The organism is Paenibacillus sp. FSL k6-2145 (assembly GCF_037976585.1).
Lineage (GTDB): Bacteria > Bacillota > Bacilli > Paenibacillales > Paenibacillaceae > Paenibacillus.
In genome coordinates this window covers 692,057-922,742 of record NZ_CP150267.1, presented here as the reverse complement: position 1 = coordinate 922,742, position 230,686 = coordinate 692,057, and the positions used below count along the sequence as shown (strand labels likewise).

At 46.5% G+C, this 230,686-nt stretch carries 207 protein-coding genes, 3 pseudogenes, 1 riboswitch and 1 other annotated feature (1 of these 212 only partly in view); of the genes and pseudogenes, 159 read left to right on the top strand and 51 right to left on the bottom strand.

Annotation, left to right across the window (positions count from 1 at the left end):
* Positions 1 to 10 precede the first annotated feature (10 nt).
* A complete protein-coding gene (gene yunB, locus NZ043_RS04100) occupies positions 11 to 889 on the top strand; it encodes a sporulation protein YunB (RefSeq protein ID WP_133387428.1) in 879 nt (292 codons plus the stop codon).
* Positions 890 to 1,066: 177 nt separating this feature from the next.
* Here yunB and NZ043_RS04095 read toward each other — a convergent pair whose 3' ends face one another.
* Positions 1,067 to 2,137 (bottom strand): peptidoglycan DD-metalloendopeptidase family protein, encoded by a 1,071-nt coding sequence (locus tag NZ043_RS04095; protein WP_133387429.1) that lies wholly within the window; start codon positions 2,135 to 2,137, stop codon positions 1,067 to 1,069.
* A gap of 240 nt (positions 2,138 to 2,377) precedes the next feature.
* On the opposite strand from NZ043_RS04095, the gene lipA reads away from it, so the two are divergent.
* A complete protein-coding gene (gene lipA / locus NZ043_RS04090) occupies positions 2,378 to 3,277 on the top strand; it encodes a lipoyl synthase (RefSeq protein ID WP_017692371.1) in 900 nt (299 codons plus the stop codon).
* 14 nt (positions 3,278 to 3,291) lie between these two features.
* On the top strand, positions 3,292 to 3,711 hold the full coding sequence (locus NZ043_RS04085; RefSeq protein WP_240768331.1) for a YutD family protein: 420 nt from the start codon (positions 3,292 to 3,294) through the stop codon (positions 3,709 to 3,711).
* A 28-nt stretch (positions 3,712 to 3,739) separates the two neighbouring features.
* On the opposite strand, the gene NZ043_RS04080 is transcribed toward NZ043_RS04085, so the two are convergent.
* A complete protein-coding gene (locus NZ043_RS04080; protein ID WP_036673293.1) occupies positions 3,740 to 4,543 on the bottom strand; it encodes an NAD kinase in 804 nt (267 codons plus the stop codon).
* A gap of 100 nt (positions 4,544 to 4,643) precedes the next feature.
* The gene (ylbJ, locus tag NZ043_RS04075) at positions 4,644 to 5,900 is read right to left on the bottom strand and encodes a sporulation integral membrane protein YlbJ (protein ID WP_133387430.1); all 1,257 of its coding nucleotides are present in this window, start codon (positions 5,898 to 5,900) and stop codon (positions 4,644 to 4,646) included.
* 153 nt (positions 5,901 to 6,053) lie between these two features.
* Here ylbJ and NZ043_RS04070 point away from each other — a divergent pair, with 153 nt between their 5' ends.
* The 3 genes from NZ043_RS04070 (at position 6,054) to NZ043_RS04060 (ending at position 7,615) form a co-directional block, all read left to right on the top strand.
* Positions 6,054 to 6,218 carry a hypothetical protein gene (locus NZ043_RS04070; RefSeq protein WP_155984997.1) on the top strand — a complete coding sequence of 55 codons (165 nt, stop codon included), beginning with the start codon at positions 6,054 to 6,056 and terminating at the stop codon, positions 6,216 to 6,218.
* A 244-nt stretch (positions 6,219 to 6,462) separates the two neighbouring features.
* Positions 6,463 to 6,840, top strand: a complete 378-nt coding sequence (locus tag NZ043_RS04065; protein WP_036605723.1) for a globin — start codon at positions 6,463 to 6,465, stop codon at positions 6,838 to 6,840.
* Positions 6,841 to 6,883: 43 nt separating this feature from the next.
* Positions 6,884 to 7,615: a DUF2225 domain-containing protein gene (locus tag NZ043_RS04060; protein ID WP_091037923.1), complete on the top strand. Its 732-nt coding sequence runs from the start codon at positions 6,884 to 6,886 to the stop codon at positions 7,613 to 7,615.
* Positions 7,616 to 7,627: 12 nt separating this feature from the next.
* Here NZ043_RS04060 and NZ043_RS04055 read toward each other — a convergent pair whose 3' ends face one another.
* Both NZ043_RS04055 and NZ043_RS04050 read right to left on the bottom strand, forming a co-directional pair.
* On the bottom strand, positions 7,628 to 7,861 hold the full coding sequence (locus NZ043_RS04055) for a hypothetical protein (RefSeq protein ID WP_091037922.1): 234 nt from the start codon (positions 7,859 to 7,861) through the stop codon (positions 7,628 to 7,630).
* Positions 7,858 to 8,028 carry a YycC family protein gene (locus NZ043_RS04050; RefSeq protein ID WP_017692379.1) on the bottom strand — a complete coding sequence of 57 codons (171 nt, stop codon included), beginning with the start codon at positions 8,026 to 8,028 and terminating at the stop codon, positions 7,858 to 7,860. Before NZ043_RS04050 ends, NZ043_RS04055 begins: the two co-directional genes overlap by 4 nt.
* A gap of 118 nt (positions 8,029 to 8,146) precedes the next feature.
* Between NZ043_RS04050 and NZ043_RS04045 the strand changes: the two genes are divergently transcribed.
* Together NZ043_RS04045 and NZ043_RS04040 are read left to right on the top strand one after the other, a co-directional pair.
* Entirely contained in the window at positions 8,147 to 9,946 is a 1,800-nt protein-coding gene (locus tag NZ043_RS04045) for a M3 family oligoendopeptidase (RefSeq protein ID WP_133387431.1), read from the top strand.
* Positions 9,947 to 10,234: 288 nt separating this feature from the next.
* Complete coding sequence (locus NZ043_RS04040) at positions 10,235 to 10,645, top strand: O-methyltransferase (RefSeq protein ID WP_091037917.1); 411 nt, start codon at positions 10,235 to 10,237, stop codon at positions 10,643 to 10,645.
* 85 nt (positions 10,646 to 10,730) lie between these two features.
* On the opposite strand, the gene NZ043_RS04035 is transcribed toward NZ043_RS04040, so the two are convergent.
* Positions 10,731 to 10,964, bottom strand: a complete 234-nt coding sequence (locus NZ043_RS04035) for an alpha/beta-type small acid-soluble spore protein (protein WP_047841310.1) — start codon at positions 10,962 to 10,964, stop codon at positions 10,731 to 10,733.
* A 204-nt stretch (positions 10,965 to 11,168) separates the two neighbouring features.
* Entirely contained in the window at positions 11,169 to 12,143 is a 975-nt protein-coding gene (locus NZ043_RS04030) for an aldose 1-epimerase (protein WP_036673298.1), read from the bottom strand.
* A gap of 245 nt (positions 12,144 to 12,388) precedes the next feature.
* Positions 12,389 to 12,656 (top strand) — a binding site (T-box leader).
* Between the two features lie 76 nt (positions 12,657 to 12,732).
* On the opposite strand from NZ043_RS04030, the gene trpS reads away from it, so the two are divergent.
* A complete protein-coding gene (gene trpS, locus NZ043_RS04025; protein ID WP_036605729.1) occupies positions 12,733 to 13,725 on the top strand; it encodes a tryptophan--tRNA ligase in 993 nt (330 codons plus the stop codon).
* Positions 13,726 to 13,839: 114 nt separating this feature from the next.
* Here trpS and NZ043_RS04020 read toward each other — a convergent pair whose 3' ends face one another.
* Positions 13,840 to 14,040, bottom strand: coding sequence for a hypothetical protein (locus tag NZ043_RS04020; RefSeq protein WP_017692385.1), 201 nt, complete (start codon positions 14,038 to 14,040; stop codon positions 13,840 to 13,842).
* A gap of 120 nt (positions 14,041 to 14,160) precedes the next feature.
* Here NZ043_RS04020 and NZ043_RS04015 point away from each other — a divergent pair, with 120 nt between their 5' ends.
* On the top strand, positions 14,161 to 14,379 hold the full coding sequence (locus NZ043_RS04015; protein ID WP_017692386.1) for an alpha/beta-type small acid-soluble spore protein: 219 nt from the start codon (positions 14,161 to 14,163) through the stop codon (positions 14,377 to 14,379).
* A gap of 116 nt (positions 14,380 to 14,495) precedes the next feature.
* Here the strand turns inward: NZ043_RS04015 and NZ043_RS04010 are convergent, their stop codons facing one another.
* Positions 14,496 to 15,476: a metal-dependent hydrolase gene (locus NZ043_RS04010; protein WP_133387434.1), complete on the bottom strand. Its 981-nt coding sequence runs from the start codon at positions 15,474 to 15,476 to the stop codon at positions 14,496 to 14,498.
* 436 nt (positions 15,477 to 15,912) lie between these two features.
* Here NZ043_RS04010 and NZ043_RS04005 point away from each other — a divergent pair, with 436 nt between their 5' ends.
* Entirely contained in the window at positions 15,913 to 16,524 is a 612-nt protein-coding gene (locus tag NZ043_RS04005; RefSeq protein WP_091037915.1) for an SCO family protein, read from the top strand.
* 75 nt (positions 16,525 to 16,599) lie between these two features.
* Here the strand turns inward: NZ043_RS04005 and NZ043_RS04000 are convergent, their stop codons facing one another.
* The 3 genes from NZ043_RS04000 to NZ043_RS03990 form a co-directional block, all read right to left on the bottom strand.
* Entirely contained in the window at positions 16,600 to 16,947 is a 348-nt protein-coding gene (locus NZ043_RS04000) for a toprim domain-containing protein (RefSeq protein WP_062837991.1), read from the bottom strand.
* A 191-nt stretch (positions 16,948 to 17,138) separates the two neighbouring features.
* Entirely contained in the window at positions 17,139 to 17,300 is a 162-nt protein-coding gene (locus NZ043_RS03995; RefSeq protein ID WP_339310756.1) for a hypothetical protein, read from the bottom strand.
* Between the two features lie 177 nt (positions 17,301 to 17,477).
* Positions 17,478 to 18,653, bottom strand: a complete 1,176-nt coding sequence (locus tag NZ043_RS03990; protein WP_339310754.1) for an MFS transporter — start codon at positions 18,651 to 18,653, stop codon at positions 17,478 to 17,480.
* 188 nt (positions 18,654 to 18,841) lie between these two features.
* Between NZ043_RS03990 and NZ043_RS03985 the strand changes: the two genes are divergently transcribed.
* The 8 genes from NZ043_RS03985 (at position 18,842) to NZ043_RS03950 (ending at position 28,846) form a co-directional block, all read left to right on the top strand.
* Positions 18,842 to 19,324, top strand: a complete 483-nt coding sequence (locus NZ043_RS03985; RefSeq protein WP_206105829.1) for an ATPase — start codon at positions 18,842 to 18,844, stop codon at positions 19,322 to 19,324.
* Positions 19,325 to 19,342: 18 nt separating this feature from the next.
* Positions 19,343 to 20,488 carry a transglutaminase domain-containing protein gene (locus NZ043_RS03980; RefSeq protein WP_133387436.1) on the top strand — a complete coding sequence of 382 codons (1,146 nt, stop codon included), beginning with the start codon at positions 19,343 to 19,345 and terminating at the stop codon, positions 20,486 to 20,488.
* A gap of 105 nt (positions 20,489 to 20,593) precedes the next feature.
* Positions 20,594 to 22,630, top strand: a complete 2,037-nt coding sequence (locus tag NZ043_RS03975; protein ID WP_133387437.1) for a penicillin-binding transpeptidase domain-containing protein — start codon at positions 20,594 to 20,596, stop codon at positions 22,628 to 22,630.
* A 396-nt stretch (positions 22,631 to 23,026) separates the two neighbouring features.
* Entirely contained in the window at positions 23,027 to 24,976 is a 1,950-nt protein-coding gene (locus NZ043_RS03970; RefSeq protein WP_165980446.1) for a penicillin-binding transpeptidase domain-containing protein, read from the top strand.
* Positions 24,977 to 25,213: 237 nt separating this feature from the next.
* Complete coding sequence (locus NZ043_RS03965; RefSeq protein ID WP_076328976.1) at positions 25,214 to 26,158, top strand: zinc ABC transporter substrate-binding protein; 945 nt, start codon at positions 25,214 to 25,216, stop codon at positions 26,156 to 26,158.
* A 31-nt stretch (positions 26,159 to 26,189) separates the two neighbouring features.
* Complete coding sequence (locus NZ043_RS03960; protein WP_276324012.1) at positions 26,190 to 27,011, top strand: metal ABC transporter ATP-binding protein; 822 nt, start codon at positions 26,190 to 26,192, stop codon at positions 27,009 to 27,011.
* Positions 27,012 to 27,014: 3 nt separating this feature from the next.
* The gene (locus tag NZ043_RS03955) at positions 27,015 to 27,974 is read left to right on the top strand and encodes a metal ABC transporter permease (protein WP_339310749.1); all 960 of its coding nucleotides are present in this window, start codon (positions 27,015 to 27,017) and stop codon (positions 27,972 to 27,974) included.
* Positions 27,974 to 28,846 (top strand): metal ABC transporter permease, encoded by an 873-nt coding sequence (locus NZ043_RS03950; RefSeq protein ID WP_133387439.1) that lies wholly within the window; start codon positions 27,974 to 27,976, stop codon positions 28,844 to 28,846. Before NZ043_RS03955 ends, NZ043_RS03950 begins: the two co-directional genes overlap by 1 nt.
* Before the next feature lie 151 nt (positions 28,847 to 28,997).
* Here NZ043_RS03950 and NZ043_RS03945 read toward each other — a convergent pair whose 3' ends face one another.
* Positions 28,998 to 30,131: an SMP-30/gluconolactonase/LRE family protein gene (locus NZ043_RS03945; RefSeq protein WP_133387440.1), complete on the bottom strand. Its 1,134-nt coding sequence runs from the start codon at positions 30,129 to 30,131 to the stop codon at positions 28,998 to 29,000.
* Between the two features lie 444 nt (positions 30,132 to 30,575).
* Between NZ043_RS03945 and NZ043_RS03940 the strand changes: the two genes are divergently transcribed.
* The 5 genes from NZ043_RS03940 (at position 30,576) to NZ043_RS03920 (ending at position 34,675) form a co-directional block, all read left to right on the top strand.
* Positions 30,576 to 30,806 (top strand): hypothetical protein, encoded by a 231-nt coding sequence (locus NZ043_RS03940; protein WP_249912816.1) that lies wholly within the window; start codon positions 30,576 to 30,578, stop codon positions 30,804 to 30,806.
* Positions 30,791 to 31,054 (top strand): hypothetical protein, encoded by a 264-nt coding sequence (locus tag NZ043_RS03935; protein WP_339310743.1) that lies wholly within the window; start codon positions 30,791 to 30,793, stop codon positions 31,052 to 31,054. Before NZ043_RS03940 ends, NZ043_RS03935 begins: the two co-directional genes overlap by 16 nt.
* 686 nt (positions 31,055 to 31,740) lie before the next feature.
* On the top strand, positions 31,741 to 32,490 hold the full coding sequence (locus NZ043_RS03930) for a Cof-type HAD-IIB family hydrolase (protein WP_076253219.1): 750 nt from the start codon (positions 31,741 to 31,743) through the stop codon (positions 32,488 to 32,490).
* Positions 32,491 to 32,544: 54 nt separating this feature from the next.
* Positions 32,545 to 32,985, top strand: a complete 441-nt coding sequence (locus NZ043_RS03925; protein ID WP_047841365.1) for a DUF456 domain-containing protein — start codon at positions 32,545 to 32,547, stop codon at positions 32,983 to 32,985.
* Between the two features lie 61 nt (positions 32,986 to 33,046).
* Positions 33,047 to 34,675: a polysaccharide biosynthesis protein gene (locus tag NZ043_RS03920; RefSeq protein WP_339310741.1), complete on the top strand. Its 1,629-nt coding sequence runs from the start codon at positions 33,047 to 33,049 to the stop codon at positions 34,673 to 34,675.
* A gap of 200 nt (positions 34,676 to 34,875) precedes the next feature.
* On the opposite strand, the gene NZ043_RS03915 is transcribed toward NZ043_RS03920, so the two are convergent.
* Entirely contained in the window at positions 34,876 to 36,162 is a 1,287-nt protein-coding gene (locus NZ043_RS03915) for a DUF2515 family protein (RefSeq protein WP_339310739.1), read from the bottom strand.
* 142 nt (positions 36,163 to 36,304) lie between these two features.
* Between NZ043_RS03915 and NZ043_RS03910 the strand changes: the two genes are divergently transcribed.
* The 7 genes from NZ043_RS03910 to NZ043_RS03880 all read left to right on the top strand — a co-directional run bounded on the left by NZ043_RS03910 (position 36,305) and on the right by NZ043_RS03880 (position 43,181).
* Entirely contained in the window at positions 36,305 to 36,649 is a 345-nt protein-coding gene (locus tag NZ043_RS03910) for a thioredoxin family protein (RefSeq protein ID WP_017692403.1), read from the top strand.
* Between the two features lie 299 nt (positions 36,650 to 36,948).
* Positions 36,949 to 37,887, top strand: coding sequence for a heme A synthase (locus NZ043_RS03905; protein ID WP_339310737.1), 939 nt, complete (start codon positions 36,949 to 36,951; stop codon positions 37,885 to 37,887).
* Between the two features lie 197 nt (positions 37,888 to 38,084).
* Positions 38,085 to 38,801 carry a Cthe_2314 family HEPN domain-containing protein gene (locus NZ043_RS03900; protein WP_339310735.1) on the top strand — a complete coding sequence of 239 codons (717 nt, stop codon included), beginning with the start codon at positions 38,085 to 38,087 and terminating at the stop codon, positions 38,799 to 38,801.
* A gap of 136 nt (positions 38,802 to 38,937) precedes the next feature.
* A riboswitch (SAM riboswitch) is annotated at positions 38,938 to 39,079 on the top strand.
* Between the two features lie 125 nt (positions 39,080 to 39,204).
* The gene (locus NZ043_RS03895) at positions 39,205 to 40,239 is read left to right on the top strand and encodes a methionine ABC transporter ATP-binding protein (protein ID WP_339310733.1); all 1,035 of its coding nucleotides are present in this window, start codon (positions 39,205 to 39,207) and stop codon (positions 40,237 to 40,239) included.
* Entirely contained in the window at positions 40,240 to 40,899 is a 660-nt protein-coding gene (locus tag NZ043_RS03890) for a methionine ABC transporter permease (protein WP_133387446.1), read from the top strand.
* A gap of 74 nt (positions 40,900 to 40,973) precedes the next feature.
* Positions 40,974 to 41,813 (top strand): MetQ/NlpA family ABC transporter substrate-binding protein, encoded by an 840-nt coding sequence (locus NZ043_RS03885; RefSeq protein ID WP_091037894.1) that lies wholly within the window; start codon positions 40,974 to 40,976, stop codon positions 41,811 to 41,813.
* 588 nt (positions 41,814 to 42,401) lie between these two features.
* Entirely contained in the window at positions 42,402 to 43,181 is a 780-nt protein-coding gene (locus NZ043_RS03880) for an SDR family oxidoreductase (protein ID WP_133387449.1), read from the top strand.
* Positions 43,182 to 43,320: 139 nt separating this feature from the next.
* Here the strand turns inward: NZ043_RS03880 and NZ043_RS03875 are convergent, their stop codons facing one another.
* Positions 43,321 to 43,566, bottom strand: a complete 246-nt coding sequence (locus tag NZ043_RS03875) for a NifU family protein (protein WP_053783253.1) — start codon at positions 43,564 to 43,566, stop codon at positions 43,321 to 43,323.
* Between the two features lie 80 nt (positions 43,567 to 43,646).
* Here NZ043_RS03875 and NZ043_RS03870 point away from each other — a divergent pair, with 80 nt between their 5' ends.
* Positions 43,647 to 43,901, top strand: a complete 255-nt coding sequence (locus tag NZ043_RS03870; RefSeq protein ID WP_036605750.1) for a YuzB family protein — start codon at positions 43,647 to 43,649, stop codon at positions 43,899 to 43,901.
* Here NZ043_RS03870 and NZ043_RS03865 read toward each other — a convergent pair.
* Positions 43,898 to 44,959 carry an NAD(P)/FAD-dependent oxidoreductase gene (locus NZ043_RS03865; protein WP_036673332.1) on the bottom strand — a complete coding sequence of 354 codons (1,062 nt, stop codon included), beginning with the start codon at positions 44,957 to 44,959 and terminating at the stop codon, positions 43,898 to 43,900. The two genes, NZ043_RS03870 and NZ043_RS03865, sit on opposite strands and share 4 nt — an antisense overlap.
* Before the next feature lie 234 nt (positions 44,960 to 45,193).
* On the bottom strand, positions 45,194 to 46,300 hold the full coding sequence (gene mqnE / locus NZ043_RS03860; protein WP_091037892.1) for an aminofutalosine synthase MqnE: 1,107 nt from the start codon (positions 46,298 to 46,300) through the stop codon (positions 45,194 to 45,196).
* A gap of 631 nt (positions 46,301 to 46,931) precedes the next feature.
* On the opposite strand from mqnE, the gene NZ043_RS03855 reads away from it, so the two are divergent.
* From NZ043_RS03855 to rarD, 6 genes are all read left to right on the top strand, one after another.
* Entirely contained in the window at positions 46,932 to 47,288 is a 357-nt protein-coding gene (locus NZ043_RS03855; RefSeq protein WP_062837974.1) for an iron-sulfur cluster assembly accessory protein, read from the top strand.
* Between the two features lie 225 nt (positions 47,289 to 47,513).
* Positions 47,514 to 48,155: an NAD(P)-dependent oxidoreductase gene (locus tag NZ043_RS03850; protein ID WP_124117486.1), complete on the top strand. Its 642-nt coding sequence runs from the start codon at positions 47,514 to 47,516 to the stop codon at positions 48,153 to 48,155.
* A gap of 284 nt (positions 48,156 to 48,439) precedes the next feature.
* Positions 48,440 to 48,805: a hypothetical protein gene (locus tag NZ043_RS03845; protein ID WP_339310730.1), complete on the top strand. Its 366-nt coding sequence runs from the start codon at positions 48,440 to 48,442 to the stop codon at positions 48,803 to 48,805.
* A gap of 50 nt (positions 48,806 to 48,855) precedes the next feature.
* On the top strand, positions 48,856 to 49,488 hold the full coding sequence (locus NZ043_RS03840; protein WP_339310728.1) for a 2'-5' RNA ligase family protein: 633 nt from the start codon (positions 48,856 to 48,858) through the stop codon (positions 49,486 to 49,488).
* A 166-nt stretch (positions 49,489 to 49,654) separates the two neighbouring features.
* Positions 49,655 to 50,242, top strand: a complete 588-nt coding sequence (locus NZ043_RS03835; protein WP_091037884.1) for a hypothetical protein — start codon at positions 49,655 to 49,657, stop codon at positions 50,240 to 50,242.
* A gap of 132 nt (positions 50,243 to 50,374) precedes the next feature.
* On the top strand, positions 50,375 to 51,253 hold the full coding sequence (rarD, locus tag NZ043_RS03830) for an EamA family transporter RarD (protein WP_133387454.1): 879 nt from the start codon (positions 50,375 to 50,377) through the stop codon (positions 51,251 to 51,253).
* A gap of 533 nt (positions 51,254 to 51,786) precedes the next feature.
* On the opposite strand, the gene NZ043_RS03825 is transcribed toward rarD, so the two are convergent.
* The 3 genes from NZ043_RS03825 to NZ043_RS03815 form a co-directional block, all read right to left on the bottom strand.
* Entirely contained in the window at positions 51,787 to 52,242 is a 456-nt protein-coding gene (locus tag NZ043_RS03825; protein WP_133387456.1) for a hypothetical protein, read from the bottom strand.
* Between the two features lie 957 nt (positions 52,243 to 53,199).
* The gene (locus NZ043_RS03820) at positions 53,200 to 54,213 is read right to left on the bottom strand and encodes a glycosyl hydrolase 53 family protein (protein ID WP_339312643.1); all 1,014 of its coding nucleotides are present in this window, start codon (positions 54,211 to 54,213) and stop codon (positions 53,200 to 53,202) included.
* Positions 54,214 to 54,596: 383 nt separating this feature from the next.
* On the bottom strand, positions 54,597 to 54,824 hold the full coding sequence (locus NZ043_RS03815) for a hypothetical protein (protein WP_017692425.1): 228 nt from the start codon (positions 54,822 to 54,824) through the stop codon (positions 54,597 to 54,599).
* A gap of 248 nt (positions 54,825 to 55,072) precedes the next feature.
* Between NZ043_RS03815 and ppk1 the strand changes: the two genes are divergently transcribed.
* A complete protein-coding gene (gene ppk1, locus NZ043_RS03810; RefSeq protein ID WP_339310725.1) occupies positions 55,073 to 57,154 on the top strand; it encodes a polyphosphate kinase 1 in 2,082 nt (693 codons plus the stop codon).
* On the opposite strand, the gene NZ043_RS03805 is transcribed toward ppk1, so the two are convergent.
* The gene (locus NZ043_RS03805) at positions 57,114 to 58,643 is read right to left on the bottom strand and encodes a Ppx/GppA phosphatase family protein (RefSeq protein WP_339310723.1); all 1,530 of its coding nucleotides are present in this window, start codon (positions 58,641 to 58,643) and stop codon (positions 57,114 to 57,116) included. The genes ppk1 and NZ043_RS03805 overlap by 41 nt on opposite strands.
* A gap of 26 nt (positions 58,644 to 58,669) precedes the next feature.
* Positions 58,670 to 58,924, bottom strand: coding sequence for a hypothetical protein (locus NZ043_RS03800; protein ID WP_017692428.1), 255 nt, complete (start codon positions 58,922 to 58,924; stop codon positions 58,670 to 58,672).
* 238 nt (positions 58,925 to 59,162) lie between these two features.
* Here NZ043_RS03800 and NZ043_RS03795 point away from each other — a divergent pair, with 238 nt between their 5' ends.
* On the top strand, positions 59,163 to 59,822 hold the full coding sequence (locus tag NZ043_RS03795) for a YheC/YheD family protein (protein ID WP_091037871.1): 660 nt from the start codon (positions 59,163 to 59,165) through the stop codon (positions 59,820 to 59,822).
* A gap of 355 nt (positions 59,823 to 60,177) precedes the next feature.
* Positions 60,178 to 60,321: a sporulation histidine kinase inhibitor Sda gene (locus NZ043_RS03790; protein ID WP_017692430.1), complete on the top strand. Its 144-nt coding sequence runs from the start codon at positions 60,178 to 60,180 to the stop codon at positions 60,319 to 60,321.
* 21 nt (positions 60,322 to 60,342) lie between these two features.
* Here the strand turns inward: NZ043_RS03790 and NZ043_RS03785 are convergent, their stop codons facing one another.
* Both NZ043_RS03785 and NZ043_RS03780 read right to left on the bottom strand, forming a co-directional pair.
* On the bottom strand, positions 60,343 to 60,594 hold the full coding sequence (locus NZ043_RS03785) for a hypothetical protein (RefSeq protein WP_074096361.1): 252 nt from the start codon (positions 60,592 to 60,594) through the stop codon (positions 60,343 to 60,345).
* A 76-nt stretch (positions 60,595 to 60,670) separates the two neighbouring features.
* Positions 60,671 to 61,672 carry an NAD(P)/FAD-dependent oxidoreductase gene (locus tag NZ043_RS03780; protein WP_133387017.1) on the bottom strand — a complete coding sequence of 334 codons (1,002 nt, stop codon included), beginning with the start codon at positions 61,670 to 61,672 and terminating at the stop codon, positions 60,671 to 60,673.
* Between the two features lie 627 nt (positions 61,673 to 62,299).
* Here NZ043_RS03780 and NZ043_RS03775 point away from each other — a divergent pair.
* Together NZ043_RS03775 and NZ043_RS03770 are read left to right on the top strand one after the other, a co-directional pair.
* The gene (locus NZ043_RS03775; protein WP_036605766.1) at positions 62,300 to 63,493 is read left to right on the top strand and encodes an NAD(P)/FAD-dependent oxidoreductase; all 1,194 of its coding nucleotides are present in this window, start codon (positions 62,300 to 62,302) and stop codon (positions 63,491 to 63,493) included.
* Positions 63,490 to 63,744 (top strand): hypothetical protein, encoded by a 255-nt coding sequence (locus NZ043_RS03770; RefSeq protein ID WP_036673350.1) that lies wholly within the window; start codon positions 63,490 to 63,492, stop codon positions 63,742 to 63,744. The genes NZ043_RS03775 and NZ043_RS03770 overlap by 4 nt, the downstream gene beginning before the upstream one ends.
* Positions 63,745 to 63,906: 162 nt before the next feature.
* Here the strand turns inward: NZ043_RS03770 and hemQ are convergent, their stop codons facing one another.
* Positions 63,907 to 64,653, bottom strand: coding sequence for a hydrogen peroxide-dependent heme synthase (gene hemQ / locus NZ043_RS03765; protein ID WP_062837936.1), 747 nt, complete (start codon positions 64,651 to 64,653; stop codon positions 63,907 to 63,909).
* A gap of 228 nt (positions 64,654 to 64,881) precedes the next feature.
* Between hemQ and NZ043_RS03760 the strand changes: the two genes are divergently transcribed.
* Together NZ043_RS03760 and NZ043_RS03755 are read left to right on the top strand one after the other, a co-directional pair.
* A complete protein-coding gene (locus NZ043_RS03760) occupies positions 64,882 to 65,175 on the top strand; it encodes a YuiB family protein (protein ID WP_017692435.1) in 294 nt (97 codons plus the stop codon).
* A 385-nt stretch (positions 65,176 to 65,560) separates the two neighbouring features.
* Entirely contained in the window at positions 65,561 to 67,096 is a 1,536-nt protein-coding gene (locus NZ043_RS03755; RefSeq protein ID WP_091037865.1) for a helicase DnaB, read from the top strand.
* A gap of 152 nt (positions 67,097 to 67,248) precedes the next feature.
* Here NZ043_RS03755 and NZ043_RS03750 read toward each other — a convergent pair whose 3' ends face one another.
* The 3 genes from NZ043_RS03750 to NZ043_RS03740 all read right to left on the bottom strand — a co-directional run bounded on the left by NZ043_RS03750 (position 67,249) and on the right by NZ043_RS03740 (position 70,252).
* Positions 67,249 to 67,794: a GerMN domain-containing protein gene (locus NZ043_RS03750; RefSeq protein WP_339310719.1), complete on the bottom strand. Its 546-nt coding sequence runs from the start codon at positions 67,792 to 67,794 to the stop codon at positions 67,249 to 67,251.
* A 31-nt stretch (positions 67,795 to 67,825) separates the two neighbouring features.
* On the bottom strand, positions 67,826 to 69,214 hold the full coding sequence (locus NZ043_RS03745; RefSeq protein WP_339310718.1) for an N-acetylmuramoyl-L-alanine amidase family protein: 1,389 nt from the start codon (positions 69,212 to 69,214) through the stop codon (positions 67,826 to 67,828).
* A gap of 231 nt (positions 69,215 to 69,445) precedes the next feature.
* Complete coding sequence (locus tag NZ043_RS03740; protein ID WP_339310717.1) at positions 69,446 to 70,252, bottom strand: hypothetical protein; 807 nt, start codon at positions 70,250 to 70,252, stop codon at positions 69,446 to 69,448.
* A gap of 256 nt (positions 70,253 to 70,508) precedes the next feature.
* Between NZ043_RS03740 and NZ043_RS03735 the strand changes: the two genes are divergently transcribed.
* The 4 genes and pseudogenes from NZ043_RS03735 (at position 70,509) to NZ043_RS03720 (ending at position 74,055) form a co-directional block, all read left to right on the top strand.
* On the top strand, positions 70,509 to 71,732 hold the full coding sequence (locus tag NZ043_RS03735) for a sigma-70 family RNA polymerase sigma factor (protein WP_133387019.1): 1,224 nt from the start codon (positions 70,509 to 70,511) through the stop codon (positions 71,730 to 71,732).
* A 173-nt stretch (positions 71,733 to 71,905) separates the two neighbouring features.
* Positions 71,906 to 72,571: pseudogene (locus NZ043_RS03730) on the top strand (cyanophycinase).
* Between the two features lie 490 nt (positions 72,572 to 73,061).
* Complete coding sequence (locus NZ043_RS03725) at positions 73,062 to 73,319, top strand: hypothetical protein (protein WP_249912830.1); 258 nt, start codon at positions 73,062 to 73,064, stop codon at positions 73,317 to 73,319.
* Between the two features lie 211 nt (positions 73,320 to 73,530).
* On the top strand, positions 73,531 to 74,055 hold the full coding sequence (locus NZ043_RS03720) for a phosphotransferase (RefSeq protein WP_339310714.1): 525 nt from the start codon (positions 73,531 to 73,533) through the stop codon (positions 74,053 to 74,055).
* 149 nt (positions 74,056 to 74,204) lie between these two features.
* Here NZ043_RS03720 and NZ043_RS03715 read toward each other — a convergent pair whose 3' ends face one another.
* Complete coding sequence (locus tag NZ043_RS03715; protein ID WP_133387021.1) at positions 74,205 to 74,588, bottom strand: RidA family protein; 384 nt, start codon at positions 74,586 to 74,588, stop codon at positions 74,205 to 74,207.
* A gap of 106 nt (positions 74,589 to 74,694) precedes the next feature.
* Between NZ043_RS03715 and NZ043_RS03710 the strand changes: the two genes are divergently transcribed.
* The 6 genes from NZ043_RS03710 to NZ043_RS03685 all read left to right on the top strand — a co-directional run bounded on the left by NZ043_RS03710 (position 74,695) and on the right by NZ043_RS03685 (position 81,113).
* Positions 74,695 to 75,033 (top strand): helix-turn-helix domain-containing protein, encoded by a 339-nt coding sequence (locus tag NZ043_RS03710; protein WP_133387022.1) that lies wholly within the window; start codon positions 74,695 to 74,697, stop codon positions 75,031 to 75,033.
* A 660-nt stretch (positions 75,034 to 75,693) separates the two neighbouring features.
* Positions 75,694 to 76,041, top strand: a complete 348-nt coding sequence (locus NZ043_RS03705) for a helix-turn-helix domain-containing protein (protein WP_133387023.1) — start codon at positions 75,694 to 75,696, stop codon at positions 76,039 to 76,041.
* Between the two features lie 160 nt (positions 76,042 to 76,201).
* Positions 76,202 to 76,546, top strand: a complete 345-nt coding sequence (locus NZ043_RS03700) for an antibiotic biosynthesis monooxygenase (RefSeq protein WP_249912834.1) — start codon at positions 76,202 to 76,204, stop codon at positions 76,544 to 76,546.
* A 314-nt stretch (positions 76,547 to 76,860) separates the two neighbouring features.
* Entirely contained in the window at positions 76,861 to 77,469 is a 609-nt protein-coding gene (locus NZ043_RS03695; protein WP_339310709.1) for an NAD(P)-binding domain-containing protein, read from the top strand.
* Between the two features lie 223 nt (positions 77,470 to 77,692).
* Entirely contained in the window at positions 77,693 to 78,580 is an 888-nt protein-coding gene (locus tag NZ043_RS03690) for an SDR family oxidoreductase (RefSeq protein WP_339310707.1), read from the top strand.
* A gap of 664 nt (positions 78,581 to 79,244) precedes the next feature.
* Positions 79,245 to 81,113, top strand: a complete 1,869-nt coding sequence (locus NZ043_RS03685; protein ID WP_339310705.1) for a DUF4832 domain-containing protein — start codon at positions 79,245 to 79,247, stop codon at positions 81,111 to 81,113.
* Between the two features lie 320 nt (positions 81,114 to 81,433).
* On the opposite strand, the gene NZ043_RS03680 is transcribed toward NZ043_RS03685, so the two are convergent.
* Positions 81,434 to 81,877, bottom strand: a complete 444-nt coding sequence (locus tag NZ043_RS03680) for a MarR family transcriptional regulator (protein WP_133387028.1) — start codon at positions 81,875 to 81,877, stop codon at positions 81,434 to 81,436.
* A 115-nt stretch (positions 81,878 to 81,992) separates the two neighbouring features.
* On the opposite strand from NZ043_RS03680, the gene NZ043_RS03675 reads away from it, so the two are divergent.
* Positions 81,993 to 82,745: an SDR family NAD(P)-dependent oxidoreductase gene (locus NZ043_RS03675; protein WP_133387029.1), complete on the top strand. Its 753-nt coding sequence runs from the start codon at positions 81,993 to 81,995 to the stop codon at positions 82,743 to 82,745.
* Positions 82,746 to 82,791: 46 nt separating this feature from the next.
* On the top strand, positions 82,792 to 83,622 hold the full coding sequence (locus NZ043_RS03670) for an SDR family oxidoreductase (protein ID WP_133387030.1): 831 nt from the start codon (positions 82,792 to 82,794) through the stop codon (positions 83,620 to 83,622).
* Positions 83,623 to 83,871: 249 nt separating this feature from the next.
* Here NZ043_RS03670 and NZ043_RS03665 read toward each other — a convergent pair whose 3' ends face one another.
* Positions 83,872 to 85,518: an RNA polymerase sigma factor gene (locus NZ043_RS03665; protein ID WP_176873021.1), complete on the bottom strand. Its 1,647-nt coding sequence runs from the start codon at positions 85,516 to 85,518 to the stop codon at positions 83,872 to 83,874.
* A gap of 575 nt (positions 85,519 to 86,093) precedes the next feature.
* A complete protein-coding gene (locus NZ043_RS03660; RefSeq protein ID WP_339310702.1) occupies positions 86,094 to 86,477 on the bottom strand; it encodes a hypothetical protein in 384 nt (127 codons plus the stop codon).
* Positions 86,478 to 86,872: 395 nt separating this feature from the next.
* Between NZ043_RS03660 and NZ043_RS03655 the strand changes: the two genes are divergently transcribed.
* Positions 86,873 to 88,450, top strand: coding sequence for a class I adenylate-forming enzyme family protein (locus NZ043_RS03655; RefSeq protein WP_339310701.1), 1,578 nt, complete (start codon positions 86,873 to 86,875; stop codon positions 88,448 to 88,450).
* A 134-nt stretch (positions 88,451 to 88,584) separates the two neighbouring features.
* On the opposite strand, the gene NZ043_RS03650 is transcribed toward NZ043_RS03655, so the two are convergent.
* Positions 88,585 to 91,407 (bottom strand): endo-beta-N-acetylglucosaminidase, encoded by a 2,823-nt coding sequence (locus tag NZ043_RS03650; protein WP_339310699.1) that lies wholly within the window; start codon positions 91,405 to 91,407, stop codon positions 88,585 to 88,587.
* A gap of 444 nt (positions 91,408 to 91,851) precedes the next feature.
* Here NZ043_RS03650 and NZ043_RS03645 point away from each other — a divergent pair, with 444 nt between their 5' ends.
* The 11 genes from NZ043_RS03645 to dnaI all read left to right on the top strand — a co-directional run bounded on the left by NZ043_RS03645 (position 91,852) and on the right by dnaI (position 113,319).
* A complete protein-coding gene (locus NZ043_RS03645) occupies positions 91,852 to 93,639 on the top strand; it encodes a sensor histidine kinase (RefSeq protein WP_339312641.1) in 1,788 nt (595 codons plus the stop codon).
* Between the two features lies 1 nt (position 93,640).
* Entirely contained in the window at positions 93,641 to 95,155 is a 1,515-nt protein-coding gene (locus tag NZ043_RS03640) for a response regulator transcription factor (RefSeq protein ID WP_339310697.1), read from the top strand.
* Between the two features lie 281 nt (positions 95,156 to 95,436).
* Entirely contained in the window at positions 95,437 to 96,909 is a 1,473-nt protein-coding gene (locus tag NZ043_RS03635) for an ABC transporter substrate-binding protein (RefSeq protein WP_036673370.1), read from the top strand.
* A gap of 77 nt (positions 96,910 to 96,986) precedes the next feature.
* Positions 96,987 to 97,916: an ABC transporter permease subunit gene (locus NZ043_RS03630; protein ID WP_036605780.1), complete on the top strand. Its 930-nt coding sequence runs from the start codon at positions 96,987 to 96,989 to the stop codon at positions 97,914 to 97,916.
* 23 nt (positions 97,917 to 97,939) lie between these two features.
* A complete protein-coding gene (locus NZ043_RS03625) occupies positions 97,940 to 98,860 on the top strand; it encodes a carbohydrate ABC transporter permease (protein WP_339310695.1) in 921 nt (306 codons plus the stop codon).
* A 36-nt stretch (positions 98,861 to 98,896) separates the two neighbouring features.
* Complete coding sequence (locus NZ043_RS03620; protein WP_339312639.1) at positions 98,897 to 101,323, top strand: glycoside hydrolase family 3 N-terminal domain-containing protein; 2,427 nt, start codon at positions 98,897 to 98,899, stop codon at positions 101,321 to 101,323.
* Positions 101,324 to 101,327: 4 nt separating this feature from the next.
* Positions 101,328 to 104,534, top strand: a complete 3,207-nt coding sequence (locus NZ043_RS03615) for an alpha-mannosidase (protein ID WP_339310694.1) — start codon at positions 101,328 to 101,330, stop codon at positions 104,532 to 104,534.
* A 295-nt stretch (positions 104,535 to 104,829) separates the two neighbouring features.
* On the top strand, positions 104,830 to 106,149 hold the full coding sequence (locus tag NZ043_RS03610) for a glycoside hydrolase family 125 protein (protein WP_074096344.1): 1,320 nt from the start codon (positions 104,830 to 104,832) through the stop codon (positions 106,147 to 106,149).
* Positions 106,146 to 109,325, top strand: coding sequence for a beta-galactosidase (locus NZ043_RS03605; protein WP_339310692.1), 3,180 nt, complete (start codon positions 106,146 to 106,148; stop codon positions 109,323 to 109,325). The genes NZ043_RS03610 and NZ043_RS03605 overlap by 4 nt, the downstream gene beginning before the upstream one ends.
* On the top strand, positions 109,322 to 112,105 hold the full coding sequence (locus tag NZ043_RS03600) for an alpha-mannosidase (RefSeq protein WP_339310690.1): 2,784 nt from the start codon (positions 109,322 to 109,324) through the stop codon (positions 112,103 to 112,105). Before NZ043_RS03605 ends, NZ043_RS03600 begins: the two co-directional genes overlap by 4 nt.
* Before the next feature lie 263 nt (positions 112,106 to 112,368).
* Positions 112,369 to 113,319, top strand: a complete 951-nt coding sequence (dnaI, locus tag NZ043_RS03595) for a primosomal protein DnaI (protein WP_091037835.1) — start codon at positions 112,369 to 112,371, stop codon at positions 113,317 to 113,319.
* A 128-nt stretch (positions 113,320 to 113,447) separates the two neighbouring features.
* On the opposite strand, the gene NZ043_RS03590 is transcribed toward dnaI, so the two are convergent.
* Positions 113,448 to 113,603, bottom strand: coding sequence for a YqzM family protein (locus NZ043_RS03590; protein ID WP_091037832.1), 156 nt, complete (start codon positions 113,601 to 113,603; stop codon positions 113,448 to 113,450).
* Between the two features lie 263 nt (positions 113,604 to 113,866).
* On the opposite strand from NZ043_RS03590, the gene trxA reads away from it, so the two are divergent.
* Both trxA and uvrC read left to right on the top strand, forming a co-directional pair.
* Positions 113,867 to 114,184, top strand: a complete 318-nt coding sequence (gene trxA / locus NZ043_RS03585) for a thioredoxin (protein ID WP_017692451.1) — start codon at positions 113,867 to 113,869, stop codon at positions 114,182 to 114,184.
* 305 nt (positions 114,185 to 114,489) lie between these two features.
* A complete protein-coding gene (gene uvrC / locus NZ043_RS03580) occupies positions 114,490 to 116,577 on the top strand; it encodes an excinuclease ABC subunit UvrC (RefSeq protein ID WP_091037830.1) in 2,088 nt (695 codons plus the stop codon).
* Here uvrC and NZ043_RS03575 read toward each other — a convergent pair.
* Complete coding sequence (locus tag NZ043_RS03575) at positions 116,546 to 118,243, bottom strand: type II CAAX endopeptidase family protein (RefSeq protein WP_339310687.1); 1,698 nt, start codon at positions 118,241 to 118,243, stop codon at positions 116,546 to 116,548. The genes uvrC and NZ043_RS03575 overlap by 32 nt on opposite strands.
* Positions 118,244 to 118,743: 500 nt before the next feature.
* On the opposite strand from NZ043_RS03575, the gene NZ043_RS03570 reads away from it, so the two are divergent.
* Together NZ043_RS03570 and NZ043_RS03565 are read left to right on the top strand one after the other, a co-directional pair.
* Positions 118,744 to 120,084, top strand: a complete 1,341-nt coding sequence (locus NZ043_RS03570; protein ID WP_091037827.1) for a TrkH family potassium uptake protein — start codon at positions 118,744 to 118,746, stop codon at positions 120,082 to 120,084.
* A 54-nt stretch (positions 120,085 to 120,138) separates the two neighbouring features.
* Positions 120,139 to 120,810 (top strand): TrkA family potassium uptake protein, encoded by a 672-nt coding sequence (locus tag NZ043_RS03565; protein ID WP_091020848.1) that lies wholly within the window; start codon positions 120,139 to 120,141, stop codon positions 120,808 to 120,810.
* Between the two features lie 61 nt (positions 120,811 to 120,871).
* Here the strand turns inward: NZ043_RS03565 and NZ043_RS03560 are convergent, their stop codons facing one another.
* Positions 120,872 to 121,795, bottom strand: coding sequence for a LysR family transcriptional regulator (locus NZ043_RS03560; RefSeq protein ID WP_091037825.1), 924 nt, complete (start codon positions 121,793 to 121,795; stop codon positions 120,872 to 120,874).
* 295 nt (positions 121,796 to 122,090) lie between these two features.
* On the opposite strand from NZ043_RS03560, the gene NZ043_RS03555 reads away from it, so the two are divergent.
* The 6 genes from NZ043_RS03555 to NZ043_RS03530 all read left to right on the top strand — a co-directional run bounded on the left by NZ043_RS03555 (position 122,091) and on the right by NZ043_RS03530 (position 128,587).
* Positions 122,091 to 122,759, top strand: coding sequence for a succinate dehydrogenase cytochrome b558 subunit (locus tag NZ043_RS03555; RefSeq protein WP_091037822.1), 669 nt, complete (start codon positions 122,091 to 122,093; stop codon positions 122,757 to 122,759).
* Between the two features lie 43 nt (positions 122,760 to 122,802).
* On the top strand, positions 122,803 to 124,545 hold the full coding sequence (gene sdhA, locus NZ043_RS03550; RefSeq protein WP_036673387.1) for a succinate dehydrogenase flavoprotein subunit: 1,743 nt from the start codon (positions 122,803 to 122,805) through the stop codon (positions 124,543 to 124,545).
* A gap of 536 nt (positions 124,546 to 125,081) precedes the next feature.
* The gene (gene sdhB, locus NZ043_RS03545; protein ID WP_036605794.1) at positions 125,082 to 125,846 is read left to right on the top strand and encodes a succinate dehydrogenase iron-sulfur subunit; all 765 of its coding nucleotides are present in this window, start codon (positions 125,082 to 125,084) and stop codon (positions 125,844 to 125,846) included.
* A 175-nt stretch (positions 125,847 to 126,021) separates the two neighbouring features.
* On the top strand, positions 126,022 to 126,996 hold the full coding sequence (locus tag NZ043_RS03540) for a metallophosphoesterase (RefSeq protein ID WP_091037821.1): 975 nt from the start codon (positions 126,022 to 126,024) through the stop codon (positions 126,994 to 126,996).
* Positions 126,997 to 127,053: 57 nt separating this feature from the next.
* On the top strand, positions 127,054 to 127,785 hold the full coding sequence (locus NZ043_RS03535) for a metallophosphoesterase family protein (RefSeq protein ID WP_091037819.1): 732 nt from the start codon (positions 127,054 to 127,056) through the stop codon (positions 127,783 to 127,785).
* 169 nt (positions 127,786 to 127,954) lie between these two features.
* Complete coding sequence (locus NZ043_RS03530; protein WP_091037817.1) at positions 127,955 to 128,587, top strand: GNAT family N-acetyltransferase; 633 nt, start codon at positions 127,955 to 127,957, stop codon at positions 128,585 to 128,587.
* A 465-nt stretch (positions 128,588 to 129,052) separates the two neighbouring features.
* Here NZ043_RS03530 and NZ043_RS03525 read toward each other — a convergent pair whose 3' ends face one another.
* Together NZ043_RS03525 and NZ043_RS03520 are read right to left on the bottom strand one after the other, a co-directional pair.
* On the bottom strand, positions 129,053 to 129,862 hold the full coding sequence (locus tag NZ043_RS03525) for a histidinol-phosphatase (protein WP_091020855.1): 810 nt from the start codon (positions 129,860 to 129,862) through the stop codon (positions 129,053 to 129,055).
* Between the two features lie 30 nt (positions 129,863 to 129,892).
* Entirely contained in the window at positions 129,893 to 130,795 is a 903-nt protein-coding gene (locus NZ043_RS03520) for a LysR family transcriptional regulator (protein ID WP_036605798.1), read from the bottom strand.
* A 456-nt stretch (positions 130,796 to 131,251) separates the two neighbouring features.
* On the opposite strand from NZ043_RS03520, the gene NZ043_RS03515 reads away from it, so the two are divergent.
* From NZ043_RS03515 to NZ043_RS03495, 5 genes are all read left to right on the top strand, one after another.
* Positions 131,252 to 131,710, top strand: a complete 459-nt coding sequence (locus NZ043_RS03515; RefSeq protein ID WP_036605799.1) for a chemotaxis protein CheX — start codon at positions 131,252 to 131,254, stop codon at positions 131,708 to 131,710.
* A gap of 56 nt (positions 131,711 to 131,766) precedes the next feature.
* Entirely contained in the window at positions 131,767 to 132,540 is a 774-nt protein-coding gene (locus NZ043_RS03510) for an SDR family oxidoreductase (protein WP_339310683.1), read from the top strand.
* 212 nt (positions 132,541 to 132,752) lie between these two features.
* On the top strand, positions 132,753 to 134,126 hold the full coding sequence (locus NZ043_RS03505; protein ID WP_133387044.1) for a DEAD/DEAH box helicase: 1,374 nt from the start codon (positions 132,753 to 132,755) through the stop codon (positions 134,124 to 134,126).
* Between the two features lie 27 nt (positions 134,127 to 134,153).
* Positions 134,154 to 134,906, top strand: coding sequence for an ABC transporter ATP-binding protein (locus NZ043_RS03500; RefSeq protein ID WP_133387045.1), 753 nt, complete (start codon positions 134,154 to 134,156; stop codon positions 134,904 to 134,906).
* Positions 134,907 to 134,908: 2 nt separating this feature from the next.
* On the top strand, positions 134,909 to 136,126 hold the full coding sequence (locus NZ043_RS03495; RefSeq protein WP_339310680.1) for an ABC transporter permease: 1,218 nt from the start codon (positions 134,909 to 134,911) through the stop codon (positions 136,124 to 136,126).
* 179 nt (positions 136,127 to 136,305) lie between these two features.
* On the opposite strand, the gene NZ043_RS03490 is transcribed toward NZ043_RS03495, so the two are convergent.
* The 3 genes from NZ043_RS03490 to NZ043_RS03480 form a co-directional block, all read right to left on the bottom strand.
* A complete protein-coding gene (locus tag NZ043_RS03490) occupies positions 136,306 to 136,431 on the bottom strand; it encodes a YjcZ family sporulation protein (RefSeq protein WP_206759599.1) in 126 nt (41 codons plus the stop codon).
* 217 nt (positions 136,432 to 136,648) lie between these two features.
* Entirely contained in the window at positions 136,649 to 137,947 is a 1,299-nt protein-coding gene (locus tag NZ043_RS03485; protein WP_133387047.1) for an aminotransferase class I/II-fold pyridoxal phosphate-dependent enzyme, read from the bottom strand.
* 178 nt (positions 137,948 to 138,125) lie between these two features.
* The gene (locus tag NZ043_RS03480) at positions 138,126 to 138,743 is read right to left on the bottom strand and encodes a pyridoxamine 5'-phosphate oxidase family protein (RefSeq protein ID WP_133387048.1); all 618 of its coding nucleotides are present in this window, start codon (positions 138,741 to 138,743) and stop codon (positions 138,126 to 138,128) included.
* 152 nt (positions 138,744 to 138,895) lie between these two features.
* Between NZ043_RS03480 and NZ043_RS03475 the strand changes: the two genes are divergently transcribed.
* Positions 138,896 to 140,356 (top strand): PLP-dependent aminotransferase family protein, encoded by a 1,461-nt coding sequence (locus tag NZ043_RS03475; RefSeq protein WP_339310676.1) that lies wholly within the window; start codon positions 138,896 to 138,898, stop codon positions 140,354 to 140,356.
* A gap of 178 nt (positions 140,357 to 140,534) precedes the next feature.
* Positions 140,535 to 141,320 (top strand): AraC family transcriptional regulator, encoded by a 786-nt coding sequence (locus NZ043_RS03470; RefSeq protein WP_091037805.1) that lies wholly within the window; start codon positions 140,535 to 140,537, stop codon positions 141,318 to 141,320.
* A gap of 347 nt (positions 141,321 to 141,667) precedes the next feature.
* On the opposite strand, the gene asd is transcribed toward NZ043_RS03470, so the two are convergent.
* Positions 141,668 to 142,459 carry an archaetidylserine decarboxylase gene (asd, locus tag NZ043_RS03465; RefSeq protein WP_047841263.1) on the bottom strand — a complete coding sequence of 264 codons (792 nt, stop codon included), beginning with the start codon at positions 142,457 to 142,459 and terminating at the stop codon, positions 141,668 to 141,670.
* An 85-nt stretch (positions 142,460 to 142,544) separates the two neighbouring features.
* Positions 142,545 to 143,675, bottom strand: a complete 1,131-nt coding sequence (locus NZ043_RS03460; protein WP_339310674.1) for a YheC/YheD family protein — start codon at positions 143,673 to 143,675, stop codon at positions 142,545 to 142,547.
* Positions 143,676 to 144,190: 515 nt separating this feature from the next.
* On the opposite strand from NZ043_RS03460, the gene NZ043_RS03455 reads away from it, so the two are divergent.
* Positions 144,191 to 149,404, top strand: coding sequence for a WIAG-tail domain (locus NZ043_RS03455; protein WP_339310672.1), 5,214 nt, complete (start codon positions 144,191 to 144,193; stop codon positions 149,402 to 149,404).
* 172 nt (positions 149,405 to 149,576) lie between these two features.
* Here the strand turns inward: NZ043_RS03455 and NZ043_RS03450 are convergent, their stop codons facing one another.
* Positions 149,577 to 151,142, bottom strand: a complete 1,566-nt coding sequence (locus NZ043_RS03450; RefSeq protein WP_339310670.1) for a M4 family metallopeptidase — start codon at positions 151,140 to 151,142, stop codon at positions 149,577 to 149,579.
* A 769-nt stretch (positions 151,143 to 151,911) separates the two neighbouring features.
* Here NZ043_RS03450 and NZ043_RS03445 point away from each other — a divergent pair.
* From NZ043_RS03445 to NZ043_RS03300, 30 genes are all read left to right on the top strand, one after another.
* A complete protein-coding gene (locus NZ043_RS03445) occupies positions 151,912 to 152,868 on the top strand; it encodes a glycosyltransferase (protein ID WP_339310668.1) in 957 nt (318 codons plus the stop codon).
* A gap of 41 nt (positions 152,869 to 152,909) precedes the next feature.
* Positions 152,910 to 154,022: a glycosyltransferase family A protein gene (locus NZ043_RS03440; protein WP_339310666.1), complete on the top strand. Its 1,113-nt coding sequence runs from the start codon at positions 152,910 to 152,912 to the stop codon at positions 154,020 to 154,022.
* On the top strand, positions 154,022 to 154,795 hold the full coding sequence (locus NZ043_RS03435; RefSeq protein WP_339310664.1) for a glycosyltransferase family 2 protein: 774 nt from the start codon (positions 154,022 to 154,024) through the stop codon (positions 154,793 to 154,795). Before NZ043_RS03440 ends, NZ043_RS03435 begins: the two co-directional genes overlap by 1 nt.
* Positions 154,792 to 155,523, top strand: a complete 732-nt coding sequence (locus NZ043_RS03430) for a sugar phosphate nucleotidyltransferase (protein WP_036605812.1) — start codon at positions 154,792 to 154,794, stop codon at positions 155,521 to 155,523. The genes NZ043_RS03435 and NZ043_RS03430 overlap by 4 nt, the downstream gene beginning before the upstream one ends.
* Before the next feature lie 5 nt (positions 155,524 to 155,528).
* The gene (locus tag NZ043_RS03425; protein ID WP_339310662.1) at positions 155,529 to 157,046 is read left to right on the top strand and encodes a GT-D fold domain-containing glycosyltransferase; all 1,518 of its coding nucleotides are present in this window, start codon (positions 155,529 to 155,531) and stop codon (positions 157,044 to 157,046) included.
* Positions 157,047 to 157,112: 66 nt separating this feature from the next.
* Positions 157,113 to 158,840 (top strand): glycosyltransferase family 2 protein, encoded by a 1,728-nt coding sequence (locus NZ043_RS03420; RefSeq protein WP_339310660.1) that lies wholly within the window; start codon positions 157,113 to 157,115, stop codon positions 158,838 to 158,840.
* Between the two features lie 352 nt (positions 158,841 to 159,192).
* Positions 159,193 to 159,471 (top strand): glutaredoxin family protein, encoded by a 279-nt coding sequence (locus NZ043_RS03415; RefSeq protein ID WP_091037789.1) that lies wholly within the window; start codon positions 159,193 to 159,195, stop codon positions 159,469 to 159,471.
* A 322-nt stretch (positions 159,472 to 159,793) separates the two neighbouring features.
* Positions 159,794 to 161,137 (top strand): LLM class flavin-dependent oxidoreductase, encoded by a 1,344-nt coding sequence (locus tag NZ043_RS03410; protein ID WP_249912865.1) that lies wholly within the window; start codon positions 159,794 to 159,796, stop codon positions 161,135 to 161,137.
* Between the two features lie 130 nt (positions 161,138 to 161,267).
* Positions 161,268 to 162,911 carry an ABC transporter substrate-binding protein gene (locus NZ043_RS03405; RefSeq protein WP_339310657.1) on the top strand — a complete coding sequence of 548 codons (1,644 nt, stop codon included), beginning with the start codon at positions 161,268 to 161,270 and terminating at the stop codon, positions 162,909 to 162,911.
* Between the two features lie 222 nt (positions 162,912 to 163,133).
* Entirely contained in the window at positions 163,134 to 164,066 is a 933-nt protein-coding gene (locus NZ043_RS03400; RefSeq protein WP_036605816.1) for an ABC transporter permease, read from the top strand.
* Positions 164,067 to 164,126: 60 nt separating this feature from the next.
* Positions 164,127 to 165,044, top strand: a complete 918-nt coding sequence (locus tag NZ043_RS03395) for an ABC transporter permease (protein WP_091037784.1) — start codon at positions 164,127 to 164,129, stop codon at positions 165,042 to 165,044.
* Positions 165,045 to 165,069: 25 nt separating this feature from the next.
* Positions 165,070 to 165,618, top strand: a complete 549-nt coding sequence (ssuE, locus tag NZ043_RS03390) for an NADPH-dependent FMN reductase (protein ID WP_074096318.1) — start codon at positions 165,070 to 165,072, stop codon at positions 165,616 to 165,618.
* Positions 165,619 to 165,687: 69 nt separating this feature from the next.
* Positions 165,688 to 166,560, top strand: a complete 873-nt coding sequence (locus NZ043_RS03385; RefSeq protein ID WP_017692495.1) for a LysR family transcriptional regulator — start codon at positions 165,688 to 165,690, stop codon at positions 166,558 to 166,560.
* A gap of 121 nt (positions 166,561 to 166,681) precedes the next feature.
* Entirely contained in the window at positions 166,682 to 167,743 is a 1,062-nt protein-coding gene (locus NZ043_RS03380) for an LLM class flavin-dependent oxidoreductase (protein ID WP_091037781.1), read from the top strand.
* 50 nt (positions 167,744 to 167,793) lie between these two features.
* Complete coding sequence (locus NZ043_RS03375; protein WP_289390291.1) at positions 167,794 to 169,020, top strand: amidohydrolase; 1,227 nt, start codon at positions 167,794 to 167,796, stop codon at positions 169,018 to 169,020.
* A 327-nt stretch (positions 169,021 to 169,347) separates the two neighbouring features.
* Positions 169,348 to 170,208, top strand: coding sequence for a diaminopimelate epimerase (locus NZ043_RS03370; RefSeq protein ID WP_249912869.1), 861 nt, complete (start codon positions 169,348 to 169,350; stop codon positions 170,206 to 170,208).
* Positions 170,209 to 170,249: 41 nt separating this feature from the next.
* Positions 170,250 to 171,044 (top strand): SAM-dependent methyltransferase, encoded by a 795-nt coding sequence (locus NZ043_RS03365; protein ID WP_339310654.1) that lies wholly within the window; start codon positions 170,250 to 170,252, stop codon positions 171,042 to 171,044.
* Between the two features lie 66 nt (positions 171,045 to 171,110).
* Complete coding sequence (locus NZ043_RS03360) at positions 171,111 to 172,397, top strand: opine metallophore biosynthesis dehydrogenase (protein WP_339310652.1); 1,287 nt, start codon at positions 171,111 to 171,113, stop codon at positions 172,395 to 172,397.
* A 244-nt stretch (positions 172,398 to 172,641) separates the two neighbouring features.
* Entirely contained in the window at positions 172,642 to 174,273 is a 1,632-nt protein-coding gene (gene nikA / locus NZ043_RS03355) for a nickel ABC transporter substrate-binding protein (RefSeq protein ID WP_339310651.1), read from the top strand.
* 13 nt (positions 174,274 to 174,286) lie between these two features.
* On the top strand, positions 174,287 to 175,219 hold the full coding sequence (gene opp1B, locus NZ043_RS03350) for a nickel/cobalt ABC transporter permease (protein ID WP_133387061.1): 933 nt from the start codon (positions 174,287 to 174,289) through the stop codon (positions 175,217 to 175,219).
* Positions 175,219 to 176,115: a nickel/cobalt ABC transporter permease gene (gene opp1C / locus NZ043_RS03345; RefSeq protein WP_133387062.1), complete on the top strand. Its 897-nt coding sequence runs from the start codon at positions 175,219 to 175,221 to the stop codon at positions 176,113 to 176,115. The genes opp1B and opp1C overlap by 1 nt, the downstream gene beginning before the upstream one ends.
* Positions 176,096 to 176,905 carry an ABC transporter ATP-binding protein gene (locus NZ043_RS03340; RefSeq protein WP_289390286.1) on the top strand — a complete coding sequence of 270 codons (810 nt, stop codon included), beginning with the start codon at positions 176,096 to 176,098 and terminating at the stop codon, positions 176,903 to 176,905. The genes opp1C and NZ043_RS03340 overlap by 20 nt, the downstream gene beginning before the upstream one ends.
* A complete protein-coding gene (locus NZ043_RS03335; protein WP_339310649.1) occupies positions 176,906 to 177,658 on the top strand; it encodes an ABC transporter ATP-binding protein in 753 nt (250 codons plus the stop codon).
* Positions 177,659 to 177,671: 13 nt separating this feature from the next.
* Positions 177,672 to 178,865 (top strand): MFS transporter, encoded by a 1,194-nt coding sequence (locus NZ043_RS03330; protein WP_339310647.1) that lies wholly within the window; start codon positions 177,672 to 177,674, stop codon positions 178,863 to 178,865.
* Positions 178,866 to 178,906: 41 nt separating this feature from the next.
* Positions 178,907 to 180,127, top strand: coding sequence for an MFS transporter (locus tag NZ043_RS03325; protein ID WP_339312637.1), 1,221 nt, complete (start codon positions 178,907 to 178,909; stop codon positions 180,125 to 180,127).
* Positions 180,128 to 180,686: 559 nt separating this feature from the next.
* Positions 180,687 to 181,883, top strand: a complete 1,197-nt coding sequence (locus tag NZ043_RS03320) for a GTP-binding protein (RefSeq protein WP_339310645.1) — start codon at positions 180,687 to 180,689, stop codon at positions 181,881 to 181,883.
* Positions 181,884 to 182,240: 357 nt separating this feature from the next.
* On the top strand, positions 182,241 to 182,510 hold the full coding sequence (gene rpsN, locus NZ043_RS03315) for a 30S ribosomal protein S14 (RefSeq protein WP_036605831.1): 270 nt from the start codon (positions 182,241 to 182,243) through the stop codon (positions 182,508 to 182,510).
* Positions 182,511 to 182,554: 44 nt separating this feature from the next.
* Positions 182,555 to 182,890, top strand: a complete 336-nt coding sequence (locus NZ043_RS03310; protein ID WP_165980400.1) for a DUF3024 domain-containing protein — start codon at positions 182,555 to 182,557, stop codon at positions 182,888 to 182,890.
* Positions 182,891 to 183,098: 208 nt separating this feature from the next.
* Positions 183,099 to 183,575 carry a DUF2975 domain-containing protein gene (locus NZ043_RS03305; protein WP_339310643.1) on the top strand — a complete coding sequence of 159 codons (477 nt, stop codon included), beginning with the start codon at positions 183,099 to 183,101 and terminating at the stop codon, positions 183,573 to 183,575.
* A 9-nt stretch (positions 183,576 to 183,584) separates the two neighbouring features.
* The gene (locus NZ043_RS03300; protein ID WP_339310642.1) at positions 183,585 to 183,818 is read left to right on the top strand and encodes a helix-turn-helix transcriptional regulator; all 234 of its coding nucleotides are present in this window, start codon (positions 183,585 to 183,587) and stop codon (positions 183,816 to 183,818) included.
* Positions 183,819 to 183,892: 74 nt separating this feature from the next.
* On the opposite strand, the gene NZ043_RS03295 is transcribed toward NZ043_RS03300, so the two are convergent.
* Positions 183,893 to 184,750, bottom strand: a complete 858-nt coding sequence (locus NZ043_RS03295) for an AraC family transcriptional regulator (protein ID WP_256332425.1) — start codon at positions 184,748 to 184,750, stop codon at positions 183,893 to 183,895.
* Positions 184,751 to 184,925: 175 nt separating this feature from the next.
* Between NZ043_RS03295 and NZ043_RS03290 the strand changes: the two genes are divergently transcribed.
* Entirely contained in the window at positions 184,926 to 186,998 is a 2,073-nt protein-coding gene (locus NZ043_RS03290) for a beta-galactosidase (protein WP_339310639.1), read from the top strand.
* 132 nt (positions 186,999 to 187,130) lie between these two features.
* Here NZ043_RS03290 and NZ043_RS03285 read toward each other — a convergent pair whose 3' ends face one another.
* Complete coding sequence (locus tag NZ043_RS03285) at positions 187,131 to 188,174, bottom strand: helix-turn-helix transcriptional regulator (protein ID WP_339310638.1); 1,044 nt, start codon at positions 188,172 to 188,174, stop codon at positions 187,131 to 187,133.
* A 237-nt stretch (positions 188,175 to 188,411) separates the two neighbouring features.
* On the opposite strand from NZ043_RS03285, the gene modA reads away from it, so the two are divergent.
* The 21 genes from modA (at position 188,412) to NZ043_RS03180 (ending at position 205,732) form a co-directional block, all read left to right on the top strand.
* The gene (gene modA / locus NZ043_RS03280) at positions 188,412 to 189,284 is read left to right on the top strand and encodes a molybdate ABC transporter substrate-binding protein (RefSeq protein WP_339310636.1); all 873 of its coding nucleotides are present in this window, start codon (positions 188,412 to 188,414) and stop codon (positions 189,282 to 189,284) included.
* Positions 189,281 to 189,967 (top strand): molybdate ABC transporter permease subunit, encoded by a 687-nt coding sequence (gene modB, locus NZ043_RS03275; protein WP_206105818.1) that lies wholly within the window; start codon positions 189,281 to 189,283, stop codon positions 189,965 to 189,967. Before modA ends, modB begins: the two co-directional genes overlap by 4 nt.
* A gap of 273 nt (positions 189,968 to 190,240) precedes the next feature.
* Entirely contained in the window at positions 190,241 to 190,573 is a 333-nt protein-coding gene (locus NZ043_RS03270; protein WP_017692504.1) for a hypothetical protein, read from the top strand.
* A 298-nt stretch (positions 190,574 to 190,871) separates the two neighbouring features.
* Positions 190,872 to 191,711, top strand: a complete 840-nt coding sequence (locus tag NZ043_RS03265) for a transporter substrate-binding domain-containing protein (RefSeq protein WP_083677492.1) — start codon at positions 190,872 to 190,874, stop codon at positions 191,709 to 191,711.
* Positions 191,712 to 191,734: 23 nt separating this feature from the next.
* Positions 191,735 to 192,478 (top strand): amino acid ABC transporter permease, encoded by a 744-nt coding sequence (locus tag NZ043_RS03260; protein WP_339310634.1) that lies wholly within the window; start codon positions 191,735 to 191,737, stop codon positions 192,476 to 192,478.
* A 4-nt stretch (positions 192,479 to 192,482) separates the two neighbouring features.
* On the top strand, positions 192,483 to 193,193 hold the full coding sequence (locus NZ043_RS03255; RefSeq protein ID WP_036673453.1) for an amino acid ABC transporter permease: 711 nt from the start codon (positions 192,483 to 192,485) through the stop codon (positions 193,191 to 193,193).
* Positions 193,190 to 193,942, top strand: a complete 753-nt coding sequence (locus NZ043_RS03250; RefSeq protein WP_091020897.1) for an amino acid ABC transporter ATP-binding protein — start codon at positions 193,190 to 193,192, stop codon at positions 193,940 to 193,942. Before NZ043_RS03255 ends, NZ043_RS03250 begins: the two co-directional genes overlap by 4 nt.
* A 121-nt stretch (positions 193,943 to 194,063) precedes the next feature.
* The gene (locus tag NZ043_RS03245; protein ID WP_017692509.1) at positions 194,064 to 194,351 is read left to right on the top strand and encodes a hypothetical protein; all 288 of its coding nucleotides are present in this window, start codon (positions 194,064 to 194,066) and stop codon (positions 194,349 to 194,351) included.
* A 23-nt stretch (positions 194,352 to 194,374) separates the two neighbouring features.
* Positions 194,375 to 194,716, top strand: a complete 342-nt coding sequence (locus tag NZ043_RS03240) for a hypothetical protein (protein WP_017692510.1) — start codon at positions 194,375 to 194,377, stop codon at positions 194,714 to 194,716.
* Positions 194,713 to 195,012 carry a hypothetical protein gene (locus NZ043_RS03235; RefSeq protein WP_017692511.1) on the top strand — a complete coding sequence of 100 codons (300 nt, stop codon included), beginning with the start codon at positions 194,713 to 194,715 and terminating at the stop codon, positions 195,010 to 195,012. Before NZ043_RS03240 ends, NZ043_RS03235 begins: the two co-directional genes overlap by 4 nt.
* Position 195,013: 1 nt before the next feature.
* Positions 195,014 to 195,355: a hypothetical protein gene (locus NZ043_RS03230; RefSeq protein ID WP_338588423.1), complete on the top strand. Its 342-nt coding sequence runs from the start codon at positions 195,014 to 195,016 to the stop codon at positions 195,353 to 195,355.
* A 252-nt stretch (positions 195,356 to 195,607) separates the two neighbouring features.
* The gene (locus NZ043_RS03225; protein ID WP_091020899.1) at positions 195,608 to 196,702 is read left to right on the top strand and encodes a glycosyltransferase; all 1,095 of its coding nucleotides are present in this window, start codon (positions 195,608 to 195,610) and stop codon (positions 196,700 to 196,702) included.
* A gap of 60 nt (positions 196,703 to 196,762) precedes the next feature.
* Positions 196,763 to 197,902 (top strand): glycosyltransferase, encoded by a 1,140-nt coding sequence (locus NZ043_RS03220; RefSeq protein WP_091020900.1) that lies wholly within the window; start codon positions 196,763 to 196,765, stop codon positions 197,900 to 197,902.
* A 66-nt stretch (positions 197,903 to 197,968) separates the two neighbouring features.
* Positions 197,969 to 199,594, top strand: coding sequence for a glycosyltransferase family 4 protein (locus tag NZ043_RS03215; RefSeq protein WP_133387075.1), 1,626 nt, complete (start codon positions 197,969 to 197,971; stop codon positions 199,592 to 199,594).
* A gap of 14 nt (positions 199,595 to 199,608) precedes the next feature.
* Positions 199,609 to 200,700: a UDP-N-acetylglucosamine 2-epimerase (non-hydrolyzing) gene (wecB, locus tag NZ043_RS03210; RefSeq protein ID WP_339310630.1), complete on the top strand. Its 1,092-nt coding sequence runs from the start codon at positions 199,609 to 199,611 to the stop codon at positions 200,698 to 200,700.
* Positions 200,693 to 201,679 (top strand): polysaccharide biosynthesis protein, encoded by a 987-nt coding sequence (locus NZ043_RS03205; protein ID WP_017692517.1) that lies wholly within the window; start codon positions 200,693 to 200,695, stop codon positions 201,677 to 201,679. Before wecB ends, NZ043_RS03205 begins: the two co-directional genes overlap by 8 nt.
* The gene (locus NZ043_RS03200; RefSeq protein WP_036605842.1) at positions 201,676 to 202,503 is read left to right on the top strand and encodes an SDR family oxidoreductase; all 828 of its coding nucleotides are present in this window, start codon (positions 201,676 to 201,678) and stop codon (positions 202,501 to 202,503) included. Before NZ043_RS03205 ends, NZ043_RS03200 begins: the two co-directional genes overlap by 4 nt.
* Positions 202,485 to 203,426, top strand: coding sequence for an NAD-dependent epimerase/dehydratase family protein (locus tag NZ043_RS03195; RefSeq protein WP_339310628.1), 942 nt, complete (start codon positions 202,485 to 202,487; stop codon positions 203,424 to 203,426). The genes NZ043_RS03200 and NZ043_RS03195 overlap by 19 nt, the downstream gene beginning before the upstream one ends.
* Positions 203,423 to 204,139, top strand: a complete 717-nt coding sequence (locus NZ043_RS03190) for a glycosyltransferase (protein WP_133387077.1) — start codon at positions 203,423 to 203,425, stop codon at positions 204,137 to 204,139. The genes NZ043_RS03195 and NZ043_RS03190 overlap by 4 nt, the downstream gene beginning before the upstream one ends.
* Before the next feature lie 96 nt (positions 204,140 to 204,235).
* A complete protein-coding gene (locus NZ043_RS03185) occupies positions 204,236 to 204,952 on the top strand; it encodes a glycosyltransferase (RefSeq protein WP_133387078.1) in 717 nt (238 codons plus the stop codon).
* A 249-nt stretch (positions 204,953 to 205,201) separates the two neighbouring features.
* The gene (locus NZ043_RS03180; protein WP_339310625.1) at positions 205,202 to 205,732 is read left to right on the top strand and encodes a GNAT family protein; all 531 of its coding nucleotides are present in this window, start codon (positions 205,202 to 205,204) and stop codon (positions 205,730 to 205,732) included.
* 144 nt (positions 205,733 to 205,876) lie between these two features.
* On the opposite strand, the gene NZ043_RS03175 is transcribed toward NZ043_RS03180, so the two are convergent.
* Positions 205,877 to 206,047, bottom strand: coding sequence for a hypothetical protein (locus NZ043_RS03175; protein WP_167483784.1), 171 nt, complete (start codon positions 206,045 to 206,047; stop codon positions 205,877 to 205,879).
* Complete coding sequence (locus NZ043_RS03170; RefSeq protein WP_339310622.1) at positions 206,044 to 207,282, bottom strand: glycosyltransferase family 4 protein; 1,239 nt, start codon at positions 207,280 to 207,282, stop codon at positions 206,044 to 206,046. The genes NZ043_RS03175 and NZ043_RS03170 overlap by 4 nt, the downstream gene beginning before the upstream one ends.
* A 186-nt stretch (positions 207,283 to 207,468) precedes the next feature.
* On the opposite strand from NZ043_RS03170, the gene NZ043_RS03165 reads away from it, so the two are divergent.
* The gene (locus tag NZ043_RS03165) at positions 207,469 to 207,828 is read left to right on the top strand and encodes a hypothetical protein (protein WP_091037706.1); all 360 of its coding nucleotides are present in this window, start codon (positions 207,469 to 207,471) and stop codon (positions 207,826 to 207,828) included.
* A 218-nt stretch (positions 207,829 to 208,046) separates the two neighbouring features.
* Complete coding sequence (locus NZ043_RS03160) at positions 208,047 to 209,576, top strand: DHA2 family efflux MFS transporter permease subunit (protein WP_240768305.1); 1,530 nt, start codon at positions 208,047 to 208,049, stop codon at positions 209,574 to 209,576.
* 65 nt (positions 209,577 to 209,641) lie between these two features.
* Here the strand turns inward: NZ043_RS03160 and NZ043_RS03155 are convergent, their stop codons facing one another.
* A complete protein-coding gene (locus tag NZ043_RS03155; RefSeq protein WP_339310618.1) occupies positions 209,642 to 210,715 on the bottom strand; it encodes a glycosyltransferase family 4 protein in 1,074 nt (357 codons plus the stop codon).
* A gap of 474 nt (positions 210,716 to 211,189) precedes the next feature.
* Here NZ043_RS03155 and NZ043_RS03150 point away from each other — a divergent pair, with 474 nt between their 5' ends.
* The 14 genes and pseudogenes from NZ043_RS03150 to NZ043_RS03085 all read left to right on the top strand — a co-directional run bounded on the left by NZ043_RS03150 (position 211,190) and on the right by NZ043_RS03085 (position 226,081).
* Positions 211,190 to 212,323: an ATP-binding cassette domain-containing protein gene (locus tag NZ043_RS03150; RefSeq protein WP_091037700.1), complete on the top strand. Its 1,134-nt coding sequence runs from the start codon at positions 211,190 to 211,192 to the stop codon at positions 212,321 to 212,323.
* Entirely contained in the window at positions 212,320 to 213,036 is a 717-nt protein-coding gene (locus NZ043_RS03145) for an ABC transporter permease subunit (RefSeq protein ID WP_017692528.1), read from the top strand. Before NZ043_RS03150 ends, NZ043_RS03145 begins: the two co-directional genes overlap by 4 nt.
* A 4-nt stretch (positions 213,037 to 213,040) precedes the next feature.
* Positions 213,041 to 214,435, top strand: coding sequence for a GldG family protein (locus NZ043_RS03140; RefSeq protein ID WP_339310616.1), 1,395 nt, complete (start codon positions 213,041 to 213,043; stop codon positions 214,433 to 214,435).
* The gene (locus tag NZ043_RS03135; protein WP_339310614.1) at positions 214,432 to 215,448 is read left to right on the top strand and encodes a DUF4340 domain-containing protein; all 1,017 of its coding nucleotides are present in this window, start codon (positions 214,432 to 214,434) and stop codon (positions 215,446 to 215,448) included. The genes NZ043_RS03140 and NZ043_RS03135 overlap by 4 nt, the downstream gene beginning before the upstream one ends.
* 272 nt (positions 215,449 to 215,720) lie before the next feature.
* A complete protein-coding gene (locus NZ043_RS03130) occupies positions 215,721 to 216,710 on the top strand; it encodes a YhcN/YlaJ family sporulation lipoprotein (protein WP_091037693.1) in 990 nt (329 codons plus the stop codon).
* A 243-nt stretch (positions 216,711 to 216,953) separates the two neighbouring features.
* Positions 216,954 to 217,106 (top strand): annotated as a pseudogene (locus NZ043_RS03125) (helix-turn-helix transcriptional regulator); the annotation flags it as partial.
* A 608-nt stretch (positions 217,107 to 217,714) separates the two neighbouring features.
* Positions 217,715 to 218,167 carry a hypothetical protein gene (locus tag NZ043_RS03120; protein ID WP_339310611.1) on the top strand — a complete coding sequence of 151 codons (453 nt, stop codon included), beginning with the start codon at positions 217,715 to 217,717 and terminating at the stop codon, positions 218,165 to 218,167.
* Between the two features lie 967 nt (positions 218,168 to 219,134).
* Positions 219,135 to 220,523: an amidase domain-containing protein gene (locus NZ043_RS03115; protein WP_133387088.1), complete on the top strand. Its 1,389-nt coding sequence runs from the start codon at positions 219,135 to 219,137 to the stop codon at positions 220,521 to 220,523.
* 116 nt (positions 220,524 to 220,639) lie between these two features.
* A complete protein-coding gene (locus NZ043_RS03110; protein WP_133387089.1) occupies positions 220,640 to 221,305 on the top strand; it encodes a hypothetical protein in 666 nt (221 codons plus the stop codon).
* 1,537 nt (positions 221,306 to 222,842) lie between these two features.
* Entirely contained in the window at positions 222,843 to 223,160 is a 318-nt protein-coding gene (locus NZ043_RS03105; protein ID WP_133387091.1) for a hypothetical protein, read from the top strand.
* A 181-nt stretch (positions 223,161 to 223,341) separates the two neighbouring features.
* Positions 223,342 to 223,620 (top strand): hypothetical protein, encoded by a 279-nt coding sequence (locus NZ043_RS03100; RefSeq protein ID WP_133387092.1) that lies wholly within the window; start codon positions 223,342 to 223,344, stop codon positions 223,618 to 223,620.
* A 12-nt stretch (positions 223,621 to 223,632) separates the two neighbouring features.
* Positions 223,633 to 225,180 carry a recombinase family protein gene (locus tag NZ043_RS03095; RefSeq protein WP_339310608.1) on the top strand — a complete coding sequence of 516 codons (1,548 nt, stop codon included), beginning with the start codon at positions 223,633 to 223,635 and terminating at the stop codon, positions 225,178 to 225,180.
* A gap of 11 nt (positions 225,181 to 225,191) precedes the next feature.
* A pseudogene (locus NZ043_RS03090) lies at positions 225,192 to 225,290 on the top strand (LuxR C-terminal-related transcriptional regulator); the annotation flags it as partial.
* Between the two features lie 251 nt (positions 225,291 to 225,541).
* Complete coding sequence (locus tag NZ043_RS03085) at positions 225,542 to 226,081, top strand: DUF4303 domain-containing protein (RefSeq protein ID WP_289390267.1); 540 nt, start codon at positions 225,542 to 225,544, stop codon at positions 226,079 to 226,081.
* Between the two features lie 132 nt (positions 226,082 to 226,213).
* Here NZ043_RS03085 and NZ043_RS03080 read toward each other — a convergent pair whose 3' ends face one another.
* Positions 226,214 to 226,561, bottom strand: a complete 348-nt coding sequence (locus NZ043_RS03080; RefSeq protein WP_249912886.1) for a hypothetical protein — start codon at positions 226,559 to 226,561, stop codon at positions 226,214 to 226,216.
* Positions 226,562 to 226,766: 205 nt separating this feature from the next.
* On the opposite strand from NZ043_RS03080, the gene NZ043_RS03075 reads away from it, so the two are divergent.
* The 4 genes from NZ043_RS03075 to NZ043_RS03060 all read left to right on the top strand — a co-directional run bounded on the left by NZ043_RS03075 (position 226,767) and on the right by NZ043_RS03060 (position 230,121).
* Positions 226,767 to 227,630, top strand: coding sequence for a MurR/RpiR family transcriptional regulator (locus tag NZ043_RS03075; RefSeq protein WP_133387096.1), 864 nt, complete (start codon positions 226,767 to 226,769; stop codon positions 227,628 to 227,630).
* Positions 227,631 to 227,639: 9 nt separating this feature from the next.
* The gene (gene nagB / locus NZ043_RS03070) at positions 227,640 to 228,368 is read left to right on the top strand and encodes a glucosamine-6-phosphate deaminase (RefSeq protein ID WP_133387131.1); all 729 of its coding nucleotides are present in this window, start codon (positions 227,640 to 227,642) and stop codon (positions 228,366 to 228,368) included.
* Positions 228,365 to 229,585, top strand: a complete 1,221-nt coding sequence (nagA, locus tag NZ043_RS03065; RefSeq protein ID WP_339310605.1) for an N-acetylglucosamine-6-phosphate deacetylase — start codon at positions 228,365 to 228,367, stop codon at positions 229,583 to 229,585. The genes nagB and nagA overlap by 4 nt, the downstream gene beginning before the upstream one ends.
* A 164-nt stretch (positions 229,586 to 229,749) precedes the next feature.
* On the top strand, positions 229,750 to 230,121 hold the full coding sequence (locus NZ043_RS03060) for a hypothetical protein (RefSeq protein WP_249912888.1): 372 nt from the start codon (positions 229,750 to 229,752) through the stop codon (positions 230,119 to 230,121).
* Positions 230,122 to 230,625: 504 nt separating this feature from the next.
* On the opposite strand, the gene NZ043_RS03055 is transcribed toward NZ043_RS03060, so the two are convergent.
* A protein-coding gene (locus tag NZ043_RS03055; protein WP_339310602.1) for an oleate hydratase crosses the window boundary here: on the bottom strand, positions 230,626 to 230,686 show its end. 1,526 nt of this gene lie beyond the right edge of the window; the window shows 61 of its 1,587 coding nt (coding positions 1,527-1,587); the start codon falls outside the window, past its right edge; the stop codon is at positions 230,626 to 230,628.

The window sequence follows — 230,686 nt, the reverse complement described above, 5'->3', positions numbered from 1 at the left end:
GGACACTTCGATGATGAGAAGAAAATGGCGAAGCCGGAGACGCCGTAAGCCGCCAAGCGGCAAACGCAAAATGTGGTTGATCATTTTATTGGTCACCGCGTTTTGTTTGATGCAGGGCTTTGCTTATGTGGATAAGAAAATGAAGCCCCCCATCATGCACTTGGCCAAGATCAGAGTGAAGCAGATTGCAACTGAAGCGATCAACAAGGCGATTACAGCACAAGTTGCCGATGGCAAAACCAACGAAGGGCTGATTGACTGGAAGACGGATACCGCCGGGAAAGTGTCCGGTTTCATGCTGAACTACAATGAGCATATGCGAATCACTGCAAGTACGATGAATATTGTGCAATCCACGCTGCAGAATGTACACATGTTAAAAGAAAAAATCCCGCTGGGGCAGGCGCTCGGCAGTCCGGTGTTGGCTTCATTTGGCCCGAGTATACCGGTTCGTATAGAGCCCCAGGGCGCTGTCAAAGTGGACCTGAACACCCGTCAACAGAATGCGGGTATTAACATGATTTTGGTGGAAGTGTACATTCACATCATTGCTGAGGTCGCGGTCGTGGTGCCATTCGACATGGAGCCGGAAACGGTCGATACGGAAATCCCGATTTCCTACCTTCTGGTTGTCGGGGATGTGCCAATGTATTATTACGATAATCAGGGCAAGCCAGTGGGCAGTAACGGCAGTAATGCCCCAGCTATTGCGCTGCCATCAGGTCATACGGGTGTATCAAGCGGTAATGGAGTAACTACGAATCCCCCTAGCCAGAACCAGCAACAGACGCCGTCAAACCCTTTGCAAGGGAATGAACTTGAAATTGAGCCGGATGATCTGCCTGATGTGAATGGGGGATTTCAGCTCAATAAGGACGCGCACCCATGATACACACAAATATCTAAAGCAAAGCGAAAAAGGGACCTCTATCTAAGAGGTCCCTTTTTCGAATGCTTATCGTACACTGAGCCGAAGAGAATCAACTTAATCCCGCCAATTTATAGGTTTGGGTCAAGACGTGAGGTGTACTCCAAATTGCTCCCGCGTACCAAGCATATCCTCGTCTCACTTACTTTTCTTGCTCTTTTGTTTGCGTTCATCCTGTTCCCAATGTTTCAGCTGTGGATAAGGATCGAACGACCATTCGTGCAGTCCGCTGTCCCGATAGATCCCATAGTGTAGATGCGGAGGGAATTTGCCCTGCGTCCCGGGTTTCCCGTAACCCGAACTGCCCACCCAACCTACGACCTGACCGGGGATAACAACTTCACCGATGCGTGCACTTTTGTCAAAACCCGAAAGATGGGCGTAATAGTGATAATGGTTGTTCAAATCCCGAATTCCGATGCGCCAGCCGCCAAACGGATTCCAGCCTTTGATTTCCACGACCCCATAACAGGTACTGCGCACAGGCAGGCCATGCGGAGCAAAAATATCTGTTCCCTCATGAATGCGATAACCACCCCAGCTTCTTTTTGTACCCCAGGTACTGCGATAGGAGTAGTTGGTTCCAAGCGGGACTGGAAAGGCATGTCCGAATAGATCCAGATTGTCAAAATGCTCATATAACTTCGCGAATTGCTGTATCCGTTGCACAGCACGGGAATTGTGATAATATTCCCACAAGGCAATGTTGAAGTCCTCTTGCTTGTTTCCGTAACCTTGAATAACAGAAGCCATGCTGTACAGCACATCCAGATCATTGTTGGCATCCGCTATACCGTCTCCTGAACCATCACGTCCATATCCTTTGAAAAAAAGAATGGATTCCGGATGTTGATCCGTCTCATCGGGATTTAGCCATCCTCTCCAGGCCGGAGGGGTCATGAAGATACCCGTAAGCCGCTCCGGATGCTTGCGATCTTTTGGATGTGCGCGAGTAATTGTTCGTTCATACTGATCAATTGCAGCAAGCCTGTACCAGGGAATCTGGGTCATCTGACCGATGGTTTCATATAAATGGCGACGTGCAGCGAAAATTTCTGCGGGTTTTAACTCGGCAGCCTGTGGTTTGGGAGCGGCCTGGGCGGGTTCACTGTAAACTTCAACAGGCAAGAATGGGAGAAGCAGAGTACCTGCAAGTAATGTTTTGATCCAAAAGCGGTACGTGTGCCTGAAGGTCAAGCGTTGTTGCACTGGGAAGCAGCCCCTTTCCATTAGAATGATACAAGGTACCCGATGAACCAAGCTAAAGGTTAGCGTTCTTCAAAAGTTCTCATTTTATCCATGTAAGCTCTTGGGGGGAATCGAATTATACAAATTGTCCATATCGGGCAGGAATGCACAAGATGTGACAAATGGGGGTTTTTCCAGCGCTTTCATGGTATAATATGTTCCGAGCAACAGCCTAACTTCAGTAGAAAGAAGGTTTATGCATTGGCTAAACGTGTTAAAGAACCGAAGCCGGATTGGATTCGGATCAAATTGACAACCGGCGATAACTATCAGGAAATGAAAACGATGATGCGTTCCAAAACGCTGCATACGGTATGTGAGGAAGCGCGGTGTCCGAATATTTATGAATGCTGGGCCAATCGAACGGCCACTTTTATGATTTTGGGCGATATTTGCACAAGGGCATGCCGTTTTTGCGCGGTGAATACAGGCTTGCCAACGGAGCTTGATTTGCAGGAACCAGAACGTGTGGCTGAAGCAGCAGAGCAGATGAATCTGCAACACTGCGTAATTACAAGTGTAGCCCGTGACGATCTGAAAGACGGGGGAGCTACGATCTTTGCAGAGACGGTAAAGGCCGTACGGCGGCGGTTGCCATTGTGCAGCGTTGAAGTACTCATTCCAGACTTTCTGGGCGATCGGGAATCTTTGCAGATTGTAATGGATGCCAAACCGGACATCCTGAATCACAATATTGAGACGGTTGAGCGGTTGTCAGACAAAGTGCGTGCCAAGGCGAAATATAAACGTTCACTGGAATTGCTTGCTCGTGCCAAAGAAATGCAACCTAACATCCCAACGAAATCAAGCATTATGCTTGGTGTAGGTGAGGAATATAATGAAATTTTATCAACAATGGATGATCTTCGTGCGGTAAACTGTGATATTATGACGATTGGTCAATATTTGCAGCCATCGGAGAAACATCTGTATGTTGAAAAGTATTATCCGCCAGAGGAGTTTGCTGCATTAAAACAGGAAGGATTAAAACGTGGATTCAGCCACGTCGAATCTGGCCCGATGGTACGCAGCTCCTACCATGCGCATGAACAGGTGAAATCGGCTACCAAACATGCTGAACAGGCGGCAACACACGCGTGATGGAGGATACCGGATTGGAAGAAGAAAAAAACACAGAACAGATTCAGGACCAACTTCAGGAACAGATCCAGGAGCCGGTTCAGGAATCGGTTGTTGAGTCAGTTGAAGAAAAGCCCAAAGAACCGGTCATTGTACAGATCGGCGGCAAAAATTATGAAATCGTCCAGAACCACAAAGAAGGCTGGAATCCAGAGGTTTTCCGTGATCGTTACAGTGAAGTGCTGGAGCGTTATGACTATATTATCGGAGACTGGGGTTATAGCCAGTTAAGGTTAAAAGGTTTTTACCGTGATAACCATCCGAAAGCGACAAAGGATTCCACGATCGCCAGTATGGTGGATTATATCAATGAATATTGTAACTTTGGCTGTGCGTACTTTGTGCTTCAGAAGAGCAAAGATCAGCCTCAAGCCAAAGCAAAAAGCGGTTCCTGAGAAGGACCGCTTTTTTGGTGTGTTTATTTTAGTCAAGAAATGCCGTGCGAACCCGGTTCCAGAATGGATAAGGGCGGAAACGCGCGAAACTGACCTTGTGACTGGATACCTGACAACGGACGGAGATCAGATCCTCCACCATCACATTCACATGATCAATGGTCATCAATAACCGCTGATCCTTGCGGGAGAAAATATCACAATGATGATGCTTGGGCAAAATAACCGGTGAACCAAGTGTCCGATAGACCCGATTATTAATCGATGCAATCTCCGCAATCTGAATGGCCTCGATGGTTGGATGAACCATGGCACCGCCAAGGGCCTTGTTGTATGCGGTGCTGCCTGATGGCGTGGATACACAGATGCCATCCCCACGGAACATCTCAAATGTCACATCGTTAATATCGACCTGGGCCACGACGGTACCGTCTACACCTTTTAACGTAAATTCATTAAGGGCGATGTAAGAGGAATTCCCTGACTTTTTCCGAATCTCAAGCTCCAATAGCGGGTATTGTACAATGCGTGGTTTGAGACGTTCCGGATCTCCTTTGCCACTCATCAGCCTGACTAACTCGCGTAATTCTTCCTTCTTCCAATCGGCGTAAAAGCCGAGATGGCCTGTATGAACCCCAACAAAAGCAATATCCGGAATGCGGTCGATGAAATTGTGAAATGCCTGTAGCATCGTACCATCGCCCCCGATGGAGATAACAATCTCCGGCGATTCTGCATCCAGCTTGAACCCTTCTTCCTTCGCCAGCGCATGAAACTGCTGACTGAGATCAATCGATAACTGGTCTCCGCGGTCTTGAACATAGTATCTCAAGATGAAAGCTCCTTTGTGGTCATTATACTACCGATGATAATCAATTCCGCGAAAGAACACAACGTTTGGGCGCATATTCCGTTAAATATAGATGAATCGTTCACTTATTTTTGGCATGTCGTCTAGGCTTGAGAATGGAACTTAATATCGCAAGGAATAACAACAACACGATGAGGCTTACAAAAACAATCATTCCGGACAAAAAGATCAGTCCCCAGTCCGGTGTATATGTTGATAACGATGGGATGAAACCGGGCTCCATGAGAACGGGTGAAGAGGAACGCCCCATCATGGGTGTCCATAACAGCAGGACCAGCACAGGTGCGATTAGCGCATGAATCGCTCTGGCAAATAGAAATGGACCGTATCTCATGGGTGTGTTGCTAAGAACACTCATAATCTGTGCATGGACGGATAATCCGCCCCAGGAGAGAACAAAGGCTGCTGCTGCTACTTTATAGACGAGTTGGATGGATGCCCCGGCACTCCCAGCCTCTTTGTTCCCCAGCGTTACTTCAAACAGCCCACCGACCAAGCTAGGAGATAAAGATGGAGGCAGTCCGCTATGTCGTAACAATTGCTCGGTTATCCCGTATAATCCGCCAAGCCAACCGGTCTGTACAAGCAGCTCCATCATGACCGAGAAGAATACAACCAGCCCTCCTACGATAATAATAAGGCGAAGGGATGAGGAGACTGCCTGGCGCAGCAGTTCACCGAATGCCCGTCCGTCAGCCTTTCTGGCTTCATGCATCGCATAGATGGCCCGTACCAGTCTGTTTCGAGGTGTCTCCTCCGATGGAGATGCAGAAGAGATGTCTGGCTGTGAGCCTTTTGCTGTACCCCCGTGAAAACGCATGAGCATACCCACCAGAAAAGCTGCAGCGTAATGGCTCGCAACCAATACTGGAGCGATGGCGACATTATGGAAGAACCCAACCGATACGGCTCCAATCATAAAGATCGGATCGGATGATGTCGTGAAGGCAACGAGCCGTTCTCCTTCTTCCCGGGTAACCAGCTTTTGTTCCCATAACTGGGCGGTCAGTTTTGCCCCTGTAGGATAACCGGATGCACAGCTCACGGCAAATACAAAACCACCGCTTCCGGGAACACGAAACAATGGACGCATCAGTGGATTCAGTAAGGTACCTAGAAAATGAACAATGCCAAAGCCGAGCAGCAGCTCGGACAGCACCAAAAAAGGAAAAAGGGAGGGAAACAATACGTCCCACCAGATGGACAGTCCGCGTACACCTGCATGCCAGGTTTCCGCTGGATACAAGACCATTAACACACAAAGGATCAGGAGAGCGAGTGTGACCAGGACATGGGTGAGTCGTTGTGAAGCAGCCATGAATTCTTCTCCTTTATTTTTGGAATGGTCGGTGTGCGGAAGTCTGTGATGTCTATTGCCATCAATATATGAAAAAAAGTGGACAAACAGTACAAAATTATACGTAGAAAGCGCTTGCAAAAGTGGCTGTGTTTTTGAGTGATGTATGCTAAAATGAGAAAAACGCCTGAACGTCACCTAATTGTCTCCAAGGTGGAATTCAATTCGGATGGAGTGATGATCATGAGTCTTGTCACCGGAATCCTGGTCTGTGCTTTTGTATATGTGATACGTGCCTCGCTGGTACGCTCTGAGGAAGAGGACTGGCGGAGTTATTAATGGAATATCTAGTGCGCCAACCTATGCGGTTGGCGCTTTTTTTTGTGTTATGTTTTGAAGAAGTCCTATATACAGATGGCAGGTTACATGTGCTGATGATTTCATGTTATATAGGACTTTTTGGTTTTTTTTGATAGAATGGAGATAAAGGCTTTTGGGGCCTGGATATTGTTACTGTTTTCACAATGTTCACGGAACGTGTAATATATGGCAAAATTCGACATCAGAAAGGGGAATCAGACGAATGAATCCCAGTTTGAGTATTTATGACAATCTTGGCGGTGAGAAAGGTGTTCGCGCACTGGTCGAGGCTTTCTATCCGATCGTTCAGCAGAATGAGCAGCTGGCTCCGCTTTTCCCGGAAGATATTCAGCCGGTCATCGACAAGCAGTATATGTTTTTGTCTCAGTTTTTTGGAGGACCAGGGCTGTTTTCCGAGGCGTTTGGACACCCGATGATGCGTGCCCGTCATATGCATTTTGAAGTGACGGTTGAACGGGCTGAGGCGTGGCTTGCGTGTATGGACCAAGCCTTAACACAGATCGGTGTGGAGGAGCCCTTGCATTCATTTATCCTGCAGCGTTTATCTGGGCCTGCACATCATTTTGTGAATACACCGTAGTTCCGAATATGATTATAAGCGTACGGGAGAGGGATGGAAGAGATTGGAATTAGAGCCGCTATATAAGGTGAAGGTGACCTGTCATTATTGCGAAACCGAGTATGAAACCTCTCGGGTAAGACCGAGTTTGAAAAGGCCCTACCGGACGGATTCGGATTTTTGTGCGTACTACAAGCTGGAGAATCCAGATTTTTATGTGGTTCGCATCTGTCCGCAGTGCGGGTTTGCCTCCACGGAGAACGCAACGGAACATTTGAATGATGCTCAGCGCAAGGCTTTTAAGGAACAGGTCGGTAATCGCTGGGTAAAACGTGATTATAGCGGAGCACGGACACTGGACCAGGCGCTGGCTACGTACAAGCTTGCTTTGTTATGCGCACAGGTTATCCAGGAGAAAGATCGTGTCGTCGCTGGTCTGTTGCATCATATAGCTTGGTTGTATCGTTATATGGAAGACCATGCACAGGAACATCGTTTTCTTGAATTTAGCCTTGAAGCCTATGTGAAGGTGTTCGAACGTGAAGGAACGGGTGGCAATGAAGCCAAACTGTTGTATTTGCTCGGGGAATTGAACCGTAGGGTAGGACGGTTTAATGAAGCAGTGCAATGGTTCAGCAAGGTCATTCATGACAAGCGGATCACTGATGCGGCCATGATTCGTGCTTCAAGGGAACAGTGGGCTGTGCTGCGTGAGCAGATGATTTCAAGTAAGTTGGAACTCCCTGAAGAGATGCTGGAAACAGACAAAGAGGCTGCGAAGCGCAGCCCCCTCTAAGTTGATCTTGCATTAGTTACGGACAGGACGGTTGGATAACAAATAGTCACTGTCGTTGTCGATCACGGTCATGCTTGTATTACAGCAGGGAAAGACCAGTAATTTCTTTTTGCCTTCGCGAATGAGCACAAGCTCTTTTGGTTTGAGGGGGAGCAGCACGTTGCTTGCATGACAGTAGGGACATTGCTGTACATAGATGTCTCCCATCACAATATCGTAAGGCCAGCTGTTCTCAAACGGAATCATTCTTGTTCGCCTTCTGGTGCGGAAGGTTTGGAGGCTTCTTGTTTGGCGAGTTCCGCAATCTTCTGCATCAGGATATGTTGGGGCATGTGCATCAGGTGCTCCAAAGGTACGCCCAGGGATTCTGCTAATTTGACGGCTGTATCAGCCGATACTTGTAAAGGTTTCATACGTTTACCTCCTGAAAGTTGCTATAAGTATTTCTCTAGTATAGAGATACAGTGAACAGAAAACCAGTTTTTAATTCAATCCTAACCATCCAATTTATAGAGAGAGGTGCCTTATTAAATGAAAACGCCATTACACCCCGTATGGGATCTGGAGTCCATTTTTAGTGGAGGTTCTTCCTCCGAGACATTTGCTGCGTATCTGATTGAACTGGAAGAGGATGTACGTAAACTGCAACATCTGTTGAACGAAACACTTGCACCGACTTCATTAGAAGAGACGGCTGCATTTGATCCGATTTTGGAACTGCTGCAAAGCTGTTATATGCGCGTATCGGAAGGTTCTGCGTTTGTATCCTGCCTCTCATCGCAAAACCAGAAGGACAAAAAGGCAACGCAGCTTCAAGGCGCCATCAGTTCCCTTGGTGCGATGCTGAACGGCAGTAAATCGAAGTTCGATAATACACTCAGTCAGACATCAGATTCGGTGTGGGACGCTTGGATTGCTCGGGAAGATATTCAGCCGCTGGCATTTGTACTGAACGAGAGTCGCACGCTGGCTCGTGAGAAGCTGTCGCCTGAACTGGAAGGTCTTGCTCTGGATCTTGGTGTAGATGGTTACCATGGTTGGGGCAAATTCTACAACACGATCGTAAGCAAGGTGAACATTCCATTTGAGCAAGATGGGGAAACGGTGATGCTCTCCGCAGGACAGGCTGCCAACAAGCTGAGCGATAGTGATCGGAATGTACGTGAGACGGTATTTGCAAACTGGGAGCAGGCTTGGACCGATGTCGAAGATTTCTGCGCTGACACGCTGAATCACCTTGCGGGATTCCGTCTGAAGTTATATGAGAAACGTGGCTGGGATGATATCCTCAAGGAACCTCTGGCTATCAACCGGATGTCACGTCAGACACTGGATACGATGTGGGATGTGATTAATGGTGCCAAACCTGCGCTTGTTCAATATCTGGAGCGCAAGGCAGAACTGCTGGGGGTAGACAAGCTCAGCTGGAGCGACGTAGATGCACCTGTAGGTAAATCGAGTGGCAAAATCACTTACGATGAGGCAGCCATCAATATTGTTGAACAGTTTGCCAAGTTCAGTCCTAAACTTTCCTCGTTTGCAGAGATGGCTTTTGAGAAACGCTGGATCGAAGCAGAAGACCGTCCTGGCAAGCGTCCAGGCGGATTCTGTACGTCTTTGCCACTTAGCAAAGCAACCCGAATTTTCATGACCTTCTCTGGGACACCATCTAATGTGTCGACTCTTGCGCATGAACTTGGTCATGGTTATCATCAACACATTATGGAAGAGCTGCCTGCATTGAATCAACGTTATGCGATGAATGTGGCTGAGACAGCGTCCACGTTTGCTGAACTGATTGTAGCAGATGCCCTGGTGCAGGCGGCAACAGATGAGCAAGAGAAGCTGGCGTTGCTGGAAGACAAGATACAGAGAAGTGTAGCTTTCTTTATGAACATCCATGCCCGGTTCCTGTTTGAGAATCGTTTCTATGAACAACGCAAAAAAGGCCTGGTCAACGCGGATGAATTATCCAAATTAATGGTGGAGGCGCAGCAGGAAGCGTTCTGCGGTGTACTTGCATCAGATCATCCTCATTTCTGGGCATCCAAACTGCATTTCTATCTGACTGGTGTGCCATTCTATAATTTCCCATACACGTTCGGGTATATGTTCAGTGCGGGAATCTATGCAAGAGCGCAGCAGGAAGGTACAGCATTTGCAGATAAATATGATGATTTATTGCGGGATACAGGTCGTATGACGGTCGAAGAACTTGCTCAGAAACATCTGGGTACGGACCTGACACAACCGGAATTCTGGCAAAATGCTGCGGACTTGGTTATTGCCGATATTGAGCAGTTTCTACAGATGACGACGACCGAAAAATAGGTTGAATATAATAGGTTGAATATATCTGAAAGAGGCTGCAATCCCCTGTTAACAGACACGGGATTGCAGCCTCTTTTGTACTGAGTCCTCATTTTCGATTCTCGAAGATTTTGTCGTAATTGAGTGAAAAAGCTCAGTTTAAGGGAGTGGAATGGCAATTAATTGTGCAAATAATAGTTAGAAATACCCAACTTTTACTTTGTTTGTTGAATGAGCACATATGATGTCATATAATGAGTCGTAAGTCCTTGATGTATAGGACTATAAGCATATAAGGAGAGTGTTAATATGAAAATTGATGAGCTTTCATTAGCGAGGCAGTTGGATCTGGTATTCAAAGAACTTGATCATGAGTTATCAGGGTTAGATTCAGGGGTAGTTTTTGTGCAAATACGAAACAACGTAATTGGGAAATTCGGTATTCGACATAATCCGATAGCTGGACGAGATGGGCAGATGGATGTGGAGGAAGGGGGGCTAAACAAAACCCAGAGAACTTCTTTCCGGGCAATGGCACTGGAGACGTTGAAATTCAAACGCAATTGGACGCATGGCGAGATATCATACGACTTCACAGTAAGACAAGGTATGATTTTGGTGGATGCAACAATGGAGTCTAATTACAATATGGCAAGCCTGATGATTCGTTACCCTAGAACCAATACATACAAGGATTCAGATATGGAGTCGACCTCCTAATTAGTTGCACAAGAGAAAGCGGCACTTCCGAAGAAGGCCGCTTTTACTTTTGGATTCTGCTTAGGCTCAAGCAATAATTACGAGCTTACGAACGACCCGATAATTGCTGCTCAGCGATTTGCACCAGACGTTTAGTGATGTATCCACCCAGAGAACCTGTCTCACGGGAAGTATAGTTACCGTAGTAACCATCTTGTGGAATAGTTACACCCAGCTCTTGAGCAGCTTCAATTTTCAATTGTTGCAATGCTGCTGTTGCTTGGGGAACGACCAGGTTATTGGAGCGGCTACCGCTACCTTGGTTTTGACTTCCGTACATATGTGTCACCTCCTTATGGGTTGGTGATGTTAGTATGGTTAGAGAATAAGGAAATATACATGATATGGCTTAAGGAAAAATATGGATAAATATCAGTGCACAGGACACATAAAAAAGCCGACCCAATGCGGGTCGGCAAGTTGTATTTGGATATCCAAATATATGGTGATAGCGTAAAAGCAAAATAGAGGATGATCAGCTCGTTTAGTCTGTAGGAGGTATAACCTCAATACGTGTAAATAACTCAACAGGCTGTTCCGGTTCCAAGCGAATCAACCCGGTTTGTTCATCCGATAAAGCCAAATTAGGTGCATCCGGGAGCCAAGTGTACGGTTCAATGCACAAAAACTGATCGGATTCACCTTTGGTAAAGAGAACCCAATGTTTGAAAAATGCTTCATCTGCTGAATATTTCAATGTATATCCATCTTGCCTGCGTAAGTAAGCCGTAGCCGGTTCACCTTCGGTAGCTTTCAACAGGGTATCCCAGTTACGTCCCTGCAAATTGATGCCTTCGTTAAGAGCAGACCATTCGCCCAGGGACTCCAGTTCACCTGTCGGTAATTGTTCTTCATTCTGTCCGTATATTCCGGAAACAGGCAGTTGCAGTGTCCAGTCGGCAGGTTTGCCGTCTAACAAAAACCATGTATGATATCCCATCCCAAAAGGAGCAGGTGTCGAGCTCAGATTGGTGACTCGCAGACGCTGGCTAAATACAGCGTTTTGCAGACTGAACGTCATCTCAAGTTTCAGGGGAATCGGGAATTGAGCCATCCAATGCTCTTCATTTTCGGTCAGTAATTCAGTCGTAATTGCACAGCCGTCTTCATCTTCCTCAATGTCACTGACACACCAGGATTGGGTACGGTGGAGACCGTGAATATGGTTGTCATTCGCCGTGTTCTGATCGAACTGGTAACGAACGCCTTCATATTCGAATTGTCCACGATGAATGCGCCCTGGTGGAATCAGGAGAGGAACGCCAAAATGGTACGGCTTCTGCAGATAAAAGGCAAGATCGTCTTCATCCGGACGGCGGACGACATCTCTGTCCTGCACTAAATCGCGAATAGAAATAATATTATTTCCAAGACGCGGCAGCAGGGTGATTTCCAATTCACGGCTATGTAGGATATACGTGTCGTAACCATTCCATTGGCCTTTGGTCACTTGTTTCATATCGATGCTCCTTTTCCCACTTGAAATCTGTCTGCAAGCAGTTGTGATGAAGCTACTGCTGCAGGCGTGTCGTTGTGTACATGCCAGCTATTTCCTGCGCTATTTCGTGTGAAGCAGGCAACAGGATAAGCAATTCCATCATAACAGATTTTGATGTCTCGGGTAAAAAAGTTCAACTCATTTTGACATTCGCGCCTGTGCGCATTAAGATGGAACTCTGAAAGCTTTTATTAGAATTGAATGACATGAAATCGATGACAGGGATAAGTAGGCCAAGAGAATCCTCTTCAGAAAGCCGGTGGTTGATGCGAACCGGTGTGAGCTCTTAACCGAATGGACCCTTGAGTGTAGGTTTGAACAGGTTAAGCCAGAGATGGGCTTGCCCCACTAGAGTCTGCCGTATAATCCACGTTACGGAACAATGAAGGCATTTCTTCGGCTTGACTTGATTCAGGGTCAGGAGCAATGGAAGAAAAGCGAATAAGGGTGGCACCACGGTCTCACGTCCCTTGCGGATGTGGGGCCTTTTTGCGTTCGCAGAGAATGGCAGGAGTTTTTTTTATATACAATCAGGGAGGCGTTATGTGTAATGAAAACAGTACTTTCAGGTATTCAGCCAAGCGGTAAGCTCACATTGGGCAACTATATTGGTGCTATCAAAAATTTTGTAAAACTCCAGCATGACTATCAATGTCATTTCATGGTGGTTGATCTTCATGCCATCACCGTGGCTCAGGAGCCAGCAGCATTGCGTGAACAGTCGGAAGCAGTAGCTGCACTGTTTATTGCAGCAGGTATTGATCCTTCGAAATCTAACGTATTTTTGCAATCCCATGTTCCGCAGCACGCGGAATTGGGCTGGTTGATGACAACGCTGACCTCCATGGGTGAGCTTGAACGCATGACTCAGTTTAAGGATAAATCATCCGGTAAAGATTCCGTTGGTGCCGGACTGTTCGTGTATCCATCATTAATGGCGGCGGATATTTTGTTATACAATGCTGACCTTGTACCAGTAGGTGAGGATCAGAAGCAGCATCTGGAACTGACACGTGATCTGGCAGGACGTTTTAACCACCGTTATGGGGAGTACTTCACCATTCCAGATCCGTATATCCCACAGGTAGGTGCTCGGGTAATGTCACTTGATGATGCCTCTTCGAAAATGAGCAAAAGTAATCCTAATGCTGGCAGCTATATTGCCCTGCTGGATCCGCCGGATGTCATTCGCAAAAAAATCAGCCGTGCCACTACAGATTCGGGACGTGAAGTCGTATATGATCCGGCAAACAAACCGGAAGTCAGCAATCTGATGAGTATATATGCTGAATGTGCAGGTATGACGCTTAAAGAAGTAGCTGAGCGTTATGAAGGCAAGATGTACGGTCCATTCAAAAAGGAACTGGCTGAAGTGGTTGTATCTGTGATTGAACCGCTACAACAACGATATAATGAGATTCGTGAATCTGGCGAATTGGCGGATGTTCTGGATACGTCAGCCCGTCGTGCAGAAGAAGTTGCTGCTCAAACGTTGGATGCAGTGAAAGAACGTATGGGATTTGTTCCGAGACGTAAACAGTAGTGCTGAACAAGATCTTCATTTCATGCAATGAATAGTTAACATAAATAAAGAGGAGTCCTATTGAAGGACTCCTCTTTATTTGTGCGTTCATTATTGAACTATCAAATGACCTGCTCAAGAAGTGGGCTCTGAAGCAGCCGAGCGAACTTCCTGACGTTCTTTTTTGGCACGAATCACAAATCCCCAGCCAATGTTGGCAATGGACAGGACAAACAGTAGTGCAGCAAACCAACCAGAGTAGGAGATCATAATTGCTGAAACCGTTAACAAGATAATCGAAGAGAATGCGAACCATAAGGATAAGCCTTTACTCATTGGGAAAAACCTCCATCTACAAATTTAGTAAAACTCCGTATAACCTGTAGCCTACGAGCCATAATAATCTTGCAAGCTTGCAATTACATTACAGACACAGATTGAAGGGAGATTATAAATATGGCTCAAGGATCTCGTTCTAACAACTTGGTGGTACCTCAGGCAAATTCAGCACTGCAACAATTGAAAATCGAGGCTGCACAGGAACTGGGTGTAACTATCCCACAAGACGGTTACTATGGTAACTACACTTCCCGTGAAACAGGATCTTTGGGTGGATATATCACCAAACGTCTGGTACAAATCGCTGAGCAGTCTCTGGCTGGGTCTGGCAAATAATTTATTTTAACCAACAGCAACAAAACAGGATAAACAGAAAGCCCGGAGCGGAAACGCTCCGGGCTTTCTCGCGTATCAGTTCCTATGTCTGATTGTGCCTTGCCATGCTCACTTCGTCAAGGGCGTGCAGATAAAAGTTTTTTATCCATTTTCTCATCGCTTAACCAGCCTACATACGTATCAATCGTTTCAAAATTCCGATCCATCACAATTACAGCGACAAATGGATATTGTTTCCGGTGTCGATAACGTACATCTGCCCAGCGGACCTTGTAACCGGCAGGCAGTTCTTCAACCTCTGCCACCGCATAGGAGGTGAAATAGAGGAAGGCACTAACTTCCGGTGATTTGCGTGAAGCAGCAACGGCCGCATGAGTAGAAGACGAGGCGTGCAGACTCCATACCAGATTAGAACCATCCATTTTACCGATCACATAACTGCCGTCCTCAACTCGTTTAACCACATGCCAGCGGTTCCAGGATATCGTTGGAATGACGATGTATCTTGCATGCTCTGGGCTGTTGTCGAGACGTCTTACTTTTCTGACTGCTTGTGCACGAGCAATCGTTCGCCATATATAATATAAACCGGTCAAACTATACAACGTAACGAAGAGTGGTGCAGGGGCGATCAGATCAAAGGCCCATAACAGGATAGCTATGACATGTGTAGTGAATAGAAACGGATCAAAAATATGAATGATGTTCCAGGCGATCCAGCGTTCCGTAAAAGGCCGGGCGGCTTGGGTTCCATAGGTGTTGAACAGATCGGTGAATACGTGAAAGCCTACGGCCACAGCGGTCCACGTGGCAACGTGTCCAATAGGGACACCAGGGAATATCAATGCAATGACGCCGGTGATGAGCAAAACCCATAACAGGAGAAATGGCAGAGAGTGTGACAAGCCCCGATGATTCCGAATGTAAAGCGAATTGCTTTTGAGACGTAACGCAGTATCGATGTCTGGGGCCTGAGAACCGGCGATCGTGCCAACCATTACCGCAGCTGCAAGCATGGGACTAGCCGCGACAACAGGATCGACATAAGCCAGACCGGCTAGACCAATACCCATGACAAAATGTGTAGAGGTATCCATAAACGTCTCCTTTGTGTGGTGTATCGTTCTAAGGCATATTACTTCTCTATCTAGGTGATACCCATATATAGTGTATAATATCCGTCTGTCAGGATGCAAAATATCCCTAATTTCAAAGTTATGACAATTACCTGTGACATACCCAATAAATGTACGTAGTTTGTCAAACTATTTTGGCAGTTCTTATGATAAACTTTATATCGGATACAGTGAGAAAAATCGCCAAAGAACGTACGATACTATTCGAATGATATACAACGCTAAAATAATTTATGGGCATTGTTCCTTTTAACCGTTACAATAATATAGAATCTCATAAAAAGTAGGTTTCTTTGAATACATATGTCACAGTAGATGGATGAAGCGAAACAAACGTGATTTTAGGTTCACATATGTATGCGTATTCATAAGAGGAGATACAGAAGGGACGAGGAAGATGCTGAAAAAGTACAAATGGACATGGATGCTGCTCGGGCTCGCACTGATAATGGCTGTGTATCTGATGTGGGGCACCGTATTTGCCAGTAAGGAAAAATTACCCGAGATTCGTGAAATCCAATCCTTTTCTATGGAAAATGTAGATGGCAGTACGGTATCACTGGAGGATACTCAAGGGAAAGTCCGATTGTTCTACTTTTATTTCACCAGTTGTCCGGATGTCTGCCCTATTACGACCTTTACGTTATCTCAGGTGCAGGATCTGTTGAAAGAGGACGACACCTTCGGTAAAGATGTCTCATTTGTATCTATTTCATTCGACCCGAAAGTCGATACAAGAGAGAAGATTAAGACGTTTGCGGACCGCTTCCACGCGGATTATTCCGGATGGTACTTCTTGCGAGGGGATATGGACAAAACCAAACAGTTCGCCAGGGATTCATTCCAGATCCTGATCGAAGGGGAGAATAAGGACGATTTTGCCCATATGAACATGATCGGGTTGGTGGATGAGAATAACCAGTTGCGCAAGGTATATAACGCATTTAATACAGAGGACGTTGTGCCAGCTGTCATTGCCGAGGATATTCGCAATCTGATCAACGAATAATCATCTGATCATCATACTGTAAAGGCTGCCTTCAGGTTGGATATCAACCCAAAGGCAGCCTTTTGGTGTTTCATTTTAAAAGGAAGGATGTTCAGGGTATTGGATGTATGTCTCTAACCCGGCCTTTTCCAGCTGGGCAATGATATACTCATCGGGTGTTCCTTCCACACCCGCATATCCTCGTCGTGTATACATCTGTACTGCATCCGGGAAAGCATCCCGAAGTACACCTCTAATTTTTTTGCCGGAACTGTCATTATCCATAAATAAAAAGACTTCATCGTAACCGACTTGCTTGCGCAGGGTCTCCAACTTGAGGGAATTAAGTGTTCCAAACGTACATAGAATGTTGATTTCGGGTCCAACCAAACGTTTCAGTTTGCTTCGGTCATTCTTACCTTCCACAATGACATGAATAGGCATGATATTCACCTCTTGTTCGAGAGCTTATGTCGACATTCCCCGGGAAATGTTGCAGCGAAAATCGACTGATTATATAAAATGGATTCCTTTCTTTACACGGCTGCTAACTGGATAGAACAACCCATCAAGTTTGAGGTCTTATTTCATAAGTGCATCATTAGGGAAGTAATAGCTTGCAGTGGCCGTTCCGGTTACGGATCGTTCTTCCGATCGCTGTTGTCTCCAAATTTCTGATTGATTTTATTTTTTATAGGTTGAAATATGGAGACAAAGGCGAACGCTACCGCTTCTTCAAAATCGATTCCGTCCCCTCCACTACTTTTGGCTAATTGTTCAACCTTAATGATCTTCAATAAGATAAAACCTTCGGTGATTGTAAAAGATAGATTTCCCAGTTAGCTTTTATCAACGTGTAAAACGTTAGTCCATTTTATATAGTTTAGCTGTAAATGGGGGAATGATGCAAAGCTAATGAAAATACTGGCCTAATTGCTGTCTGTAAAGGTAAAGAGACAGAGACTGATCGGAATTTAGTTTAATATACTTTTGGGATCGGACAGGGAAGCTTCGCGTCTGGATGTATAGTATGGAAGCAGTAGCATACCAATCATTAACAAAAGAAACGCGATGAAATAGGGTGATAACCCAACACGAAGTTGCCCGGCTGTGATGGGGCCGATGAAAGAGCCTATGGAAGTGGCGATGGATTGCAGCGAGAATATGCGGCCTAATCTGCTTCCTCCGCTCAGACGGATAAATAGGGTAGCCATAGCTGGAAAGATAATGCCTTTGGACATCCCGAGTACAAATAATACGGTGGACAACGGGATTTGCGGAATGGCGGCCATTACAAAAAAACACAAGGACATCAACAGCACACCCGCAACCAGACGCAGTTTGGGGGAATACCGGTTGAGAAATAACATGCTCAGTGTGAAGAGAGCTCCGATACTGATTACGGAAAATAACAGGCCGGTAGACATGATGGACGAATGCCCTCCTCCTCGAAGGGGCAACTCGAAGAAGAGAATCCCTTGAGCACAGGCAATCACCAGCGGCAAGGCAAAGTATCGCCAGGACACCGGCAAGAATGCACTTGTGGCATCTGCTGGTGAAACGTCAGGTTTGGCAGGTTCAGTTACTCTCTCATGCTGCTTGATGATGCCACGGGGCATCGTCATGAAAGCAATGACACCTGTGAGAATAAGCAAGTAACCCAAGCCTGAGAATGTAGCAGAGAATCCCATGGAACCCACAATGATCGCACCGGCCGCTGGCGATACCACAGACGCGAGGGTATGTACTACCCCGTGACCCGACATATACTTCCCCTGTTTCACCGGATCGCTGGATAACTGTGCAAGCAGGGCGAGACATGCGGGAGACAGGAAGGCCAGCACAAAACCGCTGATGGAACGCAGCGCCAGCAGTTGCCATGGTGTCTGGACATAGGCTTGCAGGAGCAGGATGAATCCTGCCCCGAGCAGACTGAATACAATGTAGCGGCGACTGCCATGTTTATCGATTTGTGTCCCGGCAATCAGATTGCCGGGAAGATGCGTTAAGGAATAGATGCCCATCATCCAGCCAATGAAAGTAGGGGCGGCTCCCAGCGAGATGGCAAAAGGGGTCAGAATGGGATACTGGGCGTGCAAATCAAATACAGCAAGGAACAAAAACAGGTATAACCAGATGGCCGTTTTCACATAAGCCCCTCCTTGTTAAGCGATGCATGTTCAAACTACGGGTCTTGAACGTGTTCCCGTTCGCCAGCAGAACCTCATGGTACTACTTGTACGCCTGGCGGGACGAACTTAGACCGTTTATTTTTAAGGGAGAGGGCTTAGCTGACAGCAGCTTCGGAAATCATGTATAATATTCGGGAGTGTTACAAATGAATTCTAATACGGAAGGTGTAATCATGAACATAGAAGTAATCAAAGAGTTTCTGATGCAGAACTGGTTGGTGATCGTGGTTGCGTTGATCATATTGTTCTTTGTTCTGAATGTGGTCAAAACCGTGTTGAAATGGTTGATTGCCATCATCATTATTGCGGCTCTACTGATATACAGCGGCATCTCCATTGATCAGATCAAACAAACAGTGACAGACGTACAATCCAGTACGATGGACACATTGAAGAAGGAAGCAACCAGCATGATGCTTAAGGAAGCTTCCAAAGCGAAATACGTCAAAGGACAGGATGGAGCGTTCACCATCACAAGTCCCAATGTGGAGATTAAGGGAAGAACTCAATCGGATAAAGTGGATGTGACCTTCCGCGGAATTTCACTTGGCGAATGGAAACTCGACAATGAAACCATACGTACGTTTGTCGAACAGGCACAGGAGAACAAAACAGCACCAGCATCGTAGTAAAGGGGGAATCGGTACGTGCTGCAGAATTGGCTGGACAGCCTAAAGGAATTGAATGGCATCACGATTATGCTGCTGCTGATTGTGGCTGCTTCATTATTGCAGGGTTGGTCCAGAGGGGCTTCGCGTTCAGCAGGCAGACTCTTCGGGTTCCTGATGGATGGCATTATGGCGGTCATTGGTATTCTGTTGTCGATCGGTTTTACGTTGTGGCTTGCGCCATATGTACAGCAGTGGCTGTCTGAGTATGCTTCAGCCATGCCTAACCGTGAGTTGAACCGGTGGGAACAGATGTATTATACGTTGGTTACGGCGATTGCAGATTTTCCGCTGATGCGGTTCGCTGTATTATTTGTATTAAGCTATGGACTCATCCGATTGATTCTCGGGTTTCTCTCTTCATTTATTTTCAGCAGCAGGCAGGGGTCAGCCGAGGAAAGTGCGCCTAAAGGTATGTTTAGTCGGTTGACCGGTGCATTCATTGGTACGATCATAGGCTCCGTCCGCGGAATGATTGTCATTGCGGTTTTGTTCATGATAGTCAGTCTTTACCCCGGGAGCATGTTCAGCCGATATGTGGAGGCATCTCCGATCTATATGCAAGGGGCCAAATCGGTTATCGAACCGTTGTCTGGCACGTTTATCAAGGACAAGCTTCCCGTATTTACGCAGGCTGTGCAGAAGGAACTGGGCGGCATCCTGCAACGCAAATATGAAGTCATTGACCATAATATTCCGACGGATATTGAATCTGCAGCGAGTGAGATTGTCAAAGGCCAATCGACAGATGAAGCCAAAGCAAGGGCGTTATACGACTGGGTAGGTTCACGTATTCAGTATGACTATGGTAAAGTGGATGACTATGAGCAAAAGGGCATATGGCATGAACAGAATCCACAGAATACATTTGATACACGCAAAGGTGTATGTATTGATTATGCCCGTCTCTATGCCGTGATGGCCCGTTCACAAGGACTTGAAGTCAAAGTTGTTACAGGACTTGGTTATAACGGCCAAGGAGGGTACGGTCCGCATGCGTGGAATGAGGTGTATTTGAGTGATTCCGAGAGCTGGGTTCCGCTTGACCCGACATGGGCGATCAGTGGAGACTGGTTTAATCCTCCGAATTTTGCCGACACCCATCTAAAGGATCAATCAGCTTAGCAATACAACGGACATGGGTCCGGAATATGACGACGTTGCCAGGTTATCATGCCGCGAAGAATCAGTTTGAGTGGTATGCATCAAGTCATGAAAGAGGTAGGATGGATGAAAAAGCATTCCAATGAGAAGGATGAACTTACAGACAAACGGCGCTTTAGTTACCGAATGAACGTATTTTTCTTCGTTTCCTTTGTTATTTTTAGTGTTATTATTGTACGCTTGGCCTTTTTGCAATTTGTGGAGGGCCCTGAACTTAGTCAGGAAGAAGCAAGTAACATTACCAAGGATGTACCGCTTCCTCCTGTGAGAGGCACGATCTATGATTCTACAGGTGAAGTGAAGCTGGCTTATTCCAAGCCCATTCAGTCTCTCTATTTGACACTGTATAAAAACTATGGGGATGTTGATGGGAAACCGAGTCCTAACATAGGGGAAGTGCAGGATATTGCAACCCGGTTGCATGATGTATTTGAACAGTACAAGCTGAAGGATTCAGAGTCACTTACAGTGGAGAAAATTATTGAAGAGATGGACTTGAACTCCCGCAAAGCGAACGGTTTTATGCCGCGTCTGATCAAGAGTGATCTGTCCGAGGGAGAAGTCGCTTATTTCCTGCAACATAAGGATGAGTTCAAAGGTATTCAGATCGTAGAGGAGAGTGTACGATTCTACGATCCGGATACGGTAGCGGTTCAGACCATCGGTTATCTGAAGAAGTTCAGAAGTTCGAAGTCCTTGGACAAATACAAAGAGGTGGACGAGGCCAATAAAACGCAAACGGATCCGGGCCTGGTGTATACGGAAAATGAATTTGTAGGCTTTGATGGACTGGAACTGCAATATCAGGATGCTCTCCGCGGCAAAAGCGGATATACATCCGTTGATGTTGATTTGCGTAATTTGCCTGAAGGTGTGGCTGGTTCTACCCCGCCGCAGAAAGGTTACGACCTGATTTCCAGCATTAACAAGAACGTTCAGGTGAAAACAGAACAGGCCATCCTAGACCAGTTGAGTTGGCTTCATCGGAATCAGGTTTCCGGTCGATTGCATCCCAATGCCAAGACCGGATTTGCGGTTGCGATGGAAGTGGATACGGGGAAAATCGTATCTGCTGCCAGTATGCCAGATTATGATACCAACATCTGGAGAACAGGCAGTATCACAAATGATCAGTATGATGATATCAAATATGTGTATCAAAATGGTACGATTCGTTCATTCCCTCCGGATGACTCTAAAAAGCGAGCTGAATCGATCGTGTTACTCGGTTCCACCATCAAACCGCTTAGTGTCTTGATCGGTTTGAAAGAAGGTTTCTTCACTACCAATACGGTTTATTCGGATAGAGGTTCAACGACCTTTGGTGGGGACAATCGCAGAGTGCAGAACTCATCAGGGCATGTGTATGGTGCAATGTATCCTCGTGATGCGATTCGTCATTCCTCGAACGTATTCATGATTGATGAGATTGGGAAGAAGATGTACTCAAAATACGGTGCGACCGGAATTGACAAATGGGATGAATATATGAAGCAGTTCGGCCTTGGGGTATCTACAGGGGTTGATCTGCCGAATGAATTCCTGGGCATACGGGATTACATGAACGACACGGAAAGCTCGTTGACTCGTCTCGTGTATGGTTCCTTTGGACAGCAGGGAAAATACACAACCATGCAGTTAGCACAGTACACGACAATGCTGGCAAACAAAGGAAAACGGATGGAGCCACAACTGGTTAGAGAGTTCCGGGATTCGGAAGGCAACGTGGTCGAGAAAGTAAAACCGAAGGTACTCAGCACGGTGGAGTTTAACGATGCCTACTGGAATGAAGTACAACGAGGCATGGCAACCGAGGTATCTGCATTTAGCGGATTCCCTTATGACTTTGCTAGAAAAACAGGAACATCGACACAGGTAGTAGGCGGTAAACTGGTGGATAACGGTGTATTTATCGCCTATGCACCACGTAATAATCCAAAGCTTGCTGTCGCTGTGGTTATCCCCGAAGGGGGCTTTGGATCGAGCAGTGCGGCTCCGGTTGCACGTGCGATCTTCGATGCCTATGACGAGGAATTCGGTCTCGACGGTGTACCGAAAAAAGACAAAAATAAAGATTCAGAATCGGAATCAGGCACACAGTGATGTGAGGCATTGGTTACAGAGGGGACCCTTCGTGGGTCCTCTTTTTTGTTTTTACGTGGAGAATGGATCGTAAGGGTGGACTAATTAGTTGCATTAATATGTAACCATATGAGCTGTACCACGTTTATATAAGGGAAGGGGAAACGCGATCTGGAGAAATGGATAACGTTGATATGTCAGTGTTTACATTGGAATCGGTAGATTGGGTAGTGTAACGGTTCTGTTTACGAAAATGTAACCAAATATTGAAAGACTTGACAGCTAACCTTTGGTAGACTTGTATGAGAAAGGATTAAATATCGGATTGAACACGTTCACAAGACGGATTAAATATTTTATTTTTATAAAGGAACGGGAGAGGCTTAAAACATGTTTAACCGATTGAGGAAGAAACCCATGACTGAGGAAGATACACCCGTCAACAAGCCTTCCACGGCAAGGCTGAATCTGTTTTTTTTCGCGGCATTTGTCATATTCAGTATCCTTATTTTCAGGTTGGCCTTTGTACAGTTTGTGGAGGGTCCTGAACTGACGTATATGGAAACGAGTCGTAATACCAAGGATATTCCGCTCGCACCTGTTCGTGGTCCCATCTATGATGCTACGGGAGAAATTGCGCTTGCTTACTCGGAACCTGTGCAGTCCCTCTATGTGTTGTTGTATGAGGATTATCGGAATGATGAACGTAGACAGGAAGCAGAGGAACTGGCTCATGATCTGGCGGCTGTGTTTAAGCAGTTTAATCCCGGGGATAAAGAGCAGCCGGATGCGGAAGAGATCATTAAACGCTTGGATCTCAAATCTCAGAAGGCACATGGGTATACCCCTCGCCTAGTGAAGTCGGATCTAAACACGAAAGAAATTGCTTATTTTATGGAGAAGAAGGCGGAGTATCCAGGTGCCATGGTACTGGAAGAAAACATTCGAAAATATGATCCGGATGGAGTTGCCGTCCAGGTGATTGGATATACAAGAGAGTTCAAAGGTCAACAGGAAAACTTGAAAAAATATATAGAAATAAGCAAGGCGGAGGCAACAGAACGTGATCCTGGACTGCGCTATACCCAACAAGAAAAGGTTGGAGTTGATGGTCTGGAATTTCAATATCAGGAAGAGCTCCGTGGACGTAGCGGTTACCAATCCATAGATATTAATTCACGTAATTTGCCAGAGGGGACGATGAAACAAACTCCACCGGAAAAAGGCTACAGTCTGGTCTCCACCATTAACAAGGAAATTCAGATGGCCGCACAAGAGGCGATAACAGACGAATTGCGCAGACTTCCGAAGGCAATTACCGGATACGCAGTAGCCATGGAAGTGGATACGGGAAATGTTGTCGCTATGGCAAGTATGCCGGATTATGATCCGAACGATTGGGATTATGACAAAATCAAATTTGTGTTCCGGAATGGAACCACCGAGTCGTTCCCGCCGAATGATGCCAAGCCTAGACGGGCGGAATCCGTTGTTCTTCTTGGATCGGTCATCAAACCGCTAAGTGTGCTGATTGGATTGAAAGAGGGATTATTTACAGCAGGACAGACCTATCATGATCCGGGATATGCCATTCTGGGGAAAGACGGACGACAAGTGAGGAACTCGCATTCTGCGTATAATGGTTCCATTACCGCCAGAAAAGCGATCGAGAAATCGTCCAATGCGTTCATGATCGATATGGTGGGTAAACGTTTGTTAAGCAAATATGGCTCGGATAAAGGAATTGATATCTGGGACAAACACATGAAGGAATTTGGCTTGGGTGTGTCCACTGGTGTAGATCTGCCTAATGAATTTCTGGGTAGGCTAGAATATAATAATAAAGACGAATCAGCTCTAACACGTTTGGCGTTTGCCTCGTTTGGACAGCAAGCCAAGTACACCACCATGCAACTTGCCCAATACACGACCATGCTTGCGAATAAGGGCAAACGGATGGAACCACATCTGGTGAAGGAAATTCGTGACGCGGATGGCAATGTGGTGAAAGAGATCAAACCTAAGGTGCTTAATGAAGTTGATTTTGCCGATGCGCACTGGAATGAAGTGCACAAAGGAATGGTTACCAAAGTAAGCTCATTTGACGGGTTCCCATACGATTATGCACGGAAAACAGGAACATCAGAGCAGGGGACAGGACCGAACAAAAAAGAGAATGGTGTATTTATTGCCTTTGCACCACGAGATAATCCGAAGCTTGCTGTAGCTGTTGTTGTACCGGAAGGTGGGTTCGGGTCAGTCAGTGCCTCGCCGATTGCACGGAAAATCTTCGATGCATATGATGAAGTGTATGGTCTCGATGGAACGCCAAAAGGTAAGAAAGACGAAGGAAAAGACAACGAGTAATGTAAAAGAAATGCGGCAGATGTAGCGCTTTTACATCACATCTAACAGGTTAATGAAGTGAACAATATATGAATTTGGACAGGCAGGGGAAATAATCCCTTGCCTTTTTTTTTGGCTTCGGATAAAATTTGCACAAGGGAAACATTATTAGTCTTGATTAAAACTTAATACCTTGTACAACAAAATTAGATGTAGACAAGTATTTTAGGAGAGGGAAAGGGGTCGGTTGAATTGTTAATGGTGAAAATGAGGAGTATTCAGAGGGGGGTCATTACGCTAGCGGCTCTGGTTCTGGTTGTTGTACTTACGGCATGTTCCAGTGATGCAGAGACGAGCAGTGGTGGCAAGCTTCAAGTAACCGCTACAACGGGAATGATCGCTGACGTAGCACGTGAGGTAGGCGGGGCATATGTTGATGTTACCGGGCTAATGGGCCCGGGAGTTGACCCCCACTTGTACAAGGCATCCCAAGGTGATATTCGCAAGCTGGAACAAGCCAAAGTCATTTTCTATAATGGACTGCATCTTGAAGGCAAAATGACAGATATTTTGGAGAAAATGTCCTCAAGCAAACTGGTTACTGCCGTTACAGAGACTATTCCAGTTGAGGAGTTACACTCAGGCAAAGATACAGGCGGCACCGAATATGACCCACACGTCTGGTTTAACGTCAGCCACTGGATGCATGCGGCAGAAGCCGTACGCGATACGCTCGTGGAGGCGGACCCGGACCATGCGGAAGAATACAAAGCTCAGGCAGAGGCGTATCTGGCGAAGCTCGAAGCACTGGATGCCGAGGTGCGCGAGAAGATTCTGGAGATTCCGGAAGCAAGCAGGGTATTGGTTACGGCGCATGATGCATTTGGATATTTTGGTCAGGCTTATGGCATGAAAGTGATGGGGCTTCAGGGCATCAGTACAGCAGCCGAATATGGGGCAAAAGATGTTAGCGAACTGCGGGATTATCTCGTAGATAACCATATCAAAGCAGTATTTGTTGAATCGAGTGTGCCTGCAAAAGCGATGGAAGCCATCATTGCCGGAGCAGCTCAAAAAGGACATACGGTCAGCATTGGTGGAGAACTGTTCTCGGATGCCATGGGGGCTGAGGGAACGGAAGAAGGCACATACATCGGTATGATTCGCCACAATGTTGAGACGATTGTAGAAGCTCTGAAATAATGAATCACATGAAGAGAGGAGTTACAGGATTATGGAAGATACAACTTTATTGGAACAAACTCCTACAAATCTGAACAATAGTCACTTGCAGGGAACGCAGCCAACATTGGCTCCTCTTAGTGTGAGGGATCTGGCTGTTGCGTATCACAAAAAGCCGGTGCTTAGCAGCGTATCCTTCGATATTCCGGAAGGACAGCTCATCGGTATTCTTGGCCCAAATGGCGCAGGGAAATCAACACTGATCAAAGCCGTTCTGGGACTGGTACCGAAGATGCATGGAGAGGTTCGGATCTTCGGACAATCGTACAGGGAACAACGTCGCCGCATCGGTTATGTGCCCCAACGGGAATCGGTGGACTGGGATTTCCCTACGCATGCGCTTGATGTGGTGATGATGGGACGGTATGGTCATTTGGGCTGGTTCCGTCGTCCGGGGAAAAAGGAGCGGGACCTGGCGGCACACTGCCTGGAGCAAGTCGGCATGGGCGATTACATGTACCGCCAGATCAGTCAGCTGTCCGGTGGACAGCAGCAGCGTGTCTTTCTGGCGCGGGCACTCGTACAAGACGCAGATCTGTATTTCATGGATGAGCCATTTGCAGGTGTCGATGCCACCACAGAGAAAGCGATCATTTCGCTTTTGGAACAGTTAAAGAAACAAGGCAAGACGGTACTGGTTGTTCACCATGATCTGGCGACAGTCGAGGAATATTTCGACCATGTGCTGCTGCTCAATGGACGACTGGTGGCAGGTGGGCCGACAAGTGAAGTATTTGTACCGGATACACTGCAAGAGACGTACGGAGGCCGGATTGCGATGATCGGAAGCCGGACGGAGAAAGGCCAGGTGTAGTGCATGTGGAACTGGATCGTTGCCATCTTCTCTGACCCGAATACACGTTGGATATTGCTTGGCTGTCTGTTGTTGGGATTCAGTAGCGGAATTATTGGCTCCTTCACCTTTCTTCGTAAACAGAGCCTGATGGGGGACACCCTTGCTCATGCTGCTCTGCCTGGGATCTGTATTGCATTTATGTTGACGGAAACGAAGTCCGTCGGATTATTCCTGTTCGGTGCTCTGGTGGCTGGCATTGTCGCTACCTTCGGAATCTCGTGGATTACGCGCTACTCCCGAATCAAGCAGGATGCGGCAATGGGAATTGTGCTGACCGTATTTTTCGGGATTGGTGTAGTTATGCTGACGCGCATCCAGCATGGGGCGAGCGGAAGCCAAAGCGGACTCGATAAATATTTGTTTGGGCAGGCGGCATCCATGGTCATGACGGATGTGTATGTCATGGGAGGCGTATGTCTCGTATTACTGATTGCCTGTCTGGCCTGGTTCAAGGAATTTAAACTGGTGAGTTTTGACCCGGGATTTGCACGTGGTATGGGACTGCCAGTTGCGATGTTGGAGCAGCTCATCCTGCTCTTAACGGTAATCGCGGTGGTGGCCGGAATACAAGCCGTTGGTGTCGTGCTTGTTGCGGCCTTGCTGGTAACCCCAGCAGCAGCAGCACGTTGCTGGACCGACTCACTCGCACTGATGGTGGTGTTGGCAGGCATATTTGGTGCATTGAGCGGGGCAACAGGAACCATCTTCAGCACGCTTGTACCTAATCTGCCGACAGGGCCTGTAACCGTTCTTGCGGCTACGGTGTTGTTTGCCGGATCAGCCTTGCTAGCTCCGCGTCGTGGATTATTAGCTCGACGGTTGCGCAGTATTCAGGCAAAATCCGCGTATATGCGTGAAGAGCGGGCAACACTTCAGACTCTTGCCACACAGCGAAATCAGCAGGAACGGGGGGAGATGTAATGGCAACGTTTTGGATTATTTTGACGGCCGTATTGGTATCTTCTGCCTGCGCCATCCTCGGTTGTTTTCTAATTCTGCGACGAATGGCCCTGGTCGGTGATGCGATCAGCCATGCGGTTCTCCCCGGTATTGCAATTGCTTTCCTGTGGAGCGGTTCCAGAGATTCATTGTGGATGCTGCTCGGCGCAACGGTGTTTGGACTACTGACGGTGTTCTTCATACAGAGTTTGCAGGCGGGTGGACTCTCGTCTGATGCCTCGATCGGAATTGTGTTCACAGCACTCTTCGCAGTAGGGGTCATTCTGATTAGTCTGAACGCCCAGCATATTGATCTGGATTTGGACTGTGTCTTGTTCGGTGAGATTGCTTATGTACAGTGGGATACACTAACCCTTGGAGGTACGGATGTCGGGCCGAGGGCGGTCTGGATGCTGGGTATCACTTTGCTGGTCATCCTCGTCGTCATTGGGCTGTTCTACAAACAGTTCAAGCTATGTGCCTTCGATCCGGCGCTGGCTGCGGCCTGCGGCATTCCAGTGGTACTGTTCCACTATCTGCTCATGGGACTCGTTTCCATGACATCCGTAGCTTCATTTGAAAGTGTTGGTTCGATTCTCGTGGTGGGCATGCTGATTGTACCTGCGGCGACGGCTTATCTGCTCACAGATCGTCTGGGCAAAATGATTCTTTACGCCGTCCTGATCGGGGCAGCATCCTCGATTGGAGGTTACATCATGGCATACGCTCTGGATGCTTCCATCGCGGGCTGCATGGTGGCAGTTGCTGGGATTTTGTTTGTTCTTGCACTGCTGCTGTCACCGAAACACGGCATTGTATTCCGTTACGCTCGTCGCAAATTCGCGGCACGTTAATTCATAGAGATTGTCAGCCGCCTGCTTTGCAGGCGGTTTTTTTTGATTGGACTGGTAAAAGAAGAAAATTCAATAGCAGCCCCTCCTGCTGGAGTGAGCTGCTATTGGGATGCCTAAAGGGTGTCTATGAGGTAGATGAATATAACAATCCTTACGGTTTCAAAAGCACCCGATGAACCCCTTGGCTTCCTCCTGGTGCGGTTCCGAGATATAAATATTTCCCTTGGCTTACGGCCGTGGTAATGCCATACAATGTTCCTTCAGGATCATGCCAGCTATTCACAAGTTCTCCTTCTGGTCCATATTCTGCGACAAGTCCGTGTTTCACCGGGGCACTGGCTCCATTTAACAAGGACTGTGGAACTTTGGACATTGTTGAAGCTAACCAAGGATGACTATGCATGTAATCGGCAAAAGGCAGACGGGTTGTGAACACCCCTACCCAGAAGTGTCCCTGAGCGTCACGTGTGATATTGTCCGGAAACCCAGCCAGATTCTCTGCAAAAATATCAGAGGTACCTTGTTTGGGCCCCTTCAGCCAGTACCGGGTCAACTGATAATGATATGATTCGGCTACAAGCACGAAATCTTCTTCGGCAGACAATACGACCCCATTGGCAAAATATAAATCCTCAAGCAGAACGGTCGTCTGTTTGGTCACCGGATCATATTTCAATAATCGTCCATGCGGTTTATTCTCTGCAATTTCTTTGAACATGACCTTGCCATAGTTAGAGGTATCGGAGAAATAAATCGATCCGTCTTGGGCGATGTCCAGCTCATTTGCCAGGTAGATCGGCCCTCCATCTACTTCAGTGGTTAGTACTTCGACATCTCCGTTCGGGTCAATGGACAGCAGTCCTTTCTGAATATCCGCCACAATCAAATTCCCTGTAGCATCAAATTTCAGGCCGTTGGGTGTTCCGTGGGTATCAGCGAATACCTCTGCTGGCTGTGCCTTGTCCTCGGCGTCAAAGGTTACTCTGTAGATTTTGCCGTCGGAGTCACCCGCATACAGTCGCCCTTCTTTATCAAAAGTGATAAATTCCGGGAACTTCGCGCGGTCAGTAACCAATTCAGCGGAGCTAAGTTTGTTGTTCTCTTTCCAGGGACCCTCCTTCTCAAAAGAAGGAGCAGCAGGTGCAGACCAAACAGCGGGTTCTACCGGGGCGGGCATTAGCAGGAATACAACGATTCCCAGCACAATTACCCCAAGCAGGGCCAGGCTCAATCTACGAATTTGTTGACCAGTGGATCGTTTGTGTTGTTTTTGTTCTGTTGACATATTAATCCTCCTAATAGTGTTTCTGTTGTCCTTTGTCATAGCGTGCAGTTAACTGCCACTACATGTTCTGGCGTGTCCTTCGCACCGACAGAGGCGTTCTCCCCCTGTACCACTCACGTTGAGAGAGTTATCTCCGTCGAGCTGGCACAGAAAGAGAAATTGCACGCCACGGTTACGATTCTTCCACCCAAAGAGCATTAATAATACGCTGTTTTTTAAAAGAAACGATGTTACCATAACTCCAAAAAAAATAATGAAAATTTAAAAAAAATGAGCATGAGACCATTTTGGTAACACTGTTTCTTATAAGAATCATAGTAACCAAAAGAAAACGATTGTGTCAAATTCTTTTTTTATCATAATGACCTTCATTGACAACTTTTCTGCAAATGGTTAGAATGCCTGTATTTAGAAGTCGGAAAATGCCCGCAGATCATTTATAGTTTGTTTGTCAATAAAGAGGGTCTGGCCCAGCAGTTGTATCTGGAGGGTTGCAAATTGCTCGCCAAGCGTTTGGAAGAAGTGCCGCCGTCCTCTGACTTCTTGCAGTATTTAATGGATTTGGGGGAAGCCTTCTGGCAGTTTGCGCAGGATTATACCAGCTACTATAAGCTGATGTTCGGGGGGCTTTTGCCGAGTTCAAGCCGGATGCAGAAAGTATGCAGGGAACGATGACTGCCATATACCGCTTGCTGATTCTAATTAGCACTGCCCAGAAGCAAGGACAGATTTCGGGCCAGAAAGTGACCGAAACTCTTGTCAGTACTATATGGGCATCGCTGCACGGTGTAATCCACCTGCATATGGGCGGGTTCCTTGTTGATGTAAAAGCAGCCCATAACGTATATAAACAAACCATGAATTTGATGTCCCAATCCTTGTTTGCGGTATTCAAGCCAGACAGAGGAGTGGACAGGGGATAATGGATTAAATCTTGGCTACGGGTTAGGCTGGGAAAACAGGCAGAGTGAAAAAAGGTTAAGCTAAAAGCGATGCATCCTGTAGCAGGTGGATCGTTTTTTTATTTAGGAAATTATACATTACATAAAATGTAATAACTTCGAAGTGTAATCCTGAGCGGGTTATTTTGTTGCATACAGATGATCTGTGGTAAAATGTCGTTAGCTGTGACGTCCGGAGCGTCCGTTTTTACAGATGCCGGGCGATCTTGTTGTGAGAGAATTTTTAAAATAGATAAAGAGAACCTTTAAGTTGAACTGGAGAACCATTGTGGAACGTAGAGGGCAGAAAGGATCTAGAGAAGGAAAATTTGTTTATGAATTTCCTTCTTGATGTTAGGTGTTATGAGCTCTAAATACAAAGGTGATGTAGTGAAGGGGACGGAATCGATCTGAAGAAGCGATAGCGTTCGCCTTTGTCTCCGAATTTCTAACCTTTAAGAAGAGAGAATCTAGAAAATTCGGAGACAACAGCGATCGGAAGACGATCCGTACACGTAACGATTACCTCGTATAATCTCAATACACTAAAGAAAAAGGTAATTCTAAAACAAAGATACTACCATTCGAAAGGTTTTCTGCCTGCGTAGTGCCTGAATGGATATTCATGAGTTCAATTTGGAGAGAGACAACCTAGGAGGAACTACTGTATGAGTGAACTGAAATACAAATTGCTTGCATTGGATATGGATGGAACATTGCTTAACGATAATCATGAAATTACGCAGGAGACGGCCAAGTGGATACAGATTGCCATTCGTCGGGGTGTACATGTGTGCCTGTCTACGGGAAGAGCGGTATTCCACGCGATGCCTTATGCGGTCCAGCTTGGACTGGAGACACCGATGGTTACCGTTAACGGTAGTGAGGTATGGAAAGCCCCGCATGATCTGCATATGCGTCATCTGATGGACCCGGCATTGATTCGCCAAATGCAGGAGATCGGTGAGAAATATAACAGCTGGTACTGGGCATACTCCGTGGAAGAGCTGTTCAACCGTGACCGTTGGACGGACAATATTGAAGGTCTGGAATGGTTGAAATTCGGCTTCAATACCGAAGTGGATGAAGTGCGTCACCAGATCATGATGGAACTGCAACAAATGGGTGGTCTGCAAATGACGAATTCCTCACCGGTTAATATTGAGATCAACCCTGCTGGGGTATCCAAAGCAAGTGGTGTAGCCGAAGTCTGCAAGCTGCTGGGCATCGAGATGTCCGAAGTTGTTGCTGTCGGAGACAGTTTGAATGATCTGGCTGTCATTGAGGCCGTGGGTCTTGGTGTGGCTATGGGCAATGCGCAAGAGCAGGTGAAGGAAGCAGCTGATCTGATCGTAGCGAGTAACAATGAAGACGGTATCGTCGAAGTGATCCGTGAACATATTTTGAAGGGGGAGTAACCTTTGCTCGCAACCATTGCCTGGATTTTAATTGTGCTGCTGTTTGCAGTGGGGATGGCTGGAACGGTATATCCCATACTGCCTGGTGCTGTAGCGATTTTCTTCGCGTTTCTGGTCTACGGCTGGTTCTTCAGCTTTGATCCGTTTGGTGTGTGGTTCTGGATCATCCAGATTCTGATTGTTGTTGTGTTGTTTGTGGCTGATTATGTCGTCAGCGCATGGGGTGTTAAGAAGTTTGGTGGCTCCAAGTTATCAACAACGCTGAGTACCATTGGTGTTATCATTGGGCCATTTGTCATTCCGGCATTTGGACTGGTGCTGGGACCATTTATCGGTGCTTTTATCGGGGAACTGATCGGAGGGTCTTCACCTTCCAAAGCGTCGAAAGTTGGATTTGGTTCCGTTGTGGGGTTATTTACGAGTACTGTGATGAAAATTATTTTGCAAATCGTCATGATTGTTCTCTTTATTATCTGGGTGGTAAGATTCGCCTAAACGTTCAGGATTAGCTTCAACGGGATGCACGTCCGGTGTGGAGGAAAGAAGGGGAATTCGTTTGTCTAAGAAAGAAACATTCATTAGGGGTACGCTCATACTGGCGGCCGCTGCGCTGATCGCGAGAGTACTGGGATTGGTTCAACGGGTGCCGCTGGAGCATATCCTCGGAGATGTCGGTAACGCATCGTTTACGATCTCCAATACGGTATATTTAATGCTGTTAACTGTAGCAACGGCGGGCATACCGAGTACTCTGAGTAAAATGGTATCGGAACGTTATGCGCTCGGGCGCGCGGGTGAAGCTCAACAGATCTACCGTGCAGCCCTGATCTTTGCGGCTGTTGCCGGGGTAGTCATGTCTGCTTTATTGTGGTTCGCGGCACCTTATTATGCTACGTATGTCTCCAAAGTACCGGAGTCGGTCAGCGCCATTCGCGCCTTGGCTCCAGCCTTGCTGCTCTTCCCGGCCATTGCGATGATGCGTGGATATTTCCAGGGACGCGGGAACATGACAGCAGGTGGTATTTCACAGATTGTGGAACAGTTCGCCCGTGTAGGTACAGCCATTATCGTAGCTTATGTCATGCTGCAATGGAATTATGATGATCAAACGATTGCTGCAGGTGCCTCATTTGGTGGGGTATTAGGAAGTGTGGGTGCCTTCGGTGTCATGCTGTACTTCACCTTGAAGCTGCGTCGTAGCGACCGTGCGGCCCAATTGAATTACGAACGTGCAGAACAGTTGCCGATGCGAGGCATCTACAGTGATATCTTCAAGCTGTCTATTCCAATTGTGCTGTCCTCACTTGCGGTTCCAGCCATTAACTTCATTGATTCATCCCTTGTGGTACCACTGCTCAGTGGTCAGATCGGACTTGAAGAAGCGACTGGTGTACTTGCGATCCTTGGGGCAAAGGCCCAAAGTATTGCAGGTATTCCTCCGATTCTGGCTATCGCTTTGAGTCAATCATTGGTGCCTGTCATATCGGCAGCATTTGCCCGCAAGGATGAAGCTCATCTGAAGAGTCAGGTTACACTTGCATTGCGCATTTCAATCCTGACAGGCATGCCGATTGTCATTGCACTTTGTGCGGCAGCATATTCGGTTAACGGATTGCTGTTTACCAATCTGGATGGAACGCCGATTATTGCTTTGTTGACATTCGGAACCATTTTCCAGATTACGATGATGACCACCAACTCCATTTTGCTTGGGGTAGGTAAACCGCGGATTACGATGGTCAGTGTGGCAGCGGGTGTTGTGGTCAAGCTGATTGCAAGTCTGATCCTCGCGCCGATGTTTGGCATATACGGCATCATTATTGCAACAGCCCTTTGTTTCCTGGTTATCACGTACCTGAATCTGCGGGTTCTTCGCAAAATCGTTGATTTCTCCATCATGGGAGATCGTTGGAAAGGGTTTATCATTACGGTCTTGCTTGCAGCAGGTGTAGGATTTGCAACGAACTGGATTGGAAATATGGTCTTTGGACTGTTCCTGCCGGCGCGTGTATCCTTCTTGTTTACCTGCCTTGTGGTTGGTGTGCTTGTGGTGGTGGTGTATCTGGTTCTCATGGTTGTCCTCCGTGTACTGCGCAAGGACGAGCTGGGCAGTTACCCCCGTATTCTGCAAAAAATTCTTCGTCCACTTATGCGTCTTCAACGTGGAGTTGGGCAAAGAGGTTAAGAATGTAAGAAGCATCATTCAAGCTCCAATATTTTGTTATAATAGGATACAAGCCCTGTCCGCTGTTAAGCGGACAGGGCTTTTTGTATAGTTAAGGCGAGTTAGCGACTGAGTTCTATATTGGCCCCTCATGGGAGGATTAGCTATACATCGGGGTATTCACATCATCCGGCTTTACCTGCTCTATATGATCTTCAGCATTAGTGTGTAATGGCTTTTGCATCATGAGCCAGTGCTGTTTTCAGCATGCCATACCGGTGTTCGTGACTCATCTCAAACAGCCATGGCCGACGCGGTGCCGTCAGATAACCGAGACAATCCCGAGTCTGAAGCCAGTCATGTCTGGTGATTGGTTCATAAGGCGTATCCCCCCATACGGCGAGCAGTTCCGGACTATATAATCGTTGACCTTCTGGAAGCCATTCTTCATCAAGCAGCGCCTGAGCGTATAATGTATGATCACCTGACTCGTCTTCACGCTGGGTAAACAGGCCAGGCCAATATTCGGCACGCGAGCCACGATGGGGAACCAAACGTGCAAACTCCAACACTTGTGTGTGTACTTGCTCCACGCCAAATAACAGAGCGTATAGGCCTTTGCCAAACATGATTCGCTCATCCAGCTTGCCAAAATGTTCAATGACACGTCCTGCGAGTCCTGCTCCCCGTCCAAGAGGAAAGACGATATGATTCAGACCGGCCAGATTATGCAGATGGAATGCGGGTTTGGAGAGGACTTCTTTTTGAAAATAAGGATGCTGCACGACCCGGCTCTCGATGTAGTTCTGCTCATTAATAATTAATGCCACACTAAGCAGTGAACTGCAGCGTTCCAGCCAAAAGCGTTCCCAAAACGGCGTCATAAACGCCGATACGTGAAAGTGGGATAAAAGATGGAAACAGCTTCTTCCGATCCGGCGACTGTTCATATACAGCAGAAGCTGGGGATAGGCATCCTGGAAAATGAGTGCATTACACCGCTCCAGCAGCCGATACATATGCTCGCGATCACTCTGATTCTGTAGATTATGCATCAAGTCACTCTGAAGATCTGTCATGTGATATCCACCGTTGCGAGAGACCATATGGGCCAGTAGTGCCCAATGCAGTTCAGGATATTGCTCATAACATTCCAGATAGGCCGCCGTGCGAGTGATATTACTCCGATTGTGCTCCTGGGTCAGTGTCTTAATCTCTTCCAGAATGATGCAATCTTCTTCGCAGACGAGTGCGCTTTGAACCTGATCCGTGCGTGCAAAGGACTTGCCGCTGGCAGGTAACAAACGCTCCACCTCAGACTGGAGGGCAGCTGCCGTATCTGTATCCCACTCGATGTCACGCAATGGGTGACGAAGCTGTGCTGAAGCTTGCCATGCCGCTTGTTTGCCACGCCAGATTTCACGGGCAGCACCCGGAATGGAACGGACCATCTGCAGGAGGGACCCGTGATGTTGTTCGCTGGAAGAATCGGTTCGGGTGGAAGTCATGATGTGACATCCTTTCATGATGTTCTGGGTTTAAATTCACAGAGCATGTGGTTTATTCTAAGTATGCGCTGATTATTTGACTTCCACTCGCCAATTTGCTTCACTTAGGGTAAGACAAGGTACAGAAAGGGAGATGAACTGAATGGAACAGATTACTTCCAAACCGGCTTTTGATGTAGCCATCCAATCCCCACGTTTGACGATTGCCGTATTCAAGGCAGACTGGTGTGGAGACTGCAAATACATCGATCCGTTTATGCCTGAGGTTGAAGAGAAATATGCACGTGAACTGACTTTGATTGAGGTCGACGTGGATCAGGTTGGAACGGTTAGTGAAGAGCAGAATATTCTTGGCATCCCAAGCTTTGTGGCGTATACAGATGGCCGCGAACTCGTACGGTATGTGAACAAGCTGCGCAAGTCGAGAGAAGAGATTGAGCAGTTCCTGGATCGCGCAGTCGAAGTGTACAACACGATCCATAAATGATAATAAAAGTATGACAAGTTCATGTTGTAAAAGGGTATACTTAAAAGAACGCCATTTCTCTTGAAATAGGGAAATGGCGTTTGTGTGTTCGACATGTTCTATGTAAGAAACGTTTCTGTACATATCTCCAATGACTTGTGGGTCATTATTTCATCAGACGTTAACATTTTGTCACAAAGCGCGACGTCAATGAACATTTTATCCGGTATAATGAATTTAGTTGTGAAATAAGTGTCAAAGTACCGAAACAAGCGGAGAATATTCTTCGCCATCTTAAACCAACAGCGGGTGAGAAAAAATTGAAACACTTAACTTTGTTTAAATGGTTAACCGTATTAACCTGTCTTGTCATGTTTCTGGCCACTTTTGGTGGAGGCATCGTAACCAAAACGGAATCTGGCCTTGGCTGCGGAACGGAATGGCCTTTATGTAACGGAAAACTCGTTCCGGCGCATACTGTGGCTTCACTTATTGAATATTCCCATCGCGCTGTAAGCGCACTGGCTGGACTGTTGTCCATTGCCTCGTTTGTTGCTTTTCTGCGGTTCGGCAAGTCACGCCGTGACCTGCAATTGTTTTCTTTCTTAACCCTGGTATTTGTTATCGTCCAGGGAATTATGGGAGCTTTTGCTGTCGTTTTCTCCCAATCTTCAGCGGTCATGGCACTGCATTTTGGCTTTGCACTGATTGCTTTTGCCAGTTCCCTAATGATGGCGCTGGGCATAAGGCAGGAGGCAAAAGATGGCGGATTGGAGCGCCTGAATAAATACCCTCGGGTTAGCAAAAAATTCAGGAATCTGGTCTGGTTCTCCACCATTTACACATATCTCGTGGTATACACGGGTGCCTTTGTGAGTCACACGGATTCTGCCGGCGGATGTTCCGGATTCCCGCTCTGTAACGGGCAGATTATTCCTGAGCTTTCGGGTGGGGTAGCGGTTGCTTTTGCTCACCGTGCAGCAGCTGCGTCGCTTGTGATTGTTATTGCAATTCTGGGTCACTTCGCTTACCGTAATCATCCGGACAACAAGGAAATGCGCACCCTTGGCGTAGTATCCGTTATTCTCATCCTGATGCAAGTCGTGATTGGTATTTTCATGATGGTGACAATGAATCGTCCGGAAGTATACATGTTCGTAGCTCTCGCACATATGCTGGATATCGCCATATTGTTCGGAGTCTTAACGTATATGAGTTTCCTGGTGTACAAGCTGCATCGTCCGGTTAATCGGATCTAAGATATAGATTCATTCATTTTTTAAAAGGAATTGGGCTAAATAAAAGTCCACCATCCAGTGATGTACATCATTGGACAGGTGGACTTTGTTTGATGTCAGGTGGATCAGGGCAACCTATGGCAAGCAGCAATTACACGGAATGGATGATGTGTTAACGGTGATGAAATCTTGTTGATTTGGAAAAGAGGAGGTTAGATATGCTGCGAACGTTGCTGGGGGAAAAACCGCGTATCAATGAAGGTAAATTAAAGGCAGCGATGGACGCAATGGCGCATACGCTTGAGCTATTTCAGCGCCAAATGCATGTGGACCATGATCCCACGCATGACTATCGGAAACTGTATGTGTGGACCCAGGGGCTCATCTCCTCACTGGATGAACTGGAGCAAAGCTGCTTCGCTGCTGCTCATTTTCGCAAAAAGGTGGTTGCAGGTTCAACGGATGATATGACGCCGGCTGAAAAAGCCGAGTATGCTCGGTATGTGTATTTCTACAAAGATGGCTTCATTCGCTGCTTTGCCATTCTGGATAAAGTTGGCACCGTCTTAAATGAAATATTCCAACTGAATACTTCAAATACCAAAGCGCATTTTTCCTATTTTACTGTGTTAAGGCAGTTCGATTATGCGAGGGAGCATCATGATCTTGCATTGCGATTGATTCAGATCAAGGACTCTTATCGGGAGCCGATGAGCAAGCTGCGCAAACGTCGTAATATGGAAATTCACTACATGAACTCCGAAATGCACGATGACCTGTGGCAGTTACACCAGACCTTGCAAGGTAAAGTGAAGTTGGAGGATCTGAATCAGCATGTACAGGAAATGCGTCAGGGCGTGGATATGGTCTGTGAAACGTTAACAGCCTCTTATAGTTATATCAATAATATATGGAAAAGAAATAATTCCCTTTGACAAATCGGAATACTTGGAATATACTGAGTTTCAATTAGAATGTTACAGTGACAAAGAATGAATTGATATTTCAAAAGTTACGTTCACATTATAAAGCATGAACTACATGAACTTATAAAATCCTACAACAACATATTTCTTATCGAGAGCGGCGGAGGGACAGGCCCGATGAAGCCCGGCAACCGATTTGTAACGACATGATGGATGTATCATTCGTTATAGATGTTAGGTGCTAATTCCTACAAAATGGTGCAAAGCACGATTTTGGCAGATGAGAAGGTATAATCTTTCACGTGAAGAGCCCTCTTTGTATCTGCAAAGGGCTCTTTTTTGTACTTTAAGGGGAGTTTTCCTTTAGATCGGGTAAAGATACATGTAGGTGGTTGGAAAGGGGCAAGTGCGATTGATTGAATTAAAAGGTTTAACGAAAACGTACGGCAAAGGGAAAAAATCTACAACAGCGTTATCCGAGCTGAATTTGAGCATCCAAAAGGGTGAAATCTACGGCGTGATTGGCCATTCCGGAGCGGGCAAAAGTACATTGATTCGCTGTATTAATTTGTTGGAACGCCCTACGGAGGGGGAAGTATGGGTTGATGGGATCAACCTGACTGAACTGAGCAAAACCGAATTGCAGCAACAGAGACGCAAGATCGGGATGATTTTCCAACACTTTAATCTGTTATCCTCGGCAACGGTATATGACAATGTAGCTTTTCCACTAAAACTTGTGAATACACCCAAGGAAGCCATTGATCGCAAAGTGAAGGAAATGCTCAATCTGGTTGGTCTGGAGCACCATAGCAACAAATATCCAGCTCAATTATCGGGTGGACAGAAACAACGTGTAGGGATTGCGAGAGCACTTGCGAGTGATCCGAATGTACTTCTCTGTGATGAGGCTACTTCAGCACTTGATCCGCAGACGACAAATTCAATCCTGAAGTTACTGCTCGACATTAACGAAAAGTACAACCTCACGATTGTGCTGATTACACATGAGATGCATGTCATTCAGAACATCTGTGACAAAGTGGCTGTCATTCATCAAGGAGGGATTGTGGAGCAAGGACCTGTAACAGAAGTGTTCCTGAAGCCACAACATGCCATTACACGGGACTTCATGATGCGTGACCATGAAGCTGGACTTGCTCTGGAAGAGACCGCTCTGGCAAATGCAGGCGTTGAATTGCAGGCAGGTGTTGCTTCCAAACTTGTGAAGATATCCTTTCTGGGTAACAAAACCTATGAAGCGATTTTGTCTAGAACGGTACGTAAGACAGGCGTGGATTTTGCCATCCTGCAAGGTACAATCTCAACGATCAAACAGGTTCCTTATGGACAGCTGACCGTTCGGTTCGAGGGTGATTCCATTGCGATTGATCGGACGATATCAGAATTAACCGCTGAGGGACTTGATGTGGAGGTGCTTCGTTAGATGGATTTTTCAACAGTTCGCTGGGAAGAGGTTGGTAAAGCTTCCATTGAGACACTGCAAATATTGGGTGCATCAGGCTTGTTTACCGTAATCTTTGGTTTACCGCTCGGGGTGCTGCTGTTCATGACAGCCCGATCTGCTTCAACCAAATCACGGGTGGTGTACATTATACTGTCCCTGATTGTTAATATTTTGCGATCGATCCCATTTATCATATTGATTGTTGCTATTATTCCATTCACTCGTTCGCTCGTCGGTACAGCTACAGGGGTGCTTGGTGTTATACCACCTTTGGTTATTTCGGCAGCTCCTTACTTCGCTCGACTGGTAGAGACAACAATGCGTGAAGTCGATCGGGGTGTCATTGAAGCGGCACAGTCGATGGGGGCATCGACCGGACAGATTGTAAGACGAGTGTTACTGCCTGAGGCACTGCCTGGACTGCTTGCTGGTATAACGATCACCATTGTTACGCTTGTATCGTATACGGCGATGGCAGGCATGGTTGGTGGTGGAGGTCTGGGAACGCTGGCAATCAACTATGGGTATTATCGTTATCAGAATGAAATTATGATCATTTCCGTTGTATTTATGGTCATCTTAGTGCAAATTCTCCAGATGGCTGGAGATCGCTTGGTTACATTTTTCACCAGGAAATAACACATAGATAACATGATGGACATGCATTCGTGCGGACGCCACATGAAAAAATGATGAGAGAAGGGGTTTTACACATGAAAAAATGGTCTTTCGCTCTACTTAGTCTTATGCTGATTGCAGTTCTTGCAGCTTGCGGAAACAACAAGGATGCCGATAGCGGCGCAGACAATTCAGCAGGTGCACCACGTACAGTTGAATTGAAAGTTGGAGCTTCACCTACACCACACGCAGAGATTCTGGAAAGCATCAAGCCTGAACTGGAAGCACAAGGTATTCGTTTGCAAGTTGTTACGTTTAATGACTATGTTCAACCCAACCAGCAACTCGCTGATAAAAAATTGGATGCAAACTTCTTCCAGCACCAACCTTATCTGGACACAGAGAATAAAGAACGTGGATTCAACCTCGTTTCTGTAACACCTGTTCATGTTGAACCTTTTGGTGGATACTCCAAAAAGATTAAGTCTTTGGATGAATTGGCTGACGGCGCAAAAGTAGCAATTCCAAATGACCCATCCAATGGTGGACGTGCTCTGTTGTTGCTCGCGAAGGAAGGTATCATTACGCTGAAAGACAACACAAATATTACTTCTACGATTCAAGATATCACAGCAAATCCGAAAAATCTGGATATCATCGAGCTTGATGCAGCCATGATGCCTCGTCAATTGGATGAAGCGGATCTGGTATTCATCAACGCCAACTATGCCCTTGAAGCAAACCTAAATCCAGCGAATGATGCTTTGTTGATCGAAGATCTGCAAGGTAACCCATACGCAAACATCCTCGTTTCCCGTGAGGACAACAAGGATGCAGATGCAATTCAGAAACTGGCTGCTGCCTTGCACTCCGAAGAAGTGAAAGCATTCATCAAAGAACGTTATAAAGGTGCAGTTGAACCTGCAACTGAATAATTCACGATATGCATGACATGATGTGAAGCTATATAAAATAAGCCGTATATCTCTCCAGAAGAGATATACGGCTTATTTTATATTACTAATCTGTGCTGAGGTGGGGATCAACATAAGTCAGAGTTTTTCTTCTTCTCCATTTAAGCTTTTGATTTTGTATCTGATCCAACCGATTAGCCCGAGAACGACAACCAGGATCAAGGCCCATCCTTTTTTGAGCAAAAGAAGAGCACTGAATTTCTGGGAAGCCGTGTACCCGATCACGCCCATCAGAAGACTGTTGAGCCCTATGGTGGATGTTTTGTCAGTCGAAGCATTGTACTCTTCGTAGGTATATCCTGCATTGCTGCTAAGTTGATTAAGGACAGTGCACTCAAATTTTGATCGTCATCATGGATATGACCTGTCTTCACGTACTCAAACACAACATACCACGAGCCGAATTCACTATTGCTGGTTAGGCTTCCGATTTCAATCAAAATATATTTGGAATTAAAGGTGGATAATCCCTTGTGGATAAGCGAGTTGTAGGAGGACGATAAATCTTTTATACTGGATAGTGACTGCTCTTTGAAGAGGGGGATGAACGTGAAGGGAAAGATTGCCCTCATAACGGGAAGTGCCAAAGGTCTTGGTAAAATGACGGCCCTCAGTCTGGCAGATCAAGGGTGTCATATTGCCCTCAACTATGTACACAGCAGAACAGAAGCTGAGGCTTTAAAGGCTCAGATTATAGCCAAGGGTGTGCGGTGCATTGCCATCCAGGCTGATATATCCAAGGTGGAAGATATCTCTTCATTGGTTGAGCAGGTGGAAGGCAACCTGGGCAGCATTGATATTTTGGTGAATAACGCAGGTCCATTTGTCCGTGAACGACGATTATTTGCGGATTATTCTGAAGCTGAGGTCCAGATGCTTGTGCAGGGAAATCTGTTGGGACCGATGTTGCTGGATCAGCGTGTATTGCCAGAGATGAGACGCAAGCAATGGGGACGCATTATCCATTTTGGCTTCAGTCATGCTGGAGAAGCGAGATCTTGGCCTCATCGCGCCGTATATGCAGCTGCCAAGGTGGGTCTGGTATCTTTTACAAAGACACTCGCGGTTGAAGAAGCCCCGTATGGAATTACGGTTAACATGGTATGTCCAGGTGACATTCGTGGTGCGAACAAAGAGAAAACGATTGATGAAATGGCAGACATCATCGATGAGGAAACGCCAAGAGGGCGTCCTGGCAGCGGTGAAGATATTGCACGAGTGATTACGTATCTGTGCCTTGATCATTCCGATTTTATAACAGGTAACATTATGGATGTATCTGGAGGACTTGATCCGATTCGTCCAACCATACAGCGCGAGGATACTTAAAAGGTGAATTAAAGGATTGTACGTGGAAACGGGTCAAAGGGACAGATGAAATGGACTCTCTGCATATGCACACAAAAAAAAGAGCCCTCCGCTTCATGCGAAGCGAAAGGCTCTTGAGGTTTATTTCGTGAAGGATTGATTAGAATACTTGTACGACTTCTTGTACACCCTCAACTTCTTCGAGAAGGGCACGTTCAATCCCGGCTTTTAAGGTAATGGTGGAGCTTGGGCAACTGCCGCAGGCACCGACCAGTTTCAGCTTAATGATGCCGTCCTCCACGTCGACCAGTTCCACGTCACCGCCATCGCGCTGCAGGAACGGACGAAGTTTATCAAGCACATCAGATACCTCATCATACATGGTGCTTTGTGCGTTTTCGCTCATATTGTTCAACTCCTTTCCTTCCTATATTATATTACAAATGGCCACAAATTAAAATGGTCAAACAAAGCAGGTGAACTTAAATGAGACCGATTATTGAATTTTGTGCCAATAATATGCATTTTGGCACAGATGAAGTCATGGATCAACTGGAAGAAAATCCAGACTATGACGTGATTGAATACGGCTGCCTAACCAACTGCGGCCAATGTTCTATGACTCCATTTGCACTGGTGAATGGCGAAGTTGTCATCACGGACAAAGTGGAAGATCTATATAACGCCATTTTGGCCAAAATTGCCGAAGCCGATGTCTGGGACGAGCTCGATCTCGACTAGCCGAGATGGCGCTTGGACATCCAGAGCACACCACTTTTCAAAATACGAGGTACACGTCCCATCATGGACGTTTTGCCCATCAGCCCAAACCCAGACTTCTTGCCGAGTGCACCGAGTGTGCCACGAAGCTTGAGTGGATGTGGATTGGGCTTTTCGCCTTTCCAGAGGGCATGCTGAATATGGGCGATCTGCTCACCCTGCACTTCCGCAGCTTGACCGCTAGGTGCATAAGGGACACTCGCACAGTCACCAACGACATATACATCGGTATATTCCGGGATTTGGTAGTATTCATTCAGGACGACACGTCCTTGAGGGTCTTTGGTTACGTCCAGATCCTGTACCACTTTTACGGGCTGAATGCCTGCAGTCCACACGACAGCATCCGTTAGAATCTGTTCATCCCGGTTATAGATAGCATTAGGTTCAACACGTGAAATGGCGATATGCCCGCGTGTCTCTACCTGATGTTCGTTGAACCATTCATGCACATACACGGACAGACGTTGTGGGAAAGCGGATAATACACGTTCACCACGATCCAGAATGCTGATGTTTAGATCGGGTCTGCTCTCACGAAGTTCGGCTGCCATCTCGACACCACTTAATCCTCCGCCTACGATATGAACATTGCCATAGGCTTTGACTTCATTAAGGCGAAGGTAGGTCTCGCGTGTTTTGCTAAAGCTCTGAATGGTACAGCTGTAGTCTTCGGCGCCTGGTGTATTGTGGAAACGGTCTGTACAACCAAGTCCGATGACAAGCTTGTCGTACACGAGCGGGTCTTGGCCTTCAAATTCAATCTGACGCTGCTCCAGGTCAATCGAAGTAACTTCTCCATACCGGTAAGTGACTTTATCGCTCACTGGAAATTGGATACGCAGGTCATAATCAGATACGGTTCCTGCTGCGAGTGCGTAATATTCTGTCTTTAATCCCTGAAAGGGGCTGCGGTCCACCAAAATAATTTGTGTATCGGATGGAATTTTACCCTCCAGAAGTTCCTTGATGATGGTGAGGCCGCCATAGCCGCCTCCAAGAATGACGAAATTTTTCATGACTCGGCTTCCTTTCTGCATCAGTCCCACTGAAATGGGGCTGTAAACTGTGGAGCAGCTATGCAATAACATAGCTGCTCCTTTTGTTATGATTTGAATAATTAAAAAGTAGACGTTGAAAATTGAAGATATTATTCAGCAGTTTGCACCACTCGAATTCAAACGTCTCCCTATCATGAAAGCTGCGTTCTGGAGTGGTGCTGGTGCAATATTGGTTGTGGATGGATCTATGTCCTATTCGTACACTTGAATTTCATTGTAGAACGTATCACGTTCTACCGGAATACGTCCTGCACCTTTAATGAGCCATATGAGCTCTTTACGTGTAAGGCCTTCAGGTGTGAGTGCACCTGCCGCATGACTAATCCGTTCGCGAACGATCGTGCCGTGTGCATCCGAAGCACCAAATCCAAGAGCAACTTGAGCTAGCTGTGGACCGATGTTAATGAAGTATGCTTTGATATGATCGATGTTATCCAGCATCAGACGGCTGATCGCAATTGTTTTGAGATCCTCATAAGCCGAGTTACGACGCATAATACTCGCGTTTTTACTTTTTGGCTGCATGGAAAGCGGGATAAAGACCATGAATCCGTTGGTCTCATCTTGCAATTCACGGATCTGCACCATATGGTTGACGCGGTCCTCATAGGATTCGATCGATCCATACAACATCGTAGTATGTGTACGCATGCCGAGATCATGAGCTGTACGGTGCACCTCAAGATAACGATCCACGTTGGCTTTGTCTACACGCATTTTTTTGCGATATTCATCCGAGAGAATCTCAGCGCCGCCACCAGTCAATGTTTTCAGACCTGCTTTTTGCAGCTCTTGCAGAACTTCCCTGATACTGAGTCCGCTAATCCGGGTGAAGAAATCAATCTCGGCTGCCGTGTAAGCTTTCAGTGTAACATCTGGATATTTCTCGTTTAAAGCACGCAGGGAATCGACATAATACTGAAAAGGAACATGGTTGTTATGTCCGCCTACGATATGGAACTCACGTACGCCCGGATGAATATGCTGTTCCACATAATCGATCATTTCCTGACCGGATAATGTATAAGAGCCTTCTTCACCCTGGTCTTTACGGAAATTACAAAAAGCGCAGCGGGCTTCGCATACGTTTGTAAAATAAAGACTCATGTTTTCGATGAAATATACTTTCTTGCCATTTTTCCGCAAGTTGGCCTCATTGGCCAGCTGGCCCAAAGTCAGCAGATCATCTGTTTCATACAGATATACGCCGTCTTCTACGCTCAGCCTTACGCCGTTCTGCACTTTCTCAACGATTTCAGCCATTCTTTTGTCTGTGAACGGTGTTACCAATGTAGACATACTGTTTCCTCCTGTTCTTAACCGGATTTGAGTTGTGTGTAGGATCTGTATACAGAACTACATAGCAAAGATGCGGTCATCTGCCGCTTCCTTATAAGGACTAACTCTTATTTACCCGGTGCAGCGTGTGCTGCATATGAAAGCTAAATTTTTTCAAAAAATGGAGTCTGTTGACTCATATATGCATTGGGGACTGCGTTGCAGTCTCGAAATGTGAAAAAAATTACAACTCCAATTATGACCATCGTCTGAATAAGTCATGACAAAATATCGACATTTCAGTGCGACCACCTATTCATTATAAACCTCGTATCGCGGGGGTTCAATACACTGGGAAGAAAAAGGAGTTCAGGGGGAACGCGGAAAGAGGCAAACATGACTTGAGACCCTTGACGGGGTGGAGTATAATTTAAAGAAGAGTTAATGAAAGGTTGTTCAAAAGTACGCTTTTGATTACGAAGGATGCCTAGCGGCATCTCAGCGTCGAATATGGGATTCAGCCGAAATGTCCGTTGCTCACGTAGTTTTGCCTACGCTCCGCTACTCCATTTCTATCTTCATCCCATCTTCTTGGTACTGAAAAGCGCCCTTTTTGAACATGATTTTATATGAAAAAGGAGAGTGACCTGGCATGATTAACATCAGCGAAACGGCTGCTGACAGATTGAAAGAGATGCTTGCACAGCAAGAGACACCTGGTATGTTCCTGCGTCTTGGCGTAGCACCGGGCGGTTGCACCGGATTTTCGTACGCCATGGGCTTTGACGATAAAGAGTCCGATGAGGACCTGTATATGGATATTCAGAACATGAAGGTTGTAGTCGAGAAGGAAAACCTGAAATATCTGAATGGACTTGAAATTGATTTTGAAGAGTCCGGTATGACGGGTGGGTTCACCATCCATAATCCGAACGCAGTAGCCACTTGTGGTTGTGGATCTTCTTTCCGTACGAAGGAAGATGCGGGTGTGCCTGATAAGGATTGTTAAGAAACTGAGTTGTACAGCGGTTTCCCAATTCTGTTTTGAAATAAGCAGTTTGCAATCCCTTTAATAGATAGCCTCTGAATTGTATCCGTTTTGCACGGGCATGATATCAGGGGCTTTTTTGCGTGTACTGAAAGTATCATGGTTGACAAACTTAGTTGTAACAATTATAGTTACAATATAAAGTTCAAATATAAACAATATCGATAATTTAAAGGAGAGATCATGATGAATATTGCAATCATTGGTGCAACAGGCAAAGCAGGAAGTGTAATTTTGAAAGAAGCAGCAGACAGAGGGCATAAAGTAACGGCAATCGTTCGTAATGCATCCAAATTGGAAGATAAAAGCCTGAATACGCTGGAGAAAGATGTATTCGATCTTACAGCTGAAGATGTTAAAGCGTTCGATGTGGTTGTAAATGCATTTGGTGCACCAGCGGGTAAAGAAAACCTGCATGTGGAAGTAGGACAAGCGTTGATCAACATCCTGAAAGATGCACCAAACACTCGTCTGATCGTTGTGGGTGGAGCAGGAAGCCTGTTCACTGACGAGTCCAAGACATTGCGTCTCTTTGAATCCCCAGGATTCCCTGATGCATACAAAGCAACTGCAACGAACCAGGGTCAAAACTTGCAGGATCTGCAAGCATCTTCGGGTATTCAATGGACATTCCTGAGCCCGGCTGGATTCTTTAATCCAGAAGGTGTACGCACCGGCAAATATCAAGCAGGCAATGACGTTATTCTCGTGAATAGCGAAGGCAACAGCTACATCAGCTATGCAGACTATGCGATTGCTTTGGTTGATGAGATTGAGAACCCGCAACACAAAAACGAGCGCTTTACCGTTGTTGGCGAAGTGAAGTAACACTTTTAAATTATAATATGGAACATACAAACGGACGCTGATCTCCACAGATTGGTGTCCGTTTTTTATGTTATCGAAGAGGGATGATCTGCAATAACGTTAGACAGTTTAGAGGATTATCGCTCAACTTCCAACTACTCCTTTGAATCTATGTTATATTATTCTAAAGATGGGAAGAAAATGTGATTATGTGAAAACCATCTTCTCTTCATTGGAATTTCTGCGAGTTCAAATGTACAAGGGAGTGAACAGTTGTGAAGATGTATTCTAAAGGAGTTATATTATTGATCTTTGCGGTTTTTATGATTAGTGTATCGAGTGGTTCAGGGTTATCCCAATATACAAACGTTAAAAATACGATGAATCAATTTCACATCACTTCTCTTTATCCGAAAAATAAGAATGGACAGACATACGGTTCTAACATATATGCGACTTCTCCAGAAACAGAACCTGATTTAATCTTGGCTACTGGTGTGGATGGTACAGAAGGATATCTGCTGAAAAAAGACATGGATGGCGAGCAACCAAAAACACCAGAAGAAGCTATTGCGATACAGAACAGCAGACCACCAGACGGATGGGATATTCCACTGTATGACAAGGATGGTGAAACCGTAATTGGTGTGTTTCGTGTTGGAGGAAAGTGAAGGTAACCAGATTAGGATCAAATGTGAAACTACCATGAAACGTTAATGAAATGACCACCATTCGGGCAGTTGATCAAAAGGGTCGGCTGCTTTTTGATTTTAAGCTTATTTACTTTGCTAAAGGACGTGAAGGTAATATGAAATACTTCATTGGAATTACCCCTCCAGACGATTATAAAGAAAAAATTGTGGCATTTCGTGATCGTTGGTCCAGTAATCGTCTTAATGATGTAGTCGAGCCTCATATCACTGTAAAAGCGCAGGGTGGTCTTACCGTTGATCTTCATTGGTTAGAAAGTGTGAGACAGACATGCTCTTTAATGCCAAGTTTTCAATTATCATTATCAGAACCGGGATCGTTCGGAAGTGTTGTTACATTTCTTAGTGTTGAAACGAGCAATGTCATCAAGTTACATCGAAATTTGGTAAAAGTGATTTCTCCATCACAAGAACTTTTAGACCGTTACTTTGAAATGGATAAATATCATCCTCATTTAACCTTGGGGCAAACCTATTGGGGTTTGAACGAGAGTGACATTGAAGAAATGAAGCTCTTAACAATTAAGGAATTGGCTCCTTTTCCAACCTTTGATGTCAATTATGTACGCGTATATAAAGAAGTTGAACTAAACAAATACGTACCATTTGAAGACATTCAATTGGGAACTGAAAGAGTGAAGTGATTCAAATAACAGGAGCATTAGGTTCATGTAGAGGGTTGAGTAGATGATCAAGTTTGAGTGAACCATGGTTGGTTCTCTGATATAATGCTTTCGTTATCTCCTTTCTCGTAATTCAATCTATTTGCGCTGAGAAGTTGCGTTATCGTTGTGCCCAGGGGGACAGTTAATGAAAAAGATAAAACTTATTGTAAGCTTATTGATACTGGGGATTTTTTTATTTGGGTCACTGGATGGATTACGTTTCAAAGAAATAAATGTAATACCAGGTGATGTCAAAATTGTGCGATCTGAAGAAATTAATGATTTTGGGAAAGCAGTGTTGTTTGAAGACAACCAAGATAAGACTTTTGGGATTGCTGGATTAAAGAAGGAGTTCAGGGTTCTATATCGTTATGGTATAAGTACAGATGGTTATTGGATTGAGGAGGGCAAACCATTTACAGCTGCTGGGATTGGTGATTCAAACTATTTTGTAGTCGCGGTAAAAACAGCTAGGGAATCAAATATCAAATATGTTGCCCTTGGAAATCACATGGAGAGTGTTATGCCCTTGGAAAACTATGAATTATCTCTTGAGAATGTCAAAGCAAATCTTGATGGCTACCATTTGAAAGAGGTTACTGATAATTATGTTCTGTTTGTATTAGATGAGTACTCTGAGGATACGTGGACAATAAGAGCCTTTAGTAAAGATGGAGATTTAGTTGCAGATAAACTATTTGGTGGGGAAGCAAGATTTATAGATCGGGAATGAACTAGTAGTTTATACTAACTCGAAGTTTTTGCTCAAAGAAAAGTCCAGCATGACCTATGGCCCCTTTACTTAAACAAGGATCGAGGCGTATAATCCGTTGAGACATTAGAGTAAGTAAGAGGGGAAAAAGCTATGAATAATGGATTAATCAACGCGATCATTGCGTATATCATGTGGGGGGTTCTCCCGCTGTATTGGAAGTTGTTCGAAAATGTACCGGCAGGCGAGATTTTATCGCACCGGGTTGTCTGGTCATTTGTCTTTATGGGGATTTTCGTTGCCGTCCAACGTCGTTGGAGTGACATGAAGCGCATTCTGACCAGTCGTTCGACCCTGCTGTCCCTTACCGCGAGTGGGCTGCTAATTGCTATTAATTGGCTTATCTTCATCTGGGCAGTTAACAATGGTCATGTCGTTGAGACAAGTCTGGGCTATTATTTGAACCCGTTGCTGAATGTGTTGCTGGCGGTTGTCTTCCTTCATGAAAAACCAAACCGGGGACAATGGCTCGCGATTGCCATCGCTGGTGTAGCGGTGCTTATCATCGCTATCGACTACGGACGTTTCCCATGGGTTGCGATCTCATTGGCCGTGTCATTTGGCTTGTACGGTCTGGCGAAGAAGAAGATTAAGCAAGACGCCTCTGTGGGCTTATTTTCAGAGACAGCTGTAGTTCTGCCCGTCGCACTTGGCTACTGGATCTATCTGGCTGTTGTAGGAAAAGCAACGGCATGGACGCTGCCTGCGCCCATGTTCTTCGAACTGTTACTTTCCGGTGTGGTGACGGCGTTGCCGCTGTTGTTCTTTGCACGGGCGGCTGCTCGAATGTCATTGTCCACACTAGGATTTGTACAGTATATTGGGCCGACAATCATGCTGATCCTGAGTGTGTTTGTGTTCAAGGAAACGGTCTCGCCAGTTCTGCTCGTTGGTTTCGCGCTGATCTGGACAGCGCTTATCGTATACGCTGCCGCATCAATGCGTGCTACGAGACTTGCTAAGGTAAGCTGAACAGATGTATCTGAATCGTTATAAATGCCCTGCCCGCCTATGAGGTGGACAGGGCATTTATACGTTTATGAAGAAAAGATAAGATAGCCCAGCAAAACTAAAAAGGCAGCTGATCAACATTGTGGTAAAATACAGGAGTACTAATCAAAAATAGTAATAAGAAAATGAGGAGGCAACAGATATATGATGGTCAATGGCCTGTACCGTAAACGTGGTTGGTTCTTTTTAAAGAATGATGTAGTTCAGACACTATTTCAGTTTTCTATTTCAGCGATAATTGGTGTTATATACGGGGTTATGCTCGTTAACGAGACGATAGGTGGGCTTATTAATAAATTGCTCCCGAGCACGAATGGTCCGGATCTTCATTTATATCTGCCCGTTGTGATAACGGTGTTCATCTACTCGTGTTTTATTCAGAAGAGACAACGGATTTTACTTGAAAAAATCTCATTTAGTTGTCTCCATATTTTTGTTGCCCTGCTAGGCTGTATTTCTTCAGTTGTTGTGTTATTGGTGATCTAAACCATATCCTACGTATCTACACCTTCAGCCCCATCAACTGCATCAATGACACCGACAGCGAGTGTTGTTACCGCAGCAGCAGCTAAAAGATTCTTGGCACCAAGCTTGACTCTGTCCTTATCTTCCTCTTGCATGCCTACAACAACATCTTTACCGCTGTTATATACATACTTGGCTGATATCGCTACACCTTTTGCAGTATTGGTTACAGCACCTCCAATATCGGCAAGCCCCGCGTCTATGGCGGTATCATCTTTTCGAATTGCACCACTGGCAAGATCATATGTGCCACTAGCCAGTTGTCCAACGGTTTTGCCTGTATTAATCGTAGCTTTCTCTACGCCGTTTCCGACTTCTTTGATAAAGGGACTTCCCGCGATTTCACCAACAACCCTCACGCTGCCGCCGAGTACTTTCCCGGTTACTTCCCCAGCTAACTGACCTAGCCCTTTTAAAAAACTCATCCTTATGCCTCCTCTCCTATAAAAAGTTGATCCTATGTGTTATCTCAATAAACTTATTATATTCATATGTAAGCCAAAAGAACATCAGTCTCCAGCCCGAGTGGTACACCCCTCCTCGATTGATCGCGACATGATTTTAGAAGTGCCTCATAGAGCAGCAACGTAGTGGAGGAGGCGGAATCGATTCTGAAGAAGCGGAGCGTTCGCCTGAAAGCTTTCTGCAAGAAAGTTACATCGGAAGCATAGGCTATCCCCGGATTTTCCCCTTATCAGGGGAATTCATGAAAATCTGGGGATAACAGCGATCATAAGAACGATCCGCCCCCGGAACGCCACCACGCGGCCCCCTCAACGCACTTCATCGCCAAAAGGCGCTAATCCCACCGGGAATAGCGCCTCAAGCCCTTGTTTTACCTTGCTACCTAATCCATTTGACTACACACGGTTTTAGAAGTGTCTCAAGGAGCAGCAACGTAGTGGAGGGGGCGGAATCGATTCTGAAGAAGCGGAGCGGTCGCCTTTATCCCCGGATTTTCCCCTTATCAGGGGAATTCATAAAAATCTGGGGATAACAGCGATCATAAGAACGATCCGCCACCGGAACGCCACCACGCGGCCCCCTCAACGCACTTCATCGCCAAAAGGCGCTCATCCCACCGGGAACAGCGCCTCTAGGCCTTGTTTTACCTTACTACTTAATCCATTTGACTACACACGGTTTTAGAAGTGTCTCAAGGAGCAGCAACGTAGTGGAGGGGGCGGAATCGATTCTGAAGAAGCGGAGCGTTCGCCTGAAAGCTTTCTGCAAGAAAGCTACATCGGAAGCATAGGCTATCCCCGGATTTTCCCCTTATCAGGGGAATTCATAAAAATCTGGGGATAACAGCGATCATAAGAACGATCCGCCACCGGAACGCCCACCACTGCTCCCATCCAAACTTCTAACCTCTCCGTGTTCTAGTCAATAAATCCTTCCATGACAGCCGTTGGCATCATATTAGACTGCCATGCGCCTTTGCCGTAGCCGCCGTTGTATCCTGGTGTAGCCTGAGGCTCCCAGTAGAATACACCTTTTCCTTTGCCATTTGGCAGATTGCGGATTTGGTTTTTCATCGCTGCAACAAAACTTTTACCAGCTGCAGCCTGGTTATTGTCCATGCCAATTTCGGAGATCATGATCTCTTTGCCATAACGGTTGATCATATCCTTGGCGTTGTTTACCGTATTTGTCACAGCGGTGTTCCAGCCGGAAGCTGAAGGATAGAGGGACATGGCGATCATGTCAAAGTTAGCTCCGTTATTGATCAAACCACCAATATTCCATACATAGAGGGCGTTATCATCCCCACCTGCCAGATGCACAATGGTTTTGGTGCCGCTGCTCAGGGATTTCACTGCATTATGGCCCGTGTTCACCAGCCACGCATAGTTTTTCATGTTAGTGGATGCTTTGCCATCTTCCCATAACATGCCGTTGCTTGTTTCATTACCGATCTGAACCCAGTCAGGGGTGACGCCTTTGCTTTGCATCGCCGTCATAACTTCACGAGTGTGGTTCCATACCGCATCCATGAGTTGTTGGAACGTATAGTTTTTCCAGGCAGCAGGTTTGGTTTGCTGCCCAGGGTCTGCCCAGGAATCGCTGTAGTGCAGGGTAAGCATTACACTCATGCCGGCATTCTTGGCACGTTGTGCGAGTGTAGCCGCACGATCCTTATTCATATAACCGTTCCCATAATCATTCGAAGGATTAACAAAGACCCGAATGCGAACGGAGTTGATTTGATAGTCGTTTTTCAAAATATCAATGATGTCACGCTGTACCCCGTTTTTATCTTTCCATTTGTAACCTTGGGCTTCCATTCCGGGAACCCAACTGATGTCGGCTCCTTTGGCGAAACTTGGTGCTGCGCTGGCATGCTGACCTGCGGGCAACATGATGGAGGTGAATAACAAAACAAAAGCCAACATGATGGATGTCTTGAAACCCCTTACATTTTTGAACATTACAAGATGCCTCCTCGGATTTTGGTTGAATTGCATCCTAATTATAGCCATCTTGGTTTGCTCTACTAAAGGGTCTATTTCCAATATTTTGGGTGTTTTCTCAACCTCTCTACAGAAAATGAGAAAACAAAAAGCCGTCCGAAGACGGCTTTTCTACCCGTGGCGCTTTTTGAAACATTGATCCGTATCCCGCGCCTCCACCAGACTCTTTTAATTTGAGCTAGTGGATCGGGTAAGGGACACGTTCAACATGTGATTAGAAATGTTGACGCACCTCCTTTCCTTGTGGCAAGAGTATACAACACCTGGTTTCGGAAAGCTAGTCTTTTTTACGTTTTTACGCAAAATTATTTTTCAGTCTGGAACATCGTGATATCTCGTGCATAATGGCTCTTTGTTCCGTCATTGTTTCGGATGCGCACACTGTCTTCACTGATCCGCTCCACAATGCCACAACCGACCTCGCAATAGACGCCAGCCGGGTCTTCCTGCCATGCGCTTACCATACATTGGGATAGTGCAGCCGTGAAAAATTCTATATTTTTTTGTAACGTTCTAGGTTTGTTGGATTTCATTATATACTCCTTTAATCAAATATATTTGGAATGAGAACAAGCAACCGGACCAAATCACACTGTACTTCACTTTACTCTGTCTATTGACCTTTGTAAAGGGATGGAAAAAGTTGCGGCCATGAGGTATCATTTACATAAATTTTACGTAGCGTTTACACTGCGCTGACGCTTGATGTTGATTACGAATAGTACAATTATATGAGAACTTCTAACCAAGAATAGATATGCAACACATTCGGAGGCCATACATGCATAGAGACGTCAAAACAGGCAACTACGTTAATCGTGATTTGAGTTGGGTTGAATTTAATCGGCGCGTACTTCAGGAGGCCCAGGATCCAACAACGCCTCTGCTGGAACGCATGAGATTTCTCGGCATTGTCGCTAGTAATCTGGACGAGTTCGTCAGTGTAAGGGTGGCAGAGACAAAAGAGAAGATCAAGGCCGGATTCACGCAAAAAGATTTTACAGGATACACGCCTTCGGGATTGTACCGCAGATTGATCAAACGAACCGGGACCATGGTCGCCGAACAGTATAAAACGTATCGTGAACTCATTCGTCTACTAGCCAAAAAAGGCGTGAACATTCAGGAATATACAGATCTTAATGTGACACAGCAGCGCGCAATGGACCAATACTTTCATGAAATTATTTTTCCGGTACTCACACCGATGGCGATTGACCAGAGCCGTCCGTTCCCGCTGGTACACAACAAGTCTGTCTATCTGTCCGTGATGCTTCAGAAGGAAGGGGAGCAAGAGGGCGAGCCGTTTATGGCTATTGTTCAGGTACCTTCCAATCTGCCGCGAGTAGTTCAGGCTCCCATTCGGGCGAATAGTAAAAAGAAAACATTTATTCTGATTGAAGACCTCATCAAACATCATATTCATACGCTCTTTAGCGGATATGTCTCACTTGCTGCACAGGAATTCCGAGTGACTCGCAATGCGGATCTGTTCATTAATGAAGAAGAAGCGGAAGATCTGCTTGAGGCCATTGAAAAAGAATTGCGACGCAGACGCCGCGGGGCTCCTGTACGACTGGAAGTCTGTAAGGATTTTCGTCCGGATGCCTTATTGGAATTGCAGGATGAATTTGATATTCAGGACCCGGTATATGAAATTGATGGACCACTTGATCTGAGTTTTCTGGCGGGATTCGTGGACAGTCTGGAAAGTTTTTCACATCTGAAATACAGTCCGGTGAAGCCGGTCTATCCACCGGAGTTTCTGCCAAGAGAAAGTCATTTTGAGCTGCTGCGCAAACGCGATGTACTGGTGCATCATCCGTATGAATCGTTTGAACCAGTCACTGATTTTATATTGGAGGCTTCCGAAGATCCAAGAGTCCTGGCCATCAAGATGACATTATATCGGGTTAATGGCGACTCACGCCTTATTCCGGCACTTGCACTTGCGGCTGAGAGTGGTAAGCAGGTCACGGTGGTGGTGGAACTGAAAGCCCGATTTGATGAAGAGCGTAACATTGCTTGGGCTCGTAAGCTGGAGAAGGCCGGTTGTCACGTGGTTTATGGACTGGTTGGACTGAAGACCCATGCCAAAATCATTCTTGTCGTACGCAGGGAACAGCAGGGGCTGAGACGTTATGTTCATGTAGGAACCGGTAACTATAATGAGAGTACAGCCAAAGTGTATACGGACGTGGGGCTGTTCACCTCCAATCCGATTATTGGGGAAGACGCATCCGAGTTGTTCAATGAGATTACCGGATATTCCGGTCCGAAGGCATTGCAGGCATTCCGCGTAGCTCCGGATGGTATGAAGGATGAACTGTTCGCCCTGATTCGTCGAGAAACGGAGCATGCGCTGAAAGGCAAACCTTCCAGAATCATTGCCAAGATCAACTCCTTATCCCATCAGGATATGATTGATGAGTTGTACGAGGCTTCTCAAGCCGGCGTGCAGATCGACCTGATTGTGCGAGGCGTATGCTGCCTGCGTCCGGGGGTAGAGGGGCTGAGTGAGAATATTCGGGTCATTAGCATTGTGGATCGTTTTCTGGAGCATTCACGGTTGTTTTATTTTGAGAATAGCGGCAACCCGGATGTATTCATCTCCAGTGCAGACTGGATGACACGTAACCTGAATCGAAGAATTGAACTGATGTGTCCCGTATTTGATCCAGAGCTGAAGAAGATGCTGGTTGATATTCTTAATCTGTCCCTTATGGATAATGTCAAAGCCAGAGAACTTATGCCTGGTGGCAATTATGTATTTGTAAAAAATGAAAAGCCCCCGCTGAGAAGTCAGACGGAGGCCATGGGTATTATCCCTTGGAAGCCTGCTGAATGGAGTGCGTTAACGTAACTCCCCAGGCTTCCTTCAGATCCTTGACGGCCTCTTCCAGGCCATCAAGTTCCAGTAACGGCTCAGCTGTACAGGTGAATTGCACCTGCAGCGAGTCGTTTTCTTTTGTTGCTTCAATCGCAGCGATGCTTTCGGATCGATTGATGGCTTCCGCTACGCGCAGCAGAGAGCCAATACGATGAGCATGCCGCTCATCCGAGTTTTTCAGAATGTCCCGGTGCTTATTCAGCAGCTGAGGCGTTCTTTTTTTGGGATGATAATCAGCTGCACTGGCACTTAGAATGGTCTCCCGATGAGAAAGTCCATAGATACTTGCATTCATGATCCAATAGGCCGAGTGCTGTGTATAACGGAAATAGTTAATCTGTTTACCTGCCATGTGCAGCATGGAGGATGCATACAGGATTCGGGCATCTGCTTGATCAGGAGGGGTACCTTGTAATGCAGTATACAGGGTAACCGTATCCTGATGAATCCGTTGCAGACGTTTCTCTGGAATAGGCGGACCAAAGTGGATAAAGTTGCGGATACTGTCCTTCAGCGCGTCCGGAACGACTGGCTGACCTCCAGCCATGTAATCTCGCAATAACCCGTCTCGTAGACCCGCACCACTAACCACATAACGATCTCCCTGTATTAACTGGAATACAGTTCGAAGGATCAGTACGCCGGGCACAATGATGTCTGCGCGATCTTTGGCGAGCCCAGGTACCTTTTTGCGCTGTGCCGAGGTGAGATGAGGCAAGGAGCGAGCGATGTTCTCCATCGCTTCCTCACTGATCTCATAATGATGGGTGACAGGCAGAGAATACTGGGTACGCTTCTGTTCCACTTTGGCGAGTGTACGCATTGTGCCACCAAGTCCGATGAGTGGCAGGCCGGGATGCTCACGAATCCAATCCTGTCCACGGAGAGCCTCAATGACTTCGTTGCACAATGCATTTGCATTTGCCTCGGTCCACTGATCTTCACCCCCATAACGGGCATGTGAATTCACTGCACCAATGGGGAGGGAGATGCTATGTAACCTTTTCCGATCCTGAAAGACCGTGATCTCTGTGCTGCCGCCTCCAATATCTACGACGTAACCGTCTGCCAGATCAATGGATTGAGTGACACCAAGGAACCCATAATAGGCCTCCCGATCTCCCGATACACATTCAATGGTAAGTCCCGTCTCTGTCTCCAGCCATTCAATAATTTCCAGGACATTGTTTGCATTACGAATAGCTGCGGTAGCTGCTGCGCGAATCAGTTTGGTCTGATACGCTTCACAGGTCGCTTTGAATTGACGCAAGATGGTAATGGCTTTATCCAGAGAATGGCGCAGAATGGTTCCATCGGACTCAACAACGCTGCTCAGACGAGCGGCGTATTTGTCTTCATGAATGATGCGATAGGCTGCGTCCTGATCCAGTTCATATATAACTAGACGAATGGAGTTCGAGCCGATATCAATAATTCCTAAGGTTTCATTAGTACGTGTCATAAGCATCTCCTTCTACAGAGGTTCAACTACCCGAAGTGAAGAAGGGCAGCCATGGCTTCCGGTGAACCCGGCGGTGTGGCAGAGAAGGGCGTAGTTAACATAACAACAATGATAAAGACGATGAAACAGGCAAATATAAGACAACTCACGGCAAAGCCGCGATTACGCTTTTGCATAAACAGTCGAATACCTGTGACAAAAAGAAGTACCGTAACAGCTACCAGAACGATCGACATTGCAAAATAGGCTACGCCATAAAGTGATTTGAAAAATGCTTCCATTTGTTCTGAACGCTCCTTAGATCCTCATATTTAAGCCCTTCCAAGCCATTCCTTAGTAGCATACGACAGATTGACTTGTTTGAAAAGCAAACCGGGCGCTTGTTCCCGTTTCCGCCATCACCCCTGGGACAGGTTACATGGAAAAGGGGCCTTTGCCGTGGACAGACATCCAAGAAAGCAAGGCTTCTGTTGAGTATGTATAAGGAAGGACTATTGTTTCAAGGAAGGAGATCAACCCATGTCGAGACAACTTGCAAGCAAATGGCGGAAGACAGCGGCTCTGATGAAATACCCGGTAGCGGCTGTCCATATCCCACAGACCAAGGCATTCAATTCGGGTAATCTGCTACAAATGCTCAGTCGTTATGGAATGGTGTACGTCAAACCTATTGTAGGAGGCGGTGGTTACGGTGTCATTCGGGTATCGGCGAGCGGTGGGGCTTATCGATACACCCATATGAAAACGACCCGTTCTTTCGCCAGTTTCAGCCAGATGTATCGCTCTCTGGTGCGTGTAAAAGCTAGACGCAAGTACTTGATCCAGCAAGGTATTCATCTGGCAACAATTCAAGGGAGACCTGTTGATTACAGAGTCAAAGTTGTCAAAACCGAACGAGGCTGGGTATTCCGTTCTTTAGTAGGACGACTCGCTCGTCCCGGACTCTGTGTGACGAATCTGAGCAAGGGTGGCACCATGTTATCAGGAAGGCGAGCTCTTGGTTTATCCCTGCCACATATATCCGGTCGGCACAAACGCCGGGAGATGCGCTCCCTTACACTGACATGTACGTACATTATGGAAAGTCAGTTCCCTGGTGTAGGTCAGCTTGGATTTGATTATGGACTGGATTATTCAGGCAAGATCTGGATTTTGGAAGTGAATACCAGACCTCAATAGAAAATGAATGGGAAAACTCAAGAAAATTCAAGAAAAACCGATAATATATAGAAGAAAACGGTATGAAAACCGTTTGAAATTTTACATTACTGGGTAATTTACTCGCAACAAGTCTTGAAACTATGAATTTATTCCAAAAAAAATACGCTGATAAACGTTCTGACAGTAGTACAAACTTCCTGTGCATAAATATTGTCCACACTATACACGTTGATTACTCTGTATTTTTTCCATTTATCAACAAACTATGCACAGGATTTCCACATAACGTTGTGGATAACAAGAACGCTTGTTCTCTATATGAATCTCTGATATGATAGTTTTGAGGAAAAAAAAGGAAAGGTTGTGGCGGGAAATGGCTATGTTATCCGATGAGATGTTGTTGGATTCCTACCATAAAGCGATTGAGTTGAATCTCGAACGAGATTTCATCGCACTGCTGTTGGCAGAAATCCATAAGCGCAAACTGGGTACCGACGTATCTGCCATTCTTCACTAGAGATCCTCATTGCAGGCAATGTTACAGGTTTCCGGACAAGTCCCATAGTGAGACAGGCCATGGCGTGCTCGTCTGACAATGGTGACAGTACATCACATGATTGCAAACGTTTTCGACTTCGTCTGCCGTGTCAGAGGAAGGTTGGAATACGTAGGGGCTGTATGGTCCGGTGTAATCATCCAATTTGCCGCATTCTAACAGTCCCTGAAGGCAGTGGGGGCAAGCCTGCTCCGGTACAACCAGACCGTTACACAGCGGGCATATATAAGACAAGGGTATCCCTCCTGATATGGATTCACTCAGGAGTAAGATACCCTTTTTTGTATCAATATATGTTATTTCCGCAAAACTAGCGTTTCATGTTACTACTGTGTCCTGGGGACAACTTGGCATCCGGATCGAAGTATACCTTCGCATTGTTAACGGCTGTTGGAGCTTCGCCGAATCCGACAGCGATCAGCTTCAGTTTACCTGGGTAGGTTGTGATATCTCCGGCAGCGAAGATTCCTGGAATAGATGTTTCCATGCGGGAATCAACAACGATGGAGTTGCTGTCAATTTCGATACCCCACTCGGCAATCGGTCCGAGAGAAGAGACAAATCCGAAGTTAACGATCACGTCATCTACTTCGATTTCCTGTGTTTCTTTGGTTTTCACATGGGAAAGGGTTACCTTGGTAATGGTGTCATCCCCATGAAGTTCCGTGATTTCGGTCGGTGTAACAACGTTCACCTTGGAATTCATCAGGTTTTCGACACTGTGCTCATGTGCACGGAACTTGTCCCGGCGATGGATCAGCGTCACTTGCTCAGCGATAGGCTCCAGCATGAGTGCCCAGTCTACCGCGGAGTCACCGCCGCCACTGATCAGTACTTTTTTGCCAGCGAAGGCATTCAGATCACTGATGAAGTAGTGCAGGTTGCTCTTCTCGAACTTGGCAGCACCTTCAAGCTCCAGGCGACGTGGTTCGAATGCACCTACACCAGCTGTAATAATGACTGCTTTGGCATGATATTCATTCTCATCCGTCTTCACGATGAAATGTTGTTCATCCTTTTTCTCCACCGATACAACCTTTTCTTCAAGGCGGATGTTCGGGTTAAAATGGCTCATTTGCTCAACCAGGTTATTCACCAGTTCCTGAGCCGTTACTTTCGGGAATCCGGCTACATCATAGATGTATTTCTCCGGGTAAAGAGCGGCAAGCTGTCCGCCAAGCTGTGGCATACTTTCAACCAGTGTAACGGATGCCTGACGCATCCCACCGTAAAACGCGGCGAACAGACCCGCAGGGCCTCCACCGATAATAAGTAAATCAGTCATATCATGACTGGAATTTTGTGCAGTCAAGAATCAACAACACCTTTCATATTTTAATAGGTAGTTAACAGAAAGAATGTGCAGGCTACGGATCGTAACCGGCATTGGTGCCGAACTGTCTTTCCTATTATAAACGGTGTATTCAGGGTTGCAAAGTTAGCGGCGTCACGAAACTGAGAATAATTGATGAAGATCAGATGAGAATAGGATGAAATTGGAAATGAAAGGTTATGAAAAATAACAAAAAAAACCTTGATCTTTACTAGAAATACAGATATCCTTGACCTGTACTATGTGTTTTTTTGTCTAATTTAGAGTCAATATGTAATATGAAGACAGATCCCGTGTTTTGTAGAATCTTGTGGTTAATTTCACAACATGAAACGATAACTTGCGTGCAAACGTATCAATTTCATAAACCCTTTAGCTACTTCAATCAAGTCTAGATATAGATCAAAACAGTTCGATATGTCGATATCTAGTTTCATAAAATCCATTTTTAGTGAGTCATGAAATTGATGCAAACGTTTAAATAAATTCGCGAAGTTAACATTTGTCGTCATAATGGGCAAGACCTCATCAATATTTGTAAGTATGTGCATTTTGCATCTCACCCAAGATCGGGCTGATGCAAGTGAAACCGGAAGGGGTATAGACATGAGCAGTATTCCCAAAATCGTCATCCTCGGCGCGGGCTATGGCGGGATTCTGACAGCCCAGCGGCTGCAGAAGGAATTGAACTATAACGAGGCCGACGTCACACTGGTGAATCGGCATGATTATCATTATATTACTACACATCTACATATGCCGGCAGCCGGCACGGATACCATTGAGCATGCAAGAGTGCCCATTTCCAAGCTGATTGATGAGTTCAAGATTGATCTGGTCAAGTCTTCCGTGAAGGAGATTCGTCTGCAGGATCGGAAGATTATTCTGGAGGATGGCACGTTATCCTATGATTATCTAATTATTGGACTAGGCGGAGAACCCGAGACCTTCGGGATTCCGGGTATGCTCGATCACGCGATGACAATCCGCAGCATTAACTCGGTCAGACTGATTCGAGAACACATCGAATATCAATTTGCGATGTACAAAAACGATAACAAACGAAATCGTATTCGGTTTGTCGTAGGTGGAGCGGGTTTCAGTGGTGTAGAATTCGTAGCTGAACTTGCAGATCGTATTCCACAGCTGTGCAAGGAGTTCGACGTGAATCCGAAACATGTGCACATCTATAATGTAGAGGCGGCGCCTTCGGCCTTGCCTGGATTTGATCCGGAATTGGTAGAACATGCGATGAATGTGCTCAAGAAGAAGGGCGTTACTTTCAAAATTGGTGTTCCAATCAAGCAATGTCTCCCGGACGGGGTTATTGTGGGTGAGGGTGAAAAGCTCGATGCTGCTACAGTTGTATGGACCGGCGGTATTCGCGGTAACTCACTGCTGGAACAAGCAGGTCTTGAAGTGATGCGGGGACGGGTGAAAGTAGACGACTACCTGCGTGCCCCTGGACATGAACATGTTTATGTCATTGGTGATAATTCACTTGTGTTCAACGCGGAAGGACGCCCTTATCCGCCAACAGCACAGATTGCGATGCAGCAGGGTGTGAACTGCGCCAAGAACGTCGTGGCATCCATTCGCAAGAAACAGCCGCAACCTTTTGTATTTACGAGCAAAGGAACGGTTGCTTCATTGGGTAAAGGTGAAGCCATTGCTGTTGTAGGCGGCAAGAAATACAAAGGCTGGAAAGCGGCTCAGTTGAAGAAGCTGGTTGATCTGCGTTATTTGTTCATCATTGGTGGTATTCCGCTAGTCCTGAAGAAAGGGCGGTTTTTTGGATGAGACATTGCAGTGTTCAGGTCCGGGGATTATTAACACGTGAAGAGCTGGATCGATACAACGCCCTGATGCAGGTTGGTGGTTATCTGGAGGAACAGGATCAGTATGATCTGGCCTACATCGTGCAGAAAGAAGTGGATATTCTCATTTTGCCCGCGATTGAGCGACTTAAAGAGAAAGGTCGTGACCGTGACCGGGCCACAGCCGAATTCCTCGAATCACTGAAAGCGGTTGATGAAGAGGACGAGGATTAGAGACATAACCTTCCAATCGCTGTTATCCCCAGATGTTAAATAGTTCAAACTATATAGATCTAAATCAAGCTTGAGGTAGTAGAATATTGGTACATAATAAAGCACCACGACAGTATCCTTTACAGGAGATGTTGCGGTGCTTTATTGTTCGTTGCACTATTTTTACAGCTTAAGCATGTCTTCCAACGTACCTTCGTTCAACAGACTTCCCACATAGAACGAACCGAATTCGCCATACCGAGCGCTGACTTCATCAAAACGCATCTCATAAACGAGTTTTTTGAATTGAAGTGCATCATCCGCAAACAGCGTAACGCCCCATTCCCAATCGTCGAAACCAACAGAGCCGGTAATAATCTGTTTCACTTTACCCGCATAGCTGCGACCAATCATGCCGTGACTGCGCATCATGGTACGACGCTCGTCCATGGACAGCATGTACCAGTTGTCATTCAGCTCACGTTTTTTGTTCATCGGATAGAAGCAGATATATTGCCGTTGTGGCAGAACCGGTTTCAGACGGGCGATAATCTCCGGATTTTGCATCGGGTCTTCGCCTTCTTTGCCAAGGTAGTTGCTCAGTTCCACTACACTGACGTAAGAATAAGACTTCGTTGTGTATTGGGCAAACATCGTTTTGTTAAACGCGTTCTCAACAGCCTTCAGATCTTCCAGCGTTTCACGCAGGTGCATCATGACGAGGTCTGCTTTTTGGCCTACAACCGTATATACGACTGTACTTCCTTTGGATGAATCCTCGACTTCTTTCCATTCTTTCCAGAATTCCTGAAGCTCGTCCAGTGCTACAGCACGTTCTTCATCATCTGCTGCTTTCCAGGCGGCCCAGTTAATCGAGCGAAAATCATGCAGGGCATACCAGCCCTCCAGTGTTGATGCGGCTTCGTTCATTGGTTTTGTTCCTCCTGCAAGGTATATTTCCAAATCCCTATAAGGGACGGGTGAGTACTTTATCGTTTACATTGTATCCCAACATGAAGCAGAAGGGCAAATGAACAGAGTATGAATATAGGGAAATTTGTCCAGAAAGTTCGTTGCTTCGCCACATTTTTTGCGGTACACTAACTACTATCCAGAAGTGAAACCTGAATGTGTGAAAGAAGAGGTGAATGTCGCCCGATGCAATTTATACCTGTGTTGGTATTAATGGTATTATTTTTTGTTATGATGTTTGGTATCGGTTTCATTCTGAACATGTTGATGAAGACGACCTGGTTTCCTTCCTATCTGTTCATCATTGTAATTCTACCTGTTGTTGTATACTCTCTGTGGGATCATTCGTCGTCTCTGATGTCACATCTGGGTTCCTTCCAGCTTGTGGACTATATGACGGGCATCGCTGGACTGGCTGGTGCGGTAATCAGTGGCTGGACGATCCAGAAGTTACGTTTGGGTGGGTACAGAATGTTTTAGATTGTTGGAATGAGGTAACACATGCCACTGTAATCGCGTGAAAGTCTTGTCTTTGTCGTAAACGCTTACGAGTACAAAGGGAAGGCTTTTTTGCTGTTTATTTATATTAGAAGGATTATTGTCCATGTGTACTTCATATACATCTGGAGAACATTCTCTTTAGATATTCCCTTGTATTCTGCGGCTACAGCTTTTATAGTATTCTAGCGGCTCTCGACATTTTTATTTTAGAAATTTGCTGAATTCGGCGAAAACGTGAATGATGTCGACCTAGGACGAAACGGAGCGAGAACAGGCCGTCTTTTTACCTGTTTTTGAACATTTGAGGATCAGACATTTATGATAGAATAGATAAACATACTTTTGGGGAGAAGGAGATCAGGCTATGCGCATGAAGAATCTGCACCATTATACTGAACATCATCGCTACTGCGTATACAGGGAGTTTGGACTTAGCGCCCTGGATGACCGTATGCTTACAGGAGCATATCAGCCCATGGTAGGTGCTTTTGCGGTTGGCTTGTATCGGCTGTTGTTTCAGCATCTTCCCGGTGAACAGGTCGGTTATTCGCCGCTTGAACAGCAACGGAGGCTGTTCATGACGCTTGGCTTGGAGCCAAGTGAGAAGGGGCGTAAATATCTGGTAGAGCAGGCATCCAAGCTTGAAGCGGTGGGACTACTTCAGACTTCACGGCTATATATACCGGAAAATGATGATTACATCTACGAATATGAGCTGCAACCGCCGCTCTCTCCGGCAGAGTTTTTCCGGACACAGCATTTGACACTGCTGCTTCGTGACAAGATAGGCAAATTCGCCGTCCTTTCCCTGCGTTCCGGTTTCTCGGCAGTGGAAAATGGGGACGCGCCTTATCCGGCAGCGAATAAAGAGAATATTTCCGTTCCCTTTTACGATATATTTGAATTGAATACCCATGTCATTGATTACGAGTTGGAGCAAGCATTATCGGAAGTATCAACTACGGCTCAACGGACAGGCACGAATGATGCAGCGGAAGAAAACAGTTTGAACTATGCTGACATTATTTTGCGTTTTCCGCGGGAGTCGGTCAATCGCCGTCATGTAGAACAGTTGCGGTTCGATCATGAACAACTGGGCATTGTGAATTATGTTGTGAACAAGTTTAACCTTAGTGTGCAGGATGTATGCCGTCTGCTGGATGAAGATGATATCTTCAGTCCGCAGGGCCAGCTGATTCTGGATGATCTTCAACATAAAGCGAGTATGCAGTTCAGACAGACGAAGAAGCGTCATGAGCAACAGACCGTACAGGCGGCGAAGGTCGTGGCACTGAGACAGCATATGGAGGAGCCAGAGCGGAAAGAAGACTCCGGTGAACCACCTGTTGAGCATGGGGTACAGATGGAATATTACGTTGAAGTACCTCCGCAATTTATGACGAAGTGTGATATTCATCAATACAATATGATGTTGCGTAATGAGCCTTATACCCGCCTGCTGCAGACGTTCTTCCCAGGAGCAGTACCGGACAATCTGATCGATATATTTGAGAAAATTGATCTGAGTTACAAGTTGCCTGGTGAAGTTATCAATGTATTGATTCATTATTTGATGGCATTACTTGTATCCGGCGGCGAACAGCGAATTAACCGTAACTTCGTTGAGGCGATTGCTTCCAACATGCTACTCAAGCAGGTGAACTCATATGAGAAAGCTGTTCAATATATTCGTGATCAGGCCAAGGTCAAAGGCAAACAGGCTGCTGGTGCAGCTGGAACCCGTACCCGTACATACGGCAAAGGAACCAAAGCTAAGCCCGAAATTCCGATTGTACAAGACATAAGCACCGATGGGGATGCCGTATCTGAGGAAGAGTTCGAAGAGATGATGAGATTTGCCCAACAGATGCAGGCGAGTAAACAAAAAGGAACTTCATAACTCCCTGACATAGAAGAAGTGCAAGTCCACTTTAACCGAAAAAATAAGATCCATTCGCCTAATTACTTTGCGAATGGATCTTTATTTTTAGATCATGCTTTTTATATTGTGGCATTTCTACATTTCAAACAGAGAATATTTTTTCTATGGATTTATTCACGGGTTAGTGGATGTTCTAATTCTGCATGACCCATTAAACTGTCAGTGGCATCTCCGTCAACAAGCAAATCAATACTGGTTACTTCATCAAACTGAAAAAAGGTTCCTTTCAAAGCATCGATCGCTAAAAGCTCGCCGCCAGACCCTAATCTTGCTTCATCTGGAATATGCACATCCAGCGTTAATTTTCCTTGATCAAAAGTAGCAGAAAGTAAATCAATATTACTCCACAATGGAATAAGCTCGGTTTGATCGCTACTTTGAAGGGCCGCATATGTCTTACTATATTTTTCGGAGTCATCTTTGAATGTAATTTCTTTTTTACGTTGCTCTATTTGTAACAGTTGATCATCTGCGTAGAATACCTCAATTTCTTGAGATTCTTCATTTTCTTCGCTCGGGTTAGTTATTGGCGCTGGTGTTGTACTTGCCGGATCGGAACCCTGCACTGGACTAGGAGAAGTAGGTTTGGTAGCACAGCCTACCGCTAGGATACTTATGGCACAAATCGTGATAGCCCAATAGATTCTTTTTTTCATAGAAGCACATCCTCTTAAATTATTCACTACCCTATAACTTCAAATACTCTTTTATCCCATCCACAATGGCTTGTGCCGCTTTATTTAGATTGGTTTCTGACATCATGGCCTCCTCCTCAATCTGGTTACTTAAGAATCCGATTTCTAGAAGAACTGCAGGCATCGTGGTTTCTCGGATGACCTGGTAGTTTCCGTTCTTTACGCCACGATCATTAAATCCCAAGGCATTGATCAGGTTTTTATGAATGAGGGTCGCCAGTGCTTTACTACTCTCGCGTTGGTAATAATACGTTTCAGTTCCCGATATCTGAGGAGCAGCGGTTACACTGTTACCGTGTATAGATACAAACACATCTGCATTAAGATCGTTGGCAAGTTTGACACGTTCCGGTCGTGTAGGGTAGATATCCGTTTCCCGAGTCATAATTAATTCTATGTCGGGTTCCTTTTCTAAAAGAGCCTGCACTTTTAGGCCTAAAGCAAGGGCAAAATGCTTCTCATGTTTTTTGGTAAAACTTATTGTACCTGGATCACTTCCTCCATGTCCCGGATCAATAACGACTATTTTTTTGCCGCTGTTAACAGGAGTGGCAGGTGCAGGTTCATTTGTCATACTTAGATCAAGGATAAATTTACCGGCGATTGTCTGTTGTTTGTAATTCACCGAACTTATATTGTTTAATTCGATTACGATTCGAACCTGAGGCGGATCATTTTTAAAAAGAGAATAACGTATCTCAGTAATATTTGGAAATTCGTTAACATCCAACCTTCCCATGGATCCTCCAGAGGGGACTTGTCCCATATTTCCGAAGTTGGTGGATGGGAAATCTACGATAATCCGGTCAGGATTTTTTAGTGTAGATATGACTGGAGTAACTTCACGGTCTAATGAGACGACGAGTTGATTATTGGCATAAGTTATATCATGAACAAGGTTAGTGGCTGCATCATTCCCGTTAGAGGGGGAAGTTGGTTGCGATACCTTATTGCTGGTTAGTGTAACAATCTTGTTTTTGTTATTCCAGCCCACTCTCAGACCCATCTCTTCACTAACAAAACGTAGAGGAACAACAACCGTATTCTTGATCATTTGTGGAGCGATATTAAGTTTGACGTTGTTGTTTTGGACTGTAGCTTGATCCTTCCCAACGGTCAAAGAAATGGCATTGGAAGCTTGTTCGATAGTTACATTTTGTGTCTTTTGATCCCATTTCACGTTAAATTTTAAATTCTCAGCGACTACTCGAATAGGAATCATAATATTGCTTCTTACATTGACGACTTCAACATCATTGGGTAAAACCAGCTCCTGGCCATCTAAAATAATTTTAGTTTGATTCGTAGCTGCATGGGTGTGCATGGGAATTAGCATGAGTAGCAGTGCACTGAAAAGTAACAGGATTATAGATTTTTTCATTTTACACCTCGGTTTTAATTTGCGTAGTACCAGACTTCTAACGGGGAAAAACCAATCACCTCCTGTTTCTTTTATGAAAACCCAAATTTACTAGAATATTCTGCTCACTAATATGAACGCTACAAACCACATGAAAGTCGTAAAGAAAATTTGTTTAATACAAAACATGGACGAGAGAACTGTTGTCAGTCAGTAAGTAGGGGATAAAGGAAGGATATTTGAATAATCATTTTATTTATCTAATTTTAACCACTGTTGAAATTCTTTCCGGCTAATTTTTTTAACAGGTTCAACTTTGCTGCTGGCTGTATTGTATCTAAAAAGAATCCATTGATCTGAAGGATACTCACTAATGTAATCTATATTTTTTCCGTTCTTATGCCATAAAATTAAACCGGTGCTAATATAGTTGGTTGCCCGAGGGAGATAAACAAAGCGGTCACTCTTAGTATCGTAGATTGCTAGAGTGCTTTTCTCCGTATTTCCATAAGAAAATGCAATGATGTCTTCTTTTGGTGACCAATTATAGGATGAAATGGTTTCTACATCTTGTTTGCCTGCTTTTTCAAGACGTTCGTTTACAATCGTGTACTTTCCTGTTTTAAAGTTCACAAGAATAAGATTGCTGCCGGCACTTTTTTCTGCTCGAATAGCAATCCATCCATTCGATGGAGATTCAGCAACACTAGTGATATCCAATAATTTCACTCCAAAGTCTTCCGTATGTAGGATGTGCTTTTCTTTACCATGAGCAACTACAATGGTGTCAATGATGTTTTGTTCAAAATCTGCAACAGCATCTTGCTTTAAGGTATTTGCAGTTATAGTGGTGTTGTCACCTTTCCAGACCATTCTGTTTGAACCTATCGTTTTTATGAACTTAGGTATACTCTGGTATGTCGAAGAGTTAACAGAAGTTGATTTAGCGGCAATGTGTGCTACTTTCTCAGAAGGATGAAACGAAGATGATGCAGTTGATAACGTGCCTAAGCTACCTAAAACAATGACGCTTGATAATAAAACATTCGTGTATTTCATTAGTATCTCTCCTTCATTTTGGGGAGGGGGTTACGTGATGTGATTCCCTCCAGATCTATTCCAATCTTTGCTTATCATTACTCATTTGTAAAGATATGAAATCATAGAGATGATTTGAAGTGAAGGTTCGAAAAGGGTGACTAGTCTTTTAAGTAACAAGCCTGAAAGGTTGAATACATATTTAATTTTATATTTATGTGGCCTTCTGATCCTCTCTGGTGTCTAATTCATTGTAAATCAAGAGGAGGTTCTTACCATGTCAGGAGCTCATGACACAAAACCTGTTTATCCGGATAAACAGGAACGTATCACTAACTTTGAAAACACTTATGAGCTGTATCGTCAAAGAATTTGCAAGTACTTTTCGCTGAAATTGAATCCGATGGTTGCAGATGATTTGACTCAACAGGTGTTTTTAAAAGCAGTAGAGAATCTTCACCGATTTCAAGGCAAATCAAATTTATTCACGTGGATATTCAAGATTGCTCAGAATACAGTGAAAAACGAATATCGAAGGTTATCGCGAAAAAAAGAAACGCCGTTTGATTTTACGGAATATGAATCACAGTCGATCTCCCTTGAATTTACGAAGTATGTTGATTTTCGAATTGATATTGGAGTTGCGCTGAAAAAGTTAAATGAAACCGACCAGGAAATCATTGCATTACGCTTTTTTGTGGACTGCACATTGCTTGAAATTTCTAAGATTGTAGGGATGCGTGAAAGTGCAGTAAAGAACAGACTCTACAGAGCTTTGGAAAAACTTAAAAAGGAATTGAAAGAATGGGGAGACGTTACGATTATGTCTATTCAAGATTTGATTTCAATTGTTAATAAGGGTGAAAACGAGGGATTGAACAATCGGTTCAATAAAGTACACCATGATTTGTTCAATGAACTAAGTGATCATATTGAACGAATCTCGCTAAAGTACAATTATCATCCATCGCGAAAAGTAACGATTGAAGTATATCCTGATTTGCCATCGTTTCACCAAGCGGTCGGAGAAGCAGATGCTCCGAATTGGTTCATGGGTACCTATGAAGGGAGTATTCTCAAAATTGTATCTCCATTAAATCCAGGACCGGAGCATACTTATCAATCGATTCTTAAAGGTACGGTTCACTTGTTCGCCATGTGGCTAATAAGTGAAATTAATCCGAAGGCACCGAAATGGATAAGGCAAGGAATTGGTGGATATGAAGCCAAGCTGATGACGCAGGACTTTATTGAAGGTTCAACAGAAGAGTCTATTCGCAATTTAGAGATCCCAACGTTCGAACAATTAGATAATGATACCTGGGATTTCGAAACGATGAAGGGTTTTCAGTTTTCGTTCCTATTTGTGGAGTTTGTTGTTCAACAATATGGAATAGACCAGTTAAACAAATTGATCCGTAACCCCCAGGATTTTAATGGTATCTTTCAATGTTCTGAGAAGGAATTGCATCAAAAGATGGTAGAATTTATAAGTAAGTAACCCATACAAAAGTGTATGTTGCCCGGGGGATGAACCGGGCTTTTTTTAACGTGGTTATATCTAAGTTAAATGTACTATCAATAAATTGGGTTATTTTGTATAATACATATAAAAAGAGGTTGTCTATGAATCCTATGGATGAATGTAAATAATACATATGGAGGTAATTAAGTTTGAAAACTCACTACTATTTCAGTTGGTTTAATCATTTTTTTCCTGAGAAGCTGGTCCATTGTTTGCAAGAGGATATACAAGACAGAAAATCGCTTGTTATGATTAGTGCTGACCCGTCTGGTTAAACAGATGAGCAAATTAACATGGATGATATTTCTGAATGGACCTGGTTGAATCAGGCTAACATTATTTTTGATGAATATCATTTCATTGATTACCGTATGCAGAAAGAAGATGCTCAGCGATTCATTCGGAACGCTTCTGTCATTTTTTTATGTGGTGGATATCCTGTTCTACAGAACCATTTTTTGTTGGATTATGAATTATCGAATGCGATTAAGAATAGCAATGCCGTTATCCTGGGGGCCAGCGCCGGTGCGTTAAACATGGCAGCAAAATGGTTAAGCTTGAATAACACTGATGAACTGGAAACAAGTACTATTTATGATGGTATTGGCTTTGATCATTTTGCCTATGAATCTCATTCTCAACGCGACTACGCCACGTTTGTTCAAGGCTACCTGTTCCCCTTGTCTGAAGAGATTGATGTTTATGCGGCAGAACAGGAGAGCGCTATACGTGTAAAGGACGGCAACATAGAAACAATGGGTCCTGTATATTTAATTTCCCACTCAAAGATTCAGAAGTTGGTTGAGACGCTCTAATTAGGGTGAGTGGCTGTGACCTTACATAAGTAATCCCTTTGATGTATAAAATGTATAAAATCAAGGCTAACAGGCGAATCATCTCAGGTCTCCTTTCTATGATTGGAATACTGTTGGTAAACAGATGCAATCTAATATCCCTAGGACTTATAGTCGGCAGGGTATCGAAGTGATCAGTTACTTATTTCAACTAGCGGACTGACAATAGGGATCGTTGAAAAAATGCTAACGATCCTTATTGTTATACCTTTACAGAAAGTAGAGAACAGGAAAATTATAATAGGATGATGAGCTCCTTATTAAGCTAACGGGCAGGATAGCGCAATAGATCAACCATTTTAGTTGACTGTAAAAAGTTGGATTAGTATGATTTATATGGATATAAAAATCTTGAAAGTGGGGCTTTCGCATGTCACCAGGCATTCATTTTATTAAATTTAGGCAACAGCGAGTTAGGCCATAATTTAATCTATATTACTAAGGAGAGCTAATGGACCCAAAAATAAAATTATTGTTCTTGGACGAACATGCTGCAGAAGGCGCCGCGCGTTATGGGGGCAGCCAAGAGGAACTCACTTTCATTGGAGGTTTTCAAAACTTTATATATTCCTATAATCGCGATGAATTGAAATATATTCTCCGTTTCACTCCGAGCACTCTTCGCACGGCGGAAGGACTTGTAGCAGAAATGGATTGGATTCATTATCTTTCAGAGAGTGGTATAGCAGTGTCAGAACCTATTTATTAAATTAATGGATAATATTGTGAACTAGTTCAAGGAAATAAAATGGATTTTTACGTAACCTGCTTTAAACATGCACCAGGCCGTAAAATCGGATATCCAGAATGTCTAGGCAATTCTATACTTTATGAAAAGTGTGGACGTATAACGGGCCGACTTCATGAATTAGCGAAGCTTTACAACCCTACGATTGCCAAAAGGCACACTTGGGAGTTTAATGAACACCTCTTACGAGCCGAGGATTTACTTGCCGTCAGAACTTCAACCAATCCTTATTGCCCTTGATGAACTTAAAGTACAATTGGCGAGTCTGCCTGTTAATGCAGATAATTTTGGTTTGATCCACGGAGATATTAATGTGGGAAACTTCACGATCAATGAAGCTGGGGGATTAACTCTCTTTGACTTCGACGAGTGTCAGTACAGTTGGTATGTCGAGGATATTGCTATCCAGCTGTATTACTCGCTATATGTATTCGGAGAAGATTCGAAATTCGAACGAAAGGACCAGTATGAACTTTTCATAAAGCACTTCGAGCTAGGCTATATAGAGGATGGTCGACGAATGCCAGACAACTGGAAGGATTTGTTGAAGCTATTCCTTAGACTTCGCGAAATCATTGTGGTTGTCGGTATGCATCGGAGCTGGGATTTAAGCAAACCAGATGACTGGACCCGCGATTTCTTGCAAGATAGTAGAATGAGGATTACTAAAGGTATCTCGTTGATCGATGAGTTTTGAACGACTAAATTGAGGATACTCATTGAGCTAACGAGAAACAATAGCTGAATATGATAAAACTGCAGCCGAGCAATGGATCGACTGCAGTTTCTTTAAGTTAACAGCAATATACTACTATTTTTAGTGAAACATACAAAACGGTAATAGACTTAGTTTGTGTGTGCAACAGCGCTAATTTCGATCAGCTGCTCAGGTGAAGCCAAATAGGTCACACCGATACAGCTGCCCGCGGGCCGGTGTTGTCCCATGTATTCCCTAAACAACTTGATACATGGCCCTATATGCTCTTGTGCGTTTGTCAAATAAATCTCCACATAAGCGAGGTTCGATTTTGTAATATCAAATTCCGCCAACACGCGATCGAGATTTTCCAGCGTTTGCAGGGTTTGTGCTTCAATATCGCCCTCACCAACGAAGGTACCCTCCGAATTGTGGGAAAATTGTCCCGAAATGTAGATGGTTCCGTTGACGCTGTAGCCTTGAGATATGCCGTGATCCCATAGATTGTGATTATAAGTTTTGACAGTAGTCATTTTTTTTCTCTCCTTTATTTCAAAGTAAGGCTAGTATAAAATGAGTACTTATAAAAAAATAGTACGCACTTTAATGATAGGTACTATCAGAAAGGATAGTGGAAATATGAGCATGGCTGAATATCAGGGGAAAGTTAAAAATATTCAGGATACACCTTTTGGGTATACATTGTCAGTTATTGGTGGGAAATGGAAAATGGTTATTATGTATCTTTTGGCAGAAAATCAACCGGTTCGCTTTAATGATCTAAAAAGACAGGTCGGAGCGATTACTTTCAAAACACTGAGTTCACAACTTAAAGAATTGGAAGCGGACGGTATGGTAATACGGAAAGAGTATCCTCAAGTTCCTCCTAAAGTCGAGTACAGTCTTACAGATAAAGCGGGAACACTATTACCGGTCTTAGAAGGGTTTTGCGAGTGGGGAGCAAAAAATCAACCCTAGAGATCTTGGCTTACAAAAAAACGGTTTGAAAATAGGATCGTTGCATAGAGAACGGTACGCTAACATAGAAACGATAACTCAATATAATCAAGAAACCAGCCGATCAACATTACAGTGCCCTTAAAGTTAAACCAATATTTCTTTGCACTTTGGTGGGCATGAGCTCGGTATTGTACCGGGCCCATGCCTTTTAATTTTGACTTCATAATGCCAAAGAATTTCTCCATTACTGCAGCTCGAAATCTAGCTTAGCTCCGAAGATTTGGCCCCAATTGAAGATGTCAGCCCTAAACATGTAGTCCATGGGACACGTTACATAAAAGAAGAAATGTCAAAGCTTAACGGATAATCAACACATAGGAGTTATATATAAGAATGTATAAGAGCGGAGCAAGCCCCTGACTGAACTGGATTTACCCATTCCTAGTTAGGGTACGCGGCAGCTCTTTTTTTTCGCACTTGAATTTTGAAAAAGGATAAACAACTCAGGCATTTTGAGCAATTATTTCCGGTTAGTTCAATTGTCTTGAAAATTATCTGATTTAAACAGACCATGTAATAGCATTGATAAAAACAGACAGAATATATGGCAAGGAAGGTGGATTTAATCAACACATGTACTATAATAATGGAAATTAAATAAGGGATGGTGTTTCTCAATTGAAAACTTTTTATTGTGATCTGGAAATAACCTTAGATGTCATTGGCGGAAAGTGGAGACCTCTTATACTGTATTACTTAATAAAAGGTCCTAAACGGACCGGTGAATTGAAAAGGCTCATACCATCAATTTCTCAGAAAATGTTAGTACAGTCATTGCGGGAGTTGGAGAGTAATAATTTGATTATAAGAAAAATGTACAATCAGGTACCACCAAAAGTGGAATATGCAATATCAGAAATGGGTATGTCACTTGAGCCCACTTTGCGAGCTCTTTGTGATTGGGGTCAGGATTATGCAGAGAAGACATGGAACAAGGATGAATATCGGAGATTAAATGTAGAATAGAGTAATTTAAAAAATCAATTTATTCTGCATTTCATCACAATTATCACTTTTTGGTTACTATATAACCAAAAAGTACGTACTATTTTAAAAGTGATACATAGTACATAATGAGACTTGTGACCATGAAGAAATTAAAAAAATTAATAAGAGGAGTGTTCGAATGATGTCAACGAATAACAGTCAAATAATTCTCAATATACGTTTTAAAATTAAGCCTGGTAAGAAAGAAGCTTTCCGTGAAAGTCTATTTGCAATGATTAGCAACTTCAAGAGTGAACCTACCTTTGTCAATGCAATCGTCTCCGATGATCTTGATCATTCTGATGATCTTGTCATCTATGAGATCTGGCAGGGTACAAGAGAAAGTTGGATTCAACACGAACTTAATAAACCTTATCGTGCTGAGTATGAAGGTGCACTTACCAACCTAATTGATGATAGAATCGTAAGCTGGCTTGAACCAGTCGGTGAATGGGGAAGTACACTGACGAATGTAAGACGGTAAGTTTTTTAAAGGTAAGGATTATCACTTGCAATCCATTCTGCAGCCTCCAAATTCGAATTTTACAAATAATCTCTGAATATTTCACCGTGAAACAACAGTCACTTGATCTACTGCCAAACTTAATCAAAGGAAGATGTTCTCGCTAGCTTCACGATAAAAGATGATGTGGATGATATGATAAAAAAGGCACAGGAAGTTAATAACCTTTTTTTTTGGTCATAATGTAACTGGTATTGTTACATTATGACCAACTTACCTTCATTGGAGAATAAGATGAGAATGTTAAACAAATAAATTTTCATGGAGGATGCCTAATGAAATTTGGCTTTATTGGTGCTGGAATAGTTGCTCAAACGCTGGCGAAGCATCTCTTGCTTCACGGTCATGAAGTTGTTCTCAGTAATAGCCGTGGTCCCGAAACGCTCTCAGACCTGGTAAGCTCGCTCGGTACTGGCGCAAAAGCTGGAACACCTATAGAAGCAACTGAGCAGGACTTTGTAATTTTGAGCGTAATGTGGCCGCAAATGCCTACTGCTTTGTCCATGGTTCCTGACTGGACAGGCCGTGTTCTTATTGATGCTACCAATCGCTTTGAAAATATGGAACCTTTAGTCGGTGAATTATCAGGAAAGAATTCGAGTGAAATCGTAGCCCAATATGCTCCGGGTGCTCGGGTAATCAAAGCTTTTAACAGTGTTCCGATGGAATGGATTAAGGATTACACGGAAGAGAAGCCGAAGACTGTCCTATTCATGTCCGGTGACGACATCCAAACCAAACAAGTCTTGCAAGAAATTTGGGAGAACATTGGTTTTGCCTGTATTGATCTTGGCTCCTTAAGCCAGGGCGGTCTGCTGCAGCAAATAGGAGGTCCTCTTGCTGGATTGAATTTAAATCTGTTGGAGAGATACAGTGTACGATAACGCTATTCTAGGCAGTAGGTGCCAGCAGCTGTGTGAACCAAATCTTATTGATTGAAATGTTTCGTAATTTGTGGACATTTACCGACTTCCATATTCATGCACCCTCTAACGTTAAGGGCTTTCAGTCAATCATATAGTCATAAAACTGGTCAACGATTCGAAGTCCTTATTGGTTTCTAGTATAAAATTTAAGCATTAATAAAAGTACAAAGGGGTTATTCATATGGGGAAAATACTTATTACTGGTGCAACAGGTAATCTCGGCAGCAGGACACTAGAGCTTCTTCTGAAAAAAGTTCCGTCAAATCAGGTCGCTGTATTGGTACGTGATCCGGAATCCGAAAAAATAAAAAAGTTTGTTAAAGAAGGTATAGAAGCTCACAAGGGCGACTATTTTGATTATAACTCACTTCTGCGGGCTTTTAATGGTGTTGAAAAAGTAATGCTTATTTCCGCGCAAGCATTTACCGACCGCAATACGCAACATTTCAATGTCATCGCAGCTGCAAAACAGGCTGGTGTCAAACAAGTGATTTTTACGTCGATCATACGAAGAGAAAATTCAAATCTTATTGTGCCCGAAGTATCGATGTCAGACTTATTTGCTGAACAAACGCTTAAAGCATCCGGATTAGACTATACTATTTTGCGGAATCCACCGTATCTTGAAGTCATGCATTCGTATTTCGGAGATGCGCTTAAAGTCGGCGTGCGAGTACCCGCGGGTTCCGGTAAAGTAGCCGCTGCATCTCTGGACGATTTGGCGGCAGCCAACGTAGCCGTTCTCACTCAAAACGGGCACGAAAATAAGTCATATACTTTAAGTGGCAGCGAGGGAAGCTCTTTTGCAGACATCGCTGAAGCTCTCTCGGAGATTAATGAGATGAATATCCCTTATGAGGCAATTAGCGAAAAAGAATATATAGACACTATGGTAGCGAATGGTTTACCTGTTCTTATGACTGATTTCTTATTAGGTTGGGTGCGAGGAATCAACACTGGAGAATTCTCGGAGACGTCTGGAGATCTTGAACGTCTGATTGGCCGAAAACCAATAACGTATAAAGAATTCTTTAAAATCAAATCGCCGTTTTCTAAAATTGAAGATTGAAAGCTTCTATGATCCTCAAGAGGTTTTTGATGTGAAGTTCACGACTTTTGACTACAAGATCGCCAGAGGCGATATATTGGTCAGAGTTAAAAGGAGCGCCTTACCAGCTAATCGTCGCAAAGTACTCCGAACCTTCAATAAAGCCCTAAACGCGGTGGTCCGAACTATTGAATATAAGATACTTCGAAAATGATGTAGCTTTTGTGAACAGATAAATTTGTAGCCGCTAATTCATAAATATGTGGGTTAGCGGTTGTTTGCTATGACGGATTGTAGTGTGAAGTATAAATAAGGGCACATGGTCGGATTCGTGTAGAGTGAAGTCACCATAACACACCTTTCACACAAGGAGAATCCACCATGAGCTACACACATCTTAGCTTAGCCATCTTGGAGTAACTTACTGGGCTGGTGAGGTGAAAACAAGATCACAAAATGAAAAAGATTGTTTCATTTAGGTTGTTAATTGTTGAGAAACAACCGATTCAGAGAAATACGGATACATAATGTAAGACTTATGTTTGTTGATGCAAACTTAATTTAACACTAGAAAAAGAAACTTTATATCAGATATTAGGAGTATTCATTAATGAAGAGAAAATCACTTAAATCAATGGCCATGTTATTAACTCTTGGGTTATTAATAGGAGGACCATTAGCGGTAATGTTTCCTAAAACGTCCGCAGCAGCTGGTATGATCACCGTTAATCTAACTGAAACGCAAGAGGCTTTCAAGAATCCTTTTAAGGGGTTTAGACCTACACGGTTTATGAATGACACTAAATTTCCGAGTCATGAATACGGAACTGTTTTTAAGCACTATATCAAATACACGGACTTGGAAAATGCATCATCGGACTCTGTTCAGAAAATCATGGATTGGAGCAATGCAGCCTGGGAAGGCATTGAAAGTCAGAATAAAAAAGTTATTCCTCGTGTTCTCATCGTATATCCGAACGAAGGAGAGTTTTGGCCCCCTGGGGTTCCTAGTGGTGACTTGGCTACACGTTGGACAACAAATATATTGAAAGATCGTCTCGTTGCATTTATTCAAAAGCTTGGTCAAGCTTGGGATAACGATCCCCGTGTTGCTTATGTGGAGCTGGGATTGTGGGGTAATTGGGGAGAACATCATATTTACCCGGATCAACTTGCCGATGAGACCGATCGGATTCCGCTTAGCTTCCAGACAGCTTTAGGCGACGCTGCCGAGCAAGCTTTTCAAAACAAGAAAGTTCAAGTGCGTTATCCCGATACGTTCCAGAATTATGATTTCGGACTTCTGTGGGACTCATTCGCATTAATTGATGATCTGGAAGGTGGGGAAGGCATTGTTGCTAGAGATAACTGGAGAACGCAAGTCAACGGCGGCGAGGTTGCTTATGATTGGGGACAGAAACATATCCAGCCTGGCGATTCTCCGGATGATACTTTAAGCGATATAAAGCATCTGAATTATGTTATCGATTGGATCAAAAAGACGCATACGACCAGTCTAGGGTGGATTGACCTGTACGATGCCCAAAATCCCGCTGTCTCTCAGGGAGCTGCACTGATGCAGAAGGAACTCGGATATCGATTCGTCATCAATCAAGCGACATTTTCCGAGAACGTTCAGCCAGGTAAGAAAATGAAAGTATCTTTTCAAGTTGTAAACAAGGGTTCTTCCCCGTTCTATTATAACTGGCCCGTTGAAGTCAGCTTGCTGAGGAGCGATCGCACAGTTGCTTGGAAGGGCATTTTCAACAATGTGGATATTCGGAATTGGATGCCAGGTGACGATTGGAACAGCTCTACGCGTCAATATGATCAGACGCCTTCGGATCAGCAAGTTTCCGGGGAATTTGATATCCCTTCCAACCTGCCAGCGGGTACTTACACCTTGGCGCTGTCCATTCTTGATCCTTACGGCAATCGTCCGAGTGCAAGATTTGCCAATGCAAATTATTATACCGGCGGCAGGACACCGCTTGGAAAAGTGGGCATTGGCATGGATCCTGCTAACCAGAACATCGGGCCTTTCGACAGCTTGAAGTCTGAAAATACACTTTCGTATAGCTTAACTCAAACTCCATATGACGGCGGTTATAGTAGCGGAAGTAGCGGTTTAGTCCTAGATGAATTTAACGACTTAATGAGCTGGCCGGGAAGCAATGGTATTAACAAATGGACGGGAGCAAACGGGTTCGTAAACGATGCAGGTGTCATTGAATCCGGGGCGTTGAAGCTTCAGTATAACAATAACGGATGGTTTGGCTCTGATATTAAGCAAAACATAGGGGATTATTCAAAAATGGTAATTAGAATCAGAGGTGAACACGGCGGTGAACAACATCATATGCAGCTCTCGATCGGCGGAGCGTCCCAAACACTGGCAGCTTTCAGCGGGGATAAGATAACAACCAGTTTTAAAGAAGTTGCGATTGATTTGGCAGCAAAGGGGATAGATCGCAGCAGCCCAGGACAACTGACGATGACTCTCTGGCATGGTGGCAAAAGTACAATCTGGATAGATGAGATTCGATTCGAATGAATAGCTAATCATTAGTCTTATTACAACCATACCATGTTTTCCCCTTTGCCACTAGAATACTTGAGTTGGGAATTTTCTTTGATTGATCTCATTTCAAAAATGGGTATAACTTCATACAATTCATTTGAAATTCAAATGATTTCTAACACAATAGATATATACTCACTATAAAAACACTGAATATTCGTTCTGATTTTTTTAAATATTCAAAAAAAGGAAAAGAAATGGATAGGTAATCAGCATACAGCTGAATTCCTATCCATTCTTCATTTCATGGTATTAAACGTGGTCCCAATGGCGGGACTTTATACCATAGTAAGCTAAGACCCTGCGTTTGTCCTTTCCGCCAACTTAGTAATCAACTCAATATCTTGTTCGGTTAATTGCTCAAAAAAATGTTTGCGAATTGCCTTGGAGAGGAAGGGACGGGCATCATCTAACATTGATTTTCCAGAAGAAGTAATACTGACTTGTACTCCGCGATCGTTGTCTAATGGTTTCCTCATCACTAGTCCTCGTTTTTCCATACGCTTCAAGTGATGAGATAACCTACTTTTATCCCAGGCCATAGAGTCGGCTAATTCCTGTTGGCGAAGGCTACCGTCGCCAAAAAGGACTAATCGGTCCAATACTCCAAAATCACCCTCTGACAGTCCTGAGTGATCGGACATATCTTTGACAACACGACCGAAGATGCTCTGAAAGGAACCTTTCCACATATGCCATATTCGCATTTCTTCTTCGTTAAGTTCGTTTTTATCCATAGGTGCATAATAACATGGTTGACGTGTCAACTTCAATGTGCTAAATTTGATCTATGGTTGACACGTCAACTTAAGTCGCATTGCCCACCAATCGCAAAAAAAGGAGATTATAACTATGCAAAATAAACCCGTCGCTCTGGTCACTGGGGCTAACAAAGGTATCGGCCTTCAAATTGCGAAGGACCTCACGGAACACGGATTCACCGTGCTCGTCGGATCTCGTAGCCTCGAGAATGGAGAAACTGCCTCAAATAGCATCGGTTCAAATGCACACGCTCTCCAGCTCGACGTTGCAGATGAGAGCTCTATCGCTGCAGCAGCAGAACGTATTCGGAACGAATTCGGACGTCTCGATGTGCTTGTGAACAATGCGGGGATCTCGCACGCAGGCAGATCGGGTGATCCGTTTCCGAACGGGGGCGCGGCGAGTGGTCTTTTGACCGTTGCTTCACTTGATGATATTCGTACAGTTTATGAAACTAATGTTTTTGGTGTTATTGCTGTCACGCAGGCGATGTTGCCACTTTTGCGGGAGGCCCCGGCAGCACGTATCGTAAATATGGGCAGTACCGGCGGCTCCCTTAGCTGGAACTCTATTCCGGAAAACTCGCATCGTGCGATGTTTGGTGCCTATTCGGCATCCAAATCGGCTGTTCATGCGGTGACACTTGCCTTTGCATTTGCGCTTGAATCCACTAACATCAAGGTCAATGCGGCATGTCCAGGCTTCACATCGACTGCGCTTAATAATTTTGCTGGTACTCGTAGTGTGGAACAAGGGGCGCGTGAGGCGGTTCGGCTTGCCATGATTGGAGCAGACGGTCCAACAGGAACATTTTCAGATGAGGATGGACCCATTGCGTGGTAATTATCGTTTATACAATTATAGATAGTAGCTTAAGGGGGATTTCTTAATGCGTGTTTTCGTAACAGGAGCAACAGGTTATATCGGTTCCGCTGTCATCCGCGAACTCATTGATGCCGGTCATCAGGTCACCGGTCTTGTGCGCTCAGACAATAGCGCTGCGAAACTAAAAGAGGCTGGGGCCGAAGTTCACCGTGGTGACATCGAGGATCTCGACAGCCTTCGTAGTGGCGTGGCTGCTGCGGAAGGCGTCATTCATCTGGCATTCAACCACGACTTCTCGAACTTCGCTGGAGCACTCACAACAGATCTGCATGCCGTAGAAGCGATGGGAGCAGCACTTGAAGGATCTGGTAAACCCTTCGTAATCACTACGCACGCAAATGGAGCTGCAGCAGAGAACGTAGTGTTATCGCTGGCAGAGCGCGGAGTGCGGACATCGATTGTAGAGCTTTGTCCGTCAGTACACGGAGCGGGTGATACAGGATTTGTACCAAGACTAATCAATATTGCCAAAACAAAGGGCTTTTCAGCTTATATAGAAGAGGGGAACAATCGGTGGCCAGCTGTGCACCGCCTTGATGCCGCACATTTATACCGACTTGCGTTAGAAGAGGCACCCGCCGGTGCAAGACTGGATGGTGTCGCAGATGAAGGTGTGCCATTCCGCGACATCGCGAGTGTTATAGGTAAGCAACTGAACGTACCTGTAGTCAGTATTTCACGTGAAGAGGCAGAGACCCACTTCGGCTTTCTCAGCACACTTGCAATGCTTGATATCCCGAGATCAAGCATTGCAACTCAGGAACTTCTGGGATGGCGCCCTGTACAACCCGCACTGATTCCCGACCTCGAACAATCGCACTACTTCAACAGCTAATTAAAATGCTCCCGTACCTTTTAGCCACAGGTACGGGAGCATTTTTCATTTAATAGACAATAACCCACTTTAATGTACAGGAGGGAAAATGATCTCCGTAAAACTGAAAGAGGGACGGGCGGAGTTAGGTTGGGAGGGGGCCACGTTGAAATAGCGATGTCCTAATCACTTCGTTGGACAGACAGAGTTTTGTGTAAAAATGGCCACCGCCCGGGAACGGCTATTCTTCGTATACATTTCCGAACCGACTTACTTGACCGGCCCCATCCAGGTTGAAATCGTCTTCTGCTGATGCGGCAACGGCGGTTTCAACTTCCCGTTATCGATCAAATGCTTCAAAATATAAGCGACAAGCCGGCCTCCGCCGGTGTTGCCTCTCACCATGTAAGCAAGCTGCGGCTCCAAATGCTTCGGCTGATTTTGCAGGAACAGGTTGAGCATTTTATCGTAGAGCTTGCCGACAGCAGGCGCATACAGAGCGGACAAATCCGGCATTGCCTTGTTCAACCGATCCAACGTTTGCGGAGAGTCGATCCAAACCGCATTGAACTTGTACCCCTCCTCCGTCTTGCGGATGTACCCCTTCTCCAGCAGGAACGAATATTGCTCGGCGTTCTCTTCGTTGTCGGGCAGCTCCCCTTGTTGGAACGCATGACAAATCTCGACATTCCGGTATTCCAGGAAACGCCAATCCATCTGGCGGTCGCTCCAGTACGTATTAAATTGCCACAAGTATAAGGGAGTGTCTTCGACGTAGCGGAGCGACGGACCGAAGGTGACGTAACTACTCAAATCAAAACCCGGATCGGAACTGTGGCTCTGGTTTAACGCCGCATAGGCAATATACTGACCTCCGTCCTTTCGCATTGGTGCGACCGCATCGAAGTTTTCGCCCGCCGGCATGCTCCGCCATGATTGCTCCTCGACGTTCTTGGGCAGCAAGGTCCAGAGCAGGAAGTTATAGTCGCCGTCCGGAACGTACACTCCGCTATCCTCGACTTGCTGGCGAACTTCCATTAACGCGTCGAAATGAACATCGGCCACTTCGGCGGCGCAATCTTGCCAAAATTGATGACCGGCTACAGCCAACTCGAAGAGGTCCCAGACGATGGTATTGCTTTGATATTTGCCGGGAGAGGTTTGGGTGAGAAAATTGTAATCGGCCAGGTGCCGGACTTCGCCTTCCAGTAAAGACGGCGGCATTCCTAGCTCCTCCGCGATTTGATGTACGGTACGCGCCTTGTGATAAGCCGCGTAAACGATATTTTGCGCCAAGGCGCGTCCAAGAAAATCGTTGGTTTCGCCTAGACTGCCGGCCGAACCGGAATGGCCCATTTCCCCCATGCTGACCGGATTGACACTTAAAGTTCCTGTTGCACGCATACGTTTCATCCCTTTCCGTAACTTCTTTTTAGCCTCGCTCAAATGCCACTTCACCGTGTTGACAGGAATGTTCAGAGCAATCGCGATATCGCCGATTTTAAGCTCGTCGTAGTAATGCATGACTACGATCCGGCGATGGATGTCGGATAGAAACGCGACTTCTCGGCGCAGTTCGCGGTAAGCTTCGGTTACCAGCAGCCGGTCAAGCGGCTCCCGGGAAGGGGCGGCAGACAGTTCGGACATGCCGTTGATTTCAATCGCTTGGGGAGCGTGCGCACGCTTTTTCAACCAATTCACCCAAGTGTATCGGGCAACCGTCCAGACGTAAGCGTCAAGGCTTCTAATGTCCCGCACCCCAGAGAAGGATTTCAACAACTGCAGCATAATCTCCTGAGCCAGATCCTCCGCCTCGGCCCGCTGCTTGACCCGGTTTAACGCAAAACCGAAAATCGGTTTGACATAGCTCCGAATCGCTTCCGCCGCTTCTTTTCCGTTTTTACCAATTGAGTCCATTTTTTGCCTCCATAGTTGCATCTGTAATTCCTGACAATTATATAGTGTGCCAGGCGAAATAAAGGTTGGGATTATTTCAAAAAAAAATTGGACGTCCTACCGGATCGCTCATATATGTATAATTATTACAAACATCATGAGTAGATTATTTGAATGGTTAAAAAGACGTTATGAATTTTTTGTTAAGTATATTGGAAAAGAATTAAACAAGTTGAAGATTACTTTAGATGTAAAGGCCTCACTTTTAGTATATAAAGATACTTCTTTTCGGTTCAACTATGGGAGGATACAAACTAGGAGCACGAGCCAAAGTTCTTCTTCGGGGACTTGGGGTAATCCTTCGTTCCGTAGTTAACCAGGAGTGGTTTCGATTAATTATTCAAATGCATAATTGAGGTTCATTAAACTAACGGATGACAATAGGGATCGTTGCAAAACTGCTAACGGTCCTTATTGGTATACCTTTAGGGATGGTATATGCTCCAGAAAATACGAAAAAAAAGCCCTAAAGGGCTACTTCCATAATGTCATAATAAACTTTTCCTAGTTCTCACTGGTAAAAGAAATTATTTCCTTTAACGTTCCCTTGTAGGAGTATGGGTAGCAACTCTCCATTTACCTTTCTCATAGGTTAAAGTTATTTTTGCAGAGAGTGACCCCTCATTTGCACGATACTTACTGACCTCTATGGCAATGTTATTATCTGATTGCTTCTCCTGCTTTTCAATTTTCAGTAAAATCCCTTTTAGCGTGTTCTCAGACTGTTCAGACAGTCCTTCTTCAATCAATTCTTCATAGGTTAGGTTATAAATTTTTACGTTATATTTGCTGTGAAGATAATCCTCAATGCTTTTCTTATCAAAATCCTTTAATGGAATTCCTATATTAAAATCCAATGAGATATACTCCATGTTTTCATTAAGAGTCGTATCTGTTGAAATTAACTCCTCCAACGCCATACGATAAGGTTCACCTAGTTCATTCTGCTGACTAGAGCCAGTAACACCACCTGCGCAAGCTGATAGTAAAAATAACGCTACAACACTGATAATAAAATAAATTGTCTTTACTTTTATGACAATCCCCTCCGGTACTCGTTTACTAAATAAACGTAATGATAACCAGAAGTGTTGGATTTCAGTTTTTTAAAAAGCAGCCCAATTTGATCTACCTAATTAAGCTAGCAAGTAGGTTAACGGCAAGGATCGTCTGTGGGCAGAACTGTAATATCAGGAGAATTTATGGTTTTAATAGGGGATAATGATTACTTATTATTCCAGATATATGCTACTCTCTTTTTATTCCATAGTTTTCTTAACGGATAAATGGAAATGAAAATGTTGGGGGTAATTGCTTGCTTCTATCCGAACGATTGCCAATTGCAGCAAGTCTGTACCCTGAGGAACCTGCGTTAATGCGACATGGCCAAACGATGAGTTATGGGGAGCTTTACGGTTTAGTTGAAAGACTAGGTCATGCCCTGTATGTTGAAGGTCTCCGGGCGGGCGATCGGTTTGCTCTTTTAGGTGATCCAGATCCCCAACTCGTCGTTGCGTTTTATGCAGCAGTTGGAATCGGTGCTATACCGCTCGTGCCGTCTCCTTTGCTAACAGTGCCTGAACTCGCTGCGATATTTCAGGATGCAGAACCACATATGGTTATTCATGATGACCAACATGCTGACGAAGCTATTGCCACGGTAAAGCTTCTTGGGTATTGTCCAAAATTGTTCACCACAGACGTAGAAGGGACGAATAGCAGTTCGCTCGCTGCTCTTTTACAGCAGGAACCCGCGTTCTCTCCAAAAGACCATTTCAAACGAAGTGTAGACGATACGGCAGTTCTGATTTATACGGGCGGGACAACTGGTCGGCCAAAAGGGGTCATGCATTCGCATCGCGGAATGGCTGCTTGGAATCAACTTACGCCTTCTGCAGGCTTCGGTCATGATCTCAAGCGTCGTGTGTTAGTGCTCAATTTATCCCATCTGGTGGGTCAGTTCCAGCTGTGGGCGACCATGGCTGCCGGGGGCTGTCTTGTATTTCTAGACGAATACCCGGCAGATGTACACCGCATTATGGAAGCTGTTGAACGTGATCAGATTACACAACTCAGCACAGTAGGCCAACTGCTCCGTGATCTTACCCGCGAGGCATCCGTCGGGGGGAGAAATTTGAAGAGCCTAACGCTTATTGGCTGTGGAGGGTCCATTATTTCCCCGGATACACTACAGGAGGTCGTATCGCAATTTCCTGAAGTTATCATTGTGAATAACTACTCACAAGCGGAATGTGGAATGTCCATAAGCCGTCTTTTTCCTGCTCAGCATATGGAGGATCCTCATCGCCTTCGATCCGTAGGTCGGCCTGCTGATCTGGCTGCCCAGGGTGAGCAGGCCTTCGAAGTTCGGATATTAGATACGGACGGATGTGAGATAATGACGGGGGAGGCTGGAGAAATCGTTGTTCGAGGTGCACAGACCATGATGGGATATTGGCGCCGGTTGGAAACTAGTGCCGAGACCATGCGCGATGGCTGGATCCGAACTGGGGATGTCGGTTGTCTGGATGAAGAAGGCTACCTTTATGTGTTTGATCGCTTGAAGGATATGGTTATTGTGGGCGGTTCCAATGTGTTCTGTGCCGAAGTGGAGCATGTTATTTTGACCCATGAGGCGGTAAGCGAGGCAGCCGTAATCGGACATGCTCTTACCGACGAAGGCGAGGAACTCGTCGCTTTCATAGTGTTACGGGATGGTGAAAGTTTGGATCTGACACGGGTGCGGGCGTTCTGTGAGCCACACCTTGCTCCGTACAAATGGCCGACTCAACTGTTCATTGTTGATGCTTTGCCCAGAACAGCTGTGGATAAAATAGACAAAAAGCGGTTGCGGAAGCATTTATCTTCAATTTTATCCGAAGAACTAGGCTAACGGAAAATGCTGTTTAATAGCTGTTGGGCAGAATATTTATTGTTAGATCAAAAAGAACAGCCCTTCAACTTCCTTTTGGAAGTGAAGGGCTGTACGTATCTCAACTAGCATACAGGCGTGCATGAAAATTATAATTACCTCAAAATTGTCGTGGCTTGATTGCCCGCATAATCCTCAATGACCAGCTTCAAAGAGCTGCTGCTGGACACAGGTGTGAAGGTCAGTTCACTCAGCTTTGTTCTTCCCCGAATGATATAGGGGAATTTCTGCGAAACGTAAGTGACTCCGAACTCGCGTGCCACCCCATTTTCATATACATAGATCTTGTACCAGTCCTCCAGATCGGGCAGGGCAAGTGTGTACTTTCCATCTTTTACCGTGACCTTTTCCTTGGCGTATGGTGTAATCTGAAGATCTGCGAGCTGTCCGGTATGGGTTACCGGGTTCTGCCCGCCAATGGCGATGTTCAGCACGTAATGTTCACCATTGGTCGGAAGTCCGGTTAGGACGGCAGATTGTTTTCCTTTTTTGACCTGAAGTGACTTGGTGAAAGGTTCTTTTGTGTATTCTGTTTCTAGTGTGAGCTGAATCGACTCGTTGCCTTTACCTTTGTCTTTATTTTTATCCTTGTCCTTATCTGTATTCTTATCTTTGTCTTTGCCTGATTCTTTTGCCTTTTTCGGGTTTTTCCAGCTTACGATGGCATCGCCATTCTTTTTGAATTTCACATCGATATTCTGAACGGCTGCATTCAGATCATAAGGCAGGACCGCTGCTTCACTCTCAGTACCATCTGCACCAACCGCACGAATGGACAGTTCACCAGATGGCTGTTTTAGCGATTTGATATAAAAAGTGGAATCATACACGCCGCCAACATAGGCACCATTTTCATATAAATTGTATTGTTTGACCTCTGAATAGTCCTTCATGTCCCAGAAGACAACCAGTTCATCGGTGTTGGTCAGTGCTTTGGCAATATGGAACCCGGTTGGTGCATCCGGTACAGCCGCTGAACCGTCGAACATACGGATCTCACCAATATTCATCTGATAATTCTCAATTGACTCGCCATTAGGGTCAAAGGATAATCCCACAGCGGCAATGGTCTTGCCTTGATATGCACTCAAATCCAATGTAGCTGTCTTCCAGCCTTCGGTATGCTGACCTGACTGAGGCACTTCCACATTGACCACGTTGGATGGATCATCTTCGAAGATTAACCCAACATGCAGGGAAGAAGTGTCGCTAGTGGACGGTTTGTTATACGTCAGTTCCAGTTTCGATTGTCCGTTGACGGACAGGTCGGTTTTGTAGAGGCGAAGGAAGTTCTCCGCGTTCAGTGTACCGTTCACCACGAGAGAGCTACCGCCATTAAACGCGCCAATGGAGTCATATGTGTACCTTGCGCCTTTCTCGTAAGATGGACCGTAGTCAAAATCAACACTGAGCTTGTCACCTTCACTATCCATCCACCATTGCCAGGTGACAGGGATATCCTGAATGTTGATATTGGACCATTCTTTATCGTTCGAGACAGCGCCGTCTTCATAATATTTCAGACCGTGGCCTGTATTGAAACTTGTTGCAAAATTAGGGCCGTTGATAACGGAGCGTTCGGTCAGATACGCAGCGATTCCATCCCAATTTGCACCGGAAGCATACACATCCGACAGATCGGCAGACGCATTACGACGTGCATCTGTCGGGTCTTGATTTGGACCAGACCACCAGGCACGATCACGTACAAAGGTCATCCACTGGTACTCATCTTCCGCACGATGATTGGTGCTGCCATCGCCCATCTCTTCATCCAGAGCGTTGTGGGTGAAGTCGGCACCTAATGTCGCGATGCTATTCATGGGTTGACCGTTCTCATCCAGATTATGGCGCAGGTCATAGGATTGCTTCCAGCGGCCGAATTTGTCATGTCCACCTTCGACACCAGCAAATACGGTTTCCAGTGGATCAAGTCCCAAGCTAAGGGCATGATCACGGGAATCGCGGAGCATCTTATGGTTCCATACATAGTTCAGGAAGATGGAATCCGAGACTCTGCCGAGAACGGAATCCTGTACAAAGGGGCTGTTAAGCCCATTGAATTGGTTCTGGTATTGAATCTTACCTGTTGTATTGATGGTGGAATCATACCACTGAACGTACAGGCCTTTATCTCTTAGATATTTCATGAATTTCTTGTAGGAAGCGATATCCTCCGGGGCTACACCCCGGGCAACCTCTTCCTGATTGAAGAAATATCCATCGTAGTTGTAGTATTCTGCCATCTCGGCCAGTTTCTCGGCCACAGGGAAATTACCGTTTTCATCCTGGATCAGCATTTGTTTATAGGTTTGTGGCCCACGGTCATTGTCCGAGAAAAAGATGTTGGCAATGGACTTAACGCCATTTTTGTGGGCTGCATTGGTGTAGGCCGGATTCGGAATGTTCAAAATACCAAACTCGAAGTATTTCTCCGTCCATTCTTTACTCGGGTCATACAGCTCCTCAGGTACTCCCGCAGAGGCCATGCCGTGCCAATAGCTGTAGTAGTCTGTATATTGCCAATAATTAAACAGATACTGGCTGAATTCATTGGTATAAGGTGTGCTATCGAAGAATGCATTGCCGTAATCACCACTCATCGTAAATAGCTGGGTGTCCGGACTAAGCTCAGGATATGCCTGTGTAGCAGCAAACGCTTCATTACGGGGCTGCAAGGGAACATGGGCACGAAGTAAATCGCCATGGATATCACTTTCCGGTGTCCAGTTCAGAATCTGGGCCGAGGTGTACCCGTGTTGATAGGGCTGATTCACCCCTTTGGCACTTTCACCGGTGTAAGGGAGTGTGTCTCCTGCATAAACGGATGATGCAACAACTTGTCCAAGCAGAGCCGTAGTAAGGACCATGGCGGTTACCTTGGGAATGATGCCTTTTGCTTTGAGTTTGCGTGTCATGCTGTTCCTCCTTCAAGTGGAATGAATGTAAGGTATTCTTTTACACAAAGCTAAACTTATGGTTAACGATAGTGGATGAAAGCGTTTTTAAATAGGGTGAAATTAAAGAAACACAGATATAAACTAAAGAAAAGTTGCAGGTGACAAGTTAATGTCAGAAGCCAAATGATATAATTCTATATAAGTTGAACTAATTTTTTACACGATAACGGAGAGGACAGAAAAAACCTGAAGAAGCGAAGCGTTCGCCTTTATCACCGGATTTTCCCTTGGGAAAAGGGAATCGAAAAAATCTGGGGATAACAGCGATTGGAAGGTTATTCTGTCATCGTAGTGTCAGTGTAAGTAATCTTTAGTTCAACTTATATAGTCAGGAAAACAGCATCGGAGGGAACATGCGACTTGAAAATTGTTAGCGTTTACAATAATTTCTTCAAAAATAATATGTTTATGAAAATGCTCCTGATTTTCTCGATGATATCGATTGTCACGATTATTACATTGTCTTATATTATCTTCCTGTCAGTGTCCGACTCCACGATTCGCCGGGAACTGGCGATCCAGAAAGCGGCGATGGAACATGTGGATCGATACATTCATCAGCAGTATGAATCGGTACAAAACATGGTGAGGGACATGCATCAGAATGAGGCACTTTCTGCCAACATTACTTACCTGATGAATCATTCGTACGCTGAATATGTTCAGCACATGACCAATGGATATTACGCCAATCAGGATGACTATTCGGCCGATGTATTGAAACATTTTCAAAATATTATGGATCGCAATTCGCAGATTAACCAACTCATGTTGTATAGCGCTGAGCAGCAGGATTTGTCTACCTTTAATCAACACAAGCAGTTCCGCAAGCTGGACGCCAATGTAGCTCATTCCTATATTCCGGACGTGATGGCGATGGAAACGCCCAATATCAGTGCACCCAATTACTGGATTCGCAAAGAGATCAATCAATGGGATCCTGCGCTCTACTCCATCCGCGTACCAATTAACAATACACAGACTCTTCGGAATCTGGGCCAATTTCTTGTCTTCTTTGACTCGGAGGGAATCGGTAACGCGCTGGATAACTACGAGAGTAATCTCAAGGGAGAAATCGTGGTGTTATCGGCGAAAGGGACAGTGTTGTTTGACTCTAACAATCATTATTACGGGAAGAAGTATCCCTACGTGAATGTGGCCGATTCGCTGTTTGATCAGACAGATATGGATTCAATGAAAAAGGAGCAGAACATGTACGTGAACAAGTTTGTCTCCGCCGATCAGGGGTATGTGGTCATTGGTACCGTTCCGGTGGAAGAGATGGCTGAAACCTATGCGGGCATTCGCAATACCATCATCTCGATCAGTATTGTGTGTATTTTATTTGCTGTGCTGGTTCCAGCATTTTTCATTATTAACTTTGCCAAACGAACCCGTCGAATTATTCGCTTCACCCAAAAAGTGAAATATGGCAACTTTACGGCTCGCATCGACGATCCGCGTGATGATGAACTGGGGCAGATCTCCCATAGCTTCAACGACATGCTGGACGAGCTAAATCTGTATATTGAACGGGTCTACAAAGCCGAGATCAAACAGAAGGAGACCGAGCTGGTCGCATTACAGGCTCGCATCAACCCTCATTTTCTCTACAATACACTTGAAGTGATTCGGATGAGGGCCATATCCCAGGGGGCGAGAGATGTCGGCGAGATGATCTATAGTCTATCCGTATTGTTCAAAAGCCTGGTACAGCAAAAGAAGAATTATACGCTGAAGGATGAGATGGAAGCTTGCCGTTTGTACCTGGAGTTATTCCGAATCCGCTATAAGGATATTTTCATATATACGATCCAGATCGATGCTGCATATTATCAACACCCTGTGGTGAAACTTTCGCTGCAACCCATCATTGAGAATTATGTCGTACACGGCATTCAGACAGAACGTTCGGATAACCGATTATCGATTGTTGTGGAAGAGACGGATGATGTGGTGCAAGTGGAAGTCAAAGATAATGGCAAAGGCATTGATCCGGCACGCCTGACGGAAATCCTTGAAGAACTGGAACGTCCTGAAGAGTCCGGTCATATGTTCGGGCTGCGCAGTGTCCATAGTCGATTGCGCTTCCTGTATGGGCCAGAGTTCGGTATCACCATAGAGAGCACCCTCGGAGAAGGAACACGGATCAGGGTGCGTTATCCACATACAGAAGGGACAGGTGTTTAACATGTACAAGGTGTTTATTGTGGACGATGAGCCATTCATCATTGAAGGTTTATACGATATTGTGGACTGGTCTTCGTTTGGAATGGAAATTGTGAGCCATGCAGGTAATGGGCAAGCAGCGTTACAGGCGCTCTCTTCTCAGCCTGTGGACATTCTGATCACGGATATATCCATGCCACTCATGAATGGTCTTGACCTGATTCGGGAAGCAAGGCGAGTACAACCTGAGATTAAGGTCATTATCCTCAGTGGTTTCAATGAGTTCGAATATCTGAAGGAAGGTATGCAGCTGGGGATCGAAAATTATCTGCTCAAACCGATTAATGTGGAGGAACTGGAATCCACGCTGAGCAACACAGCGTCCAAGCTGGATCATATGGTTTCACCTCAAGCCGATGATGCGTATGGCATTCAGATTCTGAAAGATAACATTCTTCATCGGTGGCTTACGGGACAGATTGCAGCTACCGAATTTGAAGAACGTGCCCAGTTTATGAATCTTTCGCTGGATGCACCTGACGTTGCTGTAGCCATCCTGCGTGATAAAGGGCAAGTACCCGGCATGTTTGAACGTGTAGAAGAGATGCTTAGAGACAAACGCCATCTGAACGTATTTCATGATATCGATGGAGACATCGTCATTATTGCCAATATTCAGGGTACGAGTGACGAGGAACGGAAGTTGATGGATGGCCTGCAGGCATTATCTGATGAGATAACCGTAACCCATCCCGCGGCACGCATTGGAGCAGGCAGATTGATGAAAGGGCTGTACCATGCACCGACCAGTTATGCGGAGGCCAAAAAAGCACTACAGTATGTGATGATTTATCCCGACCTTAAAGTCATCGACCATGGCATACTGGAAAGGTGCGGAAGTTCAACAGCGACCTTTTTCATTGATTGGAGGGAATACGCCAAACTCATTCTGTCCCGCAATACAGAACAACTTGCCGACCGGATTCGTATGGATTTTGAACAGCATCGCGATGGGCTTACGCCTGGGGAGTTACAGAATACCGCACTGGAAGTTGTGATTCGCTTCAAAATGGAACTGGAGAGCATCAAACACTCGGATGAGTCTGCCATATACCAACAAGGGCTTCAACTTGTACTGGACAGTGGCACTTTTGATGAACTCGTGCGGGCGCTTCAGCAGGTTGGGTCGCAGACGATCCAATCCCTATTCCAGGATCTGAAGAATCCGATTGTAAACCAAGTGCTTCAGCATATCGACAAACACTACGCAGAAGAGCTTTCCCTGAAGCTGCTGGGTGCCCACTATCATCTGCATCCGGTGTATTTGGGACAATTGTTTCATAAGGAGACCGGGGAGACGTTTGCCGAATATATCAACAAATACCGGATTGAACGTGCGAAGGAGCAACTACGTAATTCCAATCTGAAGGTACATGAGATCGCCCGAAATGTGGGGTATTGGGAGACGGGGTATTTCTATAAACAGTTCCGCAAATATGTAGGGATTTCACCGACTGATTTCAAGGTGTTTGGTTAATTCGGTGACGGGTAGATCCAACTATGCGGACAGAGAGCCAAGAGACATATCGGGAACAGGAATGGCATGGATGAAAAACATGGCATACGTTACCCGGCATGTCTCTTTCATGTAAGCGATTTAATTAAACAGGTACAAAATAGTTGTCCAAGGATGATTTCTCTTTAATTTGTACCTCGAAAACTTAAGTTTATCTTCTTTTTGTAAATGCTTTCATTCGATAAGGTTAAAGCAGTTAGTAAGTAGAGCCTAAGGGAACACGAAAAGGGAGGATCAAAGAAATGAGTAAACAAAGAAAACGCTTCTCACTCGTTCTTGCATTGTTAATGGCCGTTACACTTGTTCTTAGTGCCTGTGGAGGAAGCAAAGATGCTTCAGAATCCGGGGGAGCTGGAGATGACGCGGTAGAGTTGATCTGGTATACCATCGGTACCCCTCAGAAAGACGTCAACAAAGTGATGGAAGAAGTGAGCAAGTATACCAAAGAGAAAATTAATGCCACGGTAACCATGAAGATGGTTGACTGGGGTGACTACCCGCAGAAGATGCAGGTTAACGTAGCATCCGGTGAGCCAATGGACATTCTGTTCACTTCTTCTGGTGGATTCGATTATGTACAAAATGCCAGAAAAGGTGCATTCCTCGAACTGGATGACCTGCTTGCTGAATACGGTCAGGATCTTACCAAGACCATTGATCCTGCATTCCTCAGCGGTTCCAAGGTAGATGGACACAATTACGGAATTCCAGCCAACAAAGAGTTGCCACAACAAGAGGTATGGCGCTTTAACCAAATGCTGGTTGATAAATACAAGCTGGACATCTCTGGCGTTCGTACGTTAGACAGTCTGGAGCCTCTGCTCAAAACGATCAAGGAAAACGAGGCGAGTGTAACACCATTTGCCATGGATAAAAACTATGTTCCCTACGTGCCATATGATTATGTCATTCAGAATCTGCCAATGGCAATCAAGCTGGATACAACAGACTATAAGCTTGTAAACATACTGGAAACACCTGAAATGAAAGAAGCACTAACCACGATGCACAAGTACTACAAAGCCGGTTATGTATCGGCAGAAGCGGCAACAACAGGTTCCACGAACGACCTGACAACATCGGGCAACTGGTTCCTGGATCGTGCACAGACTCAACCGCTCGCGGACAATCAATGGTCTGCAAGTTACGGTTATCAAGTTGTTTCAACACCTGCAAGTGAAGCAATTATAACAAATACATCTGTACAAGGCTCCATCATGGCCATCTCGGCCAACTCGGAATATCCGGAGAAAGCAATGGAATTCCTGAACCTGCTGAATACAGATCCTGTGCTGCGTAATATGGTGGACTCCGGTATTGAGGGCACACACTACAAAAAAGTGGATGACACACATATGGAAAATCTGCCTGAATCGAAAAACTACGATATGCCTTCATACTCCCTTGGGAACAACATGCTGCTCTATCTGAACAGCAATGACCCGGATAACAAATGGGATGAGTTCAAGAAGTTTAACGCTGAAGGTGTCAATTCCCCGATCCTCAGCTTTAACTTTGATGCAAGCAATGTATCTGCCGAACTAACGGCGGTACAGAACGTGAAAGAGCAATATTGGGCAGCACTGATGACAGGTACACTGGACCCGGCAGCCAATCTGGATCAAGTGATTGAGAAGTTCAATCAAGCCGGACTCGAGAAAGTAATGGCTGAAGCCCAAAGCCAGCTGGATGCCTGGAGAGCGGAAAACAAGTAACAGTACATCGTAAGGATCGGGCGGCTGCTTATCGCGTCCGGTCCTTTTTCATTCAAGCCTGAAGGAGGATCTCCACAATGACTACATTTTTGAAAAACCTGATTAGAAACCGAGTCATGCTGCTCATGGTGCTGCCAGGCGCCATCTGGTTCTTCTTCTTCTCTTACTTGCCACTTGTGGGCACAGTGGCTGCTTTCAAAGAATATCGATTCAGCCGTGAAGGGTTCTGGGCAAGTCTGATGAAGAGTGAATGGGTTGGCTGGGACAATTTCAAATTCCTGTTCAGCACAAGTGACGCATGGCTCATTACACGCAACACCCTCTTTTATAACATCGCCATTATCTTCCTGGGACTGGTATTTGCTGTGGCATTGGCAATCCTGCTCTCGGAACTAGTGAATAAACGACTCGCCAAACTGTATCAAACCGGCATGTTTCTGCCGTATTTTCTATCCTGGGTTATCGTTGGTTACTTCGCATTCAGCTTCTTGAGCATGGACCGCGGGATGTTGAATCAGATTATCGGCTGGTTTGGGATGGAACCAATTCAGTGGTACTCTGAGGCGAAATATTGGCCGTATATTCTGGTATTTGTAGCGTTATGGAAAACCATCGGTTATAGCAGCGTTGTCTATCTGGCTTCCATACTGGGGATTGATAAATCACTGTATGAAGCAGCCATGATTGATGGAGCAAGCAAATGGCAGCAGATTCGCAATATTACGATTCCGTTGCTGTCTCCCATCATCACGATTATGACCTTGCTGGCCGTAGGCCGCATTTTCTATGCCGACTTTGGACTCTTCTATCAGGTGCCAAGGGATTCGGGTACGCTTTATTCCGTGACAAATGTTATTGATACGTACGTATATCGTGGTTTGAAAACTAGTGGTGAGATTGGGATGAGTACAGCAGCGGGATTGTATCAATCCGTGGTGGGCTTTGTGCTTGTTATTATCTCCAACTATGTTGTTCGCAAAGTAGATAAAGATAGCAGCCTATTCTAGGACAGTGAAAGGAGTGAACCACTATGGCTCAAGCAGGGCTTGTTAAAAAACGCGACTTCCACCACGTATCCAGCGGATGGAACGTGATCATGAACATCATCGCAGGTCTATTCGCTCTGATCTGTGTATTTCCTTTTATATTTGTAGTTATCATCTCGTTTACAGACGAGAAAGCACTGGCCCGTGATGGGTATCGTCTGATTCCGGCAGAATGGAGTCTCGCGGCATATCAGTTTGTCTGGCAGAGTGGGGACACGCTGCTGCGGGCGTATGGAGTGACCATTCTGGTGACGGTACTTGGTACCATCATCAGTCTGATTCTCATGTCGCTGTATGCGTATGCGATTTCCCGCAAGAGCTTCAGATATCGGAGATTTTTCTCCATCTTTGCGATTCTGACGATGTTGTTCAACGGTGGGATGATTCCAACCTATATGGTCGTATCCCAGCTGCTTGGAATGAAAGATACGATATGGGCACTAATTCTGCCGCTGGCAATGAATGCCTTCTATATTATGATCCTGCGTACATTCTACTCCACCAGTGTGCCGGATGCAGTCATTGAATCGGCGAAAATTGATGGCGCCGGTGAGTTCTATACCTTTATGAAAATCGTGATTCCACTCTCCTTGCCGGGGCTTGCAACCATCGGGTTGTTCAGTACACTCGGTTACTGGAATGATTGGTTCAATGCGCTATTATATATCGATAATCCGAATCTGGTACCGCTGCAATCCATGTTAATGCGGATTGAGTCGAGTATCCAGTTTATCCAGCAGAACTCTGCTAACAGTTCGATGAGTCTGGCAGCCATGCAGTCCATTCCGCAGGATACGTCCCGAATGGCAATGGTTGTGCTTGCTACGTTGCCAATTATATTCGCTTATCCGTTCTTCCAGCGTTATTTCGTACAAGGTCTGACGGTGGGCGCGGTCAAAGAATAGCCGGATCACGCTATAGGATGGGAGAGATGCAGATTGATGACTTATAAGGATCAAAGCAAAGCCATAGAAGAACGGGTACAACACCTGTTGAGCCTGATGACGACGGAAGAAAAGGTAGGCCAACTTACTCAGCCATTTGGCTGGCAGACCTATACGAATGATCAAGGGAACATCACGTTAAATGAATCCTTTAAGCAGCAAGTGGAAAATGGGGGCATCGGCTCCCTTTATGGTGCGCTTCGCGCAGATCCGTGGACTGGCGTTACGCTGGAAAATGGACTATCCGCCAGAGAAGGCGCTGAGGCGGTTAACCTGATTCAACGTTATGCAATAGAACATTCCAGACTGGGGATTCCCATTCTGATCGGGGAAGAGTGCTCGCATGGTCATATGGCCATTGACGGAACGGTCTATCCTGTCCCTCTTTTACTGGGGAGCACCTGGAATGTGGATCTGTATCGGGAGATGTGCCGGGCAGTAGCACGGGAGACACGTGCTCAAGGTGGTGCGGTCACCTATTCTCCGGTACTGGATGTTGTGCGTGATCCGCGCTGGGGACGTACGGAGGAATGTTTCGGTGAAGATCCGTTTCTCATTGGAGAGCTGGCAGTTGCTTCCGTAGAAGGGCTTCAGGGTGAAAGTCTTGACCATGGAGATACAGTAGCGGCAACGCTGAAACATTTTGTTGGTTATGGCAGCTCGGAAGGTGGACGTAATGCAGGGCCTGTACATATGGGCTGGCGCGAACTGCTGGAAGTGGATCTGTATCCATTCCGCAAAGCGGTGGAAGCTGGCGCTGCGTCGATCATGCCAGCGTACAACGAAATTGATGGCACGCCTTGCACCGTGAATACGGAATTGCTGGAAGATGTTTTGCGTAAGGATTGGGGCTTTGACGGTCTGGTCATTACGGATTGTGGTGCGATCAACATGCTGGCAAGTGGGCATGATGTCGCGGCAGATGGAATGGAAGCTTCCGTACAGGCGATTGAGGCAGGCATCGATATGGAAATGTCCGGTGAGATGTTTGGGCAATATCTGGTGCAGGCGGTGGCAGAAGGCAAGCTTGATGTGCAGGTTCTGGATCAGGCTGTCTCTCGCGTGCTGGCGTTGAAGTTCAAACTGGGTTTATTCGAACAGCCTTATGTAGATGCCGATCGGGCAGAGGAAGTCATTGGCAGTGAAGCGCATGTTCAGCTGGCACGCCAGTTGGCTGCGGAAGGTGTTGTACTTCTCAAAAATGAGGCTGACACATTACCTCTATCGATAACAAATGTGGGCCGGATTGCCGTCATTGGTCCCAATGCAGACCAGGCTTACAATCAACTGGGTGATTACACATCTCCGCAACCAAAGTCGAAAGTGGCGACGGTACTGGATGGGATTCGCAGTAAGCTAGCTAGTCATGTGGATGGGCAAGCAAATGAGGTCGATGATCGTCAAGGTCATAGGATGCAGGAAGAGGATGGACATCCCGCTGGATATGGAGATCATCATGCTGCGATGAATGGGGCAAGCGATATAGAGCGTGATGCTTCTGAGGTGCTCTATGCACCGGGCTGCAGGATTAAAGGTGATTCGAAAGAAGGGTTCGAGCGTGCCCTTGAAGTTGCCAGCCAGGCAGATACGGTCATTATGGTGGTTGGTGGCTCCAGTGCACGTGACTTTGGAGAAGGAACGATCGATCTGAAAACGGGCGCTTCCAATGTCTCGGATAACTCATGGAACGATATGGAGTGCGGCGAAGGGATCGACCGGATGACGTTGGGTCTTGCCGGAGTACAGCTGGAACTCATTCAGGAGATTCACAAGCTCGGCAAGAAGCTTGTCGTTGTTTACATTAATGGTCGTCCCATCACTGAACCTTGGGTGGATGAACATGTCGATGCGATTCTGGAGGCGTGGTATCCGGGTCAAGAGGGCGGGCATGCCATTGCAGATATTTTATTCGGTGATGTGAATCCATCGGGTAAATTGACGATCTCCATTCCGAAGCATGTCGGTCAGTTACCGATCTATTATAACGGCAAACGTTCCCGCGGCAAGCGTTACCTCGAAGAGGATTTGGAGCCACGATATGCATTTGGATACGGACTAAGCTATACCACCTTTGAGTACAGTGAACCTCAGTTGAGTGATGTGTCCATCACAGCCGGTGATTCAGTTACGGTATCGGTGAATGTGACCAACACCGGCCTTTATGCAGGTGCAGAAGTTGTACAGATGTACATCGCTGACGTGGTCAGCTCACTGACTCGTCCCGGCAAGGAATTGAAGGGGTTTGCAAAAGTGAACCTGGGGCCTGGAGAGACACAGACCGTGGAATTCCAAATCGGAGCCGAGCAACTGCAGTATATTGGTCGTGACTTGAAGCCTGTTGTTGAACCGGGAAAATTCCATATTCATATCGGCAGCAGCGTAAACGATACGCAAATGGCCGAACTGACCGTAAGGGAGGCGTAAGATTTTGGAACGTATCAGACGATTTATTCGCGAGTTGTCCGAACATCAGTGGCTGGAGCAATTACAGCTGCGCAGCTGGGATATTACCCGCGCTTATTATAATGTGCCAGGACAGTATGAGGATCAGGGTGAGTATCCGGAAGGCCAAGATTTTGGGCGTTTTCCGAGCAAACAGGGAACGACTTATTTTTTTAGAACACGTCTGGAGATCCCTGCTACATGGCAGCAAGCGCCTTATGGGCTTGTATTTGAAACTGGCGGAGAAGGTTTGCTTCGGGTAAATGGACACTCTTATCAGGGCCTTGACCGCAATCATACCTACGTCACGCTTGATCCATCCAAAGTCGGAAACGCGCCGGAACTTGAGATTGAGATGTTTGACCCGGTACCTGAACCTGTAGACCCGTTGAATCAACAGGCGGTTATTCAGCCGCCGATTACATCAATTACGAGCCTGCTGGTCAGACCAAATGAAGCGGTTCGTAGTCTGATGTATACCGTCATTATTGTGCGTGATTCGGCTGTGTTGCTACCGGAAAGTGACTTTCGGCGGGTTCGCCTGTTAGAACTGGTGTATCGTGCGATGGATCAATTTGTAGGCATGTCAGCAGAAGAGATTGAGCAGGGAGAAGGTATTCGCCAGATTGAGAATAATCTGAAGCATCATGTGCGTGAGATTGGCGGCAACGCAGAAGGTCTGGAGCATATGGTGGGACAGTCCCACATTGATATTGCCTGGCTGTGGCCTGTACGTGAGACGGTACGCAAAACGAGCCGTACCTTCTCCACCGTGGATGCACTCATGAATGAATATCCCGACTATGTTTATTCCCAGAGCCAACCCTTACTATATGCGTTTCTGAAGGAGCATGATCCCGAGCTGTACGCGCGGGTGAAGCAGCGGATTGTAGAAGGCCGCTGGGAACTGGTTGGCGGCATGTGGGTTGAGCCGGATCTGAACATCCCGAGCGGAGAGTCCCTGATTCGCCAGATGTTATATGGTCAGCGTTTCTATATGGAGGAGTTTGGCAAGACATCACAGATTGAATGGCTACCAGATACGTTCGGGTACTGTGCCTCACTGCCGCAGATTTTGAAGCATGGCAATGTGGAATATTTCATGACAACAAAGCTCGGATGGAATGACACAAATGTGTTTCCGTACGATCTCTTCCACTGGGTGGGCATTGATGGAACACCAATTCTGTCTTACCTCAATCATGGTGTGAACGAGCACACGCTGCCGAAGGACATTCATGATCACTGGCAGTCCTACCGTGAGAAAGCAGCGCATGCGGAGCATATGCTTCTATACGGACACGGAGATGGCGGCGGCGGGGTAACACGCGAGATGCTGGAGTATGTGGATCGCGCAGACCTGATGGTTGGACAGCCCGCAAGTCGATATAGCACAGCTGGAGCTTTCTTTGCCGGAATTGAAAAGGAGCAACCTGTACTTCCGAAGTGGCATGGCGATCTGTATCTGGAATTACATCGGGGAACCTACACGACACATGCGCGCAATAAGCGCAACAACCGGAAAGCGGAGGTTCTGTATCGAGAAGCTGAGCTGTGGAACACACTCGCTCTGCCAGATATGGAGGCGAATACCGAAGCTGAAGTGCGTTCAGCACTGCATGACGGCTGGAAATTAATTTTGCTGAATCAATTCCACGATATTATTCCGGGCTCGGCAATTACGGAGTCCTACGTGACTTCGAATGAGGAATATGTGCAGGTATTTGAATTGGGCAGAACCGGACTGGATCAAGGCGTTTCAGCATTGACAACGGGTATCAACACAGAGGGGCCAGAAGGTTCAGTAGCCTATGTTGTATTCAACAGCTTGGGCTGGAAACGAAGTGCAGTCGTTCAATTGGCTGTGCAGGATGGCTTGGATCGCTACGGCATCGATGAAAAAGGTCAGCGCCTGCGGATGGATCGGGAAGATGGCAGTATGTCTATTCTCGTGACAGACATTCCGGCGTTTGGATATAAGACGATTTGGCTGGTACCGGAAAATACAAGGGAAACGAATGTACGGGAAACGGCCAACCTTGCCTCAAAACCAACTTTCAATGATACATGGGATACTGCATTTTATCATGTGCAGTTTAACGAACGAGGAGAGATTACTCGTCTGTGGGACAAGACCGCAGAGCGTGAGATGCTGGAGCGGGGTGAACGTGGCAATCAGCTTCACTTCTTCCACGATCGTCCAACGCTCTGGGATGCATGGGATATCGACAGTCGTTATGAAGAACAGATTGCTGGCGAAGTGGAGCTGTTGGAGAAAAAGCTGGTGCTGGCGGGTACAACAAAGGATGTCCTGCGCTTCCGCTGGAAGCTACATCAATCGGAAATCACACAAGATATCGTCTTCTATCATGACTCACGGCGAATTGATTTCCAGACACAGGTGAACTGGAATGAAGATCACAAGCTTCTGAAAGTTGGTTTCCCCATTGATGTGGTGACCTCCAAGGCCACATTCGAGATTCCATTTGGCGCACTGGAACGTCCAACACATCGCAACACAAGCTGGGAACAAGCGCAGTATGAAGTCTGTGGACACCGCTTCGCGGATGTTTCCGAATATGGATACGGCGTGAGCCTGCTCAATGATTGCAAATATGGGTACGACGTGCAAGGAAGCACCATTCGTTTGTCCTTGCTGCGAGCACCAAAATGGCCTGATCGCACCGCCGATCTGGGAGAACATGAATTCACCTATTCCCTGTACCCACACGACGGAGACTGGCGAACTGCACACACCGTACGTCAGGCGGCTGAGCTGAATCATGAGGTGACAGTACAGCAGGTGCAACAAGAGCAGCAAAAGGGTCAGATACAACAAGAGCAGCAGATAGAGCAGGTACAGCAAAGCGGAGGGACTGAAGTCGGTTCAACCACAGATGCAACTGCAAATGCGGCACCTGTACGTCCAGCAACCGGAGCATGGATTAATTTTAATAGTAATCATGTCATTCTCGATACGGTCAAAATGGCAGAGGATGGGCGCGGAACAGTCCTTCGTTTCTATGAATCATCAGGCAAACGCGAAAACATCACATTGCAATGGCCACATGCGTTTGAGCAAGCCTATCACTCCAACGCACTTGAAGAACCGATCCAACCACTGGCCCATACCCATGGCCAGATTACACTATCTTTTAAACCTTACCAAATACAAACCGTGCTACTGCGGTAAACCTTTTTGAAATATTTTTGAGCTATGCATGTTCAACTAAACATTTACACGATAACGGAGAGGACAGAAAGAATTCGAAGAAGCGAAGCGTTCGCCTCAAAGCTTTCTGAAAGAAAGCTACATCGGAAGCATACGCTATCCCCAGATTTTACCCTTTAGAAAAGGGAAACAAAAAAATCTGGGGATAACAGCGATCGGAAGGTTATTCTGTCATCGTAGTGGTCTAGTGTGAATGTTCTCAGCTTGATCCTGTATAGCTACACCATTCAATTTGTTTAAGGAGTTGCACTCATCCATGGAACAGTTCAGATTACCCAAAATACCAATGCCGCCCGTCGCCTTGCCACAATCCATTCAGGCCGTGCTCGAAGAAGCGGAACAGAAGTTGGCTCACCGACCGAAGCTGCTTCAATTATTCAAAAACTGCTTCCCCAATACCATCGAAACAACAACCAAGTTGATGGAGGATGGCACTACGTTTGTGATCACAGGAGATATTCCGGCTTCCTGGCTGCGTGATTCCGTGGAGCAGGTGGTACATTACATTCCGTTTGCAAAAGAAGACGAGGATCTGCAACGCATTATTGGCGGGCTGATCAAACGTCATATCCAGTATGTTCACATCGATCCGTATGCCAATGCCTTCAATGAGACGGCCAACGACTGGCACTGGAACACCACGGACGAAACCGAGATGTCACCTTGGGTGTGGGAACGCAAATTTGAGATTGACTCATTATGTTTTGTTGTACGCCTGGCCTATTTATATTGGAAGGAAACCGAGCTGACCGACATTTTCGATTCAAGCTTCAAAGCAGCGATGCGTAAAATCGTGGACCTGTTTAAAGTCGAACAGCATCACATGGAACAATCTCCATATCGCTTCACTCGCAATAACGGTATCCCAACAGATTCCCTGCGCAATCACGGAAAAGGTATGCCAGTCAACTACACGGGTATGATCTGGTCCGGCTTCCGTTCCAGTGATGATGCGTGTGATTTCCACTACAACATTCCAGGCAACATGTTCGCGGTTGTAGCTCTGCGCCAAATGCAGGAGTTTGCCGAGTGGGTGTTCCGGGATATGGAACTTTTGCAGGAATTGAAGGATCTGGAGCAGGACGTGGATCACGGTATTCAGTTGTACGGGATTTATCGTCATCCGGAATTTGGACCGATCTATGCATACGAGACGGACGGTTATGGCAACCACTGTCTCATGGACGATGCGGGTACACCGGGACTCATGTCCATTCCATATCTGGGTTACGTCACAGCGGATGATCCGATCTACCAGAATACGCGCCGCTTCGCTCTGAGCAAAGAGAACCCGTTCTATTATGAGGGCAAGGTTGCCAAAGGGATCGGAAGTCCGCACACACCACCAGATTACATCTGGCATATGGGATTGTCCATGCAAGGTCTGACTGCGCAGTCTGCCGAGGAGAAACTGGAGATTATTCGCATGCTTGAAGCGACAGATGCAGATACCGGGTATATGCATGAAGGCTTCCACGCCGATGATCCAACGATTTTTACAAGAAAATGGTTTGCATGGTCCAACAGCCTGTTCTCCCAGTTGGTCTATAAATCCATGAAGGATGGCCTGTTATGAGTATCCAACCTAATGATAAAAAGCTGATTATCTTCGCTGACTCTACGTTTCCATTGGAGGGTACTTTTCCAACGGAGCAGGCTCTGAATACATGGAAAGTGGTCAAAGAGATCACCGTTGTAAACGCTGAAGAACTCGCAGAGACTTTGAAGACCACAGCAGGTGCAGGATGTCTGGTCAATTTACATGCCCCCTATTTCCCAAAGTCCGCCTGGACGGAGATTGCAGCTTACTTGCATCAGGGCGGAAGCTTGATCAGTGTGGGGGGCGCACCCTTTAAACGTCCGGTTCGATATGAGAATGAGGCATGGGTCGTAGAGTCCGAGCAGACTGCGTATCATCAGGAACTCTATATTCATGAGGCACTGAACGTATCTTCTGCCAATGTGCAATCGTACACTTCATCCGAACAGATCCCGCTTCTCACTGGGAAAGAAGGACTGTTTGAGAAGGCAGATACATGGAATCTGGTTCCACATACAACCAAAACAAGTGATCTGCCCCACCAGATGGGTTCATCCGGTCCCATGAGTACGCAAATTTATCCATTACTTCGTGGCATGAGCAAGGATGGACGCAGCATCGCCGCTCCGGTCGTTCTGTGGGAGAATTCCCGGAGTACATTTAGCGGTTCACGCTGGATATTTGTACATCTGCCGCTGACCACCTCGTTCTGGACGCAGGATGGTGCTGACGAGATTGTGAAGTGGGCGCAATTCTGTGCGCAAGGTGTAACGGAGTTATCCCTGAAAACGAATTATGCTTCGTATGAGCCAGATGAACGGGCCGCACTCACACTTCAAGGCCAGATTTTACAGCGAGCAGGGAACAGGCGTACCGAGTCCGAGCTGTGGACGTTTGACATAACGGTCGAGCATGAGGATCGCATAAGTGGAACGACGGAGAAGGTATGGAGCCATCAACTGGAGATGGAACTTTCCGGTGAGCAGCGTTTCGAACGTATACTTCTCCCGGTTTCCATTGAAAGTGGGCTGTATCGGATCGTATGCCATGCGCATGCACCTGACGGGGAAGTTCGGACCTTGCGTCAAGGCTTCTGGGGACAAGATGCAGCATTGCTGGCAGAAGGGGAAGTGATTACGCGCAGCAGGGACTATTTTGTAAAAGACGGACGTCCTCTGCCCGTTGTGGGCATGACCTACATGACCTCCGATGTGGCACGGAAATTTCTGTTTCTGCCGAATGCGGATGTTTGGGATCGAGACATGGCCCAGATGGCAAAAGCAGGAATCAACTGGATTCGGACAGGAATCTGGACCGCCTATCGCAACATGATGCAGGTGGACGGACATATGGCAGAGGATGTGCTTCGTGCCATTGATGCATTTATTTTAACGGCGAAACGCCACGGCTTACAGGTCACGTTCACTTTCTTCTCCTTTACACCAGAAACATGGGAAGGCACGAATCCGTATTTGGACCCGCAGAGTGTCGAAGCACAGAAACGTTTCATCCGCAGCATCGTCAGTCGTCACACGCATACAACACAAGTGGACTGGGATCTGATTAACGAGCCATCGATGTTTGATCCAGTACGTATCTTCTCAGCTGGCCCACGCTCCGCGAGGGATTCGTATGAACAGCAGGCTTATATCGCTTGGCTTGAGCAGCGGCATCAGACGATTGAAGCGTTGCAGGAGGCATGGAACATGTCACCGAAGCAGCTTCCCAACTTTGCAGCTACGGTCATTCCTGAGCCGGAAGAGATTAATTTTGATGTACAGGACATGCACAAGGCCAAGAAAGGAACACGCTGGCTCGACTATTGTCTCTTCTCTATGGAGATGCACAATGTTTGGGCAAGAGAGCTCGTAGGTACGATCAAGGACCTGGTACCGGATCATCTGGTCACTGTGGGACAGGACGAAGCCCTTGGTGCACAGCGTCCTTCGCCGTTCTTCTATGAACGTGAAGTGGATTATACAACGGTGCATTCCTGGTGGTTAAACGATGATCTGATCTGGGACGGCATTTTCGCCAAAACGCCTCATAAGCCAAATCTCATTCAGGAGACGGGCATCATGTATGTGGAAACCCCGGATGGACGAGCTAAACGTACGGAAGAAGAGCTTCGTGGCATTCTCGAACGCAAGTATGCCTATGCTTTCTCGACAGGTGGCGCAGGAGCGGTGCAATGGATCTGGAACACCAACTTTTATATGGATAATGCCAATGAGTCTCATATCGGAGCCCTGCGTGCAGATGGTACGGAGAAACCGGAGGCGGATGTATCTTATGATTTTGGCCGATTCATGCATGGCATTCGTGATCTCTTTGAAGACCGTGAGCTGGAGGATATTGCAGTGGTGTTCCCGTATTCCAATGACTTCTCCAACCGTGCCCTGGCATATGATGCCACAACAAAGCTTACTCGCGTGATGTCCTATGATCTGAAACTACCTTTCCGTGCGTTATCCGAATATCATCTGGAAGCGTTGGAGCAGCAGCCACCGAAACTGATTATCGTGCCGAGTCCGCACAATATGGACAGCGATGCACTGCATCAATTGCTCACGTTTGCAGAGAAGGAAGGCACTAGCTTGCTCATTACAGGGCCGCTGGGGCTGGATGCGTACTGGAAGGCAACTGACCGGGCAGATCATCTCGTAGGCCAACGCAGTCTGGGTAACGTGCAGCGGGAAGAACTGCTGAATATTAATGGAGTGAATCACCGGGTGACCTATGGACAGCGTCGGATCGCCGAGGTGGCGAAGGAGACATCGCTTCACAGGGATAATGGTACACCAGATGAAGTACACGTTCTGCCTTTGGGCAAAGGGAAATTAATCTGGACTCCACTGCCGCTCGAGTTAAACGGACGGGATGAACCACTTGCTGAATTGTACCGTTATGCCACTGAAATTGCTGGCGTCGAACAGGAGCTGGAATGGATATCTGGCGGAGATATCGCAGGGATCTATGGCCGGAAGCTGAGTTTTCCAAAAGGGAATCTGTATGTATTTGTATCGGAGTTTGCCTTGAACCATGAAGTTCATGTGAGAGATCAACGTACAGGTGTATCGTACTCGTTCCAATTGGAGAAAAATCGTTCGGTGCTGTTTGCGACAGATGCTTCCGGAAAGCTGACTGCGGTGTATCGCCCTGATGAGGTTGAGATTGTACAACAAGATGAAAGAGGTGGGATCACACGATGACCAAGAAAAAGAGAGCACATATTATTTCGCATACCCACTGGGATCGGGAATGGTACTTGCCGTATGAGAAGCATCATATGCGACTCATTCAGCTTGTGGATTCACTATTAGATCAGCTGGATGAAGGATCAGATTACAAAAGCTTTTATTTGGATGGACAAACGATTATCATCGATGACTATCTTCAGGTTCGCCCTGAGCAGAAGGAACGACTGGAGAAGCATATCCGCAATGGACGGATTGTGATTGGACCATGGTACATCTTGCAGGATGCGTTTCTGACGAGTGGAGAAGCCAATGTGCGCAACATGCAGGTTGGACATAAGGACGCCAAACGTTACGGAACACCTTCGAAAATTGGTTATTTTCCCGATACATTTGGATTGGTTGGACAGACTCCGCAGCTGATGCAGCAATCGGGCATAGATAATGTGTTTTTTGGACGTGGTGTGAAGCCGACAGGCTTCAATAATACGGTCTCGGATGCCGGATATGAATCAAGCTTCTCGGAGCTGATGTGGGAAGGACCAGACGGATCAAAAGTGCTCGGCGTATTGTTTGCCAACTGGTACTCCAACGGAAATGAAGTTCCAGTAGACGAGGAATCGGCCCGCAAGTTCTGGGAAACCAAGCTTGCAGACGCTGAGAAATATGCATCAACGAATGAGTTGTTGTACATGAACGGATGTGATCACCAACCGATTCAGCGAGACCTGCCAGAAGCGATTCGCATGGCTGAGCAATTACATCCCGATATCGATTTTGTTCACTCGAACTTCCCAGACTATCTGACCGCCCTAAGAGCATCGGCTGAACATGAACTTTCCACGGTCAAAGGCGAACTGCGCAGCCAACGTACCGATGGCTGGGGAACCCTGGTGAACACCGCCTCGGCTCGTGTGTATCTGAAACAGATGAACCAGCTGGGCCAGACCATGCTGGAAAAGGTGGCTGAACCCCTGGCAACCTATGCCTATCTGCTTGGGCATGCCTATCCACATGACCAACTGACGTATGCCTGGAAAACGCTTATGCAGAATCACCCGCATGACAGCATCTGTGGATGCAGTGTGGATGAGGTGCACCGCGAGATGGTGACACGGTTTGATAAGAGCCGTCATGTTGCAGAGGCTCTAATTGAAGAGAGCACCAGCCAGATTGCTACAGCCGTGGATACCTCCATATTTGAGCGTTACGGTGAGGGGGCTCGGCCTGTTGTGGTGTTTAATACAACGGGTTGGGAACGAAGGGGTGTAGTTCAGATGGAACTGGATGCGGCTCGGTTGTATTTCCGGGATGGATATACATTGGAAGAGATGGCGGCACAGATGAAAGCCGTTGACCTGTCAGATCGCATACTTGTAGATGAAGATGGTAACCACATTCCATGTAGGGTGGAGGATCTGGGTCTGCAATTTGGCTATGATCTGCCAGATGATCGCTTCCGTCAGCCGTATAGCTGTCGGCGAGTACGTATTCGTTTTGAAACAGAAAATGTAGCTGCATTTGGCCTGAAAACCTATGCATTGATCAACTTTGCGGATGATGCTAAGCGTGGTACTCCGTCGAAAACGACTACGCTGTTGCGTGGTGAACGTGGCATGGAAAATCAACATTTGATTGTCACGATTGCAGACAATGGTTCATTCACCCTCACGGATAAACGGACAGGCCGGACTTACAAGGACCTTGGCGTGTACGAAAATGTGGGTGATATCGGCAATGAATACATGTTCAAGCAGCCAGAGAACGAAGTGGCTCGGACAACTGAAGCACTTCAGGCTGAGATTCGAATCCTTGAGGATACATCATATTTGGCCTCGTTCGAAGTGATTCATCATTGGGAAATACCGGAGTCGGCGGATGAGATGCTGGATCAGGAACAGCGAGAACTGATTTATTATCCACATCGCAAAGCCCAGCGTTCAACTAAAATGATTCCACTTCAGATCCGTACTGTTATATCGCTTAGTCGTAGTGGAAAAGGAGTGCAAATGGAGACAACCTTCAACAATCAGGCGAAGGATCATCGGATGCGTGCTCTTTTCCCAACGGATCTTGTATCTGCTGTTCATCATGTGGATTCCATGTTCGAAATTGCAACACGTGATAACACACCTGCACCGGAGTGGCAAAATCCAAGCAATACACAGCATCAACAGAGTTTTGTTGATGTAAGTGAACAAAACGCAGGATTGGTCGTTGCCAATCTGGGACTGAATGAATATGAAGTCCTTCAGGATGGCCGCAATACCATCGCCGTAACGCTGCTTCGTGCGGTGGGCGAACTTGGAGACTGGGGCTTGTTCCCGACACCTGAAGCACAATGCCTTGGTGAACATACGTTTAAAATCGAGATCATTCCGCATGATGGAAATGGTGCAGCGTCAGGTGCATATATCGAGGCGTATCAGTTCCAGGTTCCTTGGACGCTGGCACAAACCGAAGTACACACAGGTTATCTGACACCTAGTAACACACCGTTAGCATGGCAAGGGGACGGCTTGGCGTTTTCATCACTCAAGGTGAATGAAGATTCCGGCGATGTGATGCTCCGCTGGTTCAATATGACCACTGACTCTGCCACGTTGAATCTTGCTGCATCACAGGCGAATCCACAGCCATTCGAAACGGCATACAAGAGCAACATCCTAGAGGAAGAGGGCGAGATGTTTCATGCCCACAACATAGAAGAGGCGTCGACATTATCATTTGCCAGCAAGGAATGGAACATACAGACAGGTTCATGCGAGATCGTTACTGTCGGCTTGCGCCGCTGATAAAAGTTGTTTAAAGAGTTGAAAAACAGACTTTTGAACACACGCTAAAAGGTACAGGACTGGAAGTGTACTATACACTAGACATTACGTACGGTGGCGGAAGGGTTACGCTATTTACCAGATGTATCTGTTGAGTTATTGGTTGTTTTTCTATAGAATGAACAGTAGAATTGCTAATGATCGAAAGTACCTATGCCATCAAGATGGTCGCAGGTACACTTCATTGTTCATTCTATATTGAAACATTAAGGGGGCTTGAAGCCATGGAATCCTTGGGAGGACTGCTTCAGCAGCTGAACCCTGCCTTTCGTGAGCAATCGCGGCGGATTGCGGCGGATTTGATGGAAAACCCGTACGTACGCGAATTCCGCGCAGGTCATCCTGAACTGCAAGATGCACAGCTCATGACCGATCTGAGCAAGCTGTTTCAGTACGCCAAAGACTCTAAGAACTGTGCGAATTGTCCGGGACTCGACAACTGTCCTAACGATTTTCAGGGCCACTTTTGCAAACTGGAAGTAGAACATTTTAACGGTAAACCCGAAATCATAGATATAAAAGCGCCTTGTTCCAAACATATCGCCCGGCAAAATGAACATATTATTAAGCAACGTATTCGCAGTTTCTATGTGGACGAGCGTGCGCTCAGTGCCGGATACAACGACGTGGAGATCATGGGCAAGGATCGGATGCGTGCTCCAGCAGTGAATCAGGTGCTTCGTTATATTAGGGAGACCAAGGAGAATGGATTATCTCCGCAAGGACTGTTTCTGGAAGGAACTTTCGGGACAGGCAAGACGTTCCTGATGTGTTATCTGCTGCATGAACTGGCGGTTGCAGGCCACACGGGTGTCATTATCTATATGCCTGACTTTGTGGAGGATCTGAAATCCATGATCAGTGAAGGGCAGAAGCTGAAGGAAATGACGGATATTTTGAAAAGTTGTGATCTGCTCATCTTTGATGATATCGGGGCAGAGAATCTGAACCCTTGGGTTCGGGATCATGTGATGGGGTCCATTCTGAACTATCGGATGAATCGCAAACCAACCTTCTATACGTCCAATTACAATCTGGATGGGCTTGAAAAACATCTGAGCTTCACCAATCGGGACGGCGAGGAATCAAATAAAGGCCAGCGTCTCATGGACCGGATTCGTCCATTCGTGGATGTCATCTCCGTTCGGGGTGAGAATCAGCGCGGCAAACGTTAATCGGTTAGTTTATGGGTCTGATCTACAAATTATACTTTTTAAGCAATAAGTAGTCCCAAAAAAAGCCTGGCTTTCGCATTGTCGCGAAAACCGGGCTTTTCTGGTCCTGCGTGAGACCTGTGAGTATCCTATTCGGTGATGAATTTGAAGATAACCATACCGAAAAAGATCACTGTCATCAGGCCGGCCATGCCGGCAACACCCACGATCAGATCAAACAGATCGTTGCGGGGTTCCTCGTTCACATGTTCACGCGGGTCGCTGATCCGCACATTTGCATCCATGTTATTGCCTCCTTATGGGGAATACAGCTTGCCCGTATGGGGGCTGAAACCCGGAGTAATTTTAGTATACTTGGAAAAGAAAGCGTTTGTAAAGATTTTGAAGTTGGTATGCCACATCCTGTAATTGTGAAGATTTGATGTTGGGAAGATGAACATTGCAGCGTTCAATTCACAAGTTTGACGTACCTGTGTTATACTGGAAGTGTCGTTCACGACGTTACAGGTTAAAATAAACCGTAAGTATATATAAGGAGGACAATTTCATGGCTATTGTTAACGTATCCGATCAATCCTTCAACGCTGAAGTAGAAGGCGAAGGAACGGTTCTTGTTGATTTCTGGGCGCCTTGGTGTGGTCCTTGTAAAATGCTCGCTCCAATCCTGGAAGAGCTGTCCACAGAAGTTGGCGATGCAGTGAAAATTGCTAAAGTTAACGTGGATGAAAATCCGGAATCTGCTTCCCGCTTTGGCGTAATGAGCATTCCAACTTTGATCTTCTTCAAAGACGGTCAACCGGTAGATAAAGTGGTTGGTCTGAACTCGAAAGATGCGCTCAAAGGAATTATCGCAAAACACCAATAATTTACAGGCTTACACATACGCCTCCGGTTTACATGCCGGGGGCGTTTTGCGTCGAATACCTTTATATAGGACAATATAAAGTATATATTTTTTATAAAATGAAACTGGAAATTTACATGTTTAACGAAGAAGACAGAAATGAACTGTAGAAGCGAAGCGTTCGCCTTTATCACCGGATTTTCCCTTTTAAAAAAGGGAATCGAAAAAATCTGGGGATAACAGCGATCGAAAGATCATTCTGTCATCGGAGTCACTCATGTAAGGTGAGGATTTCAGCTTTTTCGGGAAGGAGGATTCACCGAATTATGGATCAATTCATGAATGATTTGCAGGATCAGGAAAAGGCATTGGAGCAGATTCGCCACAAGCTCGCTTTGCTGCCAGACATGTCTGGATGTTACCTGATGAAGAACAGTGAAGGTACGATTATCTATGTAGGTAAGGCCAAAGTGCTGAAGAACCGCGTACGCTCTTATTTTATCGGCAGTCATAACGGAAAGACCCAGCGTCTGGTGTCCGAAATCCGTGATTTCGAATATATTGTGACGGGCAGTAACATGGAAGCACTCATTCTGGAATGTAACTTGATCAAGAAACATATGCCGCGTTATAACGTGTTGCTCAAAGATGACAAGACATTCCCGTATCTTAAAATTACCAATGAAAAGCACCCCCGGTTGGAAGTAACCCGGCGTGTGCTGAAAGATAAAGCCAAATATTTCGGACCTTATCCGAACTCATATGCGGCACATCAAACAAAAAAACTGCTCGACCGCATGTATCCACTGCGCAAATGTGGTGTAATGCCCAAAGAAGTGTGCCTGTACTATCACATGGGACAGTGTCTTGCCCCTTGTGTGAAGGAAGTGGAGAAGGAGCAGTACGACCAGATTTCCCAAGAGATTGGTTCATTTCTGAGCGGTGGTCACGAAGAGATCAAAAAGGATTTGCAGCGTAAGATGCAAGAGGCTGCGGAGGATCTTTATTTTGAACGTGCCAAGGAACTGCGCGACCAGGTAATCGCCATCGATGCGATGATGGAAAAACAGAAAATTACGATGGCCGATGCCAGAGACCGTGATGTATTTGGTTTTGCCATTGATAAAGGCTGGATGTGTGTCCAGATTCTATATATGCGTCAGGGTAAAATGATTGAACGTCATGTATCAACCTTCCCGTTTTACGGTGAGGCGTACAGTGATTTCATGTCTTACGTAACACAGTACTACAGTGATAATCCGGCATTGCCACAAGAGATTTTGTTGCCGGAAATGCCCAAGGATCTTGCAACGGATAACGACAATTTGGATACGGGTTCTGATGCTGATGGATCGGTACCTGCCGCAGTTACGGTTGAGTTTGAGCAGACGGGACAAGTGGAGCATAGTAACGCTTCCCAGCCACTGGTTGCTGAGACTCGTGCAGCTTACGGAGGTTCCACTGAGGCAGAAGGTGAACAACCTGACAGTATGCAAGAGGATGCTCCAATAATGGATACAACTGATTCAACTGAAAAGCTTCCAGCTGGACTGGAAGACCCAACTCAGGTTGCTGCTGCTTTACAGGAGTGGTTGGAGATCAAAGTGCTCATCCCGCAACGTGGATTGAAACGCCAGATGATCACCATGGCTGTGGATAATGCACGTGTAGCACTGGAAGAGAAGTTCCGCCTGATTGAGCGAAATGAAGAACGGACATCCAAAGCTGCTGAAGGACTGGGACGTTTTATTGGACTGGATCAGCTTCACCGTATTGAAGCGTTTGATAACTCGAACATCCAGGGTACGAACCCGGTATCTGCCATGATTGTATTTACGGATGGTAAACCGGATAAGAAGGAATATCGGAAGTACAAGGTCCGTTCGGTTGAAGGACCCGATGATTATGAAACCATGCGAGAAGTCATCCGTCGCCGTTACGAGCGGGTATTAAAAGAAAACCTGACCCAGCCTGACCTGATTGTGGTCGATGGTGGTAAAGGACAGATCTCGGCTGCGGTCGATATTTTGGAAAATGAGCTGGGGCTGTTTATTCCGGTATGTGGTCTGGTGAAGGATGCGAAGCATAAGACTTCACAGTTGATGATCGGTAATCCACCGGAAGTCATCTCCCTGCCTCGGGATAGTCAGGAATTCTACCTGTTGCAGCGGATACAGGAAGAGGTCCACCGTTTTGCGATCTCGTTCCACCGGGAACAGCGTGGCAAATCGATGGTGACATCACGTTTGGATGCCATTCCGGGTATTGGAGAGAAGCGGCGTAAGCTGCTGTTGAAGCATTTTGGCTCTTTGCGCAAAATAAAAGAGGCCAGCGTCGAAGACTTCCGGCCTCTATCTATTGGTGACAAACTGGCAAATCAGATTATTGCAGCACTTCGTGATGAGGAGTCGTAATATACGGCTTCTCTTTTTGTTTTGGATTGAATTTGTAGACCACATATCCAACGATGGCCGGGAGTACAATCCAGAAGAGTCCAGCAGCCATATTCAGGGCATCGCCCATAAAGACCAAGCTGAGTCCCATCAGCAAGCTGTCGAAGATCACATGTGCGAATACAACGGCAATAAAGCCGTGACGCAGCATGATCAGACTGAACAGCAATCCAATCACCATCAGCTCAATGGGACGGGTGATTACTGGATAGATCGGATACAAAGTGTGTCCAAGTGCCCAAATGATGGTTGGGATCAGACAGGCAATAAACGTGTTACGCACAATCTTTTGCATCATGCGAATGCCGAACAGTCGATAAACAGTTTCTTCACCAATACCGGCCATCCAGGCCATGATCGGGAAGAGCCAGGCATAGGTCATATTAAATGTAGATTGATCTGCTGACGTTGTTGACCATGTGCCGATGCTTCGCTCCAGAATGAAGAACAGGATGGATTGCACACCCAGTAGAATGAATGCCCACAGGTAACCAGCATACATACTGTGAAGTACATATTTTCCATATCCGGGTTCTTTGGCACGAGGCCATGGGTTCAGACCTATTTTACGCCACATGCCGTCACCGGCAACGAGGGACAGATAGATGGTTGCACTCATGACCAGTGTAATACCTGCCTGCATTAACATCAGGAATGCTAACATGAAATTGGAGAGCCCTTGTGCCTGAAAGAGTGGAATCATGTTCAGTGTACCAATTACCGAAGCTGCGAAATACACCAGCGAGAGAATAATCCCGCGTTTGAAAGACGTATGTGCTCGGGTCAGAATGCTATAGATGATTGCCAGCACGCCCAGTACAAAGGTCAGGAATGCATAGCCGCCATAGGTCATCCAATTGGCCTGACGTGTTTGATCTTTCACATAGTCGGTATGGGATTCCGGGACCGAGAAGCCAGGATCGAAGGATCGTACCGCCCCCTCTTCAAACGTAAAGTTCAGTTCAAGCTTGGAGTCTCCAATGGCTTTTTCAGAATCCACATACTTCAGTCCCGCTTCACCATCTCGAGTCTCCAGTTGAAGTGCCGGTACTTCATAACCGAATTCGGTGAGAACGCCAGCCGCGAGCTGTTGTTTCTCGTCCAGAGATATATTGCCTTCAGCAAGTACTTGCGATGTGGTCACTCGTCCACTAACCTGCTCCGCCTCAATGGCGGTATAGAGGGAGGAAGGCAGTTCCCGTTTGAAGCCGACCACTTTTCCTGTTTTCATATGTACGTCAACATTAAGATAACCGCCTTTGTGTTGATCAGGCAAACGAACGCGGAATACATCGTAAGGATAGCTTGTTTCCCATTTCTGGTTATAGGTATCAAGTTGTTTGGTTTTGGCCATATACCCGTAGATATCGGAATGTGTCTGGTAGGTTACCAGGGTTTTTGCATCATCATTTGGCAGTGAATAGTCATTCACAGAAGCTGCGAATGATCGTGCGGATTGTGTCGCCTGCTCCTTGGTTATGAAGGACGTGGACGAAATTTCTGTCGTTTGTGATGAGGTAGCTGGAAAGATCTGAAATACAAAAAATAGAATCAGGCCAATCGCCGCAAGCAACCCCAGCCGCTTGAAGTTAGCCTTGAGTTGCAAAGGCTGCCCTAAGGGATTCATGTAATGGTGTTCCTCCTTTATTGATAGAGGTAGTTCAAAAAGTTTCTAGCTTCATCCCATCTTCTTGGTACTGAAAACCGCCCTTTTTGAACACGCACTAATATGGATATTAAAGTTAACATAGCACAGGCCAAGCACCGAATGCCAATGATGTAACGAAAACAGGTGTAAATCCTTGAAAATGAATGAAAAGCACCGAAAGAATCTGATCTATCCGTCGCTATATCTGAGTTCTTCCCTTTTTGGCTGAATTCGATGCTATTTACACAAAAAACGTTTTGTCTACAAACGTCGCAGCGCTTATAATTTTGAAGCAAATGTGCAATGATTCGCATGTCTTTCGCCCAACAAGGGAACGAATAGAATATATTCCAACTTCATTATATATGTCGTTTTAATCTGAATCATACTTGTTTAACGTTTGGCAACAGCATTTCAAATGAAGAAGGCTCCACGGGTGTGGAGTTATTTTCATTTTAGAAGAGGTGGAAGATACTCAAGTGAAACTGAATGTTCAATGGATGCGATTATCGCCACCCCGTATTCTTGTGTTAGGGTTTGCTGGCATCATATTGGTAGGCACACTGCTATTAATGCTTCCGGCATCCAGCCGTAACGGAGACAGTCTTGCATTTATTGATGCGCTCTTTACAGCAACTTCGGCTGTTTGTGTCACTGGTTTGGTTGTCGTTGATACAGGGACTCATTTCTCGGTGCTGGGTCAGGTTGTAATTGCAATTCTGATTCAGATTGGCGGACTGGGCTTCATGACAATGTCCACATTGGTTGCCATTGCGTTCAAACGGCGGATTTCGCTTAGAGAGCGGTTGATTCTACAGGAAGCGATGAACCAGAGCACGATGGAGGGAATCGTCCGGCTGATTCGTAAAGTTGTGATCTACTCACTCATTATCGAAGGCATATGTGGCACACTGTTTGCCATCCGCTGGTCGTTCGACATGCCAGTCGGACAGGCGATTTATTATGGCTATTGGCATGCGATCTCCATGTTCAACAATGCGGGCTTTGATATGTTTGGCGATTTCCGCAGTCTGACCGGTTATGTGTATGACCCATTGGTTAATTTTACAGCGATGTTCCTGATTGTCTCTGGCGGTATCGGTTTTGTGGTGTTGTCAGACCTGGTGGATTACCGCAAAACGCGGAAGCTGTCTTTGCACTCCAAAGTTGTACTGTTAATGACTGGATTGTTGATTGTGTTTGGTGCACTTGTCATTTTCGTATTTGAATTTAGCAATCCGCGGACACTGGGTGGCCTGAACTGGGGTGGCAAAATTCTCGGTTCATTCTTCCAGTCCGTTACGCCGCGAACGGCAGGAGCCAATACGGTAGATATTGCCGGGCTGAGACAGGCAACACAGTTCTTTATGATCATTCTGATGTTCATTGGTGCTTCGCCAGGTTCTACGGGAGGCGGGATCAAAACAACGACATTTATGATTATGGCTGGCGCGGTCATCGCCATGATGCGTGGACGTGAAGATATCGTATTTTTCCGCTACCGGCTCGTACAGGAACGGATTTTCAAGGCGCTTACTATTACATTGCTGGCGCTCTTGTTCATCATAGCTGTAACGATGGCACTGAGTACCACAGAAGACGCCAGTTTTATGATGATCTTATTTGAAACGACATCAGCCTTTGGTACCGTGGGATTATCGCTTGGACTAACGCTGAAGTTGACTACATTGGGCAAGCTCCTGATCTGTTTTACGATGTTTGCAGGAAGGCTTGGACCGATCACATTAGCGTATGCACTTGGGCAGAAAAAGGGTAAAGAGTTATACAGGTATCCGGAAGGCAAAATGATTATTGGATAAATCAATTTTTAGTGAGTTATGAAAATGATTTGGATAAGGGGTTCGTGAAGAACAATGAAAACACAGCAGTTTGCGGTGATTGGGCTTGGGCGGTTTGGCTCCAGTCTGGCACAGGAATTAATGGAACTCGGCTACGAGGTGCTCGGGATCGATAAAAATGAAGAAGTCGTCGAAGACATGAGTGAATTGGTCACCCATGCCGTTGTAGCCGATGCCACAGATGAGGAAGTGTTGCGCTCTCTGGGTATTCGCAATTTTGATTGTGGTATCGTAGCCATCGGGGATGATATTCAGACGAGCATTCTCACCGCGATTCTGTTAAAAGAGCTGGGCGTCAAGACGGTCGTGGCCAAGGCCATATCCGTCCTTCACGGACGAGCATTGGATAAACTGGGGATTGATCGTGTCGTTTATCCTGAGCGGGATATGGGCATTCGGGTTGCCCACCAGCTGGTTACCCCGAACTTGCTGGATTACATTGAATTATCCAATGATTACAGTATTGTCGAGATGAAGGTTCCCGCCTGTCTGCACAACAAAACCCTTTCGACCCTGAATGCACGTGTACGCTTTGGTTGCAGCATTGTGGCGTTACAGAAAGAAGCCGGGGTCATTATTGCTCCGACAGCACTGGACTCGCTTCAGATGGGGGATATCATGGTCATTATTGGTAATAATGCTGATATCGACCGATTTGAAGAAGAGGTTATCAGCCAAGAGAGCTGATAATTAAGATGAGTTAAATATGGGAGGCCAGGCGTTAGAGCCTGGCTGATTCAGATCAAAGCTAAGGCGTCGTAGTCCTCCTTGAGGGCAATGGCGCCTTTGCTGTAAAGAGCGCAGCCGTCTCCTTGACCCATTGTCTGGAGGTCTCGCTGAGGTCCTCTTTTTCCCCATAGATCATGCAGGTTGTTCTGCGGGTCTGCTGTAGTTGAGGCAAATGAACAGAAACAAGATCATTGTCCGCGAGCAATTGTGGACGAAGATATGACTTGGGCAATAGAGCAGCAGCTTTGGCGGAAGGCAGAAGTCGGATAATCGCTTCAAAGGAGTCAATTTCCATGCGAATATCCGGCATCACGGCACAGCGCTGGAAGAGGTCGTCCGTTAATTTGCGGTACCAGGTGCCTTTGGAGAACGTGATCATCGGCAGATCCTGCAAATGCTCCATCCCGGCTTCCTTACCGGATAAGGGGTGTGTAAGCGGCACAACCAGTTCCAGGTGATCGTCAAAGAGCGGCACACAGTTAAGCCCCACTTCGCTGATGGAGGAGGCGACAATGCCCACATCGGCTTTTTTGTCACGCACAAACGAGACAATCTCATGTGTTTTACCCGTCAACAGTTTCAGTTCGGCATTTGGATGTTTCTCCATAAAGGCATTGACGAGAGGTGGTAATGTAGTTTGAAGCGTCGTCAGACTGGCTCCGAGTGTAATGGTGCTTTGTTCTTCGTCTTTATACTGGGCAAGCATGGTGAGGAACTTCTGCTGCTGCTGCTTCTGTTCTACCGCGAAGGTATAGGCGAACTGGCCCACACTGGTTAACTCCAGCCGTTTGCCACGGCGGTGAAATAGGGCAACCCCAAGTTCATCCTCCAATTTGGCAATTTTGCGTGAGAGTGCGGGTTGGGACAAGTTCAGTAACTTGGATGCACGGTTCAGGCTGGACTGCTCCACGACCGCTGCAAATGCATTTAACTCCTCAAACATGAACAATAACCTCTTTTCCATGAGTGTGATTCTTGCCCTTGCTTAATCGTTTTCCATGTTGTATAGCCTGTAAACCCAATGTTTCACTGCTTATACCTATAGGGTATAACATTTAATAATTATATTGCAATTCCCTTATAAGAAAAAAAGGAGTAACATGAATCGTGACACAAGTTGTTCACACCTGGGGAAAACGGAACAATTTGTCGAACCTTTTCATGGAAAAGGATTCGTGTCATGATAAGTGAAATCATTTATGAAAACGTTGTATTTAGCGAAAGGGGATCGACATTTTATGAAAGGGTTTTACTCCAGAAAGCTGCACTCCTTGCTTGGCGTCATTCCGCTCAGTTTGTTTTTTGTTGAGCATTTGGTGACGAACTTCTCGGCAGTTGAAGGCGGCAAAGAGGCTTTTGACGGTGCTGTTGCATTTTTGAACAGTCTGCCACTGGTTATTGTTTTGGAAACGCTCCTCATCTGGTTACCGTTGTTCTATCACGGTGTATATGGTCTGTATATTGCTTATCAGGCCAAGCCTAACGTGGGCCGTTATGGCAATGAGCGCAACTGGCGTTACACGTTGCAGCGGGTCAGTGGTGTCATTACGTTTGTATTCGTAATCTGGCATGTATGGGAGACTCGGGTACAGGTTGCGTTGGGTACAGTCACCCACGAAGAACTTGGTGGTGTCATTCATGAGATCGTGATGAACCCGGTAACATTTATTCTATATCTGATCAGTGTGGTTGCGGCATCCTATCACTTTGCCAACGGTCTGTGGTCGTTTCTTGTTAGCTGGGGGATTACCGTGGGTCCGCGTGCGCAGCGTGTGTCCTCTTATGTGTGCATGAGTTTGTTTGGTATTATTTCCATTATGTTTATTGCTTCGTTGTTCGCTTTCCGGAGCATGGATTTCCAAGCAGTAACTTCGATGGTTGATGTAGTAAAAACAGTTCTAATTTAAGCATTTAGCGTATAAATGCTGACTTATAAGGGAGTGAACAGCAATGGCATCAACGAATGTAATTATTGTGGGCGGCGGTCTCGCGGGATTGATGGCGGCGATCAAATCGGCTGAAGCCGGAGTCCATGTTCATTTATTTTCACTGGTTCCTGTTAAACGATCCCACTCTGTATGTGCACAAGGCGGCATCAACGGAGCGGTGAATACCAAGGGTGAGGGTGACTCCCCATGGGTACACTTTGACGATACGGTATACGGCGGTGACTTCCTCGCGAACCAACCTCCTGTTAAAGCGATGTGCGAAGCAGCACCTGGTATCATTCACTTGATGGACCGTATGGGCGTAATGTTCAACCGGACACCGGAAGGTTTGCTTGATTTCCGTCGTTTCGGGGGAACGAAGCATCACCGTACGGCGTTTGCCGGAGCGACAACAGGACAACAATTGCTCTATGCATTAGACGAGCAGGTACGTCGCTGGGAAGCAGCGGGCCTGGTTACGAAATATGAGAACTGGGAGTTCCTGCAGGCGGTTTTGGATGATGAAGGCGTATGTCGCGGGATCGTGGCTCAGGATCTGAAAACGATGAAGGTACAGACCTTCCCGGCAGAAGCGGTTATTCTGGCGAGTGGTGGTCCGGGTATTATCTTCGGTAAAACGACCAACTCTGTAATTAACACAGGTACAGCGGCAAGTGCGGTGTATCAGCAAGGTGTAAATTACGCCAACGGGGAGTTCATTCAGATTCACCCAACAGCCATTCCAGGGGATGACAAGCTTCGTCTCATGTCTGAATCCGCTCGTGGTGAAGGTGGACGGATCTGGACGTACAAAGACGGAAAACCTTGGTACTTCCTTGAAGAAAAATATCCATCCTACGGTAACCTTGTTCCACGTGATATCGCGACTCGTGAAATCTTCAGCGTCTGCGTGGATATGGGGCTGGGCGTGAACGGCGAGAACATGGTTTATCTCGATTTGTCGCACAAAGATCCGAAGGAACTGGACGTTAAACTGGGCGGAATCATTGAGATCTATGAGAAGTTCATGGGCGATGACCCGCGTAAAATCCCAATGAAAATCTTCCCGGCAGTCCATTATTCCATGGGCGGTATGTGGGTAGATTACAACCAAATGACTAACATTCCGGGGCTGTTCGCAGCTGGTGAATGTGAATATCAATACCATGGTGCAAACCGTCTGGGTGCAAACTCATTGGTATCTGCGATCTATGGTGGTATGGTGGCTGGACCAAAAGCGGCTGAATATATCAAAGGACTTAAAAAATCATCCGCTGATATCCCATCTTCCGTATTTGAGAAACACACCAAACAACAAAGCGATAAATACGAAGGCATCTTGAAAATGCAGGGCACGGAAAATGCCTATGTCATTCATAAAGAGCTTGGCGAGTGGATGACCGCCAACATGACGGTTGTGCGCTACAACGACAAGCTTGAAGCCACGATTGGCAAGATCAAGGAATTGAAAGAGCGTTATGGCAAAATCAACATGTACGACAGCTCCGGTTGGAACAACCCTAGCGCAGCTTTCACTCGCCAACTGTGGAACATGATTGAATTGGCAGAAGCAATGACACTGGGCGCACTGCTGCGTAACGAAAGCCGCGGCGCGCATTACAAACCGGAATTCACGGAACGTAATGACGAAGAGTTCCTGAAAACGACTATCGCGAGCTGGTCGAAAGAAGGCCCGAAAATCTCGTACGAGCCAGTAGACGTATCCCTGATCCCACCACGTATCCGGGATTACTCCAAGGATTAAGAAGTACCACACTATTCATGTAATGAATAGTTAGACACCTGAACGGAGAGGCAGGAGAACTTTGGAGAAGCAAAGCTTCTTCAAAGTTACTGCCATCAACGTGATGGAAATGCCCAGAAGAAGCAAAGCGCCTAGCAATGCTTCAGAACTTCAATACTGCCTCCAGCATGAATGGAGTGCAGTTTTCCAGCAAAGTTACCCACGTGCACAACATAGCGGAAGAAGCGGAAATACCCAGAAGAAGCAAAGCGCCTAGCGATGCTTCAGAACTTTAATACTGCCATCCACAATGAATTGGAGTGCAGTTTCCAGCAAAGTGTTCTAAGTGCACGACGTAGCGGAGGAAGCGGAAATGCCCAGAAGAAGCGAAGCGCTCGCCTTTATCACCGGATTTTAACCCTGGAAAGGGTTGATCAAAAAAATCCGGGGATAACAGCGATCAGAGGGGCATTCCGCTGACGAAGCGTCTCCCGTGCACCAAACCATTTTGCGCATCAGCAACACCAATCATCGTCACCAGAGGAGGGGACAACGATATGGCGGAACAAGCTACAGCCAACAAAACTGTCAAGTTTATCATCACCCGTCAGGATAGCCCGGAGTCATCTTCGTACAACGAAGAATTTGAGCTTCCGTACCGTCCCAACATGAATGTGATCAGCGCCCTGATGGAGATTCAGCGGAACCCCGTCAATACAGATGGCAAATCCATTGCTCCCGTCTGCTGGGATTCCAACTGTCTCGAAGAAGTCTGCGGTGCCTGCTCCATGGTTATCAACGGCAAGCCACGTCAAGCATGTGCAGCCCTGATCGACAAGCTCGAACAGCCTGTTCGTATCGAACCGATGAAGACATTCCCGGTGGTCCGTGACTTGGTCATCGACCGTAGCCGGATGTTTAGCGCCCTGAAACGCGTAAAAGCATGGATTCCGATCGATGGTACCTATGACCTCGGTCCAGGTCCACGGATGCCTGAGAAGAAGCGTCAGTGGGCATATGAGCTGTCCAAATGTATGACATGTGGTGTATGTCTGGAGGCATGCCCGAACGTCAATGAGAAAACAGACTTTATCGGTCCAGCAGCACTGTCCCAAGTGCGCTTGTTCAACGCTCACCCAACAGGGGAGATGAACGCCGACGATCGCCTGGAAGCGTTGATGGAAGACGGAGGCATTGAGGGCTGTGGTAACTCACAGAACTGCGTGCAATCCTGTCCAAAAGGCATTCCACTGACAACCTCCATTGCGGAAATGAACAAACAAACGACCAAGCATATGTTCAAACGCTGGTTGGGTGTATAATCTCGTCATAACATGTGCAGAAGTGTAATCTGCAACTTAGAAGAAGTCGTGATCCCGTGCAGCAACATGCCGGAGATCTCGGCTTCTTTTTGTAATGAAGCAGAGGAACCGGGCTACCCATGCAGAATATGATATACTAAGGGGATGGATTAAGAGCGTAGAAGGAGGGGGAGATATGGCAGAGACACCGCGTCAGGGCAGCAACAACTCGCCGTCCCAGCGCTCGCACAAAGCACCAGGTGCAGAAGAGTCTGTGTTTCCTGGAGAAGAAAAGGATCATGATCCCTCTCGCCGAAGTTTCTTATTGCGCATGGTTTTGATGACAGCGGGTGCCAGTTTGCTTACAGGAGGTTATGCCTGGTTATGGGAACCGCGTCGCCTGGAGATCAAGCAAGTGGAGCTGAAACTTCCGAAGTTTCCAAAGGCATTTGACGGCTTGCGTGTCGTTCAGTTCAGCGATGCCCATCTTGGTTTTCATACCGGGGTGAAAGAGCTGAAGAAGCTGGCAGCAACGATTGAGGAGCAGCAACCGGACTTGATTTGTTTTACCGGAGACATCGTCGAGAGGGAAGCAGAGCCGATGCGTGAATGTATTCCGGTACTCGCCTCCATGCAAGCGAAGTATGGCAAATTTGCCGTTTTGGGGAATCATGATTATCGGGGCGGACAGCAGAATGAAGTGACAACCATGTTCCGTGAAGCCGGATTCACTTTGTTACGGAACGAACATGTGGTGATTGAACAAGGGGGCGAACGTCTGGCTATAGCTGGTCTGGATGACGCACTTACAGGCAGGCCTGATCCTGCCCAAGCCATCAAGGGATTGGATCATGATGTGTGGAAATTGTTACTTATGCATGAACCGGATTATGCCGACATTGCCACTCCCTATGGTTTCGGATTACAACTTTCCGGTCATAGCCATGGTGGACAGGTACGTTTTCCCTGGATCGGGGCACTGACAACTCCGCGAGGTTCACACAAGTATGTTCAAGGGTTGTATTACACGGATGTCCAGGGGGTATATTACACCACCCAGACACAGATGCCCGTGTATGTGAATCGTGGTTTTGGCATGACTCAACTGCCCATTCGTTTTCTGTGCAGACCAGAATTAACGGTTTTTGAGCTTAAAGGATCAACCACATAAAAGAATATAAGATGAATATAAAACATAAAGGATTCAACATGAATGGAGGTTATCCAGATGGAAAGAATTGCGATTGTATCCGACATTCATGGCAACATGACTGCCTGGGAAGCAGTGTTAGAAGATATCCGAAGTCGTGGCGTGGTGCGAATCTTTTGTCTTGGTGACCTCGTGGGCAAGGGGCCAGAACCGGTAAAGGTTGTGGATCAGGTGAGAGCAACGTGTGAACTTGTTATCCGTGGCAATTGGGATGAACTGGTTGCGGTTAACCAAGACAACGAGAATTTCACGTGGCAAGCAGAACGGCTGGGTGAGGAACGATTGGCGTACTTGGCGGGCCTACCCTTCAGCCATCAATTTCAACTGAGCGGTCGCACCATCCGTCTGGTCCATGCTTCACCTCAAAGTGTATACCATCGTGTACAGCCGTGGGACGCGATAGAAAAGAGGTTGGCAATGTTTGATCCTCCGGCTGATGAGCCTGAGCAAGGTGTTGCAGATGTTGTAGGTTATGGGGATGTGCATAACGCATACTTGCAGTATATGAACGGCAAGTTACTGTTTAATGCAGGCAGTGTTGGTAATCCACTCGATCTTCCCCAGGCTTCCTACTGTATTCTGGAGGGTGAAGACAGCAACGATAACAATACCCCGTTCAATGTTCAATTTGTGCGGGTACCTTATGATATTGAGCGAGAAGTACAGGTTGCACAGTCGGCGAATGTTCCTGCATTGGATTTCTATATTCGTGAGATTCGTACGGGTATCTATCGCGGGCTGCAGGAGTAGTCAGCATCTGGGCTCTATAGCGTCAGGAATTGGGATGATGCAATATATTAATACTAAAATGCGAATACTAAAGTTCGTGGATCAGTTCAAATGGTATTACGCCGGATCATCATTAGAGCATGCTTGTCTTACCGGACTAGAGCCCGTTTAGGCAAAAGGAGCGATTGTCATGCTTACCCGAAAAATGCTGGTTCAAGGTCTGCCGGCTTTGTGGACAGAGCGTCTTGTCCTGCGATCATTACGTCAAAGTGATTACAGCACATTATCGGAACTTTTTTCCGATCCTCAAGTCATAAGATATGTGAATAGGGGAAGCCAGCCCACGCCAATCAGGGCGAGACGGTTATTGAACCAGATACGGAGCAGCAGCGCCAAGCTGGATTCGTTACATTATGGGATCTGCTGGAGAGGCAAGGAACAAGTGATTGGGATCACCTCATTCCAGCACTGGAATGATCAGAATGGTACCGCACAGATTGGTTACATCCTGAACAGGTCCTGTTGGGGCAGGGGTGTGGCTACCGAGGCGGTACAGCGACTGTTGCAGTTTGGATTTGACGATCTTCATTTGTGGAGGGTGGAGGCACGGTGTTATGAGGCCAATGTATCTTCACAACGGGTGTTAAGCAAAATAGGGATGTCCTATGAGCGGAGTCTTCCCTCCTTCGGACTGCATGATGAGGATGACGAGGAATCAGAATCCCTGATGGATGTTAAAGTGTACAGTATGTACCGGGAACAATACGCCCGCCCGCTTCAGGAAAAATACCTGCAAACCCTGGTATCTGACAAGCCGCAATGACATAGAGTAAGAGTAGTCAAACGTGAATGAATCGAACTTCAATCATTTGTTACACAATTGAAATATAGCTGCAATTGAACTCTAACAGACAGGGGGTAAACTTATCTCATGACCCCCTTTTTGATAATAGATAATGCTGTTGGGACCCGCGCGAGCGGGTTCATTTTTTTTGAATTTTTACATAGTCACTCCGATGACAGAATAACCCTCCGATCGCTGTTATCCCCAGATTTTTTGATTCCCTTTTGAAAAGGGGCAAATCCGGGGATAGCGTATGCTTCCGATGCAGCTTTCTTTCAGAAAGCTTTTAGGCGACCGCTTCGCTTCTTCAAGTTATTTCTGTCCTCTCCGTTATCGTGTAAATGTTCAGTTTAAATTATATAATATTTTTAATTTAGAATTAAACCTAAACCCCCACAACGTGAACAAGCGCGCTGTGGGGGTTTCTATGTGGTCTGATATTTTTTACAGTGGTACAACCTGCATCTGTTTCTGCTTGAAGTATACCCAGTCGGTGAATCCGATCTCCTTGAGACGTGTACGAACGTCATCCAGCTCGTCTGCCACCCGCTGCGGTTTATGAGCGTCCGATCCAAATGTCACCTTCACTCCATAATGATGGGCCCGTTCCAAAATGGCATCCGAGGGATACCAGCCACCGCTGAGTTTGGTTTTGCCAGATGTGTTAATTTCAATCGCTACGTTGGATTCTGCAATGACCTGCAACGTTTCATCAATGGCCTGATCAGCGATAATTTCGGAGAAAGGTGGATAATTTCCTTTCATCGCATCAATGTGTCCAAGAATCTGGAACATACCGCTGCGAGCCGATTCCCGGATTAATGAATAATAACTCTCTTTCACTTCAACTTTGCGAGCATTGCTCAGTCCATTCCACCGGGTTTTGTTGAAGATACTCACATCCTCGGTATGATGAACCGAACCAATAATATAGTCAAAAGGATACTGTCCCAGTGTGGTACGGTACAATTCTGCATAAGCAGGGAAGTAGTCGGATTCAATGCCGAGCAGTACATCGATTTTACCAGCGTACTCTTCTTTCAAAGCAAGGACTTCTTCCACATAATGCTGCAATTCCGACTTGCCCATTGCGATCCGGGGAAATGCCTGCTCAAGCTCGCTGCCAAAGTATGGCGTATGATCCGAGATACCGATGGCCTGAAGTCCTGCCTTAATGCCCGCCTCTATATAATCGCGGATGTTGCCGTCTGCGTGACCACAACGAAAATGATGTGTATGAAGATCAAATTTCATATGGAATCCTTCCTTTCTCATGGCTCATTGTCATTCTGAACTGATGAATTGGGTTTCCGGCATACCTTTGAGGTCACTTATGAATTGCTGCATTGCTGAGTTAAGGTATCGACTGGACTTATAGATGACACCAACAGGGTGACTGACCTCCAGCTCACTTAAGGGTATCATTCGCAATGTACCTTGACGCAACTCATGCGCAACAGATTGTTTGGAAATGACAGCTGCCCCGAGATCAATCTCGACCATCCGTTTCACTTCTTCGCTGCTCGACAACTCCATTACTATATTAGGTTCAATATTATGTTTCTTGAAGATGGTTTCCGTAAACCGTCGGCCTACTGTATCAGGGGATAGCAGAATCAATGGTGTACTCCGGAGCACATCCACTGCAGCATGTTTTTTCTTCGCCAGCGGATGGGAAGGAGATACCACGAGTTCAAATGTGTCATAGTACAGCACAGATGTATTCAGGTTGGGATTACGCTCCGTGAGATAACCGATACCAATATCAACCAGACCATTTTCGACCTGGGTATAGATCTGTGATGACGGAAGGGATTGGATACTGGTTTTGATCAGCGGGAATTGATCTTGGAAATAGGATAACACCCTTGGCAAGATCTGAATAGCAATGGAAGTTGTTGTGCCTAACACGATACGTCCCTGAGGCGTTTCATCGAGATCGGACAATTTTTGTTTCAACTCATCAACGATATCGAGCATCCGTTCAGCGTGCTCCAGAAATACCTGTCCACGGTCTGTCAGGGTAACGGGTTGGTTCCGATCCACAAGAACGGTGCTGAATTCGTCCTCCAGACTTTTGATCTGGGCCGAGACGGCAGGCTGGGTCAGGTTCAGAAGTTCTCCCGCTTTGCGGAAGCTCATCGTTTTGGAAATGGTAATTAGTGTCTCCAGTTGGCTTATGTTCATAGGTGACCTCCTTGCAGGCAAAGTATCTTGATTATGTAGTGTTTGGTGCGATGAAATCCCGTAACTGGTTATTGTTCCGTTATCTTAAATTATAGGTGATTCAGGACAGCAGAGCAATGAAGGCAATTGTAAGGATCAAAAGTAGTTCAAGAGACTGTGAAAAAAACGCGAATAAAAGAATTTGATTTTTTTAACAGTTGTGAGAAGCAGTAATAAAGTCCTAAATCCCTTTTGTCACGCACAATGAACGAAAAGCTTTCTTCAAAAGAAGTAAAAAGCTCAGTTTATTCGCTAGAATCAGCTATAAACATTTGCCCCACGGATGACGATAAATTATAGTACACATGGTTTAACGAATTCTTAATGAATTCTTGTACGTGATAAAGTATAATAAATTTAATGAATATGGGACTTTTGGTGTGTGACCAATAACCCAGTGTGAGGGGGACATAGACAGTGAAAGCGGAAGTGATTAATCCTTTCCTGGAATCGGCACGGAACGTATTCGAACAGCTCATCCAGGTTTCGCCTTCCACCGGGAGTCTTGGCGTGAAAAATGTAGAGTACATTGCAGACCATGTCTGGATCGTGATCGGAATGACGGGACAACTTAGTGGAAACATTGTATTTGGAATCAATGAACAAGTTGCATTGAAAATTGTATCTGCGATGATGGGCGGTTTTGTCATTACAGAAATGGATGAAATGAGCAAAAGTGCGATTTCGGAACTGGGTAATATGATCAGTGGTAATGCCAGCACCATCCTGTCGAACCAGGGGGTTGTGGTCGATATTACACCTCCACAAGTGATGAAGTCCGAACATCTGACTACATTTAGTGCAACGAAAGCACTGAGCATTCCTTTGCTGATGGACGGCATTGGTGAGATGGATATTCAGGTCATGATCTCGTAGAATAGAACCATACGCCTCAAGAGGCAATATGTGTTCAATACGGGAGGACATCACGGATGCTGAAAGATCAGGTAGTGTTTATCACAGGTGCATCGAGTGGTATCGGTGCGCTGTGTGCGCAGATGCTGATAGAAGAAGGAGCCATCCCAATTCTGGCTGCCCGTTCACGGGACAAGTTGGAAGAGATTGGTGCCTCGCTGAAAGGGCCGCATGAATTACTCACGCTTGATGTTACGGATAGTGAGCAGGTTCAGGCAGCTGTGGATGCGATATTGCATAAATACGGACGAATCGACATTTTGCTGAACAACGCAGGTTACGGGAAATTCGCAGCGATGACAGAGATGTCAGTACAGGAATTCGATGAGATGATGGACGTTAATTACATGGGCATTGTCCGCTGCACCAAAGCAGTGCTTCCACAGATGCTGGAACGTGGCAAAGGTCAGATTGTGAACGTGGCCTCCATGGCTGGCAAAATCGGTACAGCCAAATCCGCTTCCTATACAGCTACGAAACATGCTGTACTCGGATTTAGTAATGCGCTGCGTCAAGAGCTTCGCAAGACTGGCATCATGGTGACAACGATTAATCCAGGTCCGATTGATACACCATTTTTCCACCGGGCTGACCCATCTGGCAATTATGTGAATAATGTACGCTGGATGATGTTGAAACCGGAAGACGTTGCGGGTCATATGATTCGGGCGATGAAAAAGCGTAAGGAAGAAGTGAATCTGCCAAGACTTGCTTCTGCTGGCATATGGTTGTACCAGCTATTTCCTCGTCTTGCAGATCGATTGTCGCACGGTGTAATGAATCAGAAGTAAATGTGATACGAGGCATCATATACGGATTGAAAGAAAGGCTCCGCCGAGGGGCTTTTCTTTTTTTTGGCGTGTATACATACAATTCTGGAATAAGATTTGGTACACGGGCTTTTTTCGCATATAATGAAAGGTAATGTGATGACAGGCTTCGGTTTTAGTAAGTACAAGCAGGGCTAGCATCAAAATGAATAAAATTAAAAGGATGGACATACATGACGAATCAAACATTTGCTTCAATTGGCGTGGAACAGGATCTGGAGGCCGTTTTGGCGAAACATGGCATTAACGAACCTTCACCTGTACAGGCTCAGACAATCCCGGTTATTTTGGAAGGCCGGGATGTCGTATCCAAATCCCAGACGGGAACAGGAAAAACGCTGGCATATCTGCTGCCACTGTTACAATCCATCAAAATGGATATCAAAGGTACGCAGAAACTCATTATTGCACCTACACAAGAGCTGGCGATGCAGATTGTACGTGAGGCACAGCGCTACGGGGAAGAACGCAAGATCGGCGTATTAGGTCTGATTGGTGGCGCAGCGGCTAAACGTCAGATCGAGAAGCTGCGTGAGCATCCACAATTGGTTGTGGGTACACCGGGACGACTGAAAGAATTGATTACACTCAAAAAACTGAAAATGCACAACGTCTCTACGATTGTTATCGATGAAGCGGACCAAGTGTTCCAACTTGGCGGCGTAAGTGACGTGAACTTTGTACTCAAGAGCGCATTGCGGGATCGTCAGTTGATCTTCCTGTCAGCAACAATTGATGAGAATACGGCCGGACTCGCGAAGCGTGAGATGAAAGAGCCTGTTCAGATCGGAATTGAACCGGATCGAGCTACGGCTGCGGGCCTGGAGCATTATTATTTTGTAGAAGAAAACCGGAACAAAATTGACATGCTGCGTCGTCTGGTCAGACAGTACAATCCGGATCGGGCGATCGTATTTGTGAATGCAACCGAAGATATTGGTGAAGTTGAAGCAAAAATGAATCATTTGGGCTTGTCCGCTGCTGCGCTGTATGGGGATGCTGACAAAGTGACCCGCAGTAACGTATTGTCTGCCTTCCGTAATGGCAAACTTCAGTTGCTGATTGCCAGCGAAGTCGCTGCCAGAGGACTGGATATCGAAGGCTTGCCAATGGTCATTAACTATGACCCTGCCTTTGACTCGGAGCACTATGTTCACCGTGCAGGTCGTACAGGCCGGATGGGACGCTCGGGGATCGTTTTGTCCATTGTGGATGAAACACAGATCTTTATTATGCGCAAATTCGCACGCGAACTCGGAATCGAACTGTCAGAACGTGTACTCTTTGGTGGTAAAGTACTGGAGGCTGATCCGCGTCCGGACACGCGGCCTGAGGGACATTCGTTCTCCAGAAAACCAGGACAATCCAGAGATCGCAAACCAGGTCAGGGCAGCCGCAATGGCGGTACCCGGGCTACAATCTCCAATTCGCGTCCAGCGGGTAACAAACCAACTGGCAATACTGGCCGCACGGAGCGCGATCAGGATCGTAAAAACAAGGGAGCACCCAAGTGGAGTAAAGACAAAACGCCACGCTCCGAAGAATAGAATCTGACGAAAGGGGTGCAGGGATAGATGGAAAATGTTCAATCGCCTGTTCTGCAAATCAGCGGGTTAAGCGGAGGTTATAGTGCCAAACGGCCGGTCCTTCACGGCATCGATCTGGAAGTCGGACGTGGAGAGATGGTCGGACTAATCGGCTTAAACGGTGCTGGCAAAAGTACAACCATGAAACATATCCTCGGCTTGATGACACCTCAACAGGGCGAAGTACGAGTGATGGGCAAGAAGCGGGACGAGGATGCGCAGATCTACCAATCGGCCATGGCATTTGTACCGGAATCACCCGAACTTTATGATGAGATGACGGTGATGGAGCATCTGGAGTTTACGGCAAGAGCGTACAATGTGTCGGAGTCTGATTTCAAACAACGTACGGAGAAACTGCTGGAACTGTTCCGTATGAATGAGAAAAGTACAAGTCTGTCGACTCACCTGTCCAAGGGGATGAGACAAAAGGTCATGATCATGTGTGCTTTTGTGGCAGGACCACCACTGTACATCATTGATGAGCCTTTCCTGGGGCTGGACCCGCTGGGTATCCGCTCCTTGCTTGATTTTATGCTTGAGATGAAAGCTTCGGGATCATCCATTCTGCTCAGTTCACACATTCTGTCCACGATTGAAAATTACTGTGACCGTTTTATCGTTCTGCACCGTGGGCAGGTTATTGCTCAAGGGACGTTGAATGAATTACGCTCTCAATTCGGGGAATCGGATGCCACGCTGGAGCACATGTTCTATTCCCTCGTACAAGGCAGGGATTGAGCATGGATCTCAAGCTGCTATGGAAGCAAAGACGCACAGGATTCTGGAACGGAATTCTTCCTTATCTCGGATATGTAATCCAGAGCGGTGTGGCTATGGTCTTTTTATTTCTCGTCATTGCGTTCTCCGCCTGGTATACATCGTTTGTTCAGAACATTCCCGCAGAATTCCCCATTCGCTGGATTGCATTGGTACTGCTGGCGCCACTGGTGCTGTTTAGCAGTTATCGTACATATCTGCTTCCGGCAGATATCGTGTTCCTGCGACCACAGGAATACCGGATGCAGGAATATTTGAAGAACAGCTTTGCCCGGGGCATTATCTATAAAAGTCTGGGCCTGTTACTTGTGTTTGTTACATTGTGGCCTCTCTATGTTAGAGCAGATCTGGATGCACGGCCATTTGGCTGGTTCATCGTATTCCTGTTGCTGTGGAAAGGGTTGTCCAGTTATGGAGCATGGCAAGAGCTAAGAATGGTTCAGGTTGGGGCAGCAAGAGGATATCGCCTCTTGCGATGGGCTCTGGCAGTGCTGGCGGTTGGCGCCTGGTTATGGCAACCACCGCAGCGGAGCGTATGGTTCCTGTTGTTGCTGGCTGTTGTCTACATCGTCGCCTTGCGTATACCAGTGAAACATCGGGTAGCGTGGGAAAGACTGATTCAGGTGGAGCAGGGTCAGGCTGGACGGGTTATGCGGACGCTTGGCTGGTTTGTGGATGTACCTTCATCCGGACAGAAAGTAAGTTCGCGTCGCTGGCTTAGCAAATTGGGGAACGCTCTTCCCTGGAATGCGGGGAAAGCTTACCGTTACTTGATAACCAAAACGTTTATTCGAACCGAAGTGTTCTCAATCGTGTTACGCCTAATTGTACTGGGCATGTTACTATCCTGGTGGACAGCAGGCAGCTACTTTGGTGTCGGTGTGTATTTGTTCTTCCTGTTGCTTGCAGGTGTACAGCTTGGTGCGCTGCGTCGCAGTCATAGTGAATCATTTTGGATTATGATCTATCCAATCTCGGGTGAGAGTCGTCGTTCTCAGGTGTTGGGATTCATATTCCATCTCCACGCACTGGCTGCGTTACTCATGTGGTTGCCTATGCTGGTTGCCGGAGCAAATGGACTGACTGTCACCGGAGTAGCACTTATTTTGGGTATACTGGTGATTGTGATCATGCGGCGTTCGCAAGGCAACAAGTGGTTGAAGGAAGAAGAAGACGAGTAAACAAGAGACCGTACCTTCGTACCTCTCGCCAGCCAAGATGGTGGGTCGAGGTGGAGAGTGACTTCTACTTAAATTAACAAAGAAGGGTATTCCGGGCTGTATCCCGGTATACCCTTCTTTGTGCTGTAATGGAATCATGCAATCAGATCACTTGGTTCTCACGCAAGTGTGTATTGGTACTAACAGAGGAACGATTTAGTGATAATCACGAGCAAGATGAACAGAACGAGAATGGCACCTGTGTTAGTAAATCCTCCGTAACCGCCGCATCCATAACCGCCTCTTGTATCTTCAACTCCAGACATGGTCATTCCCCTTTCAAGTGGTTGTTTGGCACGCCCTTGCGTACATCGTATATTATGTACCTTGGGGGTAGGCTGATTGGGCCGATGCCCGGTAAAGCCAGAAATTAAAGCTTTTGGGCTGATAAAACACAAAAGAACCCTTTGTATATCCAGAGACATGAAACGTCGCCGTTTTACAAAGGGTTCTTATATCATTCAGGGTACAGGTCTGTGTTAACTAAGTCGTCCGCAGATCCTGAACTCCACGATAGATGGTTTCATACAGATCTTCCAATCCGGATTCTTCAATACAGGAGAAGGCGATTCGCAGATCCGATTCACCCAGCGCGATTGTACCCACACCATATTTGTGCAGCAAATGGCTTCGAAGTTCTTCGGCGCCAACTTCTTTCAGCTTCAGGCACATGAAGTAACCGGAGTTGAACGGATAATAATCCCATGCATCTCCATACTTGCCACTATCGAGAATGGCCTTCACTTTATTGGCGCGGCCTTTCATAATCTCGAACTTCTCCTGTTTCTGTGCTTCAAACTCCGGTGCTTTGAGCGCATCCAGTACAAAAGTCTGGGAAGGATGCGGGCCACTGGAGATCGTTGCCCGGATAATACCGAGTGTTTTTTGTTCCAATGCATGCAGAACGGCTGCATCTTCATGGGCATACGTAATGAATCCAACGCGGAAGCCCCATACGAACTCTTCCTTGGTTGCACCATCCACTTTTACGGTCAACACACGTGGATGAATGTTGGCAAGTTTGCCAAACAGGGATTCATGAATGGAATCTTCGAAGAACAGCCCGAAGTACGCATCATCTGTTACAGCAACCACATTAACGCCAGCTTCAGCTGCCTGACGAATCGTGTTTACAATTGCATCTGCTTCTTCGGCTCCAGGCGTATAACCTGTAGGGTTATTCGGGAAGTTGAGCAGCACGATGGCTTTACCTTTGTCCTTTTGATCAAGTAACGCCTGAAGCAGACCGTCACTGTTGAAGTTCAACTGATCATCGAACAGGGGATAATGAACCAACTGGCCATGACGACGGATTCCGAAGGTCAGCTCGTAATTTTCCCAGTTTTTATCCGGATATATGACAGCGTCCCCTTCATCGGCGAACAGGTCGGCTACAATACTTAGTCCATGGGTTAATGCATTGGTTACAATCGGATTGCCGAACGTTTTGCCTTCCAGGGAAGGCGTTTCCTTCAGCATCTTGTCTCTCCAGACGGTCCGCAATTCAGGTTTGCCTGCAGGTGGAGCGTAAGGATACAGATCCTTAGGCTGGAATGCAGACAGCTTCTCCTGAATAACCTGAAGATGCATCGGCACACCACCCTCCAGAGCGATACCAATCGTGGCATTATGGGTCTTGGCCAAGCTTGCTGCTTCAGCAGATTGACTCAAAATCCCCTCTTTAGGAAAATAAATTTCTTTGCCAAGCTGTGACAGCATGGAGTAGACGTGACTGCTGCCTGTCTGAATACTTTCGTTCAACTGTTCAGCCAGTGGATTCATTCTTTTCATCCTTCCAAGTCTTTGTGATTCAACTGCCTAACATTATATCACCTTGACATGCCCCCGTCACGGAAATTACGCAATATGACAGTTATATCGCTTTACCGCGTTGTTGCAGAGGGTTTTGGCGTGGGATATCGTTGAATTAAACCTTGGAGTAATCCTCAGAAAATGAAACTTATTGCTGATGAAATGGACAGTATTTCCGCATCATTTCAGCAGTTTCGGCATCGCGTCCCTCATTGCGCTGTTCCAACTGACCACTGATATGATCGAATCGTTCACTGGAAAGGTTTTGTCCAAATTTAAACTTGGCGCTGATCCCTTCTGGCATAATTCGGACTACGGCTACAGCTTTGAGGTTGCCTGTGTAACGCGAGTCAGTAGCATCAATGGGTACATATCCGCCTTGCGGCTGGAGTTTCTCCATGAATCGTTGCAGCACCTTACCTTTGATGTCCAGATCTTTAACCGGTTCAGCCTGACCGAAGGCCATGACACTTTTGAAGAAAGAAGTCGCCGGACAAGCAAGCTCGGGATCACTGAAATAGGATGGAATGAGGGAGAACTCTTCAGCTACCGTGAAACTGACCGAGGAATCCTGTTTGATCTGTTTCATCTTCTCACCAGCCAGACTGCCGTGAAAATAAAAGCAACCGTCCATATAAACGAAATTCAGCGGTGTAACTCGTGGTTGTCCGTCCGGACTGACTGTTCCCAGAAACCCGAAGGAACACTGATCCAGAAATGTGGTAATCTCTTGTTCTTCATCTACTGTGAATTCTTTCCGTCTCATGTGTAATCCCCCATCATTGAATGTATAATAAAACGCCATATCTTATGCATAACAATAGTTCATACATTGACAATGAAATAGATCCAATTTACATTCACTTTAGTAGGCCAATTCGTCAGGGAACACAAATGAAGACCAATGAAGAGAGGTGCATGATGGAATTGTGGTTACCGATGGATACCTATGAACTTCAGCATCGATACAAGTATGAGGCATTGTATCATGCGTTACGTGACGCCATTCATGCAGGCACATTGGTGGGAGGCACGCGGCTTCCTTCCACCCGTGAGTTGGCAAGGCAATATGAGATGTCGCGTGGTTCAGTAGCTCAGGTATACGACATGCTGCTTGCGGATGGTTATGTCCATGCACATCGGGGAAGAGGTACCTTTGTGACCGAAACATTATCCTCTCAGGAAAATGAGAAACAGGAAGCTGTTCTCAGGCTGTCTCCCTGGGGCGAGCGGGTACAGAGGTTGAATACGCAACATGAAGTCCTGCGGACTCAGATGTCTTCACCGAAGCCGTCCGCCATTAATTTTCAAATGCAGCGCATGCCTGCAGAACATTTCCCGTTAGGGGAGTGGAAGAGTGCACTCGCTGCGGTTCATCGCAGTGGTTGGCGAGAATCGAGCGGTGTAGCCGGTGATCCGGAGCTGCGTGAGGCCATCGCCTCCCATCTCAGATGGACACGTGGTATCCAGGCTGAACCCTCTCAGATTGTATTGTTCAGTGGTTCAATGCAAGGCATCACCCTGCTATCTCAATTGCTGATAACGGAGAATACAGCAGTTGTATTGGAGAATCCGGGGTATCCGGGTATCGCCCATGCCGTCAAGTCCTGTGGTGGGCATATCATCCCGGCAGAGGTGGATGCTGCAGGCATTATTCCTCAGCCTTGGGAGGCACAGACGTTATTTGTCACCCCTACCCGGCAGTTTCCAACAGGGGCCGTGCTGGGGTTGGACAGAAGACGTGCCTTGCTTGCGTGGGCCTCAAAGCGTAATGCGGTCATTATTGAAGATGATTATGACAGTGAATTCCGATGGGGCGGAAGACCAATTGAACCCCTCAAAGTGCTTGATCGTGAACAGCGCGTCATCTACGTTGGTTCATTCTCACAAACGATGGTTGTTTCGTTCCGACTTGGCTATGCCGTACTGCCACCTGGTCTGGTAGAACCTCTCCTTGCCGCCAAGGCGTTGTATGAACCGGTACCTCCCGCACTGCTGGAGCAGCGCGCACTGGCGAAGTTTATGACCCGAGGAGGTTACCTGAGGCACTTACGACGGTTAACCCGGTTATACGGGGAACGGCATGATTTTTTTGTGCGAGAGATGGAACTACAGTTGCCTGAAGCATTCACGATGCAACTTGGTGATGCAGGACTGCATATCTATGCTACCTGGAATGGCGATGTGGACAGTTATCAGCGATTTAAAAAGCTTGCCGAGGAGGATGGCATATTGTTCCGTGATGCAGAGCGATATCGGCTGACTTCAGGTCATCCGGCGGCCTGTTTTGCTTTTGCACATCTGGAGAAAGAAGAGATGACAGAGGGAATCCGGCGAATGCGGCTAGCCTGGGAGAAGTGCACATTTTCGTTTCGGTGAATTCCGCTGTATAATGGGATAAGACATTTCGCTCCTGTAGGAGCAGAGATCATATATGAGCAAGTTGTATTGAATCATGCAAGATGCTGAAATACATATGGCCTTGATTGAAGAAGTGAGATTCAGATCAGAATGATGCCATATGCAGAGAGATTAACTATCAAGGGGGAGTGGCGACATGCTGCAGGCATCGCCGTCATCATTTGTTATTTTGCCCGCTGTCGCCAAAATTGTCTGTGAACCGGGCTGGAAGTGGCAGAAACGGGAAAAACCGATGCAAAACTATGATTTATTTTATGTATGGAGTGGTGAAGGAACGCTTGTACTGAATGACCAGTCGTATGAAGTTGGCAAGGGTAGTTGTTTTCTGTTCAGGCCAGGAGATCATCCTACTGCAACACATAATAAGCAAAAACCGTTGGTACTTACGTATATTCACTTTGATGTGGACGTGCCTGTTGATGATGTTCCCCAGTCCTATCGCGAGGTACAGGAAACGGTGGAGTTTGAGCATTTGCTGGCACGTTATGTAAGACTGTTCTTATCGGATGTGTACGGACGTGATGAAGAGAGCCGATTGATTCTGAAGCAATTGATGATTCATTTGCTGCGCGCCGATACGGAAGAACCTGTGGAGAAAAAGGTAAGCAATCAGTTGTCTGATGTCATCCAGGAGGTCGCCAATTATGTGCGTCAGCATCCGGGGATTACGCATCGGGTGGAAGATCTGGCTGCGCGGGCTGGCTTATCGCCCCGATACTTCTCGATCAAGTTCAAGGAACTGGTGGGATCATCGGTGCAATCTTATATTATCCGCATGCGTATTGAACGGGCGGAACATCTGCTGGTGCATACCGGCATGAATGTGACCGAAGTGGCGGATGCTCTGGGTTACCGGGATATTTTCTTCTTCAGTCGTCAGTTCAAGCAATATACCGGCAAAAGCCCGTCCGAGATTCGTTAAAATTCTGATGAGAAAAACAGGAAACCGTTTCAAGTCTGGAACGCAAGGGTAATTATCTAGCATTCCAGATGACCAAAAGGGGGAACTTGTGATGAACGGAAAACGTCGGGTCCGCAACCGGGGATGCTCTACGAAGGGATGCAATATTTTCCGGAACCGTCTGCGTCGCTTCAAACCGGCAGAGGACTTGCAAGATGTGTGGTTTTGAGGAGAACTCAGCAGACCAATAACGACGGAGCGAAGCTTCGTATTGCATGTATACATGGATGAATATGAATGCATAAAGAGGATGGCGCAATACCTGGTTACAGGTGCTGCGCCATCCTCTTTATTTGCGTATGGACTCATTAGTTCTTCGGTTTCAAACGACCAAGCAATGCGCCCATTTTGACCGAATCGCCTGGCTGTAAGCCCGGGTTTGGTTCGAATGTGCCGCTCTGCGTCAGCAGAACAACGGTGGAACCGAATTCAAAATAGGCCAGATCATCGCCCTGTGCCCAGGTACTTGTGTCCGTATCAGCATACTGTATGCTACTCACGTTCATCGCACCTACTTTGACAACCGCCACTTCACCGTAATCGTGTGCGATATACGTAATGAGCCGTTCGTTTCGACTAAGCACGGATCTCATATGGGTTAGGCCAAAGTCATTCACGGGATAAACTTTGCCCTTGATGTGTTCGCTCTCTATTTTGCGGCCGCTGACAGGTGCATGAATGCGGTGATAGTCGCGAGGGCTGAGATAGAGGACGAACCCGTACCCGTGCTTGTACTTCTCCAGATGGGGAGAATGGTTTAATAATTCAGCAAGTGTATAATTTTGTCCCTTAACATTCAGGAGTGTCCCTGCAGATATTGGACCGGCTGCCGTAATCTTGGCATCTACCGGGCTGATCAGTGCATGCTCTGAAAGTTCCAACGGGCGCATGCCCGGCTTTAATTTGCGGGTAAAGAAATCGTTCAGTGAACGGTATTCCTTCCAGTCTTTCTCGGCCTCCTGAACAGGGATGTCGTAGGTCCGGACAAAATAAGGGATAAATGCCTTACTTCCCCGGCTTTTGGAAAAGGCTCCCACAGTCCGGGAGATCCATTTGCGCGAAGAAAGCTCGGTCATTAATCGCAACAGCGTTTTTGCCATGAATATCCCCCTTAGGGTTAATGCGAACTTCAAGGCCGGCAAGACCGGCCGTTCTGCATAATATTGACACAGAATGCACACGAAATCAATATAGTCTCCTATCGTATGTCTGCGGTTGTCTCGGTATCATCGAATTTTGTTCCAGCAGCAGACGCCCATAAGCCATCGGTTTGCTGTACGTTGTCTTCCAGTGTTCCGACATTCCCGCCTTGCGAAATCCGTAACGCTGATCCCGTCCATTGCATTCAATAAAATAAATCTGGCCGCTGCGCGTTATCCCGAGATCAAGGCCCAGATCAGCCAGATGTGGCAGACTGGCCGACAGGTTCTGGGCAATTCGAAGTGCAACGAGTCCGATTCTGTATTCCAGTCGAGCCAGGTCGAAGCCAGATTCTCCTAATCCAAGGGCCTCTGCGAGCTTCATGACTTTACCGCCCTGGGCGATATTGCTGACAAATGTATGGGCAGGAGCCGCTTTGGCAAACATGCCTGTTATTCCCCAAAGACCGTCGCTGCCACGTTGTACAGATACCCGCAAATCTACCGGCCTGCCCTCATAACGTACCAGTGGGATACGCTCTTCAATGAGGTAGGCATGGCGAAAGATCCGCCTTAGGGTGGCGGAAGGAAGCTGTCCTTTGCTCAACCGGAAGGTAGCCCACCCTTTGCGTGCAGCCTTCGTCTCACAGGTTAGTTTCCACTGTCCATCTCGCTCAAAGACTCGCATAATACCATGACCGATGCTGCCGCTGCATGGTTTGATGACGAGGTCATCATATTGTTCCATCATATAGACCAGAGACTCTGGCGTAGCTTTAACTGCATGGGGGAGGTGTTCTCGCAAGGCGAGGTCCTGATGAAGCATGTCATGAATGTGATCTTTACGATACCGGTTGCGAACGTTGAATACCTGGATACCCTGCAACATGAGCTTGGTAATCTGATGCTGTTCCGTCCGGCGAAGCTGGAGTGATCGGTTATGAATGACGGAGGGCAGTGGCATGCGCTCGCGAACATATCTGCCTTCTTTTTTAACATAGGCAAGACATGTTTTTTGATCCGAATCGATATCTTCCAGCCTCAAAAAGCAGGGGGTTAATCCATAACTGGCCGCTGCCTGTTCATAATTCGCGAGTGATTCCTGACCGGTCCTTCCGGCCGGTATCCCCCGGTACATGCGTGAATCGAACATAATGCCGATCGTTTCTTGGAGCATGACCGTTCCTCCTTCGATGTTATCGCGACCATGGATCGTCCATTCATGGAATGCCGGCCTGTCACCGCATGGCTCAGACATCGCGATAACGCAGACCGGTGTGTAAGATGAATCGCCAAGCACTAGTGCTTGCTCAGGGCGTGTCTAAAACTCCAAAGGAAGCAGGTTTTTACCGAATTTTCGTTCCAAGCAAGGAAGTTTTCTGCAGGCATGCCGGGGCACGTCAAGGGAAAGTGACGCAGCAGGGGCGAAAAGACGGTGAAAGATGCACTTCAGCGAGTTTTCAGACACGACCTAGACATAATATCCTATGACATGACTGGGACGGGGGCGTGGACAGCCGCCTTTCCTCTGCAGCCCTGACACGCCTATTTCCACGAAGATCATCGAACGTTCCTGTCTTGACGCCTGTACATTCGTGCTCTGGAATCCGCAAAAGTCATAAATGAAGTGGCAGATGCCCATATGGAAGCATATGATGCCGGAGACGAACGTTAGAGGAAGGAGCAAGCTGCATGAGTAAAAATGGCAAAAAGAAGGTCCCGACGCCGAAACTGCGGCATGTGAGCCCGAAATTTAAGGAATTGGAACTGACTGATCGCCGGGCAGACAAGATGAACTCAGGTTTCACTGTGAATAGGGAAGAACGCTTGAATACGAATAAAAGGGATTCGAGAGCTGTTCAGGAGTCGGAAGAATTCCTATTCGAATCAACGGAGCTACCTGCTTCAACAAACGAGCTGGAAGAGCTAGAGATCGAAGCCAAAATCAAGTCCGAACCCGTAGAGTCTGATCGCAAGGAAGTTGAGACACAAGATAGCTCGGAAAAGCAGATTCAGGTTAGCAGCGTGGCTCCGGTTGCTCTGGAAGAAGAGCAGGACATCAACAAGCAGGAGATAACAAGCAAGGACCGGCTGCAGATCCTGAACCAAAACCAGATGCCGGGTCATACCGGACACTACATCTACACGGACGACTTGAGTGAATTTGCTGTTACGGAGAGCAAGTTGGCTCCTTTCTCTGTGGATGCTTCCAAGCTGAAACCGGATGCGGTCGGCAGTGAAGCATTGCAGGATTATGCGGTGACCAGCATTCACATTGCAGACGGGGCCATTGTTTCGGCGAAACTAGCGGAAGCGTCTGTATCTGAGGAGCACCTGATTGACGGCTCTGTGTCTGGTCATAAAATACGAAATGCTTCGATTGCCGGTGAGAAAATCAGAGATGGCAGTATTACTTCTCAGAAGCTTGGCAACCAGGTCATCGATTCGGCCAAAATTGCCGACGGTTCCATCAGCACAAGACATCTCAGCCGCATGCTGGTAACGGAAGAATTAATCAAGAATCATGCCGTAACTGGAGACAAGATCGCGATTAGCGGCGTGGATACAAGGCATCTCACGGGAGGAGCTGTGAATACCTCCAAACTGGCTGACGATGCAGTGACTACATCCAAAATTCGGGAAGCTGCTGTCACAGGCAGCAAAATCGAAGAACACTCCATCGAGTCTCACCATATTCAGGCAGGTGCTGTTAAACAGACACATCTGGCAGAAGGGTCTGTCGGTCGTTCACAACTATTAAGTGGCAGTATTGGAAGTGACCAGATAGAGGATGGATCCATACAAACTAGACATTTAGCTGAGGGTTCATTAACTGGAAGACATCTACTGGACGGTTCAATCGGATCAAGTCAGATTCGTGCTCATTCCGTTGGCAAGGAGCAGATTGGCAATGGAGAAGTGGGCAATGAGCATTTGACGGAAGGTGCAGTAACCAGCAGCAAACTGGCAGACCAGTCTGTGGGAACAGCAAAATTGCTGGAGCAGTCCATTACGGCATCCAAGATCTCTGATCAGAGCGTCATTTCTTCCAAAATTGCGGATGAAGCCGTACAAGGTAAACATCTTGCCAAGGGGTCCATTCGTGCGGAACACATTGCGAATCGGGGAATCACACCGGTACATGTGGACAATTCCGCAATTCACTCCATTCACATTGCAAGTGGAAGCATCGAGGCAACTCATCTATCTGCCGGAAGTGTGTCTGGAGATGCTCTCGCAGACGACGTGGTGTGTGAGCGGCATCTTGCAGAGTCGGCCGTGGGTACGTATGAATTGCAGGATGCTGCCGTTACAGACGTTAAACTCGCGGATGGAAGTGTGACAACAGAAAAGCTTGGAACGGCATCGGTAAGTAGCAGAGCGCTTGCCCCGGGAAGTGTTATATCCTCGCATCTTGCGAGTGGTGGAGTCACAGGTACACATCTGGCTCCAGGCAGCGTGGGTTCCGAGGCCCTGAGACCTTATGCAGTGAAATCAGAACATCTGACAGAACATGCCGTAGGTGTACCTCATCTCCAGCCGGGCAGTGTTGAAACGGATGCGATTGCACGGGCCGCGGTCACAACTGACAAATTGGCTCTTGATAGTGTAACTTCAGCCCAGCTGGCTGGCGGGTCCATTTTTCCGCCTCATCTAACAGATCATGCGGTTACTTCCCCCAAGCTCTCACCAGAAAGTGTTGCCACAGATAAACTGGCGGATTTTGCTGTCACGTCGGCTAAACTGGCAGACGGTAGCGTGACTTCTTCCAAGATTATGGCAGAGAGTATTAACGCCAAACATATTCCAGCAGGAACCATTCGTGGGTATCACCTGAAGCAGCATTCCGTTTCACTGGAACATTTGTCGGAAGAGATACGCTCACCGGAATTATTTGCTAATGGCAGTATTACCGGCAACAAACTTCGGCATGGCTCCATAAGTGCGGACCATTTGACAGCAGACTCGGTATCCGGAACAGAACTGCAACAGGCTGCTGTAGGTAGCGAGCACTTGCAGCCATCCGTTGTACAATCCGTCCATCTGGCTGAAGGCAGCGTGAAATCTGACCATTTGGGGACTCAAGTAGTGAGCTCACAGCATCTGAAGCCAGACATTATTCATGAGGAGCATATTGCTGAACAGGTGGTCACATCGCATCACTTGGCACCTGGATCTGTCGAAACAGACCATCTGGCACCTTTATCCATTACAGCAGCTCACCTTCAGCCAGGTTTGATCAGTGGTTTGCATCTTCAGGCAGAGTCGACAAGTGCTGTTCACCTGCAGCAAGGAGCTGTGCATTCCCGTCATATTCAAGATGGTGAGATTCTTCCTCATCATATCCATGAACGCAGCATCGGAACATCTCATCTGGAAGAAGAAGCGGTAAGTACGATTATTTTGCAGGATGAATCTGTAACACGCTCCAAACTAGCAACGGGTAGTGTGGATGGCAGCAAATTAGCCGCAGGAAGCGTATCGGCTAATCACATTGCCAATGAAAGTGTGCAAACCCGTCATATCCAAGAAGGAGCAATCCTTGCTGATCATATTCAAGAGTGCAGTATTGGCTCAGTTCATCTGGATGAGGAGTCTGTAAGTGCGGTTCATTTGCAAAATGGATCTGTAACAAGTGCCAAACTGGCGGATGGCAGTATAAACGGCAGCAAATTGCTTGAAGGAACCGTATCGGGTGCTCATATTGCGTCCGAAAGTGTGCAAACCGGGCATATTCAGGCAGGGGCCATTCATGCTGACCATATTCAGGAGCGGAGCATCGGCACAACCCATCTGGAGGAGGAAGCAGTAAGTGCCATTCACCTGCAAAATGGGTCTGTCATCAGTGCCAAACTGGCCGACGGCAGTGTAACCGGCAGTAAGTTGATCGAAGATGCGGTGTCAGGAATCCATATCGCCTCTGAAAGTGTGCAATCCCGCCATATCCAGGCAGGAGTAATCCTTGCTGACCATATTCAGGAGCACAGTATTGGCATGCTTCACTTGGAACAGGAAGCAGTAACTGCCATTCATCTGCAAAATGGATCTGTAACAAGTACCAAGTTGGCCGACGGCAGTGTAACCGGCAGCAAGTTGCTTGAAGGAGCAGTATCAGAGATCCACATTGCAGACGATAGTGTGCAATCCAGTAAGATTCAGGCAGGAGCCATTCATGCTGACCATATTCAAGAGCGGAGCATCGGCACAGCACATTTGGAAGAGGAGTCTGTAAGTGCCATTCATTTGCAAAATGGATCTGTAACGAGTGCCAAACTGGCGGATGGTAGTATAACTGGCAGCAAGTTACTCGAAGGTACCGTATCCGGGATTCATATCGCATCGGAAAGTGTGCAATCCGGGCATATTCAGGCAGGAGCCATTCAAGCTGATCATATTCAGGAGCGAAGCATCGGCACAGCCCATCTGGAAGAGGAAGCAGTAAGTGCGGTTCATCTGCAAAATGGGTCCGTCACAAGTGCCAAATTGGCTGACGGTAGCATTAGCGGCAGCAAATTGCTCGAAGATGCTGTATTGGGGAGCCATATCGCATCGGAAAGTGTGCAAACTCGCCATATCCAGGCAGGAGCGATCCTTGCTGATCATATTCTGGAGCATAGCATTGGTACGTCCCATCTGGAGGAGGAAGCAATAAGTGAGATTCATCTGCAAGATGGGTCCGTAACGAGTGCCAAACTGGCGGATGGCAGTGTGAGCAGCGACAAACTGCTTGAAGATGCGGTGTCGGATGTCCATATTGCCAATGGAAGTGTGCAATCCCGTCATATCCAAGAGAAAGCCATACATGCTGACCATATTCAAGAGCGAAGCATTGGGATCTCCCACCTCAAAGCGGAATCGGTAAGTGCGATTCACCTGCACAATGGTTCCATAACAAGTGCCAAAATGGCTGACGGCAGTGTAAACGGTAATAAATTGCTTGAAGGTGCGGTATCGGCTATCCACATAGCAGACAAAAGTGTGCAAACTCGTCATATTCAGGATGGAACCATACATGCTGATCATATTCAAGAACGCAGTATTCGCACAACTCATCTGGAAGAGGAAGCAGTAAGCGGGGTTCATCTGCAAAATGGGTCTGTCACAAGTGCCAAATTGGCCGATGGCAGCGTGAACGGCAGCAAACTGAGTGAGCAGAGTATTACCTCTAATCACTTGAATGCGGGGATTGTAGGTCCAGCGCATTTGAGCGAAGAGATATGGAATGCGATTCGTCAGTTCAGTGGAGAAACGCTGGAGCAACTGGCAGCTATCAAAAGACAAGAGGGATTGCTTCAACCAGAAAATGAAGGTGTACAGCAATCACAGCAGGTAATCGTCGAGGCATTACCGAGTGCTGGTCTGGAGCAACAACAAGAGCTGATATCCCAAACAGATCAGCTTGGCGAACCACCGGCAGCTTTGTTCACGACAGAGCAGACAGATCAGGCGGATCAGGCAGATCAGGCTCAGCAACCACAGCTTGAACGGTCACAGGAGATCGCTGAAATTACGGAGTTTATGTTGAGTGAACAATCGATTACACAAGAGCATCTGTGTAATGATGCCGTGGGCAGCAGCCAGCTGCAATCGGGTGCAGTTCAGGCCAAACATCTGGCCTTCCAACCCGTTCGCAGCGTAAGTAAGCAACCGGTTGTGCAACAATTCGGAATGGAAGCTTTTGTACTGCCAGAGAGTGAAGTAAGCACAGAGGTAACGGTTGTTTTTGAAGAGTCATTTGCTTCAGAACATTATGTGATTGTGGGCATGAGCAATGATCGGGGATTCCAAATCTCCCTGCTCTCGCAGAGTGAGGACGAAGCGGTACTTGAGGTGTCACGTACGGCAGATTGCAAGCATACGTACGGGTTGTTGTCATGGATTGCTGCGGGACCTTCGCAAGAATAGTGCCAGTTGTTGTATCTGTAATACACAAATGACAAAAGCGGTGTCCAGAGTTGTCCGGGACACCGCTTTTGATTGATATAAGCTTAATCCGTTCGGACGGTGAGGGGTGTCTGAACGTTTTGTTACCATTAGGATGAGTACATTATAAGTTCAACCACAATAAAATAAGATTTTACAGGCCTACAGCTTGATACGCTTTGGTAATAGCAGTAGCTTCAGCGGAAGTTGCTCCGTACAGATCTTTGGCTGCTTGGATGGTAGCTGTTTTGGCAGCGGCAAATTTGGACGTTGGTGTCAGGTAGTTCACCAGTGTGCTGTAGAAAATTTGAATCGCTTTATCCCGGCCGATTCCGGTAACAGTCACACCATTATGTGTTCCGCCTTGAGCAGCAAGGTAATAGGCTTTGTTGATGATACCGCTGTTGATATGAACACCGCCGTTGTCCTGTGTGCCTGTGTAGCGATCGCTGTATTTGTCAGGTTGACCATACAATGTAGGGTTGGAGAGGGAGCGAAGCGCATCTCCTGGAATGTTAGGTGTGTAGATATCATCACCGAGCAGCCAGTTTTTGTTTTGGATCGTATTACCGAAAATATCGGCAAAGGCTTCGTTGAGTGCACCTGGTTCATTGCGATATTCCAGATTGGCTGTATATTCAATAACACCATGCGTCAATTCATGGCCCACAACATCCAGATCACCAGACAGGGATCGGAACGTCGTTCCATCTCCGTCACCAAAGACAATCTGTGCCCCGTTCCAGAAGGCGTTATTGTAATTGGAGCCGTAGTGCACGGTTGATCTGATCAACAATCCGTTACCATTAATACCGTTACGGTTGAATTTGTTTTTGTAGAAATCATACGTAGCAGCCGCATGAGCGTGAGCATCTACACCTGCACGATCGGTCCATACATTATCCGAATCTGTGAGCAAGCTACCAGGCAGTGAGGAGCCATTGTTCGCCGTGTACGTTTGGATGCCATTGCCGCGAGTGGTGTCTTTCAGTTGGAAGGTGCTGCCGGATTGGGTGGTTGTCAGGGTTTTGGTATCTCCAAGCACACCTGTACCTGTTCCGGTGGCGAAGTTAATGAGGTCAAACTGGGATACGATACTGCCATCCACTGCGTTAATGAAATATTTGGTCCGTAGAGGGGCTGGTTCCAGTACGTTTACTTCCGTAATGTAAACCAGATACGTCTGACCATCTTCTTCATGATGATAGATGTTCAATTCAGCTTGAGGTGTGATTTCCGCGGCACCAAGCTCTCCAATCCGGGAGGTTGCTTCTTCGGTTGCAATACGGATTGCGTCTTCTCCGCTGATCTCGGCTACACCATCATTCGGAATGGCCTGCTCTTCAATCGGTGGAAGATCACCAAGTGCGGAGCTCACGGCTCCGGTTTTGTCCAGGTGGACCGTCTGTTCTGCACCATAAACCGGGATACCTTTAATATACTGTTTCAGACGGAAGTGTCTTACACCAGATGTATCTGTGTTTCTTTTGACAATTTTGAGCTGGGATTTCACATCGGAATTCAGGAATTGTTCCTGTTGTCCAAGATAATTAAAGATGGTGTCATCTGTTCCACTGTTCAATGGAATACCCTCCTCAGAGGCATAAGGGGCCTGAAGTGGAATGGATTGATCAGACACTGGAGCTGCAGTAGCAGAGGATACGGAAGCGAGCAAAAGAGCTCCTCCAAGAATTGTTGGCATAACTTTAGCGAATTTCATAGTAAACTCTCCCATTCTTAAACTTATTTTTTGGTTGGAAAATGTTCATGCCAGTCTCGGTTGGAATTCCGTCTGCAACTTGGGCAGCGCGGAGCGTGGGGCTGAACCTGAAGCGTGGAATGAGACAAGAAACGATTGGAACAAAATTGGCTTGGCCTTAGCTCGGGAAGTGTTAAGCACGACACCAAACGAAAAGGATAACCGTTTATTCAGTTCAGCCCGAAGGTTTAATCGTCTATTGTGTTCCTCTTTCAGAAAGCCGGGGGTTGTCCAATTGCGCAGGTAGAAGATACGTTCACGGAAAACTGGGGTGTTCAATCCGGGTTTGCGTAAATGACAAAGGCAGTGTGTTCTGAACGGCATCACTCCTCTCAAGAGTAAAATGTATCTGCTTAACAGGTTCTGCGAATGAGGTCATAATCTAATCAACCTAAGGTCAATAAATTGATTTAAAAAATATATGGGAACTTATGTTCACCACAAGGTTATTTTTGTAAATAAAACTGCTTGGAACGTATATTATCACAATGTAAAACTTTGGAAAAGATACAAATTTAGATTTTTGCTAAAATTGTGTCTGAAGTAGGGGAGAGGTAGCGTTTTTCACATATTTTGACGTATTTTGTCTAAAAGCAAGGCCTGTACCTTCGTGATCACAGAGAGAACCTGCTTAGTGCAAGGACAAACGCCGTTTCCACTGCTCCACGAATACATAGAATAACGTGTACTCCCTTGGCATGCCGATGATCGAATGCGGGAGGTGAAACTGTTGCGCAAAACCCGTACCACAGCACGTTATGCAACCCGATCCAATGTGACACGAAGAAAAACAGTGCTGAAGAAACGAAGATGGAAGTCTGGACACAAAAAGGGTACAAAGGCCTATACGTTCGTTATTCCATCCAAACAGCTGATGTCACAGGCTGAGGATAGAGTAGAGAATGGAGCGGAAAATGGCATGAGAGATGCTCCTTCACACAGGGATGTTTCTCAGCGACCGATACTCTCGGTCATTATCCCTGCTATGAATGAGGAGAAAAAGATTGGTGCAGTTGTACGTGAAGCGCTGCGGATATGCCGTGATGCTGAAGTGCTTGTCGTTGTGAATGGTTCAACAGATGGTACGGCTAAAGCAGCCAAACGGGCTGGAGCACGAGTGCTCACGTATGCAGAAGCGCTGGGGCATGATGGAGGACGAAAAGTAGGCGCAGCGGAGGCGCGCGGTCAGGTATTGTTATTTACTGATGCCGATATCGCAATTCCCGCAGAGCACCTTGCACCTTACGTGAAGGCTGTGCTGAAGGGAACGGATGTGGCACTTAACGACTACCATGGGCCGGTCACTCATCATCCCGTTCATCCGGTAGTGGAGGCCAAACACATGTTGAACAGCATACTCGCAAGATCCGATCTCCGGGGGGCATCCATGACAGCTATTCCACATGCAATAAGCCGAAAAGGACTTGAGGTCATGGGAATATCCTCACTGGAAGTTCCGCCACTCGCACAAGCCAAGGCAGTGATCGGCGGACTTCGGGTACGCGCTGTTCATCACGTACCTGTGGGTAGATTGAATGCAGTACGAATCAAAAAGCGAAGCGGAGCTGATCCGCTAAGTCAAGTGGTACTGAATGATCATATGGCAGCGATCAAGTGGATTACGGATACGCTCGGTCCCCGCGGAGGTTATACCGATCTGAAACGTGTTCGCAACTTGGCGAGGTAAGCATGTCGCATCGGATGATGCAGCATGCTGGAGGTGAGGAAATGAAGGGACGTTCAGGGGTTGTCCGCCGCAGGCGGACAGCAAATAGACAAACGACAGCAGGAAGAACAGTAATGAACAAACGTCTTAGGAACAAGAAACATGTAGATATTCAAAAAACAAGAAGAAGCCGAGTAAAGTCTGGCCAAGTAGATCTGCACTTGATGTGGAAAGCGGGGCAAGTTGCAGGAAGCGAGGCAAAGGCAAACAACACAGTATCAGAAAAACACGCATGTCTCGTGTGGAATGCACACGCGGCGAACGTTGGGGAGCTAAACAACTTCGAGCTAGCTCTGAAGGCAGGTAAGGCATTTATGCAGGGTTATACTCAGGCCTCGGGACATTCATTCCAGATCGTGCCGCTACCTCTTCGTCATTCGGCTGCTGCCGTTGTCTGTGCCTGTAATGAGGAACACACACTGGGGCAGGTGTTATTGCAACTAAAGCGGTTGCCTCTGACGGATATTATTGTGGTACTGAATGGAACGACAGATGACAGTTTGAAGCAGGTACTAAGGCAGCCGGGACTTACAGTAATCTATGAACCGGATCGGGCAGGACATGATGTGGGCCGGGCACTTGGAGCCAAGATGACGGATGCGGAGACGGTACTTTTTGTGGATGGAGATATGGTCGTCTCGGCTGAACAGCTTGCACCCTTTCTGTTCGCGGTTGATCAGGGACAGGATGTGGCGTTGAATAATCTGACGTCTTTGCTTCCTGCGTTTGCCGGGCAGGATGAGGTAAGCCGGATCAAAGCATATCTGAACCGAACATTAGGCAGGGCAGATCTTGGTTCCAATTCCATGACAGCCGTGCCTCATGCATTATCTCGTCGTATGATTCAGACCGTGAAGCCAGCATCACTGGCCGTTCCACCTAAGGCACAAAGTCTAGCTATTCAGCATGGAATGAACGTCTCGGCACCAAGTCAGGTGGATGTTATTCGTTCCAATCGGTTGCGTCCTGGTAACACGGGAAGTGGGAATGATGTCGCCAAATTGATCATCGGAGATCATCTGGAGGCACTGGCTACATTGCTGGGTACAGGTTGGAATCCAGCCCAGGCACATACACTCTCCCGTGTAGAAGTGGCTTACAGGAGGAACGCCTAATGACACTGACGAGTATGATTATCCCAACTTACAATGGTCTGGATCTGATCAGGCCCTGCATCGATGCCATACGTCAATACTCGGGCGATCCTGCGTCATATGAAATTATCGTGGTAGATAACGGTTCGACGGATGGAACGGCTGAATATTGTGCGCTGGAGCGAATTCGATTTGTAAGGTTCCCGGACAATCGGGGGTTTCCGGCAGCGTGTAACGCTGGACTTCGTGCAGCTTGCGGGGATGAGCTGTTGCTGTTGAACAATGATGTTACGGTCACGCCCCGTTGGTTGGAGAACCTGCGAACGGCTCTGTACAGTGACTCAAGTATTGGGATCACGGGTCCTGTTACGAATTATGCAAGCGGCATCCAGCAGATTGAACTGCAGTTTCGGGATATGGAACATTTTCAGGAGTTGGCCAATTCCAATAATATTGCGGATTCTTCAAGGTGGAGGGAAGTACGCCGGATCGTTGGTCTCTGCATGCTGATGAAACGAGATGTCGTGGAATCGGTTGGACTGCTTGACGAGGCATATTCTCCGGGACACTATGAGGATGACGATTATTGTTATAGAGCAAGATTGCAGGGATATCGCCTGCTGGTATGTGGAGATGTTCTCGTGCATCATCAGGGAAGTGCCAGCTTCCAGAAGACAGATCCGGTAGCGTGGAAACAGCTGCTTGAGCGTAATCGTTCGATTTTTATGAACAAATGGCATGTCGATCCGCTTGAATATATGGACATATCCGATGAAGGAGGGAACGTGGAATGAAAGGTGTAATTCTTGCCGGCGGAACAGGAACTAGACTGTATCCGCTGACCCGGCTCATTAACAAACATCTGCTTCCAGTCGGTAAACATCCGATGATTATGTATGGCATCGACAGGCTCCGCCAGGCAGGCATTGATGAACTATTGATTGTGATCAACAAACATTCCGCCGGCTTATACACAGAGTATCTTGGTGGCGGAGCGGATCATGGGGTGAAGTTGACTTATCGCATTCAGGAAAAGGCAGGCGGGATTGCAGAAGCATTGGACCTGGCAACTTCCTTTATTCTTCCTGGCGAAAAATTTGTAGTGCTTCTCGGTGATAATCTCTTCAGCGATGATCTGAAGCCTTATGTGGACCGTTACATGCAGCAGCCTGCTGGTACAGCGCGAGTTCTGCTCAAAGAGGTGGATGATGCACGACGTTACGGGGTACCTGTTTTTGATCCAAAGCATCCAGAGCGAATCTCGTACATTGAGGAGAAGCCAAGCCAGCCGAAAACCTCTTATTGTGTGACGGGCATATACATGTATGACGATCATGTATTTAACCTGATTCGCAACATTGCGCCGTCTGCGCGCGGAGAACTTGAAATTACGGATGTGAATAATCACTACGCATCTGCTGGCGGACTGGAATACGACATCTTGCAGAAATACTGGAGTGATGCAGGTACATTTGAATCCCTTCAGGAAGCAGCTGTCCGTATGAAAGGACAATTGCCCTAAAATATATGCGACTGATGCTGCCGCTGTGCGGTGCCCCATGGGAGCAGAACACTCTGCGCCGGAGCTGGAAGGATGCTCCGGCGCTTTGCGCAGCGACAATCCTCGTGCATGCCAAAGGAGGGAATGGCGTGAGAGTAGTGACACGCAACGGGGCTGCTAGGGCCACCGTGTCAGGTAAACCCCGAGGCATCCACCCGGCCGTATTTATGGGCAGTGGCACTCCGGCAGCAGCAGATACAGGGTCTGCTGGAGTCAGAGGTGTGAAGTCAGGGAAACGTAGTACCCTGACCAAAGCGGGTACATCTGCCGGCGCATCGCATAAGGTCCGTGCAAGGAAAGCGAGCAGCACAGGCAGTGTTGTTGGCAGAGCAGGCAAAGCAACAAGAGCCAGCCGCACCGGCAAAGGCAAAGCCGGTCTGCGCAAGGCCACTGCTTGGCGTAGGCCTGCATCAGCGCGGGGCCGGCGTGCCGCTGCCCGCGCCAAGCAGCGCACGGCGATGCGCCGTGCGCCCATGCCAGCACCGCAAGCCAGCACGCCACAGGCGATGCCTGCCAGCGGTGCTGGCCCCGCCCCGCGCCAGGCGACACACCCGAAGGGTGTCGCCCCCGCGGGGCGGGGAGGCGCTGCCGGCGCGAAGGCGGGCAGCGCGAAGGGTTTGCCGCCTCCGCCCGCGGAGCACGCAGTGCAGGCGGAGGCCGTGCCCGGCGGCTACGCCGAGGGCTACCGCGACGGCGTATTCGCCGGCGGGGAGGCGCTGGTGGCGCAGCACATCCCGCCGGATCACATTCTGCCTGCCGTGGCGGCGGCAGATCTGATCGCGGCGGGATTCCGCCAATACGCGCCCAGCCTGACCCGGCTGTCCAGCCCGCATGAGATGGCTGGACACATCACGGCGGCGCTGGATGCGCAGCGCCCCTTGTCTGTCGTTCGCCTCGGAGATGGCGAACTGCTCACGCTGGCAGCCGATACGGTGCTGCCAGGCCAGGAAGTGCAGGAGCTGGCACCGTTTCTGCCCTATGCAGGGGTGCCATGCTCAACCCCCGACATCCGCGCGATGCTTGCGGAAGCCATACAGGCCGCCGACTGGGTTGGCGTGCCGATCTCGCGGGCACCGACATTCCAGGGGCTGTTATTCCCGGTATTGCGCCACTTCGGGATCGACTGGTCCCGGCTGAAATTGACCAGTTCCACGATCAATTACAGTCTGCATCAGTCCGGCCTGGTGTTGCCCTTGCTGCAAGGACGGCGGGTTCTGCTCATAGGCAGCCAGGCACCAGAGCTTGCGGCACTGCTGCATAAGCGGGGGATTCATGTCACAGGCATCATTGGTTCTGTGGCAGGAGTTATGGATATACCGAGGGTGATGCAACAAACCGCAGAACATGCTTTTGATATCGCGTTGGTGGCGGCGGGAATTCCGGCGGTCATTCTGTGTCGGCGAATTGCAGGTGAACTCGGCAAGGTCGCTCTGGATTTTGGACATTTGGCTGACAAACTGGTAACAGGAGAGCTTCAACTCTAGTGGAACGTCCGGGGGCTGGTTATGTGCGTGTTGGCCTCACGGACAAGTGGAAATGGAGGGAGCAACATGAGCACACCCGATCAACAGCGCGGGGAAGAACGTCATAGCCGCAGCAACAAGGTTAAGGCTCGAAACGTCGTCCGTCGAAAGGGTCACAGTCATCTGAACATCATTCCAAATATCAGCACTCGCAGTGACAACAGCCGCAGTGAAAACAACCGGAATGGCAGCATAAGCAATGAAAAAAAAGCGGCACGCCGTGCCACACAGCACGATGTCTCGCGATCTGATATGGCAGTCCTGCATGCAGCAGGTCGTCGCTCAATGCGGAAATCCAGACGTAAAGGCAAAAGCAGGCGCACAGCCAAAGGCGCGAGGCTCTACAAACAGGGGTATACCAGAGGATACAACGAAGGTGTCCGCCAGGGACAGAGCTCGTTTGGTCTTGTTTTTGAAGGAGTTAGCATTATTATCCCCACGTACAATCAGCGGGAGTATGTGCTGAAATGTGTGTCCAGTATCGAAAAGCATACCCCTGCCCCTTTCGAAATCATTGTCGTGGATAATGCCTCCAAGGATGGAACTGCCGAGGCCATGCTTCGCAAAGGCGGCATGGTGAGGGTGGCTGCCCTGGATAAGAACCGGGGGTTTGCCGGAGGTGTCAATCATGGGCTGATGATGGCGAGAGGTCGACATATCATCGTGCTGAACAACGATACGCTCGTTACTCCAGGCTGGCTGGATAACATGATGACTTGTCTTGCCAGTGATCCGAAGATTGGTGTGGTGGGTCCGGTGACCAACTATATTGGCGGGGATCAGCAGATTCAGGTTCCGTACCGTGAGGTAGAAGAGATGTGGCCTTTTGCAGCCACACATAATCGTCCGGATGCAGACAAACATCGAATAACCGATCGCCTGGTCGGGTTCTGCTGGTTGTTCTCACGGGAGCTGCTGGAACGGGTAGGTTATCTGGACGAAGGGTACGCGGTGGGCAATTTCGAAGATGATGACTGGATCATCCGGGTGAAGCTGGCAGGATACCAGCTTGCGGTAGCCGGGGATGCTTTTATCCACCACTTCGGAAGTGTCAGTATGAAAGCCTTGGGTGAGCAAGACTTTGCTGTAGTGAATAAGGATAACGAGCAGTTTTATAGCCAAAAGTGGGGAGATCCCCATGCGCTGGTTGCCGAAACCTCCCGCTTGGCTAGACAACAAACCTCTGGTACCCCATCCGGTCAACAAGAGGATGGTGACACAAACCCAATGGATCCGCGTCAGCGAATCTCAACGCAGGGTAGCCAAGAACCAGCATTACAGTTCAGACACAGTTATGACTTCTACCCGGAAGGTTCGTTCCTGTCCGATGCCAAAGGTGATGTCTATACTTTAACCGGCGGTCGGCGGCGTAAGCTGAACATCCCTGTACCGCGTGGAATATCACCTGTTCAGGTTGCCAAGCCGGACCTGCTCGCCATTCCTGCCGGAGAAGCACTGATATCAGCGGGGGACGTGCAAGGATGGCCGAGGGAATCACAACAGGCGCATATGACAGCGGTTCATGGTTCTCACAATGGCTGGGCAGAAGGAAGTATTGTTGCCGCAGTGGATGCACCCGAGATTCGATATCAGATCAGCGGAGACAAGCGGAGACGATTTGTTTCGGTCTATGCATCAGAACGTTGGGGTGTACATTCTGGGCATATTGTCAGCGTGTCTGCAGACCAACTGGATTCGATGGAAGAAGGATGGCCCATTATTGCCCCACCTCAGCTCTTGAACCCAGATCTGTAATGTCGGGCGATCTGTTTATCCAGATTAGCAGTATGATGCGGAATGGAAAATGTAGCGGTACCCTGTGTAATCGCTCTGATTCATTCCGCATCCGAATATTACATATGAGTTGTTAGCTAGACTACTGAAGCAGAGCGATTCAATCTTGTAAAATAAGCCATCTTTCAAATTTATAATTTAATCTTTCTATTTGGTTATAGGTTTATTCTATTAGCAGATCCATTGACGCAGGAAGGGCGCAGGAGTACATTTAGAGCCATAATTCTTATTTAACAGATGGGAATTGAAGGTCTAGGGCGTTCATAGTTAATCACCCAGACCTTGATCTTAAAACCAATCAGGAGGTATGTCGATGTCATCATCAACCAAAAAAGTCGTGCTGTGGAGCAAAACAGGCTGTCATTTCTGCGGGGAAGTGAAAGCATTTCTGACAGAGCGAAACCAGCCTTTTGAGAACATTGAAGTGCAGGGAAATGACGTGTTGCGTGATGTGCTTGAAGCAAAATATGGCATTCGGCATGTACCCGTTATTGAAGTGGGAGGGGACGGCAAATTTGAAGCCTTGCTGGAACCTGATCTGGAGAAGCTGGCGGAACTTCTGGCACGAACGGACGAAGCGACAGCAGTCTAACGGGAGTTAATATATACCTTTGAAGCAAGCCGTTCCGGCTGTTGCATGATGCAAGATCGCATTTGTACAGCAGCTGGAACGTTCATAAGTTATAGCTCACTTGGGATGTAAATGGTCTTATTTACATCTTCAATGTTCATATAGAAAAAATCTATTAGTCACGCTGTTGACCCTTTTACGGGGCAGTGATAAGATTTGTGAAATTAAAACAAACCAAACTCATAGGAATAGTTAACTTTTAAGTTATTTCGCATACGTAATCAGTTCAGTTGGCCCTTGATCATTCTTTTGAAGATTCTAATCCAAGGAAGGCGGAGTGCATATGACAGCGAAACGCAGTTTGAAATTTGGAGCCATTATTCATGGGGTTGGAGGAAGCAACACCACATGGAGACACCCGGAGGTTCTGTCGGATGCCAGCGTTAACTTTGGATTTTACAAACGTCAGGCACTGAAAGCGGAGGAAGGCAAGTTCGATCTGGTCTTTATCGCAGACGGTCTGTATATTACCGAGAAATCCATTCCGCATTTCCTGAATCGCTTCGAACCAATCAGTATCCTCTCCGCTTTGGCTGCCGTTACTTCACGCATTGGACTGGTGGGTACCCTCTCAACATCCTATAGTGATCCGTTCACCGTAGCCAGACAGTTCGGTTCCCTCGATCAGATCAGCGATGGCCGTGCAGGCTGGAACGTTGTGACTTCTCCGCTGGAAGGTACAGCGAAGAACTATAGTAAGAGCAGTCACCCTTCGCATCCGGAACGTTATCGCATTGCCGCAGAATATTTACAGGTAACCAAAGGGTTGTGGGACTCTTGGGAAGATGATGCCTTTGTAAGAGACAAAGAGAGCGGCGTATTCTTCGATCCATCCAAGCTGCACACGCTTAATCATGAAGGAGAGTTTTTCTCCGTACAAGGGCCGCTCAATATTGCCCGTTCACGGCAAGGACAGCCGGTGATTTTCCAGGCAGGTTCATCGGAAGATGGCAAAACGCTGGCGGCGCAAGAAGCGGATGCTGTCTTTACCGGACACGATACGATTGAAGATGCACAGGCATTCTATAAGGATGTCAAAACACGGGCGGCCTCCTATGGACGTTCTGCACAGGATATTGTTATTCTGCCAGGCATCAATCCCATTGTTGGACAGACCGAAGAGGAAGCGGAACAGAAATATCAGGAGATTGCGAGCCTGGTTACCATTGATAAAGCGCTGGATTATCTGGGACGTTTCTTCGAACACCATGATTTCTCCCAATATCCGCTGGATGAACCGTTCCCGGAGCTGAATGGCATTGGAAGCAACAGTTTCCGCAGTGGAACCGACAAGATCAAGAAGGATGCCAAAGAGCAGGGATTGACCTTGCGTGAAGTGGCTCTGCGGGCAGCAACACCACGCAGCAAATTCCTGGGCACACCAGAGCAGGTCGCTGACAAGATTCAGGAATGGTTTGAGACGGAAGCAGCAGATGGTTTCATTATTGCTTCTGAGCTGCCAAGTGGATTGTCTGATTTTGTGGAACTGGTTGTTCCAATTCTGCAAGAACGCGGTCTGTATCGTACGGACTATGAACACGATACATTGCGGGGGAATCTTGGGGTACAGATTCCGGTTAACCGTTATACGGCTGCGAAGAAGCAAGTTGTATCTGATTTGGCATAACTGAGATGAACGCTATTCACTTTACACTACGTTTCGTACTAATTTAAAACCGACTTAACTCATAGGATATATAGAGTATTGGTATAAACATCAATTTAATGACACCTGTATACACAGAGGGGGAAGCGATATGAACAGGTCTATCTCATGGATGAAATATATGGCATTGGCAGCAGTATTGGTGATGGTATTATCCGGTTGTGGAGCGGCGGGAGGCAGCACGAACAGTACGGCACAAGCATCAGGCGGGGGGCAGGCCGGGCAAGCTGAAGGAGGCAACCTGACTTTTGCACTCGCGACTTCACCGGATACGCTTGACCCTCATCGCAGTGGGCTTGCCGTAACAGTACGTGCCATCCGAACGATCTACGACAATCTGGTCGTGCAGCTGCCTGATGGTTCCATCAAACCTTGGCTCGCCACGGAATGGAGCGTATCCGAGGACGGCAAGAGTTATACGTTCAAGCTGCGTGAAGGCGTGAAGTTCCATGATGGTACACCTTTTAATGCGGAAGCCGTGAAATACAATCTGGACCGGGTGATTGATCCGGCCACCAAAGCTGCCAATTCTCTGGCCCTGATTAGACCGTACAGCTCCTCCGAAGTCATTGATGAATATACCATCAAGGTAAATCTGGAATCACCATCGCAAGCCTTTCTCGGCAACTTAAGCCAGGCGCTTCTGGGGATCGTATCCCCAACGGCTGCTCAAAAATATGGAGACCAGCTGGGTAAAAATCCGGTGGGCACAGGTCCGTATACCTTTGTGAAATGGGATGAAAATGCGGATATCGTCGTTGCCAAAAACAAGGATTACAACTGGGGACCTGAGACGGTTGAAAATAAAGCCGCGCCCCATGTGGATACGATCACATTCAAGATTGTACCGGAAGAAGCGACGCGCATCGGAAGTGTACAGAGTAATCAGGTACTCGCTGCCGAGACGGTTCCACCGCAGAATATCGCTGCATTAAAAAACGATCCGAACCAGCAATTGTTACAGGCCAATACGGTTGGACTGCCGTACACACTCTTCTTCAATCTGCGCAAAGCGCCTTGGGATGATGTGAAAGTAAGGCAGGCAGTACAATCCGCTGTAGATGTTGAATCGATTGTCAAAACATTGTATCTGGGCAACTACGAACGTGCGTGGTCTGCACTGTCTCCTGGAATTCTGGGTTATGATGCATCGCTGGAAGGAAGCATCAACCCGGACATCAATAAAGCCAATCAGCTGCTCGATGAACAAGGCTGGGTGAAAGGCGCTGACGGTATTCGTGCCAAAGAGGGCCAGAAACTGACCCTGCGTTATGTCGATGGTTCGCCCAATCGCGAGAAACGTAATGACATCGCCGCCATTATCCAGCAGCAGTTGAAACAGGTTGGTATCGCTGTTGAAGTAGAAATTACAAAAGACGTGGCAACGGTTATCTATCAGAACTGGGATTATGATCTCTACGGCAACAGTCAGGTCAATTCTGATCCAAATGCCTTGTACGCTTTCTATCATACGAGTGCAGAGGGCCAGCGTCCGACCTTATCCGGTTTGTCTGATCCGAAGATCGATGAACTGTTAGAGCAGGGAGCCGTGGAGAGTGTCGCGGATAAACGTGTCGAGATCTACAATCAGATTCAACAATATCTGATTGAGCAAGCGGTAATTCTGCCGATCTATGTATTCCCGTACACCGTCGCAGCATCCAAAAAGGTCGAAGGCATCAAGTTTGATTCACTGGGGTATCCACTCTTTAACGACGTCCGCATTCAGCCCTAACAGAGGTTGTTCAAAAAGTCTACTTTTGATTACGAGTCATGCCTAATGGCATGATCAGCATCGAATATGAAATTCAGCCGAAATGTCCGTTGCTCACGTAGTTTCCTACGCTCCGCTACTCCATTTCTAGCTTCATTCCATCTTCTCGGTACTGAAAACTGGTCTTTTTGAACACGCACTATAGGAACGACCAATCCAGATTCAGGAAGGAGATATCCCGGTATGGTTCAAACGATACTGTCACGACTCGCAACATCGCTTCTGGTTATTTTCGGAGCTTCGGTGCTGGTGTACTGCATCATGTATCTCCTGCCGGGTGATCCGGTTCTACTCATGCTGGACCCGTCCTCGGCTACCCCGGAGATGATCGAGAATCTGCGGGTTCAGCTTGGATTGGATCAGCCGTTTTACATCCAGTTTGCGAACTATTTTGGTGATATGCTGCGTGGGGATTTCGGTAAATCGATGATCAATTCGGATCCGGTTTTGCCAAAAATACTGGAACATTTTCCAGCGACACTGGCTTTGACCGCACTCAGTTCAATCATTGCCATCACGATTGGAATTACACTTGGTGTACTGTCTGCGATCCATCGCAATGGCGTGATTGATTTCGTCGCCAGGCTCGTTGGACTGTTCGGTATCTCCATGCCAACCTTCTGGACGGGGATACTGCTCATCCTGTTATTTTCAGTACAGCTTGGCTGGTTCCCTGCGATGGGTTCCGACGGATTCAGCTCACTGGTTCTTCCGGCAGCAACGCTGGGTCTCGTTGGTGCCGGGTTTATCGTACGAATGGTGCGGAACAGCATGCTGGAAGTGATCAATGAACCGTTTATCGTGGCGTTGCGGGCCAAAGGACTTTCGGAACGCGCCATCATGTATGGTCATGCACTGCGTAATGCACTGATCCCTGCCGTAACCGTAATCGGCATGCTGATCGGTGATCTGCTTGCTGGAACCGTGGTGGTGGAGACCGTTTTCTCCAGACAAGGAATCGGCCGAATTATTGCAGATGCGCTAATGGCCAAGGATCTGCCAGTGGTGCAAGGTGTCGTCTTTTTTACCTCAATTATCTATGTCGTCTTGAACTTGCTGGTGGATATCTCGTATTCGTACATTGATCCCCGGGTTCGGCGTGCAGTCCGCACATGATATTGGATGGAACAGTCAGAAGTGTCCTGACGCGGAGTATGAAAGGAGGAGTTGGTGCTCATGAGCATGAAACCTTTGGCTGGTGACAAAAAAGCATGGGCGGGCAGTGTAGGACGTATCCGTCTGTGGAATCGCCGCCCTTGGCGTTATCGCGTTTCATTCGCGGTATCCCGATTATTCTTTTATGCAGCATTGCTGGTGGTGGTATTTACCGTGGCATGTGCGATTGTGCCAGGCTGGATTGCGCCCTATGATCCAACTCAGATGATGACGGATGCCATCCTGCAGGCTCCCTCTGCTGCGCACCTGTTCGGGACGGACTATTTTGGCAGAGATATCTTCAGCGTGGTTGTGCATGGGAGCAGAGATTCATTGCTCATTGGATTCGCCTCGGTACTTGTAGGCGGGATTGTTGGCAGTGCTCTTGGTATTATCTCCGGTTATGCCGGAGGTATTGTTGATACCATCACCATGCGGGCTGTTGATATTCTGATGGCTGTACCCGGCGTACTGCTTGCATTATCTGTTGCAGCTGCTCTCGGGCCAGGACTGATGAATATTGCACTGGCTGTTGCGGTTTCCTCCATTCCGGGCTACGCACGGGTGATGCGTGGGCAGGTCATATCAGTTAAAGGTCTGCCTTTCATTACAGCGACACGTTCACTGGGCGGTTCCAATACACGTATTTTCTGGAAACATGTACTGCCACATTCGTTGTCACCCTTGCTGGTCATGGCTACGCTGGGCGTAGGGACATCAATTCTAACGGGCTCCGGACTCAGTTTTCTGGGACTTGGGGTGTTGAAGGAAATACCGGATTGGGGCGCATTGCTCTCACAAGGAAGAGGTTATCTGACGGTTGCCTGGTGGATCTGTACGTTCCCGGGTCTGGCGATCACTTTGTTTGTACTGGCGGTTAATCTGATTGGAGACGATATTCGCGATCGGCTGGACCCCAAAGTAAAAGGAGCGGCCTGACCGCTACCCCAAGGAGGAATACGTTATGTCACATGTTGTCATTATTGCCGGATCACCTTCCAAACGTTCGCGTTTGACAGGTCTGACGGATTACAGCAGCCAGAAATTAACGGAGGCAGGCATCACCGTTGAAGTCATTCATGTTGTGGATCTGCCCGCTGAGGATCTGGTGCAAGCCCGGTTTGACAGCTCATTCATTCGTGATGCACTTGCTGTCGTGGAAGCGGCGGATGCAGTTATTGTGGCTACGCCGGTATATAAGGCATCTTACTCGGGAGTGCTCAAGCTATTCCTGGATCTGATTCCACAAGAAGGGTTACGGGGTAAGTTGACACTTCCACTCGTTATTGGTGGGTCCATTGCTCATCTGCTCGCCATTGATTATGCATTGAAGCCTGTACTGGCAGCCCTTGGTGGAAGACATATCTTGGGTGGCGTGTATGCTGTGGATCAGGGAATTGAACGATTGGATGATGGGAAATTTGTGCTTTCGGCGGATATTACTACACGTCTGGATCGCTCGCTGGATGAATTGATATTGACACTGGAAAAGGATGGGATTACGATATCATAAAACCAAGTAAATGTATTGGATAAATCAATATAAGATCAAACGTCTGCGGACGTGGATACGGAGGCGCTCATGAATATCGAGAATATTGAAGCATTTGTATATATCAATCATTATGGAAGCTTCAATAAGGCTGCCGAAGTACTCTTCTTGTCCCAACCTTCGGTCACAGCTCGCATTCAGTCACTGGAAAGGGAGCTGGGCTGCAAGTTGTTTGATCGGCTTGGCAAGCAAATCGTGCTGACAGAGGAAGGTCGGAAATTCCTGCCATATGCGCAGCAAGTGCTGCAAGTGATTCAGAAGGGCAAGCAGAAGATTCAGCAACGGCGATCAACACCGGATGCGCTTCGGCTCGGTAGTACAGTATCGGTATCTAACTATGTTATTCCCGATTTTCTACCCAAGATCAAGGAAGCTTACCCCGAAATTAACATCAAATTGACGACAGCAACGACGGATCAGCTGATTGCCAAACTGCTTGGTCAAGAGATCGATCTTGCTTTTGTGCGCAAGGTCATGCATCCTGCGATCCGTACGGTTGCTTTTTATGAAGATCCGATCCAGCTCTATGTGTACAAAGGGCATCCATTCATTGAGAGCGGGCATGTCAGCATGGAAGCCATCCGGAATGAGCAACTGGTCTTTTTTGAATGTGGTTCACTGGACTGGCTTCGCATTCACCGGGCTTTCGACTCGCTGGAACATCCGCCGAATATTACATATCATGTCGATAATTCGGAGACGGCTAAGAAGCTGGTTATGCAAGGGGCAGGTATTGCCTTTCTCCCGGGACTCACGGTGAAGAAGGAAGTGCAGAATCAGGAGCTGTTCCCCATTCAGGTACATGAGGTAGCAGGTGTATCGTTGCAGATCAGCGTTGTCACGTTAAAGGAAGAATATTCGCCATTGGCAGAGCCCTTCGGGGAACTGCTGCGGCAGTTATAAAGCGTCTAACGTTGAATCTGACTTTTACACCAAAACGGAGAGTGCAGAACTGTAACATCTCCAGTTCAACGTAATAGTGATTCAAGAACAGTGGTTCAGCACAATCAAGGAGGAGAAGGATATGAGTATTCGTGTTGGCATTTTGGATCAGACCCCTATCTATGAAGGGGAAACGGCAGTGGATGCTTTTCGGCATACAATTGAGCTGGCACAGCGGGCAGAGCAGCTTGGATTCCATCGGTTCTGGGTATCGGAGCACCATGATTCCGGGCATGTTGCAGGTTCCTCCCCGGAGGTACTCATCTCCCACTTGCTTGCGCATACAAAGCGGATTCGGCTGGGGTCTGGCGGAGTAATGCTCCAGCATTATAGTCCATACAAAGTCGCCGAGAATTTCAATATCCTCGCAGCGCTCGGACCCGGAAGAGTTGACCTGGGAATCGGTCGTGCACCAGGTGGATTACCCCGTTCAACACAGGCGTTACAGGAAGGTATTCAGGAAGCTGCATCTCTGCAAGAGAAAATTGTTCAGGTGAAACGATACATCCACAATGAGCCGCTTGAAGATCCATCACATCCACTTGCAGGTCTCAGCGCTTCACCTGTGTCGGACATTCCAGCGGAACTGTATGTGCTTGGAGCAAGTGTCGATAGTGCAAGCATGGCTGCGGAACTGGGACTCCCATATGTCTTTTCACTGTTCATTAACAGTAATATAGAGGTAGCGCTTCAAGCGATCCGTGTATATCGTGAACAATTTGATCGTTCCCAGGGACGGGAGCCTTACGCTGCATTAGCCATATCGTTAATTGTGGCCGAGAGTGAGGAAGAAGCGGAAGGACTTGCGAGTGAGCATATGCTGGTGAAGATTCATCTGGAGAGTGGAAAGGTGCTGACCGTTGGTTCTGTGGAGCAGGCGGAAGAATTCGGACGTCAATCAAACGAAACCTATCGGATCGAAATTCTGGAGCCAAGTGTGACCCGGGGTACAAAAGAAACCGTAGGTCAGGCACTGTTGAAGTTCCAGCAGGATTTTGCCGTGGAAGAGTTCATTGTGACTACAGCTACACGGGACTTTGCCAAGCGAATTCGTTCATTCGAATTGTTGCGTGAGATTCTGGCAGAGCAGGGACTCAGTGAATTTGCACTGGAATCCAAGGAACAGGAAGCTGCAATCGGATAGAAGTAGGCAGTTAATATAGCAGTGAATATATATGAATGGGAGGCCATGTGATGAAAAGTGATCTGGAACAGCCTAAACAACAGGCTGAGCAACAAGTACAGGGCCCCGAGCATGAACTTCACGGTGAACGGGCGGAAGAATTTGCGGAACGTTTAATCACCATTCGGCGACATCTGCATCGCAACCCGGAATTGTCCGGCGAGGAAAAGGAGACGACAGCAGCCATTCGTAGTTGGCTGGAAGAGGAAGGCGTCCGTATTGCAGACGAATATGCGCTGAGGACAGGGCTTGTCGCTGAAGTAGGCCAAGGGGACGGACCTGTTGTTGCCCTAAGAGCAGATATTGATGCGCTGCCCATTCAGGAAGAGACAAAGCTGGAATTTGCCTCCCAGGTAGATGGAAAGATGCACGCTTGCGGACATGACGCACACACGGCAATTCTGATTGGTGCTGCACGATTACTGAAACAGCGCGAGTCCAGTTTGCCGGGAAAAGTACGGTTGATATTCCAGCCCTCGGAGGAAAAAGCAACGGGTGCTCGGCAAGTGATCCAGAGCGGCGCATTGTCCGATGTTCGGGCGGTATTCGGATTACATAACAAGCCTGATCTCCAGGTAGGTACGGTGGGCATTCGGGAAGGCGCATTGATGGCAGCAGCAGACGGTTTTGTTGTCAAAGTGGAAGGTGTAGGTACCCATGCAGCCGTGCCTGAAGCCGGCATTGATCCAATCGTGGTTGCCGCACATATTGTTACGGCATTACAGGCCATTGTGAGTCGTAATGTAGGAGCACAGGAGAGTGCCGTAATCAGTGTCACCAAGCTCCACAGCGGCACAGCCTGGAACGTTATTCCGGATGAAGCGATCCTCGATGGCACAGTACGTACCTTTGATGAGAAAGTGCGTGCACGGATTCGCGAGCGTTTCAATCAGGTGGTAGCGGGTGTTGCGGCGGCCTATGGCACACGTGCTACGGTTCGCTGGATTCAGGGACCACCTGCCGTGGTCAACGATGAAGCACTGACATCTGCGGCGGAGCAAGTTGCAAGTGAGATTGGATTGAATAGTGTTAGACCGCTACCTTCTCCAGCAGGTGAGGACTTCTCTTTTTATCAAAAAGAAGCTCCCGGCCTGTTTCTCTTCCTGGGCACCTCTGGCCCGCATGAGTGGCATCACCCTGGCTTTGATGTGGATGAACAGGCATTGCCGCTCGGAGCACATCTTCTGGCTGCACTGGCTGAGAAAGCACTGCACAATGTGCAAGCACATCAAGAGTGATGAGTATAGTGAATCACTGGATCATATCCAGATCGAAACGGTTCCGTTCGACGGCAACCGTTTTTCGTATTTTTTTGATAAGAGCGGTCTCGGGACGACGAGTCGTTGAATCTTAATATATGGTGTAGTTATGGCTAGGGTTGGCGCAAAAGCGTCAGCTCTGTTTGGGTTTTCTTACAGGAAGGGCAGCTAAAGGTATTGTTAAATTTTATTTTTTTAATGGAAATATTTGTTGACGCTCCCCAAAAGGATGTGCTATATTTTTCTCGACCTTTAATCGTAATAATTACTATTAGATAAAAAAGAAGAACAGGAGTAGTCGCTGCGATGAAACAGGAGATCGATTTTATCAAGTTCAGTCCCACTCAAAACATGACGATTCTGGTTAAAACGGATCATGCAGCAGAGAAATACAATCATATTGCAACTCGTCTAATGTCGTATGATAACGTTTACGCTGAACAAGTGGGATTCATTGAACCAACGAGGAGACCGGAAGCTGTGGCCCGTCTGGAAATGGCCGGAGGCGAGTTCTGTGGCAATGCCTGCATGGCACTTGCAGCACACCTCGCATATGAAGCAGGACTGGTACAACAGGAGTCTATGGATATCATGCTGGAGGTTTCCGGAACCGATCAATTGATCATGTGCCATGTGAAGAAGCAGCAGAACGAATACAACTGCCAGGTAACCATGCCGGTTCCGAAGCAGATTGAACAACGAACAATCCGATATGAAGGCATCGAGCTCGATATGGTGATCATCCGGTACGCTGAGTTCATCCATATCGTGATTGAAGTGGATGACTTCGACGATACGATGAAAAAGAGGGCACAGACCCTTGCAAGGTTACTGGGACTAACCCTGGGAGATAAGCTGATCGGTATCTTGTTATATCAATCACACTTGGAAGAAATGGCCCCACTCATCTATGTTCCAGAGCTGGATAGTCTGATGTGGGAGAGAGGATGCGGTTCGGGTACGGCCTCTGTGGGAGCCTATCTTGCATGGAGCCAGCAGAGGGAGATTACACAGTATATCAAGCAGCCCGGTGGTGCGATCAAAGTGATAGCTGAGTGGAATGGCGCAGAACTTGGGAGCATTACGATTGAGGGATCGGTAGGCATCGTGGCACAGGGCAAAGCCTACATAGATGCTCCAGCAGAATGGAGCGTTATAAACGCATGAGGTACATGACATGATCGAGACAACGTATTGGGGGAAAAGAAATGATCACATTGGTTCATTTTCAGACATGTTTGAGTGAATTTGCAGAGAAATTTGATAAGCTCGCGAGCAAGTATGATCATACGATTCTGCATAGTTCGGAGCTGGAGGCTGTGATCAATGACTACTCCCGCTTTGTGACCGATCAGGAGAATAAGGCAGCCTGGGAACAGTTGGAGCATTCCGAGCTGGAAGAGCTTGATTCGCTTGTGTGGCAGTTAAGAAATAAATCCGCCCAGTGTGTGGCGATCATGGAGAAATATCGTGCATTAAAGTTAGAGAACGGGGATGTGCAGATTGCCGATTATTTCAAAAACATAGAAGAGTGTATCGATAAAGAATTTGGCAGCTTCCATGTCACCTCCGATTCCAGAGTGTTGTTGGTAGGCTCCGGTTCATTCCCAATGACACCATTACTCATCGCCAAGCGAACAGGTGCACAGGTTGTCGGGATCGATATTGATGAAGAGTCCATTACACTCGGGCGAAAAGTGGTGGAGACACTGGGCACGGGTTTGAAGATTCGTTTGGAGTCAACCTTGCTGGAGGATCTGGATTATACCAGGGAAGCAACCCATATCATTTTCAGCTCTACGGTGGCCCCTAAATATGAGCTGCTTGATCAACTGCATGCCCTGACGAATGCACAGGTGGTTGTAGCCATGAGATACGGTGATCAGTTGAAGTCGTTGTTCAATTATCCGATGGAAGAGACGGACAGCAGCAAGTGGAAGCTGGTGGACCAAATCCTGCGCCCGGATGATGTGTTTGATATTGCGTTGTATCAAAAAGCATAGGTATGCATGTGCATCCAAGTGCGTCCAAATGGATTACAGATTGAACTTTGAATTAAGGAGGCTTATATGAGCAATCTTCAGCGAATTCTGTTACTTGGAACCGGGCCTGCATCCATTCAGCTTGCGGTAACGCTCAAAGATTATCTCAACTGCTTAATAGGCATTGCGGGGAGACAATCGGTTCGTTCAGCGTCCGTATTCTCAGCCCTCGAACAGAGCAATCAACGTATTCAGGTCAGCATTCAAAATGAGAAACATCAATCGCTCGCAGGTGAGTGTTTCGTTGATCATGTGTTCAAGGGATATGACATCATTGAGGGGGAATGGGATACACTCATTTTGGCGGTTACCACCGATGCTTATATCGATGTATTGGAAAAAATGAAAAATGAATTCATCAAACAACTGAAATGTATCATTTTGATTTCTCCAACGTTTGGGTCGAATCGACTCGTGACCCATTATATGAGAGAGCGGAATGCAACGCCGGAAGTGATCAGTTTCTCTACCTACCTTGGAGATACCCGTTGGATGCACGAACATCCGTCCAATCATGTGATTACTACAGGGGTGAAGAAAAAGGTCTATATCGGTTCCACTCGTTACCCGTCTGAAAAGGTCAGTATGTTACGCCAAGTTTATGAACGTTTGGGTATTGCGCTGGAAGTGATGCGATCTCCACTGGAGGCGGAAACGAGAAATATCTCGTTGTACGTTCATCCACCCTTGTTCATGAATGACTTCTCATTAGAAGCCATCTTTGGAGCTCCAGATACTCAGAAATACGTATACAAGATGTACCCTGAAGGTCCGATTACACAAGTTTTGATACGGGAAATGCGGGCACAGTGGCAGGAGATTATGAATATTACGGACCGACTTGATATTCAGGGAGTGAACCTGCTTCAATTCATGACGGATGACAACTATCCGGTTCGATTAGAGAGTATATCACGCCAGGATATCGAGAATTTCAATCAGCTGCAGGTCATTCATCAAGAGTATTTATTATACATACGGTACACTTCATTATTGATTGATCCATTCTCGGAACCCGATTCGGCAGGGAAATATTTTGACTTTTCAGCAGTCCCATTCCGCAAAACGTTCATGAACCGCGAAGGGGAGCTAGATATTCCCCGTATGCCCAAGGAAGATTACTACCGCATTAAAATCATCCAGGGCATTGCCAGACATCTCGATGTGAGCTGTCCAACCATTGATCAATTTATCGCCAGATATGAGGCAAAAATTCAGGAAGTAGCTGACGCACACCCGAATCAACGCTTGTCCGATGCCTTTGTCATCCAATCCTTTGACGAGGATATCCGCATGATTTGCACCGGCCTTTGACTTTGAGTAATTGGGTTAATTACATCTCAAATTAATCAAGTTGAACCTGATGTTTACATCATAACGAAGAGTGCAGAACCAATCTGAAGAAGCGAAGCGGTCGCCTTTATCCCCGGATTTTCTCTTTGGAAAAGAGATCAAAAAAATCTGGGGATAACAGTGATCGGAAGATGGTACTGCAATCGGAGTTGCCCGATGTAACCTACGAGGTCTGCTTGTAATTTCATCATCAGGAGGAAATGTTGTGAATAAAGGTAGTACTTTTAAATGGTTATTATTGCTGGTATCTGCCATTGCGCTGCTCGTCGGATGCGGACAGCAGAGCACAAAAGAGAAAGATGGCGCCCAAACGGAGCCTGCCAATAGCCAGGTACAAACGGAACTTATCTATGCTTCTGCCAAAGATATTAATGATATGAACCCCCATCTGTATACAGGCTCTATGCCTGCGCAAGGGATGGTATACGAGTCTCTGGTGGAAAACACGCCTGACGGAATCAAGCCATTGCTGGCGGAATCATGGGATATTTCCGAGGATGGGAAGACCTATACCTTTCATCTGCGACAAGATGTGAAATTCCATGATGGAGAGCCGTTCAACGCAGAGGCGGTTAAACAAAATATCGATGCAGTACAGGCGAATGCCGAAAAACATGCCTGGATCAAGCTTTCTACCAAAATCACAAGTGTAAAAGTTTTAGATGAGCACACGGTGGAGCTGACGCTATCGGAAGCCTATTATCCGGCACTGGTGGAATTGTCCATGACAAGACCTTACGTCTTCATATCACCCAAGGATTTCAAGGATGGCGGAACCAAAGACGGAGTAAGTGGTTTCCACGGTACAGGACCTTACAAGCTTACTGCTCATAAAGTCGAAGAGAATGCCACGTTTGAAGCCAATGAAGACTATTGGGGTGGTGCACCTGCAATCAAGAAGATCACATCCAAGGTCCTTCCGGCAGGTGAAACAACATTCCTGGGATTGCAAAAGGGAGAGATCAACTTTGTGTTCACCGATGACCGGGGAGCAGATAGTATCGATGTCGAAGCCATGGACCAATTGGCTGAATCCGGTGGTTATCAAGTGGTTCGAAGTGAAGCGATGAATACTAATATGATCGTAGCCAATAGCAGTCGCGAGAATAGTCCGGTTCAGGAAACGGCAGTGCGAGAAGCGCTATGGGTTGCCATTGATCGCGAAACGATCAGTAAGGATATTTTCAACGGAACGCAGACTGTAGCGGACACGCTATTTTCAGCCAATGTCAATTACGCCAAGGTAGACCTGAAGAAACGGGATTATGATCCGGAAATGGCTAAAAATCTTTTGGACCAAGCTGGCTGGACATTGGCGGATGGTAAAGAGGTGAGAACGAAGAACGGTCAGCCTTTAGCCATGAAACTATACTATGACAGCAACTCGTCTTCACAGAAAGTACAGGCTGAATTGATCCAGTATTCGATGAAAGAATTGGGTGTTCAGCTTGAGATTGTGGGCGAAGAATCCACTTCCATTGCGAATCGGAGAGCCACCGGGGAATATGACCTGCTCTTTAATCAAACCTGGGGACTGGCCTATGATCCACAAAGTACCATTGCGGCATTTACGTCCGATTCGGCATACAAGCATACGACAAGCGGAATTGCCAAAGCAGATGAATTGTACAAGAAAATCGATGCGGTCATGGTTTCCACGGATGAGGCTTCACGCCAATCCCTGTATGCCGACATTATGAAGATCGTCCATGATGAAGCGTTGTTCATTCCGATTACCAACGGACGTGTCACCGTAGTTGCTCCTGAGAATCTCGATGGAATCTCATTCAAACAGACTCAATATGAACTACCTTTTGAAAAAATGAATTTTAAATAGAGCGGAGATGGATATGGGAAGTTATATCGTCAAAAGGATTCTGTTAACCATCCCTTTACTGATTATCATTTCATTTATAACGTTTGTTCTGATTAATCTATCTCCCTTGGACCCGGCGGTTGTTGTGTTACAGGCACAGGAAGTTCCGCAGATCACAGAGGAATTAATTGCCCAGACCAACAAGGCATTGGGGTTCGATCAGCCGTTCATGATCCAGTATGTGAACTGGATTATGGCTGTTGTGCAGTTGGACTTTGGCAATTCTTATGTATCTGGTGAACCCGTATGGTCATTGATGGGGCCGGCTTTTATGAACACATTGAAGTTAACGCTTGTCTCATCGGTATTCATTATTGCGCTGTCCATTCTGCTGGGTGTGATCTGTGCCATGAGAGAAGGCAAGTTGCTGGATCGATCGGTCAGAGGCGTATCATTTTTCCTTACCGCCATGCCATCCTACTGGCTTGCAGCCATGATGATCTGGTATTTTTCCGTCAAGCTGGACCTGTTACCTACCAGCGGCATGGACTCGTATCGAAGCTACATTCTACCGGTGATTGTAATCACGGTGAGTTATACAGGCATTTATTTCCGAACGGTTCGAAGTTCCATGCTGAGCAATATGAATGAGGACTATGTATTATATGCAAGGGCAAGCGGTCTGAGCGAAAAGAAAGTAACCCTGCATATTCTGAGAAATTCATTACAGGTGGCTGTGTCCATCTTTTGCATGGCGATCCCGATCGTGCTGGGCAGTACGGTGGTCATTGAAAATGTATTTGCCTGGCCGGGGCTCGGAAGGCTCAGTGTAAAATCCATTTTAAGCAGGGATTTTCCGATTATTCAGGCGTATGTTCTGATGTTGGCTGTAACCTTTGTCTTGTTTAATACGTTATCCGACATCATTAATGCGGCGATGAATCCCCGGTTGAGAAAGGAATTCTGATGCGAATACTGAAAAATCTGAGCAAAGACAAGCTTGCGATGACCTCTTTGGTAGTGATTATGGTCACGATTATGGCGGGCGTACTGGCTCCGCTTATTGCGCCGCATGATCCTGGACAAGTGAACATGAAGCTTCGGTATGCCTCCTCATCCTGGGATTATCTATTAGGCAATGATCATCTGGGTAGATGTGTATTATCTCGGCTTATCTATGGCATCCGTCCAAGTGTGTTATGGGTTCTGGTTGCGCTGAGCCTTTCTGTTCTGATCGGGGCCATTGTTGGATTCATCGCAGGTTACTTCAAGGGGAAAGTGGATGCGTGGATCATGAGAGTCTGTGACATTATGCTTTCTTTCCCCGGATACGTAATGACACTGGCGGTGGTTGGCATTCTGGGTGCAGGACTGGAGAATATTTTGATTGCCTTTGTGTGGATGAAATGGGCCTGGTTTGCCCGCGTTATTCGAACATCTGTGATGCAATTCTCTGATATGGATTATGTAAAATTCGCTAAAGCCTCCGGCACGCCTAATCTGAGAATTATAACCAAACATATTGTTCCGGTTACATTTGCCGATATTGCTGTCATTGCCAGCGGTTCCATGTGTTCGATGATGTTGCAGATCTCCGGCCTTTCCTTTCTGGGGCTTGGAATCCAGGCTCCGCATGCGGAGTGGGGCATGATGCTCAATGAGGCGAGGGAAGTCATGTTCTCCAGACCTGAGTTGATGTTGGCACCAGGCCTGGCCATTGTGGTGGTGGTGTCTGCTTTTAATTTTTTATCGGATGCGCTTCAAGTGGCTCTGGACCCCAAATTGATGACCTCTCAAGGTAAGTCTGACAAGTCTTACGAAAGTGAGGTGAGAAAGGCCGCTTATGAATATAGTCGAGGTTAAACATTTGAAAGTATGGGACAGCAATACAGGCAAAGTGATCATTCATGACAGTTCATTTGAAGTCAAACAGGGAAGCTGTATGGCCATCGTGGGGGAAAGTGGTAGTGGGAAGTCCGTTACGTGCAGGGCCATCATGCGACTGAACAAGCCATGGATTCGCCAATCGGGCACAATGTCATTTCAGGGCGAAGACCTGAACCAGCTTTCGGAACCGGAGATGCGGCGTAAGCGGGGCAAGCATCTGTGTATGATTTTGCAGAATGGCATGAGTGCATTTGATCCTTCCTGTGTCATTGGTGTTCATATTCGGGAGACGCTTCAGCAACATTTTGGATGGAACACCCGTGAGATTGAACGGAAAATCATCGATGCCATGGAAAGCGTTATGCTCAGACATCCACGCGAGATTTTGAATCAATATCCACATCAGCTGTCCGGTGGGATGCTGCAACGAATCATGATTGCACTGGCATTGGTGCTGGAGCCTGATCTGATTATTGCGGATGAGCCAACAACGGCACTGGATACGATCTCCCAATATGAAGTGGTGGAGCAATTGATTCAATTACGTGAACGCATGGGCTGTTCCATGATGTTCATCTCCCATGATCTCGGCGTCGTCCAGAAGATTGCAGATGACGTGATGGTTATGAAAGACGGCAAGATCGTTGAGCGTGGCAGCATGCATTCTGTTTTGACAGAGCCGAAGCATGCCTATACGCAGTATCTGGTCTCTACCCGGCTGGAGCTGAGCAATCATTTTAAGGCGTTGATGCAGGGGGACTCCTAGATGCTAAAGGTGGAAGGTATCGAAAAATCATATAACCAAGGCGGACTGTTCTCCAAGCACAAACAACAAGTTTTGAAACAGGTTACCTTTGAATGCCAGCAAGGCGAATGTCTGGGCATCATCGGTGAAAGCGGAAGCGGAAAATCCACAATGGGACGGTTGATGCTGGGCATTGAACGCCCGGATCGTGGAACGATCTCGCTCGATGGTAAAGACGTACAGGATCGACGTGTACGGATGGGTAACATCAGCGCCGTTTTTCAAAATTATACGTCCTCCATCAATCCATTTCTTACCGTGGAAGCTGCCATTATGGAACCGATGCAAGCACAGCAAAAGCTGAGAAAGGATCAGGGTAATTCAGAGAAGGTGGATCTGTTGCTGAGCCAAGTTGGACTGGACCCTTCCTATAGATCCAAATATCCGCATGAACTATCGGGCGGGGAGGCTCAGAGAGTGTGCATTGCCAGGGCCATCTCCACCGCCCCTAAATGCATTGTGTTTGATGAAGCGATCAGCTCACTGGACGTATCTGTTCAGATTCAGGTGTTGCAATTGTTGAAAGAGCTGAAAGAAATCTACAAGCTGAGCTATGTTTTTATCACGCATGATATACAGGCGGCAGCTTATATCTGTGACAGGGTAATCATTTTCAGAGAGGGACAGGTTGTAGAAATCGTTCCGACCAAGCAACTTAAGGACGTACAGTCCGATTATGCGAAGCGATTATTGAAGCATTTAATACCATTTTAGGAGGAGCCCCATTGTGAGTGGAGCGATGTCTTGGCCTTTTCTACGTTTGTACATATTGGTTCTTCTATATTTCAGTGCCAATGCCATTCTTAACGTGATCATCCCATTACAAGGGGAGTCCTTGGGTGCGAGCGGTACAACGATTGGACTGATCATGGGCGCTTATATGTTTACAACGATGTTCTTCAGACCCTGGGCAGGTCGGATTATTCAAAAGCACGGACCGATCAAAATATTACGTCTGATTCTGATTATCAATGGATTTGCGCTGATTTTATATACCTTTACGGGACTTGGAGGTTATTTGCTTGCTCGTATTCTTCAGGGGGTATCCACGGCTTTCTTCTCCATGGCTTTGCAGATTGGCATTATTGATGCTCTTCCGGAGAAAGATCGGTCTCAGGGTATTTCCTATTATTCGCTATTCAGTTACATACCGGGGATCGTGGGGCCTGTGCTCGCATTGGGGATATGGCAGGCGGGAGGCATGGATTATTTTACAGTGGTTCTGATCGGCATTGCTGTCTGTACGGGCATCTTCGGATATACCGCCAAAATGGAACCAAACAAGGAGCAGCCTGCTGTGGATCCATCGGAGCAGAATGTGAGCATGTGGGAATCCTTTGGGCAGTTGGTGAAGAATCCATATTTATTTCGTTGCAGTGTGTTAATGCTCGCTGCTTCCGTTGTATTTGGCGCGATTACCACCTTTATTCCCCTGTATGCGAGCCAAGTACCAAACGGGAATGCCGGCGTATATCTGATGCTTCAGGCAGGAACGGTGGTACTGGCTCGAATTATGCTTAGGAAAAGGATTCCTTCCGATGGCAGTTGGCATTCTCCTTTCATGATGGGTACCATGTGTCTGCTCGCCGTAGCTGCGCAATGTGTCAGTTTTGCCGTGACAGGCGGGGTGGTCTTTTTCTATGTGGGTGCTGTATTCATGGGAATCGGTCAGGCGATCCTGTATCCGACACTCACGACCTATTTATCTTTTGTGTTGCCTAAGCTGAATCGGAACGTTCTGATCGGGTTATTTATCGCGATGGCGGATCTGGGTATTTCTCTGGGTGGTGTGATTATGGGACCCGTCGCTGACTTCTCTTCCTATTCATTTATGTACATGATCTGTGCTATCCTAGGAGCGGTAATGATCGTTTTTGCCTATGAACGGCGTAGACCCGTTACAGGTACATCTGTGAGTTGACTGCCAGAAGAGAAAGTGGTGACAAACGTTTGAAGGCTTCAATGACGGCAACATCCAATGGAAAATTAAATCCGGTATCCTTTTCGTTTATCCGGTTTTATATGCTGGCCTTTTTATTTTTTGCTGCGAATTCTGCTTTGACGATTATTCTGCCTTTGCGAAGCGAGGCCGCCGGATTGAATCAGGCTGAGATTGGTCTGATGATGGGGGCATACATGTTCACCTGTATGCTCTTGAGACCTTTTGCAGCACAGCTGCTGGGCAAGCATGGGCCGCTTCGTGTGATGCAATGGCTATTACTTTTACATGCCGGGACGTTGCTGCTGTTTGTTGTTTTTGGTGTGGAGACGTATCTGTGGTTGCGAGCCCTGCAAGGGGTGGCTACGGCCTTTTTCTCCATGACGATGCAGGCAGGCATTGTGGAAAAGCTGGAGGACAAAGACCGGGCACAAGGGTTGTCCATGTACACCCTGTTTACGATGGTTCCTTCTCTGGTCATTCCGATCCTCGCCATACAAATCTGGGAAAATGCCAGTGATCTAGCGTTTACGCTGCTGATGATCGGACTGGCGGCGCTGCCACTTCTGATTGGATATAATGTGGATCTGCCCCGGAGTACCGTGCAGAACAAATCGTATACCTTGGGTGATATGTTTCGTTCATTCGGCGGCATCTGGCGTAGCACGCCACTGCTGATTAGCAGTGTGGTGATGTTGTTTGCGTCCTGCGTTTTTGGAGCAACAGCGACCTTCCTTCCCCTGTATATGGTATCCACCGGAACGGCGAGTGCTGGGGTATTTCTGACGATACAGGGATTGGTTGTGATCCTGTGCAGGTTTATTTTACGTAAAAAAATTCCGTCCGACGGTAGCTGGAATACTTGGCTGATGGCAGGATTAATGCTGTGTGCAGCACTGGGAACCCAGTTACTCAGCCTGATGGAGATCATCGGGCCATTGGTGTATCTCTCCGCGGTGTTCAGCGGTTTTGCCTTGGCACTGTTGTACCCGACATTAACCACATATCTGTCTTTTGTGCTGCCTGCGGATTCCAGATATGTACTCATGGGGATCTTCATGTCCTCGTATGACCTTGGATTCTCTCTGGGAGGACTGGCGATGGGGCTCATTGTACAGGTGAGTTCGTATTCGACCATGTTTATGATCTGCACGTTGCTGTCTATTGCAGCGATGGTTCTGGTGTTGGTGTTCAGGCAACGGATGGAAGCGGGCAATAAGGCCAGATCTGTGGTGACTATATAAATTGAACTAAAGAACATTTACACGGATCACTCCGATGACAGAACAACCTTCCGATCGCTGTTATCCCCAGATTTTTTTGATTCCTTTTTATAAGGTTAAATCCGGGGATAGCGTATGCTTTCGAAGTAGCTTTCTTGCAGAAAGCTTGTAGGCGAAGTGTATGCTTTCGAAGTAGCTTTCTTGCAGAAAGCTTGTAGCTCCGCTTCTTTAGGTTTTTTCTGTCCTCTCCGTTTCGTGTAAATGTTCAGTTCAATCTATATAGTTTTGTTGAATATGTCCCGGTACAGGCGTACTTCTAATTTATATTGATAGTTCCGCTGTCTAGCCTATCCCGCATGTAGTGCGAATATTTACAGAGGAGGTTTATGACTCACTTCTTGCCAAAACGTATCATCAGGATGCGAAAGTGTAAGGGGCGGTCATCAACCTTTTTTTGCAGGTTGAATCAAAAATAGTTTGACAACGACCGTCCAACAGGATTATAGTCATTGTTGTTAATCGTAATAATTACTATTAAAGTCTGGATTACGCAGACTGCACATATAAGGAGTAGATTTCTATGACACAAAAGCAAGTTCCGGTAACCGTACTGAGTGGTTACCTCGGTTCAGGGAAAACGACGGTTTTGAATCATGTGTTGAACAACAGACAAGGGCTTAAGGTTGCCGTGATCGTTAACGACATGAGCGAGGTCAATATTGATGCTGCGCTGGTTAAGGGGGAGGCAACCTTGTCTCGAACTGAAGAGAAGTTGGTGGAGTTGTCCAACGGCTGTATCTGCTGCACCTTGCGGGATGATCTGATGCAGGAGATTGAGAAGCTGGTGAACGAAGGCAAGTATGATTATATTTTGATCGAATCCACTGGCATCAGTGAACCTGTTCCAGTTGCACAGACCTTTACATACGCCGATGAGGAGTCGGGTATTGATCTGACTCGTCTGGCCCGATTGGATTGTCTGGTAACGGTGGTGGATGCCAATCGATTCTGGCATGATTTTGGATCAGGACAGAGTCTTCTGGATCGTAACCAGGCGACCGGAGATGAGGACACCCGTGATGTCGTAGACTTGTTGATTGATCAGATTGAAACCTGTGATGTGCTGCTGCTGAACAAATGTGATCTGGTCGATGACACCGAGCTGAACAAGCTCGAAGGGGTCATCCGCAAGTTACAGCCTAACGCCAAGATCATTCGGACTGAGAACGGACAGGTGAATCCGTCTGAGATTCTGAACACAGACCGCTTTGATTTTGAGAAGGTGAGCATGTCCGCTGGATGGATTCAGGAGTTGGAGAAGGAGTCGCATACACCGGAAACCGAGGAATATGGCATTGGTTCCTTTGTATATCGTCGCAGAAAGCCGTTCCATCCTTCCCGTCTGGCTGAATTCATGAGTTACTGGCCAGAAGAAGTGGTACGTGCCAAAGGTTTGGTATGGCTTGCGGCCGAAGGCGATGTTGCTGCAAGCCTGAGTCAGGCAGGACCATCCATTCAATTTGGTCCTGCGGGACATTGGATCGCGGCGTTGCCGGAAGCGGACAAGCAAGAGATTTTGCGTAACGAGCCGGATGTTCTGGAGAAATGGGATGCCCAGTGGGGAGATCGGCAGACAGAGCTTGTCATGATTGGGATCGACATGGAACGTGCCAGTATTGAAGATGAGCTTGATCAGTGTCTACTCAGTGATGAAGAAATGCTGGGCGACTGGGGCCATTTCGACAATCCACTGCCATGGCCTGTGGAAGTCTTATAACTCGGAAGATGATGTTCTGCATTGGGAGTAGCGCTGTATAAGCACATCTATATAAATTGAAATAAACATTTACACAAAACGGAGAGGACAGAAAGGACCTGAAGAAGCGGAGCTACAAGCTTTCTGCAGGAAAGCTACTTCGAAAGCATACACTTCGCCTACAAGCTTTCTGCAAGAAAGCTACATCGGAAGCATACGCTATCCCCGGATTTAACCTTTATAGAAGAAATCAAAAAAATCTGGGTATAACAGCGATCGGAAGGTTGTTCTGTCATCGGAGTGTGTAGTGTAAATATTCTTTAGTTCAATTTATATAGAAAAATAAACATAAATTCAATGGATAAGGAGCTGTAATTCATGGCTAAAAAATCAAAAGTGGTACGTGAGAAGCAACGTCAGGCGATCGTAGCAAAATATGCGGACCTGCGCCGGGAACTGAAGGAAAAAGGGGATTACGAGGCATTGCAGAAATTGCCGCGGAATGCATCTCCGACTCGTTTGAAGAACCGTTGTGAAGTGACAGGCCGCCCGCGGGGTTATCTACGCAAGTTCAAGGTATCTCGAATTAAGTTCCGTGAATTGGCTCATCAAGGTCAGATTCCTGGTGTAACTAAATCCAGCTGGTAAAATGATCAAGGGTTGCGTATTTTGCTGAAAGGATGTGCATCTTCATGCTGGACTTGTTTACGTTACGGAGAATTGAGTCCGTAATGAACGGATATATTCACGAGAAGGTACCTGCGCCACTGCGTACGATGGTGAAGCTGACATATGAGATGAATGACAATGAATTGATCCTGACCGAAGAAAGACCCGCCGAGGAACGGTATCAATGGGATAAGATGCATATTGCCCGATTTTACTGGGAAGAAAATCAGTGGAAAGTGTATGCCAGAGATGAACAGAGCAGCTGGAATCCGGTAGATGATATTACACCTTGTTCTGATTTTGAGAATGTGCTCGAGCAGGTGGAACGGGATGAAGCTGGACTGTTCTGGCGTACATGAGCGAGTTCAAAGATAACCACATTCAGTGGCTATCTTTGGGCTTTTTTTGTGTCCAAGAATCACTGAAGCAAAGAGAGATGCGATTTTTTGATCTTCCTTTCTTAATGGGCAAAAGAATAAATAAAATCTGTTTTACAATAAAAATTTATTGTAAAACGATAAATATTATGATAAATTCATATCACTTAAAACAAGTGAGGTGCTTTTTGTGAAGCGAGGTACAACCATATTTTTAAAATTAGCTGTGTTGCTTATTGCTGTTCCCATTCTTGCCTTATGTATATTCGGTATACCCTGGTTAGCAAACAATCCGGTGAATCCGAATTATGCAGGTGCACTATACCCCATAGTGATTATTATGTATGTGTCAGTTATTCCGTTTATTGTTGCACTGTACCAAGCATTCCGTCTGTTGAGCTACATCGACAAAAATGAAGCGTTCTCTCTAATGTCAGTGAAATCCTTAAAAACAATAAAATATTGTGCTATTGTAATCAGTAGTCTCTATTTTGTGATGTTGCCATTTGTGTATGTTGTAGCAGAGAAAGATGATGCCCCAGGCCTCATTCTTATGGGGATGGTTCCTATTTTTGCTTCATTAGTCATCGCAGTGTTTTCCGCTGTGCTCCAAAGATTGTTACAGGAAGCGATTGATATCAAATCAGAAAATGACCTAGTGGTCTGAGGTGAATATATGGCCATTATAATCAATATTGATGTGATGTTGGCAAAGCGGAAAATGACGGTTACCGAGCTTGCAGAGAGAGTTGAGATCACGATCGCCAATATTTCCATATTAAAAACAGGAAAAGCAAAAGCGATCCGTTTATCCACTCTGGATGCCATCTGTAAAGCACTGGATTGTCAGCCTGGAGATATATTGGAATACAAAGCTGACGAGGACGAAGATACAAATGATCATTTTTGAAAAATGACCGAAGAAGACTCTGCATGTTGTATGCAGAGTCTTCTTTTGCGTCAGCTTGTTCAAGGAACATCTGACTATAACGAATGATTGTGCATTATTCGAAATTGCATGGGTGTTACGTTTTCCTGGGTTTTAAAACATCGGATGAAGTAGCTTGACTGAGAGAACCCCGTTTCCAGTGTAATTTGTTTAATGGAAAGGTTGGTTGTCGCGAGCAGTTGTTTCGCATGTAGTAGCCTGGATTCCAAGAGGAATTCCGGGAAAGAGATTCCAAACGTCTGACTGAACTTTCGGCTAAAGTATGTTGTACTGTATCCGGCAATCCCGGCAGCGTGGTCTAGTGTAATGTGCTCGTTACTATGGGAACGAATATAATTCCCTGCTTCACGAATTCGCTCGGAAGTGTGATTTAACGAAACATTGATTTGGCTCGCTGCGGATTGCAATCGGGTCAGAAGTTCATATAGAGCAGCTGCCACACTGTGCTCATCCTCCACCTGATAGCCTCTTCCTAGCTCCAGTATTCGATCCATGAGCGCGGTAACCACTGGAAAGTTGGAACATTGAAACAGCCAGGGCTCGTCAACGCCTTTTCCATTTAACAGCTCTTCGAGACGAATACCGTAGAAGTGAATCCAACGAATACTCCAAGGATCATCCAAATCTGAGTAGTAGGTTTGTCTGAGACCGGGGCCGTAGAGGAATCCCTGACCTCGTGTTAGCTCATAACGAGTGGTTCCCGTGTCCAGGAATCCTTTACCGTCCAGGACAAGGTGCAAATTGTAGCATTGATCTAAGTTGATATCTTTCGTTCGATATTCCCGATTCACATGATGCTTCGGAAAATCACTGTACCCTCCAATAAAATCGGGAAAACATACATGTCTGGGGAAAACCGGCTTGGGGAGAAAGATGTGTTCTTTCACGTGCATCCTCCATTTAAACGCAATATTTTTATGTAGTGAACTGAAATAGATTCAGCCCACTGTTATTTGAATATTCAGCAATGACAATATTTTATTATAAGTCGCATAATCTTGTCATTTATTATATGTGAAGGTTCCAATAGAATGGAGGCAATATGGCAGGTTAAGGGGGCAATTAAAGGTGGCAAAATCAATCCAATTGGATGAATTAAAAATGGGGGTCTGTTATTACCCTGAGCACTGGTCGGAAGCGTTGTGGGAGGACGATTTCCGTAGAATGAAAGAGATGAATATCACAGTTATTCGGATGGCTGAATTTGCATGGTCCATCTTTGAACCGGAAGAAGGTCAGTTCGATTTTAGTTTTTTCCAGAAGGCACTGGATCTGGCGCATCAATACGGTTTAAGCGTTATTTTGGGAACACCTACTGCAACTCCACCAGCATGGTTAACATCCAAATATCCTGAAGTATTAAACGCAAATAAGGACGGGGTATTGTATCAACACGGTATGCGACGCCATACCAACTACAGCAGCCCAATCTACAGACAGCAATGTGAGAAAATCGTGCGTAATATGGTGATTGCCTATAAAGATCATCCTGCTCTCATTGGATGGCAGATCGATAACGAATTCAATTGTCATATGGATGTTTTCTATGCTGAGGCTGACCATGTCGCCTTCCGTGAATGGCTTAAGAATCGTTATGAATCGTTGGAGAACCTGAACCAGGCTTGGGGAACCGTTTTCTGGAGTCAGACCTATACCGACTGGGAGCAAGTTCACCTTACCCGAAATATGGTCAGCCAATCGCCAAATCCTCACCTGGCATTAGATGAAAAGAGATTCATCTCAGCAAATACCATTTCATTTGCCAAACTTCAGGTGGAGATCATTCGGGAACTGGATCCGAAACATTGGATCACAACGAACGGTACGTTTGGACACTTGGATAATCATGAAATGACAGAAGACCTGTTGGATTTCTTCTCCTATGATTCGTATCCGCAGTTTGCCACGATCTTCCCAGGGACAGACGATAACTCACTACAAGATCGGGCCTGGAGCATGAAACTGTCGAACGTGCGCAATATGTCACCGAACTTCTGCGTCATGGAACAACAGTCTGGGCCAGGAGGCTGGGTCGACAGTATAGGCATGGGTACGCCAAGACCGGGACAGATCCGATTATGGTCGTATCAATCTGTTCTTCATGGAACAGATCTGCTCGTCTACTTCCGCTGGCGGACGGCAACATTTGGCACCGAGATGTACTGGCATGGCATCAATGATTACCATAATCAGCCCAACAGAAGGGTACGCGAGGTTGCACAAGTAGGGGAAGAGTTTGCCAAGATCGGGCGTGTTATTGCGGGCACTACATATCAAGCCGATGTTGCCATCCTGCAGGATTACGATAATATCTGGGACGGGGAGTTGGACGAGTGGCACGGTCCGCTTCAGCAACAGAGTGTACGCTCCTGGTATAAGCAGCTCCAGTATCGTCATATTCCGACGGACATGGTTACACTGCAACCAACGACAACACTGGAAGAGTTATCCGAATATAAGGTGATCATCTATGCTCACCCGGCCATCATGACAGACGAGACAGCAGAACTTCTCCAAGCCTATGTCAGTCAAGGAGGCACTCTGTTTTTCGGTGCTCGCACCGGATATAAGGATCTCAAGGGGCATTGTTATATGAGACCGTTCCCTGGGGCTGTCGCTGAGTTGTGTGGTGTAACCGTAGAGGACTTTACCTTAATCAAAGGAACCATTTCCGCAGCTGAGCTGCAATGGAAAGGGGCGAGTGAGCGACTTCAGGAGGGAACGTCAACGGCCGGATTTAACGAAGTTCTTCATGTGGAGCATCCTGACGTACAGGTCGTAGCCGAGTATGCATCCGAATATTATGCAGGTAGTCCTGCATTGACCAAACGTGCAGTAGGTCAGGGACAAGTATGGTATTATGGAGCGGCTTACAATGAACCGGTCGTAGATGCTCTCCTGGATGAAATAGGGCTATCTTCACCTGTGGATGACCTGGTAGAGGTACCGTCCGAAGTTGAGCTTGGTATCCGTTCCGGTAAGGATAAAGCTTATTTATTTTTACTCAACTACTCGGATCAACAAGTACCCATTAAGCTTAAGAAGCAAGCAAAAGAGTTACTGTCAGGTACAACACTTCAGAATGAGATCAACATGCCCGCGTATGGTGTGTTCATTTTTGAGATCGATTTGCCACATTAAGCAATCCATTCATCCATATATGCGTTATATATAGAAAGAAACACCAAAGACGCCTTGCAGCCATTGCAAGGCGTTTTGTATATGCATGATGTGATGTGTAACATATATTTAGCATGAACTTATTTCGTATAACTATGCTTCGTACAAAATTTCACCTGTCCGGGATACATCATATCCCTCGAATGATTGCAGTTCCTGCCTGAACTCCGGCGATTGGAGAATCCGCAGTACAGATTTTGTCCAGGCTTCATTACCTTGCTTCCTCAGCATGACTAGATCATAACGTTCCTGAACGAGCGGGATAAAATCAACCTGTCCCACAAGTCGCGCAGCCTTCTCAATGCCAACTCCGACATCAGCTTCGCCTGAACTGACTTTGGCCGCCACGCCCATGTGACTGGTTTCTTCGACTTGATATCCGATCAGACCTGCGGCAGGAATTCCATGCAGTCGAAGTTGCTCATCCAGCAATACTCTCGCACCAGAACCTATCTCCCGATTAGCTAGTCTCAGTTCAGGCTTGCTCAGATCGGTCCAATTCTGCAAGTTCTGCGGATTGCCACGCTGTACATACAGTCCGGCAGGACGTGATAGCAGGTTCACCACAACATAGGACCTTCCAGTCAGAATTTTGCGAATATACGGCAGATTATACTCACCGGTATCTCCGTCGAGCAGATGGGTGCTGACCAGATCGGACTCACCGCGATACATCGAGATAAGCCCATCCAGACTACCCATGAACGAGCGTAGCGGACGAATGTCCCGAGTTTGTTTTTCCATATGGCGCATTAGGATATCCAGACTGACATCCTGACCTGTTATGACCAGATGCCGTGGTACAGCAGTCATTGCATGAGCAGAACTCGCTGGAGTAATCGCATGCGCAGACCCTACAGGTGTAGTCAATTGTAAGGAAGTTCCCTGAAAATCACCCTGACCTGGATGAGTTCCTGATGCCGAGGTCTGATGAGGAGTCGGGATACGCTGACCTGAGGACTGAAGTTGTTTGGAGCGACGTTTATATGCCTCCAGATCGGTTGCATCAATTCGCATTTGTTTACCCACACGGTATGCGACGAGGTCTCCCTTTTTGATCAGGTCATAGACCGTCAGTTTCGATATTTTGAGCAGCTTGGATATTTCTTCGGTAGTGTAGGATTGCTCCTCCGTCATAAGTGAAGATCCTCCTTCAAAGGTATAGAGCAATTATGGTTTTGTTATGAATGTTTCTTGTACTATATCATTAATTGAGGGATGCCATAAACCTGAGAACACGCAATAAACGCATAGGACAGATAACAAAAATCAAATGTGATCTTAATCACCTTCCCATTTTTTTTGTCTTGTGTATAATTAGATATAATCAATTATAACTAGTTATAACCAAAGATAACGTTGGGGGAGAAATGAATGAGAAAGAGAATCGGATATGTGTTGGGAAGTATGTCACTGGGACTGGCTCTTGTATTGGCTGGTTGTGGCGCAAGCACGGGCACTACGGATACATCCACGGGTGCAGAACAAACGACCTCAACGCCAGCGGCAACAGGTGAAAGTTCGTCAGCAGGAAATACTGATCCGCAGGAAACGGTAGATCTGACAATCTCTGCGGCGGCCAGTCTGACCGATGCGATGAAAGAGATTGAAACCAATTATGAGCTAGCTAATCCTTATATAGAACTTAATTTTAACTTTGGCGCCTCGGGTGCCTTGCAACAGCAGATTGAACAGGGTGCCCCGGCTGATGTTTTTGTATCGGCGGCAACAAAAAATATGAATGCGCTAGTGGATGAAAACCTGATTGCATCGGGCGATCAGAAGAATTTGCTACAGAATTCACTGGTGGCCATAGTGCCAGCAGATGGGACCCACACAGTAACCAGTGAAACGGATCTCACCAGCGACTCCATCAAGACGGTAGCCATTGGGATTCCAGAAAGTGTTCCTGCGGGAACCTATGCCAAGGAAGCTCTGACCAATGCCAAGCTGTGGGATGAACTGGAAAGCAAGCTTGTGCAGGGGAAAGACGTTAGACAGGTTCTTCAATATGTAGAGACAGGTAACGCTGATGCAGGATTTGTATATAAAACGGATGCTCTTACTTCGGATCAGGTGAAAATTGCGTTTGAGGTGGACAAGAAAAGTTACACTCCCGCCAATTATCCAATAGGCATTATTGAAGGAACCAAACACCGTACAGAGGCCGAACAATTTTATGCGTATTTACAAACCCCTGAAGTGCTGGATATCTTCGCGAAATACGGATTCACAATTCCGGAATGAATGTGAACGCCATAGACTGGTCCGTATTCTGGTCACCGGTGCGCTTGTCACTTCAGGTTGCGCTGTTATCCAGCGTGGTGGCCACTGTGCTCGGAATTGCGATAGCCTGGAAGATGTCACGTTCTTCATTTCGAGGAAAGATCCTGCTGGAAACGGCATTTATGCTGCCGCTAGTCCTTCCCCCAACGGTGGTTGGATTTCTGTTACTTGTCATACTGGGGCGTAAAAGTCTGTTTGGACAATGGATTGAAGCCATATTCTCCGCTCCGGTTATTTTCACCTGGTGGGCTGCGGTAATTGCTTCGGTGGTGGTTGCTTTTCCACTTGTGTATCAGACGATGAAATCGGGATTCAGTGGTGTGGATCGGGATCTGGAAGATGCGGGTCGTTCGATTGGGGCGGATGAGTGGCAGGTTTTTCGTTACATCTCCCTGCCGCTCGCAGGCAGAGCATTGATGACCGCCTTCATCCTGGGCTTTGCCCGCGCACTCGGGGAATTCGGAGCCACACTGATGATTGCAGGGAATATTCCAGGCAAAACACAAACGGTACCCACGGCAATCTATGTCGCTGTGGATTCGGGCAATCAGACCATGGCTTGGGCATGGACTATTTCCATTATCATCATCTCGTTTATCATGTTACTGATGACCAGACAGCAGCGAGATGGAAAAAATGACTAATTTGATATGTGTTAATATTATATATAAAATGATGAAAAACTCGTTTTGAGGAAAGAACTTTTTTCCTTAACGCGGGTTTTTATTACCAATTTCATATGTACCAATATCAATATCCTGCCAAATTGGTCTTAATGGAAATGTAAAGCTGTTTTAACATAAAAAAATAAAAATTTTCCCAAAATTTAATCGTTCAGTACTCGCTTTCAGTGGGCTTGTTCCTGTAAGATAGAAGTAATGGATTCCAGCCAAGTACTGAAATAAGGAGAGACGACGATGAACACTAAATCTGATTGCGGCGTTTCGTTGCAAATCGATGACTATCTGGATCTTTTGCATTTTGCCATCCAAATTCAGGATCAGGAATGGCAACAATCCCTTATCCGCCAACTCAAAATATTTCAGACGGCGACGGAGCAGCAACGCACACCTGAAGAGGAATTATGGACACGGTTTGATTACATCAACAGCAAACTGACAGGTCTGTGCCACCAGATTCATGCCGCTCATTCCATGGACGAACGCAAGAAGTTCGAGGAACGGATCGGTCTCTTACAATTACAGCGAGTGGAAGTTGCACGTAAAATTAAATGGGCGAGTCGCAGATAGATGAGTAGTGTATACACCAAGTGATGCACCGCCAAAATGGTATAATCAGTGAGAGTCATACAAGAAGAAGCCATCCGCTAATCGATATTGGGGATGGCTTTTTCTTGTACTATAGAGAAGTTCTATAACCTTATCAGGATGTCCTATTAGTTTAGTTATTGCCCAAAGATGACTTGTAATGATATTCTTTGTTCAACCTAATTCCGACTATACAAGTAAGAATGGTTTGTTAATAGGGTAGAGGAATGGGAGTACACATCATATTCGCTGTGATAACAGCCTGTGGAGGAGATTGGGAATGGTTAAAAAACGGGGGATTCAAAAATTCCGGACAGCACTGCTGTTCATTACAATGCTGGCGGTACTGGCTGGATGCAGCACAGGAACTGCAAGCAATGATTCAGAATCTGCTTCGGCAGCAGGCGACACCAAAGTGAAAAAGATCATTGTAGGAACAGGTACACAGTTCCCAAATGTCTGCTTCATTGATGAGAATGGCAAGTTAACAGGTTATGATGTGGAACTGATCCGGGAGATCGACAAACGTTTGCCTGAATATGAATTCGAATTCAGCACGATGGATTTCAAAAACCTGCTGCTGAGTCTGGAAACGAAAAAAATTGACCTGATCGCTCACCAGATGGAAGTGAATGATGAGAGACAGGCCAAGTTCCTGTTTAATGATGAAGCCTATAATATTTTTCCAAATAAAATTGTCGTAAGTCAGAAAAATGAGGAAGTAAAATCGATTGAGGATCTCAAAGGGAAAAAACTGATTGTTGGTGCTACAAGTAATGCGGCTGTACTTGCTGAGAAATGGAATGCAGCGAATGGCAACGGGATTGATATCGTTTATTCCGGAGCGGGTGAGGATACCATTACCCAGATCAAAACAGGCCGGGTGGATGCCACCATCAGCACGCAGTTTGCCATTGATTATCAGAATAAGGCGGTTGATGCTCAGTTGAAAACGGTAGGCGATGCCCTCTCCAACTCCAAAGTGTACTTCATTCTGAACAAAGATGAGCAGGAGCTCAAAACCAAAGTGGACGAAGCGCTAAAAGCAATCAAAGAAGATGGAACGTTAGGCAAACTGAGCACTGAGTGGCTTGGAGCTGACTATACGGTTGAAGAGTAGTCTGAGAAAGGTGTGCAGCGGTAATGGGAAAATCATTTGATCTGTCATTGGTTCTGGATTTCATCCCGGAACTGCTACGATATTTGCATATAACACTGATTGTACTGGGTGGTTCCATCGTGCTCGGACTGGTGGGCGGCGTGCTTCTGGCCGTTCCCCGGTTGTATCGGATTCCGGTACTAAGCCAGTTGGCTACCCTGTACGTCTCATTCATGCGGGGCACACCGATCCTGATCAAATTGTTCCTGGTGTATTACGGACTTCCCGAGCTGCTCAAACCCATTGGCATCGACCTGTCGAGAACCGACCCGTTGTTATTTGTCATTGTGACCTATGCGCTTAGTGATGCGGCATCCTTTGCCGAGATCTTTCGCGGAGCGGTGCGCAGTGTGGATAAAGGCCAGACGGAAGCAGCCTATGCTGCAGGTATGACCACATTCCAGTCTTTTCGGCGGATTGTTGTTCCACAGGCACTGATTGTTGCTTTTCCGAACATGGCCAATACGTTAATCGGTTCATTGAAGGATACTTCTTTGGCCTTCTCCATTGGTGTCATGGATATGGTGGGCAGAGGGCAGACGTTAATTTCGGCTACATCGCACGCACTTGAGGTGTATATCAGTCTGTCTGTGGTCTATTATGTCATTGTCATTGTGCTTGAAAAAGGATTTGCCTTTGCAGAACGCAGACTCCAGCGTCATGAACGCAAAAGAGTTGTACACAAACCGGCAATTCGAGCCGAACGCCTGAAACGAATAGCGGGGTGAGCATATGTCGATTGATCTCCAGTTTATCTATACATCTTTTTTTCAAATCCTGAAGGCATTGCCACTGACACTTGTCATTACGATTGTTCCGTTGATTGCAGGCTTCGGAATCGGTCTGGCTACAGCTCTGATCCGTATCTATCGCGTGCGGTGGATTCACCGTATTGCTGACTTCTACGTTTCTTTCCTGCGTGGAACACCGATGCTGATGCATCTATTCCTCATCTATTACGGCATTCCGATGATTATCGATAAGCTAGCGGAACGTTACGGTTGGGCTTTTCAATCCTCGTCGATTCCAATTCTCGTATTTGTACTGATTGCTTTCTCGCTCACTGCGGGCGCCTATATGTCCGAGATTATCCGTTCAGGTATTCTTGCTGTGGATATCGGCCAGATGGAGGCGGCTCACGCTGTAGGCATGAGCACATTCCAGGCTTTAAGGCGTATCATCATCCCTCAAGCGATCGGGGCTGTATTGCCTAACCTGTGCAGTATGTTTGTTGGGTTCCTGCATGGATCAACACTCGCTTTTACCGTGTCTCAGATGGATATACTCGGTAAAGCGGATGTGGTGGCATCCGTCAGTCTGAAGTTTCTGGAGGCCTTTATCGCCGCAGCGTTTATCTACTGGGGGCTGACCATCATTGCCGAGCGGATCACTGCTCTGCTTGAGCGTCGGGTTGCCGTGTACAGCAAAGGAGGCGTGTCATGATTACACTAACAAACATACACAAAACTTTTGGCAAGCAGGAAGTATTGAAGGGAATTGATCTGACCGTGGAACAGGGCGATGTCGTAGCGATCCTTGGACCGAGCGGATCAGGTAAAACAACGCTGCTGCGCTGCGTCAATTTTCTGGAACGTGCCGATGAGGGCGAGGTTCAGATCAGTGGATTAAGCGTCGATTGCAAGCATGCACGCAAACATGACATTGTGCAGTTGAGACGAAAAACGGCGATGGTGTTCCAGCATTATAATCTGTTCAAACACAAGACAGTGCTGGATAACGTCACCGAGGGATTAATTATTGCCCAGAAAATGTCCAAAGCCGATGCCCGCACGCGTGCCTTGCGCGTGCTTGAACAAGTCGGACTGTCTGCCAAAATCAATGAGTATCCAAGTATGTTGTCAGGTGGACAACAGCAACGGGTGGGCATCGCCAGAGCGCTGGCACTGAATCCCGAAGTGATTTTGTTTGATGAACCGACATCAGCGCTGGACCCCGAGCTTGTGGGTGAGGTGTTGTCTGTCATCCGCTCCATTGCTCAGGAGGGGATCACCATGATTGTAGTCACCCATGAAATGGGGTTTGCCCGTGAGGTGGCAAATCGGGTTGTTTTCATGGATGGAGGTTCCGTTGTGGAGGAAGGAACCCCGGAGGAGGTGTTTGTACGTCCCAAGCAGGAACGTACTCGCCAATTCCTCAGTCGATATTCTTCGGACTGGAGTTATGTCATCTGACGATATAGGCGCAAGCTGTAGTAACTGACGATCCCGGCCCGGCATATGCTGTAACAGGCAAATGCTGATAGGCCGGGTTTTTCTATGGGTGAAGCAGGCCGTGACGGTAAGGAGGAGGACCATGCAGAGCAAAATCGATGAAATCATCACACATATTGCACACTCTCACCAGCAGATCGCACGTGTGCTGGATGCCAAACGCCAAGTCGCTGTACGCATGTCTGAAATCATCAATCATTTGCCAGATATCGAACCGGAGTTGGATGGCGTTGACGGTCTGCTGGATAGCTCTGGGCAAATCAACAAAAGCATTATCTCTTACTTGGGGGGCCTTGCAGATCTGGAAGAGGCTGTAGCCGAAACGCTGACCCAAGTCATGCGGGAGATCGCGGTTCAAGAAGAAGAATAAGCCCGGAAGGCGGGTGAAGGAACATGAGTAGAGAACAGAGCCTCATTCTGATGCTGGACGCAGCAGCCAAAATGCAGTGGAATATTGCCCTGATTCTGGAGGCAAAAGCGATTGAGGCCGAGAAGGTACGGAACTGGACGCTGAATCATTTGAATGGGGATACCTTTCTGACGCATGGGGATCAGGTAGGCGAGCCGCTTAAAATGCATGATCAGCTAGTGGAATTGCTGGAAGGATTAACCCGGATGGAGACCGGACTGTGCAACAATCTCAAAGCGGTGATGGTGCAGAACGATAGCGAAGATGGCGGCGGTATGGACGGTGGCATGTTTGGCGGCATGGATCTGGGAGACATGGGAAAATGAGTCTGATGCGGCGTGAGCAGGAAGCCAAACTGGCGCTCATTGAATCCATTGCACACAGTCAGCAGGCGCTGGCACGCATTCTGGACAGTGTAGCCAGTGTAACCGCTCATTCGGAAGTATCCGCCCGCAGTCTGGCCGAGAACATTCGTTTGCTGAGTCGCTATCAGGCAGAAATGTCTCGTATGGTTACGGGAATCAGGCTGGCCCGAATCCAGCATGGGGAGCCTGGCTTGCCGTGGCTCAAAGACCCCGGGTGTGCAATTCGTATCGTTCGGGACATACAGGAGGAATGTTGACATGTTAAAGAAGAAGAAAATACGACTGAGAACCAAAAGAGCTTTGTTAATCCGTGGAGCCCGTCTGCGCAAAATTCGCAAACTGCGTGCGCTCAGAGCCAAACGTGTTCTTCACAAACGCCCACTTAAAGGACGCAGTGCGTGGCTCAAAAAAAAGAAACGTGCGGTACGGCGGCACCGGAGTCCAAAGCCCGTACAACCAGTCGCCCCGGCTACCCCTACCGATCCGAACCCGGACGGTGCGTACAGCCAAGGATACAACGAGGCGTACAACGAGGGATTCAACGCGGGTTTCGCCAAGGGATTCGAGGACGGACATCAGCTGGCGTACAAAGCACAGTAACCGAGTAGACAGGATTATTTCTGCATGGAATGATACCTGTATAACAGTTAGCCCGGGGGGACAGATTCCTCCGGGCTATTTGCATCGCCGCAAAAGCGGACATGCCCGTACAGGCGGATGTGGAGGGCAAGCGCCAATTTTGCGCCTTGCAGGACACCCGTCCATGATGCATCTGACCCCGAGGCATATCCTTTAGAGGGAAGACCAATCTCGGGGAGAGTCTGGAAGTGAGATCTCCTGAAGGAAGACAGGGTGAAGAATGTGGCAAAACGAAAGCACCGTCCGCTGACCGAAGCGGAAACGGCTTACCGCGGCGGATATGCAGAAGGCCGCAGATTTGGCGGCTGTCAAGCCATGATGGAGCGGGTGCAGATGTTTGAACCGACCCTGCGGGATATGAAAGTGTTATATATCCCGCAAGGATTCGATGCCATCGATGAAGGTGTCACCTTGGCTCTGCAGCAATCTGTACGTGAATGCGTTGTTGGATCGCCAGCAGCGATGTTGCAGGAAGCCAGTCAGCATCGGCCCGATGTTGTGCTCGTCATGAATGGTCTGCATGTATTTCCCGCAGATCATGTGGAGCAGGTGAATGGCATACGTGCACTCGGTATCCGAACTGCCGTGTGGTTTGTGGATGATCCGTATTTCACCGAAGATACAACGTCCCTTTGCCAGCACTATGATGTCGTGTTCACGCATGAAGAGGCCGCGGTGCCCTTCTATCTGGCACATGGAGCGAACCAGGTCATCTATATGCCACTCGCGGTGAATCCAGGCATGTTTCAACCGCGGCGCGCGGCACCGCAGCATCAACACGACATTTGTTTTATCGGTACCGGATTCTGGAACCGGATTGCTTTGTTCGACGAGCTGGCCCCTTTTCTTGCGGACAAAAAGGTATTCATTGCGGGTAGCCAGTGGAATCGGTTGGCACGCTTTGATGTACTAGGCCGTTTCATCCACGAAGGATGGATTGCTCCTGGAGAGACAGTGGATTATTACAATGGCGCCAAGATTGTCATTAACATTCACCGTACTTGCGAGAATGGGGAAGACAATCGCAACACACATCATCTTGAAGGTCACTCGATTAATCCACGCACGTATGAGATCAGCGCCTGCGGCACAATGCAGATTACGGATGCACGTGCAGATTTACCCCGTTATTATAAGCCGGGATATGACATCGAGACGTTCACCAACGCAGCAGAACTTCAGCGCAAGATCCACTATTATCTGAAGCATGAAGAAGAACGACAGGCGATGGCGTGGCGGGGACTTCTCACCACGATGAACCAGCACACATTCACTCGCCGCATCGGTCAGTTGCTGGAACATTTGTAATCCCCGTCTGAAGTGCAGCACCAACGAGAACCCTATCCCAAAAAATAAAGGAGTGGCGGTATGTCTCTCAAACACCGTAAAACCAAAAAGGTTCATGCACCCGTACTGAGCCTGGCTGATCAAGCACGCAAAAATGGGCAACATGCCGGATATGACGCAGGTAAGGAAGAAGGATATCTGCGCGGTCGCGCCAACTATATTGTGAATTGTGCACAGGAACCGTTGCCTTTCCGACAGCTTCACGTGCTGTATGTATCCTCGGGTAAAGGTTTCCCTTACTCCCCGTTGGATGAGGCCATTATGGCCACGCTACAGGGTATGGTAGCTCAAGTAACCCTCTCTGATCCGCGTCAACCGGTTTCTGAAATTGCGCTGCAGACGCGTCCTGATCTTGTGCTTGTGCTGGATGGAATGGATATCCCCATCGAGCATATCGATGCGATTCGCCAAGCGGGCATTCAGACGGCGATCTGGCTCACGGATGACCCGTACTATACAGATATGACGCTGGATATTGTGACACATTTTGACCATGTCTTCACGTTGGAACTGAACTGTATCGATCTATATCGACAAATCGGCTGCGCGTCAGTTCACTACCTCCCTTTTGCCGCATTCACTAATCATTACTTTCCGATTACAACTCCTTCCCCGTTAAAACGGGATGTCAGCTTTATCGGCTCGGCCTATTGGAACCGGGTATACTTCTTCAATCCGATCATGCCTCAGTTGATGTCACACAACACGGTATTTAACGGAATCTGGTGGGACCGTCTGCCTGACTATACTGCCTATGGCGAGAAGATTGAACTCGGGCGCTGGATGAGTCCGCCGGAGACCAATGATGTGTACAATGGCACCAAAATTGTCATCAACCTGCACCGGTCCCACGAAGATGATTCCGTCAATAATAATCACCTCAAAATCCCTCCAGCCTCACCGAACCCGAGAACGTTTGAAATTGCCGCGTCCACGACGCTGCAGCTGACCGACGCCCGGGATGACATTGCGCGTTTCTACAAACCGGGTGTGGAGATTGAGACATATTCCTCGCCACAGGAGTTACTCGACAAAGTGGAATATTATCTTACTCATGAAAAGGAACGCCGTGAGATTGCACTTCGTGGACTCGAACGTACACTGAAAGACCACACGTATGGCAAAAGAATTAATGAAATGTTAACTATCATATTCCCTTAATTCTGGCCGGGAGGAGGTGTGCACAGTACCCTGTATCGGATACCCGTGTACAGGGTCCGTGCGGCCATGGCAACGAAACCAAAGATGATGTTATTTTCACATGTGTGTAATACTCGCAGCATTACAGGCGCCGAGAAGCTGCTGCTTCATTTTATGAGAGAGATCGGTGCAATCTTTGAATGTGTGCTCGTAGTCCCTCAGGAGGGGAAGCTTGCGGGGCTTGCGCGGAGATTCGGCATTCAGGTCAAAATATGCACTCTGCCGATGCTTCACGGTGTGTACACACCTTACCTGGGCATTGCAGATGATGCGGAGCATCTTCGCCATACACCAGCGTATCAGGAAGCGGTCTCCCTCATACGGGAGACTGCTCCCGATATGGTGTTAACGAACACCTGCGTTAATGTGATGCCGGCTGTAGCGGCAAAGTCCCTTCAGATTCCGGTCATCTGGAAGATTACCGAGATCATTCATACGAATGAACATACAACCGAGGCGATCCAGATGATTGGGCGTTACGCGGATTGGATTATCGGTATATCCGAGACAGCGGTAGCCCCATTTCAAGAAGCCGGCATGGGTGACAAAGTGACCATCATTTCCCCAACTTGGGAACCCGCGCTACCCGCACCGGACCGCTGGGTTCATCTGCGTGAACGCAAGCGTAAGGAGCTCGGTTTCAAATCATCCCAGACCTGTATCGGTTATATTTCTTCATTTATATATGATGCCAAAGGGTTGAAACCTTTTGTGGATATGGCCTTGAGGATCTGTGAAACGCATTCGCGCTGTCGCTTCTGGATCATCGGGGCACCATCGGATAAAAAGTATTACGACGAGTGTGTATCACGGGTGAGAAAATCCGGGTATTCACGCCGGTTTACCTTCACCACATTTGAAGAGAACGTATCTCTGGCGTATACCGCGATGGATATCCTGGTCATCCCAAGCATGGTCAAGGAAGGATTTGGCATGACCGCACTGGAGGGGCTCTATTTTGCCAAACCGGTCATCGCTTTTGCCCAGGGTGGACTGAAGGAATTAATGGAATCCGTAGGCAGTGATACATTTTTGGCCCCGCCGGGCGATACCGAAGCGCTTGTCACTTTGGCAACAACCTTGCTGAATGATGCAGAGCTGGCCTCAAATACGGGGTGGCGCAATCGGACAGAAGCGGAAAGGCTCTACGGCGTTGAAACCTACCGAACGAAACTGCATACGATGGTGACACAGTGGTTATTGCGTTTTCCCGGATGGTTTGCTTATATCCAACCTCCGAATGGACCTGTGTATACCCATGGGGAGGGAGGACTGCGCACTGTACTGGTTCTGGAGCCGACTACGGTGCGGGCACTGTTATTCCCACTGACCGTCATACAGGCGTTGCCACATTCCTCATTACCTCCAATCGCATTGGGGCACGATGCTCCTGTTGCCTCAGGTACTGGCCCAGCTGCAAAGCCGATTCAACAGAGGGGCAAAACGCGGAAACGTCGTCGCAAGCCACTTGCACCTCATTCTCGCCGAGACCGTGAGGGGCTGAAACGTACTTCCGGAACTGGCAGACGTAAGGGGAGAACCCGTACAACGAAGGGACCGCGTCCACATATGGGGAAATCGGCTAGTCGCAGACGCAAATCTGCCAAGGCAGGACGTAGCCGAGCAGGGCGCAAGGGTTCCAATACAAGATGAAGGCAGGGATTACGATGAAGATCATGACGGTGCTGGGTACGAGACCTGAGATCATACGGCTCAGCCTGATCATTTCCAAGCTGGACCAGTACGCGTCCAAACATATTCTGGTGCACACGGGACAGAACTTCACGGAAAGTCTCAGCGGTCTCTTTTTCAAGGAAATGGGCCTGCGCGCACCGGATTACGTTCTTCAGGATGAAGCGGCCTCTCTGGGACGACAGCTATCCTCGATGTTTACGCAGATGGAAGATCTGATACTGCAGGAGAAGCCCGATAAATTGCTGCTGCTTGGCGATACCAATAGCGCATTATGTGCAATATTGGCTGAGCGCATGGGTGTTCCTGTTATTCATATGGAAGCAGGCAATCGTTGCTTCGACCTGGATGTGCCTGAAGAGAAAAATCGTAAGGTTATTGATGCCATCTCCACCGTTAATATGCCTTACACGGAACAGAGCAAGAAACATTTGGTCAGCGAAGGGGTACCAAGCAGGCGCATCGTGCTAACGGGCAATCCCATCTATGAAGTCATGCAGCACTACGACGCGCAAGTAAGTTCGAGCAAAATACTCAAAAAGCTCAAGCTGAAATCCGGGCAATACTTCCTGGTTACTGCCCATCGAGCCGAGAATGTGGATCATGCCCCTCATTTGCTGGAGATTATGAAAGGACTGAACCAGGTCGCTGAGGAACACGGGTTGCGTGTGATCTGCAGTATTCATCCGCGTACCGCGATCCGGATTGCGGAGCATCTGCAACTGGAGATGAACCCACTGGTGGAGTTTCACGAGCCGTTTGGATTCTTCGACTTTGTAATGCTTGAACGTCATGCACGCTGTGCACTTACGGATAGCGGTACCGTGCAGGAGGAGTGTTGCATTATGGGCGTGCCGACCGTAACGATGCGTCGAACTACCGAGCGGCCGGAAACGGTCGATTGCGGCAGCAATGTCGTCTCCGGTCTGGATGCCGCGCGCATCGCTGATTGCGTGAAAGTCATGACAAAGATGTCTAGCGACTGGGATTGCCCGCAAGGTTACAAAGCCACAGATGTATCCAGTAAAGTGGTTAAATTTCTGCTTGGAGGGAAAATGCATGTTTGAAAATAAGCGTATACTCGTGACTGGCGGTACGGGATCATGGGGTTATGAACTTGTGGCTCAACTACTGCCCCAGCAGCCCAAAGAAATTATTGTATATTCCCGGAATGAGTCCAGCCAAGTGGCTATGAGTCGTGAATTTGAAGACCCGCGTCTTCATTTCCGGATTGGAGATATTCGTGACAAGGACGCCTTGACGGCGGCTTGCCAGCATGTGGACTATGTATTTCATCTGGCAGCGCTCAAGCATGTTCCGGTGTGTGAAGACCAACCGTACGAAGCACTCAAAACCAATGTGATTGGTACACAGAACGTAATTGAGGCTGCTATTGAGAACAAGGTGGAAAAAGTAATCTATATCTCGACTGACAAGGCTGCCAATCCGTCCAACTTCTATGGCATGACAAAAGCGATCGGCGAGAAATTAATTGTATATGCAAACTTGTTACACAGCGATACCAAGTTTGTTACGGTACGGGGTGGGAATGTACTGGGAACAAACGGAAGTGTGGTACATCTGTTCAAGAATCAGATCCGCCAGAAAGGGCAGGTCTCCATCACGGATATGAGTATGACTCGATTCTTTCTTACGCTGAAGGATGCAATTACCTTGCTGTTCAAAGCTTCGGTGGAAAGTGTCGGCGGAGAGATCTTTGTCATGACGATGCCTACCTGCAAAATCGTTGATCTTGCGGAAGTGCTGATTGAGGATTCCGGTGTGGAGAATGTGAGCATTGTGGAACGTGGCATTCGTCCTGGGGAGAAAATCCATGAAATATTGATGAGTGAATTCGAGAGCATGACCACCGTTGTCTACGATGAGCAGTACCTGGTTATTCTCCCTACCCTGGGTATACCGGGTCTGCGTGAACATTATACCAATTGTCCCCCGGTCTCCTTTAACAGTTTTAGTTCTGAACACCAACTCATGACCAAAGAGGAGATTCGTGAAATTCTGAAACGCGGAGGATTCTTGTCATGAAACTGCTGATACTTGGTGGAAACGGAATGGCCGGCCATATTTTGGTCGACTATTTCCGCCGTCAAGGTGTACACAGCGTCTTCTACACATCTCGGGATGTAACGGACCCCAATGGTCTGCTCCTGGATGTGAACGACAGCTTCATGGTTGATCGGTTGGTAGAAGCTGTGCACCCGGATGTGATTATTAATGCTGTAGGTGTGTTGAACAACTTCGCAGATGAGGACAAAATTACTGCATATCATATTAACGGTTTCCTGCCACATCGTCTGCGGCGGGTTGCAGATACGATTGGTGCACGCTTAATTCATATCAGCACGGACTGTGTGTTCAGCGGAGAACGGGGAGCATACCGGGAAGATGATGTTACGGATGGGACTTCAGCATACGCCATCACCAAAGCCCTAGGCGAAGTTCAGGATGAAGGTCATCTGACGATCCGTACGTCCATCATTGGACCCGAGATTCGCCAGGGCGGCATTGGTCTGATGCAATGGTTTATGTCCAGCACAGGTGAAGTCGGGGGGTATACCCGCGTATTCTGGAACGGTGTGACCACACTTGAGCTGGCCAAATGGGTAGACCATTACCTGGCCTCATCGGTTAGTGGTCTGATCCACCTAGCTCATCCGGCACCTGTCAGCAAGCATGACCTGCTTGTATTGTTCAAGCAGACCTGGGATAAGCAGGATGTGACGATTGTGCGTGATGACAGTGTAGTGCAGGACCGTACGCTGGTGTCCACTCGCGAGGATGTGAAGACAGACCTGCCGGATTATTCTACAATGCTGAAGGAGTTGGCATTATGGATGGAGCAGAGCTGAGAGGCAAGAACGTACTGATTACAGGCGCCTCCGGTTTTACCGGGCGACATGCCGTATCTTATTTTCGGGAAGCGGGTGCAGTGGTTGCAGCGGTAGTCCGGAGGCCGGATGTGTATTCATTTGGTAAAGGTGCACAAGTCCATGTCTGTGATCTGAACGATAAACAGCAAGTACGTCATCTGATCGGCGAGGTGCAGCCCGACTATGTGCTGCATCTCGCTGGCAAAAATTCAGTGCCTGATTCGTGGTCTGATCCGCTACTGGTCCTGGAGACCAATGTGATGGCCGTGCTGTATTTGCTGGATGCGCTTCGTAGTTGTCCGACAGCACGAACCGTTATTGTAGGATCGCGGTTAAAATATACGCCGGAACCTGGCCGGATTCCCCGGCCTCCGCATCCATACAGCCTCAGTAAAGCGCTGGAAGAGATGGTGTCGTTGTCGTGGATGTCGCTCTTTGGACAACAGATCATGCTGGCGGAGCCAGGCAATCTGATTGGTGCGGGTCCTTCCACAGGCATCTGTTCCCTGCTTGCACGCCATGTTGTTGCCTGTGAGCAGACGGGCAAAACCGAGGCATTCCGTCTGTCCGGACGGGACAATACCCGTGACTTTCTGGATGTGCGGGATGCCGTCAGAGCATATGCGACCCTCCTGGTACACGGGTCCAGCGGTACAGTATACCCGGTGGTGTCTGGAGTCGAGCGCAGTCTTGGTGAAATTGCAGATCTGCTGTTGTCCATGACAGAAGCGGAAGTCCCTGTTCGCTGGGATGGGGCATCTTCTGGTCCGGATGGTTCGGGAAAACAGGAGGAATTATCACTGCTGTGCAAGCTTGGCTGGCAGCCGATGATTCCATTTGCCACATCGTTACAGGATATCCTGAGTGATGTTCGTGTCCAGCAAGGGAGGACGACAAGTTGAATCCGAGAGTATCCATTGTCATTCCATTTTACAACTGCCCTTATGTGCCTCAGGCAATTCAAAGTGCGCTGAACCAGACGTATCCCGATGTGGAGATCGTTGTTGTGAATGACGGTTCAACCCGGCATGCAGAGTTGCTTCAACCCTATCTTCCTTATATTAATGTGCTTGGCAAAAGCAATGGCGGGACGGCTTCGGCACTTAATCATGGCATTCGTCATGCCTCTGGTGATTATGTAGCCTGGCTCAGTTCGGATGATTATCTGTACCCGGATAAAATTCGGCATCAGCTGGAGTTTATGCAACGTGAGAATGTGCTCGTCTCCCATACGAACTTTCATTATATCAATGAACATTCCGCAGTGACCAAGTTAAACGGAGGACCTGCACCGATGGCCGATCTGGATTGGCTGCGAGTGTTCGTTAACAGCAATCCAGTCAACGGTTGTACTGTCATGATCCGCAAGGATCTGTTCAGCGGAGTGGGATTGTTTGATGAGCTTCTGCCCTACACCCATGATCTGGATCTCTGGATGCGGATTTTGCTGAACGGTCATCGGTTTCCGTACCTGAACGAGTCACTTACCGCATATCGTTGGCATGGTGGAATGGGATCGGTACGTCATGCGGATGTCATCGGCAGAGAGGCATCCATGGTATGGTCCAGATATCGGGAACCGCTGTTGCAGCGAATAGCGACGCTTGGCGGGTAGCGTAGGGAGGGCAGTTATGAAAGCCAAAAGATGGCTGATTAACGCCCTCTTTGCGCAGCATTTTACCTAAGACAGTAAGAGGAGGGGAAGGCCCGAATGGAGCCAAAAGTATCGATCGTCATTCCTTTTTACAATTGTGCTTATATCGAGCAGGCTGTTCACAGTGCCATTCACCAGACGTATCAACATATTGAAGTCATCGTGGTGGATGATGGGTCAACCGAGCACGTGGAGAAGCTACAACCATTCATGGATTCCATCCGCTATATTCACAAAGAAAACGGTGGAACCGCGACAGCATTAAATGAGGGCATCAAACATGCAACAGGGGATTACTTTGTCTGGCTCAGCTCGGATGATGTGATGCTGCTGGATCGGGTGGAGAAACAACTGAAGTTTATGCGAGAGGTCAAGGCTTCATTCTGCCATGGTGCCTACCATTATGTGAATGAGAAGAGTGAATGGTTGGATACGGTGCATCCGGAAGTGGGAAGTCGTCTGGAGATGTTGCAGGTACTGCTGGAAGGTTGTCCGATCAACGGCTGTACTGTCATGTTAGAGATGGAAGCATTTGAGCGGTTTGGACTGTTCGATACTGATTTTCGCTACACCCATGACTATGAGATGTGGATGAGGCTGTTTCCAATGTATGAGCTGTTCTACTACAATGAACCTCTGATGTGTTACCGATTGCATGAGTCGATGGGTACCAAACGTCACTTCAAGGCACTGGTTGCCGAGATGGAAAAAGTTCAAGAGAAGCATAGACCTATTTTACTCAATTTGCTTCAGGTTGGCGGGTATTGGAAGTAGATGGATTTGGCAATGATGGCTGAGTGGATTAGTTTTTAAAATGGTAGGAGAGCACCCTTATGAAGCACTTTTAATGTGCTATAAGTGGGGAGCTCTTTTTTTGTTCCATGGACGATCCGTGGATAGAAATGTAGATGGGTTGCTGAAGTCTCTGTATAATGAAATGATTCATACACGGAAGGGACTGGACTATGCGCAGATATCAATATCTTAAACCGAATCATTAATAAACTAATGGAGGTAAAAGAATTGATTACAGAGTTACACACAGAACGGTTATATTTGCGAAAAATGAACGTATCGGATTCGGCCAGCTTGTTTAAGATTTGGTCTGATCCGGATGTTACTAGATTCATGAATATCAGTCATTTTACGGATGAGAATCAAGCTATAGCGATGATTAATCTTCTGAATGATCTTTCTCAGGATAACAAGGCTATTCGGTTCTCCATCATTGCGCAAGAGTCCAACGAAATCATAGGTTCATGTGGTTATAATTCGCTGGATTTTGACAATCTTAAAGCAGAAATTGGGTATGATATTGCCAGATCACACTGGGGAAAAGGATATGCTACGGAAGCGATCTCTTCTTTATTAGCTCACGCCTTCTCGACTATGAAGCTGAATCGAATTGAAGCAAAGGTTGACCCCCATAATGTGAATTCAATCAAGCTATTACAAAAGCTAAATTTCACATATGAAGGCACTCTCAGAGCATACGAGAGGGTAGGCGAAACGTTCAGTGATCTGAATATGTATTCCAAGTTGGCGACAGATTAATAAGATCTGTAATAGCGTGTTCTCGGTCCATTAGAATACATTTGAAGCGAGCAAGGGGTGTCCTCAGTCATTCATATGACAGATGGGACACCCCTTGTTTGATATTTCGGCATGTTATATAAAGACGGCATATCATTGGACAACTCAATCTTTTGAATTCATGATCGCCATGGATGCAGGATCGGGAAATACATATCCTTTAGGCAGCTTTTTCATCAATTCATTCATTACAGCGTAATCCACGTCGATGTGAGGTGTGGAAACTGGAGTCGAAAACCAGCGGTTGTACAGATCACTCGGTACAAGTAACGTCATATCGTATGTCCTCCTCTGTAGATGGCTTCTTGGTAGACTTGAAATGTACGCAATCCCATCACTTCCAGTGAACGGTGTTGTTCAGCCCAGGCTTTCGCCGCCGCACCCACTGTTCTCCGGGTAACATTATCCTCAAGTAGTGCATCCAACAGTTCACGGAGCGAGTCGACATCCTGCGGAGGAACAACCCATCCCGTACGTCCAGGTTCAACCATCTCGGGCATGCCGGCTGTGCCACTGACGATAACAGGTACACCCGCAAGTTGCGCTTCGGTAACGGAGAACGGCTGGGTGTCCTGCAGGCTGGGCTGGACATAGATATCTGCATGGCGCAGGAAGGAAGGAATATTGTCCAACTTGCCCCAGAACACAACATCCGCTCCAATACCCGTTGACGCGGCCTGTGCTCGCAATTCATCGGTTAGATTGCCTTCACCTGCGATCCAGCAGACCCAATCAGAACGTTTATTTTTCAGACTGGCTAAGGCCTTGATTAACACATGAACACCCTTGATGTATTCAAGTCGTCCGGTAAAGGCAATGACTTTCTTGCCCGCAGGTGGTCGCTGGCGGAACTTCACAGCTGCTGAGGCACGGTAGGCTGGGAGATCTACAGCATAGGGAATCTGTCTGAACTTTGATTCAGGAACGGCAAGTTCTGTAAGCGTACTCTTGATCCAGTGGCTTGACACGAGAATGAGCTCGGACTGTGCTGCACTTCTCTCTTCCAATGAGAGAAAATAACGTCCACGCTTGGATTGCAAATATGAAGGGAGAGTAAGCTGTGGGTTGGAATTTTGAGCATCGTAAAAGGCTTCGCGTGCAAGAGCGCCATGATAGCTTGTAACCAGTGGGATATTGCGGTTCAAAATGCGTTTTATGGCTACGGCAGCTACCGGATCTTGCGCATGAATAACGTCATAGTGGTCCACTCCCAGATAAGCGGCCGCCATCTCGAAGGCATATCTATTCAGTTCATAATAAGCGAGAAGAGGATCGGCAGTGAATTGTGGCAGATCAGTCGGATTGAGTTTGGCTTGCAGCATGGGCCACACCTTATCCTTGGAGAAAGCGCGATTCAGATTACGAACATATACTTCGTTATTGGCACCATTTGTGCCCATGATATCAACCTCTACACCAAGCGCCATCAGCCTGTCGGCCAGTTGTTTAACATATGTCCATATGCCTCCCATATGTGTAAGCTCCCAATACGTAACGAGCAGAACTTTCATAGCTACCTCCTTGTCACGACCTGCACCGGCCGAGCTTCTATCCTTTTATTCTATGAAAAAAGAGGACCGGAAGGTCGGGCATTTCCGTGTAATTGGTCGAAAATGGGTGAATGCAAATGGCAATGGACGAGAGGAAGCATATCCTATGTACAGGAAGGTTCATGTGCTCCGAAGGAGGGATCTACAGTGGCGGTATATTTACTTGAGATTCATGAGAATCTGTTACAGACATTTGTTCCCGTCAAGTACATGGATGTGGAGTTGGCCTATGTGGGCGGCGAGGAAGGGACGGATGTATTTGTTGGTGGAGCCAGTATTCACGGAGAACTGTACCGACACCTGTTTCACCTAACGGCATATTCGGGGGGAGCGGGCGGTAATCAGGTCATTCATAATCTGGATGTGTCATCCGAGCCTCATGAACTGAGGATCATCAGCAACAGCTCTTCACCGAAGCATCTGGTTATTCGAATATATTGCAGAAGTATTCACGGTCAGACATTGGGCATACTGTCAGAATATCAGATGATGAAGCTTGCAGATTGATATGGACATCATTGCATAGTCATGATTAACCAACGTGTGGAGCAGGGAAGGTGCCTGTTCCATTTTTTTGTGGTGGATCCATAATAGAAATGCCTGAAAAAATAGCTTGACAGCAAAGGTATTTTCATTAGAATTAGATCAGTATTAAACGAAAGTTTAAAACGACGATTTAAAACGATAGTTTGAAATTAGTCGTCAATATAGGCTGAGTGAGACGCATGGATAAGCCTGCGATCTCCTGGCTGGAAAAGAGTGTGGAGAACGTGAAAGAACAAACAGCAGTATCCCAGGAGCCCGCAGAGTTTTCAATCAAAACGATTATACTGCCACTCCTGGCTATTATCGTCGGTATGATCATGGTTATTCTGGACAGCACGGTGGTGAATGTAGCCATTCCGAATCTCGTTCAATATTTCGAGACGGATCTTAAAACCATCCAATGGACGGTTACGGGTTATACCCTGGCTTTGTCTGCGGTTATTCCACTGGCAGGCTGGTTAACAGACCGCTTTGGTGCCAAAAGAGTATTTCTGTTCACGATTGCCATGTTTACCTTGGGTTCTGTATTATGCTCGATTGCCCAATCACCTGAGCAATTAATCATTTACCGTGTCATTCAGGGCCTTGGTGGAGGCATGGTTGCTCCTATTGGTATGGCAATGGTCTTTCGTCTGGCTCCTCCTGAGCGAAGAGGTTCCATCATGGGGATGCTGGGAATTCCGATGCTGCTTGCCCCTGCATTGGGTCCGGTCTTGTCCGGGTGGTTTATTGAATCACTGAGCTGGCACTGGATCTTCCTGATTAACTTGCCCATTGGTATTGCAGCTTTCATTCTATGTATCAAGTTTTTGCCGGATACAGATCGTGGACGCACACCTGCACTGGATCTGCTCGGCATGATTCTGGCGCCAATTGCGTTCTCGATGCTGGCTTACGGTGTGAGTGAGGGTGGAACGAGCTGGACGTCTGCAACAACTTTGACGGGTGTCATTGTGGGTGGTGTAGCGCTCATTATGTTCATTATTGTGGAGCTTCGTCATCAAAATCCATTGCTCGAACTCCGGGTATTCAAATCATCTGATTTCTCACGGGGAATTATTCTCGCATGGGTGTCACAAGTGGCGCTGTTCGGTGCGATGATCCTGATCCCGCTTTATTTGCAGCAGATCAAAGGATACACTGCACTGGAAACAGGATTGATTCTACTGCCACAGGCGTTGGCTTCCGGAGTGGGTATGCCTCTTGGTGGTCGGTTGTTTGATAAAATCGGTGCTAGACCTCTGGCCTTTGTGGGTCTGGGTATTATTTCGGGAGCATTGTTTATTCTGTCCTCCATTACGGCAGAGACAGGTCTTGGCCTGATTATAACAGCTCTGGTTATGATGGGTCTGGGTATGGGCCTGTCCATGATGCCACTCAATACGCATGTATTAAATGCTGCACCGCGTAAGTTGGTTGGACGGGTGACACCGCTCACGGCGGCTGCACAGCAAGTGGTCGTGTCCTTTGCGGTTGCAGGGCTTACAGGCTTCCTTACTTCAAGAATCGCAGACAATACAACGAGTACAGAGCCGACCGCTATCGTTCATGGTTTGGTGGCTGGTTTCAATGATACGTTTTTCCTGGCCGCTTGTATTGCATTGTTCGGATGTTTGCTCAGTCTGATTCTGCGCAAACCTAAACCGATGCAGGAAGAAGAACTTCAAAATGGCGACAAGCCTGATCCCGCGATGATGATGGGACACTAAGACTCTATAAAAACCATACTAAGGCAGTTCAGAGAAATTTTGCTGAACTGCCTTTTTTGTTATGCTCAATGGAAAATTCGCAGTGCTGTCATCATTTCACGGAAAGAAATGGCATATCGATCTGGTGAAAAAGACAAGCTCATATGCTGTCTGCCCTGAATGCGAATATACTCACGCAGTTTCTTGTTATTCATCAGGTCCCTTGCTTCGGCTACAGCGGCCTCTACATTTCCAATTGGATAAAACTTACCAGTCTTATTATGTGTGATAAATGAACGCACACCATCCGAATCCGTGCTGAGCACCGGGCAGCCACAACTGATGGCTTCAGCGACGGCATAACCGAATCCTTCAAGCAGGGAAGTGGATAACATGATGCCCCCTGAAGCGGCAATCATGGAATAGTATGCAGGCATCTGAGAATGAGGAACATTGATAAAAATGCCAATCCGATCCTCAAGCCCGTATTCTGCCAGCATGTGCCGGAACATGACTTCATCTTCTGGATTAGCCAAAGTTGGATCGTGGAATAACCATAGTCTGGCTTCTGGATTTTTTTTGACGATTTTACTCGATATGATTAAATATTCACGCCAGTTTTTGTTGTGTTCAAGTCGTCCTACCCAAGCCAGCACCGGATAGGGTGGGGTATCCACCAAAATTGGTGCGAAGGTGTCAGTATCCAGCATATTGGGAATAACAAACCGATGAAGCCAAGGACAGATATGAATGAACATATCCAGCAGGTGGTCTGTGGGAGGTATAACGGCAGCATCACAATGAGCTTGGAGGTAAGGGACACCCATCTGTATCGTTTCCAGAGCCTGATCGCGTGTTCCGAGTCCCTGCGCTTCAAAAATAATACGTCCCGTATAACCAAGTCCTCTCAAGCGGCCGGGCATAGCGATGTCTGAAGTGGCAATGATGGCATCATAATGATGAGTATGAATGATATGATGGATATCCTCGTCACTGGACGCGGTGAAAATGGGCGTATCACTGTTGTTCTGCAATCCCGAGCCTGTGTTGAGATACAATAGGTGCGCTTCAATGCCATGACGTTTCAGAACAGCGGTGCGCAGTCGATTTAACGTATCCACGCCACCGCTTGGAATATAAAACGTGAATAATACTTTCACACGATTCACCCTCTGACTTTTGGTCAGGAGCACATTCTCCTGTACTCTATGTTACGTTGGCTCTAAGTGCAGGGTGTGGGTGTTAACCGGATTGTTCACATTTTTGACAAAAATTTTTAAGCTGTCTTTTAAGTGTCATTAAGCTGAGGCTAGGATAGCTCACGTAAGATACAAGGAACTTCCCGTGTCTATCATCTATTACATAAGTTCAACATAACATTTACACGATAAACGGAGAGGCAGAAATAACTTGAAGAAGCGAAGCGTTCGCCTAAAAGCTTTCTGAAAAGAAAGCTACATCGGAAGCATACGCTATCCCCGGATTTTTCCTTCTGATGAAGGAATCAAAAAAATATGGGGATAACAGTGATCGGAAGGTTATTCTGCCATCGGAGTGCAAGTGTAAATATTTTCAGTTGAATTTATATAACGAACGATGGTACACGGGTATTTTAACGGGAAAGGATGAATGATGTGCTCGAAGTGAAACAGGTCAGCAAAGTTTACGAAGGGCAACGCGGCGTACATCAACTGGATTTCACCATGGAACGTGGTGAGATTGTTGGCTTTCTCGGGCCCAATGGTGCCGGAAAAACAACAACGATGCGTATGATTACGGGTTATGTGCATCCAACCGCGGGTTCCATCATGGTGGATGGGGTATCGGTGCATGAGCAGGGTCAGCGTGTTCGTTCCAAGATTGGGTATCTGCCTGAAACTCCGCCACTGTATCCCGATATGACGGTGCAGTCCTATCTTAAATTCGTAGCCAATTTACGAGATGTCCCGGCACGTGAGGTTAAGCTGCGGGTCAGTGAGATGGTTAGCAGACTGGGGCTTCAGGGTCGGGAAAGGCAAATGGTACGTGGGTTATCCAAAGGATACAAACAACGCCTTGGGCTGGCAGGAGCCATTATTCACAAGCCGGATCTGCTGGTTCTGGATGAGCCAACATCGGGCCTTGATCCAAACCAGATTATCGAGATCAGAGATCTGATTCGAGAACTGGGGGAGAACCATACAGTGCTGCTCAGTACGCATATTTTGCCTGAAGTGAGCACGCTCTGTAATCGAATGTTGATCATCAATCAGGGACAACTCGTGCTGGATGGTTCACCTCAGCATTTCGGATCAGCAATGGGGGATCAGTTCAAGGTGTCGATTGAAGTGAAGGCCACTACGGAGCAATTACATAATGTGCTGACCCCATGGGAGAAGGTGCAGAGTGAAGTCATTCAAACATCGGATGCGAATACCGCCAAAGATACTTCACTTAATTCAGATTCAGCGAATACGGTTAAAATGCTGCTTACTGGAGAAAACTCGGAAGATTTCCGGGAGGAGCTGTTCTACCTTTTGTCAGGTGCAGGATTACCGATACTGGAGATGAAGAAGGAGAACCTAAGTCTGGAGCAAATCTTCCTGAAGCTGACCACAACCGAGGCCACAGACACAGACGCAAATTCGGCAGATGTGGATAAGGTTGCTGGGGCAGAGATGGATCAGGATGTAACTTCGGACATCGACTCGTCGAGTATATCGGGAACAACAGTTAGTACAGCAGCCGATGCTTCGCCCCATTCTCGCAAAGGGGAGGACTCCAAATGAGACGAATGATGGCGGTATGCAATAAAGAGCTGCAAGCTTATTTTCTGTCACCCACGTCCTATTTTGCTTTTGCCGTATATGTACTGATGACCAGTCTGCTGTTCTATTCAAGCTTTGTATATTACCAGCCGAGCATTGTCGATTATCGTCTCGTGTTGGGCGATACGTTGTCCATGCTGCTGTTTGTTGTGCCCTTGTTAACGATGCGACTCGTTGCAGAGGAATTCAGACAGGGAACGGATGAATTGTTGCTGACTTCTCCGGCACGAGTAACAGAAATTATTTTTGGTAAATATCTTGCTTCTCTGGCCATTCTGGTTGTGCTCATCCTGTGCAGTCTGGTGTACCCTTTCATCATGTCATTTTATGGGACATTGGATATGACGACGGTATGGATGTCTGCGCTGGGGTTATTTTTCCTGGGCGGAAGCATGATGGCGATTGGACTATTCGCTTCCACCTTATCCCAGCATCAGATGGTGTCTGCGGTGGCGGGTTTTATTATCTTGCTCGTTTTGTGGATGCTTGATTCATTCGCAGGCAATACGGGATCTGCTTTGCAACAGTGGCTGGACCCGTTTGCACTGACTAACCGGTTCGACAGCTTCATGAAAGGCGTACTTAGTGGACCGGATATCTTGTATTATGTCACCCTTTCGGGTGTGTTTCTGCTGTTAAGCATTCAAATTGTGGAACGGAAGCGGTGGAGGTGAGAAGATGAAAAAATGGTTAAGTCATACCAACAGTACCGTGCTGTCCGTAGCGGTGATTGGCATCTTTATTTTGCTAACACTGTTCCTGAATTCACTTGGCGGCTTCCAGCTCGATCTGACCTCGAACAAACAATACACGTTATCTGACCAGTCCCTTACTGCGATCAAAAATGTGAAGGATGACGTCAACATTCTGGTGTTAACGGTCGAAAATGCCAACAACACCGTCCTGAACCGTGAGGTCACGGATATGGTCGAGGAATACACGAAACGTAACAGCAAGTTGAAAATAAAACAATATAATCTGACGCAGGAACCTGCGCTTGCATCCAAATACGGCATAACAGGCAGCTCCATTGTGCTGGAGCAGGGAGATCAACACAAAGTGATTGATATCGCCAGTTTGTTCACCGCGACAGGTGACGGCAGTGATGGATCATATCAGTTCACAGGTGAGGAAAAACTTACGCAGGCGCTCATGAATATGTCATCCACCGAAATGCACAAAATGGTCTTTTTGACCGGACATGAAGAGCTGAGTCTCGCTCAAATGACTACGCTGAAATCCTCCTTGGAACAAAATAATGTGCAGACGGAAGAGTTGCAGCTGAATCAGGCCGGGAAAGTTCCGGAAGATGCAGATGTGCTTGCCATTATTGGTCCACAACGCGATCTCAGTGATACGGAAATGAAAGCCATTCGCACCTATCTGAGTAATGGAGGCAAGCTGTTATTATCCCTCGGATTTGTGGAAGATATGAAATCCAGTTGGAAAAACATCGATGCTCTGATGGCTGACTATGGCGTCGTTGATGAGCATGCGGTCATGGTGGATAATCAGCAAGCCAGTACGATGGGGCCACTCTGGGTGGTGCCGGAGTATGGTACACATGCAATTACGGACAAACTTGCTGCAAGCCAATTGTATCCGATGTTGTCGCTGTCGATTGCGTTGACCAGCAAAGAACAGGATAAATATACCCTTTCACCGTTAATTCATTCTTCGAATGACAGTTATGGGGAGACAAATATCGGCGGTTTATTGCAAAATGAAACAAGCAATGAAGCCGAAGAGGACATTCAGGGACCCGTGGAACTGGGGTATGCAGCCGATACAACGGATGGTAAACCGAAGGCGGTTATTCTGGGCTCGTCCATTTTCATGCAGGATTCGGAAATTGCAAATGGCGGCAATCGGGACTTTATTTTGAATACGGTAAACTATCTGAGTGAGAAAGAAAATGGATTGACGATTCGCCCAAGGGTACAAGCCGGGTATGAGATGGCATACCTGAATGGCGAACAGGCCAGAACGATTTTCTTCGTGGCTATTGTAGCGTTCCCGCTCATCTTTGTTATCATCGGTGTACTCTTATGGTGGAGGCGCAGACGGGTATGAGAAAATGGGTCCCAACGATTCTGGTAGTCATCGTACTGATTGTGGGCTGGGTGTACGCGGCCAGTCAAAATTATTTTCGAGAAGAAGAAGCGGTACAAGCCAAATTGCTCGGTATTCAATCCGGGGATATCCAATCCATCACGATACATGATACTACGGAGGAGACATCTGGTGCAGCAGGATCTTCGACTTTGTCGCTTGAAAATGGCGTATGGCAGATGGTTGAGCCAAAAGCCTATCCTCTGAACGGTTACAGTGTCAGCAGTTGGTTAGATGCTCTGAGTGGTGCGAATCAGGAACTGGTGGTGGAAGAAGCGCCGACGGATCTGGATAAGTATGGATTAGGAACAGATGCTACACGTATGGATATCAAACTCAAAGATAATCGGGAGATCAAACTGGCTATTGGTGGCCAGCTTCCAGCAGATGATGCACGTTATGTGCGTGTTGATTCGGGTCCTGTGGTTGCCGTGCAGACAGAGGCGATTACCAGCATAGCTTTGTCTCGTCGTGATTTGTTGGACACGACACCTTTTAACATGGATGAGACAAATGTTGGGTCTCTGGAGTGGGAAGGTGAAGCAGCTACCTGGATGTTAACATCGACATCAGAGAACGATGCGGCAGAGCAGACTTGGACACTGAATGGAAAAACGATTGAAGCCACAGATGCCGTATCTCTTATCGGCAAAATCAAAAACTTGTCGACAGCAGATGATGTGCGCAAAGCGTCCGAGCTGAAGAATTCGGTTCCACGATTCACCCTGTCTGTTGAACAGACGGTCAATGGGCAACAAGTTCGAGATGTGTATCGAGGAATTACGGTGCCATCCGAATCGGATCAGATCTGGGTCATTACGCCGGATGGTCAATGGGCATATGCCATGGAGGCGACGAGTCTAACGGAAGCCGAGAAATTCCCGGATACAATTAAAGCATCCACAACTTCTTCGGAAGAGTCATCAAGTTCGGCAAATGAAGCAACGACATCCTCATCAACAGACGGGAAATGAGTGGGGCGGAAGATAAGTGATATTATTGTGTTGAGATGCAAATATTATGATGCAAATATTATTTCGAGGCAGTGCTGCGAACAAGCAGCACTGTTTTTTTATTTTATATAGCAAGAAATTCACGGTCCACAGATCAAAAACTATAAACAAAGACCAGAACCAGAAGACCCGAATCTATAGGGTAAGGTACCATATCCTTTCAGCATATCGGTACGTACAGAAGCACATCCTATCTTTGTGACCAAAACCAACAAACATTGGAGGATGAGTACATGCCAGCAGTCAAAAAGGCAACAGCTATTACGTTATCATTATCTACTGCGATCTTTGTAATGGCCGGTTTGACAGGTTGTGGCACGAATCGGGATACCAACAATATGCATACACAAAGTGTTCGTCAGCAAGCCAACGGCATTAACCGTTATGGTGTGGAAACAAATGGCATGGATGGCATCCGTGCGAAAAGTTATCGCATGCATAATGTCACTGACCTGAAATCCAGTGAAGAGCTGGCAAAACGCATCACGGAGATGAAGGAAGTTAAATCTGCCCGTGTCATGTTAACGGATCGTAATGCTTATGTGGCCGTTCGTTTGGCAGATGGTCACGCAGGCAAGTTGGAAAGCAAGTCCAATGGTCGTACGAGCATGCTGAATGGAACGATGCGTAATCATGCCAGTGATACCATGCGTGGGGGAAACATGAATCACGATATGGGTGGTATGCGTGTGAATGGCGGTACGGGCACAATGTCTCCGTACAGCACTAGCGGAATTGCTCCAGGACTGAACACGAATTCAGCAACGGATCGCAGCCATATGGGGAATGACCGCAGCATCTATGGAACCATGGGCACAGGTACAATTGGTATGATGCGTGGTCTGACAAATAGTGGCAAAGCACGTGGGACGGACGATGGGCATTATGGTATGAAAAGTGAAGGACAACGTGTAGATAGCACGGATGATAACACATCAGCTGAGATTAAAGGTAAGATTTCAGCAAAAATCAAGCAGTTTGCACCGAACATCGAGAATGTATATGTATCAGCCAATCCGGATTTTGTGGAGCAAGTGGAGAACTACGCCACAGATATTCGTAATGGTAAGCCAGTCAGTGGCATGATCGATACATTCCAATCGATGGTAGAGCGTATTTTCCCAACCAACGGTACGGATACCAATCACCGTGATGGCATCCTTGACGATGGCCTGATGAATCGTAATCACAATGGTGGGGTCATGAATCGAATGAATCGGTAGTTTTTTGACTGAACAAGTGTGCCTTTGCGCAGATGGTAACATCAGCTGCAGGGGCATGTTTGTTTTACATAATCTCAAATACATAGACAACTGCATACGTTCACTTTGGACAATGAATCACATGTTTTACTGCCCATTTTTCTTATAAAACTGAACCAACGCCCTTGACCTGACATAAGATGAGTTGACTGTATCCCCTTAACCTTGTTACACCAACACAACCCGAGCAAGGAGGGGTGAACATTGAAGGGTATCGATCATAAAAGCAAATTTTTGTTAACCCACCGTGAACGCGAAGTATTCGAATTACTGGTTCAAGACAAAACAACGCGTGACATCGCAGGGCAGTTATTCATCAGCGAGAAAACGGTGCGTAACCATATTTCGAATGTGATGTGATTTGAAATTTATAATAAGATAGGGATAAGCGGTAAAGTAGAAAGTGAGTTCGCATGCATGGTGTAATATCCTTATATAAAAAGGGAGGTTGTACATGAGATCATTATCGTTAAAGGACAAACTTATACTTGTTGGTGGCTCTGCATTTCTTATCTTGTTTTACATTGCCTACAAGACAGATTATAGCTATCAAGGTGTGGGTTATCTTATTGGATACTCATTTGAACATTTATCAGGCTTTATAACATCAGTTCTTAAGCCGCTTAAACCACAGATACCACAAACTAGACAGCCCTCACGCGGCTGTTTTTTGCTTTACTCGATATTGCCCACCCAACTCCCAAAATTCCAACACAGCCAGTCCTACCATCTACAATCGTGTCACTCGGTGACACTGTGGTTCCGAATTTCGGAAGTAAAAAAAGTTGCTCTCCAGTGGTGTCATTTGGTGACACCCTATAGTTGGTTGACTTCACGTCAACTCCTACCGACCATTTTTTTTAATCCCGTATGTATCTTTACTCACTTTGACGGGTGCTATACTGTATATAAGGAGTGAAAATACATATGAAGATAGAGATAGAACGGTAGTTGAACATATCCTTTTGACTCATCTTGAAGTAGTTCTTAAAACTAAAAAAGTAAAGCACCAATTACAGGTTTCCAATTTAGATGTTCCCATGCTTTATGGCCTGATCAAAGCTTTATATGAAGTAACAGAGGATAAACTATTCGACCCAGATAGGTATTTCGGTAAGCGAGAAATTAAAGAAGCGGAGAATGTTCTTAGTCAATCAGTTCAAGAAAGAGTCACTTTACCTATCCATTTTGAGAAATGTACAAAGATTAAATTTGATAGCTACATCACTAAAATTTCAATTCAAAACTTAGTCAAGTTGTACGACAGCCAGTTAATTATTTATGACGATGAAACACAACGTGGAGTCAACTATAAGACAAACAAATCAGGAGGTATAGTAGGACTCCTATTGTACACAAGGCCAGTGTTAAAAGGATCGCTAATAAAATGGCATCAAATAGTTATTTTGAAGATATGATTACTCTCAATGTATTTTCAAGTGAAGTAGACCCTGTCACGTACACCGAGGAGTCCAACACACTGACAATAAACGAGGGCGCTGTTATATCCATCCTTGGATGCACGTACAGGTGTGGAGGGTAACGTACCAGCAGCTTCCGCATTGATCAATTGTTTTCGGTTAAGATATTAACCCAAAACCAAAGGATAAGTACTAACAGAGATACTTAATAAACAGAGATACGTACTTAACAAGTGCGGGGTTAGATAATCGAGATTCCCCGAATAAGTCCTATGTATCAACCATTTCCCATACTACCCACATGACAATCTGACAAGTTTAACTGTGTACTCAGTGTACACATACCTGATCCTCAAATTTGAGGGACAGCTTCCACGAACATTTCGGAGAACATTATGTACTAAGTTGTCTCACAATGATCAGACATCGGAACATTCAACAGCGGAACGATAGAAGCATCCCAACCCAATGGAGTGCTTGCAGATTAATTATAAAGTTCAAGAATTTTCTCTGAATAATACAAACTTTGCTTAATATATTTCCTTTCTAATTCAAGACTTGCTATAACTTTTTGAACCTTTAACCCTCTGTACTACGTTCGATTTGTACCTTAGTGATCAAATGTTTAAGTTTCTTAATTTGCTTTAGTAATACGGCACTTTTTCTGCTACAGTGCTCTACTTTTTAGCAGCGGCTTCTACTTTAGGCTGAAGGACTCTAATCTATAACATTATTGTTTTTCTCTATTATAATTGACAGATTTAAGGGAATATTTTATATTGGAAAAGATTTCAAAAAAATGTAATGTTTTTACTTTTTTTAAAGACGTAAAAATAGCTGATTGAAACGATTGTTAGGATTATTATTAATGATCGTTCTAGGAGGTGTGATTGCAAAAAAAACTTTAATTTCATGTTTGTAGTATTGTTTTTTTATACAAATGAGATGAGAGGAATGATTTTTTTTGAAAAAAATAATGAGCAATGTGATTATAGGTGCACTTGTACTTTCCATGAATATTCCAGCTGCTCAGGCTCAAAGTAACCCACCTGAGATTGATACTCAAGATATTATTCTACCAGACCATAATTTTGATGATTCGTATGTTGAACCCAGTAGTCCATTACAAATTGAATTGAACACTCAGGATAGAGCGATTAGCTTATCTGCCGTGACAACTAGTTATTCCCTTGCAAAAGAATTGTTGAAGAATTACTATGAAAATATCGATCTCGGAACAAAGCAATTAGATAACAAATCAACTGTCAGGACAGAATTACTTGATTCCGAACTGTCAGATTACTTGGAAAAGAAAATTAAAACAAAACAATTTGTGATAGATGCCGCAAATGCACAAAAAGAAAACTACGTCTTGAAATTCAATTTACTGTCCTCTGAAGTTACCGAAGAAGGCATCCTCTTGACAATAGGTACTGAGGCCTCATTCAATTACGTGGGAATGGAAGTGGAGTCTGGATTTGGCGAAGTGTCAAAAATGTTATTTCGCAATACAGATGCAGGGCTTACTATTTCAGATTGGTATATGCCATATGACTATTATGATGAATATGTTAGAGGTGAAGGGGATCATATAAGTAATCTCGTTAATATCAACTCTAAGCTGGATAGCTCTTATACCGCTAAAAGACAAGAGGAATTAAATGATAAAATCACCGATTATTTTTCTGTTGATCGCGAAGCTCCAGCACAAATCAATAGTTTAGAAAATGACGGGTCATCTAATCAGGTTATTACGCCTTTTGCAACCTTATCTTCATTAAATAAGACAGCGATAGCAAATTACGCGAAAAATAATAAAGCAAAAGATCAGCCTGCAAGTGGTGGTTCGAATGTTTCTTACTACGATTTCTCACAAATAACTGGAAATTGGGACTGTACAAACTTCGTTTCTCATGCATTACTCGCTGGTGGTGCAATTACTTACGATACTAATGGAACAGGTATTGCCTCTACAGGCTGGTATTATAGAAGTTTGAGTAATCGTGCTTCATCCTGGTCAGGTGTACCAAACCTGTATAATTTTTTGGTGAATAACACAACGAAGGGTCCGGCTGGGACGGGTACTACATACTCAACGTTCAAATATAACGCTAGTGCAGGCTATCCATATCAAATTGGAGATGTATTGCAATTTTATTTGAGCGGATCTTACAATAATTGGCGGCATTCGACTATTATTACTGAATACTACGAAACTAATACGATGTCAGTTCTTGGAGCATTGGTTACAGGACGCTCTGGTAAAAATAGTTATAACAACAACCAAAAGGCGGAGGAAATTTATCCTGGTGATAGCAAAAGGGTTATAAAATTGACTGGTTATTACAAGTGAAAAATTTGAGGGGAGATGCACAACACTTCATTGGTTTTTTGAGGCGTTGTGCATCAAACTAATTTCTCCTCCTTAATTATCTGAAGTTCGAGAATATTTTCGTAGGAGGAAACTTAATGAAACGTGCTTACCTGTTATTATTGATTTTATTAACTCTTAGTGCATGCGAACAGACTAGTACTAGTGACAATGAAAATAACAATGTTCCCGTTGTTGGAGATATTAATAATGCTGAAAACACAAGAGTTTCGCCTGTAACAAAAGGAAATTCATCAAAAGATTCCTCCTATTTTTTGGCGAAAGACGAAAGTGGTCTAACCGCTTCAGATTTTGAAACAGCATACAAAATGTGTACGGATGCTCTGTCTGAATATTATAGGGCGATCTGGAACGGTTCTGACATTGAATTGGATACTTATATAGATAACGAAAACCTTAAACAATATACGCAAAAAAAAATCACCTCTCAATACGATTTGTTCCTTAAGAACAATCTAACTCATAATTTGGTGACAGGCGTTGATGTTGATGCAGCAGAAGTAAAGTATGTTGGAGAGGGTAAGAACTTTTTCTATCTTAAATTAGATGCACAAGTTAAAAAGGATGTAGGCAGTTTTGCTGAACCTACTGAATTTCTTGTGCAAAGTGCGAATGGAAAGTTAGTCATTGTTGACTGGTATACTAATGCAAAGGATAGTTATGATTTCACTGTACGTGGAGAAAATCAAACGATCAATAATCCTGATATATGGAATAATAGCGATGTTATAGGAAATAATTAACTAATTGAAGTCTGTATGTAAAGATCCTTCCGACATGAAATTTCCGCTCTTACCATACCCCGTAGTAAGCTATAGGTGTCCTCATTGCTAATTCAGCGGTCCATCTGTAAAGTTTATGTCTAAGTATCGAATGTATCATTTAAAGTGAGCGGAGTTTCAACGTCCATTGATTATGTGGGTATGAGAGCTTAATGGATGTTATAAATTGATTTTTTACTCAATAGGACAGTGATTGATGTATAGAAGCATAAAAAAGCGCGGGTTACAGGGGTGAATTCAGCACTGTGACTCGCGCTGTTTAGTCCATGCTGTAGTACCAAAGTGAAACCTTTGAAGTCCTAATTCCATTTTGAATGGCTTAATTAGGTTAACTTCCAATCTTGCTTAATTATCTTTTTCATCATAGTGATTGTCCAGATGGACTGTCCAAATATCAGAATGAGTCAATAAACCCGAAATCAGGATGACACTGAGCGGCATAAATCTGACACAAACAATATGCACTTTTACTGATTTATACGCGGATATCTGGAAAATAGGAATGAAGTAAGTTGGGAACATAATGGAAGCGTGGCAGTAAAACCTCTTCAAGTTATACAAGGTCATACGAATAAGAACCCATTATACCTTTTGAGTGAAACATCAAACAACAGTCCTGGTTTCATTTCTGAAGGCTACTTCAATGCATCGGGCACTTGGACTATGAGAGCAACAGGGGCTGCTGGCTTTATAAGCGATACATTAGGAATAAATATTAAAGCTTCAACGCCATCTCATAGATATTATTCTTTTACAACCAGTCATTCTAATATGACACCTACCAATGGTTGGGTGGCGTTTTAATAATAGAATAATGGCATGGTGATAAATACAAGGAGTTAATGATGTTTACTTGTTAAATTATAGGTAATACACTTATAAGTAACATGATAATACACTGAATGAATTTGAGATGAAGAATTGTAACTGTTCTAGTGTGCAGCAATTTAGCACTCAAATATAAATAAATAACAAATATAGGTAAAACTTAACCCCTCTTGAGATATTATTCTCTTAAGGGGTATTTTTTCATTTTTTAAACTTGTGTATGTTCTCTTGGAGCACCTGTTTACAGTAAGTTGGACTTAATCCATATCCTTATAAATTTGAGTAGAAGCTAAATCCATCAACAAAGTGCAAATTATATATCCTCTCAAAGTCACGAGCACGTCTTGTTACTCCTCTTTCTTTAGTTGTAAGCAAAATGGCTCGCTTATCCTTATACATTTGCTTTATAGTCCACTAGTCTGTTTTGTGGCTTCTGCAATTTGTTCAAAACTAGCAAGTCTTCATTGTACATTTTCAACATCTGAGGATAAAGGTTCTCAATACTTTCCCATGAAGGAGGGGGGATTCAACTACCCACTTAAGCTTATTGAAGTTGACTGAATCAGAGACGTAGGAATCATTTCTAATTAAAGGATTCCCAGTGTTACCATAATTAACCTTCGGGGAAAATTCATATAAGGCACAGGCTAAGCCAGTTTATGCATTTGAGATGGGAAACAAGCAAACCAATGTAATTCCCACATTTAGAAGATATGATTCGATAACAGATGCAAAGAAAGACTTGGGTTTACCTACGCTAGAAAACGATACTGGAGTTTTTACAAACACTCAAGATGGAAAAATAGTTTTGATTCAATCGGAGCAATCAACGACTGGTCAAAGAAGCATTGAAGTAGACAGTAATGAGAATGAACAGAAAGTGTATAAAGGATACATACCAATAGGACAGATAGAGATTGATGGTCAAATATACAATGTGCATCAACCGTTTACCTTTGAACAAATGCAAATTAAGTTGAAGGATTAAGAATAGAAATACATAACAAAAGAACATGCAAGATTATCTCTAGACTCAATTGTAATCCATCTATTCATTGCACTCTAAACTACACTAAACATAAATGGAACATGTCTTAGAATACTGAATAGTCTCGTGGGTTTCCGGGTGACAACTACTATTACCTCGAATATACAAGGTGAGGAGGTGAGTGAATATCCAAAGTGCAGCAAAAACATTGTCTGTCATTCGTCCAAGCAGCATTCGCATACATTATCCGTACGAAAGTCATACGGGTGGTGTACAACGGATGAAGGAGACAAACAAGCAGAAAAAATCTAAATCATTCAACTTTATTTTTATAGACGATAACCGTAGCGAAGAAGAAGCAAAAGCAGCAATTCAATTTGTAGTTGATACTGTAGTACAAAGAGCGATCAAAAATTTCCCTGCTACAGACTATGATATCACAATTAAATCTACAGACTGAGGGGAATGTCACATGAGATATGAGGATACAGCAATATATGTTAGGGTATCCACAACAAAGGAGTCACAAAAGTTCAGTCCAGAACACCAACGGATGGATTGTGAAGAGAAAGCCAGACAGCTAAGTTTAAAGGTTCGTGAAGAGTACATATATGTAGACAGGGATAGTGGTACATCCATTGTTGGAAGACCATCTATTCAGACACTAATTGAGGATGCAGGTAAGGGTTACTTTAAAACCATCCTCTTTTCTTCTTTATCTAGATTCTCTCGTGATACGTATGACTCGTTAGGTTTGAAGAGAACTCTTGTGGATAAGCTTGGTCTAAGGGTTGTATCCTTAGACGAGAACTATGATTCACAAGTTGATCATGATGAGTTTAAATTTCAAATATTCTCAGCAGTTAACCAAAAGTTGAGTGAGCAAATTAGCATATCATCACGAAGAGGTATACGTCAGTCTGGAATGAAAGGAAATTATTTAGGTACTATTGCACCATTGGGCTATGACAAAATAAAGGTCGATGATAGGAAAACTATTATACCTAATGAACGTGCCAGGATCGTTCAACTCATTTTTGATATGTATGTCAATCAAAAGATGGGTGAGAAAGCTATAACAAAGTATCTGAATAAAGAGAAAGTTCCCTCTTACAGAGGAGGGAAATGGGGAGTAACGTCTGTAGAACGTATACTAACGAATGAGATATATACAGGTAAAAACATATTTAATAAATTTACAGTTGTAAAGGTTTATAACGATATCAACAATATCTCTGATAAATCTAGAAAGTTGGTTAAGCGTGACAAGGAGCTATGGGAAGAAAGCGGTAAGCAGACTCATGAAGCAATTGTTAGTGAGGAGCTATTTAGAAAGGCACAGGAGATACGGTTAGAGCGTGGCGGTGGAAAGCGTGGAGGGGTAAGAAACAAAGTTAATGTATTCGCTGGTATAATCAAGTGTAAGCATTGTGGATCATCATTAAACATTGTGACCTCAAACGGCAAGAAGAACAGCTATCGTTACTTAGTTTGTTCTAAAAGAAGAAGACAGGGTGAAACTGGATGTGAAAATCACAATAGGATTCCATACGACGATTTCAAAGATGCTCTTATTGAAAGATTGAGCGAGAAACTTAGAAGTAAAACAAAGTCGGGGAAGACTGTAACCTTCACTAAAAAAGCGAAAGAAGATACCGGAAAGTTAATCGTTAAATATGAGAAGCAGATACAGAATACACGTAAATTGCTTTTTGAAATCCGAAAGCAAAAGTTAAACGATGAAATTGATGATGAGCAATATGAGTTTGAGAAGGAACAGTATGAACAAGAGATTAAACAGAAACAAGAACAGTTGTCCAAAATGAAATCTGAATTAGAACGAGCTTTGAATGACAGTGAACAGTTTAAGGAGATAAACATCTCACTTGATGAATTATCAGATCTAGGACAATTTACTGAAGTAGACCAAGTGAACCTGATCCTGAAAAAATTAGTGTCAAACATTACAGTTGATAAAGCAAACAATGTTGAGATCCATTCTGTATTGGGTAGGCTATAGTTTTTTTGTGTATTTCAAACCACATCTCGAATGTGATGCAGAAACTCAATGTTAAGGGTCGTTCGCAGGCAGTTGTCGAGCTGATTAAGCTTGGAGAACTGAAGATTTAGTTGCGAATTACAGTTAGGATTACGTAGCAGCATGAAAGCCTTTCTCTATTCTTTGTCATGAAGAATGGGGCAAGGCTTTTTTGCTGCAATGGACCATAAAATAAGGGAGTTAACAATAAATTGAGGGAAGATCCGAAACGTAGCATCGCTTGTTTTCATTATTTTAGTAGACCATAATGATTACATATATGAAACAGATAAGGCAGTAGGTAAGGCTTGAAATTGAAACAATGGTAGAAAGGACGATCTAAATGGACCGTTTCTTAAATGAATTTGAAGATCATTTTCGTGCGGGTTTTCTGCCCGATCTGGAACAAATGCTGGCTAAGGTGCAGCATGAAAAAGTATATGCTTGTGCTTTTGGAACGGACAGTGATTGGGTTACCCTGTTTTTGGCGGTAAATACAGAGGAATCCCTTGCTGGGCATATTGTGAGTATGAAAGAGCAAGGGCTATGTGATAGTGAGGAGGACGAGATCTATTACAGATGGGGTTGCTCCGAATATCAATATGGCGAGGAGACGCACTTTAAGCATATCAGCCGATTGTTGTATGCAACAGAAGATGTCCAGAAGTATAAGGATGAGATCATTCGAATCATCGCCAAAGTTGTGAATGAGACAGCAAATGACGTTTTCGCCCGGTATGGACAAGCAAAAGCAGACATTACGTTCTTTGTTTCTCTAACAGATGACGATCTAGCGGAGGAGATTGAAAATCAATCGGTTCATCAAATGACTGTACCCGGCTTAGCCAGCAAATTCTTAAAACGATATGATGGCATCAATTAGAACGAGTTAACTCGAATCAAAACGAATTGAATCTTAGTACCGCGAAAGTCTTTCCTATTCTTTAACTAAACTAAAGAAGGAAGAGGCTTTTTTGTTTTTGCGTGAAAAAATGAAACAAACGAATCCATACACTTATTGATTCCTATTCATTTGAAGGAACATCCTCCATTTTTTCTTCGAAAATGGCTGATAAAAGAGCTGCTCCAATTCCTCAAATTGTGCTTCGTTCAGATGAAGATGGATCGCTCTTTTCGCAATTTTTGCGGCAGGTTGGGAAGCGGATTTCCTTCCTCCGGCTTTTCGTTTGATCGGAATATGAAATTGCAGCAAGTCTTCGAGCTGATTCCAACCTTCCCAACTCAACCGACCTCCGCGTTTCCAGTCGATAGCATAGAGGGCATAATAGGCGTGTCCTTCTGTTTGTTTGGAAGCCATAATCCAGATGGAAGGAATGAGCTTTTCCCGTTGTCTTCGATTCATTAGAATTGCACCCCTCTCGATTCTCAATATAAAGGACATCCACTATGGGTATCAAGCAGGGGCTATACACGCTCAGCACCATTGCAAAAGTCATGTTAAATTCCTCTTGATTTGCAGGATCGTCTTGATTAAAATGAAGTTATAAAAATGATTTTCTTAATTTATTAAAAATAAATAAAAATAATTTTCATAAAGTGAGGACCTCATGGCAGCCATATTACGTGCGTTGCAGCAAGAACTGAATAACCTTCCGTCTCAGGAGCGACGTATCGCCGAAGTCATTATGCAATCTCCATCGGACATTCCCGGCTGGACGATTAGTCATCTGGCAGAGCAGAGTGGCACAAGTGCGGCAACGGTGACCCGCTTTTGCAAGTCGTTTCATTTTAAAGGTTTCCCGGACTTCAAAATGAAGCTCGCCGCAGAATTGTCCCACGCATCTGATGAAACGGCGTATCAGGATATTGTAGCGGGCAATTCACTATCCAAAATTGTTGAAGCTATCGAAGCCAACCACCTTGCGTCTATTTCAGATACCACCCGTTTACTGGATTTGGGCAGATTGGAGCAAGCCGTTCAATTATTGTGCCAGGCTCGCCGTATCGATCTGTACGGTGTGGCGACCTCTTCGATTGTTACACAGGATTTCTATCAGAAACTGGTGCGGATTGGCAAGAGCTGTACGGCTTTTTCCGACTCACATATGCAGATTACATCCGCATCTTCGCTCGCCGAGGGAGATGTGGCGATGGCCGTATCCTATTCAGGCGAAACACCGGAGACCATCGATGCCCTGCATTGTGCCAAAGAGGCCGGAGCTTCTACGATTTCACTGACTTCCTATGGAAGTAACACACTCGCAACGGTATCGGATATCCCATTGTTCACCTCTTCTCTGGAAGAAGGCATGAGGCGTGGAGATATGGCTTCACGTATTGCACTGCTGCATGTGGTCGATATTTTGTTCACAGGCATGGTAAGTGCCGACTTCGACCGTTTTATCCCCAGACTGGAACAATCCTATCATAATGTGCAATCTTATCGAGTCCAACACAACGGAGGTGCCTGACAGATGAAGATGAATATACGAATTTTTGAAAATGAAGAAGACTTGAACGCCACGGGTTCTGGCCTCATTGCCAGCTTGTTGCAGACCAAACCACGGGCTGTACTGGGGCTCGCGACAGGAAGTTCTCCTGTGGGCATATATAAACAGCTTATCACGTTGTACCAGAAGGGGCTTGTCAGCTTCTCACAGGCTTCTTCTTTTAATCTCGATGAGTATGTTGGACTTCCAACAGAACATCGCGAGAGTTACCGCAGTTTCATGAACGAACAATTATTCAAACATATCGATATAGATATTGCTAGAACGCAAGTGCCTGATGGTCAGGCTGCCGATCTGGAACAGGAATGTAATTCCTATGAACAACGGCTGGACGATCGTGGACCTGTAGATCTGCAACTGCTTGGCATTGGACATAATGGTCATATTGGCTTCAATGAACCGGGAACTGAACTTACAGGACGAACACATGTTGTGGATCTGAAAGACGAGACTCGAAAGGCAAACGCACGCTTCTTTGACAGCATTGATGAGGTTCCAGCTCAGGCGATTACGATGGGTGTCGGTACCATTTTGAAAGCCAAACAGATTCTCCTTATAGCCCGTGGCGAGGAAAAAGCCGAGATTATTCGCGAAGCGTTCATGGGCCCAATCACAACGGCCTGTCCTGCATCGCTTTTGCAATGTCATCCAAATGTGGTGGTATTGCTGGACCGTGCAGCAGGGAGGCTGGTGAGATGACCGAGGTGAATAGCCATGAACCTAGGAGCCAGCGTGATGAAAATATTTCTCTTCTTCGGGGCAAGCTGCTCCTTGCAGATGAGATATTGGAAGACGGTGTATTAGCTTGGAGGGATGGGAAAATCATCTATGCTGGGATACCGGAAGGTCTTCCTGAACAGATTCGGAGCGAGGCTTTGCCGCTGACAGTACCGGAACGTGGTCTCATTGTGCCTGGATTCATTGATATCCATGTGCATGGTGGGAACGGAGAAGACTTTATGGACGCAAGCCCTGAGGTGTTGGACAAGATCACTTCTTTCCATAGTACGCAGGGAACAACAGCGATGCTTGCGACTTCCATGACAGCTCCAAAAGAGCGACTGGATAACGTACTTGCTGAGGTCAATCGGTACCGTTCCGGTGAAATGCCTTATGCTCAGCTTGAAGGTGTACACCTGGAAGGTCCGTTTTTTAGTCCGAAATGGCCTGGTGCGCAAAATCCGGAACATATCATACTGCCTGATGTATCTTGGCTCGAAGCATGGGAGAAGCAATATCCTGGCCTGATCCGTCAAGTTACGTTGGCACCGGAACGTGAAGGCGCGCTGGAAGTCATTTCATGGCTGCGAGAACAACGGATTACAGCGGCACTTGGCCATACAGATGCGACCTATGAAGAGGTGGAGCGGGCAGTGGAAGCCGGACTGCATCATGCGGTACATACATTCAATGCCATGACACCGTTGCATCATCGGTTACCCGGGGCTGCCGGAGCCGTGCTGAGTGATCCACGTATCAGTGCCGAGGTGATTGCCGACGGCATTCATGTTCACCCTGCGGCGATCTCAATCCTCGCTCAGCTGAAGCAACATGATGATCAACTCGTGTTGATCACCGATGCCATGTCTGCTGCGGGATTGGATGACGGGGAATACAAGATCGGTGACCTGCCCGTAATCGTGAAGCATGGCGAGGCCAGACTGAAGGACGGCGGCGCACTGGCGGGAAGCACGCTGACAATGATTCGCGGTTTCCGTTACCTGATACAGGAAGTGGGCTTGAGCCTGAACGCTGCATCACGTGCAGCAAGCCTGACTCCGGCACGCCTGCTGGGCATTGATTACCGGACAGGTTCCCTGGCTCAAGGAAAACAGGCAGATATCGTTTTGCTGAACGCGGAGCTGGATATTGAGGGTGTATGGGTGAAGGGCAGACGGATAGGTGGGTCATATTAGATTTAGAAAATTAGTATCGTGCTAATAACTCTCATTTGTGATGCATCAGTCTTAGGAGTTAAAACTTGGCTTTTATCTGTGGAGAGGCAACACCTTGCACAATATGTTAAAATAGATCTCAAAAAGACGGGATCTGCGGATCACGCATAACGGAGGCGTGAAACATGGAACGTAACGCTATGCTCGAACATGATCCGTTCATCACAGTGTTGGCGGAGAAGTTGCACATACACGGATATTATGCCTTTTATGGCGAGCATTACAATGAGACCGATATGGAGCTGTACCGCAGGCATCTGTTCACATCATTCAGCAACATCGTATGGGTGGAGCTGGATGCACGCAAAAAGTATATGATTGTCGATCATCGTGGACGCAACACAGTCATGAAACTGATCGAGGGTATGCTGAACACACGTAGAACACTGCGGGCGAATCAGGCCATGGCGGGGACAGATACTTCTGGAGTCCAGCAGGAAATCGCACACTTATCCCGGCTTGTGCACATTCTGAAGTTCACGACATTCCGCACATAAGCGAAGTGTGATATGTAGGCTGTAATAAGCGGCGTGAGTAGGAAGAGTAGAGTATAATATGTGGCTCTCATAAGCGATGAGTAACAACGAAAAATGAAAATAAACACCAAGACATGACAACGAGTGCATCTCATAAGTAGTAATCTCCGAAGGGTCGCTCAGTTCTAACGAACCTGCGAAGCCTTATTTCAATGATTTGGCTTTCATACAAAATGTAACGAATCTTAGACACGCTATTTAATGTAAATGAGCGATATTACGTTACAAAATCATGCTTACACTCCAAATAAGTTGTCTACGATTCGTTAGATTTTCAAACCTGCGAAATTTCAAGTAATAAGGCTTGTGAGGTTCTTTAGACGACAGTTGGCAATTTCCATGAAAGCTATGTGTTGGGTTTAGATAGTAAACGAGTAAACATAAAGAGAGAGTCCTGTCATAGCTGACGGAACTCTCTTTATTTGCTTTATACAATTCAACAACACACATTCTCTATATAAGCAATTATCTAAACGAAGTCACAAAACTGCTGAACAGCGTCCGGACATCATACTGATATTTATTG

Coding starts and splice junctions, on each gene's coding strand:
- NZ043_RS03260 (WP_339310634.1), top strand. CDS start 191,735: ATGGGAAAATCATTTGATCTGTCATTGGTTCTGGATTTCATCCCGGAA.
- NZ043_RS03370 (WP_249912869.1), top strand. CDS start 169,348: ATGAAACAGGAGATCGATTTTATCAAGTTCAGTCCCACTCAAAACATG.
- NZ043_RS04015 (WP_017692386.1), top strand. CDS start 14,161: ATGGCTCAAGGATCTCGTTCTAACAACTTGGTGGTACCTCAGGCAAAT.
- NZ043_RS03060 (WP_249912888.1), top strand. CDS start 229,750: ATGGAACGTAACGCTATGCTCGAACATGATCCGTTCATCACAGTGTTG.
- NZ043_RS03645 (WP_339312641.1), top strand. CDS start 91,852: ATGTTTATGAAAATGCTCCTGATTTTCTCGATGATATCGATTGTCACG.
- NZ043_RS03510 (WP_339310683.1), top strand. CDS start 131,767: ATGCTGAAAGATCAGGTAGTGTTTATCACAGGTGCATCGAGTGGTATC.
- ppk1 (WP_339310725.1), top strand. CDS start 55,073: ATGCATAGAGACGTCAAAACAGGCAACTACGTTAATCGTGATTTGAGT.
- NZ043_RS03310 (WP_165980400.1), top strand. CDS start 182,555: ATGCTGGACTTGTTTACGTTACGGAGAATTGAGTCCGTAATGAACGGA.
- NZ043_RS03590 (WP_091037832.1), bottom strand. CDS start 113,603: ATGGATGCAAATGTGCGGATCAGCGACCCGCGTGAACATGTGAACGAG.
- NZ043_RS03540 (WP_091037821.1), top strand. CDS start 126,022: ATGGCAGAGACACCGCGTCAGGGCAGCAACAACTCGCCGTCCCAGCGC.
- NZ043_RS03270 (WP_017692504.1), top strand. CDS start 190,241: ATGAACACTAAATCTGATTGCGGCGTTTCGTTGCAAATCGATGACTAT.
- NZ043_RS03335 (WP_339310649.1), top strand. CDS start 176,906: ATGCTAAAGGTGGAAGGTATCGAAAAATCATATAACCAAGGCGGACTG.
- NZ043_RS03375 (WP_289390291.1), top strand. CDS start 167,794: ATGAAAAGTGATCTGGAACAGCCTAAACAACAGGCTGAGCAACAAGTA.
- NZ043_RS03245 (WP_017692509.1), top strand. CDS start 194,064: ATGCAGAGCAAAATCGATGAAATCATCACACATATTGCACACTCTCAC.
- NZ043_RS03975 (WP_133387437.1), top strand. CDS start 20,594: ATGAAAAAGCATTCCAATGAGAAGGATGAACTTACAGACAAACGGCGC.
- NZ043_RS03770 (WP_036673350.1), top strand. CDS start 63,490: ATGAGACATTGCAGTGTTCAGGTCCGGGGATTATTAACACGTGAAGAG.
- NZ043_RS03600 (WP_339310690.1), top strand. CDS start 109,322: ATGACCAAGAAAAAGAGAGCACATATTATTTCGCATACCCACTGGGAT.
- NZ043_RS03385 (WP_017692495.1), top strand. CDS start 165,688: ATGAATATCGAGAATATTGAAGCATTTGTATATATCAATCATTATGGA.
- NZ043_RS03825 (WP_133387456.1), bottom strand. CDS start 52,242: ATGAGTTTTTTAAAAGGGCTAGGTCAGTTAGCTGGGGAAGTAACCGGG.
- NZ043_RS03660 (WP_339310702.1), bottom strand. CDS start 86,477: ATGGCGTTGGAGGAGTTAATTTCAACAGATACGACTCTTAATGAAAAC.
- NZ043_RS03755 (WP_091037865.1), top strand. CDS start 65,561: ATGCGCATGAAGAATCTGCACCATTATACTGAACATCATCGCTACTGC.
- NZ043_RS03800 (WP_017692428.1), bottom strand. CDS start 58,924: ATGGAAGCATTTTTCAAATCACTTTATGGCGTAGCCTATTTTGCAATG.
- NZ043_RS03380 (WP_091037781.1), top strand. CDS start 166,682: ATGAGTATTCGTGTTGGCATTTTGGATCAGACCCCTATCTATGAAGGG.
- NZ043_RS03700 (WP_249912834.1), top strand. CDS start 76,202: ATGATGTCAACGAATAACAGTCAAATAATTCTCAATATACGTTTTAAA.
- NZ043_RS03215 (WP_133387075.1), top strand. CDS start 197,969: ATGGCAACGAAACCAAAGATGATGTTATTTTCACATGTGTGTAATACT.
- NZ043_RS03635 (WP_036673370.1), top strand. CDS start 95,437: ATGAGTAAACAAAGAAAACGCTTCTCACTCGTTCTTGCATTGTTAATG.
- NZ043_RS03685 (WP_339310705.1), top strand. CDS start 79,245: ATGTTTCCTAAAACGTCCGCAGCAGCTGGTATGATCACCGTTAATCTA.
- NZ043_RS04020 (WP_017692385.1), bottom strand. CDS start 14,040: ATGAGTAAAGGCTTATCCTTATGGTTCGCATTCTCTTCGATTATCTTG.
- NZ043_RS03745 (WP_339310718.1), bottom strand. CDS start 69,214: ATGAAAAAATCTATAATCCTGTTACTTTTCAGTGCACTGCTACTCATG.
- NZ043_RS03420 (WP_339310660.1), top strand. CDS start 157,113: ATGAGCACACCCGATCAACAGCGCGGGGAAGAACGTCATAGCCGCAGC.
- NZ043_RS03710 (WP_133387022.1), top strand. CDS start 74,695: ATGAGCATGGCTGAATATCAGGGGAAAGTTAAAAATATTCAGGATACA.
- NZ043_RS03500 (WP_133387045.1), top strand. CDS start 134,154: ATGGAAAATGTTCAATCGCCTGTTCTGCAAATCAGCGGGTTAAGCGGA.
- NZ043_RS04000 (WP_062837991.1), bottom strand. CDS start 16,947: ATGCCTATTCATGTCATTGTGGAAGGTAAGAATGACCGAAGCAAACTG.
- NZ043_RS04070 (WP_155984997.1), top strand. CDS start 6,054: ATGAGAAAAACGCCTGAACGTCACCTAATTGTCTCCAAGGTGGAATTC.
- NZ043_RS03105 (WP_133387091.1), top strand. CDS start 222,843: ATGGGAAACAAGCAAACCAATGTAATTCCCACATTTAGAAGATATGAT.
- NZ043_RS03630 (WP_036605780.1), top strand. CDS start 96,987: ATGACTACATTTTTGAAAAACCTGATTAGAAACCGAGTCATGCTGCTC.
- yunB (WP_133387428.1), top strand. CDS start 11: ATGATGAGAAGAAAATGGCGAAGCCGGAGACGCCGTAAGCCGCCAAGC.
- NZ043_RS04005 (WP_091037915.1), top strand. CDS start 15,913: ATGCTGAAAAAGTACAAATGGACATGGATGCTGCTCGGGCTCGCACTG.
- NZ043_RS03415 (WP_091037789.1), top strand. CDS start 159,193: ATGTCATCATCAACCAAAAAAGTCGTGCTGTGGAGCAAAACAGGCTGT.
- NZ043_RS03295 (WP_256332425.1), bottom strand. CDS start 184,750: ATGCACGTGAAAGAACACATCTTTCTCCCCAAGCCGGTTTTCCCCAGA.
- uvrC (WP_091037830.1), top strand. CDS start 114,490: ATGGATCAATTCATGAATGATTTGCAGGATCAGGAAAAGGCATTGGAG.
- NZ043_RS03890 (WP_133387446.1), top strand. CDS start 40,240: ATGGATTTTTCAACAGTTCGCTGGGAAGAGGTTGGTAAAGCTTCCATT.
- NZ043_RS03775 (WP_036605766.1), top strand. CDS start 62,300: ATGAGCAGTATTCCCAAAATCGTCATCCTCGGCGCGGGCTATGGCGGG.
- NZ043_RS03230 (WP_338588423.1), top strand. CDS start 195,014: ATGTTAAAGAAGAAGAAAATACGACTGAGAACCAAAAGAGCTTTGTTA.
- NZ043_RS03930 (WP_076253219.1), top strand. CDS start 31,741: ATGAGTGAACTGAAATACAAATTGCTTGCATTGGATATGGATGGAACA.
- NZ043_RS03530 (WP_091037817.1), top strand. CDS start 127,955: ATGCTTACCCGAAAAATGCTGGTTCAAGGTCTGCCGGCTTTGTGGACA.
- trxA (WP_017692451.1), top strand. CDS start 113,867: ATGGCTATTGTTAACGTATCCGATCAATCCTTCAACGCTGAAGTAGAA.
- NZ043_RS03085 (WP_289390267.1), top strand. CDS start 225,542: ATGGACCGTTTCTTAAATGAATTTGAAGATCATTTTCGTGCGGGTTTT.
- NZ043_RS03320 (WP_339310645.1), top strand. CDS start 180,687: ATGACACAAAAGCAAGTTCCGGTAACCGTACTGAGTGGTTACCTCGGT.
- NZ043_RS03360 (WP_339310652.1), top strand. CDS start 171,111: ATGAGCAATCTTCAGCGAATTCTGTTACTTGGAACCGGGCCTGCATCC.
- NZ043_RS03695 (WP_339310709.1), top strand. CDS start 76,861: ATGAAATTTGGCTTTATTGGTGCTGGAATAGTTGCTCAAACGCTGGCG.
- NZ043_RS03915 (WP_339310739.1), bottom strand. CDS start 36,162: ATGACTTCCACCCGAACCGATTCTTCCAGCGAACAACATCACGGGTCC.
- ssuE (WP_074096318.1), top strand. CDS start 165,070: ATGTCACATGTTGTCATTATTGCCGGATCACCTTCCAAACGTTCGCGT.
- NZ043_RS03235 (WP_017692511.1), top strand. CDS start 194,713: ATGAGTCTGATGCGGCGTGAGCAGGAAGCCAAACTGGCGCTCATTGAA.
- NZ043_RS03650 (WP_339310699.1), bottom strand. CDS start 91,407: ATGACACGCAAACTCAAAGCAAAAGGCATCATTCCCAAGGTAACCGCC.
- NZ043_RS03640 (WP_339310697.1), top strand. CDS start 93,641: ATGTACAAGGTGTTTATTGTGGACGATGAGCCATTCATCATTGAAGGT.
- NZ043_RS03265 (WP_083677492.1), top strand. CDS start 190,872: ATGGTTAAAAAACGGGGGATTCAAAAATTCCGGACAGCACTGCTGTTC.
- NZ043_RS03870 (WP_036605750.1), top strand. CDS start 43,647: ATGAGACCGATTATTGAATTTTGTGCCAATAATATGCATTTTGGCACA.
- NZ043_RS03435 (WP_339310664.1), top strand. CDS start 154,022: ATGACACTGACGAGTATGATTATCCCAACTTACAATGGTCTGGATCTG.
- NZ043_RS03625 (WP_339310695.1), top strand. CDS start 97,940: ATGGCTCAAGCAGGGCTTGTTAAAAAACGCGACTTCCACCACGTATCC.
- NZ043_RS03680 (WP_133387028.1), bottom strand. CDS start 81,877: ATGGATAAAAACGAACTTAACGAAGAAGAAATGCGAATATGGCATATG.
- NZ043_RS03605 (WP_339310692.1), top strand. CDS start 106,146: ATGAGTATCCAACCTAATGATAAAAAGCTGATTATCTTCGCTGACTCT.
- NZ043_RS04040 (WP_091037917.1), top strand. CDS start 10,235: ATGAAAATTGATGAGCTTTCATTAGCGAGGCAGTTGGATCTGGTATTC.
- dnaI (WP_091037835.1), top strand. CDS start 112,369: ATGGAATCCTTGGGAGGACTGCTTCAGCAGCTGAACCCTGCCTTTCGT.
- NZ043_RS04055 (WP_091037922.1), bottom strand. CDS start 7,861: ATGATTCCGTTTGAGAACAGCTGGCCTTACGATATTGTGATGGGAGAC.
- trpS (WP_036605729.1), top strand. CDS start 12,733: ATGAAAACAGTACTTTCAGGTATTCAGCCAAGCGGTAAGCTCACATTG.
- NZ043_RS03675 (WP_133387029.1), top strand. CDS start 81,993: ATGCAAAATAAACCCGTCGCTCTGGTCACTGGGGCTAACAAAGGTATC.
- NZ043_RS03395 (WP_091037784.1), top strand. CDS start 164,127: ATGAGCATGAAACCTTTGGCTGGTGACAAAAAAGCATGGGCGGGCAGT.
- NZ043_RS03340 (WP_289390286.1), top strand. CDS start 176,096: ATGAATATAGTCGAGGTTAAACATTTGAAAGTATGGGACAGCAATACA.
- NZ043_RS03480 (WP_133387048.1), bottom strand. CDS start 138,743: ATGAGACGGAAAGAATTCACAGTAGATGAAGAACAAGAGATTACCACA.
- NZ043_RS03135 (WP_339310614.1), top strand. CDS start 214,432: ATGAGAAAATGGGTCCCAACGATTCTGGTAGTCATCGTACTGATTGTG.
- NZ043_RS04035 (WP_047841310.1), bottom strand. CDS start 10,964: ATGTACGGAAGTCAAAACCAAGGTAGCGGTAGCCGCTCCAATAACCTG.
- NZ043_RS03910 (WP_017692403.1), top strand. CDS start 36,305: ATGGAACAGATTACTTCCAAACCGGCTTTTGATGTAGCCATCCAATCC.
- rarD (WP_133387454.1), top strand. CDS start 50,375: ATGAATAATGGATTAATCAACGCGATCATTGCGTATATCATGTGGGGG.
- NZ043_RS04045 (WP_133387431.1), top strand. CDS start 8,147: ATGAAAACGCCATTACACCCCGTATGGGATCTGGAGTCCATTTTTAGT.
- NZ043_RS03805 (WP_339310723.1), bottom strand. CDS start 58,643: ATGACACGTACTAATGAAACCTTAGGAATTATTGATATCGGCTCGAAC.
- NZ043_RS03250 (WP_091020897.1), top strand. CDS start 193,190: ATGATTACACTAACAAACATACACAAAACTTTTGGCAAGCAGGAAGTA.
- NZ043_RS03820 (WP_339312643.1), bottom strand. CDS start 54,213: ATGTTGGCTTTTGTTTTGTTATTCACCTCCATCATGTTGCCCGCAGGT.
- NZ043_RS03790 (WP_017692430.1), top strand. CDS start 60,178: ATGGCTATGTTATCCGATGAGATGTTGTTGGATTCCTACCATAAAGCG.
- NZ043_RS03460 (WP_339310674.1), bottom strand. CDS start 143,675: ATGCTCCAAGAAACGATCGGCATTATGTTCGATTCACGCATGTACCGG.
- NZ043_RS03560 (WP_091037825.1), bottom strand. CDS start 121,795: ATGTTTGAGGAGTTAAATGCATTTGCAGCGGTCGTGGAGCAGTCCAGC.
- rpsN (WP_036605831.1), top strand. CDS start 182,241: ATGGCTAAAAAATCAAAAGTGGTACGTGAGAAGCAACGTCAGGCGATC.
- NZ043_RS03840 (WP_339310728.1), top strand. CDS start 48,856: ATGACCACCATTCGGGCAGTTGATCAAAAGGGTCGGCTGCTTTTTGAT.
- NZ043_RS03950 (WP_133387439.1), top strand. CDS start 27,974: ATGGCAACGTTTTGGATTATTTTGACGGCCGTATTGGTATCTTCTGCC.
- NZ043_RS03865 (WP_036673332.1), bottom strand. CDS start 44,959: ATGAAAAATTTCGTCATTCTTGGAGGCGGCTATGGCGGCCTCACCATC.
- NZ043_RS03945 (WP_133387440.1), bottom strand. CDS start 30,131: ATGTCAACAGAACAAAAACAACACAAACGATCCACTGGTCAACAAATT.
- NZ043_RS03195 (WP_339310628.1), top strand. CDS start 202,485: ATGGATGGAGCAGAGCTGAGAGGCAAGAACGTACTGATTACAGGCGCC.
- NZ043_RS03725 (WP_249912830.1), top strand. CDS start 73,062: ATGGACCCAAAAATAAAATTATTGTTCTTGGACGAACATGCTGCAGAA.
- NZ043_RS04065 (WP_036605723.1), top strand. CDS start 6,463: ATGAATCCCAGTTTGAGTATTTATGACAATCTTGGCGGTGAGAAAGGT.
- wecB (WP_339310630.1), top strand. CDS start 199,609: ATGAAGATCATGACGGTGCTGGGTACGAGACCTGAGATCATACGGCTC.
- NZ043_RS03325 (WP_339312637.1), top strand. CDS start 178,907: ATGACGGCAACATCCAATGGAAAATTAAATCCGGTATCCTTTTCGTTT.
- NZ043_RS03750 (WP_339310719.1), bottom strand. CDS start 67,794: ATGAAAAAAAGAATCTATTGGGCTATCACGATTTGTGCCATAAGTATC.
- NZ043_RS03690 (WP_339310707.1), top strand. CDS start 77,693: ATGGGGAAAATACTTATTACTGGTGCAACAGGTAATCTCGGCAGCAGG.
- NZ043_RS03875 (WP_053783253.1), bottom strand. CDS start 43,566: ATGAGCGAAAACGCACAAAGCACCATGTATGATGAGGTATCTGATGTG.
- NZ043_RS03455 (WP_339310672.1), top strand. CDS start 144,191: ATGAGTAAAAATGGCAAAAAGAAGGTCCCGACGCCGAAACTGCGGCAT.
- NZ043_RS03240 (WP_017692510.1), top strand. CDS start 194,375: ATGAGTAGAGAACAGAGCCTCATTCTGATGCTGGACGCAGCAGCCAAA.
- NZ043_RS03365 (WP_339310654.1), top strand. CDS start 170,250: ATGATCACATTGGTTCATTTTCAGACATGTTTGAGTGAATTTGCAGAG.
- NZ043_RS03110 (WP_133387089.1), top strand. CDS start 220,640: ATGAAACGTGCTTACCTGTTATTATTGATTTTATTAACTCTTAGTGCA.
- NZ043_RS03525 (WP_091020855.1), bottom strand. CDS start 129,862: ATGAAATTTGATCTTCATACACATCATTTTCGTTGTGGTCACGCAGAC.
- NZ043_RS03815 (WP_017692425.1), bottom strand. CDS start 54,824: ATGAAATCCAACAAACCTAGAACGTTACAAAAAAATATAGAATTTTTC.
- NZ043_RS03405 (WP_339310657.1), top strand. CDS start 161,268: ATGAACAGGTCTATCTCATGGATGAAATATATGGCATTGGCAGCAGTA.
- opp1C (WP_133387062.1), top strand. CDS start 175,219: ATGCGAATACTGAAAAATCTGAGCAAAGACAAGCTTGCGATGACCTCT.
- NZ043_RS03430 (WP_036605812.1), top strand. CDS start 154,792: ATGAAAGGTGTAATTCTTGCCGGCGGAACAGGAACTAGACTGTATCCG.
- NZ043_RS03130 (WP_091037693.1), top strand. CDS start 215,721: ATGCCAGCAGTCAAAAAGGCAACAGCTATTACGTTATCATTATCTACT.
- hemQ (WP_062837936.1), bottom strand. CDS start 64,653: ATGAACGAAGCCGCATCAACACTGGAGGGCTGGTATGCCCTGCATGAT.
- NZ043_RS03835 (WP_091037884.1), top strand. CDS start 49,655: ATGAAAAAGATAAAACTTATTGTAAGCTTATTGATACTGGGGATTTTT.
- NZ043_RS03555 (WP_091037822.1), top strand. CDS start 122,091: ATGAAAGGGTTTTACTCCAGAAAGCTGCACTCCTTGCTTGGCGTCATT.
- NZ043_RS03575 (WP_339310687.1), bottom strand. CDS start 118,243: ATGAATCCCTTAGGGCAGCCTTTGCAACTCAAGGCTAACTTCAAGCGG.
- NZ043_RS03960 (WP_276324012.1), top strand. CDS start 26,190: ATGGAAGATACAACTTTATTGGAACAAACTCCTACAAATCTGAACAAT.
- NZ043_RS03255 (WP_036673453.1), top strand. CDS start 192,483: ATGTCGATTGATCTCCAGTTTATCTATACATCTTTTTTTCAAATCCTG.
- NZ043_RS03205 (WP_017692517.1), top strand. CDS start 200,693: ATGTTTGAAAATAAGCGTATACTCGTGACTGGCGGTACGGGATCATGG.
- asd (WP_047841263.1), bottom strand. CDS start 142,459: ATGGCAAAAACGCTGTTGCGATTAATGACCGAGCTTTCTTCGCGCAAA.
- NZ043_RS03450 (WP_339310670.1), bottom strand. CDS start 151,142: ATGAAATTCGCTAAAGTTATGCCAACAATTCTTGGAGGAGCTCTTTTG.
- NZ043_RS03095 (WP_339310608.1), top strand. CDS start 223,633: ATGAGATATGAGGATACAGCAATATATGTTAGGGTATCCACAACAAAG.
- sdhB (WP_036605794.1), top strand. CDS start 125,082: ATGGCGGAACAAGCTACAGCCAACAAAACTGTCAAGTTTATCATCACC.
- NZ043_RS03795 (WP_091037871.1), top strand. CDS start 59,163: ATGTCGAGACAACTTGCAAGCAAATGGCGGAAGACAGCGGCTCTGATG.
- NZ043_RS04010 (WP_133387434.1), bottom strand. CDS start 15,476: ATGGATACCTCTACACATTTTGTCATGGGTATTGGTCTAGCCGGTCTG.
- NZ043_RS03855 (WP_062837974.1), top strand. CDS start 46,932: ATGATTAACATCAGCGAAACGGCTGCTGACAGATTGAAAGAGATGCTT.
- sdhA (WP_036673387.1), top strand. CDS start 122,803: ATGGCATCAACGAATGTAATTATTGTGGGCGGCGGTCTCGCGGGATTG.
- NZ043_RS03885 (WP_091037894.1), top strand. CDS start 40,974: ATGAAAAAATGGTCTTTCGCTCTACTTAGTCTTATGCTGATTGCAGTT.
- NZ043_RS03740 (WP_339310717.1), bottom strand. CDS start 70,252: ATGAAATACACGAATGTTTTATTATCAAGCGTCATTGTTTTAGGTAGC.
- NZ043_RS03470 (WP_091037805.1), top strand. CDS start 140,535: ATGCTGCAGGCATCGCCGTCATCATTTGTTATTTTGCCCGCTGTCGCC.
- NZ043_RS03080 (WP_249912886.1), bottom strand. CDS start 226,561: ATGAATCGAAGACAACGGGAAAAGCTCATTCCTTCCATCTGGATTATG.
- NZ043_RS03720 (WP_339310714.1), top strand. CDS start 73,531: ATGAACACCTCTTACGAGCCGAGGATTTACTTGCCGTCAGAACTTCAA.
- modB (WP_206105818.1), top strand. CDS start 189,281: ATGAATGTGAACGCCATAGACTGGTCCGTATTCTGGTCACCGGTGCGC.
- nagA (WP_339310605.1), top strand. CDS start 228,365: ATGACCGAGGTGAATAGCCATGAACCTAGGAGCCAGCGTGATGAAAAT.
- NZ043_RS03610 (WP_074096344.1), top strand. CDS start 104,830: ATGGAACAGTTCAGATTACCCAAAATACCAATGCCGCCCGTCGCCTTG.
- NZ043_RS03490 (WP_206759599.1), bottom strand. CDS start 136,431: ATGTCTGGAGTTGAAGATACAAGAGGCGGTTATGGATGCGGCGGTTAC.
- NZ043_RS03075 (WP_133387096.1), top strand. CDS start 226,767: ATGGCAGCCATATTACGTGCGTTGCAGCAAGAACTGAATAACCTTCCG.
- NZ043_RS03440 (WP_339310666.1), top strand. CDS start 152,910: ATGAAGGGACGTTCAGGGGTTGTCCGCCGCAGGCGGACAGCAAATAGA.
- NZ043_RS03985 (WP_206105829.1), top strand. CDS start 18,842: ATGAATTCTAATACGGAAGGTGTAATCATGAACATAGAAGTAATCAAA.
- NZ043_RS03475 (WP_339310676.1), top strand. CDS start 138,896: ATGATGGAATTGTGGTTACCGATGGATACCTATGAACTTCAGCATCGA.
- NZ043_RS03535 (WP_091037819.1), top strand. CDS start 127,054: ATGGAAAGAATTGCGATTGTATCCGACATTCATGGCAACATGACTGCC.
- NZ043_RS03495 (WP_339310680.1), top strand. CDS start 134,909: ATGGATCTCAAGCTGCTATGGAAGCAAAGACGCACAGGATTCTGGAAC.
- opp1B (WP_133387061.1), top strand. CDS start 174,287: ATGGGAAGTTATATCGTCAAAAGGATTCTGTTAACCATCCCTTTACTG.
- NZ043_RS03620 (WP_339312639.1), top strand. CDS start 98,897: ATGACTTATAAGGATCAAAGCAAAGCCATAGAAGAACGGGTACAACAC.
- NZ043_RS03565 (WP_091020848.1), top strand. CDS start 120,139: ATGAAAACACAGCAGTTTGCGGTGATTGGGCTTGGGCGGTTTGGCTCC.
- NZ043_RS03200 (WP_036605842.1), top strand. CDS start 201,676: ATGAAACTGCTGATACTTGGTGGAAACGGAATGGCCGGCCATATTTTG.
- NZ043_RS03850 (WP_124117486.1), top strand. CDS start 47,514: ATGAATATTGCAATCATTGGTGCAACAGGCAAAGCAGGAAGTGTAATT.
- NZ043_RS04050 (WP_017692379.1), bottom strand. CDS start 8,028: ATGAAACCTTTACAAGTATCGGCTGATACAGCCGTCAAATTAGCAGAA.
- NZ043_RS03300 (WP_339310642.1), top strand. CDS start 183,585: ATGGCCATTATAATCAATATTGATGTGATGTTGGCAAAGCGGAAAATG.
- NZ043_RS03220 (WP_091020900.1), top strand. CDS start 196,763: ATGTCTCTCAAACACCGTAAAACCAAAAAGGTTCATGCACCCGTACTG.
- NZ043_RS03955 (WP_339310749.1), top strand. CDS start 27,015: ATGTGGAACTGGATCGTTGCCATCTTCTCTGACCCGAATACACGTTGG.
- NZ043_RS03145 (WP_017692528.1), top strand. CDS start 212,320: ATGAGACGAATGATGGCGGTATGCAATAAAGAGCTGCAAGCTTATTTT.
- NZ043_RS03285 (WP_339310638.1), bottom strand. CDS start 188,174: ATGACGGAGGAGCAATCCTACACTACCGAAGAAATATCCAAGCTGCTC.
- NZ043_RS03160 (WP_240768305.1), top strand. CDS start 208,047: ATGGATAAGCCTGCGATCTCCTGGCTGGAAAAGAGTGTGGAGAACGTG.
- NZ043_RS03935 (WP_339310743.1), top strand. CDS start 30,791: ATGCAGGGAACGATGACTGCCATATACCGCTTGCTGATTCTAATTAGC.
- NZ043_RS03665 (WP_176873021.1), bottom strand. CDS start 85,518: ATGGACTCAATTGGTAAAAACGGAAAAGAAGCGGCGGAAGCGATTCGG.
- NZ043_RS03520 (WP_036605798.1), bottom strand. CDS start 130,795: ATGAACATAAGCCAACTGGAGACACTAATTACCATTTCCAAAACGATG.
- NZ043_RS03715 (WP_133387021.1), bottom strand. CDS start 74,588: ATGACTACTGTCAAAACTTATAATCACAATCTATGGGATCACGGCATA.
- NZ043_RS03970 (WP_165980446.1), top strand. CDS start 23,027: ATGACTGAGGAAGATACACCCGTCAACAAGCCTTCCACGGCAAGGCTG.
- modA (WP_339310636.1), top strand. CDS start 188,412: ATGAGAAAGAGAATCGGATATGTGTTGGGAAGTATGTCACTGGGACTG.
- NZ043_RS03410 (WP_249912865.1), top strand. CDS start 159,794: ATGACAGCGAAACGCAGTTTGAAATTTGGAGCCATTATTCATGGGGTT.
- NZ043_RS03185 (WP_133387078.1), top strand. CDS start 204,236: ATGGAGCCAAAAGTATCGATCGTCATTCCTTTTTACAATTGTGCTTAT.
- NZ043_RS03965 (WP_076328976.1), top strand. CDS start 25,214: ATGGTGAAAATGAGGAGTATTCAGAGGGGGGTCATTACGCTAGCGGCT.
- ylbJ (WP_133387430.1), bottom strand. CDS start 5,900: ATGGCTGCTTCACAACGACTCACCCATGTCCTGGTCACACTCGCTCTC.
- NZ043_RS03425 (WP_339310662.1), top strand. CDS start 155,529: ATGCGACTGATGCTGCCGCTGTGCGGTGCCCCATGGGAGCAGAACACT.
- mqnE (WP_091037892.1), bottom strand. CDS start 46,300: ATGTCTACATTGGTAACACCGTTCACAGACAAAAGAATGGCTGAAATC.
- NZ043_RS03140 (WP_339310616.1), top strand. CDS start 213,041: ATGAAAAAATGGTTAAGTCATACCAACAGTACCGTGCTGTCCGTAGCG.
- NZ043_RS03925 (WP_047841365.1), top strand. CDS start 32,545: ATGGCTGGAACGGTATATCCCATACTGCCTGGTGCTGTAGCGATTTTC.
- NZ043_RS04030 (WP_036673298.1), bottom strand. CDS start 12,143: ATGAAACAAGTGACCAAAGGCCAATGGAATGGTTACGACACGTATATC.
- NZ043_RS03505 (WP_133387044.1), top strand. CDS start 132,753: ATGACGAATCAAACATTTGCTTCAATTGGCGTGGAACAGGATCTGGAG.
- NZ043_RS03170 (WP_339310622.1), bottom strand. CDS start 207,282: ATGAAAGTTCTGCTCGTTACGTATTGGGAGCTTACACATATGGGAGGC.
- NZ043_RS03735 (WP_133387019.1), top strand. CDS start 70,509: ATGTCAGGAGCTCATGACACAAAACCTGTTTATCCGGATAAACAGGAA.
- NZ043_RS03670 (WP_133387030.1), top strand. CDS start 82,792: ATGCGTGTTTTCGTAACAGGAGCAACAGGTTATATCGGTTCCGCTGTC.
- NZ043_RS03760 (WP_017692435.1), top strand. CDS start 64,882: ATGCAATTTATACCTGTGTTGGTATTAATGGTATTATTTTTTGTTATG.
- NZ043_RS03900 (WP_339310735.1), top strand. CDS start 38,085: ATGCTGCGAACGTTGCTGGGGGAAAAACCGCGTATCAATGAAGGTAAA.
- NZ043_RS03485 (WP_133387047.1), bottom strand. CDS start 137,947: ATGAATCCACTGGCTGAACAGTTGAACGAAAGTATTCAGACAGGCAGC.
- NZ043_RS03400 (WP_036605816.1), top strand. CDS start 163,134: ATGGTTCAAACGATACTGTCACGACTCGCAACATCGCTTCTGGTTATT.
- NZ043_RS03175 (WP_167483784.1), bottom strand. CDS start 206,047: ATGACGTTACTTGTACCGAGTGATCTGTACAACCGCTGGTTTTCGACT.
- nagB (WP_133387131.1), top strand. CDS start 227,640: ATGAATATACGAATTTTTGAAAATGAAGAAGACTTGAACGCCACGGGT.